Source organism: Aliivibrio friggae (assembly GCF_057368515.1).
Map to the genome: position 1 here is coordinate 115,343 of NZ_CM170649.1, position 230,686 is coordinate 346,028.

At 37.6% G+C, this 230,686-nt stretch carries 162 protein-coding genes, 3 tRNA genes, 3 pseudogenes and 2 riboswitches (2 of these 170 cut by a window edge); of the genes and pseudogenes, 82 read left to right on the forward strand and 86 right to left on the reverse strand.

The features are described from left to right. Nucleotides 1-569, reverse strand: the start of a protein-coding gene (locus tag AC2INI_RS14225) for a DUF3612 domain-containing protein (RefSeq protein WP_122032086.1). 934 nt of this gene lie to the left of the window's left edge; 569 of the gene's 1,503 nt are visible here — the first part of the coding sequence; its start codon is at nucleotides 567-569; its stop codon lies beyond the left edge, outside the window. A 135-nt stretch (nucleotides 570-704) separates the two neighbouring features. Between AC2INI_RS14225 and AC2INI_RS14230 the strand changes: the two genes are divergently transcribed. Then, complete coding sequence (locus AC2INI_RS14230; protein WP_486306160.1) at nucleotides 705-1,268, forward strand: aldolase/citrate lyase/malate synthase family protein; 564 nt, start codon at nucleotides 705-707, stop codon at nucleotides 1,266-1,268. A 90-nt stretch (nucleotides 1,269-1,358) separates the two neighbouring features. Here AC2INI_RS14230 and AC2INI_RS14235 read toward each other — a convergent pair whose 3' ends face one another. Both AC2INI_RS14235 and AC2INI_RS14240 read right to left on the reverse strand, forming a co-directional pair. Next, nucleotides 1,359-2,708: a diguanylate cyclase gene (locus AC2INI_RS14235; RefSeq protein WP_122032088.1), complete on the reverse strand. Its 1,350-nt coding sequence runs from the start codon at nucleotides 2,706-2,708 to the stop codon at nucleotides 1,359-1,361. A 137-nt stretch (nucleotides 2,709-2,845) separates the two neighbouring features. Beyond that, nucleotides 2,846-3,193: an MmcQ/YjbR family DNA-binding protein gene (locus tag AC2INI_RS14240; protein WP_486306445.1), complete on the reverse strand. Its 348-nt coding sequence runs from the start codon at nucleotides 3,191-3,193 to the stop codon at nucleotides 2,846-2,848. A 73-nt stretch (nucleotides 3,194-3,266) separates the two neighbouring features. Here AC2INI_RS14240 and AC2INI_RS14245 point away from each other — a divergent pair, with 73 nt between their 5' ends. Beyond that, nucleotides 3,267-3,458 (forward strand): hypothetical protein, encoded by a 192-nt coding sequence (locus AC2INI_RS14245; RefSeq protein ID WP_122032089.1) that lies wholly within the window; start codon nucleotides 3,267-3,269, stop codon nucleotides 3,456-3,458. 6 nt (nucleotides 3,459-3,464) lie between these two features. On the opposite strand, the gene AC2INI_RS14250 is transcribed toward AC2INI_RS14245, so the two are convergent. Beyond that, nucleotides 3,465-4,253, reverse strand: coding sequence for an AraC family transcriptional regulator (locus tag AC2INI_RS14250; protein WP_122032090.1), 789 nt, complete (start codon nucleotides 4,251-4,253; stop codon nucleotides 3,465-3,467). Nucleotides 4,254-4,782: 529 nt separating this feature from the next. Here AC2INI_RS14250 and AC2INI_RS14255 point away from each other — a divergent pair. Together AC2INI_RS14255 and pepT are read left to right on the forward strand one after the other, a co-directional pair. Further along, on the forward strand, nucleotides 4,783-5,142 hold the full coding sequence (locus tag AC2INI_RS14255; RefSeq protein ID WP_254052565.1) for a helix-turn-helix domain-containing protein: 360 nt from the start codon (nucleotides 4,783-4,785) through the stop codon (nucleotides 5,140-5,142). A 127-nt stretch (nucleotides 5,143-5,269) separates the two neighbouring features. Next, nucleotides 5,270-6,499, forward strand: coding sequence for a peptidase T (pepT, locus tag AC2INI_RS14260; protein WP_486306161.1), 1,230 nt, complete (start codon nucleotides 5,270-5,272; stop codon nucleotides 6,497-6,499). Between the two features lie 82 nt (nucleotides 6,500-6,581). On the opposite strand, the gene fdhF is transcribed toward pepT, so the two are convergent. Continuing rightward, on the reverse strand, nucleotides 6,582-10,742 hold the full coding sequence (gene fdhF / locus AC2INI_RS14265) for a formate dehydrogenase subunit alpha (protein WP_486306162.1): 4,161 nt from the start codon (nucleotides 10,740-10,742) through the stop codon (nucleotides 6,582-6,584). Nucleotides 10,743-11,036: 294 nt separating this feature from the next. Between fdhF and glpA the strand changes: the two genes are divergently transcribed. From glpA to glpC, 3 genes are read left to right on the forward strand one after another with little or no spacing between them, the layout of a single operon-like run. Next, a complete protein-coding gene (glpA, locus tag AC2INI_RS14270) occupies nucleotides 11,037-12,734 on the forward strand; it encodes an anaerobic glycerol-3-phosphate dehydrogenase subunit A (RefSeq protein ID WP_486306163.1) in 1,698 nt (565 codons plus the stop codon). Continuing rightward, nucleotides 12,731-14,101: a glycerol-3-phosphate dehydrogenase subunit GlpB gene (glpB, locus tag AC2INI_RS14275; protein WP_486306164.1), complete on the forward strand. Its 1,371-nt coding sequence runs from the start codon at nucleotides 12,731-12,733 to the stop codon at nucleotides 14,099-14,101. The genes glpA and glpB overlap by 4 nt, the downstream gene beginning before the upstream one ends. Continuing rightward, nucleotides 14,098-15,399 carry an anaerobic glycerol-3-phosphate dehydrogenase subunit GlpC gene (gene glpC / locus AC2INI_RS14280; protein ID WP_486306165.1) on the forward strand — a complete coding sequence of 434 codons (1,302 nt, stop codon included), beginning with the start codon at nucleotides 14,098-14,100 and terminating at the stop codon, nucleotides 15,397-15,399. The genes glpB and glpC overlap by 4 nt, the downstream gene beginning before the upstream one ends. A gap of 797 nt (nucleotides 15,400-16,196) precedes the next feature. On the opposite strand, the gene AC2INI_RS14285 is transcribed toward glpC, so the two are convergent. Both AC2INI_RS14285 and AC2INI_RS14290 read right to left on the reverse strand, forming a co-directional pair. Then, nucleotides 16,197-17,072, reverse strand: coding sequence for a methyl-accepting chemotaxis protein (locus AC2INI_RS14285; protein ID WP_486306166.1), 876 nt, complete (start codon nucleotides 17,070-17,072; stop codon nucleotides 16,197-16,199). A 170-nt stretch (nucleotides 17,073-17,242) separates the two neighbouring features. Then, complete coding sequence (locus AC2INI_RS14290) at nucleotides 17,243-18,790, reverse strand: methyl-accepting chemotaxis protein (RefSeq protein WP_486309988.1); 1,548 nt, start codon at nucleotides 18,788-18,790, stop codon at nucleotides 17,243-17,245. A 399-nt stretch (nucleotides 18,791-19,189) separates the two neighbouring features. On the opposite strand from AC2INI_RS14290, the gene AC2INI_RS14295 reads away from it, so the two are divergent. Then, the gene (locus AC2INI_RS14295; protein ID WP_486306167.1) at nucleotides 19,190-20,329 is read left to right on the forward strand and encodes a winged helix-turn-helix domain-containing protein; all 1,140 of its coding nucleotides are present in this window, start codon (nucleotides 19,190-19,192) and stop codon (nucleotides 20,327-20,329) included. Between the two features lie 35 nt (nucleotides 20,330-20,364). Here the strand turns inward: AC2INI_RS14295 and AC2INI_RS14300 are convergent, their stop codons facing one another. Next, a complete protein-coding gene (locus tag AC2INI_RS14300; protein ID WP_486306446.1) occupies nucleotides 20,365-22,182 on the reverse strand; it encodes a methyl-accepting chemotaxis protein in 1,818 nt (605 codons plus the stop codon). Nucleotides 22,183-22,880: 698 nt separating this feature from the next. On the opposite strand from AC2INI_RS14300, the gene AC2INI_RS14305 reads away from it, so the two are divergent. Next, nucleotides 22,881-24,581, forward strand: a complete 1,701-nt coding sequence (locus AC2INI_RS14305) for an EAL domain-containing protein (RefSeq protein ID WP_486306168.1) — start codon at nucleotides 22,881-22,883, stop codon at nucleotides 24,579-24,581. A gap of 22 nt (nucleotides 24,582-24,603) precedes the next feature. Here the strand turns inward: AC2INI_RS14305 and AC2INI_RS14310 are convergent, their stop codons facing one another. The 10 genes from AC2INI_RS14310 to AC2INI_RS14355 all read right to left on the reverse strand — a co-directional run bounded on the left by AC2INI_RS14310 (nucleotide 24,604) and on the right by AC2INI_RS14355 (nucleotide 37,239). Beyond that, on the reverse strand, nucleotides 24,604-25,692 hold the full coding sequence (locus AC2INI_RS14310) for a linear amide C-N hydrolase (RefSeq protein WP_486306169.1): 1,089 nt from the start codon (nucleotides 25,690-25,692) through the stop codon (nucleotides 24,604-24,606). A 123-nt stretch (nucleotides 25,693-25,815) separates the two neighbouring features. After that, on the reverse strand, nucleotides 25,816-27,363 hold the full coding sequence (gene glpD, locus AC2INI_RS14315; protein ID WP_486306170.1) for a glycerol-3-phosphate dehydrogenase: 1,548 nt from the start codon (nucleotides 27,361-27,363) through the stop codon (nucleotides 25,816-25,818). Between the two features lie 181 nt (nucleotides 27,364-27,544). After that, on the reverse strand, nucleotides 27,545-28,312 hold the full coding sequence (locus AC2INI_RS14320) for a DeoR/GlpR family transcriptional regulator (RefSeq protein WP_486306171.1): 768 nt from the start codon (nucleotides 28,310-28,312) through the stop codon (nucleotides 27,545-27,547). Nucleotides 28,313-28,501: 189 nt separating this feature from the next. Further along, nucleotides 28,502-30,016: a glycerol kinase GlpK gene (gene glpK / locus AC2INI_RS14325; RefSeq protein WP_486306172.1), complete on the reverse strand. Its 1,515-nt coding sequence runs from the start codon at nucleotides 30,014-30,016 to the stop codon at nucleotides 28,502-28,504. Nucleotides 30,017-30,093: 77 nt separating this feature from the next. After that, nucleotides 30,094-30,948 (reverse strand): MIP/aquaporin family protein, encoded by an 855-nt coding sequence (locus tag AC2INI_RS14330; RefSeq protein WP_486306173.1) that lies wholly within the window; start codon nucleotides 30,946-30,948, stop codon nucleotides 30,094-30,096. A gap of 457 nt (nucleotides 30,949-31,405) precedes the next feature. Continuing rightward, nucleotides 31,406-32,548 (reverse strand): ABC transporter substrate-binding protein, encoded by a 1,143-nt coding sequence (locus AC2INI_RS14335; RefSeq protein WP_486306174.1) that lies wholly within the window; start codon nucleotides 32,546-32,548, stop codon nucleotides 31,406-31,408. A gap of 187 nt (nucleotides 32,549-32,735) precedes the next feature. Further along, entirely contained in the window at nucleotides 32,736-33,362 is a 627-nt protein-coding gene (locus tag AC2INI_RS14340; RefSeq protein WP_486306175.1) for a bifunctional 4-hydroxy-2-oxoglutarate aldolase/2-dehydro-3-deoxy-phosphogluconate aldolase, read from the reverse strand. Between the two features lie 25 nt (nucleotides 33,363-33,387). Beyond that, a complete protein-coding gene (locus AC2INI_RS14345) occupies nucleotides 33,388-34,323 on the reverse strand; it encodes a sugar kinase (protein ID WP_486306176.1) in 936 nt (311 codons plus the stop codon). A gap of 9 nt (nucleotides 34,324-34,332) precedes the next feature. After that, nucleotides 34,333-35,760: a glucuronate isomerase gene (uxaC, locus tag AC2INI_RS14350; RefSeq protein WP_486306177.1), complete on the reverse strand. Its 1,428-nt coding sequence runs from the start codon at nucleotides 35,758-35,760 to the stop codon at nucleotides 34,333-34,335. A gap of 9 nt (nucleotides 35,761-35,769) precedes the next feature. After that, a complete protein-coding gene (locus AC2INI_RS14355; RefSeq protein ID WP_486306178.1) occupies nucleotides 35,770-37,239 on the reverse strand; it encodes a mannitol dehydrogenase family protein in 1,470 nt (489 codons plus the stop codon). A gap of 256 nt (nucleotides 37,240-37,495) precedes the next feature. Here AC2INI_RS14355 and uxuA point away from each other — a divergent pair, with 256 nt between their 5' ends. The 5 genes from uxuA (at nucleotide 37,496) to AC2INI_RS14380 (ending at nucleotide 44,696) form a co-directional block, all read left to right on the forward strand. Beyond that, entirely contained in the window at nucleotides 37,496-38,680 is a 1,185-nt protein-coding gene (gene uxuA / locus AC2INI_RS14360; protein ID WP_486306179.1) for a mannonate dehydratase, read from the forward strand. 56 nt (nucleotides 38,681-38,736) lie between these two features. Beyond that, nucleotides 38,737-40,161, forward strand: coding sequence for a glycoside-pentoside-hexuronide (GPH):cation symporter (locus AC2INI_RS14365; RefSeq protein ID WP_486306180.1), 1,425 nt, complete (start codon nucleotides 38,737-38,739; stop codon nucleotides 40,159-40,161). A gap of 75 nt (nucleotides 40,162-40,236) precedes the next feature. Beyond that, nucleotides 40,237-41,685, forward strand: a complete 1,449-nt coding sequence (locus AC2INI_RS14370) for an OprD family porin (protein ID WP_486306181.1) — start codon at nucleotides 40,237-40,239, stop codon at nucleotides 41,683-41,685. A gap of 243 nt (nucleotides 41,686-41,928) precedes the next feature. Beyond that, complete coding sequence (gene uidA / locus AC2INI_RS14375; RefSeq protein ID WP_486306182.1) at nucleotides 41,929-43,773, forward strand: beta-glucuronidase; 1,845 nt, start codon at nucleotides 41,929-41,931, stop codon at nucleotides 43,771-43,773. 155 nt (nucleotides 43,774-43,928) lie between these two features. Continuing rightward, on the forward strand, nucleotides 43,929-44,696 hold the full coding sequence (locus tag AC2INI_RS14380; protein ID WP_486306183.1) for an FCD domain-containing protein: 768 nt from the start codon (nucleotides 43,929-43,931) through the stop codon (nucleotides 44,694-44,696). Between the two features lie 96 nt (nucleotides 44,697-44,792). On the opposite strand, the gene AC2INI_RS14385 is transcribed toward AC2INI_RS14380, so the two are convergent. The 3 genes from AC2INI_RS14385 to AC2INI_RS14395 form a co-directional block, all read right to left on the reverse strand. Then, the gene (locus AC2INI_RS14385) at nucleotides 44,793-46,214 is read right to left on the reverse strand and encodes a sensor histidine kinase (protein ID WP_486306184.1); all 1,422 of its coding nucleotides are present in this window, start codon (nucleotides 46,212-46,214) and stop codon (nucleotides 44,793-44,795) included. Further along, on the reverse strand, nucleotides 46,202-46,888 hold the full coding sequence (locus AC2INI_RS14390; protein ID WP_486306185.1) for a response regulator transcription factor: 687 nt from the start codon (nucleotides 46,886-46,888) through the stop codon (nucleotides 46,202-46,204). The genes AC2INI_RS14385 and AC2INI_RS14390 overlap by 13 nt, the downstream gene beginning before the upstream one ends. Nucleotides 46,889-46,989: 101 nt before the next feature. Further along, nucleotides 46,990-48,618 (reverse strand): phosphoethanolamine transferase, encoded by a 1,629-nt coding sequence (locus AC2INI_RS14395; RefSeq protein ID WP_486306186.1) that lies wholly within the window; start codon nucleotides 48,616-48,618, stop codon nucleotides 46,990-46,992. 199 nt (nucleotides 48,619-48,817) lie between these two features. Here AC2INI_RS14395 and AC2INI_RS14400 point away from each other — a divergent pair, with 199 nt between their 5' ends. Beyond that, nucleotides 48,818-49,753 (forward strand): endonuclease/exonuclease/phosphatase family protein, encoded by a 936-nt coding sequence (locus AC2INI_RS14400; protein WP_486306187.1) that lies wholly within the window; start codon nucleotides 48,818-48,820, stop codon nucleotides 49,751-49,753. An 8-nt stretch (nucleotides 49,754-49,761) separates the two neighbouring features. Here the strand turns inward: AC2INI_RS14400 and AC2INI_RS14405 are convergent, their stop codons facing one another. Then, the gene (locus tag AC2INI_RS14405) at nucleotides 49,762-51,033 is read right to left on the reverse strand and encodes an MDR family MFS transporter (protein ID WP_486306188.1); all 1,272 of its coding nucleotides are present in this window, start codon (nucleotides 51,031-51,033) and stop codon (nucleotides 49,762-49,764) included. Between the two features lie 269 nt (nucleotides 51,034-51,302). Between AC2INI_RS14405 and AC2INI_RS14410 the strand changes: the two genes are divergently transcribed. Together AC2INI_RS14410 and AC2INI_RS14415 are read left to right on the forward strand one after the other, a co-directional pair. Further along, entirely contained in the window at nucleotides 51,303-52,244 is a 942-nt protein-coding gene (locus AC2INI_RS14410; protein ID WP_162922412.1) for a YeiH family protein, read from the forward strand. Nucleotides 52,245-52,360: 116 nt separating this feature from the next. Continuing rightward, on the forward strand, nucleotides 52,361-52,999 hold the full coding sequence (locus AC2INI_RS14415; RefSeq protein WP_486306189.1) for a hypothetical protein: 639 nt from the start codon (nucleotides 52,361-52,363) through the stop codon (nucleotides 52,997-52,999). A gap of 34 nt (nucleotides 53,000-53,033) precedes the next feature. Here AC2INI_RS14415 and AC2INI_RS14420 read toward each other — a convergent pair whose 3' ends face one another. Both AC2INI_RS14420 and AC2INI_RS14425 read right to left on the reverse strand, forming a co-directional pair. Next, nucleotides 53,034-53,183 (reverse strand): hypothetical protein, encoded by a 150-nt coding sequence (locus AC2INI_RS14420; RefSeq protein WP_486306190.1) that lies wholly within the window; start codon nucleotides 53,181-53,183, stop codon nucleotides 53,034-53,036. Between the two features lie 194 nt (nucleotides 53,184-53,377). Further along, complete coding sequence (locus AC2INI_RS14425; RefSeq protein ID WP_486306191.1) at nucleotides 53,378-54,037, reverse strand: tRNA (adenine(22)-N(1))-methyltransferase; 660 nt, start codon at nucleotides 54,035-54,037, stop codon at nucleotides 53,378-53,380. A gap of 101 nt (nucleotides 54,038-54,138) precedes the next feature. On the opposite strand from AC2INI_RS14425, the gene yidA reads away from it, so the two are divergent. Further along, on the forward strand, nucleotides 54,139-54,948 hold the full coding sequence (gene yidA, locus AC2INI_RS14430) for a sugar-phosphatase (RefSeq protein WP_162922456.1): 810 nt from the start codon (nucleotides 54,139-54,141) through the stop codon (nucleotides 54,946-54,948). 93 nt (nucleotides 54,949-55,041) lie between these two features. On the opposite strand, the gene AC2INI_RS14435 is transcribed toward yidA, so the two are convergent. The 4 genes from AC2INI_RS14435 to AC2INI_RS14450 form a co-directional block, all read right to left on the reverse strand. Beyond that, nucleotides 55,042-56,337 carry an MFS transporter gene (locus AC2INI_RS14435; RefSeq protein ID WP_486306192.1) on the reverse strand — a complete coding sequence of 432 codons (1,296 nt, stop codon included), beginning with the start codon at nucleotides 56,335-56,337 and terminating at the stop codon, nucleotides 55,042-55,044. Between the two features lie 40 nt (nucleotides 56,338-56,377). Further along, nucleotides 56,378-57,121 carry a glycerophosphodiester phosphodiesterase family protein gene (locus AC2INI_RS14440; RefSeq protein ID WP_122032131.1) on the reverse strand — a complete coding sequence of 248 codons (744 nt, stop codon included), beginning with the start codon at nucleotides 57,119-57,121 and terminating at the stop codon, nucleotides 56,378-56,380. Between the two features lie 312 nt (nucleotides 57,122-57,433). Continuing rightward, a complete protein-coding gene (locus tag AC2INI_RS14445; protein ID WP_486306447.1) occupies nucleotides 57,434-58,126 on the reverse strand; it encodes a pirin family protein in 693 nt (230 codons plus the stop codon). 71 nt (nucleotides 58,127-58,197) lie between these two features. Then, on the reverse strand, nucleotides 58,198-58,650 hold the full coding sequence (locus tag AC2INI_RS14450) for a DoxX family protein (protein WP_486306193.1): 453 nt from the start codon (nucleotides 58,648-58,650) through the stop codon (nucleotides 58,198-58,200). A gap of 206 nt (nucleotides 58,651-58,856) precedes the next feature. Here AC2INI_RS14450 and AC2INI_RS14455 point away from each other — a divergent pair, with 206 nt between their 5' ends. Further along, on the forward strand, nucleotides 58,857-59,747 hold the full coding sequence (locus AC2INI_RS14455) for a LysR family transcriptional regulator (protein WP_486306194.1): 891 nt from the start codon (nucleotides 58,857-58,859) through the stop codon (nucleotides 59,745-59,747). Between the two features lie 94 nt (nucleotides 59,748-59,841). On the opposite strand, the gene AC2INI_RS14460 is transcribed toward AC2INI_RS14455, so the two are convergent. Then, nucleotides 59,842-74,808 (reverse strand): Ig-like domain-containing protein, encoded by a 14,967-nt coding sequence (locus AC2INI_RS14460; protein WP_486306195.1) that lies wholly within the window; start codon nucleotides 74,806-74,808, stop codon nucleotides 59,842-59,844. Between the two features lie 362 nt (nucleotides 74,809-75,170). On the opposite strand from AC2INI_RS14460, the gene AC2INI_RS14465 reads away from it, so the two are divergent. Continuing rightward, nucleotides 75,171-75,803: a LuxR C-terminal-related transcriptional regulator gene (locus AC2INI_RS14465; RefSeq protein WP_486306196.1), complete on the forward strand. Its 633-nt coding sequence runs from the start codon at nucleotides 75,171-75,173 to the stop codon at nucleotides 75,801-75,803. Between the two features lie 20 nt (nucleotides 75,804-75,823). On the opposite strand, the gene AC2INI_RS14470 is transcribed toward AC2INI_RS14465, so the two are convergent. From AC2INI_RS14470 to AC2INI_RS14485, 4 genes are all read right to left on the reverse strand, one after another. Next, entirely contained in the window at nucleotides 75,824-76,705 is an 882-nt protein-coding gene (locus tag AC2INI_RS14470) for a LysR substrate-binding domain-containing protein (protein WP_486306197.1), read from the reverse strand. A gap of 143 nt (nucleotides 76,706-76,848) precedes the next feature. Further along, a complete protein-coding gene (locus AC2INI_RS14475) occupies nucleotides 76,849-77,460 on the reverse strand; it encodes a response regulator (RefSeq protein ID WP_486306198.1) in 612 nt (203 codons plus the stop codon). Between the two features lie 5 nt (nucleotides 77,461-77,465). Continuing rightward, complete coding sequence (locus AC2INI_RS14480) at nucleotides 77,466-78,665, reverse strand: EAL domain-containing response regulator (protein ID WP_486306199.1); 1,200 nt, start codon at nucleotides 78,663-78,665, stop codon at nucleotides 77,466-77,468. Continuing rightward, a complete protein-coding gene (locus AC2INI_RS14485) occupies nucleotides 78,628-82,332 on the reverse strand; it encodes a transporter substrate-binding domain-containing protein (protein ID WP_486306200.1) in 3,705 nt (1,234 codons plus the stop codon). Before AC2INI_RS14485 ends, AC2INI_RS14480 begins: the two co-directional genes overlap by 38 nt. 823 nt (nucleotides 82,333-83,155) lie before the next feature. Between AC2INI_RS14485 and AC2INI_RS14490 the strand changes: the two genes are divergently transcribed. After that, entirely contained in the window at nucleotides 83,156-84,556 is a 1,401-nt protein-coding gene (locus AC2INI_RS14490) for a hypothetical protein (RefSeq protein ID WP_486306201.1), read from the forward strand. Nucleotides 84,557-84,908: 352 nt separating this feature from the next. Here AC2INI_RS14490 and AC2INI_RS14495 read toward each other — a convergent pair whose 3' ends face one another. The 4 genes from AC2INI_RS14495 to AC2INI_RS14510 form a co-directional block, all read right to left on the reverse strand. Beyond that, a complete protein-coding gene (locus AC2INI_RS14495; RefSeq protein WP_486306202.1) occupies nucleotides 84,909-86,876 on the reverse strand; it encodes a GGDEF domain-containing protein in 1,968 nt (655 codons plus the stop codon). Then, a complete protein-coding gene (locus AC2INI_RS14500) occupies nucleotides 86,873-88,036 on the reverse strand; it encodes a sugar ABC transporter substrate-binding protein (protein ID WP_122032143.1) in 1,164 nt (387 codons plus the stop codon). Before AC2INI_RS14500 ends, AC2INI_RS14495 begins: the two co-directional genes overlap by 4 nt. A gap of 119 nt (nucleotides 88,037-88,155) precedes the next feature. Next, nucleotides 88,156-88,764, reverse strand: coding sequence for a response regulator transcription factor (locus tag AC2INI_RS14505; RefSeq protein WP_486306203.1), 609 nt, complete (start codon nucleotides 88,762-88,764; stop codon nucleotides 88,156-88,158). A 29-nt stretch (nucleotides 88,765-88,793) separates the two neighbouring features. Continuing rightward, nucleotides 88,794-90,620 carry a sensor histidine kinase gene (locus AC2INI_RS14510; RefSeq protein ID WP_486306204.1) on the reverse strand — a complete coding sequence of 609 codons (1,827 nt, stop codon included), beginning with the start codon at nucleotides 90,618-90,620 and terminating at the stop codon, nucleotides 88,794-88,796. A 186-nt stretch (nucleotides 90,621-90,806) separates the two neighbouring features. On the opposite strand from AC2INI_RS14510, the gene dsrO reads away from it, so the two are divergent. From dsrO to AC2INI_RS14530, 4 genes are all read left to right on the forward strand, one after another. Further along, nucleotides 90,807-91,583, forward strand: coding sequence for a sulfate reduction electron transfer complex DsrMKJOP subunit DsrO (gene dsrO, locus AC2INI_RS14515; protein ID WP_486306205.1), 777 nt, complete (start codon nucleotides 90,807-90,809; stop codon nucleotides 91,581-91,583). Next, nucleotides 91,580-92,680 (forward strand): NrfD/PsrC family molybdoenzyme membrane anchor subunit, encoded by a 1,101-nt coding sequence (nrfD, locus tag AC2INI_RS14520; protein ID WP_486306206.1) that lies wholly within the window; start codon nucleotides 91,580-91,582, stop codon nucleotides 92,678-92,680. Before dsrO ends, nrfD begins: the two co-directional genes overlap by 4 nt. 9 nt (nucleotides 92,681-92,689) lie before the next feature. Continuing rightward, complete coding sequence (locus tag AC2INI_RS14525) at nucleotides 92,690-95,782, forward strand: molybdopterin-dependent oxidoreductase (protein ID WP_486306207.1); 3,093 nt, start codon at nucleotides 92,690-92,692, stop codon at nucleotides 95,780-95,782. A 277-nt stretch (nucleotides 95,783-96,059) separates the two neighbouring features. Beyond that, complete coding sequence (locus AC2INI_RS14530) at nucleotides 96,060-96,635, forward strand: hypothetical protein (RefSeq protein ID WP_486306208.1); 576 nt, start codon at nucleotides 96,060-96,062, stop codon at nucleotides 96,633-96,635. Between the two features lie 55 nt (nucleotides 96,636-96,690). Here the strand turns inward: AC2INI_RS14530 and AC2INI_RS14535 are convergent, their stop codons facing one another. Next, nucleotides 96,691-97,812, reverse strand: a complete 1,122-nt coding sequence (locus tag AC2INI_RS14535) for a multidrug effflux MFS transporter (protein WP_486306209.1) — start codon at nucleotides 97,810-97,812, stop codon at nucleotides 96,691-96,693. Nucleotides 97,813-97,910: 98 nt separating this feature from the next. Between AC2INI_RS14535 and AC2INI_RS14540 the strand changes: the two genes are divergently transcribed. The 3 genes from AC2INI_RS14540 to AC2INI_RS14550 all read left to right on the forward strand — a co-directional run bounded on the left by AC2INI_RS14540 (nucleotide 97,911) and on the right by AC2INI_RS14550 (nucleotide 101,242). Next, nucleotides 97,911-98,672, forward strand: a complete 762-nt coding sequence (locus AC2INI_RS14540) for an AraC family transcriptional regulator (protein ID WP_486306210.1) — start codon at nucleotides 97,911-97,913, stop codon at nucleotides 98,670-98,672. Nucleotides 98,673-98,791: 119 nt separating this feature from the next. Next, nucleotides 98,792-100,318, forward strand: a complete 1,527-nt coding sequence (locus AC2INI_RS14545) for a YjjI family glycine radical enzyme (protein WP_486306211.1) — start codon at nucleotides 98,792-98,794, stop codon at nucleotides 100,316-100,318. 12 nt (nucleotides 100,319-100,330) lie between these two features. Next, nucleotides 100,331-101,242 carry a YjjW family glycine radical enzyme activase gene (locus AC2INI_RS14550; RefSeq protein ID WP_486306212.1) on the forward strand — a complete coding sequence of 304 codons (912 nt, stop codon included), beginning with the start codon at nucleotides 100,331-100,333 and terminating at the stop codon, nucleotides 101,240-101,242. 36 nt (nucleotides 101,243-101,278) lie between these two features. Here the strand turns inward: AC2INI_RS14550 and AC2INI_RS14555 are convergent, their stop codons facing one another. Together AC2INI_RS14555 and AC2INI_RS14560 are read right to left on the reverse strand one after the other, a co-directional pair. Further along, nucleotides 101,279-102,043, reverse strand: coding sequence for a class I SAM-dependent methyltransferase (locus AC2INI_RS14555; RefSeq protein ID WP_122032153.1), 765 nt, complete (start codon nucleotides 102,041-102,043; stop codon nucleotides 101,279-101,281). A 100-nt stretch (nucleotides 102,044-102,143) separates the two neighbouring features. Then, on the reverse strand, nucleotides 102,144-103,055 hold the full coding sequence (locus tag AC2INI_RS14560; RefSeq protein ID WP_486306213.1) for a LysR family transcriptional regulator: 912 nt from the start codon (nucleotides 103,053-103,055) through the stop codon (nucleotides 102,144-102,146). A gap of 83 nt (nucleotides 103,056-103,138) precedes the next feature. Then, nucleotides 103,139-103,271, forward strand: a riboswitch (yybP-ykoY riboswitch). Between the two features lie 94 nt (nucleotides 103,272-103,365). Between AC2INI_RS14560 and AC2INI_RS14565 the strand changes: the two genes are divergently transcribed. The 3 genes from AC2INI_RS14565 (at nucleotide 103,366) to AC2INI_RS14575 (ending at nucleotide 106,370) form a co-directional block, all read left to right on the forward strand. Further along, the gene (locus AC2INI_RS14565) at nucleotides 103,366-103,923 is read left to right on the forward strand and encodes a TMEM165/GDT1 family protein (protein WP_486306214.1); all 558 of its coding nucleotides are present in this window, start codon (nucleotides 103,366-103,368) and stop codon (nucleotides 103,921-103,923) included. Nucleotides 103,924-104,023: 100 nt separating this feature from the next. Then, entirely contained in the window at nucleotides 104,024-104,746 is a 723-nt protein-coding gene (gene nfsA / locus AC2INI_RS14570; RefSeq protein ID WP_486306215.1) for an oxygen-insensitive NADPH nitroreductase, read from the forward strand. 253 nt (nucleotides 104,747-104,999) lie between these two features. After that, nucleotides 105,000-106,370, forward strand: a complete 1,371-nt coding sequence (locus AC2INI_RS14575; RefSeq protein WP_486306216.1) for an L-serine ammonia-lyase — start codon at nucleotides 105,000-105,002, stop codon at nucleotides 106,368-106,370. Between the two features lie 96 nt (nucleotides 106,371-106,466). Here AC2INI_RS14575 and AC2INI_RS14580 read toward each other — a convergent pair whose 3' ends face one another. The 4 genes from AC2INI_RS14580 to AC2INI_RS14595 form a co-directional block, all read right to left on the reverse strand. Continuing rightward, nucleotides 106,467-108,323: a methyl-accepting chemotaxis protein gene (locus tag AC2INI_RS14580; RefSeq protein WP_486306217.1), complete on the reverse strand. Its 1,857-nt coding sequence runs from the start codon at nucleotides 108,321-108,323 to the stop codon at nucleotides 106,467-106,469. A 280-nt stretch (nucleotides 108,324-108,603) separates the two neighbouring features. After that, nucleotides 108,604-109,395, reverse strand: a complete 792-nt coding sequence (locus AC2INI_RS14585; RefSeq protein WP_486306218.1) for an ABC transporter ATP-binding protein — start codon at nucleotides 109,393-109,395, stop codon at nucleotides 108,604-108,606. After that, a complete protein-coding gene (locus AC2INI_RS14590; RefSeq protein WP_486306219.1) occupies nucleotides 109,392-110,432 on the reverse strand; it encodes a FecCD family ABC transporter permease in 1,041 nt (346 codons plus the stop codon). The genes AC2INI_RS14585 and AC2INI_RS14590 overlap by 4 nt, the downstream gene beginning before the upstream one ends. Further along, nucleotides 110,432-111,349, reverse strand: coding sequence for an ABC transporter substrate-binding protein (locus AC2INI_RS14595; protein ID WP_486306220.1), 918 nt, complete (start codon nucleotides 111,347-111,349; stop codon nucleotides 110,432-110,434). The genes AC2INI_RS14590 and AC2INI_RS14595 overlap by 1 nt, the downstream gene beginning before the upstream one ends. 64 nt (nucleotides 111,350-111,413) lie before the next feature. After that, a riboswitch (cobalamin riboswitch) is annotated at nucleotides 111,414-111,480 on the reverse strand. 148 nt (nucleotides 111,481-111,628) lie between these two features. On the opposite strand from AC2INI_RS14595, the gene AC2INI_RS14600 reads away from it, so the two are divergent. The 3 genes from AC2INI_RS14600 (at nucleotide 111,629) to AC2INI_RS14610 (ending at nucleotide 114,694) form a co-directional block, all read left to right on the forward strand. Then, nucleotides 111,629-112,216: a hypothetical protein gene (locus tag AC2INI_RS14600; protein ID WP_486306221.1), complete on the forward strand. Its 588-nt coding sequence runs from the start codon at nucleotides 111,629-111,631 to the stop codon at nucleotides 112,214-112,216. Nucleotides 112,217-112,270: 54 nt separating this feature from the next. Next, nucleotides 112,271-112,807, forward strand: coding sequence for a cobalamin adenosyltransferase (locus AC2INI_RS14605; RefSeq protein ID WP_486306222.1), 537 nt, complete (start codon nucleotides 112,271-112,273; stop codon nucleotides 112,805-112,807). 297 nt (nucleotides 112,808-113,104) lie between these two features. Beyond that, nucleotides 113,105-114,694 carry a sensor domain-containing diguanylate cyclase gene (locus AC2INI_RS14610; RefSeq protein WP_122032163.1) on the forward strand — a complete coding sequence of 530 codons (1,590 nt, stop codon included), beginning with the start codon at nucleotides 113,105-113,107 and terminating at the stop codon, nucleotides 114,692-114,694. 15 nt (nucleotides 114,695-114,709) lie between these two features. Here AC2INI_RS14610 and AC2INI_RS14615 read toward each other — a convergent pair whose 3' ends face one another. Beyond that, complete coding sequence (locus tag AC2INI_RS14615) at nucleotides 114,710-115,903, reverse strand: MFS transporter (RefSeq protein WP_486306223.1); 1,194 nt, start codon at nucleotides 115,901-115,903, stop codon at nucleotides 114,710-114,712. Between the two features lie 113 nt (nucleotides 115,904-116,016). Here AC2INI_RS14615 and AC2INI_RS14620 point away from each other — a divergent pair, with 113 nt between their 5' ends. The 3 genes from AC2INI_RS14620 (at nucleotide 116,017) to AC2INI_RS14630 (ending at nucleotide 118,482) form a co-directional block, all read left to right on the forward strand. Further along, the gene (locus AC2INI_RS14620; protein ID WP_486306224.1) at nucleotides 116,017-116,886 is read left to right on the forward strand and encodes a LysR family transcriptional regulator; all 870 of its coding nucleotides are present in this window, start codon (nucleotides 116,017-116,019) and stop codon (nucleotides 116,884-116,886) included. A gap of 213 nt (nucleotides 116,887-117,099) precedes the next feature. Then, the gene (locus AC2INI_RS14625; protein WP_486306225.1) at nucleotides 117,100-117,711 is read left to right on the forward strand and encodes a toxin-antitoxin system YwqK family antitoxin; all 612 of its coding nucleotides are present in this window, start codon (nucleotides 117,100-117,102) and stop codon (nucleotides 117,709-117,711) included. A gap of 387 nt (nucleotides 117,712-118,098) precedes the next feature. Next, on the forward strand, nucleotides 118,099-118,482 hold the full coding sequence (locus tag AC2INI_RS14630; protein ID WP_122032167.1) for a Mor transcription activator family protein: 384 nt from the start codon (nucleotides 118,099-118,101) through the stop codon (nucleotides 118,480-118,482). 30 nt (nucleotides 118,483-118,512) lie between these two features. Here the strand turns inward: AC2INI_RS14630 and AC2INI_RS14635 are convergent, their stop codons facing one another. The 5 genes from AC2INI_RS14635 to AC2INI_RS14655 form a co-directional block, all read right to left on the reverse strand. Further along, a complete protein-coding gene (locus tag AC2INI_RS14635) occupies nucleotides 118,513-118,785 on the reverse strand; it encodes a hypothetical protein (protein ID WP_122032168.1) in 273 nt (90 codons plus the stop codon). A 13-nt stretch (nucleotides 118,786-118,798) separates the two neighbouring features. Continuing rightward, nucleotides 118,799-119,650, reverse strand: coding sequence for a DUF2589 domain-containing protein (locus AC2INI_RS14640; RefSeq protein ID WP_486306226.1), 852 nt, complete (start codon nucleotides 119,648-119,650; stop codon nucleotides 118,799-118,801). Nucleotides 119,651-119,678: 28 nt separating this feature from the next. Next, entirely contained in the window at nucleotides 119,679-120,215 is a 537-nt protein-coding gene (locus AC2INI_RS14645; RefSeq protein WP_486306227.1) for a DUF2589 domain-containing protein, read from the reverse strand. A gap of 606 nt (nucleotides 120,216-120,821) precedes the next feature. Next, nucleotides 120,822-122,093, reverse strand: coding sequence for a sensor histidine kinase (locus AC2INI_RS14650; RefSeq protein ID WP_486306228.1), 1,272 nt, complete (start codon nucleotides 122,091-122,093; stop codon nucleotides 120,822-120,824). Next, the gene (locus AC2INI_RS14655; RefSeq protein WP_486306229.1) at nucleotides 122,090-122,776 is read right to left on the reverse strand and encodes a response regulator transcription factor; all 687 of its coding nucleotides are present in this window, start codon (nucleotides 122,774-122,776) and stop codon (nucleotides 122,090-122,092) included. The genes AC2INI_RS14650 and AC2INI_RS14655 overlap by 4 nt, the downstream gene beginning before the upstream one ends. A gap of 127 nt (nucleotides 122,777-122,903) precedes the next feature. On the opposite strand from AC2INI_RS14655, the gene AC2INI_RS14660 reads away from it, so the two are divergent. Both AC2INI_RS14660 and AC2INI_RS14665 read left to right on the forward strand, forming a co-directional pair. Beyond that, nucleotides 122,904-123,677: an efflux RND transporter periplasmic adaptor subunit gene (locus AC2INI_RS14660; RefSeq protein ID WP_486306230.1), complete on the forward strand. Its 774-nt coding sequence runs from the start codon at nucleotides 122,904-122,906 to the stop codon at nucleotides 123,675-123,677. 9 nt (nucleotides 123,678-123,686) lie between these two features. Beyond that, nucleotides 123,687-126,707, forward strand: coding sequence for an efflux RND transporter permease subunit (locus AC2INI_RS14665; RefSeq protein ID WP_486306231.1), 3,021 nt, complete (start codon nucleotides 123,687-123,689; stop codon nucleotides 126,705-126,707). Nucleotides 126,708-126,779: 72 nt separating this feature from the next. On the opposite strand, the gene AC2INI_RS14670 is transcribed toward AC2INI_RS14665, so the two are convergent. Continuing rightward, nucleotides 126,780-128,735, reverse strand: coding sequence for a CHASE3 domain-containing protein (locus tag AC2INI_RS14670; protein WP_486306232.1), 1,956 nt, complete (start codon nucleotides 128,733-128,735; stop codon nucleotides 126,780-126,782). 135 nt (nucleotides 128,736-128,870) lie between these two features. Continuing rightward, a complete protein-coding gene (locus tag AC2INI_RS14675; protein ID WP_486306233.1) occupies nucleotides 128,871-131,519 on the reverse strand; it encodes a molybdopterin-dependent oxidoreductase in 2,649 nt (882 codons plus the stop codon). 350 nt (nucleotides 131,520-131,869) lie between these two features. Between AC2INI_RS14675 and AC2INI_RS14680 the strand changes: the two genes are divergently transcribed. Then, nucleotides 131,870-132,700, forward strand: coding sequence for an FTR1 family iron permease (locus AC2INI_RS14680; protein WP_486306234.1), 831 nt, complete (start codon nucleotides 131,870-131,872; stop codon nucleotides 132,698-132,700). A gap of 93 nt (nucleotides 132,701-132,793) precedes the next feature. Here AC2INI_RS14680 and AC2INI_RS14685 read toward each other — a convergent pair whose 3' ends face one another. Continuing rightward, nucleotides 132,794-135,439: a beta-N-acetylhexosaminidase gene (locus tag AC2INI_RS14685; RefSeq protein ID WP_162922417.1), complete on the reverse strand. Its 2,646-nt coding sequence runs from the start codon at nucleotides 135,437-135,439 to the stop codon at nucleotides 132,794-132,796. A 521-nt stretch (nucleotides 135,440-135,960) separates the two neighbouring features. Here AC2INI_RS14685 and AC2INI_RS14690 point away from each other — a divergent pair. Then, a complete protein-coding gene (locus tag AC2INI_RS14690; protein WP_486306235.1) occupies nucleotides 135,961-136,440 on the forward strand; it encodes a DUF1097 domain-containing protein in 480 nt (159 codons plus the stop codon). Between the two features lie 256 nt (nucleotides 136,441-136,696). Here AC2INI_RS14690 and AC2INI_RS14695 read toward each other — a convergent pair. The 8 genes and pseudogenes from AC2INI_RS14695 to AC2INI_RS14730 form a co-directional block, all read right to left on the reverse strand. Then, a tRNA-Asn gene (locus AC2INI_RS14695) sits at nucleotides 136,697-136,772 on the reverse strand. A 30-nt stretch (nucleotides 136,773-136,802) separates the two neighbouring features. Then, nucleotides 136,803-136,878 (reverse strand) — tRNA-Thr (locus tag AC2INI_RS14700). Nucleotides 136,879-136,929: 51 nt separating this feature from the next. Next, nucleotides 136,930-137,020 (reverse strand) — tRNA-Ser (locus AC2INI_RS14705). Between the two features lie 159 nt (nucleotides 137,021-137,179). Next, on the reverse strand, nucleotides 137,180-138,079 hold the full coding sequence (locus AC2INI_RS14710) for a diguanylate cyclase (protein ID WP_486306236.1): 900 nt from the start codon (nucleotides 138,077-138,079) through the stop codon (nucleotides 137,180-137,182). Nucleotides 138,080-138,123: 44 nt separating this feature from the next. Continuing rightward, nucleotides 138,124-140,580, reverse strand: a complete 2,457-nt coding sequence (locus AC2INI_RS14715) for a hybrid sensor histidine kinase/response regulator (RefSeq protein ID WP_486306237.1) — start codon at nucleotides 140,578-140,580, stop codon at nucleotides 138,124-138,126. A 41-nt stretch (nucleotides 140,581-140,621) separates the two neighbouring features. After that, nucleotides 140,622-140,951, reverse strand: a complete 330-nt coding sequence (locus tag AC2INI_RS14720; protein WP_122032198.1) for an Hpt domain-containing protein — start codon at nucleotides 140,949-140,951, stop codon at nucleotides 140,622-140,624. A gap of 147 nt (nucleotides 140,952-141,098) precedes the next feature. Beyond that, the gene (locus AC2INI_RS14725) at nucleotides 141,099-146,303 is read right to left on the reverse strand and encodes a tandem-95 repeat protein (protein WP_486317281.1); all 5,205 of its coding nucleotides are present in this window, start codon (nucleotides 146,301-146,303) and stop codon (nucleotides 141,099-141,101) included. A 48-nt stretch (nucleotides 146,304-146,351) separates the two neighbouring features. After that, a pseudogene (locus tag AC2INI_RS14730) lies at nucleotides 146,352-153,107 on the reverse strand (tandem-95 repeat protein); the annotation flags it as partial. A 9-nt stretch (nucleotides 153,108-153,116) separates the two neighbouring features. Here AC2INI_RS14730 and AC2INI_RS14735 point away from each other — a divergent pair. From AC2INI_RS14735 to AC2INI_RS14750, 4 genes and pseudogenes are all read left to right on the forward strand, one after another. Continuing rightward, nucleotides 153,117-153,449: pseudogene (locus AC2INI_RS14735) on the forward strand (ATP-binding cassette domain-containing protein); the annotation flags it as partial. Between the two features lie 153 nt (nucleotides 153,450-153,602). Then, nucleotides 153,603-156,755, forward strand: coding sequence for a response regulator (locus AC2INI_RS14740; RefSeq protein WP_486306238.1), 3,153 nt, complete (start codon nucleotides 153,603-153,605; stop codon nucleotides 156,753-156,755). 47 nt (nucleotides 156,756-156,802) lie between these two features. Beyond that, complete coding sequence (locus AC2INI_RS14745) at nucleotides 156,803-157,240, forward strand: hypothetical protein (RefSeq protein WP_254052587.1); 438 nt, start codon at nucleotides 156,803-156,805, stop codon at nucleotides 157,238-157,240. A gap of 1 nt (nucleotide 157,241) precedes the next feature. Beyond that, on the forward strand, nucleotides 157,242-158,309 hold the full coding sequence (locus AC2INI_RS14750; RefSeq protein WP_486306239.1) for a porin: 1,068 nt from the start codon (nucleotides 157,242-157,244) through the stop codon (nucleotides 158,307-158,309). Between the two features lie 109 nt (nucleotides 158,310-158,418). Here the strand turns inward: AC2INI_RS14750 and AC2INI_RS14755 are convergent, their stop codons facing one another. Further along, complete coding sequence (locus tag AC2INI_RS14755) at nucleotides 158,419-160,014, reverse strand: EAL domain-containing protein (RefSeq protein WP_486306240.1); 1,596 nt, start codon at nucleotides 160,012-160,014, stop codon at nucleotides 158,419-158,421. A gap of 49 nt (nucleotides 160,015-160,063) precedes the next feature. After that, entirely contained in the window at nucleotides 160,064-160,945 is an 882-nt protein-coding gene (locus AC2INI_RS14760) for a sigma-70 family RNA polymerase sigma factor (protein ID WP_122032208.1), read from the reverse strand. Nucleotides 160,946-161,951: 1,006 nt separating this feature from the next. On the opposite strand from AC2INI_RS14760, the gene AC2INI_RS14765 reads away from it, so the two are divergent. Together AC2INI_RS14765 and AC2INI_RS14770 are read left to right on the forward strand one after the other, a co-directional pair. Then, nucleotides 161,952-164,639, forward strand: coding sequence for an ATP-binding protein (locus AC2INI_RS14765; RefSeq protein WP_486306241.1), 2,688 nt, complete (start codon nucleotides 161,952-161,954; stop codon nucleotides 164,637-164,639). A 9-nt stretch (nucleotides 164,640-164,648) separates the two neighbouring features. Continuing rightward, complete coding sequence (locus tag AC2INI_RS14770) at nucleotides 164,649-166,400, forward strand: response regulator (RefSeq protein ID WP_486306242.1); 1,752 nt, start codon at nucleotides 164,649-164,651, stop codon at nucleotides 166,398-166,400. Nucleotides 166,401-166,481: 81 nt separating this feature from the next. On the opposite strand, the gene AC2INI_RS14775 is transcribed toward AC2INI_RS14770, so the two are convergent. Both AC2INI_RS14775 and AC2INI_RS14780 read right to left on the reverse strand, forming a co-directional pair. After that, nucleotides 166,482-166,952: a hypothetical protein gene (locus AC2INI_RS14775; RefSeq protein WP_486306243.1), complete on the reverse strand. Its 471-nt coding sequence runs from the start codon at nucleotides 166,950-166,952 to the stop codon at nucleotides 166,482-166,484. Between the two features lie 15 nt (nucleotides 166,953-166,967). Further along, nucleotides 166,968-169,079 (reverse strand): LruC domain-containing protein, encoded by a 2,112-nt coding sequence (locus AC2INI_RS14780; RefSeq protein ID WP_486306244.1) that lies wholly within the window; start codon nucleotides 169,077-169,079, stop codon nucleotides 166,968-166,970. A gap of 415 nt (nucleotides 169,080-169,494) precedes the next feature. On the opposite strand from AC2INI_RS14780, the gene AC2INI_RS14785 reads away from it, so the two are divergent. From AC2INI_RS14785 to AC2INI_RS14855, 15 genes are all read left to right on the forward strand, one after another. After that, a complete protein-coding gene (locus tag AC2INI_RS14785; protein WP_130044817.1) occupies nucleotides 169,495-169,812 on the forward strand; it encodes an STAS domain-containing protein in 318 nt (105 codons plus the stop codon). Between the two features lie 35 nt (nucleotides 169,813-169,847). After that, nucleotides 169,848-170,681 (forward strand): OmpA family protein, encoded by an 834-nt coding sequence (locus tag AC2INI_RS14790; RefSeq protein WP_486306245.1) that lies wholly within the window; start codon nucleotides 169,848-169,850, stop codon nucleotides 170,679-170,681. Nucleotide 170,682: 1 nt separating this feature from the next. Continuing rightward, the gene (locus AC2INI_RS14795) at nucleotides 170,683-172,794 is read left to right on the forward strand and encodes an SLBB domain-containing protein (protein WP_122032215.1); all 2,112 of its coding nucleotides are present in this window, start codon (nucleotides 170,683-170,685) and stop codon (nucleotides 172,792-172,794) included. Further along, entirely contained in the window at nucleotides 172,794-173,501 is a 708-nt protein-coding gene (locus AC2INI_RS14800; RefSeq protein WP_122032216.1) for a CpsD/CapB family tyrosine-protein kinase, read from the forward strand. Before AC2INI_RS14795 ends, AC2INI_RS14800 begins: the two co-directional genes overlap by 1 nt. 2 nt (nucleotides 173,502-173,503) lie before the next feature. After that, entirely contained in the window at nucleotides 173,504-175,042 is a 1,539-nt protein-coding gene (locus AC2INI_RS14805; protein WP_486306246.1) for a SpoIIE family protein phosphatase, read from the forward strand. Nucleotides 175,043-175,087: 45 nt separating this feature from the next. After that, nucleotides 175,088-177,355 (forward strand): response regulator, encoded by a 2,268-nt coding sequence (locus tag AC2INI_RS14810; RefSeq protein ID WP_486306247.1) that lies wholly within the window; start codon nucleotides 175,088-175,090, stop codon nucleotides 177,353-177,355. Between the two features lie 68 nt (nucleotides 177,356-177,423). Continuing rightward, the gene (locus AC2INI_RS14815) at nucleotides 177,424-178,902 is read left to right on the forward strand and encodes a sigma-54-dependent transcriptional regulator (protein WP_122032821.1); all 1,479 of its coding nucleotides are present in this window, start codon (nucleotides 177,424-177,426) and stop codon (nucleotides 178,900-178,902) included. Next, a complete protein-coding gene (locus AC2INI_RS14820) occupies nucleotides 178,883-179,911 on the forward strand; it encodes a glycosyltransferase family 4 protein (RefSeq protein ID WP_486306248.1) in 1,029 nt (342 codons plus the stop codon). Before AC2INI_RS14815 ends, AC2INI_RS14820 begins: the two co-directional genes overlap by 20 nt. Nucleotides 179,912-180,086: 175 nt before the next feature. Then, complete coding sequence (locus tag AC2INI_RS14825) at nucleotides 180,087-181,364, forward strand: glycosyltransferase family 4 protein (protein ID WP_486306249.1); 1,278 nt, start codon at nucleotides 180,087-180,089, stop codon at nucleotides 181,362-181,364. After that, on the forward strand, nucleotides 181,361-182,524 hold the full coding sequence (locus AC2INI_RS14830) for a glycosyltransferase family 4 protein (protein ID WP_486306250.1): 1,164 nt from the start codon (nucleotides 181,361-181,363) through the stop codon (nucleotides 182,522-182,524). Before AC2INI_RS14825 ends, AC2INI_RS14830 begins: the two co-directional genes overlap by 4 nt. After that, a complete protein-coding gene (locus AC2INI_RS14835; protein WP_486306251.1) occupies nucleotides 182,521-183,963 on the forward strand; it encodes a lipopolysaccharide biosynthesis protein in 1,443 nt (480 codons plus the stop codon). The genes AC2INI_RS14830 and AC2INI_RS14835 overlap by 4 nt, the downstream gene beginning before the upstream one ends. Continuing rightward, nucleotides 183,960-185,396 carry an O-antigen ligase family protein gene (locus AC2INI_RS14840; protein ID WP_486306252.1) on the forward strand — a complete coding sequence of 479 codons (1,437 nt, stop codon included), beginning with the start codon at nucleotides 183,960-183,962 and terminating at the stop codon, nucleotides 185,394-185,396. Before AC2INI_RS14835 ends, AC2INI_RS14840 begins: the two co-directional genes overlap by 4 nt. A gap of 102 nt (nucleotides 185,397-185,498) precedes the next feature. Further along, complete coding sequence (locus AC2INI_RS14845; RefSeq protein WP_486306253.1) at nucleotides 185,499-186,266, forward strand: acyltransferase; 768 nt, start codon at nucleotides 185,499-185,501, stop codon at nucleotides 186,264-186,266. Beyond that, nucleotides 186,256-187,401, forward strand: a complete 1,146-nt coding sequence (locus AC2INI_RS14850; RefSeq protein WP_486306254.1) for a glycosyltransferase — start codon at nucleotides 186,256-186,258, stop codon at nucleotides 187,399-187,401. Before AC2INI_RS14845 ends, AC2INI_RS14850 begins: the two co-directional genes overlap by 11 nt. Further along, the gene (locus AC2INI_RS14855; RefSeq protein ID WP_486306255.1) at nucleotides 187,398-188,897 is read left to right on the forward strand and encodes a GumC family protein; all 1,500 of its coding nucleotides are present in this window, start codon (nucleotides 187,398-187,400) and stop codon (nucleotides 188,895-188,897) included. Before AC2INI_RS14850 ends, AC2INI_RS14855 begins: the two co-directional genes overlap by 4 nt. On the opposite strand, the gene AC2INI_RS14860 is transcribed toward AC2INI_RS14855, so the two are convergent. After that, nucleotides 188,821-190,029, reverse strand: a complete 1,209-nt coding sequence (locus tag AC2INI_RS14860) for a BamA/TamA family outer membrane protein (protein WP_486306256.1) — start codon at nucleotides 190,027-190,029, stop codon at nucleotides 188,821-188,823. The two genes, AC2INI_RS14855 and AC2INI_RS14860, sit on opposite strands and share 77 nt — an antisense overlap. Before the next feature lie 334 nt (nucleotides 190,030-190,363). Here AC2INI_RS14860 and AC2INI_RS14865 point away from each other — a divergent pair, with 334 nt between their 5' ends. The 7 genes from AC2INI_RS14865 to AC2INI_RS14895 all read left to right on the forward strand — a co-directional run bounded on the left by AC2INI_RS14865 (nucleotide 190,364) and on the right by AC2INI_RS14895 (nucleotide 196,981). After that, the gene (locus AC2INI_RS14865; RefSeq protein WP_486306257.1) at nucleotides 190,364-191,452 is read left to right on the forward strand and encodes a glycosyltransferase; all 1,089 of its coding nucleotides are present in this window, start codon (nucleotides 190,364-190,366) and stop codon (nucleotides 191,450-191,452) included. Next, nucleotides 191,449-192,633: a glycosyltransferase family 2 protein gene (locus tag AC2INI_RS14870; RefSeq protein ID WP_486306258.1), complete on the forward strand. Its 1,185-nt coding sequence runs from the start codon at nucleotides 191,449-191,451 to the stop codon at nucleotides 192,631-192,633. Before AC2INI_RS14865 ends, AC2INI_RS14870 begins: the two co-directional genes overlap by 4 nt. 15 nt (nucleotides 192,634-192,648) lie before the next feature. Continuing rightward, on the forward strand, nucleotides 192,649-193,293 hold the full coding sequence (locus AC2INI_RS14875; RefSeq protein ID WP_486306259.1) for a sugar transferase: 645 nt from the start codon (nucleotides 192,649-192,651) through the stop codon (nucleotides 193,291-193,293). A gap of 142 nt (nucleotides 193,294-193,435) precedes the next feature. Beyond that, on the forward strand, nucleotides 193,436-195,328 hold the full coding sequence (locus AC2INI_RS14880) for a sensor domain-containing phosphodiesterase (protein WP_486306260.1): 1,893 nt from the start codon (nucleotides 193,436-193,438) through the stop codon (nucleotides 195,326-195,328). A gap of 86 nt (nucleotides 195,329-195,414) precedes the next feature. Then, nucleotides 195,415-195,963, forward strand: coding sequence for a DUF1415 domain-containing protein (locus tag AC2INI_RS14885; protein WP_486306261.1), 549 nt, complete (start codon nucleotides 195,415-195,417; stop codon nucleotides 195,961-195,963). Nucleotides 195,964-196,004: 41 nt separating this feature from the next. Further along, the gene (locus tag AC2INI_RS14890) at nucleotides 196,005-196,232 is read left to right on the forward strand and encodes a glutaredoxin family protein (protein WP_045104395.1); all 228 of its coding nucleotides are present in this window, start codon (nucleotides 196,005-196,007) and stop codon (nucleotides 196,230-196,232) included. A gap of 581 nt (nucleotides 196,233-196,813) precedes the next feature. Further along, nucleotides 196,814-196,981, forward strand: a complete 168-nt coding sequence (locus AC2INI_RS14895) for a hypothetical protein (protein WP_162922418.1) — start codon at nucleotides 196,814-196,816, stop codon at nucleotides 196,979-196,981. 55 nt (nucleotides 196,982-197,036) lie between these two features. On the opposite strand, the gene AC2INI_RS14900 is transcribed toward AC2INI_RS14895, so the two are convergent. Further along, entirely contained in the window at nucleotides 197,037-197,474 is a 438-nt protein-coding gene (locus tag AC2INI_RS14900; protein WP_486306262.1) for a cytochrome b562, read from the reverse strand. Nucleotides 197,475-197,571: 97 nt separating this feature from the next. Beyond that, the gene (locus AC2INI_RS14905; RefSeq protein WP_486306263.1) at nucleotides 197,572-197,943 is read right to left on the reverse strand and encodes a YgiW/YdeI family stress tolerance OB fold protein; all 372 of its coding nucleotides are present in this window, start codon (nucleotides 197,941-197,943) and stop codon (nucleotides 197,572-197,574) included. Nucleotides 197,944-198,350: 407 nt separating this feature from the next. Here AC2INI_RS14905 and AC2INI_RS14910 point away from each other — a divergent pair, with 407 nt between their 5' ends. After that, the gene (locus AC2INI_RS14910; protein ID WP_486306264.1) at nucleotides 198,351-198,602 is read left to right on the forward strand and encodes a hypothetical protein; all 252 of its coding nucleotides are present in this window, start codon (nucleotides 198,351-198,353) and stop codon (nucleotides 198,600-198,602) included. 110 nt (nucleotides 198,603-198,712) lie between these two features. Here the strand turns inward: AC2INI_RS14910 and AC2INI_RS14915 are convergent, their stop codons facing one another. Together AC2INI_RS14915 and AC2INI_RS14920 are read right to left on the reverse strand one after the other, a co-directional pair. Then, nucleotides 198,713-201,190, reverse strand: coding sequence for an ABC transporter permease (locus tag AC2INI_RS14915; RefSeq protein WP_486306265.1), 2,478 nt, complete (start codon nucleotides 201,188-201,190; stop codon nucleotides 198,713-198,715). A 1-nt stretch (nucleotide 201,191) separates the two neighbouring features. Continuing rightward, nucleotides 201,192-201,869 (reverse strand): ABC transporter ATP-binding protein, encoded by a 678-nt coding sequence (locus AC2INI_RS14920; protein WP_486306266.1) that lies wholly within the window; start codon nucleotides 201,867-201,869, stop codon nucleotides 201,192-201,194. A gap of 160 nt (nucleotides 201,870-202,029) precedes the next feature. Here AC2INI_RS14920 and tesA point away from each other — a divergent pair, with 160 nt between their 5' ends. Continuing rightward, on the forward strand, nucleotides 202,030-202,647 hold the full coding sequence (gene tesA, locus AC2INI_RS14925) for a multifunctional acyl-CoA thioesterase I/protease I/lysophospholipase L1 (RefSeq protein WP_122032237.1): 618 nt from the start codon (nucleotides 202,030-202,032) through the stop codon (nucleotides 202,645-202,647). Between the two features lie 62 nt (nucleotides 202,648-202,709). Here tesA and AC2INI_RS14930 read toward each other — a convergent pair whose 3' ends face one another. Further along, the gene (locus tag AC2INI_RS14930; protein WP_122032238.1) at nucleotides 202,710-203,048 is read right to left on the reverse strand and encodes a MaoP family protein; all 339 of its coding nucleotides are present in this window, start codon (nucleotides 203,046-203,048) and stop codon (nucleotides 202,710-202,712) included. Nucleotides 203,049-203,179: 131 nt separating this feature from the next. On the opposite strand from AC2INI_RS14930, the gene hdfR reads away from it, so the two are divergent. Then, the gene (gene hdfR, locus AC2INI_RS14935; protein WP_162922457.1) at nucleotides 203,180-204,040 is read left to right on the forward strand and encodes an HTH-type transcriptional regulator HdfR; all 861 of its coding nucleotides are present in this window, start codon (nucleotides 203,180-203,182) and stop codon (nucleotides 204,038-204,040) included. 163 nt (nucleotides 204,041-204,203) lie between these two features. Beyond that, nucleotides 204,204-205,553 carry a magnesium transporter gene (locus tag AC2INI_RS14940; protein ID WP_122032240.1) on the forward strand — a complete coding sequence of 450 codons (1,350 nt, stop codon included), beginning with the start codon at nucleotides 204,204-204,206 and terminating at the stop codon, nucleotides 205,551-205,553. An 83-nt stretch (nucleotides 205,554-205,636) separates the two neighbouring features. Here the strand turns inward: AC2INI_RS14940 and AC2INI_RS14945 are convergent. Next, nucleotides 205,637-206,562 (reverse strand): annotated as a pseudogene (locus AC2INI_RS14945) (LysR family transcriptional regulator). 165 nt (nucleotides 206,563-206,727) lie between these two features. On the opposite strand from AC2INI_RS14945, the gene AC2INI_RS14950 reads away from it, so the two are divergent. Both AC2INI_RS14950 and AC2INI_RS14955 read left to right on the forward strand, forming a co-directional pair. Next, nucleotides 206,728-207,834, forward strand: coding sequence for an alkene reductase (locus AC2INI_RS14950; RefSeq protein WP_486306267.1), 1,107 nt, complete (start codon nucleotides 206,728-206,730; stop codon nucleotides 207,832-207,834). Nucleotides 207,835-208,073: 239 nt separating this feature from the next. Continuing rightward, nucleotides 208,074-209,180 (forward strand): aspartate/glutamate racemase family protein, encoded by a 1,107-nt coding sequence (locus AC2INI_RS14955; protein WP_486306268.1) that lies wholly within the window; start codon nucleotides 208,074-208,076, stop codon nucleotides 209,178-209,180. 101 nt (nucleotides 209,181-209,281) lie between these two features. Here the strand turns inward: AC2INI_RS14955 and AC2INI_RS14960 are convergent, their stop codons facing one another. From AC2INI_RS14960 to AC2INI_RS14980, 5 genes are all read right to left on the reverse strand, one after another. Next, nucleotides 209,282-210,127 (reverse strand): universal stress protein, encoded by an 846-nt coding sequence (locus AC2INI_RS14960; RefSeq protein ID WP_486306269.1) that lies wholly within the window; start codon nucleotides 210,125-210,127, stop codon nucleotides 209,282-209,284. A 10-nt stretch (nucleotides 210,128-210,137) separates the two neighbouring features. Then, on the reverse strand, nucleotides 210,138-211,625 hold the full coding sequence (locus tag AC2INI_RS14965) for a SulP family inorganic anion transporter (RefSeq protein ID WP_486306270.1): 1,488 nt from the start codon (nucleotides 211,623-211,625) through the stop codon (nucleotides 210,138-210,140). A gap of 442 nt (nucleotides 211,626-212,067) precedes the next feature. Next, a complete protein-coding gene (locus AC2INI_RS14970; protein WP_122032823.1) occupies nucleotides 212,068-212,499 on the reverse strand; it encodes a GNAT family N-acetyltransferase in 432 nt (143 codons plus the stop codon). A gap of 52 nt (nucleotides 212,500-212,551) precedes the next feature. Next, the gene (locus AC2INI_RS14975; protein ID WP_486306271.1) at nucleotides 212,552-213,427 is read right to left on the reverse strand and encodes a DMT family transporter; all 876 of its coding nucleotides are present in this window, start codon (nucleotides 213,425-213,427) and stop codon (nucleotides 212,552-212,554) included. Nucleotides 213,428-213,508: 81 nt separating this feature from the next. Further along, nucleotides 213,509-213,883: a nuclear transport factor 2 family protein gene (locus tag AC2INI_RS14980; RefSeq protein WP_486306272.1), complete on the reverse strand. Its 375-nt coding sequence runs from the start codon at nucleotides 213,881-213,883 to the stop codon at nucleotides 213,509-213,511. Nucleotides 213,884-213,998: 115 nt separating this feature from the next. Between AC2INI_RS14980 and AC2INI_RS14985 the strand changes: the two genes are divergently transcribed. After that, nucleotides 213,999-214,865: a LysR family transcriptional regulator gene (locus AC2INI_RS14985; protein WP_486306273.1), complete on the forward strand. Its 867-nt coding sequence runs from the start codon at nucleotides 213,999-214,001 to the stop codon at nucleotides 214,863-214,865. A 138-nt stretch (nucleotides 214,866-215,003) separates the two neighbouring features. Beyond that, a complete protein-coding gene (locus tag AC2INI_RS14990) occupies nucleotides 215,004-215,396 on the forward strand; it encodes a 3D domain-containing protein (RefSeq protein WP_486306274.1) in 393 nt (130 codons plus the stop codon). A gap of 83 nt (nucleotides 215,397-215,479) precedes the next feature. On the opposite strand, the gene AC2INI_RS14995 is transcribed toward AC2INI_RS14990, so the two are convergent. The 4 genes from AC2INI_RS14995 to AC2INI_RS15010 form a co-directional block, all read right to left on the reverse strand. After that, nucleotides 215,480-217,342 carry a PhoX family protein gene (locus tag AC2INI_RS14995; protein WP_486306448.1) on the reverse strand — a complete coding sequence of 621 codons (1,863 nt, stop codon included), beginning with the start codon at nucleotides 217,340-217,342 and terminating at the stop codon, nucleotides 215,480-215,482. Nucleotides 217,343-217,790: 448 nt separating this feature from the next. Continuing rightward, nucleotides 217,791-218,504, reverse strand: coding sequence for a hypothetical protein (locus AC2INI_RS15000; RefSeq protein ID WP_486306275.1), 714 nt, complete (start codon nucleotides 218,502-218,504; stop codon nucleotides 217,791-217,793). A 35-nt stretch (nucleotides 218,505-218,539) separates the two neighbouring features. Next, nucleotides 218,540-219,271, reverse strand: coding sequence for a hypothetical protein (locus AC2INI_RS15005; protein WP_486306276.1), 732 nt, complete (start codon nucleotides 219,269-219,271; stop codon nucleotides 218,540-218,542). 89 nt (nucleotides 219,272-219,360) lie between these two features. Next, complete coding sequence (locus AC2INI_RS15010) at nucleotides 219,361-221,361, reverse strand: hypothetical protein (protein ID WP_162922419.1); 2,001 nt, start codon at nucleotides 221,359-221,361, stop codon at nucleotides 219,361-219,363. 304 nt (nucleotides 221,362-221,665) lie between these two features. Between AC2INI_RS15010 and AC2INI_RS15015 the strand changes: the two genes are divergently transcribed. Beyond that, nucleotides 221,666-222,061, forward strand: a complete 396-nt coding sequence (locus AC2INI_RS15015) for a hypothetical protein (RefSeq protein ID WP_486306277.1) — start codon at nucleotides 221,666-221,668, stop codon at nucleotides 222,059-222,061. 453 nt (nucleotides 222,062-222,514) lie between these two features. Then, on the forward strand, nucleotides 222,515-223,471 hold the full coding sequence (locus AC2INI_RS15020) for an AEC family transporter (protein WP_486306278.1): 957 nt from the start codon (nucleotides 222,515-222,517) through the stop codon (nucleotides 223,469-223,471). Nucleotides 223,472-223,474: 3 nt separating this feature from the next. On the opposite strand, the gene AC2INI_RS15025 is transcribed toward AC2INI_RS15020, so the two are convergent. Both AC2INI_RS15025 and AC2INI_RS15030 read right to left on the reverse strand, forming a co-directional pair. Further along, the gene (locus AC2INI_RS15025; RefSeq protein WP_486306279.1) at nucleotides 223,475-224,449 is read right to left on the reverse strand and encodes a DUF3187 family protein; all 975 of its coding nucleotides are present in this window, start codon (nucleotides 224,447-224,449) and stop codon (nucleotides 223,475-223,477) included. Between the two features lie 224 nt (nucleotides 224,450-224,673). Further along, on the reverse strand, nucleotides 224,674-225,579 hold the full coding sequence (locus AC2INI_RS15030) for a LysR substrate-binding domain-containing protein (RefSeq protein ID WP_486306280.1): 906 nt from the start codon (nucleotides 225,577-225,579) through the stop codon (nucleotides 224,674-224,676). A 129-nt stretch (nucleotides 225,580-225,708) separates the two neighbouring features. Here AC2INI_RS15030 and AC2INI_RS15035 point away from each other — a divergent pair, with 129 nt between their 5' ends. Next, nucleotides 225,709-226,380 carry a cupin domain-containing protein gene (locus tag AC2INI_RS15035; RefSeq protein WP_486306281.1) on the forward strand — a complete coding sequence of 224 codons (672 nt, stop codon included), beginning with the start codon at nucleotides 225,709-225,711 and terminating at the stop codon, nucleotides 226,378-226,380. Nucleotides 226,381-226,390: 10 nt separating this feature from the next. After that, nucleotides 226,391-227,497 carry a flavin monoamine oxidase family protein gene (locus AC2INI_RS15040; protein WP_486306282.1) on the forward strand — a complete coding sequence of 369 codons (1,107 nt, stop codon included), beginning with the start codon at nucleotides 226,391-226,393 and terminating at the stop codon, nucleotides 227,495-227,497. A gap of 67 nt (nucleotides 227,498-227,564) precedes the next feature. Here the strand turns inward: AC2INI_RS15040 and pepE are convergent, their stop codons facing one another. After that, a complete protein-coding gene (gene pepE / locus AC2INI_RS15045) occupies nucleotides 227,565-228,302 on the reverse strand; it encodes a dipeptidase PepE (RefSeq protein WP_486306283.1) in 738 nt (245 codons plus the stop codon). Between the two features lie 319 nt (nucleotides 228,303-228,621). Here pepE and AC2INI_RS15050 point away from each other — a divergent pair, with 319 nt between their 5' ends. Then, nucleotides 228,622-229,479, forward strand: coding sequence for a PA4780 family RIO1-like protein kinase (locus AC2INI_RS15050; protein ID WP_122032259.1), 858 nt, complete (start codon nucleotides 228,622-228,624; stop codon nucleotides 229,477-229,479). 50 nt (nucleotides 229,480-229,529) lie between these two features. Here the strand turns inward: AC2INI_RS15050 and AC2INI_RS15055 are convergent, their stop codons facing one another. Next, a complete protein-coding gene (locus AC2INI_RS15055; RefSeq protein WP_486306284.1) occupies nucleotides 229,530-230,171 on the reverse strand; it encodes a lipase family alpha/beta hydrolase in 642 nt (213 codons plus the stop codon). 145 nt (nucleotides 230,172-230,316) lie between these two features. Beyond that, nucleotides 230,317-230,686, reverse strand: partial view of an AI-2E family transporter gene (locus AC2INI_RS15060; RefSeq protein ID WP_486306285.1) — the end only. Its footprint extends 704 nt past the window's final position; 370 of the gene's 1,074 nt are visible here — the last part of the coding sequence; its start codon lies off the right edge, out of view — the gene reads right to left on this strand; it ends in the stop codon at nucleotides 230,317-230,319.

The following is a 230,686-nucleotide window of genomic DNA, read 5'->3' on the forward strand; positions in this document are numbered from 1 at the left end:
TTTGGCGTATCTTGTACCCACTTAAGAATTAAGCCATGATGCGCAGCCAAATCCATCATCTGCTCAACACTCAATGGTAATTGTTTCTGCCCTACCTCTTCAGCGGCACGTTCTAAATCTGGAAAGTGGTTTTGATTATTTTCTTGATGGGCTCGAATAAGAAGGTGCGCAAATTGACGGCCAGTGATCCCCGTTTGATTTAGCATTTCAGGGATCGCTATTTGTAAAATGTCATTGGAGAATAGAAAACTCGGTTCAAGTGCCATACCGCTGATACCACCTCTACGTCCCTTATCTGGCGTAATAGCTTGTGCTTCTGGCTCGCTATCCAAGAACCACGAAGATTCTTTTTGAAATACCGTAGCGATAACTTCCAACATATCAGCGCTGGGAACCCGCTTTCCTCTCTCTATCATAGAAAGATAAGACACTGACGGTGAATTCTCAGGATCAACTCGAATACAGCGAGTGGAGAGATCTTCCATCGTTAAGTGATTGCGTTTTCTCAGATTTCGAATTTTTGTTCCAAGAAAATGACTTTGTCTAATAATACTTTTTGACTGGCGCATCTTGTAAAATTCACACTGTTAAGTTTTTGTTGTGAAATTGTAGTAAATATTAGGCTAAGCTTCAATACAAGTAAGCAAACAACTCTGACCAGTGTGACTTACTTATCTTTCAGGACGAAAATTGAGGGCAAGACTATGGCTATCACAAATATAAACAACACGAATAATGCACAACAAGAAACTCCGTTTATGGCTGAAGCTGTCTATGCCGTAGAAAAAATGGATGAAGATCATACTGAAGAGAAGCAATATCAAATAAAAAATCTATTAGACCAGTTATTTCCACTCACGAAAGGATCGCACCAAGACGTAACTAATTATCTGCTAGATTATCATCACTTAGTAGTTTTCTTTAAAGATGGTGGATGCAGTGGCTTACGTAATCCAGGAAAATTCGTTGCCTTTACCGGTCACCGATCATCACCTGATACTATCCTTTTAAAAGACAATAGCGGCAGCCATGTTGAGGTTATATTTGGTCAATCTGAAGCGGGAAAAAATACGCTTTCAGCCATTGATGATATTCAAATGGAAACCTGCACAACCTTTACTCAAGATTTTAGTCTTGCAGCCATGCGTCACTGGATCAGTCTGCTAAAGCGAGATGGGAAATCACAACCTAAAGCTCATCAAGAAGATAAAGAATACACAGCAAAGAATGGCGATGATTATCAACTAGCTTGCTGTTTTAGTATTTAATCTACCCTTAAAAATAAAAAGCCATCCCTGCAGTATTAAAGGATGGCCTTTCTTTTGTTCTTACGAATGTCTTATGACACTCAGATTCAACTAACGCTGCTTATTGAAATACATATTTCGGTCTGCCTTATGCAGCAGATCATCCACTGATTTCATTTCAGGATCAAAGCAGCCATAACCAATACTTGTATTCACATAAATATGAACATCTTTATACTCTACTGGCTTCTCAGTAATCACCGACTTAATCTTACTAATGATAAGGTGAACATCTTTCTTTTGATGAACTCTTGGCAAAAGAACTAAATACTCATCACCGCCAATACGAGCAATCACATCATTCGTTCTTAGAACCTTTGTCACTCTTCTTGCAACTTCTCTTAATACTTCATCACCAGCGGCATGACCGTAAGTATCATTAATGTCTTTAAATTTATCTAAATCTAAGTTCAATATTGCAAAAGGCATACCTTGTTTTTTTGATTTAGAAAACAAAGAACTTAGTGTATACATAAAATAACGACGATTAGGTAACTGAGTTAATTCATCTTCAAGAGAGCGATTGGTTGCCACAACATAAAATCGGAACATTATAGAAATAGACAGCAGCATTAAACCAAAAAAAGAATAACCAACTAACCGAATAATATGTATGCGAAACCAAGGATATACCTTATCTAAGGATTTCTCTTGGATGGCCATTTGCCAGCTGCCATAAGGAAGCGTAACATTTTCAACAACAATCGGATTATCGAAAATACTGGCTTTACCTAAAAAGACCTCTCCACTAGCTCCTTCGCCATCTTTCCCACGCATTGCAAAATGATAATCTGCTTTCAAATCAAAAATACCAGCATTGTAAAACAAACCATCAATATCAATTACGATACTTATCGCCCCCCAGTAGTCTCGATTATAAGGAGGATCAGAAAAAACAGGCATTCGTGCAATAAAAGCGCTTCCCCCCTGTATTAAATCAACGGGACCGGCAATAAAAATAGTTTCTAAATGGCGTGCTTTCTGTACCGTAATCCATTGATCTGGAATCGTTCTAAAATCAAGACCTAGGGCTTTAACATTACCTTTTAAAGGATAGACATAGCTCACTATATCATTAGGCGCAATCGCCAAATGGCGAATATTAAATGAATCACGATACAGCTCTGCTGCAATCAAATCCCATTGTTTAATGGTCGAGTTTGGGTTAACGGTAAGTAATGTAGATAAAGTATTAGCGTAATAAATATCAGAATGGATAGTGCTCTCTAGATTAGCTCTAACTATCGCTAATTCAGTTTTAGCTTTCGCATTAATCTGATTTTTTAAATAAGTATTTTGCTTTTTATGCAACTCTTCAACAATAAAAATGGCGACAAAAATACAACAACTTAAAAGTATAATGATCGTAGTTTTCTTAGTTAAAAGTAGTTTAACTCTCATACCGACCCTTACTTGAAATACATTTATCAATACCCTTAAAACTTGATATTGGTTCCAAAAAAGCAATAATCGTATTTAAACATATAATCTGTATGATTTTCAATCAGTTCTATTTATAAATTTATAATTATCTAAAATCACACCATCATTTTTTGTGCTTTCGTCAATTTAGAGGTAACAAGTTGATAAGAATCATCAATCCAATCCTCCACCATCCCAACAGAAACCTCATCATTAACAATGATTGTGATCCAATGCTTTTTGTTCATATGATAGCCTCGCTCGATGCATATAAACTCCTCACTCAAAAAAGTGACATTCTCAGGAGAGGCTTTAAGGGTAATCGTCAATTTTTCATTACGATATCCAATCAGAGCGAACATTTTACCAAAGACTTTAAATACCTGAGCTTCTGGCCCAAAAGGATAAGAATCTTCACTACAAGGTTTGGCAAGAAGATAATCTATCAATTCTCTTTCTGTCATTTGCGCTGCTTCAATTACAAGACTTTCTTTCAATGTTAATATCCCTTTAATTATATTATGTTGGAGAGTTACCTTGTCATCAGAACTCAAGCTTATTCCTATTGCTCTATTGTGTGCATTTCTCTCTATTATAGGTCACTTTATTCTCAGCAGTCTTTTTTCTGATGCTAGTTGGCTTGAATACGCTGCAGCCATAATTCCATTAAGTATGATTATCATTGTCTATTTCGCCTTTAAGTTTGCAGCAAAAAATGATGAGCGTTAAAGTAATTTAAATTGAGTGCTTCATTTTATACTGCTCTGGTGTGCAATCTGAATAACGCTTAAACATGGTAATAAATGGACTCGTTTGGTTATAGCCTAAGCTGAATGCGACTTCTTTAATCGACATTTTCTTTCTTAACAGCTCTAAAGAATAAAGATATCTGATCCTTAACCTCCACTCTGTAAAGCTCATGCCTAATTCACTTTGACAATGACGAGATAACGTTCTCTCTGTAGTGTGATTTCTTTCTGCCCACTCACCTAATGACGTTTCATCAGCAGGGTTAGCTTCAAGTACTTCTAAGATCGGTTTCAGTAATTTATCTGTTGATGTTGGTAAAAATCGCTCACTTTGTTTGGCGACTAACAATTGATCGAATAATACCTTAATTAATCTTTCTTGCTGTTCGTTTTCTGGTTTTTGAATTTTATGTTCTCGTAGCTCTGCAATTAATACCTCAACTAGTGCACTAATTTCTAATAAACAAGTATGAGCGGGAAGTTTTTTTGCTAGCTCAGGAACAATATTAACGGAGCAATAAGCAATGGGTTTTCGATTATAGCTTTGGTGCTGCACTCCCGCAGGAACCCAAATGGCAAAATGAGATGGAGCAAGAAAGCGCTGCCCTTCAGCTTTCAACTCTAAAATACCACCACTAATGATCTGCAATTGTCCCCATGAGTGTGAATGAGAACGAGTTTCAGTATTTGAGCGAAAAGCATCAAACAATAGATAAATATCGGAAGGCAACGCCTCAAAAGTAACTGATGCTTGTATATGTCGTTGACCTACCATTCCTTAACCTCAATAAACTGTATTAACTAGAATAACGGTATCTAATCATAGTTATTTACAGTGAACAAGTAATATTAAAATAAATGAATAAACTGATGCTAACCTCTAATTTTTTCATATTTTAATATATATATTTTAACTATTTAATTACCAGTTAAAATATAAAGTATTTTTTGTACAAACAATTTGCATTAAATGAGCAATATGATTATTATGAATTCACAAAATCAATTCGATACCTTCTTATCGGATACTTACAAATAAAATTAAGTAGTTACACCAAAATAACATTTAATTTTAACATGCAAAAACTCACAGATTACGACTTAAAATATCTGCTCATTTAAATTATTTTTATCTACAATTCAGCGAATATTAAATAAAAATCACACTCTATAAGTTGAGTAATGAAATTTATTTCATTCGTATCTAAATTAATTGAAAATATAACTTCAATTAAATATTGAATTGTTATCATTATATTAAATTTACAATTCCGAGGTTTATTGTGTTAGATGAAAACACCTCTATGGAAAGTATCTCTCGACGGATCGAGGCCAGAAAAAAAGAACTAGGACTTTCCAATACTCAAATAGCTACCGCATGCGATGTGTCAACGAGAACAGTTATTAACTGGACAAGTGGTCTTTCTAGCCCACACATTTCTAAGTTAATACCATTAAGTTTTGTACTAAAAAAAGAACTTGGTTGGATTATCTCTGGTAGTGATAACATCCCTGATTGGTTAGGAGTCACTATGTCTGATGTTATTGAATTCCATCAAGAGCTCTCAAAATATTCTAAATCTGAACGCACGATGTTATTCAAATCAATCAGTAACTTAATCAATCAATTTGGTTTTATTTTGAAGACAAAAGAAAACAAATAAAGTACGTAGCTAGCGCATAGATATGCGCTACTCCACTTTACTTTTCATGACCCATCGCAATTTTTCATCTTCTTTTTTGATCCATACTCACTCCTTGCCTTCTTTTCAATTACATAGAGTGATTATCATGAAAAACCTTGTAGAACGCTTTCTTTCTTATGTAAGTATCGATACCCAGTCAAACCCTTCTGCTCCTCAATGCCCTAGTACAGAAAAACAATTCAATCTAGCAAAGCAATTAATTGTTGAATTAAATGAGTTAGAACTTTCTGATGTATCTTTAGATGAGAATGGCTACGTCATGGCTCGTTTGCCTTCGAACGTCGACTACACTGTCCCTGCGATTGGCTTTATTGCTCATATGGACACCGCTCCAGATGCATCCGGTGAGAATGTTAAACCTCAACTTATAAAAAACTACCAAGGCGACATTATTACTCTCGGTACTAGTGGTGAAGAACTAAACCCTGCTCAATTTTCTGATTTAAAAGACCTAATTGGGCATGACTTAATTACGACTGACGGGACAACCCTGCTTGGTGCAGATAATAAAGCCGGTATTGCTGAAATTTTAACAGCAATTGCAGTACTAAAAGCCAACCCAGAGATCCCACACGGTGATATCTGTATTGGCTTTACACCAGATGAAGAAATTGGTCGTGGCGCGAACCTATTTGATGTTGAAAAATTCAATGCCAAGTGGGCTTACACCATTGATGGCGGCCCCGTTGGTGAATTAGAGTATGAAAACTTTAACGCCACTAGCGCTGATGTGATTTGTCACGGTGTTAACGTTCACCCAGGCACAGCTAAAGGCAAGATGATCAACTCCATGAACATTGCCGCGCAATTCCAATTGATGATGCCTGCCGAAGAAACTCCAGAAGGCACAGAAGGTTATGAAGGTTTCTATCATTTAAAATCAATGGAAACTGGCGTAGCAAAAACAGAACTTGGCTACATTGTGCGTGACTTTAGCCGTGAAGGTATGGCTGATCGTAAAGCCTTTATGCAGCAAAAAGTCGATGAACTAAACGAGAAACTAGAAAAAGGTCGTGTTGAGCTGATTTTAACTGACAGCTACTTCAATATGCGTGAAATGGTAGAGCCTCATCCACACGTCATTGAATTAGCAAAACAAGCAATGACCACTTGTGATATTCAGCCAGATATTAAACCAATCCGCGGTGGTACTGATGGCGCTCGTTTATCCTTTATGGGATTACCGTGCCCTAATATCTTTACGGGTGGTTATAACTTCCACGGTATTCATGAATTCATTACGATTAATGGCATGAAACAAGCCGTTGATGTAATTGTGAAAATTGCAGAGTTAAACGCAATCAACAATAAGTAATTCATAACACTATTTCTAAAACATAAAAAATGCCCGATGATTAACTCAAATCATCGGGCATTTTATTTGCCTTAACCGTTATTTAGCATATTTCAGGTTCTGGTTGTAATACCTTTTCAACCTTCACCGCTGCGACTTTAAACTCAGGGATCTTGGCATGAGGATCAAGTGCTGTTGTGGTCAGTTTATTCGCTGCCGCTTCCACAAAATGGAACGGTACAAATATCACGCCTTCTTGCATACGCTTAGTCACAAAAGCTGGTGCTTCAATCGTGCCACGACGTGTTGATACTCGAACCATCTCACTGTTTGATATACCTAAACGCTCAGCATCTGCCACACTCATCATGGCTCGCGGACCTGCAAGATTATTCAACCCTTTAGTTTTACGTGTCATTGTGCCTGTATGGTACTGCTCCAATAAGCGGCCCGTTGTTAATACTAATGGATACTCTTCATCAGGCAGTTCAGCCGCATATCTAAATGGAACCGCTGCCATTTGACCTTTACCACGCAAGAACTGCTGATTATGCATAATGCGAGTGCCTTGTGGGTTCACTTCATTACATGGCCATTGAAGTCCATTCTTACCAATCGCATCCCAATGCATGCCTTGGTACTGAGGCGTCACTTGAGTGATTTCTTCAGTAATGTCTTCAACCGATTGGTAATTCCATTCACCACCCATTGCATTGGCAATTTCTTGAATGATCCACCAATCTTCTTTCGCTTCACCCGGGGGATTAACTGCCGGAGAGATACGCTGAACGCGACGCTCAGTATTGGTAAAATGACCCGCTTTTTCTGCAAACGAACACGATGGCAGAACAACATCAGCATAAGCCGCGGTTTCTGTCATAAAGATATCTTGTACAACTAAGAAGTCTAACGTCTCTAAACCGTGAATTACATGCGCTTGGTCAGGATCACTCAATACAGGGTTCTCGCCCATGACGAATAAACCTTTCACTTGTTCATGGCACGCCGCATCTATGATTTCCGTTAGTGTTAAGCCTTTCTTATTTGGTAAGTTTGGCTTATTCCACGCTTTTACGAACTTCTCGTAAACCGCTGGATTCTCGACTTTTTGGTAACCCGGAAAATCCGTTGGCAACGCGCCCATATCACACGCACCTTGTACGTTTGATTGACCACGAAGTGGATTAATACCACCACCTTCAATACCAATATTGCCGCACAACATTTGTAAATTAGCAATAGAGCGAACGTTGTCATGCCCTGTCGTATGCTGCGTAATACCCATTGAATAATAAATAGCAGTACGCTTGGCTGTACCAATATAACGCGCCATTTCAATCACATCTTGTGCTTTTACGCCGGTGATTAGCTCAATTTTCTCAGGTGAATATGTCTCTGACATCACTTCTGATTTCAGCTCATCAAAACCTTCAACACGTTCAGCGATGTATGCTTGATCGTGCCAGTTGTTTTTGATGATCTGCTGCATAATACCGTTAAGTAACATTACATCCGTCCCCGGACGTTGCGCTACATACAGCTCAGCGTGATCAGAGATATCAACTTGCTTAGGATCCGCAACAATCAAACGAGCACCGTGATGACGGATGGCTTGTTTAATGTGAGAAGCAATAATAGGATGAGCAGATGTCGTATCTGAACCAATAATAAAGATCAGGTCAGAATGTTTGATACTTGGAATATCATTGGTCATTGCACCACTGCCGATAGAGGCCTCTAAACCCGTTACCGTGGTTGAGTGACATAAACGTGCACAGTGATCAAGGTTATTGGTTTCAAACTCACGACGTACTAATTTTTGGAATGCGTAGTTATCTTCATTGGTGGTTTTTGCCGACGAGAATCCAGCTAGCGCATTACCGCCATGTTGAGATTTAATTGCGCTGAACTTATCAGCAACTAATGTGATCGCCTCTTCCCAACTTGCAGGAACTAACTCACCATTTTTACGAATTAACGGTGTTTTTAAACGTTCATCACTGCTAACAAAATCAAAACCAAAGCGACCTTTAACACACAGCATGCCTTCGTTCACAGGAGATGATTTCGCACCTTGCACATATTTAATTTTGTTTGTTGATTCATCAACCATCATGGTTAACTTACAACCTACGCCACAATAGGTACAAATCGTATCAACCGGTTTTAAAACTTCGATTCGACCTTGAGATTTATCACGAGAATCAACCAATGCACCAACAGGACACGCTTGAACACACGCACCACATTGCACACAGTTTGAGTTACCCATTTGATAACCGTGCTCAAACCCTGCACGACATTCTGGACGAGAGGCATTGGTGCCGTCTTCATTTTTCATGAAGCTTAATACACCATGCACACCTTTTTCGTTACAGGCATCAACACATTGACCACAACTAATACAACGGTTGGCATCAAAGACAATAAATTCAGAACTAGTATCAATAACAAATTTTTGCTTACTTTCGTTAGTTAAGTCTGTTTCATCGGCTTTGTATTCCGTCGCATAATCACGCAAACCACAATTGGTATTTGCCTGACACGCACACTCTAAACAACGTTCCGCTTCACGTATTGCATCTAAGTTATCAAAACCCGTTTCAACTTCATCAAAGCTTTGTTCACGTTGCTCTGCGGTTAACTCTGGCATAATAACGCGCATCGCTTTTTGAATGTGCTCGAAGTATTTAGGATCTACCTGCTTGGTCTTTTTCTCTTTTTGAGAATTAAACGGTTTAGTTGGAATCTTCTCCATATCACCACTAAAGAAACGATCAATCGCTTCTGCAGCAATACGCCCATCAGCAACCGCTTCAATAGCCGTTGCAGGACCACGACGAAAATCACCAATACTAAAAATGTTTTTCACACCACTGTGCATGGTTAGGCTATTCGAATCAGCCGTATTCCAACGCGTTAACGGCAAATCAATAGTGTCGTTTTCTAAAAAGCTTAAATCCGGTTTTTGTGATACAGCTGAAATGACGGTATCAAAGTCTTCAATAAAGAATTCACCCGTTGCTTTAGGGCTGCGGCGACCAGACGCATCTGGCTCACCCAGTGCCATTTTCTCTAAACGAACTTGAGTCACTCGCCCATCTTCATCGGGAATATTTTCAACAGGGTTGGTTAAGAAATGGAATTTAACGCCTTCATGTTCAGCCTCAACCACTTCGTAATCTTCAGCGGGCATCTCTTCACGAGTACGACGATAAATAAGCGTGGTATCTGCACCATCACGCACCGCAGTACGAGCACAGTCAATCGCCGTGTTACCACCACCAATAACCGCTACTTTTTTGCCTGTAATGAGTTTAGATTCAGTCACGTAATCTTTTAAGTAATCAACACCTAAGTAGCAACCACCAAGCTCACTGCCTTGATAATGCATTTCAACCGCTTTTGATGCACCAACAGCCAAACACACCGCATCGTAATCGTCACTTAACTGTGTTAATGAGAAATCCTCGCCTAATTTCACAGAAGTCTGAATGTCCATACCATTACGGCACATCAACTCAATTTCTTTATCTAAAATTGATTTTGGTAAACGATATTCAGGGATGCCATAGCGTAACCAACCGCCCGCTTTAGGCATCGAATCAAACACCGTTACGTTGTAACCCTCATTAGTTAGGTAATAGCCACAGGTTAATCCACCAGGGCCACTGCCAATTACAGCAATGGATTTACCTTTGTCCGCTTTTTTAGGGGGTACATAAGATTCTTGTGCATGCAGATCCACATCAGCGGCGTGACGTTTAAGTTGACGAATAGCCAATGGCTCATCAACCAAGCCACGACGACACTCAGTTTCACAAAAAGCAGGGCAGACACGGCCAATTGATAATGGCATTGGCAATGTTCGTTTGATGACTTCAATGGCTTTTTGGTGATCATTTTGCGAAATATGGTACAGGTATGATTGTATATCCACGCCAGCAGGACACGCGGTTTGGCACGGTGCTTCGCAATCTGCGTAATGATCAGAAAGTATTTTATTTAATGCACTTTGACGACGTTTTGCTAACGCTTCAGACGTAGTGATCACTTGCATACCATCAACTGCTTGAGTTTCACAAGCACGTTGAATTCCATGCCCATCAACTTCTACAACACACAGATCACATGGTATTTTTTCACCATTAATGTTGTTTCCACACAGTGACGGGATCTCGACATTGCATTCCTTTGCAGCAGCTAAAAGTGTTAACTCTTCAGCGATAGTGAATGTTTGGTTATCTATAGTTATTTTCATCATTCAGTACCCTAGATTTATTACTAATTATCCCAATTATATCACCTGTTCTTTATAAAATTTGAAGTGCCTCGCAAACCTACCCATCTATAATTCGAAAACGAGCAAATCATTCTCATTACCCTCGAGTAAAACCCCTAAATTGACCTTCGATTAATGAAAATCATGTGACTCATATACCAAAACGAAAACAACACGAATGCGCGAACGAGCATAATTGCGCTAAATCAAAGAAAGTGCAGAAGATAAATATCATCATAGTTCCATACATCAAAAGTGGCAAAAAGAGAGTGAATTATGGACAAAACGTCTCGATTAGAAACGTCAGTTATCATCATTGGAGGTGGTGCAACAGGCACAGGGATCATGCGTGACTGTGCTCTGCGCGGTATCGATTGCATTTTAATTGAAAAAGACGATTTAGCTTCTGGAACTACAGGCCGAAATCATGGCTTACTTCACTCTGGGGCTCGCTATGCCGTAACGGATAACGAATCAGCAAAAGAATGTATTCATGAGAATAAAATACTAAAAAACATCGCAAAGCATTGTGTTGAAGATACACAAGGCCTATTTATCTCTCTTCCTGATGATGATTTAGATTTTCAAAAGCAGTTTATTGAGTCATGCCAAGTTGCTGGTATTGAAGCAAAACAACTCACGCCTAAAGAAGCCTTATTACTTGAACCAAACGTCAATCCTAATCTAATTGGTGCGGTTCAAGTGCCAGATGGAACACTTGACCCTTTTCGTTTATGTGCGGCAAATGTACTTGATGCGAAAGAAAATGGTGCGCGTTTGCTCACTCATACTCATGTTACTTCTCTTATTCGCCATCAAGATACCGTATTAGGTGTGAATTGCATTGATACAAGAACCAATAAGAAAACCCAAATATTTGCTTCAGAAGTGATTAATGCCGCAGGTATTTGGGGACAAAACATTTGTGAATACGCTGATTTGAGTATCAAGATGTTCCCAGCGAAAGGCTCATTACTGCTCTTAGATTATCGTATTAATAACTTAGTAATAAACCGTTGCCGTAAACCTTCTGATGCTGACATTTTAGTACCGGGTGACACTATTTCATTAATAGGAACCACATCAGAGCATATTGATTATGACAAAATAGATGACCTTCACGTTAGCGCTAAAGAAGTGGATATCCTGTTAAGCGAAGGCGCGAAACTTGCACCGATCATGGCGAATACTCGAGTACTTCGTGCTTATGCTGGTGTGCGTCCGCTAGTCGCTGTTGATGATGATGGTTCTGGCCGTAATATAAGCCGTGGGATTGTACTGCTTGATCATGGTGAAAAAGATGGACTGAACGGATTTACGACCATTACAGGTGGCAAGTTAATGACTTCACGCTTGATGGCTGAGATGACCACCGATCTTGTAGCTAAAAAACTAAGAAACACTCAAGAATGTACCACTCATCTTCGTCCACTCCCAGGTTCAAACAGTGCTTCTATTCAAGCGAAAAAAACAGCAAGCCTAGCAAAACCCGTTTATCAAAGTGCGGTTTATCGTCATGGTGAACGAGCACAACGTTTCTTAACTGATAATGCCAAAGATCAAGCGGTTATCTGTGAATGTGAAATGGTAACTCAAGGTGAAATCAACTATGCCATCAATCAATTAGATGTGCACAACTTAGTCGATCTACGTCGTCGTACTCGTTTAGGTATGGGACCTTGCCAAGGTGAGCTATGTACTTACCGTGCTGCGGGGCTTTTTGAAGAATGCGGCCAAGTCTCTGGCAATCAATCTAGCCAATTATTGACTCACTTTTTAGAAGAACGCTGGAAAGGTATCAAACCCGTTTTCTGGGGTGATGCTCTGCGTGAGGCTGAATTTAGCTATTGGATTTATGAAGGCTTATTTGGTGCAAGCGATATACCAACCGTAAACACCAATCCTAATACCGCTATAACGTCAGAACAAACAGAGACGTCTCAACAACAAAAAGAACAAGAGGCAACATTATGAATTTCGATACCATTATCATTGGCGGTGGCATGGCAGGATTAAGCTGTGCTCTTCGCTGCTTAGAAGCTGGCTTAAAAACAGCGGTGATTGCCTCTGGTCAAAGTGCCCTACACTTCTCATCAGGCTCTATTGATGTATTAGCAAAAACACCTGATGGCACGCATGTTATCGACCCAATGTCAGCAATTGATGGGTTTTTGACTCATTATCCTGAGCACCCTTATGCCACATTAGGAAAAGAAACGGTAAACCGCGCGATTGATTGGTACCAAGCGACATTATCTACTATTGGCGTTCCACTAACCTCTCAAGTAAACGGACGTAATCATTATCGATTAACGCCGCTAGGTACCATGAAATCAACATGGTTATCACAACCTTTTGTTCATCAATTCCCAATGGCATTAGAAAGCAATACAGTGCAAAAAATCGTATTAGTGACGATTGATGGCTTTCGTGATTTTCAACCAAAATTAGCGCAAGATAACTTAAAACAGATCACTCAATTATCTGATGTTGAAATTTCAACAGCAACCGTCTCTTTGTCTGCGTTTAATGACATTCAACGTAATCACTGTGAATTACGATCCATTGATCTTTCTCGATTATTAGCAAAACGAGCGAACTTACAAGAGTTTGCACATGCACTGCAGCAACACGCTAATCCCGGCGATCTTGTCGTTATTCCGGCTATTTTTGGTAATGGCAAAGGATTGGGGCTTTTAAAAGAAATTGAAGCATTAACTCAATTGACCTTATGTGAAGTTCCCACCATGCCACCGTCATTGTTAGGTATTCGATTAGAAGAAACCATGAAACACGCTTTCATTGAACAAGGTGGAACCCTACTCAATGGGGACCACGTTATTCAAGGTGAGTTTTCGTATGTTGATAAAGAAGATCCTGAACATTCGCACTACAGATTAAACCGTATATTCACTAAAAATCATGGTGACTTCCCACTGCAAGCAAAACAGTTTGTACTAGCAACCGGCAGCTTCTTTAGCCAAGGCTTAAAAGCAAGTGCAGATTCAATGGAAGAGCCTATTTTTGGTTTAGATATGGACCAAACGGCTTCTCGCACAGATTGGTACAATTCTGCTTTTTTTAGTCCTCAATCACACCCATTTTTAAGTATGGGTGTAAAAACAACATCACAACTACAAGCGATAAAATCAGGTCATGCTATTGATAATTTCTATTGTGCAGGTGCGATTTTATCTGGTTATAACCCTGTATTAGAAGGCAGCGGCAGTGGTGTGGCAATTAGCTCTGGCTTTCATGCTGCAGAATCAATAATCAAGCAAATCAAACCTGAATTTTTAACCACTAACCAAACAGAAAAACAACAAGAGGTCGCATTATGAGCAGCCCATTATTTCGTTCTGATCTATTAAAAGGTGATTTACTCAAAGATCGTTTTGCTAAAGATAATTTAATTTTTAGAGCACCCGCTAATACCAGCTTTGATCAGTGTTTAAAATGCACCGTATGTACTGTCTATTGCCCTGTTGCTAAAGAGAATCCTGATTACCCCGGCCCAAAACAATGTGGTCCTGATGGCGAGCGTTTACGCTTTAAAAGCCCAGAATACTATGACGAAACCTTAAAACTCTGTACCAACTGTAAGCGCTGTGAAACCGCTTGTCCGTCAGGAGTTAAAATTGGTGACATGATTGCAGTTGCTCGTGGTAAACACGGAAAACCGGCTTATAACATGAAAGGGATCCGTGATTTTATACTAAGTCATACTGATCTATTTGGCTCAGTAGCAACACCTGTTGCCCCTATTGTAAACGCCGTCACAAGCGTACCCTTAGTTAAAAAAGTGATGCACAAAACCATTGGTGTCCATGATCACAAATCACTTCCTAAGTATTCTCACGGAACGTTCCGCCGTTGGTATAAAAAAGAAGTATCAGATCAATCGATTTACCAGCAGCAAGTCCATTATTTTCACGGATGCTTTGTAAACTATAACCACCCTCAACTAGGGAAAGACTTTATCCGTGTCATGAATAACATGCATATTGGCGTGCAGTTATTAGATAAAGAAAAATGTTGTGGTGTTCCTCTTATTGCTAACGGCTTTCATAAAAAAGCACAGAAAAATGCCGAGTTTAATGTTGCTAATTTAGAAGCTGCGATTGAGCGTAGAGATGTGCCGATTTTATCGACCTCTTCTACCTGCTCATTCACCTTACAACAAGAGTACCCGCATGTATTAGATGTCGATAACAGCAAGGTAGCGAAGAAAATAGAATACGTTACGCGCTTTTTATTAAAAGAGATCATGAACGGCCGTGGTCCTAAAATGAAACCACTTAATAAAAAGATTGTGTACCATACGCCTTGCCACTTAGAGCGCAGCGGCGGCAACATTTACACCATTGAATTGTTACGTGCGATACCAGGGTTAGAAGTGCAAGTATTAGACAGTGAATGCTGTGGCTTAGCAGGTACTTATGGTTTTAAAACAGAGAATTACGATACCTCTATCGCTATTGGTAAAAATATCTTTGACCAAATAAAAGCAGCAAAACCAGATTACGCAATTACCGATTGTGAAACTTGTAAATGGCAAATAGAAGAAAATACTAATGTTACTACGATTCATCCTATTTCTTTGCTGTGTGAAGCTCTAGATTTTTCAAAAGACAATTAATATACAAAAAAGACAGATAAAGACAGATAAAGACAGCCTATCTCACTTCTTTATCTGCCTTTCTTAGTTAAGAGATAAAATATATATTAACTTTGTTACCAGTAGTATTAAATTATAGACTATAAATAATTATGGATACTATATTTATAATCTATAATTTAAACAGCGTTAATAAGTTTTATTTTAAAATAGTAATAAACCACACCCAATTATAATTTAATTAACGACTTATAATTCCTAACACATTATCAAATGCTTAGTGAATCCCAACAGAACGTTATGAAGACAGAGCATTTAGTCTTGCTAATATTTTCAAATTTATATTTATAATCCACCTATTTTTACTATAAAGTAGGATGATTTATTGTAGAAGAAAACGTTTCACCTCCTTTACTTTTAAAATATTCTATCATCCAATCTCTATCACTATTTGAAATATTGAATGTACAATGTATATTTTTTTCATTCACTAATTCATTATCACATAAATCAATAAATGATTGAGGTGACCTAGATATAATAGTTATGTTCATATTCACTTTAACTCCAGCATGATAATTTACAAACGAGCATAGAATACCCTTATTCTGAAAGAGTCATTAATAAAACGATATAAAAAAACAAAAAATAAATTCAAAGATTACAGCTTATATATAAACTTTATGACAGTGGGTTTCATACATTGAATCTATATATGAAATTCAATGTAGCCACAAAGGATTTCATCTGGATAAATTTTATTTATATCTGTATTACAACTTAAAGAATGAAAGCTCTATCTGAAGTTGGGTAGCTAATTAACTGACCTTTTCATTTGATTCCAAACTGAGATCAACGCCTTCTAAATTTTGTTGCACGAATGCACTCATATCTTCTAATTGCTTTGAGATATCTTGTGTAACCGTTCTTTGCTCTTCAGCAGCTGTTGCAACAATTACATTTACCTCATAAATACCAACGACTCTCTCAGTAATTGCTAAGAATGATTGAGCGAGATCTTCAATAGCAAACTTTGTTGAATCCATTAGCTCTACATTTTTACTCATTGACTCATCAGCTAACTTAGATTGTTCTTGTAGTTGATTAATTATCTCTTGAATATCAACAGTAGATTGTTGAGTCTTACTTGCTAATGCTCTTACCTCATCAGCAACTACAGCAAAACCACGACCTTGCTCTCCGGCTCTAGCAGCTTCAATAGCTGCATTTAACGCCAACAAATTGGTTTGCTCAGAAATAGAATTAATCACCTCAACAACGCGACTAATACGCTCAGAGTATTCTCTCAATAAATTAACAATATCTTTCGCTTCTAAAATTGACTCCGATATTTCTACTGTATTTTCAGTAGATCGCTGGATGATTGATTGGCTAGATTTGATAACTTCATTGGCTTCATTTGTAGCTTCTTCAGCTCTTTGAGCGTTAATAGCAACATCCCTTGCCGTAGAAGAGAGTTCAGTCGATGCTGTTGCAATTTGCTCAACGGACGAAAGTTCACTAAGAGAGTTATTTTGAATTAAATTTGTTAATTGAATAGAATTGTTCTGCTTATCTTTCACATCACTCATTAATTTCAGACTATTACCAATAATACTAAAAGTGGTTTCAGATAATGAAAATAATAATAATATAACAACTGACAATAAGTACATTTGTGTTTTTAATTTCATAACATTCCTATCACTCAATAATTTCAAACCAACTATTATAGAGCTATAGTTTTTGACTAAATCTCTAAAATAAACATTAACTTTATGAATTCTTGCTATTTAACTCTCTTCGAATTCTAAGTAATGACATAGTTTGAATTCGTAATTTAACCAAAATATTTATAGGTAATTTACTTATTCACAAAGCTTTCAATTAAGTGAACTTGTTCTGTTAACAGACTTTCTACAGACAAACTTGTCTTAATTGTGTCAGAAGTTAGCAATAAAGATTCACTAGATTTATCATTTATTCTTTGTATTTGTTCGTTAATCTCAGAAACCGTGGCCAACTGTTCTTCAACGGCCACCGATATCTGTTCATTTCTTGAAGCTATATCATTTGAAAGTGAATCAACTTGAGACACGGTATTATTTACGCTATCAATTTGCTCCACACAAACAGAGAACTTCTCTGTTGCCTCAAGTAATGCCCTATAAGCAGAATCACTTCCAAGTTGTATTTCTGAAACAACATCTTGAATTTCAGCGGTTGAACATTGTGTTTTTTGAGCTAATGTTCTTACCTCATCAGCTACGACAGCAAAACCTCGTCCTGCATCTCCTGCTCTTGCAGCTTCAATTGCTGCATTTAATGCAAGTAAATTAGTCTGATCCGCGATAGTATTAATAACATCACCTACATTACCAATTCTCTTACTTTGCTCATTGAGAGATTCAACGATCATCGACGTTTTTTCTAAATTAATTGCAAGTTCAGCCATTGAGTCATTAGCCTTTTGAAGTATGCCAACACTTGTCATAGAAACTGATTGAACAGTATTTGAAGCATCAGAAGCATTTTGAACATTCTGTGTTACTTCATTAGCTGTTGAGTGCATTTCATTCATTGCTGTTGCTACCATTTCAACAGCTAACTTCTGTTCATCTAAGTTAGCCATACTTCGCTTTCCACATGCAATTGTGTTATTGACTGAATAACTGATAGACTCATTACTGTCCATAACTGATATTGATATTCTTTTAAGTAGCGAATTAATTTCACTTTCTTTCATTTTAAGGTCTAATTCAATGCACGAAATATCATCAATCGCTCCTGTATAGATAAACGACATTAACGGGTTATCAAAAACAGATTTAGAACCTTTAGCTAATTTACTTAATCTCCTAGTAACGAGATAAACACCACATATAGACGCTAGAAAATACCCAATTAAGATATGCATCGCATTGTAATAATTTAAAGCTAATAGCGATATTATCAAACTAAATGAAGACATTAGTATACATTTTTGTAAAATTGAAAGAGAAAACTTCCATCGTAATGGGTTTATACCTAAGTTTATTTTTTTATAACAATTTTCAGCACGATCTACATATTCTTTTTTGGGTTTAGTTCTTACTGATTGATACTCATAAATTTCATCATCCCTCTTTATAGGTGATACAAATGCATCAACCCAGTAATAATTACCATCGGTTCTTTTATTTTTAACAATACCCATCCAATTATATCCACTACCTACAGTAGTCCATAAGCTTTTAAAAGCCAATTTTGGCATATCAGAGTGACGAACTATATTATGAGGTTGACCAATCAAGCTGTTGTAAGAATACCCTGATATATTTATAAAATCCTCACTTGCGTATTTAACAATACTATCCTTATCTGTAATTGATATTAAAATGGCACTCTCTGGATAGCTGTGTTCAATATTCATTTAATTAAAACCCTTACTTATTAGTATTAAAAAACCTCAGCGAGTATATTATTAATAAATTTATTTTATATTTAATTAATTAATTAATTTTTCCTGCAAAATAAGAAATGTGATGAAAATCACAAGACAGATCGACACCACAGATCAAATAAACCGTATTTATTCACAGTAAGTATTGAAATTGGTATAACTAAACATGAAAAATAACAATCATAGATAATATGATTAAAGAAAATGCAATCACAACGTAAATAAATACACCCACCCAAACCCAAATAAAAATAGTGATCAATATCAAAGAGTTAGATCGAGGTGATCAAAATTGATACAATCCTGACATAGCAATTGATAATTTTCATTATAATAACAATTCACATAATAAATAAGTCTATTCATAAAATGCTTAATAAAGAAAAAATCAATCATAATGATTTCACATTAAACCACACCTGTAACCATATAAATAAAGACAAAAGGATTATAAAGCTTACCGATACAGAAAATAAAATATTAACTTTATTACTTAAAAACCCAGACACTATTTTCTCTAAAGATGAAATTTTGAATTACGCCTGGGATAAGGATGACAACAATTATACTAGTGTTGTTCCTCAAGCAATTTCAATTTTAAGGAAAAAATTATATAGACATAATATAGATGCTATTGATACGGTGAAAGGTAGAGGGTATAGGGCTAGTAGTAAAAATTCGTCAAAAAAGAAACATATCAATAATATATATCTGTATATAATACCTTTTTGCTTAATAGGGGCATCAGTAACATCTTATATTATAATTAATAATAAAGACATATCACCAGCAATAGATCAGCACCTAATCAAGAGTAATGACAATATATATCAGCCATCAAATTCAGAATCAGTAATATTAAATAAAAACAATTTACATGAAAAAATAAAATACTTCATAAACAAACAAGAAAAGTCCATCAGTATATCAGCATGTGAAATGTTAGGTAATGAATGCTCTAGCATTTATAACAAAATATATTTCATTGATAATAGTGAAACATCAATTAACATTGATGAGCTAATTAATGAAATTTCATTTGAATTTGAAAAGCCATTAAAAAACTTAAGTAATACAGAAGCTAATGAATTTAAAATGACTAGTAGTATTAATCTATCTGCAATCAATAATTTAACCTATAAAGGCCACGCTTACATAAATTATGATATCCAAAAAAAAGACAATCATAAATATAATGCAACACTATCGGCATATGTAAAAGAGACAGGATATATTGGTAGCTATGGTTATAATGTAAATATAACAGCGATAACAAAAAAGAAAAAAGATCAATTCATAGCTTTAATCGAGCGAAATGACAGAGATGTTGGTTCAGGAAGGCAGCACTTTGGCACAATAAAAGACCAAAATCAGTTGTATGCATACCCTAAACTATTAAATACTGAACGAAAAGCGTATTACACGCATATATACCCCATGGGTAAAGGCGTTCATTATGTTTATATGGAAGAAATGAACTTATCTTACTTAGCCTTCAGCTATAAATAAATAGAAAGGGCTACCTTAAGTAGCCCTCAATTAACTTACACTTTGAAAAAAGATAGCTTAGACTTCTGCCCTTCCGATAACTCAGATAAATGACTACTCGCCTGAGCACTCTCTTTAATTCCCTCTACATTTTGATGAATACTCTCACTAATGACATTAACATTTTCACTGATAGAAGAAATAGCACGATTCTGTTCATTCGCAGCACCTGCCATCTCTGAATTTGTATGTGAAATTTCTTCTATTGCCTTAGATATATCATCTAAGTACTTGTTTGTTTCTTCACTCATACGTGTAGTTTCATTAATCATATTTATAGAATCATGCACAGACCCAACTACATCTGATGATTTCTGTTGTAAATTATCAATGATTTGCTGAATATTTTGAGTCGACTGCTGCGTTTTCGCAGCTAGAACACGAACTTCATCAGCTACAACGGCAAAACCTCGACCACTATCTCCAGCCCTTGCTGCTTCAATAGCCGCATTAAGTGCTAACAAGTTTGTTTGTTCAGAAATAGAGTCAATAACAGTAATAACTTCACTTATCCGATCTGTTTGATCTTTAAGTGTCATGACTTCACTAGATGTCATATCCATTTGAGTAGCTAGTGAGCGAGTTAATATTGAACTTTCTTCTGCACTTTTAGACCCTTCTATTGATAAGGTTAATACATTTTTTGCTCGTATATCCGCTTGATTTGCAGATGCATCAACTTGTGTTGCAGAAGCCGAAAGCTCTGTCACTGCAGCTGCAATTAATTCAACTTGAGATTTTTGTTCACTTGCATTGGCTTCACTTTGCGTCATTACAGCCGCTAATTCAGTCGAGGCTGAAGAAACCTCTATCCCAATACCTCGTAATTCATTAATTAGTTTTTGAAGATGAGTAATAGTCTCATCTGTATTGGTACATAATTGCCCAATCTCATTACTGCCATTTAACGAAGTGGTATAAGTTAAGTCCCCGTTAGCAACCAAGTTCATTTGATGCTGTAAAGCAACAATTGGTTTTGAGATAATTTGTGCAGTTAGCCAACCAATCAAAACTGATATAAACAATACAACAATTAAAAAAGAAATCATAAAGGATTGGCTATCATTAATCAGCACCGTTGCATCTAAACTTAACTCATGAGTTCTATCAATTATTGAGTTTAATAAGCCAGCGAGTATATTATCTGCACGACTACCTAACTTAACTAACTGTAAGTTATTCTTGCTAATCTCCTGCCCTTGCGCCCATAGCAATTGATTAACCGAACCATAATCATTAAAGCCTTGAATAAGGATCTCACGAGCTAAACTATTCTTAATTTTATCTGTTTGCTCAAACACTTTATTAAAATGTGTTGCAAGCTCTTGTTCAAATTTAGAGTCTAGATTTAAAGCATATACAGATGACATTCTAACAACGATAATTGCTGCCGAAGAATACAGCTCTTGTCGGATTTTTCGCCACTCTTCACGCTCTGATTCAGAGGTAACAGTATCTAAAATAATATTATTCGCTTGATTAATGTAATCTGTAACCCATGGTAAATTTCCCCACTCTTTATCCATTACCTTGTATAGGTCTATATTATCTTTAATAATTGAACCATAGCTATTGAGTAAGCCTTCAACTTCTTCCATTTTATAAACAAATTCTTCAGATGATACTAATTTGCTCTTAGAGGTTTCCACTTCACTAAACAAAGTTAAAATTGAAGCCTCTATGTGTTGAAATTTTTTATAAGATGTATTTAGCTCTGCAGGAATACCAATAGAGCGACTAACTGCAATCCTTAAATGCAAAAAGTTTTCCTGCGCTTCGGTTAATTTAGAGCTATCTAACGAGTTATAATCCATTGCTAACGAGTTATCTTCTAACTTACTGTAGCCGTTAATGATGATGGCAGATAGAACCACCATTAACGATACAGCAAACATAACAGGTAATAAAACTTGATAACGCACTTGAAGGTTCATAAATATACGTTGTAAATAATGCACTTTTTATCCTTTTTAAATTGTCATTGTCCAAATATATGAAAGCGAGTTAACTTGATATAAGTTTTACACCCAATAACATTTCAATAAATGAAATCTCTTCAATACTTAAAATAGAAAGTATTGATGTATCGCATTTAATCTGTCCACTGGCTGTAAGGACAATTTTTTTAGCGCTAATGCCTTGTCTATTCATACTGTTAGTTAACTACATCTTCTTTATGAGAATTAACACAAAATATTACATTATTAATCTATCAATATGGATAGCCACAATAATTATAAAAATTAATAAACCATTAAATATCAATATCATAATGATGTTTAATGCAATATATTTTATATTATTTACTTTTTTTAGAATAAAAATCACTCCGTCATTAAGGTGTCTTTTTTTGACGGCGTCTGATAATTGACGATTGATGAATGTGGTTTACATCACAATTTTATTAGTTTTATAAATGTGATTTCGATCGAATTTTAAACCATTAATGTTAGAGACCTATTAGTGTTAACCGTGATAAATTAGCCCCACATTTTTTGGATGAATATGATATATGCTTGAGAATAAATACTTCATTTATCAACCTAATTTTTTTGCTGGTTCAATTGTCTCTTATGAAGCTCTGATCCGATTTTCAGATTCAGAAAAGCTACCAGGTGATATGATTTCATCCATTGTAGATAAAGTAGAATTTGATAAGAATGTTATCTCTCATGTCATTACTGATAAACTAAGCTTAAGAAACAAAGATGATATCCACATATCCATCAATATTTTTCCTGAAAGTTTAGAGTCACAATCTTTTGTTGATTACTGTGAATCTGTATTTAGAGAAAGTAAGGGATTTACTTTAGAAGTTAATTTCAATAATAGACGGTTTGATCTCGAAAAAATTCGACATAATATGCATCGCTTAAGAGATTTAGGAGTCTCTTTTACCTTAGACGATTATGGAACTGAGTGTATAAATTCAGACCCTTTACTTGGCTTAAACTTTGATTACATAAAAATAGCCCGTTCTTTAATCGCTCCTATTAATGATGATTACCTTTCATTTTGTTTTTTACGATCCCTTTACCATAAGTTGAATAAGTTTCTAGGCAATAATGTCGTAATGAAAGGTATTGAAAATATCAATCAGTTCAACCTTATTAATTCCTTTGGTTCTGTCATATCACAAGGCTACCACCTATCATACCCATTATCGATTGCTGATGTTGACCACAACTTTGAATCGCAAAAGAAGCAGATAACCAATGAGCTAACAGTTTCTAACCCACCGATAGACCGCTATATCTATAATGTTAATGTAGCCAAGAATCAATCTGAGTTAAATGTAGCTTTAAATGAGTTAAAACCACAGGACCCATTTAACTTATTAGGTATTGATTACAGTAATTTTGATCTACAGGCACTTAATACAAAATATCAAGAACTACTCGATGGTATTAAAAGTCCTTCAATTTTATTTACAACTAATCTAATGAAGCATTGTAATTGTCTTTTTATTCTAAGAGATGAGCACGGTGTGGCAATATATAATAATAAAAAGCATACTGATTACCTTGGTTGTGATTTAGTTGGGATGTCTGTTTCTGAAGTATTAAAACGATTCCCAGACTATCAAACTTGTCTGCAACTTGATCAACAATTACTCAATAACGAGTCTGATATTTTAATGTCGAACGAGATGGTAGAGGTCGATTCAACAACAACACATTTCCATACCTATCGCCAAAAAATAAAGTATTTTGATAAAATCTTTATCATGATATTTGTTTATGAAAATAACCAAGATGTACAGGCGCCTATTGACTCACTTACTGGATGTTTTACTAAAGCTAAACTTAATCATATTGATATAAATGCCTATCACACTGTGGTATTTATTGATTTGGATGGGTTTAAGAATATTAATGATCAGTACGGACACCAATTTGGCGATCAACAACTTAAAGAAACTGCACGGTTAATTAACCAGAATCTAAGAAAAGAAGATCTTCTTATTCGCTTTGGCGGGGATGAATTTGTACTGTGTTTTGACTCTCATTCAGTTCAAGATATTAAAACTAAGATGCGAATGATCCGTAGAAATTTTGAGCATCATTTTCAACAAAAAGATATATATTTATCCTACTCATTTGGTGTAGCTCCATTAGATATGGACATTCAGTACACCTTAGAAAGGGCAGATAAGTTGATGTACATAAATAAAAGAAAACGTAAAAAAATCATTAATAATCAAGCCTCATAGTGAGGCTTGATTAAAGAGTTATCTATATATCTGGAGTCACATCTTGAACATGGAATGTTCCTGAATCTAACAACCGTTTTTCTTCTACTTTTCCAGTAAAATTGATCTTATTTAAATCCACTTTTTTTATCGTACTATCACGCATGGTTTTATAAAAGAATAATCCATTTGTTTGGTCTACGACAGAAGTCCATTGCGTCGCACTTGGTAAATCAGGAATATGTGCTTTATCATTAAATTCGCTTCCAATCGGAATATCAAAATTATTTAAAATATGGAATGCCTGAGATACCGCATCGGCTCCTTCCTTCATTACAGGCGTTGAATTTACATAAAAGGCAGCACGTACAAATCTTGACGGTGGCGTAATATCACCCGGCAACCCTAAAAAGCTAGAACCAACACCAAAAGAGAAAGCATCTACATCGTTGATCTTTTGTCCCGGACTTACTCCTGGAGTTAAATGAATATAATTATTTAAATTAGTTACCTGCCATTGGTAATCTGGAGCATTTGTCAGCACTTTAGCCACATTTTTATGGATATTAACTTCACCATTATTCATGATTTCAATAACAATGTTATTACCTTGCTTATCAGCTACGCGCCAGTGTGCTGTTGGTGATGGCACTCCTTTAGCATCAATATAAACTGGTACTATCTTTATGTGCTTAATCGCTTGTTCGACTTCAGCTACTGTTTTAAACTGCGATAACATCCAACGGTTAAAGTCCATATCAGTAATCGTTGTCTTAGTATCATTTGGGTTGTATTTATCTAACGACCCATAATTTTTAAAATAAAATAGGCCTGCCGTTAATCCTTCCTCATTAACACCATCAGCAATAAAACGATCATCGCTGACCGAGATGCCAACAAATCCATACTTAGAATCCCACTTTAATCCCTGCTTTTGATCTGGCATGGTAGATACGTATGAATAATCACGAGGAGATACAATTAATTTACTGTTCAGATCATTTTGACCCCACTCAATCGTTCGAGCCTGAATGTAATCATGATTAACCGTTGAAAGAGAAATACCCGTACAGGCACTCGCTGAATACGCGACACAAGACGCAATAAGCACTAAAAGAAGTTTAATTTTCATTTTACGATCCCATTAATATGACCTTAAGATAGTACTCTTATAGATGATAAATCCAAGTATTTCTATAAAATCAAAAAAGCCTGAAGCATACTTCAGGCTTAATCAAAAGATTTAAATTTAACATTAACTCACTTGCGCAAATTTAACTCCCTTCTTTGTTCCTAATTTCTCATTCATATATTGAGCTACGGCATCTTGCTGGTCTTGAGTTAAATACAACCCTAGCTTAGTTCGACGCCACAATACATCTTCTGCTTTTTGAGAGAACTCATGTTGCACTAAATAGTCAATTTCAGCTTGATATACACCTTCTGAAAATACACGTCCCATATCTGCTTCTGAAGTTACATTTTCTAGTAGCGTCCAAACCAGTGTACCAAATTGATTCACGTAACGAATGGCTGTTTCTTCTGGTAACCACGAATATTGACTGCAAATATTTTCAACCAATTGTTTACGAGGGTAATCAAAATCACCACCTGGCAGTGCAACGTTTCTTGTCCATGGTTTTCCCATTTTAGAAAAGTATGGGTTTAGCATCTTCATGGCTGTTTCACCCAGTTTTCTATAAGTCGTTAGCTTTCCACCAAAAATAGACAGCAATGGTGCCTGATCTAATTCTTGCTCTAACTCTAGAGTGTAATCACGAGTAATCGCTTGAGGTGAATCAGACTCATCATCACACAATGGACGTACGCCACTGTAAGTCCAAACTACATCATCGCGTTTTATTTGTTCAACAAAGTGCTGGTTTACAACATCAATTAAATAGTTTACCTCGTCTTCCGAGATTTCTACTTTTCTCGGATCGCCTTTATATTCAACGTCCGTTGTTCCTATAATTGAAAAGTCTTCCATATAAGGAATAACAAACACAATTCGGTTATCTTTATTTTGTAGGATATACGCCTGCTCTTCATTATGTATTCTAGGCACCACAATATGCGAGCCTTTCACCAAACGAATATTACGAGGGGATTCCTCTTCTAAACTATCATCAAAAAATTGTTTAACCCAAGGACCCGCAGCATTAACCAGGGCTTTGGCTTTACGCTCAAAACGCGTGTTTGTTTGCTCATCAAAAATAGTGACATGCCAAATATCATCAATACGAGTGGCTTTTTCCACTCGGCAATAGTTTTTCACTTCTGCGCCATTTTTCTCTGCAGCCATTGCATTTAGGATCACTAAACGAGCATCATCAACCCAACAATCTGAATATTCAAAACCTTTGGTCATTTCAGGCTTAAGTAAACCTGATGCAGCAAGGTTCACTGAGTGACTTGCAGGAAGAGTTGTACGTTTACCTAGGTTATCGTAAAGAAAAAGACCTGCACGGATCATCCATGCAGGACGTAAAAATGGGCGATGAGGTAAACGAAAACGCATTGGTTTTGCAATATGTGGCGCTTTAGCCAATAGCACTTCACGTTCGGCAAGGGCTTCAGAGACTAAACGAAACTCATAATGTTCTAAATAACGCAAACCACCGTGAATTAATTTTGAGCTTGCTGATGATGTTGCAGAAGCAAAGTCAGATGCTTCATATAAGCCAACAGTTAGGCCTCGACCAGCGGCATCAGCAGCAACACCGGCCCCATTAATACCACCACCAACTACAATCAAATCTAAAACAGCGCAGGTTGTGTGTGTTTGGTTTTCATTATTCATAGTAGTGACCTCAAATGCTCACAATGAGCGAACGAACATTAATTACGATAAGTAGACGATATCTTAACTTTCGTTTCGAGTCACTTTTTATTTTCGATTTCGAACATTTACTGTGATGCAGATACAAAAAATCCCTGATCTTAATCAAAGACAGGGATTCTATATTTACAAAATTTGAGAGTTACTTAGAAATTACTTCATAAGGAATTTCATTATCTTTTAGAATTGCCACGATCTCTTCTGGTGGCTCTTGATCCGTAATGATCATTTGTAACTCAGTAATACTGCCTAAGTTCACCATCGCATTACGACCAAATTTTGTATGGTCAACCGCAAGATAAACACTGCGACTATTTTCAATAATGGCTTTTTTCACTCTAACTTCATGATAATCGAAATCCAATAACGAACCATCATAATCAATACCACTGATCCCCAATATGCCAAAATCTAAACGAAACTGTTTAATGAAATCTAACGTAGCTTCACCAACAATGCCACCATCTCGGTTACGAACTTCACCACCGGCAAGGATAACTTTAAAATCAGGGTTTGCCATTAAGATCATAGCAACATTGATGTTATTAGTTACTACTCGTAAATCTTTATGGCTTTTCACTAGTGCTTTTGCTACTGATTCTGGTGTTGTACCAATATCAATAAATAGCGTAGCGCCATCTGGAATATGTTTCGCTAACGCTTCTGCAATCGTATCTTTCTCGTTTAACTGCATCACTTTACGCGTTGTATATGCCGTATTTACCGAGCTTAATGGAATAGTAGCTCCACCATGATGACGGCGTATTTTATTTTCATCAGCCAGTTCATTTAAGTCACGGCGAATGGTTTGTGGACTAACTTTGAATTGCTCCACTAAATCTTCAGTGCTGACGTATCCATGCTGTTGCACAAGGTTTACTATTTCTTGGTGTCTTGATAATTGCTTCACGAATTACTCCCCTAATTTCGATCAATCAATGACTTATATTTTTCAACTTAAATCAGTGTACTAAAGAAAATATAAGGAATGAAATTTTTGATGAAAATATGCGTGATATATATCAAACAAAGTTCGGAAAAGAAAAAGGAGCACATTAAATGCGCTCCTTTAGTTTATTTAATCATCAAATTAGATTAATTACTCTTCGTCATGCATCTCAGCCCACGACTGTGCACATTTTACTGCGCGTTTCCAACCACGGTAACGCTGGTTACGCTTCTCTTCATCATGATGAGGTTCAAACGAACGATCAATGACGGCTTTATCTGCTAACTCATCAAGGCTACCCCAGAAACCAACCGCTAAGCCAGCAAGATAAGCAGCACCTAACGCTGTGACTTCTGTTACTTGTGGACGGTGAACTGCAACATCCAATACATCTGATTGGAACTGCATTAAGAAGTTATTGGCTACCGCACCACCATCAACACGAAGTGCCGATAATTTGATACCAGAATCCGCTTGCATTGCATCAATTACATCTCGAGTTTGATAAGCAATACTCTCTAATGTTGCACGAATAATATGGTTTGAACCACAGCCGCGAGTTAAGCCAACAATCGTACCACGTGCATACGCGTCCCAATATGGAGCACCAAGACCGGTAAAAGCTGGAACCACATACACGCCATTTGATGAATCGACTTTAGTTGCAAAGTATTCTGAATCTTTTGCATCTGCCAGTAATTTCATCTCATCTCGTAACCATTGGATTGATGCTCCGCCCATAAATACCGCACCTTCAAGTGCGTAAGAGGCTTCACCACGTGGGCCACATGCTAGCGTTGTTAATAGGCCATTGCGAGACGTTACTTTTTCTTTACCTGTATTCATTAACAAGAAACAACCCGTGCCGTAGGTATTCTTAGCTTGGCCTTGTTCAACACACATTTGACCATAAAGTGCCGCTTGTTGATCCCCTGCAATACCAGCGATAGGAATACGAGTACCACCCTTACCACCAATGTTCGTTTCACCGTACACTTCTGATGACGACTTCACTTCTGGCATCATTGACAGTGGAATATCTAGCTCTTTCAGTAGTTTTTCATCCCACTGAAGCGTATTGATATTAAACACCATGGTACGAGAAGCATTGGTGTAATCAGTCACGTGAACACGCCCTTGCGTCATCTTCCACACAAGCCAGGTATCGACAGTACCAAACAACAGCTTACCTGCTTCAGCGTCTTCACGAGCGCCTTCAACATTATCAAGAATCCACTTAATTTTTGTACCTGAGAAATATGGGTCAACAACTAAACCTGTATTTTCACGAATGTACTCTTCTAGACCTGCTTCTTTTAGTTTTTCACACGTATCTGCAGTACGACGACACTGCCAAACGATAGCGTTGTAAACTGGTTTACCCGTTTCTTTGTTCCAAACAATCGTCGTTTCACGTTGGTTCGTAATACCAATTGCAGCAATTTGATCACTGCGAATGCCCGCTTTTGCTAAAGTTTCAACTAGAGTCGAACTTTGTGTTGCATAGATCTCTAATGGATCATGCTCAACCCAGCCTGCTTGAGGATAAATCTGGGTAAATTCACGCTGAGAAACACTGACAATATTCGCATCGTGGTCAAGAATGACGGCACGAGAGCTAGTAGTTCCTTGGTCAAGTGCAACAATGTATTTTTGCTCAGTCATGATGGAGTCCTTTTGTGTATTATTTAATGTATTAACTCATAGGGAGGTAATTGTTAGTTTTTTATTTTTAATATTAGTTACGCTTCAGCTGTTTTGGCTTCTTCTTCCGTTTCACATTGATTTGGAATAGTACAACCATGACCTGCTTTTGGTAGGTAAGCGCCAATCATTTTTGGATAAGCCCAGCCACCGAAACATGCACCAGCAATTGGCGCTAAAATTGGAACGATAAAGTAAGGAATTTCTTTTGCTCCTGTTAATGCATAATCCCAGCCCGCTAAGTAAGCAAATAGCTTTGGACCAAAATCACGAGCAGGGTTCATTGCAAAGCCAGTTAGAGGACCAAGAGAACCACCAATAACAGCAATTAATAAACCAATAAGAAGTGGATTCATTGCACCGCGAGCTGATCCATTATGCTCATCACCTAAAGCAAGAATTCCGAACATAAGAACTGCAGTAATTACAAACTCAACCGCAAAGGCGCCTAGCATCGATAAAGAAGGATGGGGATAAGTTGAAAAGATGCCAGCTGTAGATAATGCTTCTTTACTGCTACGTAAGAAACCATTTGCAATTTCATAATCAGAAAATAAGTTACTGTATAAAGCATAAACCAATGCCGCAGAGCAGAAAGCCCCTAATACTTGAGCAATGATATAAGGAATTATTTTTGCCTTATCAAACCCATGAAACGCTGCTAATGCAATGGTTACTGCAGGGTTAAGATGAGCACCAGAAACGCCTGCAGTACAATAGATAGCAATGGCAACGCCTATACCCCATATGATACTGACTTCCCACTGGCCAAATTCAGCACCAGTTAATACTAAGGCAGCGACACAGCCGACACCAAAAAAGATCAATAAACCAGCACCGATAAATTCAGCGATGCATTGTCCAAGTAATGTATGTTGTTTATTATTCGCCATGATTCATTCCTTTGTTTCGTTATGTACTCATTTCATCCAACGTATATACAACTCTCATATACTCAAGATAAACGGCCCAATTATTATTAAAGTAGGTATACAGCATTCACGTTAAGCAGCGAGAAATGTACTCCTTTTATAATTAATTGAAATATCACCAAGGTCAAAATGAGCATTCGAGCACAAAAAATGCGTGTTAGAATAACAAAAAGAAGATCTAGAGCATAAAACAAGCAAACGAACAGGTATGACCAGAAAGGGAGGGCAAAGAAGAAGATAAAGAAATGATTAAAAATAAAGCCCTCTAAAGTGTTAATTTCATTGAATCCATCTACAAATAAACAAATGAGAATAAATTAACTAAGGAGTTTTTTACAATTTATTACTTACAATAAAAAATGCTCGTTTTAAAGCATATAGATTTAAAACGAGCATTTTATAATGATTTATATTATTTTTACTTTCCGTAACGAACTAGCCACTCTTTCTCTAACGCCACCTGCCAGCTTGGATGTGGTTCTGCTAAAGATTTAAATAGCTTCGTATTCTTCACTGAGCCCGTTAAATACTGTGACGACAGCACTGATGGATCGCCCCAAACACTTAAATCACCTTTACGAGACTGTGCTTCAGGGCTCAGTAAAAAGTTAATCGCTACTTGAGCGCCCTCTTTTGCTGATGCATTCCATGGGATAGCTAAGAAATGAATATTAGACAGTGCCCCCGCTTCCATTGCGTAGGTTTCTGTGGTGTCTGCTAACTTACCACTCGCTTGTGCAGAAAAGACTTCATTTGGATTAAACGTAACCGCAAGATCAATCTGACCGTCATCTAATAATTGTAATGATTGTGCCGTACCTGATGGGAACTGCTTACCTTTGCGCCATGCCGTTTGATGCAATTCATCCAGATACATCCATAATGGTTGTGTGACCTCAGTAAAGTTCGCTTGCTCTACTGGCTTCATTAACTGAGGGTTGTTATTGGTTAACTCAATTAATAGCGCTTTTAAGAAACTCGTACCATGAAATTCTGGCGGCTTAGGATAAGTAATTCTATTTGGAAAGGCTTTGCTGTAACTAAGCAGTTCAGCAAAAGATTGTGGCGGATTACTTAATGTTTGCTTGTCATGAATAAATACAAGTTGCCCCACACCCCACGGGGCTTCTAAACCTAACGTTGGCTCAGAAAAATCACTGTCTACAGGAAGCGTTTTATTCACAAACTCCCAGCTTGGTAACTGATTAACAAATGGACCAAACAACAGTTGGTTATTCTTCATGGATTTAAAGTTTTCACCATTAATCCAAACCATATCAACACTGCCACCGTCATTTTTCCCTGCGGTTTTTTCAGCCAATAAACGTGACGTACTTTCTGCAATATCACCCACTTTTACGTGTTTTAGCGTGACACCATAATTACTCTGTAGCTCTTTATCTGCCCAACGAAGGTAATTATTTATCTCTTGGCTTCCCCCCCATGCGTGGAAATATACTGTTTGTCCTTTGGCTTTTTGTTCTATTTCTTTCCATGTATCTGCAGCATGAACGCTAAAAGAAAGTATTAGGCTATTGAGCAATAACAACCACTTTTTCATCTGTTTTTCCTTTATCCATTAAAGAGTATTTTTATTATGTTAGTCCCGATTATAGTGTATAAATAATGATTATTCAGAGCTTTGTGGTTATATTTAATAATCAAAAATATCAATTATTTATTATCTAATAAAAAAGAAAAAGGAGCATAATTGCTCCTTTTCTTTATTATTTATAACAGCCTAATGACTATTTCACTAAATCTGCCGCTTCTCTTGCTAGTCTGCCAATCTCTTCCCAACGACCTTCATTGATCATCTTCTTATCAACCATCCACGTACCGCCACACGCATAAACACCATCAATGGCTAAATAGTCTTTTACGTTATTCACATTAATCCCACCAGTTGGCATTAACTGAATTTGACCATAAGGGCCTAACAGCGATTTAAGCATATTAATCCCACCTGACGCTTCTGCTGGGAAAAATTTTAGCGTCGTTAATCCTGCTTCTAATGCTGCTTCAACCGTACTTGGGTTATTTACACCAGGAATGATCTCAATACCAATTTCTTGGCAGGCTTTTACGGTATTGATATTAAAACCAGGAGAGACAACAAACGTTGCCCCGGCTTCTTTTGCTGCAATCGCTTGCTCTCTATTTAGTACCGTACCTGCACCAATAAGCATATCTGGTTGCGCTTGACGTAATAGATGAATAGCTTCAACAGCCGCATCTGACCGAAATGTAATTTCAGCCGCAGGCAAACCATTTTCTGCCAATGTTTTTCCTAGTGGAATAATGTCTTCTGCGTTATCTAGCGCAATAACAGGAATAATTTTAACTTGTGCAAGTTGTTGTGAAATATGGCTCATGTAATATCCTATTTATGAATTTCAATTAAATCGTAAAATTAATGTGCTGCATGGATTGTTGCGAAATTATCGCGCCTTTGTGCTGAATAACCACACTGGCCAGTTGGTGACCTTGCTGTGATGATTCTTCCGCTGATTTACCTGCAAGTACGCCAGCCATAAAGCCTGCATTAAACGCATCGCCTGCTGACGTCGTATCTATCACTTTATCAACCGGACACGCGGGAACCGTCATCTCAGGTTGACCTTGAACTGAATAAAGATTGCCATTAGCTCCCATCTTTACGACCGCTTGTTTTACACCAGAATTGTGTAATCGTTTTAGCGTCGCTTGTTCATTACTGTCGCCCCATAAATGCTGTTCATCATCATTAGTAACTAACGCCAATTCTGTAATTTCAAACATCGCGTTGTAAACTAAACGAGCAGATTCATGGTTTTCCCACAAGGCAGGGCGATAGTTGGTATCAAAAGCAATCTTAACCCCTTGCTGTTGTAGTTCCTGTAAACGACTAATCAAAGCAAGACGATCAACGTGTGGCAAAATAGCCAAACTAATACCACTCAAATAAATCCAGTCGACCCCTTCAAGATCTTGAGATACTTGTTTAAAGCTCGGATGCTGTACTAAATAACGTGCAGCTGAATTATTACGCCAGTACAAGAAAGTACGCTCACCTTGTTCATCAAGTTGAATTAAATACAATCCCGGTTGACGTTTTTCATCTTTCATCACCCATTGCGTATGTATTCCTTCCTCTTTCCAGCGAGATACGACCCCTTCAGACAGAGCATCACACCCCATCGCGGTAACGTAATTCACTTCAACTTGATCTTTCATACAACGCGAAAGATATAATGCTGAATTAAGACTATCGCCGCCAAAACTTTGTTGCATGGTTGAAAAAGGCTGACCATTTAATTCGATCATGCATTCGCCGATAATTGCTATTTTTTTCATCGTATTCACCTATGAAGCCGCTTTGTCTTTCAGATTAAAATACGCATTAGCATTGGTGTAACAAACTCGAGTGATCAGCTCACCTAACATTTGCATATCATCAGGAACTTCACCATTTTCAGCCCAAGTACCTACAATATTACACAAAATACGACGGAAATATTCATGGCGCGTATAAGATAAAAAGCTACGAGAATCCGTTAGCATGCCAACAAAATGACTTAATAAACCCAATTGCGACAATTGCTCTATTTGACGAATCATGCCGTCTTTTTGATCGTTAAACCACCATCCAGAACCAAACTGAATTTTCCCTGCGATTCCACCACCTTGGAAGTTCCCCATCATGGTTGCAAGTACTTCGTTATCTCTTGGGTTTAAGCAGTATAAAATGGTTTTTGGTAGTTCATTGCTGATGTCCATTGAATCTAACAATCTAGATAAAGGGAGAGCAACAAGCTGGTCACCAATAGAGTCAAACCCTGCATCTGCGCCTAATAACCTAAACATACGTGTACTGTTATTACGCTGAGCGCCGATATGCAGTTGCATTACCCAACCAAGACGAGCGTATTGCTTGCCAAGCCACACTTGAACGGCTGTTGAAAATTGAGCTATCTCTAACTCTGTTAATGTTTCGCTTTTTAAGCGACGTGACAATAACAAGTCTAAAGTATGTGATGCTGGAATATCTGCGTATCTAACCACTTCAATACCATGATCGGCACTACGACAGCCATGCAAATCAAAGTGCTCTAATCGCTTTAATAACGCGGTTTGTAAATCTGAAAAATGATTAATCTCAACATCAGCGACTTGAGACAACTGTTGGATATAATCAACAAAGCCTTCTAATTCAATTTTGAACGCTTTATCTGGTCGCCAACTTGGTAAAACTTGAACATCAAAGCTCGTATCTTGTGCAATAGCTTGGTGGTGCTCAAGCGTATCAAGCGGATCATCCGTTGTGCCTACCATGCTAACGTTCATTTGCTTCATGATGCCGCGAGCTGAGAATGACGGTGTAGATAATAGCTCATTCGCTTGCTGCCAAATTGTTTCTGCCGTGGTCGGATTTAATACTGTATTTGAGATCCCAAATGGACGACGAAGCTCTAAGTGAGTCCAATGATATAATGGGTTTCCTAGCGTTTGTGGCACCGTTTGTGACCACGCCATAAACTTATCAAAATCAGAACTGTCTTTACCCGTAATCAGTGACTCTGAAATACCAGCAGCGCGCATCGCACGCCATTTATAATGATCACCTTCAAGCCAAATCTGGGAAAGGTTATCAAACTGTCGATCTTGAGCTATCGCTTGAGGATCTAAATGGCAATGATAATCGACAATTGGCAATGCTTTAGCAAAATGATGATATAAATCTTTTGCTGTTTGATTACTCAGTAAAAAGTCTTCACATAAAAAAGGTTTCATTCACCGCTCCTATTTAGCACGAGCGTAAGCCGCTACCGTTGCTTTTGCGCCATTCCCTAACAACTTCTGATAAGCGGATTGAACTAAAGAAACAAAACTTGAGTTCTCAGCTAAATGGCCAAAAATAGAACTCATTTGTAATAATGGCAATACGACCTCAACCGAATGACCATAATCACGATATATAGCACGAAGGTTATCAAGCATAGGATCTCTTACATCAATCACTTGCTGGTTTTCGTCTTGCTCACCAACGTATCGGATCCAACCTGCCACTCCTAAAGTTAATAGGCTATAGTCAGTGCCTTTTTCAATATGATGGTGAATAGATTCAACCATACGTTGAGGTAATTTTTGGCTACCATCCATCGCTATTTGCCACGTTTGATGCTTTAAAGCAGGGTTAGTAAAACGGTGAATCAATAATGTCGCATAATCGTTTAAATCTACCTCTTTTGCTAATGACAATGTAGGCGCTTGTTCTGTCATCATTAATTGGTATGCCGCAACACGATAGTCATCATTTGTCATCGTATCGGATATATGAGCATACCCACCTAAATAACCTAAATACGCTAAGAACGAGTGGGAACCATTTAACATTCTCAGCTTCATCTCTTCATAAGGAACCACATCGTCAACAAACTCTGCACCAGCGACATTCCATTCAGGACGACCATTGACAAAATTATCTTCAATTACCCATTGTCTAAACTCTTCACAAGCAATACCACACGGATCTTCAATGGTTAATTCAGAAGTTAATTGCGCTAACGTTTCATCCGTAATTGCAGGAACAATGCGATCAACCATGGTGCAAGGGAAAGTAACATTTGCTTCTATCCACTCAGCCAAGTTTTGGTCAACCAACTTTGCAAAACCAATCACAGCCGCCTTTGCAACCTTGCCATTATTTTGCACATTATCACATGACATAACGGTAAATGGCGTAATTCCCGCCTCTTTACGTAAGCGTAATGCTTCTACAATATAACCAATTGCCGATTGTGGTTTGCGAGGAGATTGAACATCATGCTGAATTAATCCGTTCTCACTATCGAGCTGGCCTGTGTTTGGATCACAGCAATATCCTTTTTCGGTAATGGTCATAGAAACAATAGCAACTTGCTCTTCTGCCATTTTAGCAAGTACTGCATCACTGCTTTCTAATTGTGGATGAATTGACTCAATAACCGAGCCAATAAGTTTAACGGTATTTTTATTTTCACCCTTTTCCATTACCGTATATAAATGATTTTGCTCACGTAATGAATGAATAAGATCCTCACCACCAAATAAGTTAATCTCACAGATCCCCCAGTTACTGCCTGTTTTTTCAAGCATCTCATTGGTAATTAATGCTTGGTGAGCGCGGTGAAATGCGCCAAACCCTAAATGTACAATACGTGGTAACAAAGCATCACGATTAAACGTTGGTTGAATAACGGAAGCAGGAAGGGTAATGGTCGATATATTCATAAAAACTCCGGTGAATGTGCTTGGCCAACGCCAGTTTGGTCTACAGAACCATAATATCCTCGTAATTTAGTTGAAAAAATAACCCTAGTCTTTGTGGTACATCACAAAAAACACATTGGTATACCAAAATTAAATATTATTGCGAATTAGGTCAACCAATTGATCATTTTTAATTGCTCGGTTAAAAATCCTTCCCTATTATCCACTGCAACAAAACAACGCTCCCACAACACCAATTATAAAAATCGAGGTAATCATGGAACAAACGTGGAGATGGTATGGGGACTCAGACCCAGTAGCCTTATCTGATATAAAACAAGCTGGCGCAACAGGTATTGTTACCGCTCTTCATCATATTCTAAACGGTCAGGTATGGTCAGTTTCTGAAATATTGAAACGCAAAGAAACCATTGAAAAAATGGGAATGACTTGGTCTGTTGTTGAAAGTATTCCTGTTCATGAAGAAATCAAAACACGTTCTGGAAACTACGTACAATGGATTGAAAACTATAAGCAAAGCATTATTAATCTTGCTGAATGCGGTATTGATACTGTGTGTTACAACTTCATGCCAATACTCGATTGGACACGAACGGATCTTGAATTTGAAATGGCAGATGGTTCTAAAGCCTTGCGTTTTGATCAAATCGCTTTCGCCGCTTTTGAATTATTTATCTTAAAGCGCCCTAACGCAGACAAAGATTATACGGCTGAAGAAAAGCAACAAGCGACAGAATACTTTAACGCAATGTCTGACGCAGATATTAAAAAGCTAACGGATAATATTATTGCTGGTTTACCAGGGGCTGAAGAGGGTTACACCTTAGAAGAATTCCAGACTCAACTAGACCGTTATCAAGATATCACTAAAGATATTTTACGTGAAAATATGGCGGCTTTCCTACGTGAATTAGTCCCTGTTTGTGAGAAATATGGTTTGAAACTGGCGGTTCATCCAGACGATCCACCACGTCCAATTTTAGGCTTACCTCGTATTGTATCAACCATTGAAGATATTGATTGGTTGACCAATGCAGTACCAAGCATGATGAATGGCATCACAATGTGTACAGGTTCTTACGGGGTTCGTGGAGATAACGATTTAGTCAATATGATCAATAAACATGGCGATCGTATTTATTTCACTCATCTACGCTCGACTCAACGTGAAGAGAACCAAATGAGCTTTCATGAAGCTGCTCACCTAGAAGGTGACGTTGACATGTATGAAGTGGTTAAAGCATTAATTACTGAAGAAGAAAAACGCTTAGCAAAAGGAGATACACGCTCAATTCCAATGAGACCCGATCATGGACACCAAATGATTGATGACCTGAAGAAAAAAACCAATCCGGGCTATTCCTGTATCGGCCGATTAAAGGGACTCGCAGAAGTCCGCGGTCTTGAACTGGGATTAAAACGAGCTCTGTTTAATAAATAGAAGCATTGGTACCTAAATGGATTAGGTACCACCTCTAACCCTACGAGAATGAATTTATGAAAACACTAACCTTTCGTAACAAAATAGGATATGCCATAGGAGATATGGCTAATATGGCAAGTTTCGGTATGTCTGCAACTTTCCTCCTAGTGTACTACGTGGATGTATTAGGTATTACCGCAGCGGCCGCTGGTACTTTATTTCTGATCGCCAGAATATGGGATGGTATCAATGATCCTATGATGGGTGCTTTTGCCGATAAATTATTTTCTAAACATCAAGGCAAAGGCGATAAATTTAAGCCTTTTATCTTACGTGGTTGTTGGATTCTCGGTGTGGCCTCTATATTGATGTTTTGGTCTCCAGAAAGCTTATCTGATGGGCAAACATTAGCATGGGCATACCTTACTTATATTACTTGGGGTATGGCATATACTTTCGTAAATATTCCTTTTGGCTCAGTCGCCTCGGTAATGACTCAAGATCCTGAAGAGCGAGCTTCTTTATCTGCATTTCGTTCATTAGGTGGCGTTGTTGGCAGCGCATTATGTAAGTTTGTTGTTCCTGTTATTCTTGCTATGTATGCAGACAACTTGGAAACTGGTTACTTAATTGCGATGGTTTCTCTATCTGGCTTTGCCATTTTTGGCCATTTATTTGCGTACTCTAGCATAAAAGAAAATGTCAAAAGCACCGTTTCAAACCAATCCGTTTCTGCGTTACAAGCATTAAAAGCCATTCCTAATAATAAACCATTAATGTGTGTTTCTCTGGCTTCATTCTTAATGTTACTGGCGATGTTTACATTAGGTTCTGTTCTTATGTTTTATATTAAAGAAAACCTTGATAACGCTTTATGGATTATGAGCATTACTGGGGTTATTGACTTAGTTATTATTGTTTTAATGGCATTAGTTTTACCTAAGATGGTAGCAAAACTAGGTACTAAAGACCTCATGATGAAAAGTGCGCTTATTGTAATCCTGACATCCGGTGTCGCCTTTTTCTTATCATCAAATGCTTATATCTTCTTAGTCTTCTATTCACTAATGATGTTTGGAATAATGATCCCTATCGCTGCGGTTTGGGGCCAGGTATCAGATTGTATTGATTACAATGAATACCTAACCGGTAACCGTCAAGAAGGTATTATTTACGCATCATATTCTTTAATGAGAAAAGTGGGTGGTGCAGGTGCTGGATTTATCGCCGCATTAGGTGTCAGCATTATTGGTTATGACCCATCATTACCATCACAATCAGAACTAACCCAGCAAGGTCTTCAATTCCTTATTTTTGGCTTCCCGTCAATTACGTTCATCGGTGTCTATCTACTCTATAAAAAATTATGGATTCTTGATCCTGAAACATACCAAAAAGTAATCCAGGCAAATAAAAAAGCGACCGAAAAAAATCAATCAACGACTGGTATTGATAATGATAAGAAAAGTCCAATTACAGATAACGCAGTCAATGCGTAGTAATAAAAAAGCTTGATAGCTATTGCAGTAGCTATCAAGCAGGACCCAAAAATAACGGATACTCAAGGATCGAAAATGAATATAAAATCAATTTCTATTAATTTCAATACGTTGACCTTTAAAAGATCAATATTAGCCCTCATTACCGCTGCTACTTGTCAATCTGCAACAGTATTTGCTGAAGAAACCGTCACTATTGGTTCAAAAGAAGTCAGCAAAGAAAAAATTCAACAATTAAAAGAGGCCCCTGCTATTGCTGGTGTTGAAAATGCGCTCAATGATACTAACCCTTACCTTAATCAAAATACGTTGGATCATAAGCTAGTCTTAAAACTAAAAAATGAATATCGTAATGCTGAACGACCAAGTGCATCTGGTAGTTATGGACCAGAAGTCGATGCATGGATTCAATATGCAGAGCTCAACTACCGCTCACATAACTTATTGAGTTGGTTAGATGTAGAAGCCGCCGTTTATACCACTCAAAAACTGCATGCTGATCCATCTAAAAGCACTCGATTTTACCTTGATGGACATGATGACTTCACGCTTGTTAGCGGCTCAATCAATATAAAACCCATTGATAGTGTTGAGTTAAAAGTCGGACGTTACGGTACTGACTATGCATCTGGCAATATTGATTACTATGTACCATTAATTGAACGCACTTCTGTTCGTCCTACTCCTTCTATTTCTGAAGGTGCTTTATTAAAAGTTGATCTAGAAAAATTCCATTTATATGGTGCTTATTCTACTCGCTATGCTGGTGGCTATTATACAGATTGGCAAGATCATGGAACGGTACAAGGTAGAGATGCGGAAGGAAATCCAATCATTGATGAAATCCCTAAGTTCAATGTAGCCGGTGTTTGGGATAACAAAGCCGCAACAGGAACAGAACTGTCTGTCGGTGCCAGTTATCAAAATGATCACAGCACCCAATACATGTTTAATGCCCAGCAAGTCTATATTGATAATACAAACGCATTCTGGAAAGCTGAGTTACGTGGCTTGTACGCTCAATTAGAAGGGTATACCAAAGACCTCAATGCTTCATTGATGGGTGACGGCTATGACGATACCGCATTATTATCTGGTCAATTAACTTACAATAAAGACAGATTAACATTAATTGGTTCCGCTGGAAAAGTGGGAACTAAACTCAACTCAATCACCGCCGTTGATACTGACCTTGGTTTTTCATTTGACCAAAGCATTGATCGAAACCACCACGATATGTTTGCATGGCAAATGGGGACCTTCTATCAAATGACTCCGACATTACAAACTGGTATAGCCATTGTAAAAACGGATGGATATGAAGACCAAACAAAAGCCGTTGAAGTTGATGGTATTGGTGCAAACTTACTAATCACTCATAAACCTCAGGGTGCATTTGAAGGATTAAGCACAACGCTAATCTTAAATAAAGCAAAAGAGTATAGAACGGGCTCGGCTTTAGGTGATGAGTTGGATTACTACGATATTAAACTGACCTTCCACTACGACATTAATATACTTTAGCTATTGACTTTATTAATGACATAAGAAGCATACTATATTTTATAGTGTGCTTTTTCTTTCTCTTCCTATTTTAAATACTCCCTAACTCGCTTTTTTCAATTAAAAATAAACAAAGAATCAAAATAGTGATCTAGACATCATTATTATTGGTCAACCTAAATTATCATAATTGGCATACCAATAAATAAACTGGTTAACAAGCCAACATTTATTACAAAATAATATCTCATGGAGAGAAGCAAAATGTCTGTATTCCTGTACCCACAAGACACATCCACACGCCGCATTACTGATATTTCTGGCATCTGGAAATTTAAAGTTGATAGCAAAAATGAAGGCCGCACATCCAATTGGAAAGATGGTCTAACAGACACTATCGAAATGGCAGTACCATCAAGCTATAATGACATTTTTACCGATAAAATGATCCGTGACCATTGTGGTGATGTTTGGTACGAAACAGATGTAATCATCCCTTCAGAATGGCAAGAAAAAGACGTGTTTCTCCGTTTTGGCTCTGCAACTCACAGTGCCGTGGTTTGGGTTAATGGTGTTGAAGTAACAAGCCACCAAGGCGGTTACATGCCTTTCTCTGGTTTACTAAACGATGTGGTTAAATTTGATCAAAAAAACAAAATCGTCGTTGTCGTTAATAATGAATTATCACTGTCTACGATTCCGACAGGCCATATTGCAAAATACGAAGATGGCGTTCGTGAGGTTAAACCTTATTTTGATTTCTTTAACTACGCAGGTCTACACCGCACAGTAAAACTACTGGCGTTACCAAAACACCGAGTGAACGACATTACCGTAATAACTAACTATACCGGCACTCAAGGTCAAGTTGATTTTGATATCGAAGCGGAAACTAATGGTGGTGAGTTAATTGTTAAGCTGTTTGATAAAGAAGATAATTTAGTTGCTGAGGCGGTTGGCCATAAAGGTCAGTTAATTGTTGAAAATGTTCAATTATGGCAGCCAGGAAAAGGCTATTTATACACATTAGAAACCAGTATTGTTCTTGATGGTAAAATCATTGACCAATACCCTCTAGAGGTTGGTATACGTACTGTTGAAGTAAAAGGCACTCAATTCCTAATTAACAATGAACCATTTTACTTCAAAGGTTTTGGTAAGCACGAAGACTCTGAGTTCCGCGGCCGTGGTTATGACCCAGTGGTTAACCTACGTGATATGGAGTTGCTTGACTGGATCAACGCAAACTCAATTCGTACTTCTCACTACCCTTATGCTGAAGAATTTATGCAACTGGCTAACCGTCGCGGTCTTGTTGTTATCAACGAAACGCCAGCAGTGGGTCAATGGGATATGATGCGTAGCGGTTCATTAGGCGGTGGTATTGCTGATGCAGGTTCTGGTAATTCGACCAAAAAAGCAGTAAGTTTCTTTGAAGAAGAAGCGGTAAAAGGTCAAGGCAAAGAAAATCAAAAACACGCAATTCATGAGTTAATCCTCCGTGATAAAAACCACCCGTGCGTTGTTATGTGGTCATTATCAAATGAACCAGATACATCACAAGAAGCGTCTAACGAATATTTTAAAGATATTTTTGAATACGCAAGAACTCAAGATCCACAAAATCGCCCGTTAACGTTCATTAACTTTATGATGGCACCTTACGGCAAATGTAATGCTCATCAATATGCCGATGTGATCTGTCTTAACCGTTACTATGGTTGGTACATCATGGGTGGTTTAGAAATGCGTGATGCTGGTAAAGCATTTGCTAAAGAATTAGCAGGCTGGGCAACCGAAGGTAAACCAATAATTATCACTGAATATGGTGCAGATACAATGCCGGGACTTCACAAGTTGCCAAGCGTGCAGTGGTCTGAAGAATATCAAGTTGAGTATTTAGATCAACAACATCATGCCTTTGATACTTGTGATGCCTTGGTTGGTGAACAAATGTGGAACTTTGCTGATTTCCAAACATGGGAAGGCATTATCCGCGTAGATGGCAACAAAAAAGGCGCATTTACTCGAAACCGCCAACCTAAAATGTCTGCGCACCACCTACGTAAACGTTGGAGTGAAATCCCTGACTTTAATCATAAAAAATAACTCATGATTACGTCATAAAACAAAGAGAGGTTAGCGCCTCTCTTTTCTATTTTGTGACCCACTAGACCAATTTAAAATTGGTTTACAAATTAATATAATGCGCGTTTATTCTTTGTTACAATCGTAAAGCAATAAGTCATCAAAATAAGGTACTTATGGAAAATATAACCAGACGATATGTTTCAATTGGAAGGGATCTGATTGAGCAATTAAAAACAAGTAAATATCAGGTAGGGGACAGGCTGCCAACAGAGCGAGATATTGCAGAGCAATTTGGCGTCAGCCGTACTACGATCCGAGATGCGATTATCATGCTAGAGCTTCAAGGCTTAGTTGATGTTCGTAAAGGGTCTGGTGTATATGTTATCTCGTTACCTGATGATACAAGTTCCCCTTACTCATCAAACAGTAACGATAACTCTAACTACGACAGTAATGATATCGGCACATTTGAAATGCTTCAGGCTCGCCAATTACTCGAAAGTAATATCGCGGAGTTTGCAGCCACCAATGTGACTGGCGTACAAATTAATCGTATGAAACAGGTACTTGATGCAGAAAGAATCGCGGTTGAATCAGGTAATCAAGAATACAATCACGACAAAGATTTCCATATTTTAATTGCAGAAGCAACACAAAATAACTATCTCATTGAAGTTGCTCAAGCTGCATGGGAGCGCCGAACTCGCAGTAAAATGTGGGCTCAACTCCATACTCATATTGATGACACTGAATATCGTTCTCAATTTTTGGAAGATCACGCGAAGATCCTTTCAGCTTTGCAAAAAAAGAACCCAGCACAAGCAAAAGAAGCGATGTGGCAACATATGGAGAATGTAAAAGAAGCCCTTCTATCGTTATCAGATACCGATTCTGATGACTTTGATGGCTACTTATTTGATTCTTATCGTGTTGATGCTTAGTTATTACATAATGATTAATTCATCTATCTAAACCCAGCTTATTCGCTGGGTTTTTTATTAAATATAAAGACAATTACACGACTACGCTAATAAGCATTACCCCTGCGGTATCACAACCATAAATATGATCTCTTTATTCTCTTGATAATCGACCATTAAATCATAACCATTCAATTGAGCTACATTCTTTACAATAGATAAACCCAAACCATGTCTATCGGTATGTGTTCTTGACTTATCTACCTGATATAAAGGTTTGAATATATTCTCAAGATCATATTGAGTTAATGGAGTAGAAGACGTATTTTTTATCTTAATCACAATACTTCCATCTCCCTCTTTTTCAATGCTCGCAGACACTATGGACCCTTCTACACTATAAAATAGAGCGTTATCTAATAAATTTTTAACTACCGTTTCTAAGCTGAAACGGTCAACATAAATCATTGGAGAGGCTAATGATGAAGAGAAAGCAACTCTCTCTCCCATTGTTGGATACTTAAACTGCAATTCTGCACAGATCTCTTCAGTCAAGAGTCGAACATCCACTTCCTTCTTTTCAATCCCATAATTTCCTGATGCACTTTGGCTTAATGCCATTAATTGATTGACGATGGTTTTCATATTATTCGAAATCGATAGTACATCTTCTTTGTAAGTCGCTGAAATACGAACATCATCAGGAAAACGAATGTTCATTTCACTCAAACTAATAAGCTCTGCAATCGGTGTTTTCAACTCATGGGCAATATCGGAAGAAAGACGTTTTTCATTGGCTACATTTTGAATATTCAACTCAATATATCGATTGAGCTCTTTTCTAATAGGTGAAATCTCTTTGCTTTCTTTTGGATTAGATTGAATACCTTGTGCATTTTCATCAAGTTCTGAAATTTCTTTATTGAGCAAATACAATGAATCTAACTCTCTATCCACCACTTTTATCACAACCATTCGAATACCAAAGATTGCAGTAATAAAAACAAAGATAAGAGACAGATCTGCCATCAATAGAATATTACTCACTCGTTGATTAGAGATCGCCAAGGTTAAGTACATGGTTTCAATATAAGTCACATCTGTAGGATCTACATCAGATGATAATTGTGGTTGGAAACGAGCTGAGATAGCTTTTCCCATATTGCCATCAGGGAGTTTAATATCAAAGATACGACTCTCGTGGGTAGGTACATCTTGATAATCCAGATCAACATCATCAAAGTAGGTAAGAGATTGCGACTTTGCAAAAGTGCTCTCACCTAACCAAATCTGAAAGTATTGAGCTTCTTCTTCTCTCTCAAATTGAGGCATAAAACCTTTGTGATATTCAAACTCAATACCATCACTTTCCACTTCAACTAAGGATTTGAAGTAGTTTGATTTTTCCACTAATGCATCGTCGAATTGCTGATCAACCCAAGCATCGAGAATAAAATCCAAAGATAAAAAAACCACCAATAAAATGATGCCAATGATCACGGTTAACGCATTAACCAACCGATCTTTTATTGAGTACATGAGCGTTTTTCCACGTAGTAACCAAAGCCTCGTTTATTTTTTATTGGCAGTTCGCCACCAACGGCTTTCGCTTTTTTTCGGATGGAGGATAAGTGTGATTCTATGGTGTTTTTCGAGACTGAATCAAATGAGCCAATAACATAATCACTGATATTTTCTGTCGTCATAACCTGATTGCGAGAACGAAACATACACTCGACAATCTTGTATTCATTTTTTGTTAGTTCAATCAATTGACCTGAGAACTCTAATTCTTTCTTTGCTAAATTAAGCCTAAACCCTTCAATTTCCACATGATCATCATTATTTTTCACCACCCCTCGACGAGCAACAGTTAAGATACGAGCATGCAGTTCATCAAACGAGAACGGCTTAACTAAATAATCATCAGCGCCAGACATTAAGCCTTCAACACGATCTTCTGGCTGCGATTTTGCCGATAAGATAATCACTTTTACATCATTACCCATTTTACGAATGCTTTTTAATAGCGTGATACCATCAACATTAGGAAGCATTAAATCTAAAATAATAAAGTCATACTCATTGGTAATTGCCATCGAGAGCCCTTTTGAACCGTCGCCAGTTTCATCAATAGTAAAACCAAGGTTACTCAGGCCCACCACTAAGCTACGACGTAAGTGTTCAGAGTCTTCTATTAGCAATATTTTCATTATTCAGTACCACTTTATTATTTTATATAATGATAGTAGCAAAAATGGGCTAACCATTCTCATGATTAACCCATTTCTTTATTTGAGGAACTCAATTCTAACTAGTTCGCCATAATGTCTAAACTATTGTCTTTCGCGCTAGTCTTCACACCATATAAGCCAAGTAGCGTATGGAACAAATTATCATGGGAAAAACCACCCGCTTCCGCCTTGCTAATAACGCTGGCTTTATTTATGCCTTTTTGGTTCGCATAATCATCGCTCATCCAAACATAGAAAGGCACATGAGTCTGCTCTTTAGGCGCTATCATGTAAGGTGCTCCATGAAGGTATAACCCATTTTCACCTAACGATTCCCCGTGATCTGAAATGTATAGCATCACTACGTTATATTTATCAGAATACGTTTTTAGCTTTGCAATCGTCTGCGCAATTACGTAGTCGGTATAAACTAAGGTATTGTCATACACATTGGTGATCTCTTCATCACTGCAGTTTTCGATATCGCTACGATTACATGCAGGGGTAAATACTGCCATATTCTCAGGATAACGCTTCCAATACGTTGGGCCATGGCTACCAATCATATGCAGTGCGTACAGTTGGTCACCTGTGGTATTTTGAATTCGCTTATCTAAGCCTTGCAATAACACTTCATCATAACAACTTGAACCATTACAAAATTCATCTGAAGAGGTATCGCTAATCATTACTTTTTCAATGTTCTTAGCAACCGCTTTGTCACCACCATCGTTATCTATCCATACCGATTTGACACCAGCATGAGTCAACACGTCTAATACGTCATCTTGGTTATTGGCGCGGTCTCTATTGTAATTAGTACGCACCATATTAGAGAACATACATGGCAAAGAGTGGGCTGTTGCTGTTCCGCACGACGACACATTTTGAAAAGCAATCAAACCAAGATCTTTGGTGTATGGATTAGTTTCTCTTTCATATCCATTATAAGCACTGTTTTGCGCACGAGCAGTTTCACCAACTAACACTACCATTAGTGTCGGTTTACCGTTCTTCGCTGGAATTACCTCTGCATCTTCACCGATTGTGATGTAGTCCAAAGGTGCGGTTAGATATTCATTATTAATGTACTTAACCGTATTGAAAGCATCGGCAGGGTTAATCATTTTATTTAAATACGAGTTATTGCGACCAATCGAGGCATAGTCTTTAAAATAGAAAACAGAAATCAGCAGCAGCCCCACAATCGCAACACTCATTAATGCAGCACGATGAAATAGCTCTTTACCCCATGAAGCATTGCGGATCACTTTTACTTTTAATAGAAACAATGATGGAAGCACACCAAAGACAATAAAGTAACCGATAGAAGCCGAGCTTAAATAAGAGGAAGCTTCACCAACGTTGGTTTCAAAGATATTCTCGATCATCGCATAATCAAACATGGTGTTGTATTGCAACGCGGCATAAAACGCCATCGAAGAGGTGAGAGTCAAAATAATCACAATACCTTTGAACAAGTAAGGCACAGCAATCATTGAGAAAATAATAATAAAAGCACAAGTAAGAATCGCAGGTGTTAGAAACAGAAAAAGGCCATTACCTTGAGAAAGTAGATAAATCTTTTCATTAATTGGATAGTTAAATACCACGGCAAAATACAGGGACACCAAAGTAATCAGTGACACCATCTTCATGGTTATTTTTTGGCTTTTAAGTTTTGAAATCAAATTAGACAACACAAGCATACCTTCAGGCTCTTAGGGAATGAAGCGAGTGTCACATATCAAACTTAAGATTCACTGAAGATAAACTTATGATTCGCTGTGGTTCATTATTAATTTGAATATATTAATAATTTTGCGCAAATCTCTAATTTATCACCCATACTAAATACCTAAGACAAATTAAACAGTCTTAAGCATAAGAGTAATAAATGGAGGCTAAATGCATAAAAAAGGACTTTGGATTGCACTACTAATTTTACCTAGTCTACTTTGGGTTTCACTCTCTTATGTGCCCGCTATTTGGTGGTTAGAAAACATTTTAGGTATACCAAGTATCATTGCTTTTGGTTACGCCTTTCTTTTTATTGTTTTATTATTGCGCCGCTATTACTTTTATTCTTTCTTAGCTTTGAGCTTATTTTTTGCTTGGCTCTATCAGTCCCCACAAGCGAGTTACTCAAACCAAAAGTGCCACAACCCTCTTGTTATAATTCAATATAATCTGTATTACACCAACCCTGATCTCACTCCCTTTTTAGACTATTTAAAAGATAATGATATTGATCTTGTCGTGCTTCAAGAAACAGCACCGTGGCATGGTGATCGACTTATGGAGTTAATAGATGAATATCCGTATCAATTTGGAGGAACACCTGGACTTGGCTACCCAAGCGGGCAAATGATAATCAGTAAACAACCATTGAATCTAAGAGCACAGAATACTCCAGCAGGTCATTATATGATCAGCGGTATATGGCAAAGCAGTGAACATCGCCCAGTGAGTTTATATACTGCTCATCCACCATCACCAAGAACCAAGCAACTTTGGCATGAAAGAAATGCACTTATAGGAAGTTTAGAACGCCTAGCAGATTACTCCCCTTATGCTGATACCTTAATTATTGGTGATTTCAATTTATCTGCAAATACACAACGCTTTAAACACGCTTACAAAGAATACCAAACAGCCCCTGTTCAAAGTTGGTCAAGAGAGATCAAAGGCATTCCTATCCCAACTTTTGCACAGATCGCTATTGACCATTTTTGGATAAGAAATTCTGAGGAACCTTCATTGTTTATCTGTAAACGTGAAGCATTACCTCAGTTTTCAGGCTCTGATCATAGTGCGGTAGTGACCTACCTTTCGACAAAATAAACACCAAACTAATTACTTGGAATTTCCTTCTCCGCCCACTTATATAAAGCAATCATTAGTAAAGAAAGAACAAAACAAGCAATAAACAGAGGGGTTGCACCACCAAGTTGAATAAGCACTCCACCAACGAGGGGAGCAAGTGCAAACCCTAGCCCGTAAATCGCGGCGGCACCAAAATAACTACCTCGTAAATGTTTAGGCGCTAATTGGTCTATTTGCACATTTAAGGTTGGAAAAGCAATCACCTCTCCCACACTTAAAATAAAACATGCTATTAGCCAGCCAACCGGAAAATCAATAGGCACCATTAAGAAAGCAATTTGGGCCAAGGCCATCATCGCCATACCAATCCGAGTGCGTGTAAATAATGGTACATTTTCAAGTAACTTGAGCATTGGGAATTGCAACACCACTATCGTTAATGTATTCACTAACACCAAGCCACTAATAAACTTGGCAGCATCGACAATATCCGTACGAACAATTACTTGGGGAATAGACGATTCATACTGACCATAGACAAACATCATAATTAAATTTGCGGCAATCAATTTAATAAATAACTTGTCTTTACTGATGATCCGAACGGTTGAGAAAAAGGACGTTACATCACCTGTACTTTTAGACAGCAATGTTTCGCTATTACTTCTGGCAAAAGAGATAAACAAAAAGAGACCAAAAGCCAAATAGGTAATTCCTGTGACTAAGAACAATATTTTTGGATGAGCTAAACCTAAAGTAATACCAATTAAAGGACCAATTGCTCCACCTACATTAATCAAGAAATAACGAACATTAAGCGCTAGCTCTCTGTCTTTGTCATCGTTTAGGTTATCTCCAATCACCGCCTTTGCAGGAGCTTCTATCATAGGTCGCATTAAGCCGCACATACCGACCAAAAAAAATAATTGAAAAATAGAGTTCGCAATACCAATTCCTGAATAGGAAAACGCCGCAATAATACAGCCAGAAACCATCACCCACTTACGGCCAAATTTATCAGATAACCAACCAGAATATAGCCCAGTAAATGACCCCACCACTGCTGAGCCAGCTAAAATAGCCCCTACCGTTACTGCGCTCGCATTAAAATCTTGATAGAGAATGACAATAAGAAAGGGCCAAGCCATAAAATACGTAGTTCGCGCTAAAAGAGTTCCAACCAATACTGTCCAGATAATATGATTAAAACGAGAAAGACGGTCCCACTGTAATACGCTTCCACTTTCTTCCGTTTCTTCTACGCCACTATTTCCATCAGCTGTTTTTGTCTCTTCCATACTCCCTCCTTGGGATCTGCTATCTAGCCATTTTTTATTATTTTCCTTTGTTTAAAAAGTATACCGATTAACCTTAAATTTATAAGAGTGTAAATCTCTTAAGTTTGCTTTTATTTTTAATGAAACCAGTCTATTACACTGCCTTGTGTCTTATTTCTAAAATCCTTACTTCTGTTAAGGTTTATTTAACCTAATATATTGAATTATTAAACTTACTAAACAGAATAAAAGTGATATCTTTGCTTTATCTATGCCTACGAATAATAAACATGACTTTTAATAAATCCCATTTACAACATTATTTTCCTTTTTATCTTGCTGCACTATTAACACTCACCCCTTGGGTTAGTTCACCAACCGCTTTAGTTATGGGTTTTGCTCTGGCTAGTTTTGGTTTTGTACCCACGACCTTTGCGTTGGGAAAAGTCACTAAAAAATTGTTAGCTTACTCTATTGTTGGTTTAGGGTTTGGTATTCAGCTGAATGAAGCAATAGAAGCCACTTCAAATGGAATTGGTATTATTTTATCAACCATCGTAGGTACACTCGTTCTAGGTTGGTTACTGGCACGATTGATGAAACTGGATAAAGTGACAGGCCATCTGATCGCATCGGGTACTGCTATTTGTGGCGGTAGCGCTATTGCTGCAGTTGCTCCTGCGATTAATGCTGATGAAGAATCTACAGGTCTTGCTTTAGCTACGGTATTTGTATTGAACTCAATTGCGCTATTCATTTTCCCAGTCATTGGCCATGCATTAGAGCTAAGCCAACACGCCTTTGGTACTTGGGCAGCTATTGCGATTCACGATACTTCATCTGTAGTTGGTGCCGCTTCTGCATACGGTGAAGAAGCGTTAAAAACTGCAACAACGCTTAAATTAGCGCGTGCATTATGGATTGTTCCAGTTGCCTTTATTAGTGCTCTACTTTTTCGTAGCAACAGTAAAAAAATCACGATCCCTTACTTTATCCTTTTCTACTGCTTAGCTATTTTAATTAGTGATAACTTACCGCAATTTAGCCTGATCTATGGTGGTATTTTTGATGTGTCGAAAAAGCTCTTAGTTCTGTGCTTATTCTTTATTGGCTGTGGTATTTCGATTGAAAAAATCAAAGCAGCGGGCGCAAAACCGTTGATCTTTGGTGTTAGCTTGTGGGTTGTGATATCAACAACCTCTCTGTTTTATATTATGAATTACGCTTCATAAGACATTTACAACATGATAGCCTCTTGATATGGAATCCTATTTTTAATAAATGGGTACATACAGATTGTGTCACACCCTCTATAATGATTAATTAGTCAATAACACTTGAGGCTGTCATGTTTCTTACCTATTCAACACATTCAGATATCAAAAAAATCCAAAAAGGATTACTGCAATTTTTTATCCAATGTATTGTCGCCGCTATTGCCTATCTTGTTATTCGTACTGATATCATCGTTTTAAAGAATGGGCTTAGTGAAAATTCATTAACAGAGTATTATCAACAATTTTTACTACTCGTTGTGATCGTCTCTTTTACTTACATCGCTGTAGTGAACAAGCAAGCACGAGCCTTTGCTACGCTGATCATTGGTTTCTTTAGTTGTATGTTTATAAGGGAGTCTGACGGGGTTCTAGACAAGGTTTACCATGGATTTTGGTTGGTTCCAGCTTTGATCGTTGCTTTCACTTGTCTGTTCTTAGCATTTAAAAATAGAAAAGGCCTATTGTCTACGTCAGCAAGATTTTTTGATAGCCGCTATTTTTACACTCTCAGCTGTGCATTGGTGATTATTCTTGTTTTCTCTCGATTAGCAGGAATGAACTATTTATGGCAAACATTGCTTGATGGGCACTATATTCGAACCATAAAAAACTTAGCTGAAGAAGGCACCGAGTTACTTGGTTACTCTTTATTGGCTTACAGTGCTTTAGGGTTTGGTATAGAGGTTCATCGCCTTAAAATAAGTGAATAATCTTACAAAGCTAACGGCGAGCACCATTAGCTAGTTATTCATTTAATGCATCAGCTTTCATAGCGAAATACTGAAACATTTTAACAAGTTCTGATTTACTAATGTCTTTTAGCGTTAATGCGATTTCTATATCCTTCTTTAACGCTTTAAGTAACACTTGCTTCTTCAAACTTTCACTTTTCATACTTAACTCCAAACTTTAAATTCTAAATCTTTACTTCTAAGATATTCTTTAAGTATAAAAAGTAATCAATACAATTTATGTAGGACATATCCTAAAGTAAATTCATTTATTAAAGCCGTAATATTATATGTTTAACAAATTACTCAAATAGCACGTTAAAATTTAATACATTTAATACATTTAATAAGCTAACGTTACGATGTAGAACTTCGTAAATTTAAATATAACTCACTAATATTATTGTAATTTTCTGAACCACCACCCATTCTTTGATAATGTGAAATAGTTTTAGTTAAATATTCTTGATGATCGTTATCTGATAAATTCCACATATCGCTTCCAACAGGCGCAATCGGTTTTCCTGCTTGATTACTAATATGCAGCACTTCATAAAAACGTTTGTTCTCTTTAACTAATGTTTCTGATATCAGACCAAAGCCCATCTCTATCAACTCACACCTAACCATATAGTTATGTAATACAGGACAAAGAATAAACTCCAGCTCAATATCACTATTACGTGTCTGAATAGAACGCACCAACTCAATCAACAAGTCCCCACCAACGCCTGCAATAATAATCAGGTTCTTTTTCCCTTTTATTAACGGCAGTTTCGCTACATCCATACAATGTACTTGCCACTGAGACTGAATTGCCGATGCGTGTTTTTGAAGCTGACTTTCAAGATCAACCATCAATTCATCTACGACATCAACAAAGTGGATCATACTTTTAGGTTGTGAGCTCAATAAAGCAACACCTAATTGGCCATGATCACAACAGCAATCCCAAATATGATCATAGTGATCGGTAACTTTATTTTTTATGGTATCTAAACGAGAACTTAACTTCATTAGCCTGTATCAGTAGTAAAAATCAGCCACAGTATATAGTATTTTTTTCATAAAATTCAGGTAAGCTAGCTAATAGTATTTTTAATCCAATGGTAACTATGATGTATAAATTAATCGCACTGGATATGGATGGCACTCTGCTTAATTCAGATAAACAAATCTCAGCAGAAAACAAAGCGGCAATTGCTGCAGCTCGTAAAAAAGGCGTTGTCGTTGTATTAGCTTCAGGTCGCCCATTAAATGGCATGAAACCACAGCTACAAGAACTAGGCATGACCACTGAGGACGACTACGTTCTTAGCTATAACGCTTCATTAGTTCAAAAAGTAAAAAGTGAAGAAGTGATCCGCAGCCAAATCATTACGGGTGCGGATGCAAAGGCCATTGCTAAACTGGCTAAAAAGCTTGGGATTCATATTCATGCTTTCTCTCAAGAAAAAGGCTTAATTACACCAGAATCAAGCTATTACACTGAGCATGAATCTAGCATCACTGGCATGCCAATCACCGTGATTGATTTTGAAGAACTGGCCGATGACGAGCAGATCTTAAAAGCGATGATGATTGATGAAGAAGAATTACTTTCAGCAGCTATCAAGCAACTGCCAGCAGAGCTATATGAGCAATTTACGATAGTACAAAGTGCGCCTTTCTTCTTGGAGTTTTTAAACCCAAACAGCAATAAAGGCGTCGGCGTAAAAGCACTGGCGGATCATCTTGGTATTACTGCAGATGAAGTTATCTGTATGGGCGATGCGGGTAATGACTGGCATATGATCAAATACGCTGGCCTTGGCGTTGCCATGGCAAATGCGACCGATGATATCAAAGAAATTGCGAACCATATTACCGTTAGCAATAATGATCACGGCGTCGCTAAAGTGATTGAAGAGTTTGTACTGAACGCTTAATCGTTCACGTCATATTGATAACTCAACACACCTAACAAATAAAACCCCAGAGCATTTTCACACTCTGGGGTTTTTATTTAATTCAGTAGATAATTAAGCTTCTGACTCAACCAGCTTACCCTCTTGGTCATCACCGTTTTTCTTCTTCAGTGAAATCAGGATAAGTGAACACACCATGCCAAGTACCGCTACCGTTAAACCGATACCAAAGATCATTTGATATGCTTCAATCGCAGGATAAGTATCGATAATCCAACCATTTAATGCGTAAGCCCAGAACACGGAAGCGTAAGCCGCAAACGAACCTACACTCATTGCAGAGCCGCTGTAATCTTTTGGCACACCAGCTTCAGCAACTGGTGCTAAAATGATGCCTTTTGCTAGGAAGATACTGAATGAGAAGCACATTAGTAGCACCATGTTCATCATCAGCATGCCTTCAGTCTTAGGCAACGCAATAGTCACACCTAAACACACCGCAGTTAAGCCTAGTGCAAAGAACATCATTTTTATCGACGATTTAAATACGAAATCGGCAATCGAACCCGCAACCAAACCAGCAACTACACCCATTGCACCAGTATTAATAATACCGAAGATAGCCGCTTGTGCTGTTGATAATCCAAATACCGCTTGTAGATAAGGAACCGTGTAAATCAGAGTGATGTAAATCCAATATACCGTTAGAGACGTAATAGCAGCTAACCATACCGTTGGCATTTTCAATACATGGAATAAACCTTTTAACGCTTCTTTGTTTTTACTTTCACCTTGTTTGATTTCCATGTGGTTATCTGGCACAAATTTCCATACACAGAAAATCATAGGAAGGATTAATAACGTATAGAAAACAATCGCGCCCTGGAATACAAGAATAGAGCCGCCAACCAGTGCCATAATACCAACGATCACCGCATTCATGCTCATTTCAGCCGCGCGTCGTACAGATTCTAACAAGCCAAATGCCATACCTTTATTTTTATCGCCAGACATTAAGGTCACACCATTTACAACCGCAGGCCAGAAAGCGGCATCAACTAAACCCCAAATACCGGCAATTACCACCAATACACTAAAGCCAGGTTGTAAAAATATGATGGCCATCATACTCAAGAATCGAATACTCAAACTGGTGATTAAAATGGATTTTACAGAGAAACGGTTATTAACCCAGCCAGCCGGAATATAAAAGAACATCGCTGAACCTATCAACGTAAACAAGATCCCCATTTGGGTGTTGTCTATTTGCAGAACGTCTAAAAGTAAGTTGTAAAATGTTCCCTTAAAAGCTTCAAAAGCCGAATAAATAATTTGACCTGACATCACGACAGAGAAGAAGCCAAACAATTGATTTCGGCTAGTAAAGCCTATTTTTTCAAATAAATTCATAGAGGTAATCCTTTCACGTTATTGTTTTATTTTTTAATTATTATTTTTGAGCTTTGTATTTCGAAGGGAACTTATGCGCTATATCGGTACAAATACCATCAACTCCCCAGTTAAACAGTTCATTTGCACGCGCTAAATCATTAACCGTCCAAACATTGACTTTAATGCCAGACGCTTTGAATTTTTGTACCATTTCACGAGTTAGGCCTTTCTCTTCAGGATGAATATAATCCGCTTCACACCATTCTATAATTGAATTCCAGTCATCCCATAAGTTATGACTTTCAAACAAACACGCAATTTTAGTTTGAGGACTTTTACGCTTAAACTCTGATAGTACAAGGTGGTTAAAACTTGAAATAATCAGCTCTCTTTCTGGCGCTAATTCTTTAAGAGCAATGATCAAATTATCAATCAACAGATGACTTAGTTTCGCACTGGCTGAACACGATTTAATTTCAATGTTTAAATTCAGTTCTTTTTCGTTCGCCATAGCAATTAATTGTTGAACAGTAGGTAAACGCTCATCAATATAATCATCACTAAACCAGCTGCCTGCATCAATAGAAGACAAATCAGCGCTACTAATGTCACATAAGCGACCGCTTTTATCAGTACAACGATCTAGCGTATCATCATGAGAAATAATGACCGTACCGTCTTGAAGAATATCCACGTCACATTCAAACCATTGAACACCATGGTCTTTGCATAAAGAGAAAGCTGAAAGGGTATTTTCAGGAGCAAGAGAGGACATTCCACGATGCGCTATTAATGTTTTCATTGTTAACCTATTTAACGTGTTAGAAGATGCGAGGATGATAACGCGAAGAGCATGACATAAATGTGACACAAACGAACATAATGCGCATTCGAACGTTCGAATTGGAGCTTTATCTGTTTTTTTGTCTAACAGTTAACATTATTAATTACGGTAAGATACTGATAACGTAGAACTAAACCTGGCGCACCCCTCAAAATAAACAAAATCAGTAACTATGAGTATTTATCAGACATAAAAAAACCGCCAACTCATCAAAGAAATAGCGGTTAATGTAGAGTACAACTCATCAGTAATAATACATAATAAGAACAGTTACATAATAAAAACGATAGCTTTAACCTGCTCTGAACTGTTATTGCTAAATAGTAATTCTGATTCTTGAGTTATTTTAAGTCCATCACCAGAACTTAGTTCAATCTCACTAACTGACAATCCATCATTAATGCTTTGTACAAAGACCTTTTTACCTAACTCAATAGAAAGTGATTGCTGAGTATTGGGTTCTAAAATAAGTTGCTTTATCACCGCATTTTGCTTAATTAAAAATGAGCCTCCACTCGCTATTGGCGTTGCTATATCTACAAAGCCTTGTTCTTGAGGGAAAGGTTTCTGTTGATAGCTCGGCTCACCATTAAATACATTCGGTTGTATCCAGATTTGCAATAAATGCAATTCTTCATTTGAAGAGGGATTAAACTCACTGTGTTGAACCCCTGCTCCTGCAGACATCAGCTGATATTCACCAGGTACAAGCTTCTCACTTTGTCCCATACTGTCTTTATGGGCAATTGCGCCTGACAACACAACGGTTAAGATTTCCATATTTTCATGACCATGAGTTGCAAAACCACCTTCAGGTTTAATTCGGTCTTCATTAATCACTCGCAATGGACCAAACCCCATATGATTCACGTCATAGTAGTGACCAAAGGAGAAGGTATGCTTTGCATTCAACCAACCAAAATTTGCACTACCACGCTCATTCGCTTCTCTTAATTCAAACATCATCTTCTCCTTTATTGGGCCAATGTAACTAATTAGGTGCTCTATTTATTACGCAGGAAAATCACTAGACATTACTTTTGCACAGAAAGTCGATCTGCTAACCAGTTATCCACCGCTACTTTACCGCCACCAGATAACATCAAAGACACACTCGCTGCCAATAGTGCTAAACCAAACTCATAACCACCATTAGACATAAACAATCCATTAGGTAAGTGAACACTTACAATCGCAATCAACATAGTAAATGCCAATACCAACGCCGATGGTCGAGTCAGTAAACCAAGAATGAGAAAGAGGCCACCAAAAAACTCAGCACTGCCTGCTAAAAATGCCATTGCGACACCCGGTGCTAGTCCAATCGATTCAAAGAACTGCCCAGTGCCAGATAAACCATAGCCACCAAACCACGCAAACAGTTTTTGGGCACCATGTGCCATAAAGATAATCCCTACAGGAATACGAAGTGCTAATGTGCTAAAGCCTGCGTTTGAAGCTAATAGTTGTTCAATTTTCTGTTTCATTTTATTTCCTTACCAATTCAGTATAAAAGGAGATCCCTCTGTCGTTGCTAATCAGTATAGATAATCGGCCCGTAAAGAAAATTGGAAGTATTTGAGTTTATAGTTCAAATTTTTTGAACATGGAAATTGGCATAGTAAGATAAGAAGTCTAGTATTAATTCAATTCTGTCAGATTACGACTCAATATAGATTAAATAAGGATCGTCATGCAATCACCCATCACGCTTGATGCACTAAGAGCATTAGATGCCATTGATAGAAAAGGCAGTTTTGCCGCTGCAGCTAAATCCTTATTCAAAGTCCCTTCAGCACTCACTTATACCATTAAAAAGCTCGAAGATGACCTTAGTGTGGCTTTGTTTGATCGCTCAAAACAGAAAGCCCAACTGACCTCTGCCGGCAAGTTGATTCTAGAGCAAGGACGAGAAATTCTAATCGCTACCGATAAGTTAGAATCGGCAGTAAAGCAGCTTGATTCTGGGTGGGAAAGAAACCTTACCATATCAAGAGATACCATTATCCCGCTAGCTCCTTTGCTAGAGTCTGTTCTTGAATTCAATAAATTAGAACATGATACCAATATTACTATTTCTGAAGAATCACTCGGTGGCGGTTGGGATGCGTTGCATAGTAATCGGACCGACATTGCCATTGGCGTTTCAGATCACTTACCAAAAGGGGAATATCAAATTAAAGAGATTGGTAGAGTCGATTTTCTATTTGCAGTAAGTCAGAGCCATCCTTTGGCCCTCATAGAACGGCCTATTGAAGCCAGTGATTTATTGCTTTATCCCTCTTTAATTGTATCTGATTCTTCTTTATTACTGCCTACCAGAGATACCGGTCTATTTAAGAGCAAACAACAAATTCGCTTTAAAACCATGCAGGCTAAAATTGAGGCTCAGACAATGGGGCTTGGTGTTGGTTTTTTACCTCGTCATTTAATTAAACAACAACTAAACGAAGGTATTTTAATTGAGAAGAAATGCACAGTGCCAAGAGTTAACCCACCTTTATTTATTGCATGGCATAAAGATAATGATGGTAAAGCGTGTGAATGGTTTGCAAAAGAATTGGCGCATAACAAATGGTTATAAATAGCTTATTTTCTAACTATCGTGGAAAGCATTGATTATTATTAGATATACAGAACTAACTACCCCCACTAAAATTTAGTGGGGGTGATTCATTTTACCAGTGCATAATTACTTCAACCCTCCTATTAAGAGCTCTACTTGCTTCTGAGTAATTATCAATACGTGGTTTTCTTTCTCCATGGCCTTCTAGGAAAATCCAGTCAGAATTTAAGCCTTTCTCAATAAGATATCGTTTCACATCATTCGCTCTATCTAAAGAAAGTTGATCATTACTTTCACCACTGCCAATAAAATCGGTATGACCACTCAAATAAACAACATATTTTGTTTTAGACAAAGCATTCTTAATCAATTTATCTAATTCTGATAATGCTTCTTCTCCTAACTGACTCTCACCAAAACCATAGTAATCTATAATTAATTTTTCAGTTTCAAGCTCTTTGTCAATACTATGATTATGCACAACATTATAAGTATTATATATTTGGATATCCCCTCCAGTTGGCTCTTCTTCAGAAACTGGTTCTGTAATCGTTTTGTTCTGACTACCAAAATAACGGCCAATATTCATACCAATATTAATCGCATCAGTATCATAATAATTTGCTTCTAAGCGTAAGAACCAAGGTGACTTTCCAGGTCTCAATTGAATTCCACCTCCAACATTCACCTGGATATTATTCTCATCTGAATATTTAATCCGTGAATCACTCGTATCATGCATCATCATACTTGCCCCCAGCTTCCCATAAACATTAATGTATGGGCTGAACTCGGGCTTAAACAAATAAGCCCCAAGCGATACTGAAGGTGCTGAATAACTTATCGTTTCAGTACCAGAATAAACCGATGGTACATTCATTGCTCTGTTATTAATCAACTCAGCATCACCTAATGATATGTAACCAGCTTCAACAAACCACCGTGGTGAAAAGTGGTAGCCAACACCAATGTTCCAACTTGTAGGATTAGAGGCGTCATCGGCATACCAACCTTGGGATTCCTCTTCTGGTTCTAGTGTGCTTACTCCAATACCAGCCAAGCCATACCAACACGATTCAAAGCCACCTTCTTCTGAATACCCACAAGTATTATAAGAAGACGCTCTTGCTGTATTAACGCTTAATATTGATAGCATCACTAAACTTAATACAAACGATGTATTTCGATTACGTACTATTGATAATAAAAGTAAAGAAAGCAGTGAAAGAACCCCAATACTACCACCAGAGCTTGCTGCAGTATTTAAACGATCTAATTGATATGGAAGCATATTGCCTAAACTAGGATCAACAATATATTCATCATAATCACTGTAACCATCATTATCACTATCCTCATCTTGGAAATCGCGAAGACCGTCATTATCAGTATCCAATAAACGAATTTCTGCTCGCTCATCCCCACTCCAATGTCCTGTTGGAGTAACAATATTTGCATCAATTACATCACTAATACCATCAGCATCAATATCTAGCATATTATCTATTTGTCCATCGTGGTTAGCATCAAGCCCTATCAGAGTAGTTACATGACTCATCCCTACCGCTTCAACTAAATCAAAAATTAAATCATTATCAGAATCAAGATCAAAGATATCAGCAGTTCCATCTCCATCACTATCTAACATATTGGTAAATGCACGGTCATCTAAACCATCTTTATTGTTATCGATCATCGTATCAATAACACCATCATGATTAAGATCTAGATGCGGCATCTGCTCTAATAAATCAGAAATACCGTCATTATCAGAATCAAGATCAAGGTGATTTGGAATACCATCACCATCAATATCTAGACTTCCTTCAAGAAGATCAGGAATTGTATCGTTATCATCATCGCGATCTATGCTGTCTTGAATACCATCACCATCAGTATCTGCTCCAGCTAGTGGCGCACTTCCGTACATGTGAACTTGACCATCAACAGGATCCTTTACACCATCGCCATCAACATCCGTAAAGTGATCATCTACCATTCCGTCATGATCGCTATCAATAGGCGTACCATCAGGCATTATTTGAGCAACACCAGAGTCTTTTAGATCAAAGATCCCATCATTATTACTATCTAAATCAATATGATCATATAAGCCATCACCATCAGAATCTAACGGCGCTAACGCAGGAATGCCATTTTCATCCATAATTCCATCCTTATCGTCATCAAGAATACCAGCTTCGATAGAATCAGGGATCCCATCATTATCGCTATCTAAATCTAAATAATCAGGCAGGCCATCTCCATCAAAATCAGAGAAAGTAAGGTTTCTAGATTGAACTCGGCCTCTATTGAACGCATGACTTCTTGTTACTGGTGCCTTATATGCGTTTCCTTTCGCTTCAATATAATCCTTAATACCGTCATTATCTGCATCAGTATCTAAATAATCTAGCAGGCCATCACCATCAAAATCATTAGTTGATTCCACAGCATCTGGAATCGAATCTCCATCAGAATCTTCATCGATATAATCAGGAAGACCATCACCATCAGTATCTATAGGCTGAAAACTGTCATCAATACCATCACCAGTAGTATCATTTCCACCGGTATAATCCACATCAATGGCGTCATCAATACCGTCATTATCTTTATCTTTACCACTTAACTCAGGGAAAGTAACCGAACCTTTAATCTCTTCGCTATCAGGAATACCATCACCATCAGAATCAAGAGAAAGGTAATTTAGCCCATCTTCTAGTGCTGAAGGGATCCCATCACCATCATCATCTGTATCTAAATAGTTAGGTATTCCGTCACCATCGGTATCCATACAAGATGCAATAGAGCTATAACAAGTCCACTCTTCCATGTCTGTTCTGCCGTCCAAATCGCTATCTCGAACTGAAGCCCCAACAACTATCGCAGGACTAAGGCCTGAACTTTGTACTGGCGCTGGTGATGTATAGAAAGCATAAACAAACTCACCATGGTCTAATGATCCACTTGAATTCAAACAACTAAATTCATTTGTAATGTTATTCTTTATTAATGAACTACATACTAAAGAGCCACTGCTTACAACGGTTATGTCACCATTAGAAACTCGCGATTTCCCCTCAAATAATGTTCCGACTGTTTCATCAATAATAGGCGGTGCCATTTCCTTACTTGTATCAATAATATGAGTTAATACTGGTGTATTTGTTTTCCCATCCAATGTTTGAGTAACGTAAATATTTTCATTTGCATTTAGCGGAACGCTAAAATTACATTCCCAACGAGTAATAGGGTCAACATAAGTCATACAGAGATCATCACCTGCGCTATTTCTTACTGTTACTTTTGCTGAGTATTCACCAAAACCTGATACTTTGCTACCAAGGCTAGGAGATACAACTAAAGAATGTAAGTGTGAATCATCTCTAGTATTTACGACAACTTGTGAGCTATTTGATACATTTTCAGCTTTATCTCTTACTGTTGCTTGAATCGTATCGTTAGCATCGAGTTTGCTTGTTGCATGACAAGACCAGAATCCAAATTTAGAAATAGTGACCCCTGGCTCTTCTTTAATAGAACGTGCACACACTTCTTCATTCTTGAAGTTTAATAAAACAATACTTCCATTTGGTTCCCCTCTTCCAGACAAAGGCTCTCCCGCTACAACTGGGAATATTACTGGTGGATTAGGTCTAAAAGTATCAACCATCAGTTCTGAGTCGCTAATATCATCTAATGACTTGTTATTAAAGACATCTATACTATGAGCAGTAATGTCATACACTCCATTAGATAACGCAGTAAAGTTAATTGATGCACCATTACTGTCTACTCCATTCGCGGTATCTAGTACCCATGGAGCAAATCCCTGTGCATCTTTATTTGCTGATGATTGAGTTACAAACGTAACTCCTTCGATCGTAATAAATACCTTATTATCTGCTTCAGCAAGACCAGATAGCGTTGGGTTTCCTTTATTCGTATACAGTTCATCGACTGTCGGAGTTAAAGGTAGAACAGTATCAACATCAAACTCTACCGTAGCTTCTTCTGTATTCTTATTCCTAGCAGGATCACTAAAGCTATCGCTCGATACTGTAACTTTTCCAGTCACCGTGCTATTCGCTTTTGGTGTAAAGATAACGGTATAAACTTTATCTGTGCCAGAAAAACTAGATAATGTACCACCAACAACACTTAAATCACTCTCAGTAAAATCCGTTGACGTTTCACTTAATGTTATAGTGATCGTCGCTGTATCATTCATGCCTAAAGCATTCTTATCAGACTTCATATCAGCCGTTGGTAATACAGTATCAATAATAATATCGACAACATCACCAACTGTATTTGTATTACCCGCCGCATCACTAAAGCTACCAACCGTTGCCGTTACCTTACCTGTAACAATACTGTTTTCAGTTGGTGTAAATACTACCGTATACTTTGAACCAGATCCTGAGAAGCTCGACAAAGCCCCGCCTACCACAGTTAAATCTGATAGAGCAAAGTCCGTCGACGCCTCACTTAATGTCATTGTAATCGTTGCAGTTTCGCCTGCTGCTAAATCAGTTACACTTGTTGTCATATCAATGGTTGGTACAACCGTATCGATAGTAAAATCAATCGAACTTCCAAGCGTATTAACATTCCCCATAGCATCACTGAAACTACTTACTGCAGCTGTCACTTTACCTGTGCCATTATTGCCAACACTAGGAGTAAATACTACGGTATACCCTGTACCAGTACCTGAGAAATTAGATAGCGAACCGCCGATAACACTTAAGTCTGACTCTGCGAAATCCGTCGATGCTTCACTTAGTGTGATCGTAATGGTTGCTGTTTCACCTGTCGCTAATTCAGTTTTATTCGCTGTCATGTCAATAGTCGGAACAACTGTATCAATAGTAAAGTCCACAGAATCACCAACAGCATTATTATTACCCTTAGCATCACTGAAACTATCTTTAGCTACGGTAACTTTACCTGCAACTGCACTATTTGCCGTTGGTGTAAACACTACTGTGTAGCTTGTACCTGAGCCAGTGAACGTTGATAAAGTCCCTCCAGTCACACTCAAGTCTGATAAAGCAAAGTCTGTTGATGTTTCACTTAATGTCACTGTAATCGTTGCAGTTTCACCTGCGGCTAAATCGGTTTCATTCGCAGACATCGTAATCGTTGGTACAACCGTATCAACAGTAAAGTCTATTGAACCTTCAGTTGCATTCTTATTACCAGCAGCGTCTGTAAAACTATCTTTAGCTACCGTTACCTTGCCTGCCGCTACACTGTTTGCCGTTGGTGTAAACACCACCGTATAACTTGTACCTGAGCCAGTTAGAGTAGATAAAGTACCCCCCGTAACACTTAAGTCTGACGCTACAAAATTCGTAGACGCTTCACTTAATGTTATGGTGATTGTCGCTGTATCTCCTACGGCTAAATCCGTAGAGTTTGCTGTCATATTGATCGTTGGTACAACCGTATCGATAGTAAAGTCTACTGAAGCTCCAGCAGCATTCTTATTACCTTTCGCATCACTGAAGCTATCTTTAGCTACCGTTACCTTGCCTGCACCATTACTGCCTGCCGTTGGCGTAAACACCACGGTATAGCTCTTACCTGAGCCAGTGAAAGTCGACAACGTACCACCCGTCACACTCAAGTCTGATAAAGCAAAGTCTGTTGATGTTTCACTTAATGTCACTGTAATCGTTGCAGTTTCACCTGCGGCTAAATCGGTTTCATTCGCAGACATCGTAATCGTCGGTACAACCGTATCAACAGTAAAATCTATTGAAGCTCCCGCGGCATTATTATTGCCCTTAGCATCAGTAAAGCTATCTTTAGCTACCGTTACCTTACCTGCCGCTACACTGTTTGCCGTTGGTGTAAACACCACCGTATAACTTGTACCTGAGCCAGTTAGAGTAGATAAAGTACCACCCGTAACACTTAAGTCTGACGCTACAAAATTCGTAGACACTTCACTTAATGTGATGGTGATTGTCGCTGTGTCTCCTATGGCTAAATCCGTAGAGTTTGCTGTCATACTGATCGTTGGTACAACTGTATCAATAGTAAAGTCTACTGAAGCTCCAGCAGCATTCTTATTACCTTTCGCATCACTGAAACTATCTTTAGCTACCGTTACCTTACCTGCACCATTACTGCCTGCCGTTGGCGTAAACACCACGGTATAGCTTTTACCTGAGCCAGTGAACGTCGACAACGTACCACCCGTCACACTCAAGTCTGATAAAGCAAAGTCGGTGGCTGTTTCGCTTAACGTAATAGTAAGCGTCGACGTTTCACCTGCTGATAAGTCAGTGCTATTCGCAGACATCGTAATCGTCGGTACAACCGTATCAACAGTAAAATCTATTGAAGCTCCCGCGGCATTATTATTGCCCTTAGCATCAGTAAAGCTATCTTTAGCTACCGTTACCTTACCTGCCGCTACACTGTTTGCCGTTGGTGTAAACACCACCGTATAACTTGTACCTGAGCCAGTTAGAATAGATAAAGTACCACCCGTAACACTTAAGTCTGACGCTACAAAATTCGTAGACGCTTCACTTAATGTGATGGTGATTGTCGCTGTGTCTCCTACGGCTAAATCCGTAGAGTTTGCTGTCATACTGATCGTTGGTACAACTGTATCAATAGTAAAGTCTACTGAAGCTCCAGCAGCATTCTTATTACCTTTCGCATCACTGAAACTATCTTTAGCTACCGCTACCTTACCTGCACCATTACTGCCTGCCGTTGGTGTAAACACCACGGTATAGCTTTTACCTGAGCCAGTGAACGTTGATAAAACACCACCAGTCGCACTCAAGTCTGATAAAGCAAAGTCCGTTGCTGTTTCGCTTAACGTAATAGTAAGCGTCGCCGTTTCACCTGCTGATAAGTCAGTGCTATTCGCAGACATCGTAATCGTCGGTACAACCGTATCAACAGTAAAGTCTATTGAAGCTCCCGCGGCATTATTATTGCCCTTAGCATCAGTAAAGCTATCTTTAGCTACCGTTACCTTACCTGCCGCTACACTGTTTGTCGTTGGTGTAAACACCACCGTATAACTTGTACCTGAGCCAGTTAGAGTAGATAAAGTACCACCCGTAACACTTAAGTCTGACGCTACAAAATTCGTAGACGCTTCACTTAATGTGATAGTGATTGTCGCTGTGTCTCCTACGGCTAAATCCGTTGAATTTGCTGTCATACTGATCGTTGGTACAACTGTATCAATAGTAAAGTCTACTGAAGCTCCAGCAGCATTCTTATTACCTTTCGCATCACTGAAACTATCTTTAGCTACCGTTACCTTACCTGCACCATTACTGCCTGCCGTTGGTGTAAACACCACTGTATAGCTTTTACCTGAGCCAGTGAACGTCGATAAAACACCGCCAGTCGCACTCAAGTCTGATAAAGCAAAGTCCGTTGCTGTTTCGCTTAACGTAATAGTAAGCGTCGCCGTTTCACCTGCTGATAAGTCAGTGCTATTCGCAGACATCGTAATCGTCGGTACAACCGTATCAACAGTAAAGTCTATTGATGCTCCAGCCGCATTATTATTACCAACTACATCACTAAATTTATCTTTTTCTACTTTGACTTCACCAGCAGTGGTGCTGTTAGAAGAAGGCGTAAAAGTAACCGTATAGTCTTTTCCCGTTCCTTTAAAGTCACTAAGAGAGCCACCCGTTACACTAAGGTCACTTTTAACAAAGTTAATCGAAGCTTCGCTTAACTTAATAGTAATTAAAGCGGTATCCCCTGTTTTTAAGCTTGTTTTATTCGCAGTCATGTTAATAGTTGGTGTCACTGTATCTAACGTAAAGCTCACAGAATCTCCGACAGCATTTAAATTACCAGCAGTATCCTTAAAACTATTAGCATCAACAGTCACCTTACCAACACCAGAACTACCAGAACTCGGTGTAAATACAACAGTATAACTTTTGCCCGAGCCTTTAAAGTCACTCAAGCTACCACCATTAGCACTCATATCGATTAAAGCAAAATCGGTTGCAGTCTCACTTAATGTTATGGTGATCGTTGCTGTGTCACCGACGGACAAAGTAGACTTATCGGGAGACAAACTAATAGTTGGAGGAACAATATCAACCGTAAAGTTTACTGATTTCTCATCAGCATTTTTATTACCAGCTAAATCGGTAAAGCTATCAGCCTCGACCGTAATACTTTCATTTGTAAGCTGCCCTTTAAGCGGGGTAAATACAACGGTATATTTATTGCCTGACCCTTTAAAATCACTTAATGTTCCGCCTATTACGACTAAATCAGACTTAGTAAAGGTGATAGAATTTTCACTTAAAGTAATGGTAACCGTTGCTGTATCTCCAACGATCAACGTCGTTTTATCAGCAACTAAGCTGACTGTCGGTAAAACAGTGTCAATATTAAAGTTTACAGACGGAGTTACCTTATTCAGGTTTCCTGCTATATCACTAAAACTGTCTTTTCTTATTTCGACAGAACCTATTCCTGTTGCATCATTTGTGGCGGTAAATACAGCAGTATACTTTTTGCCCGTACCTTTAAAGTCACTTAATGTTCCGCCAGTGGCAAGCATATCTAATAATGTAAAGTTGATAGCTGCATCACTTAAAGTAATACTAATATTTGCAGTATCTCCACGAATCAAAGAGTTTTTATCTGCTGTTATTTGTGCTGTTGGCGCTGCAGTATCTATAGTGAAATCCACAAAAGCGCCAGCAACATTACTGTTACCTATACTGTCATGGAAAACACCTGCGGCTGCAGATACCTTGCCCGCTTTAATACTATCAATTGTAGGTGTAAATACAGCGGTATAGTCTTTATCTGAACCTTTAAAATCGCTTAACGTACCACCTACTACAGTTAAATCATTTTCAATAAAATCCGTTGCTGCTTTATTTAAATGAATGGTAATTTTCGCCGTTTCTCCTGCTATTAATACGCTTTTATCTGCTCTCATACTAATAGTTGGTATTACCGTATCAGTAGTAAATTCTATCTCTTCAACAGCTGTATTATTGTTCCCAATAGGATCAGTAAAACTGTTAGCATTTACAGTAATAGTACCTGTACCTGTACTGCCTGTTGTCGGAGTAAATAGAACCGAGTATGTTTTATCTTTACCTGTGAAATTACTTAACGTACCACCACTAACTTTTAAGTCTGTTTGTTTAAAGTCAGTTGCAATTTCACTTAATTTAATACTTACTGTCGCACTTTCACCAGACGACAATGAGCTTTTAGTTGAACTCATTGTTATTGTTGGTGCTACAGTATCAACCGTATAGCTTACTGATGCTCCAGCAGCATTAAGGTTACCCGCCTTATCACTAAAAGCGTTAGCTGCTACAGTAACAGAGCCTGCAGTTGTACTATTAGCTGTAGGGGTAAATACAACACTATAATCTTTATCTTTACCCGTAAACTTACTTAACGTACCACCGGTAACAGTCAAATCATTTTGAACAAAGTTTATTGAATCTTCATTTAAACTAATGGTAATAGTTGAAGTATCACCAGACCCTACACTACTCTTATCCGCACTCATCATAATAGTGGGGATCACTGTATCAATGGTAAAATCAACCTTGTCGCCAGTTTTATTCTTGTTACCCGCCGCATCGCTAAAATGGTCGGCAGTAACAGAAACGACTCCACTACCGAGAGTGTTTGCTGACGGTGTAAAAACAACACTATAATTTTTATCTTTTCCAGTAAAGCTACTTAAAGTCCCGCCAGATACACTCAGATCCACTAAAGCAAAATCGGTAGCAGCTTCACTTAATACAATAGTAATTGTCGCAGTGTCGCCCACAACTAATTGAGTTTTATTCGCAGTCATGCTTATCGTTGGGGCTAAAGTATCAATAACAAAGTCAATTGAATCTCCTGCTGCATTACTATTACCAGAAGGATCATTAAAGCTTTTAGCTGCAACAGAAATCTTACCCGTCGCTCCATTTGCCGAAGCGGTAGGAGTATAGACAGCAGTATAGCTCTTCCCTGAGCCACTAAAGCTACTGATAGTACCACCAACGATAGTTATGTCACTTTGAACAAAATCCGTTGCTGACTCACTTAGAGCAAAAGAAAGTGTGGCCGTTTCACCGACAGCAAGCTTAGTTTTATTTGCTGCAATACTAATTGTTGGTGCTTCTGTATCAATAGTAAAGCCTAAGGTCTCCTCAACCGTATTGAAGTTTCCTAATAAATCATCAAAACTCTTTTGTCCAACCTTTACACTACCTGCACCAGTACTTCCTTTGGCTGGAGTATAAACAACAGTATAAACTTTACCGGTTCCAGTAATTGTACCTAATGCACCACCTTTCACGGTAAGGCCTATAGGATAAAAGTCTTCAATTTCTTCACTAAAGGTCGCAGTAATTGTTGCGGTATCACCAATAATTAGATTTTGTTTATCTGCTGTCAGTTTTAAAGTCGGCAATATAGTATCAATGGTTAGATCCAAGCTCTTACCTGTAGTATTGCTGTTACCAGAGGCATCAGTAAAACTACTTGCTGACACTGAAACCTTACCTGCAGCAACGCTGTTAATTTTTGGTGTAAATACGACAGTATAAACCTTGCCAGTACCTTTAAAATCACTAATTGAACCACCAATAATTACCAAATCGTCTTTAGTAAAGTCAGTTGACGCTTCACTTAAGTTAATCGTAATTGTTGCTGTACTTCCCGCGATCAATTCGCTTTTATCTGTTGTCAGAGAAGAAACAGAAGGCGCTGCAGTATCAATAGAAAACGATACTGAATCTCCAGCAGCATTATTATTTCCTGATGGGTCAGTAAAACGATTTGCAGAAACAGTAATACTTCCAGAACTAGTACTGCCCGGTGTTGGGGTGTAGAGTGCCGTATAGTTTTTATCACTTCCTTTAAAGTCACTTAATACACCACCAACAACGGTAAAATCACTTTTCGTTAGATCGGTTGCTGCCTCACTCAAAACAATAGTAATTGCTGCTGTTTCACCTTGCTTTAACGTACTCTTGTCTGCAGTCAAATTTATTGTCGGGACTAAAGTGTCAACCGTAAAGTTAATCGTTTTTGCCAAAGCATTCTTATTACCAAGAGCATCACTAAAACTACTTGCTGCAACGGTAACACTACCTGCTTTTGTGCTATTTACTGTTGGTGTGAAAACAACTGAATACTTTTTATCTTTTCCTGTAAATCCACTTAAAGATCCCCCTACAACACTTAGATCGTTTTGTGTAAAATCTATTGTTTTTTCGTTCAAATCAAAAGTAACAGTAAGCGTTTCCCCTGCAATTACTTTGCTTTTATCGCCACTTAAACTAACCGTTGGACCAGCAGTATCAATGTTAATATCTAATGAAGTCGCTGCTAGGTTTTTATTACCAAGTGCATCACTAAAGCTGCTTGCAGATACTGTAATGACACCCGTTCCAACACTATTTGCTTTTGGTGTAAATACAACAGTATAAGTTTTATCTTTACCTTTAAGATCACTTAATGTGCCATTGGTCGCTTGTAAATCCCCCAATGCAAAGTCTGTAGCGTTCTCACTTAATTTAATCGTAATTGTTGCGGTATTTCCTGAAGATAATGGATCTTTATCAGAATCTAAATCCGTTACTGTCGGGCGTAACGTATCAACGGTAAAATCAATTGATGCACCCGTTTTATTACTGTTACCTGCAGCATCATTAAAAGCAGCTGCCGTTATATTTACATTTCCAGCAGTAGTGCTATCTACTGTAGGTGTAAATACAACAGTATAGTCTTTCCCTGAACCTTTAAAATCACTAAGCTTACCGCCAGATACTTTTAGATCAGCTAGAACAAAATCTGTCGCAGCCTCACTTAAAGTAATTGAAATCGTTGTTGTCTCACCTGCAAGTAATGTGTCTTCTTTAGAGGTTAAGCTCACCGTTGGTGTTACTGTGTCAACTGTAAAATTAACCACATCTCCAACCGCATTAGTATTCCCTGATGCGTCACTAAACTTACTGGCAGCTACTATTACTTTACCTGCAACAACACTGTTTTCTGTAGGAGTAAATAGCACTGTATAAGCTTTATCTTTACCCGTAAAACTACTTAATGTACCACCGACAACAGTTAAATCAGCTAAGACAAAATCAGTTGCAATTTCACTTAATGCTATTGTAATAGTCGCTGTCTCACCGTTCTTTAAGCTCGTTTTGTTTGGCGTTAATGTAATCGTTGGTGCAACAGTATCAACAGTAAAGTTAACTACATCCCCAACCGCATTTATATTACCTGACGCATCACTAAACTTACTTGCGCCTACCGTTACTTTACCTGCAATAATACTATTAGCCGTTGGAGTGAAAACAACAGTGTATGCTTTACCAGAACCTTTAAAGTCACTTAACGTACCCCCAACAACATCTAAATCACCCAACGCAAAATTCGTTGAGTTTTCACTTAATGTAATCGTAATCGTTGCTTTTTCACCAACAGTTAAAGCTGTTTTATTTGCACTTAAGTCAATAGTAGGGATAGTAGTATCTATTGTTAAACTTTCTTCTGTAAGAACTTCATTGGCATTACCCATTGCATCATGAAAACTGCTTGCCGCGATAGAAACCTTACCGGCAGCAACACTATTCGCTTTTGGAGTAAATAAAACGGTATAACTAGTACCGGTGCCTTTAAAATCACTTAACGTACCGCCAGTAACTGTTAAATCACTTTTAGCAAAGTCAGCCGCACTTTCGCTTAATGTAATCGTTAATGTTGTCGTTTCCCCCGCAATTAAAGACGTAGAAGCTGCAGAAATTGAAACTGTAGGTGGAAGCGTGTCTATTGAAAGAGATAATGTATTTGAAGCGGTATTTAAATTACTTGCAGGATCAGAAAACTTATCAACAGGTATAGTAACTGAACCTGCAATAGAGCTATTTACCGTTGGAGTAAATACAACAGTATAAGCTTGATCTTTTCCTTTAAAATCACTTAATGTACCGCCTGCTACCGTAAAGTCGGTAATAGCTAAATCAGTAGTGACCTCACTTACAGCAATAGATAATGTCGCTGTATCCCCTTTCTTTAGAGAGGCTTTATTTGTAGTTATCGTGGCTGTTGGTTTTAGCACATCAGTAAATTCAACCGCTAATGTCGTTGTTGCTAATGTATTATTCTGAACATAACCACCATCAACTTTCGCTGTTACATTGCCTAATTGAGTCGTTGTTTCTGTAGTAGACAAAGTAACACTATAAGTGCCGTCTTTATTATCTGTTACCGACGATAGTTTAATTAACGGATTATCAATTAAAATCTCTACAACATCACCAGATTTACCTACAAACTTATCGTTTTCAGTTTTAGCTGTTACAGTTGCTTTTATTACTTGAGTTGTTGGTGTTTTAGATTTATCTACAGCTAAAAGTGACGTAAGCGGATCTGTCGGGTAACGGTTTAATGAGTAATGATTGTTTTCCTCTAATGTACCACCAGAAAGTGTAGCTACATCTGGAATTGTTGTAGTAAGACCATCACCAAATACGTTATTAACTGAGAATTTAGTAATCTTATTTACTTTTAATTTACCAGTAAGATCTTTTGCTTCTTCTCGAACCGTATATGTACCTTCAAGCCTATTTAATCTCAATTTTACAATAGAACGACGGTCTATTTGATTATCGCCATCAAAACCTCTAAAGGTTCCCATAACAAGTAAACCACCATCACTTAATAACTTTAAACCATGAACATCACTATATCCGTAATCAAACGAGCCAGTGCCTAATACATCCATAATATTTTGGTTTAAAGTCCCATCGTCGAGGTTAAATACGGCTAAACTACCATTTCCTAATGCAGCTGGCCAACCATTATGCGCACCAATGAATAACTTACGCTCAATAATTATAAAAGCATCAGCAGCATATCCCGCTTGAATACCTGTTGCTTTCCACTTAGTATTAAAGCTACCGTCATCTTTTAATACAGCAAAATCACGATTAGAAGAGCCTACGAGATTGGAACCAGAGAATGCAACTCCTTCCATAGCATAGCCAGGCAAAACTTGTACGCCAGAAACAAGCGTAGCACTTGTCACTGCACTTAAAAAAGATTCATCAACCGAACCATCAAGTTTTAATTTCCATATAGGGCGATAAGTATTTGCTCCCTTATATTTAAGTAATATGTCATAACCAACAACAAATAAGCGGTCATCAGTCAAATCAGCTGTATCATTTGTATCAATCGCTAAGGATTTTACATATTCATAACCTACATTAGTATTATTCAATATAGGAAAAGAAAAAGACGTATTAATAGTGCCATCTAAATTTAAACTAACGACTCTATTATAAGTTTGACCTGATACGCGACTAAAGTTACCTGCAATATAAAGTTTACTATTGTGCTCAACTATTGGGTCTGGTGATTGAACAACACGCGCCTTTTGACCAATCATACCGTTAAATGTTACTTGAGTATTATTCGCTGTCAAATTATCCATAAAATCAGTATCAATAGTAAAATCACTATTAAGTTGAACTAAATAGTCATAACTTCCTTCACCATCGTAGTTAACAAATTCACCAGCAACAATTATTTTCCCTTGTGATGTTTCATGTACTCCAGTAACTTCTGCACCAAAACTAAAAGTTTTCTTAACTTTGCCATCAATATCAACAAGTACTAAGTTTCTAGTCGAGGTTCCTTCATAAGACGTAAAACTACCTCCTAATAGTACATCACCACTTGAAAGATTTTCTGCTGTCCATATACCGGTGTTATCATTAGGAGTGTTTGTATTAGCTGTATTGGAAACACCAAATGACTTATCAACAATATCACCTGTCGACATATCTAAATCAAGTGTTGTAAATGTTGAGTCAGGGCCAGTATCAAGCTCAATCGTCATTGATGATGGAGAGGTAGCATTAGAAGGAGAGATAAAGGAATCAAACTCTGCAACTATGTTTAGCTTGTCTCCTTCAAGGTACATATCATCATTATCTAATCCATAAATTGCTTCCAGCTTTGGTGCTGCAGCAGAAGAAATAGTTGAAAAAAGAAAAAACGCACAGAATAGTACAAATCTCACCAATGACATCCTCATAAATTATTACCCTAAATATACTATTTACAAATAGTACTAAGTTTGAACTATGAAATATGTCAGCTAAAGGAGGCAAATGAAGTAGGGAGCTTCCTACATAAATTTATTTTTTAAACAAATAAATTCATTAAAAACAAAAAAACGAGCAATAGAGCCTCCTTAAGTAATTGATATTAAAGAAAATAAAATAAAATAAAAAACATTACTAATGAATTATAAATAACTCATAAGCAATGCATAACGCCTCCATCTTTCCCATTTGGAAAGTTCCGCTTTCCTACAAAAACCAAAAAATATAAATATAATGAATCTCAAGGCAAGAAAGGATATGTCAAAAGGATGCGTTTATGACAAAAACTACAAATAATAGGTTATTTATGTTTACAACTAAAAAAATTAACGCATTAATATTAGATACATTCCCAATAGTTGTTGAATCAATTACAAATGAACTAAAGAAAAAAGATAGCATTGGTGAAATTTATTATACAAGCTCAATGCATAAAGCAGTAGATACAATAAAAAACAACGATATAAGTTTTGTAATATTAGATATTAAGCAAGATAAATTTAACGGGTTAGATTTAATAAAAAGAATAAGAAAAAACGACTATAACGGTATAATACTTGTCATGTCTAGCTATGGATACGAATTATATTCAGATTCAGCAAGAAAACTTGGAGCTAATGGTTATATATCGAAAAAAGAATCTATCGAACTAATTAACGATGCAATCACAAATGTACTGCGTGGTTATACTATCTTTAAACAGAGTCAACCATCGAAAAGTGAAATCGATTTATCAACTCGTGAAATAACAGTTTTGAACTATTTATTAAGAGGATATACAAACAAACAAATATCAGAGTTTCTATCATTAAGTTCGAAAACTATAAGCACTTATAAATCTAGAATCCTAGATAAATATAATGTCACATCATTAATTGAATTAGTTAAAATTAATGATGTGCTAATATAAAAAATCGGTGTAATAGATAATTATTTTATTACACCTTTTATTAATTCTTTTAATTTAACCTGAAGTGGGTGTCCTCTATTTAATAGTTTTATACAGGACACTAACGAAATATCAACTTGTAGCTCTTCTGGTATTTCTATAACCTTTAGTCCTACGGCTGTTAGGAGCCTTTTAAGACCAACAACAGCCATTCCCTCTTCTGAAACCAAAGCCATTGCCGTGTCAAAACTGTCTGTATTTACCTTATAGTCCAATGCTATACCATTCTTTAGACAATGCTCAACAAAATAGCGCCTAGAGTGATGTGAATCATTAATTTTAAAAAATATATGAGGAGCTAGAGATGCTTCTTTCCACGTATTAATTGGGTTATCAGGTGAAACACCAACAACCATTGATGTATTAATCAATTTTGATTGATAAATATCTTTTTTACGCTCTCCATGTATAAAATGGACACCAATATCAATCTTACCGTCTAAAATATTTTGCTCTGTTGAATCAGTCCATAATTCTAATGAAATAAAAGAGTTAGGGAACTCTTTATTGATTGCTTTATAAATTTCATAAGAATAAATTGAGATTATACTAGACTGAAGAGCCACGCGGATAGTTTTAGTGTAGTTAGTTAACGATAGATTTCCATTATTAAACACAGCACCATCAATGACATTTAAGCCTTCTTCTAAACTTGGTAACAATAAAACTAAGGCAGGGGTCGGCTCCAATCCTTCCCTTGTTCTAACGAACAATTGATCCCCAATTTGAGCTCTTAGCTTAGATAAATACTTACTGATAGTTCCTTCTGTTTTGTCTAAAATCAATGCTACTTTTTTTAAACTTCGATGCTTATTAAGTAATAATAGTACTTTTAATAAACTATAATCTAAGTCCTTATTCATTCAATCCCTATGATTTGCTGTAGAATCAGGACGAAATCATATACTAAAGGGCAAGCTGAATCTAGCTCAGCTTGAGCTATTGATTGAGCTGTCAATGAATTGAGACAGCTCAATTATATAAAGGAGTACTAGTTACGCATTAACTAAACTGAAGATTCATTTATTTTTATTAAGTCAACAATATTATTGACTTTATACTTATCAAAAATACGTCGTTTATAAGTACTAATTGTCTTAGTACTTAAAGATAACATTTTTGCAATTTCAATATTTGTACGACCTTGAATTAAGTAATTAAAAACAATTGTTTCTCGGTTAGATAATGTTATTTTTGATCTAAATTTACCTGAGTTATCATTAAATTTAAAAAAGGCATAGCCATTCATTATTCCTTCTAATGATTCTTTAATTAAGCTCATATTCTCAGACTTACAAATATAGCCATTAGCACCTAAATTAAATGCTGTATTTGAATATAGTTGACTATCATTTGCAGATATAAATAATACTTTCCCTTTATAACCATGGGCCTTTATTCTACGATAAAAATCAAACCCATCATTATCACCAAGATTAACATCTAAGATTAATAAATCAATCGACGCTACTTTCAGTATATCCAATGCTTTTTTATTATCAGTAGATATTAATACTTTGTTTACGAAACTTATCGATGAAACTAAATTCTGTATTGCTGCGCATACTAGAGGATGGTCATCTAAAATCAAAATATTAATACTATTATTTAAGATCATTATAATTATACCCCGTAAAATTTATTTAATATTTTTAATTCTTCAATAGACATAGGTTTACCTGTGTAAAACCCTTGACAGAGATCGAAGCCCATTTCATTTAAATATAACCATGTTTTTTCATCCTCAACCCCTTCGGCTACAATGGTCATATTCATTTCTTTTGATAACTGATAAGAAAAATCAATAATAATTTTTTTTGTATCGTCCTCTAAACAATTTGTAATAAAAGAACGATCAACTTTCATCTCTGTAAAAGGAAGTGTTGATAATTTCAGTAATGAAGAATAGCCAGTGCCAAAATCATCAATAGAAATCCCAACCCCTTGTATTCTTAAGCGTGATAAATGTTCTAATAATATTGTAGAGGCATTAAATGCTTCTCTCTCGGTTAGTTCTATAGTGAACTTTTGGGGTTCTATATTATATTTCTTACATTGATAAAAAAAGTCTTCCGAAAAACTTTTCTTACTCAACGATTCTTGAGTAACATTTATTGATGAATTATATAATAATGATCCACTTGAATAATCCTTTAATGTATTAATTAATATAATATTAAAAAGCTCATCAGTTAGGTTGTTCTCTTCTATAATAGGTAAAAATACTGCTGGAGGTAATACACCATATAAAGGATGTCTCCAACGAGCTAATACTTCTAGCGATACAATTTCTTTTGAATTGAAATTGACTTGAGGTTGATAATAATTAGTTATTTCTTCATTCCTCAATGCAAATAATACATCATCAATATTTAATTCAATACCTTCATTAGATATTTTATTAACGTACGTATTTTTGTTTATTTTTTCTATTATAATCGATAATTCCTCAGTTTTAACAGGCTTCTCTATAACTTCAATAAATGAAAAATTCAAATTATCACACATGCTTTTTACTGTAGATAATACAGATAAGTCCATCGCACTTAATACGACAACTCCACCAGAAAACCCTAACTCATTTAATAAAGTCAGTAACTTAACACCATCCATCTCTGGCATTTTTAAATCACAAAAAATAAGGTCAAAATCTTGTTTTTTTATTAAATCTAAAGCATCAAATCCGGAATAAACGCATTTAACATTTAATATATTTATTTTCTTCAAGTTATTAGCTAATACATTAGCTTGAAGTTTATGATCATCAACGATAAGTACACTAAAATCATTCATATTTATATTTATACCATAAAGAAGCTTCATTAATCATTACTTTCATATCCGAAATTAATTTTCCTTTTTGGATAATATATTCACTTGATTCAAATTCCGTATCCGACAATTCATTGATTACAGTCACTATTGAATCAAAACCAATACTCCCCATTCCTCCCTTAATTCTATGCAGAGTATCTTTTATTTCTTGTTCAGAAGAAAATGATAATAAATCAGTTAAATCTTCACTCATTGTTTCAATAAATAAATTAATTAATCCACCATCATCTAATTCTAAGAATTTATCAACAAAAGCACAATCACAACTTTCTTCAAAACCAGATAAATAGGATACTAGAATAGTATTCAATTCATATATACTATAAGGTTTAAATAACATATGATTAATACCAAAATGAGTTCCATTAAGTCGGGAAACTCTTAGATCTTCAGCTGTACATCCAATTATTGGTTTATCATTAAAATCTATAATTTCTTCTCTAATTTTTTTAGCAAGAGCGAAGCCATCTAATATTGGCATATGGCAATCAGTAATTAATAAATCATATTTATCTGGACTAATTTTTAATTTATTAAAAGCTTCTAATCCATTATTGGTAACATCGGCACTTACACCGAATTCACTTAACTGCTTTACTAATAACGTTTGGTTTATCTTATTATCTTCAGCAATTAAAATATGACCTACAAGTTTACTTAAAGATTTGACATTAGAATCATTTTCACGTTCTATTAAGTTAAACAATAATGTATGAAGTTCATCAACAAATAAAGGATTTGAATTTACTGACAATATATTTTCATTGTTGTCTGAATTAACTCTATTATATCCATCTAAAGATATAATAACAGAGTATGTTATATCTTCTTCATAAATTTCATTCCCATCGATAATTGTTACTTTTTTCTTATCTACAGGGAAAGAATAATCGTTTTTAGTCCATTCTCTTATCCATTGATGTATCGCTTCATCCTTCACTTTACAAGTAATATCTAATTTAGAAAAAGAAGCTCCATAATTAGAAACCACATCAATTGGAATTATACATTCAATCTCTGTTCCTACATTTTCAGAGCTTACTATATTAAGCTCACCTTTCATTAGCTTAATTAACTCATTAACTATATTTAAACCTAGCCCTGTTCCACCATATTCACGGGCAATACTATTATCAGCTTGAGTAAAAGGTTTAAATACTGATTTTAATTGTTTTTCATTCATTCCTAGTCCAGTATCAGAAATAGCAATTTTTAAAGATACATCACTAACTTCAACCTTAACGCTGACGTAACCTATCTCAGTAAATTTAACAGCATTTGATAATAAATTATTTACAATTTGGCTCAACCTTAATGAGTCAACTTTAATTACTTCTATCGATGTAGGTAATATAAATAAACGAAACTTAATACCCTTTTCAAGAGCAGACGCATTATGTAATCTAAACACATTTCCTAATTCTCGTAAATAATGGCAGTCTCTAAGCTCTAAACTTAGTTGTTCAGCTTCTAATTTAGAAAAATCTAAAATGTCATTAACAAGTAAATGAAGGTGATGCATTGATGAAGAAATATTTTCAACGATTCCTTGCTTTTCTGTTCCTTTCACTCGCGTTGAAAGTAACTCAAGTAAGCCCATTACACCAGCAATAGGCGTACGTAATTCATGACTCATACTTGCAAGAAAGCGTTCACGTGAAATGACAGCATCTTGTGCAGCTTTATTAGCTTTAATTAACTCAGCCTCTTGCTTTTTTTGTTCCGTAATATCATGAATTACGGTTAATAAATATGTAATATTTGTTTTTGGATCTATTATTCGCTTTCTAACTCTATCTACTTGAGCAAATTGCAACTTACATTGATTTGATACTAATAATGTATCATTAATTGTAATACCTTCGGTAATAATCTTCTTATTCTCATTTATATATTTCTCGTCTTCATTTGAAAATAATATACAATTATTGCACTGTTCACCTTGATAGAAATTACAATTACTTAAAGATACTTTAGAATTAACTCCATGTATAAAAATTATACTTGGTTGCTCATTAATAATATTCTGTAACCATTCTTTTTTTGATTCTAATTGTTTCGTATCTTTATCTTTTAATGTCACTTGAAGCTTTAAATTATTAAGCCAAAAATAAACGACTAAACAAGATAAAATAATAACAAAAATTAACGATAATACGACTTTGTATACTCTGCTTTTTTCATAACCATAAATAACATTAAATTGACGATACCCACGCTTTAGTTTTTTCAGTTCTTCATCATCGACGGTTTCTAAAACGGCATTAACGACATCTGAAAGAATTTTATTTTTTTTAGATACTGCAAAAGAAATATCTATAATTTTATCTTTGCTCTTTCCTACAACAAAACTATCTGTAAAATCTCTTGCTAATATCCCTTGTATAAGATCATCGGGTAAATATGCTTGGCTAATTAACCCTAATTCCAAGTCTTTTAATAAACTTTGACTATCACTATAACTTATCACTGATTTAGAGAAAACACTTCGAATATAATCTAACTTACTGTCATTTGATGAGACTAATACACCTATATTATTATATTTATTAATAGCTTCAACTTTTTCTATAGAACGATATGTAATAGATATGTATGGATTGCTTAATGTTATATCCTTATTATATTCATTTTCATAATAGGCGACAGGAACTAAATCAACATTCCCAAGAGAAAGTTCATCCCAAACATTCTCATTCGTATTTTTAATGTATTTAAATTTAAGACCTGTTCTTGCTTGTATTAGCTTTAAAAAATCATATAGATACCCAGTTATTTTACCTTCTTCATTACGATAAAATAAAGGGTAAGAGTCTTCGTTAAGAGTATATTTTATGATTTGCTCTTCAACACTCATGTTACGATATGCTAAATTCAACAAATCACTTTGATGGTATATATTATCTGATTTAATAGAATGTATATTAATACCATCTCTATATGATTTTAGTACTTTATTGACAATACTAATGAATGTTTTATTTTCTTTTGACGTAATTACACCTGCTTTTTCTGGCTCCAACCATTCAGGTAGTAATGTCGCACCAACTATTATATTATTATCATTCAAATATTTTGCGATTGTTACATAATTTGCAATAATCGCATCAGAACCTCCTTCATTTACCCAACTAATGGCTTCTGAAAAGAATCGTGCTTTTTTTATATTAGTAACCCCTTGCTCAACAAGACGGTCACAATAAATAGTTCCTTCCACACAAGTCCAAGATAGATCTTGAATTGGTAAATACCTTGCTTTTGCTTTTCTATACCAAATAGCAATATTTCCTTCAAAAAAAGGCTCAGAGAAAATATATTTATTACTTCGCTCTGGAGTTTTACTAAATCCAAGAGCAATATCAGACTCACCTGATTCGACACTTATTAGTAATTCTTTTATTGTTTCAAATGTATGATATCTTACATCTATTCCTATAATATTCGAAATACTATTAATATAATCAATATGAATTCCGAAGAAATCGCCGAATTTATTTTTTCCAATATAAGGAGATTGATTTGTTGATAGTACTGCCACAGATATTTTTGGATTGTTTTTTATATAGTCTTTTTCAATCTGAGAAAAATTCAATTCAACCGAATGAACCGTCATTGGTAATAATAAAAAAATTATAAATTTAACAATGTTTTGCATATTTTGAAACCAACTACAATTTAAAGACATCCCTAGGGTAAAGCTTAATTAATCTATGTCAATATTTCCAATACACATGAAAACTGATAAGCGATTGATTTATATATATATATAGTTACAATGTAGGCAAAGACCTACACAAAACTAAAGATTAACTGACAAGTTAACATTCAAATTTTAAGTAAGAATCACTTCTTTTTTAACTAACATTTATTTATCTCACAAGCTCAAAGAAAGTGCGTTTATAATTTTAAATTACTGAATACCATAGTATATGATATTTTAAAATATGAGCTAAAAATCGTGTAATCTTAATACTTATATATCGTAAGCACCCACTACAATTAATGCAAGAAATAACCTACTACCACGTAGGTTAAGTGCACTTTAAAAGTAAGAGGGAATTTTTAATAATATAATTATCATAAAGTTATGAGTAAAGCAGCATTAGAAAACACAACGATATATAGTTAAAAATGCTATTGGGGCATGATGTTGATTAAAATCATTTCATAAATTATTATTAAAAGCCATCAAATAATCAAGTTATTGTATTGTAGAAGTAGAGGACTTACTTGTGTCTAATTCAATGTTTAACCATGTATTGCATATTTGCCAACTTAGAACAGAAAAAGCTGGTATTCGTTTAGCTTCACTAACAAAAGACGAGTTATTACTATTGATAATATCATCTTACAAAGAATCTAGATCTAATAATAATTATTTTGAAAAAATTCGTTAGTGCTAAATTATTATGAATTTTTTTTATTATAACAAAAAAAACCAGATACGAGATGGTTTAATAATTAAAAGTATCGTTGCAATGATAGCTATCATTCCGTTCCTTATATCTTTTAATGCAAGATCATCACTATTAAAACTGACTAGTGAAGAAGAGATAAATTTAGATGAAATAAAAACTAGTTTTGACTATAGAAAAATGGTTATTGATTTGAATAATATTGATTCTGATATTTATAGTTTATCAGCGGAAAGAGATGAATTAATTAATTTAGAAATGAGGTTGAACGAGAGTAAGGAATTAGTTACGAATAAATTAAAATCCTCCTTTGAAAATAATGCCGACGAATATATTTCAGATAAATACTATCAAGAAATGAAAGAATCGCATAATGAAATATATAAAAACAAAGAAAACATTAAAGAACTAAGTAGTAAGATAAAAATAATTAAAAATGAAAAAGAAACATTATCAGATACGGTTAGTGATATAAGAATAAAAAGAAAGAAAGAATTATTAAAACTGAAGAACAAAGTCAGAAAAAGGTACATTAATTCACTAAAGGCCCCTATTATTTTGAGCTCTAAGGGCTCCATATCTTGTGTATCAAAAAATATGGATAAGTGCCTATTAGATAATAAAGAGAATATTACTAACTCAATATTAAGTAATAGTAATTATATAAACACTAATGACAATAAGGAATTCATTATCAATGATGCAATTATGGATTACTCTGGTTTTTTATCTTATAATGTAAGTATTAAATTTTTAGAATCTTATAATAAAGATACAAATTTAATTTTAAATAAAATATTTGAAACGACAGATTTCAAGTTAATTTTGAGAAGTAATTTCGATGATGTTACATTTGTTATTGATGGTCTAGATGTTGGTGTGGGTTCTTTTATATCAACTACAGTCAGTAGTGGGAATCATAAAATAACAGCTATTTATAAATCCCTTAATAAAGTGGCAAATGTTAATATTTTAAAAGATAGTGATTTTACTTTCTCTTTTAACCAGTCACCTCAAAATACGAATAATAATTCAATAAATGGATCGCCCCATAACGAACCGGAAACAACTATTAAAAACAATACCGAAAATGGTTCACTTTCTATTTTCAAAAACCCAATACTTAAAGTTGCTTATAATGAAAAAGGTAATTTATTTGTCATTCCAACCTTTCCAACATTAGATAAAGATAAAATAAACGATAATACAATTAGTAATGGAAAACAAATATTTGGTAAGTTAAATTACGGCCAAGCATATAATATATGTAAAAATATAACAGAAAAATCTAGACTGCTGAATGAAGATGAATATATTTTATTATTTAATACAAATAAATTTAATGCTAACTTTATTAGTAAGCTAGCATTTTGGACTAAAAATAAATCGCTAATTCATAATGATAAAAATTTTACACCATACTCTAACTCAATCGGTAATGTAGTTTGTTACATTCCAAGTTAAAAAAGGATTTATTATGACTAGGAAAAAATATGCTTTTTATATATTTATAATATTCTCTTTATTTATGGTAGAATATACCAGTGTAAGTTCGCCATCTGTATATGTAGTTTTGTACCTTCTACTCTTAATTGTCTCTAAGCTGAGAATGAGTAATTGCGGGTTACCTTCTTATTATTTGATCATGCTCATAGTTCCAATTGTTAATTTATTCTTCTTAATGAAATTACTCTCGATGGAGCCTTACCCCTATACTCATAAGTATGAAAAAATTAAAAATAAGATCCTTGATGGAAAGATGTACAAAATTAATTAGATAGTAAAAATAGCACATTAATTAAAATGTGCTATTCCATTATAAATGTAAGTAATATTCTCTCTTATCTTGATACATAGACTCATCAGCAATAGTGAACATTTTAAACAAATCAGTATTATCAGAGCACGCCCAACCAATAGAGTAATGCCCATCATACACTTTTCCTTCTTTATCAAAGAATTTTAAGCTTTCTTGGCTTACTTGTAATTGTTCAGCCAAGGATGCGCATTCTTTTCTAGTCATTCCCTTAGTTAAAAGAGCAAACTCATCACCACCAATTCGATAGAAAGACTCGTTTTCACTCAATAAGCCAGAAATGTGAGAACTGCTAACTCGGATAAGTTCATCACCTAAATCATGGCCATATTGGTCGTTAATCGCTTTTAAGCCATTAACATCTAAGATAAATAATCCAAAGTTCCAAGTGGCTTCTGAATCTCGATAGCGTTTTTGATAATGTGCAAGATCTTCATCGAAAGCCTTCCGATTACCACATTGCACCAATGCATCACTTCTTGCGATATCAACTAACTCTAACCACGAGGAAAGCTGTTTAACAAATAACTCAAATACTAATTGATTTGCTTCTAATTGAGGGCTAGATTCAAACCTCAAGCTAGCTAAAAATTTATCCTTGCTAGATAGTATTTGAAGCCCCTTATGGCTTCCTAAAGGTTTAAATCGTAACTGCCACTGAGTGTCAGAAAACAGATGTTGTAATTGAGCTTCTACTTTTTGAGGTAAATCACGATAACTCAATGTTTTATATATTGAACCAAACTCTATCACTGCTGCTAAATTGTTCTTGTGTAATTCTTCTCTAGTTAAAGCATCACTAAGTTGAGCGGTTTGTTTTGTTACTTGAACCTCAAGCTCTTGATTAAAATTGGAGAGTTTTTTATTGCTTCGTTCAATGACTTTTTTAGAATCATTTAACTCATCATTTTTGTTTTTAAGTTCACTCAATTGATTTCTGATCGTAATGCTCATTTTATTTAAAACCAGTGCCATTCGATCAAATTCAGAGAATTGAAATTTCTTACCCTTTACTTCTTTGTTGGATGCATAACTAACTATAGTGTCTTCTATATCGATAAACTCTCTAGAGATCCAACGAGTGATCCCCATTGCGATTAAAAGAACCGTTATAAATGTCCACCCAATGACAGTAAATAAAGCCAAAAGAGAGGATTTCATCTCCTTAAGGCGCTCTATATCTGAAAATTGATAAGTAATATCAAGGGCTAAAGGCGATGAGAATGACGAGTTATTTAAGACAAAAATCCGCTCAAGAGCCCCACTCTCTGTCATCTCTGTTTTTAGCTCACTACCAGTATCTAAATGAGGGTTCAAATCAAAACTCTCATCTTTTAGTAAAAAATGTTGGAAGCTCTGCTCTATGGTATCAAACGATATTAGAACAACTACGTAACCAGATGCACGATAACGGCCTGCACCTTCTAAGTTATAAGCCAACATTGGTGTAATTAAAGCAATGCCCTTTGACGAGGGGATCCCTTTGATTAAATTTGGTTCTGTATAGAAATGCGCTTTAGTTAACCCCTGCTCATAAATCGATTTATCTGCACTGATTTCGTTTAATAATTGGCTATTTTCAAAGTGATAAGGCCGGCCATTAATATCATATAATGGTTCCCATTTATCATTCAAAATATAAACGCTGTTAATCAAGTGCGACAATTCACTAAACCGAGTGAGATTGTGCATAACAACGCTTGTATACAAAATATTATCCAATGCCTGAATATTGAATCTATCGCGAGATAGCCAATTTAGGCTTTGCTGGATGCGATCAAACTCCACGACTATTTCTTGAGAAATCGTTGATACTGCATTTTGAATTTGTTGTTCTTTTTGATTAAATAATGTTTCACCAATACTACTGGTCACAAATTGACTAATAAAAATTAACGGAGCTAATGATGCAATTAGCAATGTATAGGTAAAAGATTTACGTAAACTAAAATAAGGACGAGTAATCATAAATCTTCCACTTTAGCCGAAAATCGATCAATTAAGTTCTCAATATATACCATTGTTTCTTTCTCTGGCATACCATCTGAATGACGAGAGGCCCCTCTGGCTAATGCTTCCCATACAAAAGAAACTCGTAAACTTGTAGGCATAGGTTGAGATTGTAGATATTGCTGATACACCGCATTCATTACTTTTTTATTGGGTAATATTGCAGCTTGATTTACTTCTGTAGAAGCTGATATGTATTGATGTTCATTAATCAAACGAGTCAAAAACTCTTTATCCTGTGCTAATTCCATCAGTTGTTTGATCATTGCTCTTTTTTCAGGATCTTGGAAGCTCGTTTTCGTCATTGTCAGAACTTTACCACCAGACAAGGATTTCATTGGTATGCCTTGGTAACTCGGTAATGAGGCGATTCCTAAATCAGAACCAAACTCTTCAATTAAGTGACTAACAGCCCAGTCACCATCTATAAGGTAAGATGATTTACCATCAATAAATAATTGGCGGCTACATAAACTATTACATTGCGTACTGAGTTTATTTTTTTTTGCAGTATTATAATAAAACGCTAGTGTTTCTAAAGATTTAGGATCATCAAAGTGAAGTTGGTCTAAAGGTACATTTGGACGAAACAGACTGAAAAAAACTGAGAAAAAATACATATCCTTCACACTATAACTAATGTGCATCTTATTCGGTTCATTTTGAGACAACGCTTGCAGTTGCTCCCACTGTGTAACAGGTGTCGCTGTCTTAGTCTTATCATAAAAAAGCATGAGGTGATTACCAAGAAACAGGGGTAATCCCATATAACGATCGCCAACCATCGCACTCTGTTTTGCTGCTGATTCTAATTGTTCTTGTTTTATCCATGCTTTAGGAATAGGAGTAATTCCAATAAACTTGTGCAAACCTAAAAAATCAGAAGGTACCCATGCTACATCTGGCATGTAATTTTTCGATCTAGATGCCAATAATAATTCCGCTTTCATTTCATCAATAGAAAACTTGCGAACCATCAGTTTATTACCCGTTCTCGCTTCGAATTCCTTTGCGAGTTTCTGATCGACGTTATCGCCAAATGCACTCCAAAACTCCAACATTCCGGCTTGTGAAGAAAATGAAAATAAGAGACTGATTAGAATAAGGTATTTAGGCATGGTAATTAAAGACTTCTGAAAGGATTAGCTATGGGACATTTACACCGTAAATAAGAAGTAAGGCATTATATCAGACAAAGCAAATATTAACCCTTACTATTAGTAAATGACTTTATATCTTATAAAATACTCTTAGTTATATTTGCAAAACTCATCACTAAATCTGCCACGGTTTTGGCTTGGCATTTTTTCATCAAACTTGAACGATGCACTTCTATAGTTCGTACAGCGACGCATAATTTATCAGCAATTTGTTGATTACGCTGACCTTTCACGATGAGTTTTAAAATCTCCATTTCTCTTTCTGTTAGCGCATCAAACTGTCTTTTATTTGCTTGATACTCATACATGGTTAAAGAATGCGTTATCGCTTTATGAATAGCCAAAGCCAATTTTTCGCCATCCACTGGCTTTTGAAAGAAATCAACCGCACCTAACTTCAACGCATCAACGGCCATAGGGACATCACCATGACCAGTTAAGAAGATAATCGACAATGGGCTCTGTTGTTGGTTTAATCGTAGTTGAACCTCTTGGCCTCTCAATATCGGCATTCGACTATCAAGTACCACACAGCCAGGTTGTGATAAATCCACTTCATCAATAAACGCCTGTCCATCTTCAAAAGTAGTCACGTTAAAATCATGGCCTTCTAGCATAAACACTAATGAGTCTCGAACTGATTCATCGTCATCAACCACATAGACTGGCACATTTATTTTTGACATGATTTACTCCCTTTTAACTTCACTGGCAATTAATGCGCACTATTATGACCTGTTATTGGCAAGGTTACTGTGACTTGGCAGCCTTGTGACTGAGCAGATTGTAATAAAAAAGTTCCATTATGGTCTTCAATTACATCACGACAGATTGCTAGGCCTAACCCTAATCCATTCTCTTTAGTTGTGACAAAGGCCTTTGATAACGGTTGATTATTATCAACTAATCCAATGCCACTATCTCGAATGACTATCTTAATATTCTGCTCACTCATGGTTGTCTCTATCCAGATCTTATGAGCTAAAGTGCCCTCTTGTTCTTCCCGCTGTAAACAGGCATCTGCCGCATTATTTAACACATTTAATAATACTTGTTGTAAGCCGACAGCATCACCCCAATATGGGTAACTCTGCTGTTCATTATCTTGTATTATTTGAATCTCTTTCTTTTTAAAATCATAATCAAGTAGCAATAACGTATCTGAAATAATGTCTTTAATATCACAATTTGATTTAGCAATAGTACGTTTATTTATTAAGGCTCTTAAGCGTTGAATAATGCTGTCTGCGCGTATCACTTGCTGTTCTATTTTCTCAAAGATTGGGGCTAACTCTTGTGCCTCGTTTCCTTTTTTTATCCGCAATAATCCGCCTTGGCTGTAATTGCGAATCGCGGCTAAAGGTTGGTTTATTTCATGCGCTAAACTGCTGCCTAACTCCCCGACAATTGCCACTCTCTGTGCATGCTCTAACATGGTGTTTTTTTCTTTTAACGAGTTAAGTGTATTCTCTAATTCTCGCTTACTTCGACTAAAACGATATTCCAATAAAAAGTGATAACCATTGAGCACAATCACCAGAATAAATAGCATCCATCCCCATTGTTGATTTCGCTTTAGCCACGACATCGCTTCTTGCCACCACGGTTTTTGCAGTGGATGCATATCTAAACCTTGGTACAATTTATCCACCGACAACTGACTTACTGCAGGTGTCCAGCCTAATGAGTTTGCTGCAATAGCCGCTGGATGATCACTTGGTAATGACAATAATGCTCTCGTAATTGGTTTCGCTAAGCCTTTATTCGCTCTACCTGTTTTTGCAAACGACCAATTTGGGTAAAGCGGTGTTGAAGTGGCACATGGAAATTCTTGGGGGGCGACGTTATTAATGACTCGAAAATTATCTTTATTAAGCAAACCTTCTTGGCTCATTCTTTCTAGTAAACACACGGGGACTATCGCTCCTTCTATATGTTTATCTCGCAATTGATAGAGCAGCGCATCCAGAGGAAAGCCTAGAAACTGAATATTAGAAAAATAATGAGATTGACTTAAACCCAGTTTATTTATCTCATACCGCATCGTGAGATAACCACCAAAAGCATTATCATTGACCGCAGCTAAAGGATAACCACTTAAAGAGTCAATAGCTTGATATGAAGAGTCTTTTAGAACTACAAAAGCTGAACCAATGGCATGAGTGGTACCTGATTGATCATTACCATTCGCGCTGTTTAACGTCGCAAGCCAAGATAAAGAAAACTGACGCCCAAGTCGTACTGCTTGCCCAGGGTTAGTGATCACAAAATCGACGGTTTTATTCTCTACCGCCTGTTCCATCTCAGAAAGAGTAAATGGATGTAGGACAAAAGCCGTATCAGGAATATTAAGAGATAGCCAATCCATTGTCGGTTGCCAACGATGATTCGCTTCTAACGCACCTCGTGTAGCTAATACACCTACATCCACGTTCTGAGTTTGAGCAACAGCCGTGTTGGAGAGCAATGCACAAACTATCCCTATAAATATAACAAAATATCGACCTTGCTTGTGCCATTCCATTCTCTGTTCTTTGCTCATTACACTCTCAGATCCATTACTGACTTAACTAGGATATCAATATCTGTTTATTTCCCAAGTTTTTTCTTGTTTTAGATCAAGTGAGCTTACGCTATGTGGAAAACCACAGTAGGCACAACAGACTCAATTATTAATAATTTGTTCATATTTTGACATACGCAGTAAACCATCACAAAAAGAGGTTTTATGGACAATACCAAACGTCGATTTCTCAATCGTCTTGGCACACTCACCGCAGGCGCTGCCATTATTCCTGTCGCAGGAGCTGGTACCTTATCAGCCACTAGCATCATCCGAAATAATAACCAACCGGATAGAAAAGGCATGGTGGGTAAACGCTACGCCATGGTGGTTGATTTACGTAAATGTGTGGGTTGCCAAGCCTGTACTGTCGGTTGCTCTATCGAAAACCAAGCGCCTATTGGCCAGTTCAGAACTACCGTTAAACAATACGAAGTGACATTAGATAATGGCAATACTGACGTTCAGAATGTGAAATCATTCATGTTACCTCGTTTGTGTAATCACTGTGATAATCCTCCTTGTGTCAAAGTATGTCCTGTTCAAGCGACCTTTCAACGTGAAGATGGCATTGTCATGGTGGATAACGAGCGTTGCGTAGCTTGTGCTTACTGTGTTCAAGCTTGCCCTTATGATGCCCGTTTTATTAACGAAGAAACTTTAACCGCTGATAAGTGTACTTTCTGTGCGCATCGTTTAGAAAAAGGCCTACTTCCGGCATGTGTTGAAACCTGCGTTGGTGGCGCTCGTGTAATTGGTGATTTAAATGATCCAAGCAGTGAAATCGTGCGTTTAATGGCAGAAAACCAAGCCGATATTAAAGTACTCAAACCAGAAGAAAAAACACAACCACACGTCTTCTACATCGGGATGGATGCGCGTTTTACCTCTCACATCGAAGGAAAAGCGGCGATTTATGATCCAAAAGGAGAGAACGCATGAACATCACAGAAGTCTTAATTCAGCCACAAGCGACCGCATGGCTACCGTGGGCAGTACAATATTTCTTATACATAGGATCTTCTTACGCCGCGGCTATTCTCTTTTTACTGAGCTTGATATTTCAACAACATACAAGCCATAAAATGCGTTCAGCTCTGGTTTTAACGGTGGCTATTGGGGCTATTGTTGGCCCATTAGCATTAACTGGCGATCTACATCAACCAGGACGTGCATGGCATTTCTTCTTTCATCTTACCCCTTGGTCTTGGATGTCTCTTGGTTCGCTTTTCTTACCTCTGTTCTCTGCATTAGCGGTAGCCACGGCATGGCTGTATTTACGCGATGATATTGCAGAGCTACAAAACAGCACTAATCCCATCGCAAAATTCGTTGGTTTATTGACCTTGGGCGATTGGAAAATTACTCATACACAAATGATCATTGTCGCAGCCATCACTACCTTATCAGGGCTGAGTATTGCTCTTTATACTGGCGCTGAAATTGCCATCATTGAGAGTCGCCCGTTATGGAATCAAGCCGCCTCCCCTATTCTTTGGTTTGTGACCGCTTTTCTGGGGGCGATTGGCTTTAGTACTTTATTGCTGTTTTTATTTCCCTCAAGCCATACAGACAAGACTTCAATGAGTGAGGGAGACGCCTCTCTTATCAAGCGCACCTTGGTATTAAGCTCTGTACTTTCTCTTATTTTAGTACCGTTATGGGCTTCAAATAATCCGACTTTTTCTTTATATGAAAACCAAGCATGGATCACTCGATTAGGCCTCTTATCTCTTGGTTTTATTGTTTGTTTTGTTGTCGCTCAAACCTTAAAAAACCTTAACCGCGCAAGCTTCATCATTATCACTGCCACCACCCTGTTTGCGAGTTTCTATTTACGTTGGGTAACCATGATGGATGTACAAACCATCCCAAAATTTGATGTTGGTGCATACCCATACGAACTACCAATGGGAGGCGCAGGTTTACTTGGCATCTTAGGAATGTTTGGTTTATGGATGGCACTCGCGTTAGCTGCATCCGAAATCGTGAATACGCAAAAAACCTCTCTTTCAACCACAAAACACACAACAAAGTAGGATTTAATTATGGATAACAAACGTCGTCAGTTTTTAAAATCAGGCCTTGCTGTTGGTGGTGTAGGTGCTTTTGCAGCAGGATATGCAACCACAGGCACACACATGGCGCACGGTGTCATTGATGGAACCGCAGGTAAAAAAACTAATCATATTCATCATGGTAATTCACTAGAGCCAGAATACACGGTGACAGAAAATGGCAAATTGATTGCAAATCCAAAACAACGCGTAGCACCCTCTATGTGTTTTGGTTGTTGGACACTGTGTGGCTTACGTGTACGTATTGATAACGAAAGCGATAACATTTTACGTATCTCTGGTAATCCTTATCACCCTTTGTCTCATGAACAACAAATCCCATTCAATACGTCAGTAAAAGACGCTTATATTGGCATGGCAGGTGAAGCAGGATTAGCCGGACGTTCAACCGCTTGTGCTCGCGGTAACGGCATGATGGAGATCCGTAATAGCCCGTATCGTATTACTCAGCCATTAAAACGTGTGGGTAAACGTGGCGAAGGAAAATGGGTTCCTATCAGCTACGAGCAACTCCTAAAAGAAGTGGTTGAAGGCGGCGATCTGTTTGGTGAAGGTCATGTTGAAGGCTTACGTGAGATCCGTGATATTAAAACGCCATTAGATCCAAACAACCCTGAATATGGGCCAAAATCGAACCAACTATTAGTCACCAATGCAGGTAACGAAGGTCGTGATGATATTCTAAAACGCTTCGCTTTTAACAGCTATGGCACACGTAACTTTGGTCATCATGGCTCATATTGTGGTTATGCGTTCCGCGCAGGATCAGGAGCCTTAATGAGTGATCTCAATAAATTCGCTCATGTTAAACCAGATTTAGAACACACTGAATTTGCGATATTTATTGGCATGTCTCCTGCTCAAGCCGGTAATCCATTTAAACGCCAAGCTCGCCAATTAGCAGCCGCTCGTACTCGTGGAAATTTTGAGTACACCATTATCACACCAAGTTTGCCTGCTGGTTCATCAAGCCTAGCCGCAGGTGATAATAACCGTTGGATGCCAATTAACTCAGGGACGGATTCTGCTTTAGTGCTTGGTATGATCCAATGGATCATCACTAATGAGCGTTATAATAAAACCTTCTTAGCGCAACCAAGTGCGGCTGCAATGAAACATGCCGGCACTGCCCATTGGTGTAATGCTACTCACCTTGTTATTAGTGATGAAAACCATCCTAGAAACGGCGCATTCTTACGCGCATCTGAAATGGGCCTCCCTTTTGAAGGTAAAGCACTGTCAGACAGTGATCCTTATGTCATTATTGATGCACAAAGTAATGAACCGTCAGTTAATACGCAAAATAAACCTGCGACCTTATTTGTTAGTCAACGATTAGAGACAATTAATGGCACGATAACTGTCAAATCTTCTCTGCAACGTCTAAAAGAAGAAGCCTTTAAATATGACTTGGCTTTCTACAGTGAACAGTGTGGTATTTCACAAAAGGATATTATTGCTCTCGCGACTAAATTTACCAGTCATGGTACCAAAGCGGTGGTAGATACCCATGGTGGTAACATGCACAGTAATGGTTTCTATAATTCATTCTCTATTTTAATGCTTAACGCCCTTATCGGTAATATCAACCTAAAAGGTGGAACGATGGCAAAAGCGGGCGGGTATCCAACCTCTGCAGCGGGTCCTCGTTATAATTTTGCTAAATTCAAAGGCAAAGTAAAACCAAAAGGCGTATTTTTATCTCGTAGCAAATTCCCTTATGAAAAAACAAGCGAATACAAGCGTAAAATAGCGGCTGGACAATCGCCATATCCAACACGCTCACCTTGGTACCCTATATCAGCACCATTATTAACCGAACATTTATCGGCAGCGATTGATGGTTATCCGTACCGAGCAAAAGCATGGATTAACCACATGGCGAACCCTCTTTATGGGGTTCCAGGACTCGACAATTTATTGGGTGAGAAACTGAAAGATCCTAAACAACTCGGATTAATCGTCTCTGTTGATGCCTTTATTAACGAAACCACCGCTCTGTCTGATTATTTAGTACCAGATACTGTGACTTATGAAAGCTGGGGAATGGCAACACCGTGGCATGGCGTACCAACCAAAGCGGTGACAGCACGTTGGCCGATTGTTGAACCATTAACAGAAAAAACAGCCGACGGTCGCTCTATCAATCTAGAAAATTTCTTTATTGATATTGCAAAATCAATGGACCTTGGCGGTTTTGGTGACAATGCAATGCCTGATACTCAAGGAAATTGGCATGCAATTCACTCAGCTGAAGACTTCTATTTACGCTCAGCCGCAAACTTAGCGTATGCGGCGAATGGCGCACCAACAGCCACGGCTGAAGACATTGTTCTTTCAGGATTAGAGCGTCTAGTCCCTGAAATGCAGCGAGTATTAACGCAAGAAGAGTTTGGTAAAGTCGCTTATATTTTTGCTCGTGGCGGCCGATTTGAAGATGCAACAGAAGCCTACAAAAACGATGAGATGAAGCATAAATGGAAAAAACCGCTCTCCATTTGGAATGAAAAAGTGGGAACGTCTCGCAATACCATGACAGGAGAGCAATACATTGGCTGTCCAACTTGGTATCCACAAAAGCTCGCCGATGGTACGCCACTAGCGGATAAATACCCAAAGGCAGAGTGGCCATTTACACTAACCAACTTTAAATCAAACATTCATAGTGCGGTGTCTAATTTATCACCTCGTTTGAATTCAATTAAAGGCGTAAACCCTGTTTATATTCATCCAACAGATGCCCAAAAAATGGGAATAACAACAGGCGATGTATTTACTATCACCACACCAAGTAGCTCAACCAAAGCGTTAGCTATGCTGGTAGATGGTATCCAAATCGGTACGCTTGGTTTTGAACACGGTTTTGGTCATAAAGAGCTTGGTGAACGTGCCCACTGGATTGGCGATATTCAGCAACCCGTTAAAATGAAATCAAACGATGGCGTGAATATTAATGACATTGGATTGATTGACCCAACTCGTGAAGGTAAAGGCGTATTACTGGATTGGGTAGTAGGTGCGGCGGCAAGACAAGCGCTGCCTGCAAAAATCCAGATAGGATAAATAACTGCTGATTATCCATATTGATTAGCTGGTACTCCCTGATTAGCAGCTAATCTTAATTAATAATTATTATGTATAAATGTGGAAAACCACAATACCCAAATTTATTAATAAGTTTAATAATAAATAGCAGCGTCTATTGGCTTAAAATAAAGCCCTTATTCACTTTTAGTAATAAGGGCTTTTTATTGCGGTATTGTTAGCACAGTCCCTGTTTATGAAAACCAAATACGTTATATTGTCGCGAAATCAACCTTTATTGACAATTGAGTTTATAATGAAAAAATACGTAAACACCCTTCTTATTTCATCTTTGTTCGCTTCTTTTTCAGTCTTTTCAGCACCTGTCGAGTTTCAAAAAATCCCAGAGATCATGACAAAGTTTGAATCTGCTCAACTGTTTGTAAAGAGCTCACCAACGCTAGGTCGATTACCAAAAGCCTCTGAAATAGGTAAAGAATTTCCTACTTATGTATCTAATGGCAAAGGTGGTTACCATCTAGAAACAAGCAATACGATGATCAAAGAGGTTGTTGTCGCTAGAATGCCAGCCGCAGTTGTTGATGATGTCTATAACGAATGGTTAGTACCTCAAGACGTATGGAAAGGCACGTATGGTATTCTTCCGACCTCAACAGAATTTGCATCATTTAAGCGTATTAAAACCATCAAAGCCGTGAAGATTGATGATGAAATGCTAACACTGATGGGCAGTGAAGATGGTAAAACTGCGATCATTCAAGTGAGTTGGGATGATAAAGGGATGACAGTCTACAAAGACGGTTATCTTGCTGATTACGAATACGGTATTGCACCAGAAGAAATGAAAGCAAACTACGAACTGGCAAAATAATCAAATCAATCATAAAGAGAGGCTATTAGCGCCTCTCTTTTTATTCATACCCTCTTTATTCTCTGGATAACAAGATGGTTCCAGCCAATAAAGACATTGCTATTAGCACTAACCCTAAATCCCCGACGACACCAGCAAGACCCAATCCACTGCCAATTAAGCAATAATAAAACAAGCCTAAAATCGCTCCAGCAGTTCCTACTTGGTGTTTATAATTAACGAGTGCCGTGCTAAATATATTAGGAATAGCCATACCAAACCCAGCAACCACACTTGCCATTCCGAGCAAAAACCAAAGACTCTCTTGATACAAATACACCTGAACCGAGCCTATCAGGCTAAATACAACAGCCACCTGAATTAACCGTTGCGAGCTCCACTCTTTTTCTAACAGTCGTTTATTTAATGTACTACCAAAAATAGAAGCCACAGCTAGGACCACACCACTGTAACCAAATTCCATCGAACTTAATCCAAGCTGACTAAACATAAATGGCGCTAAAGAGTAATAGCTAAACATCATGATATTAAAGCAAGCAACCAAAATCGCACTCTTCCAAATAGCACCATCTTTAAGCATTGCCTTAAAGACACTCATAAAACTAATCGTTTGAAGATGACTAGGTTTTGTTTCTTGCAATGACACTGTAGACACAACTAAAAGCATAATAGCCATAACAAATAACAAGCTAAATACAATCAAATGCCCGAAATACTCAGCAATAAATCCCCCCAGCATTAAACCCACAACAGGGCTAATAGATACCGCAATAACCGCTACTGAAAATACTTTGCCTAACTCTTTACCCTCATAGCTATCACGTAATATTGTCTGACCGATAACAGAACCAACTGCGGCACCAAAAGCGGAAATAATACGTGCCATTAACACCATATTAAAATCAACGGCAATAATGGCCAACAGGCAACCAATAGCATAAATCAGCAAACCACATAGCATCGCTTTTCGGCGTCCAATTACATCAGCGATGCGCCCCCAGAAAACAACACCCACAGCAAAGGCCATAAAATAGATAGATAAGGTTTGACTGGCGCTTGCCATTGATATGCCAAAATAATCGACGAGGTGAGGTAATACAGGGCTATAAATGGTTTCAACAACTTGAGGGAACATCAATAGCATGATGAGTAATCCCATGTGAGGTTTTTTATTCATATTCTTTTCTTCTAAAATTGGAATAAAAGAAGTATAAAGATTTGCGCCATGGTCAAATATCAACAGTAGAACAATAAACATCAAAATAAGGACAAGCTATGTTAATCGATGGAAAAACACCATTTAATGTCGATAACACCCTCTATCCTTTTGTGGGGATTGCGGCAGAAGTAGGTAAACATGATTCAGGCATGCATAAGCATAATCGAGCTCAACTGCTATTTGCTCCGCACGGATGCATGACTATTACTCTGGATGGCTCACACTGTGTACTTCCACCAACCAAAGCCGCATGGATCCCAGCAGGCGTGAAACACTGCGCTGTCATGAGAAATGTTGTCGCTTATCGATCGCTCTATTTTGATCCCTCAGCTATTGATAACTTACCTAGCGAACTCGCCATCTTTAACGTTACCCCCTTATTGAAAGAACTTATTGAACGAATGGCCTTTTGGGAGTGGGATAAACCAAGCAATGAACAAACCAATACTCTGGCTTTATGTTGTGAGGAATTACTTCATGCTGAAAGATACGATCTCACCCTTCCTTTACCTACGGACAAACGACTCACTGCATGGTTAAATAAAATAACCACAAAGGCGATCCTTCCACAGCCATTAAATGAAATGTCGATTCAAATTGGGGCCAGTAGCAAAACCATCTCACGTTTATTCATAAAAGAAACAGGGATGCCTTATCAAGCGTGGCGACAACAATGGCGCTTACTTACCGCTATTGAACATCTTGCTGAAAATAAAAGCGTCTCAGAAGTTGCTCATTCATTAGAGTTCTCTAGTGATAGCGCATTTATTCACTTTTTCAAACAACACACAGGTGAGACACCAGCGCGATTTATGTGAACATATCGACTACTAATTATTATATTTCCAAAATAGAAATAAGTACTTCGCATACTTTCACTAAAAGAAATTATACTATTCCATTAGAATAAACCCATACTAATAAAAAGGGTTTTATCATGAGTCAAGAACGTTTCTATAGCATCATTACCGATGCAAACCTTTCTCCAAAACAGAAATCACAATATTTAGCATTAGAAGCTGAGGCTAGCTTGCCTTATATGGAGATTGACTCTGATACTCAACAAGCACTGGATGATGGCATTCTGTGTGATATGTTTGAGGGCCACGCCCCTTTTAAACCTCGTTATGTATTACCTGATTACGCAAAGTTTTTATCTCAAGGTTCAAAATACCTAGAGCTATCTGCGGCCGAAGATTTTGATGATGCATTAAATTTACTCACTATAATTTATCATCATGTCCCTTCCGTTACTTCTATCCCTGTTTATCTTGGCCAACTTGATACTGTGCTTATGCCTTTTGTTGGTACCCTTAGTGATGAAGAAATTTACCAAAAAATAAAACGCTTTTGGATAATGCTTGATCGCACACTACCTGATGCCTTCATGCACGTAAACATTGGCCCAACAGATAATATTATTTGTCGTACTATTTTACGTGTTGATGCTGAATTAAAGCAAATTGCTCCTAACTTAACCTTTATGTACGATGCTGAGATCACACCAGATGATCTGCTTCGTCAAGCGGCTGCAAATATTTGTGAGTGCAGTAAACCTCACATTGCAAATTACCCAGTACACGCAAAAGCGTACAATAACACCGGCTTTGGCATCGTCAGTTGCTACAACTCGCTACCATTAGCTGGTGGCTCTAACACTCTTGTCCGCATGAACTTAAAAGAAGTAGCTAAAAAAGCCCAAAATAAAGCGGACTTTGTTGATAACGTACTGCCTAATTACTGCAACGTTATGTTTGGCTTAATTAATACAAGAAGTGCGTTCTTGCATGAAAAATCAAATTTCTTTGAAGGTTTTTTAACCAAAGAAGGATTAATTAGTGAAGACCGATTCGCACCAATGTTTGGTATTTACGGCATGGCTGAAGCCGTCGATATTCTTATGGAAAAAGAAGGCATTGCAGCAAAATACGGTCATGATGAAATGGCAAACCAATTAGGCCATGCTATTTCAAAACAACTCTCAGAGATCGTTGATGCAACCGAGGTAAAACACGGCTATCACGGAAAAGCACTGCTTCATGCACAAGGTGGCATTAGCTTAGATCTTGATGTTACTCCAGGTGTTCGCATCCCTTATGGCACAGAACCTGATCCAGTATCTTATGTGCAAGCCACTGCTGAGCACCACCAATATTACACCTCAGGTGTCAGTGATATTTTAACCATTGATGAAACGGTTAAATCAAACCCTGAAGCGATGTTTAACTTAGCAAAAGGCGCACTGCAATTAGGCTATCGTGAGTTTACCGCCAATGTTGCTTCTAACGATTTAGTTCGTATTACAGGTTACATGGTAAAACTGTCTGATATCGCTAAGTACGACGCTGAAGGCTCTCGAACCAATACTACGTTTTTAGGAGCAGAAGCGGCGAAAAACACGGAAGTATTGAACCGTACACCTCGTGTTGTAGCGCTAGAAATGACACCTGCGTACGCAGAATAAGAAATCATTACTATGGTTAACGCTGATCTTTTGTCTGGCGATAACATCAACTACAACAAAACAGGATTGGTCAGTAAAATACTGACCTTTTCTTGTGTTGATGGCCCAGGAAACCGCCTTGTGATCTTCTTACAAGGCTGTAATTACGATTGTATAACTTGTCATAACCCTCACACCATTAATCACTGTGATCATTGTGGTGATTGCGTAGAGCCATGCCCAACAGGTGCATTAACCTTTGATGATTCACCAAACAAGAAAGTTATATGGAATGAAGCGCTGTGTACTCAATGTGATAAATGCATTGATGTCTGTCCAAGTAAATCAAACCCAAAGATAACAACGTATACGGTAGGAAAGCTAATTAAATTCACCAAAAAACACGCGCCATTTTTAAGTGGTGTTACAATTTCTGGTGGTGAAGCGACCCTACAATTACCCTTCATTATTGAATACTTTAAAGCCATCAAATCAGAAAAATCATTAGGCCACCTTACTTGTTTCATAGACAGCAATGGCAGTCTGTCTGAGCAAGGCTGGAATAAAGTTCTACCCTATTTAGATGGGACTATGATTGACTTAAAAGCATGGCAAAATGACACGCATCTATGGTTAGTCAGTCGAGAAAACCATCGCGTATTACAGTCGATCAATCTATTAGCTAAGCACGAAAAATTGCACGAAGTTCGACTGTTGTATATTCCCAACAAAACCGATTTATTGTGCGAGATCGATGCTATTAGTGAGTATTTAAAGACATTAGCCGAACATATTATTATCCGTTTAAATGCATTCCAACATCATGGCGTGATTGGTGAAGCGTTAGTGTGGGATAAATGCAGTAAAGCACAGATGGAAGAGTTTGAAGCCAAGTTAGTGACTCGATTAGGGCGTTCAGTGATCACCCCATCGATTTATACTTAATGCTTTGGTTATTGGTTATTGGTTATTGGTTATTGGTTATTTTGAAAATACCGCAGTCAAATAGCGATTATTTAAGCCTTTAGTAAGGATCGAGTGCACTCTATAAAACAGTGCGCTCGGTTTTTTAATATAGTGTTTAACGATATTGCGACCGACACCTTGCGAGCGGTTTTCTTTAGATTCTTTTTTCGAAAACAATCCTTTAAATTCCCAATATTGGATCTGCTCAAACGTTTCACCCGCTTGATAATTTGAAGCTGAAAACAGACGATAAAAAGAGGCCACTGTAAAATCATGCAAATGGTGAGGATTCCCATCAACTGTAGGCGTGGTCGGAACCGACGCGATCATAACCCCTTGTTCATTCAACTGAGTTAATAAGTGCGTTACCATTTTTTGAGGCTCAGGCACATGCTCTATAGTTTCTAAGCTAATGATAGTATCAAAGTGCTGAAAGCCGCCCTCTTTGTTAGCTAATTGAAAATCCATACCATTACCGCATTCGTAACGTAAGTTATCCGCTTGATAATGCTCTCTGGCATAGTTAACCGCTATTGGATCAACATCAACACCAACAAATTGTTTATCAGGATGAGCTTCTGCCATTAATGCAGTGCCATATCCACAACCACAAGCAATATCTAAAATAGAACTGCCACGTAACTGTTCAGAGGCAAATTGATAGCGTTCTAAATGGATTTCCAACACATCTTGATGACCTTTATCATCTTGGTTCAGCTGTTTTGGGTAAATACGTTCTAAAGAGTGTTCTGCGGTGATCTGTTCTTGTGGTAAATCCATTTTACTGCCTTGATAAACAATTGGTTATAAAGCATCCAAATTAAATGTGATGCTGATATTTCTTCAAAAATAGTAACATTAATTATCTAAGCAGCATGTCTTATTTTTCCTTAATGCGATCACACAGCCAGCTTACAGCCTGATCATTGATACTTAATTTATTATAAACCATGCTATACACCACCTGCCCATAATCAAATGGCATCGGTTTTATCACTAACCCCTTCGCCTGACTTGCCATTTCTGCCCATTTTTTAGAGCTCGTAAATAAAAATTCAGTGTGATGACACAAGGTTGCTGCACTGCCAAAATCAGCCACAGAAATAGCGACGTCCCTTGGTTGGTATTGCTGAGCTAGACACTGCTCAAAATAAGGGACATTTAATTCCTTATCAAAAATACCAATATGTTTATAAGCTAGATAATCCTCAACCGTTAACTCCTTATCAACTAAGGGATGGTCGGCACTCATAAGACAAATCATTTCATCTTCGATCACCGTTTCCCAAACCAACTGCTTTTCAGTTGTTGGCGGCTGACTTCTATCATGTGGCAGTAAAATCACATCAACTTGGCCATTTAATAAGGCATCAAACCCCAACAGCTCTTTTGAGTGGATGTCGATATGAGAACTAGGCGCTTGAGTCGAAAGAATATCACTAATGATTGGGGCAAATATCTCAAAAGTACTTTCTCGCATTGAGAGTGAGTACTTACCAGAGAAGTCTTTAGGTTTAAACGTAGACTGATTCAGTAACCCATTCATATTATTTAAAATTTGATGCAATACGGGCCCAATTTTTAACGCATAAGAGGTTGGAATTAATTTCGTACCGTCACGATAAAACAGCTCATCATCCAATAATTGTCGTAATTGAGATAAGGTTTTACTCACACTTGATGGGCTCATGCATAATATCTCAGCACTTTGCGTTACGCTGTGTGTAGAGAGCATGACATGCAACGCAGTAAGATGCTTGAAGCTAATGCGAGAGAGTTGAATAAGATCCATTATTGCCCATCGAGTAAAAAGTTAAACCTAGAAACATTATAAAACACTTTGCAGTTGAAATAAGAAATAACATCCTTTAATATCCACCGCCTTACTCTTTGGGGAGTAGCCCGCTTTCTTGTTTTATCTAAATATAGAGAAACCTGAAAGTTCGTATATCAACATAATTGATGCAAAATCATCATGGTATACGAGACAAGTATGAGCAACTTGTTCGGCAAGACCTTAGATTAACATCACGAACCATTGGGTGGGCGTGAGGTTTGTCTATGGATCTTATAATTATAATCCCGCCCAAGTGAGTAATGTCGTGAGTGTATTAGCAATATCCATAACCACCGTCGCACTAGCTGAAATCGGTGATAAAACCCAACTTCTCTCTTTGCTGCTTGCCAGTAGATACCGAAAACCAATCCCTATTATTGCCGCGATCTTTTTTGCGACTATTTTAAATCATGCTTTAGCTGCATATTTAGGCGTGGTTGTCGCTGATTTCTTAACCCCTGAAACCTTAAAGTGGGCTCTCATTGTTAGTTTTGTAGCAATGGCTGGTTGGGTCTTGATTCCTGACAAATTAGATGACGATGAAACCATCTCAAGCAGAGGCCCTTTTGTTGCTAGCTTCATTGCCTTTTTCATTGCTGAGATTGGTGATAAAACTCAAATCGCCACGTCGATCTTAGGTGCCCAAAATGCCGATGCTTTACATTGGGTTATTCTAGGAACAACGGTAGGTATGTTACTTGCAAACGTTCCAGTCGTATTGATTGGTAAATTCTCTGCCGATAAACTGCCGCTAACCTTAATTCATCGTGTTACTGCCGTGATCTTCCTAGGCTTGGCAGTAGGGACTTTCTTCGGGATGTAGACATAGTGAGCATGAGTGATTATTCTTGATTTAAGAAATATTGATAAATCACTCATGTAAGCTATTTACTTTTCCTACAAACCGAATAATGGACTATGTTATGAACCCTGTTATCGATACGATTCTAAACCACCGCTCTATTCGTTCTTTCACTAACGAACCTATCTCTAAAGAGCAATTAGATACCATCATCAGCGCTGGTATTGCAGCCTCTTCTTCTAGCTCACTTCAAGTAAATTCAATTATTCGTGTTACCGATATAGATAAGCGTAAAGCGTTAGTTGAGCTTTCTGGCGGTCAACCTTATGTAGAAGGCGCTGCGGAATTTTTGGTTTTTTGTATTGATTTTCAACGTCACCATGAAATGAATCCAGAAATAAAAGCTGAATATACAGAGCTAACATTGATCGGTGCTGTTGATGCAGGGATCATGGCTCAAAATTGCTTATTAGCGGCAGAATCAATGAACCTCGGTGGCGTATATATTGGCGGTTTACGAACTCACGCGCAAGAAGTCGATAATTTACTTGAGTTGCCAGATTACACCGCCGTTCTCTTTGGTATGTGTTTAGGCCATCCTGCTCAAACACCACAAAAGAAACCACGTCTAAGTCCTGATGTCATTGTTCATGAAAATACATATCAACCATTAGATAAAAGCAAAATCCATGAATACGACGACATCATGTCGACATACTATGCAACCCGTAGCAGTAATCAAAAACAAAGTTCATGGTCAGAGCAAATCACAGGCAAGTTGTCACAAGAGTCACGCCCTCATATCAAGGGGTACTTGAATAACAAAGGCCTAGCGATTAAGTAATCAATAAATCCTTTACCCCTTCTTTTTTGGGGTATTTGTCCTTCCATATTCATGTTACTTTCCGCCTCATTAATCCCGAGTTATCATTATGTGTACTTGGGATTTTTAATTTTGATACCAACTAACGAAATTCAATTGGTATCAGCACAAATCTACAAAACAACTAAACTTAATAATTATAATAGCAATGCCTGTAAATGCCGCTCACACATTTATATTCTTGGTTTTGCAACTCTAAAATAGGTAATGTCTTATGCTGTCTATCTTTGATATCTACAAAATTGGCGTTGGGCCATCAAGCTCACACACAAATGGTCCTATGATTGCTGGGTACAACTTCACCCAACTTATTCAACCACATTTAGCGCAAGTTTCTCGTGTTCAGGTTGATTTATATGGTTCACTCTCTTTAACGGGGATCGGCCACCACACTGACCGTGCAACCATTTTAGGGTTACTGGGAAATCGTCCAGATAATATCAAGATTACCAGCGCCAACTTAGCCATGAAAAAAGCAATTGAAGATAAAATATTACGCATTGCTGGCGATCATGAAATCATTTTTGATTATGAAACGGATATGCTATTTCATAAAACCAACTTACCTTTACATGAAAATGGCATGACGATTTCTGCGTTTAATAACACAGGAGATCTATTAGTAATCGAAACCTACTACTCAGTTGGTGGTGGTTTTATTGCAACCGCAGATGAATTAACGAATGGAAAAAGCACCACTACTGTTGAGGTTGAATTCCCATTTAAGTCTGCTGATGAGATGCTAGAAAAAGCAGAAGAACAAGGATTAAGCTTAGGTGCTTTTGTACTACGTAACGAAGTTGCATTTCAACCGATGGAAGCCATTGATGCAAAAGCCGACCAAATTTGGAAGGTAATGTCTCTTTGTATGGACCGTGGTTTTCAAACAGAAGGCATCCTTGAAGGCGGCCTAAATGTCGTTCGTCGTGCACCTGCTTTATTGAAAAAGCTAGAAGCAAACGCCTCTATTGAGAATGATCCAATGGAGATCATGGATTGGATTAACTTATTTGCCTTTGCAGTAAGTGAAGAAAACGCAGCAGGCGGCCAAGTAGTAACATCACCAACCAATGGTGCTGCTGGCGTCATTCCTGGCGTGTTAATGTATTACCATAGATTCATTAAAGAACTAGATACGAAACAACTAAAAGACTTCTTAGCTGTCTCTGGTGCCATTGGTATTTTATACAAAACCAATGCCTCGATTTCTGGTGCTGAGGTGGGTTGTCAGGGTGAAGTCGGCGTTTCATCCTCAATGGCAGCAGCAGGACTAACAGCACTTCGCGGCGGCAGTAATGAGCAAATTTGTATGGCAGCGGAAATTGCCATGGAACACTCATTGGGCATGACCTGTGACCCGATTGGTGGTCTTGTTCAAGTGCCTTGTATCGAACGTAATGCAATGGGGTCAATGAAAGCAATCAACGCCTCTCGCATGGCTCTTAAGCGTACAAGCAAATGTCTTATCTCACTCGATAAAGTGATCGATACCATGTATCAAACAGGTAAAGACATGAACCGTAAATACCGTGAAACATCACTTGGTGGATTGGCGTTAATTCACATGGCACCACCATGTGAGTAATTTCATCTAACCAATAAACAAAAAATCCAGAGCGACTCAAACGAGGCTCTGGATTTTTTATGTTAATCCATCTGAAAATATCAGATAACGAATACTTTATTTATTCTCTCCATCAAAGAATGAAATATTCTCTTTCAATTTATCGGTTAATACTGAAATTTGATCATTAACAACAACGGTTTCTTTTAGGTATTGAATATTTTGTTTGGACATATCATTCATGTGATTTAACGAAACTGAAATTTTCTCAGCAACCAATACTTGATTTTTAGAATCAGAGTTGACTGCATTATTAATCCTAGACACTTCATTGACGTTGTCAGTAAGACCATCAAAGACAACAGATAGGGTCGAAACTATTTTCTTCGACTCTTCAATCAACGATACGTTATCAATCATGAAGTTATCGGTTTTTATAGATTGCTCTTTTAACTTAGAAATGATTTCTTTTACATTAACAGTTGAGCTCTGTGTTTTAGTGGCTAAGGTTCGAACTTCATCTGCCACCACAGAAAAACCTCTACCAAACTCCCCAGCTCTTGCTGCTTCTATTGCGGCGTTTAATGCTAATAAATTAGTTTGTTCTGAAATGGTTTCAATCACTTCAATTACCGAATCTATCGCTTCTGTGTACTTCCGCATATCTTTAGTTAATTCAGCTGAACACTCCATTGTATGAGTTATTTTTTGAGATATTTCTTCAGATTTATTCAATGTTAAACGACTATTTTCTATTGAATTAAGTGCTTTATCCGTCGATATTTTCGCTAATTCAGCTTGTTCAGCAACGCTCTTTGCGATTACAGAAAGATCGTTAGAGTTTTGCAATGAATCACCAACAAGCAACATACTTTCTTGCAATCCTACATCACTATTTTCTACGACTTTACTAATGCTTTCTTGGCTATTCATAAGCTCACTAACCACATGAGAAGAGAGCCGAGTTGTTTTTAATATCGTTGTATTCATTTCTTTTAAAGAGTTAATAATAAGATCTAGTTCATTTCCAGAAGATGAAATATCAGGCACATGGAATTCTCCTTTTGACATGCTTACTATATTTTCAGATATAATCGGTAATATTTTCAATTCCCTTTTCACCACAACACATACAATTAAGGAAAGGAACGCCCCTATAAATATAAATAAAACAAATATAAAAACCATCAAGTCATTTAGTTTTTTTAAATTTTCTTTTTGTCCAGTAAAAGAAAAAAGTTGATAATTTTTTCCAATCGCTGTTTTTGATACTGTATAAATGTCATTATCAGGAGTGTCATATAAGTAGGGTAATTTTGTCACATTTTCAAACTCAGGTCTTATCTTATAAATATTTTTATACAACCACCCTTCCGTTGTTTTATCGGCAACGATAACTGTGCCTTTATTATCAGTAATTGCGTATTCTAAATTTAAATCTACCATCAATAAAGACAACGAAATATCAGCGCCAAGGATACCGATAATTTCATTATTTTTATAAATAGGCACAGATACCGTAACGACACTTTCTCCATTCTCTTCTGACATATAAGGGGCTGAAATATTTGAGCTCATTTCATCTATAGCTACGCTATTAAACCACTCTCGCCCGACTTCTCTTGCGTTAAACCCAGGAACCCAACCATTAAGATTATCACTAAAAACATCCCCTTTTAAATTAGCAACAAACAATCCAATAACAGCATCATTTTCTTTATTCGTAAGTTTAAGTTTTTCTAGTAACTCACTATTTTTTTCAATATCAACAGTAATAGCAATGCTTTTCATTAATGTTGTAAGTGAATCTAACTTACCTCTAAATGTTTTAGAAATAACATTCACAACATCATTATTAGTTGTTGTTATTCTTTCATCTTTAATATCATTTATTTTCCAATAAAGAAAAACGCTAGATATCATCATAGATAAAATCATGCCTATTAAAAAAAAGGTATTTATTTTTTTGATCATATTAAATTTGCCAGAGTTAAAGTGGCAATATTTATAGCATCATAAATTTAAGTTACATATCCATATAAATCGCAATAAAATATTACAACATAATATTTATGAGCTAGATCACACAAAATAAAACTGACCATTCTGAATTATATTATTGGTATAATCATTCATAAAATAGATCAATTGTTTTACATCTAAAAATAAGGTTCTTCGTAGAACTACCACAAGAAAAAATCCAGAGCTCTCAAACGAGGCTCTGGATTTTTATAGGGTAAATTTGGTTACTGTTCTATCTTTTATACGGTGACACTATCGTATTCCCTGTCACTGCATGATGAGACACCATCACTAAGTCTTGGTATAAAGCTCGGATATTCTCTTCACTCAATACCTCATTAGGCTTACCTTCAGCCATCACTTCACCTTGGTTAATCAAGATTAGCCGATCACAAAACTCTGCCGCAGTATTTAAGTTATGAATCGCAACCAAGGCAGATTTTCCATTCTGACACTCTTTATGGAGCACATTCATTAACTGAGATTCATGGCCAATATCCAAACTGGCGGTTGGCTCATCAAGCAACATTAAAGAGGTACCTTGGACTAAGGTTCGAGCAAAATGTACAAGTTGCTTTTCGCCTCCAGATAAATCGGTCACGGTTCTAGAACTTAAATGCCCTATTCCCACCCTGTCTAACGCCGCTTTGCTTTGATCTTTAATCAGGACTGCTGAAATGACTTCTTGTTGCTGACGGGCATGAAACCCTAAACCAATAGTTTCCATCACACTAAATGGGAATGCTGCTTCACTGTACTGGGGTAAGTAGCTCATGCTTAATGCACGCTCAATATGAGAAAGGCTCGATAGCGATTCATCTTTGATCGATATCTCACCCTGTGAATATGCTTGAAAGCCACTAATACACTTCATTAAGGTACTTTTACCAGCGCCATTAGGGCCAATAACCCCAACTAACTCCCCTGCATTCACAGAAAAAGAAATGTCTTTTAATAGCGTTTTTGAACCAACTTGATAACTTAGGTTTGATACGTTTAGTAGTGCCGCTGTTGAATTCCTCATGCTAAACGCCCTTTTCTTTGGAATCGAATAATCAAACCGATAAAGTAACAACCACCGATAAACGAGGTAATGATCCCCGCTTTCAACTCATTTGGCGCAATAATCCAACGGCCTAACAAATCACATACGAGCAAGAAAATAACACCAAAAATGGCAGAGAACGGCAACAGCTTTTCATGCGCAGGCCCAACCAATAAACGCACTAAATGTGGCACCATCAAACCAATAAAACCAATTGGTCCGGCTATCGCTATCGACATTGCCGTTAACAAAGTAGCGAACATCAATAGTTTGAATCGGGTCTGCTTTACATTAAGCCCCATACCGTGCGCGCTTTCTTCACCTAATGCTAATAAATTTAAGGCGCGACTCTCTTTTAAGAGCAAAATTGAAACGACAATAATGACAGGCGTTGGCCATAATAAATGTTGCCACATACGGCCATCTAATCCACCCATTGCCCAAAAGACAAATTGGCTGACTTCGTATTGCTGAGCCATTAATAACAACCCCATTCGAGCGCCACCCAATAAACTTGAGAGTGCTAACCCCGTTAAGATTAAAAACAATATTTGAGAGGATGAATGACGAGATGCAAGCACATAAATAAATGCTGATGCCGCTAGTGCACCCACCGTAGTAAAAATAGGTAACCACATCGGGTTCATAAACGAGAAGCCAGATACAATTGCGATGACTGCCCCAAAACTACTGCCAGAACTCACACCTAGCACATCTGGACTGGCTAATGGATTTTTGAATAAGCCCTGAGTACAAGCTCCCGCCAACGCCAATGCGCCACCAGCCAGAATAGCGGCACACGCTCTTGGTAAACGAATGTGCATTACAATCGCAGAGGCTAATGGGTATTCTTTTGCTGCGAATTCGCTACCATTAAGTAAGTAACTCTTAAACATCGCCAATATATCGAGAACAGGGATATGCACTGCTCCAAGGCTGAGATACGCCAAAAACAGACTAATAAACAGACTGACTGAGGTAATAATTTGAAATGATGTTAAACGATAAAAAGGCATTAGAGTTTCTTATACGCAGAATGATTAACAAAAAGAACAGCATCAATAATGTACTGACTATAAACGCTTCTTAATACATGAGGCATTTGATACACACGCCCTTCTTTAATGGCAGTGACAGATTGTAGTGATGGGTCAGACATTACTTCTTGCTTAAACTGTTCAGCCCCATCCTTATCGCCATAAACCCATGCAGGAATAAATAACACATCAGGGTTAAGCACAATGACCATTTCTTTTGATACAGGCACTTGGCCGTACTTATCACTGACTAACCCTTCAATCGCATTATCCAAATCCGCTTGTTCTAATACTTCATCCCATGTTGAGTCTTGCCCACTAGAGGTTCCCCAAGGGTTGTAGTCTAAGGCTGTTAATCTTTGTTTTGGCTTAATCACATCTTGAGTTAATCGCGCTTTCATTTTGGCAACGACTTTTTTAGCCGCTTCACTTTTGTTAACTATCTCGCCAACACGTAAGATCTCAGTTTCGATCTCTGCAATTGTTTTAGGTGTTTGAATTCGATAAACAGGAATACCTGCACTTTCAATAATCGATAACTTTGAAGCATCACTCCAGTTAGCCGCAAACACAATATCAGGACGATTAGCAATGATCATTTCAACATTCAGTGCTAACAACGGGACTGATTTAGGAAGAATGTCTTTTACCGCTGAGTAATTAGGGTTGTTGGCTAAATCAGTCAAACTGGAGAGTGAACTGTCATCCACCAATTCTAATAACACAGCATCAGTAAATAGAGTTTTAGATGAGATTTTCTTAGGCTCTTTCTCAATAACGACAGAATTTCCTAAGCCATCAACCACGCTTAACGGATAAATAGTCTCAGCCATCGATGAAAAAGAAAATAAAAAAGAAGAGGCAATAATAAATGATTTTAACGCAGGCCAGCGCATGAAAACTCCTGTAAATCGCGTACATTATTGTTCTAATGTAATAGAACATAAAATTAAGCACTTCGTATCTGACTCAAATCCCATTGAGACTTTCACAGTGGCGCGTCCGTTACGGATTTTCACCGTATTCCGAAGATGGGTCGTATTGTACTTTGCTACCGCTATATATTCTATCTTTATACTTTCAAACCCTTTTTTATTAGAGCTAAGCAATGGAAATAGAAGTAATTTCTTTCTATAGTTACCCCTACATAGGATATATTGTGCAAAGGATTGAAAATGAAATACACGCTACTGCTTCTACTCACTCTATTTACTTCTGTTAGTTTTGCCAATAGCGAAGAAAAAATTACCCCACCTCTTATCAGTATTAACGCCATGGTTGATATTAAAGGCATTGAACAATCAGCAGAACAAGGCGCCCAAGCAATGCAAAGAATGGCAAACTCCCTTGAACTCATCGCACAAAATAGAAACCTCACTCCAGAGCAACAACAAAATATTCATAAAACAATAGAAAACATCAATAACCTTGTCGATGTTTCATCTGATTCACTTCAATCGTTACCCACTTTTTTAAAAGAATCAAAAGAAACCCTTTCAACAACCAGCACCCAATTCTTTGATGATCTAACTTTTAAAGTCATTTTATTACTTGCTATCGTTGTTCTTGCCTTAGTCGCAATTATTGCCTGCTTCTATTGGTTTATTCTTCGCCCGTTACAAAATACCCTATTACAAGCAACTACCAATATTTCAACCATGGCAAAAGCCATCGAGAATTCAGCCCTATCTCTTGAAATGACCAATAAAAATCACGACAACATTTTACAGTTACTAAGCCAAGAAAAGGATAATCAATCCTAGAGTAGACGTGATAAAGTATGTTCACTCTTTCATTGATAACTAAGTGATTTAATTATGGCACTAAAAGCATCTGGTGTGGTTGGTGAGCTTTCATACCCTTTCATTTTTGAAGACAGTCCATTGTGTGATTTTGAAATATTAACCGATGAGTTATGTGCCTATACTGGTTTGGCTCTTTCCCAAATCACTCATGTACAAGTAAGAGAATCTCTAGAGCGTTTGCAACCAAAGATATTTCATCTAAATGGTTCCATACGTGGAAAATGCGGTATTTTTGAAGAAGATGTACAAGAACTACTTGCTGAAATGCTTGCGTTTAAAGAACAAGTTGAAGATAAAGGAAAACGTTTTGTCCTTCCAAGAGGAACGGGGCCAGTGATCCAACTACACCAATGCCGTAGCCTAAGTAAAAAAGTAGTTCGCGCTTTGGTTCAAATAGATAAGTTAACCACAAAGAAGATACCAGAAACACTACCTCGTTTTGCCAATGTATTAGCTAACTACTATTTCGTACTAACACGCGTATTAAACCAAGACGCAGGAATAGAAGAACCAGAGTACGTTAGTATAAATTACCCAATGCCAAAGTAAGTAAACCTATATTTTATCAACAAGCGCCTACTGGTCTCTGATTAGTTTGTTGCTTGTTGCCTGCCTAAAACATACTTACAATGAATAACAATTAACCACATAACACTACATAAGACCCTAACCAATAACATCAAAACAAGATAGGTTAATTTTTCTTCTGTATTATTATTTTTTAACGTTGATAGAAATATTCATATGCTATAAAGTTCATCGCTTATAACACCAACAAATAATATTCTCACACAACAGTTTATTACGTAAATGGTGCCCATGTTAATTTTAAGTTAAGTGAATAAAGTGATTACATTTAATAAGTCCAATAATCTATATTTTTGGCCTCGCTTTATTGTTTTATTTTTGTGTTTATTTTCTTTCTTATTTTCTATTTTTTATTTCTATAAGCACTCAGAAAGTGAAATAAAGATTAATCAAATAAAAACAGAACAAAGTGCGCTAATTTCTGCTCAGAAAAAATACATTGCAATGACCCTTAACAGCATAGGGAAAGATCTCTTGCTGCTTTCTGATTTCATTGAGATCAATAAGGCTTACCAAAGACACGATAAAAAGCTCATTAAACTTGCCGAGTTAAATACCCTTGCTTTGAGCCTTAGAAAAGGGCTTTACGACCAACTACGTTACCTTGATCTTGATGGCAATGAGATCATACGTATTAATTATAATGATGGCATTCCTACGGTTGTACCTAAAGATCACTTACAAAATAAACGTAACAGATACTACTTTAAAGACAGCTTGAAGTTACATGACGATGAAATCTATATCTCTATTCTAGATTTAAACATTGAACACGATAAGATTGAGTTACCTTATAAGCCAATGATCCGTCTTGCGACACCTGTATTTGATGAGTACGGGACAAAACGCGGCGTAGTTGTACTCAATTATTTAGCTAAGCATCTGCTTGATGGCTTAAAGATCTTCTCATTAGAGCAACGAAACCATCATATGCTTATTAATAGCGATGATTATTTTCTTATTTATGATAAAAGACCAGAGCTAGAGTTTGCATTTATGTTTGGTGAAAATGCAGATAAAAAGTATTCTGCTATTTATCCCATAACATATGAGTGTTTTAAAAATCGCTCAAAAGGCCAATATCTAATAGGCTCAGGCATACTGACTTTTGATTCTGTCTTCTCATACCCTAAAGACATAGAAACCAATAAACACGTTTCAATCATTAAGCAAGATTCATGTTGGCGTTTAATTACCTTTGTACCAAGAGCCCCTATTTGGAGCTTAGATAAAATTGTTCAAAGTGAGCTACTTATTGTAATTAGTTTATTTCTTTTTTCTTTGCTCATGGCGTTATTAATTGCACAGCTACAGCTGAAAAAACGAATGAACCACAATAAAATCAAGAAACTAGCACATCATGATAGTCTAACTGGTTTAATTAATCGTGGTTATTTTAAAAAGCTATTTCACTGGAAAATGCAAAACGCACGAAAAGACGATACTAAATTAGCATTAATTTTTATCGACCTAGATGGTTTTAAAGATCTTAATGATAATTTCGGTCACAGTGCTGGTGATTTGGCTTTAAAAGCAGTAGCAAAAAACCTATACAGTGCATTCACTGATAACGCTTATGTAGCTCGACTTGGCGGTGATGAGTTTGCCGTACTTATTTATGATCTTGTTGAGCAACAAACAACGATCACACAAGTAGAAAAATTTATTGAAAATAGTCATGCGCCATTAATGTTAGAAGAGATGCCTTATTATTTAAGTACCAGTATTGGCATTGCTTTCTTCCCTGAACATGGCGGTTGCATCAATGATGTAATGCATAACGCTGATGCTGCAATGTATGACATTAAACGCTCAGGAAAGAATGGATTTAAGGTATTTGAACTATAAGTAACACAGACCTTCTTACGCCCATGCCACCTTGGTATGGGCGTAATGGTATAAGCGCCAGCATAGTGCAAAGATAACAATATAAAGCACTCCAGCCCCTAGCATCACGCTTTCCCATCCCCCATGTTGCCAACAGTACATTAAATAAAAACCGCCTAAACTGCCGCTGACATAGTAATGCACTAAATATAATGCGGTGGCTGTTGATTTCGCCGTTTCAGCTTTTTGGCTCACCCAACCATAAGCGAGTGAGTGGGTAAAGAAAGCCCCAAAGCTTAATATATTTAAGCCTAAAACAATCGCAATAAGTGATTCACTACTGGTGATACACATACCTATTAAACTAAGTAAGCTTCCTATAAACATACCTGAAACGGCATTGAATCGCTGACACCATAATCCAACTAAACGAGAGCTGACAGTACCAGATAAGTAACAAAGAAAAATCATCGACGTCACGCTTAAAGGCAGCGAATAAGGTGCTGCAATCAAACGAAAGCCTGTTACCGAATATAGGTTAACGAATAAAGCAAAATTAACACCGCCAATGAGCATAGCTAAAAAAATTCGTTTATTTCTTAAATGCTGAATAAGAACACGATGATAATCAGATAATGAAACTCTCTCTGCTTGCGGTGTCTCTTCTTTAGGCAAAGCTAAAGCCACAACGATTGCTCCAATCAAACTTATCATAGCCATTAGAATCACCGCGGTCTGCCAGCTAAAATGATCCGTGATAACCCCTCCGAATAATCGTCCAGAAATGCCCCCTAATGAATTCGCGCTAATATAAGCCCCAATGGCATAACTAAAGGCTTTTGTAGTAAAGGTATCCGCCATATAAGCCACAGCAACAGCAGCAAAACCAGCTAATGCCATTCCCATAACAGCACGACTTAAAATAAGAACGACAAGACTCTCAGTTAATAACGACGTTAACCCTATAACAGGAAGTAAGAATAAACTAATCAGTATAGCCTTACGTCTACCAATAAAATCAGACGCTATCGCCCACGGCAACAAACTAAGAGCTAACATCAATGTCCCCGCAGCAAGTAACCAATTAATTTGAGTTGCCGAGACAGTAAAGTGTTCAGCCAACACCGGTAACATCGGCTGAAATAAATACAGATTACAAAAGATAATAAATGACCCAAATGCCAGAGCAGCACTCACTTGGTAATACGTCTTACTACGAAATTCAATCATCTCAGTGATCGCCATTAAGAAACAATATCAAAACAGTAGCAAGTTAGATGTAATAGTGAAAATATATAATAATTATTGATTTGATAACTTTTGATTATGGCGGTTAAGTAGGTATGGATACACGATTATTAAAGTATTTTGTCGCAGTTGCAGAGCATAAAAACATCACTCACGCAGCTAAGAGCTTACATATAGCTCAACCCGCATTAAGTGTAGCAATTAGGAAATTAGAAACTGAATTAGAACTTGAGCTATTTCGTCGTCACGAACGAAAAATATCCCTAACTCACGAAGGTGAAACGCTGCTTAGTCATGCAAAACTGATCTTACAACAACTCGATGATGCCAGTTTAGCGATGAAAGAACTGAGGGGGTTAGAGAAAGGAGAAGTTCGATTCGGCGTACCGAGTATTATGGGAACTTACTATTTTCCAGAAGTACTAATGGCATTTAAGAGCCGTTATCCAAAATTAAAGCTCACGATGGTAGAAGCTGGTGCACAATCAATACAAAAAATGCTACTTGATGGCGAGATTGATCTTGGGATAACCCAAGTGAGAGACCTGCCTGATGAATTAGATTCCGATCATTTACTGCGATCACAAATGATGGCAGTTGTGAGTACTGACCATGAATTTGCCAATAAGAAAAGTCTTTCCTATTCAGAGTTCTTCTCTCAAGAGTTAGTCATGTTTAAGCAAGGTTACTTTCATCGTGCAAGGCTAGATGCTATTTGCAAACAAGAAAACCTAACGGCTAATTTTTCTTTTGAAACCAATTTATTAGCTGTCATTCTAAAAATAGTAAAACGAGACTTTGCCATTAGTGCTTTGCTTGAATTAGCCACAGAAAACGAACCTGATATTGTCTCAATTCCCTTTAGTGAGCCTATCTTTTTAGATATTTCAATTGCATGGCGAAAGAATGGTTATCTATCAAAAGCAGACCGTACTTTTTTAGAATTTGTGAAAAATAATCATTAGTACTACCTTAAGAAACACGGAAAGTTCCCTAAATTCACACCTCATTAATGAAAAGTATGACTACAAAATTCGGTACTGACATTACTAAAAATAAGTGGAATATTGAATGACAGCTTAGCTTCAACATCAAAAAAATAAAAATGATGAAAGCGAAATAAGTCAAAACAACATAGCCAGTCAATGTGAAATATTAGCAAAAAATGAGGTGCCAAAATGAAGAAATATATTCCTGTTCTAATTGCTCTAAGTACAGTATCTGGCGCCAGTTACGCCGCAACAGCACCAAAAGAAAGTTCTGTTGATTACTTACAAATGCGTAATGGTGTTGCTTATCAAGTGAACCAAGAAAGTCCGTATACAGGGTTATTTGTTCAAAAATACGATAATGGACAAATATCAACCAAAGCACAATTTAACAAAGGATTAGAAATAGGCACCGAATCCAATTGGTATCCAAATGGCCAGATGGCATCAAAACTTAACTTCAAAAACGGTAAGCTAAATGGCCAGATGCAAACCTGGTATGCAAATGGTCAGAAGAAAACAGAATTTACTTACCAGAATAATCTGTTAGATGGTCAAGCAACGCGTTGGTACGACAATGGCGAGAAGAATTTAACCATTAATTATGATGATGGTAAAAAAGATGGCCAATACACCAGCTATTACGCTAATGGCAAAAAAGCCACACAAGCAAATTACGATGACGGAAAAATCAAAGATGGTTCAGTAACTCATTGGAATAACCATGGTGATAAAGTAGAGCAACTCACTTTCAAAAATCAAAAAGTGGTTTCTGAACAAACTTGGTTGCCTGAAAGTTAATCATAAAACCTGTTTAGTATTAATAAAAAAGCCCTTATGCCTTATGGTACAAGGGTTTTTGGGTTCTAGTCGGCAAAGTCATTCTATATAGAAAACGTCCGTAGTTTAACATTAGATTTTGTTAAGTACTTCACATAAAAATAAAAAACTTATATATTGTACGATGTAATAAAAAACGTAATTTATTTTATATAACCAAAAAAGCAAATCCACAGCACTAAAAATCGTATTGAAAAATCAATAAAATAAAGCTGTATATCTTTTTATTGCAACGTAATAATAAAAAAATCAAATTTTATTTCATTTTAACAGGGAAATATTTCCTCATAGTTATTGTTGTTGTAAACTGATTCCATCTCCTTATTAACAACAAGAAAGGAGTTAATAATGAATAAAAAACGCAACAACCTCATCGAATCATTTCTATTAAAAATAAATGTAGAGACCCTACCAAAACAACTTAAAGAATTGATTGAGTTAATTGGTCCAGTTGATACGTATACATTTCTTTGTCATTACGGCGGAAAAATAAAATATATAGCAAAAAATCCATCAAGAACCGAAATGAAACATGTTATGAATGAAACAGCGCTTAAACGTCTATGTGCCAATTATGGCGGTTCAACTATTGAAGTGCCTAAACAAGAGCATCTAGATCGACAAGTTAGGAATAAATTAATAAAAAACGCAAGTATGGAAGGTGTTTCACGATCTCAGCTAGCAACTCGTTTTAACTTAAGTGTTAGGCACATCGGTAATATAAAAAAATAAAATTTTAGGGGGAAAAACTCCCCCTAATTATTATAGCGTTGGTTTTCTTTTAAATCCTATATGGTAAGCAACTTGTTGAGATATAACTGTATTCTCACCTATTTTTATCACTTTAAACCCAGAATCTTTACCAATCAAAATACCTTTTGGACAAATATCTAGACAATGATTTAATTTATCTATTTGTCGTTGCATAAAACCATCATCATCAGAGTTATTGGGATTATAACGACCAATAACGATTCGTTCTATATAGCGAACATCCGCCAAATCTAATACTGAAGAATTTTTATCTGATAGCATATTATTACCTTATTTATGCATCACTCTTGCTTTCTTTTGTATTTGCGTCTTTGTCGTCTTGTAAAGCTATATTTGCCTCGTGTAATTCTATTTCAGCATCTACAACCGCGATGTTTGATTCATTTGTCTTTTTTTCTAATTCAGCCGTATCACCTTCGGGTGTCTTTAGCTTGGCTTGTTCTAATTTCATTTGTTGTAGAGCCAAATCAGCTTTAGCCTTCACTACTTTTTTTCGAGCCTGAACGACTGCAATGGCACTTTTACTATTTGCATTCATCTTACTAGAACGCTCAATAGACTTTGGCGCAACTGAACCTCCTATAATATCTAATACACGCATCAACCCTTCAGGCGTACTAGATTGTGATGCATGTACTTCAACATGATATTTGGCAGAGTTATCACTTGAGCGAGTATTTTCTTTATGCGACGCAATGCTACCTGAAACACTCGCTGTCATACTGAAGGGTCCCCACCCTACTGATGCTTTTGCAGAAAACTCTCCTTTTTTATCTTCTGTGTCATGATGACTTTCTGATGATTTGACTTCCATATCAAATGTAATATCAACTTCATCAACCATTAAACTTGGTACATTAACAATCGCAAGGACAGGAACCTCTAGGCCCACTTTTTCTTGTTCAATAATATCATTATCTAAGCCATCTTTACCTATAACCACATTTCGGACATAAGAAAAATCCGCCACACGTGTTTTTCCACCATCAAAACCAACATTTTGAATAAAATTAACAGTCGAACGTGCCAACATAATTTGTGAGTCACAAGCTGCCTTTAAAGGTGAACCAATTAAGCTTTCCATTGGTAAACCTGTAAATTGATTTTTCATACTTTCTAAAGCCATATTATTTTCCTTTATCTAATGTGAAGTATTAAACTTCGGGAGGTGTCATCTTTGATGACGGATCTGAAACAATTTTTTGAGGGATAACCTGGGAGTTAAATTTATCAATAATTTTCATCACACATTCAGGAGAGTCTCTTGATTTAAATTTCACTTTAAAATCAATAATATCTTTACTCATGTTATCTTTATTGCGATGACTTGGTGCAATATCTACAATTAACTTTGGATATGTACCTTGAACTTGTTGTTGCAAATTATCAGCATCAATACCAGTGACTCGTACAGAAAAATCAACGTTTAGCTCATCAAGATAAAGCCCTTTCGCATCAGTAATAGCAATTAAAGGCATCGTTATTTGATGCTCATCATCTAGCATTAACTGGATGACTTTAGGCTTATGTATTTTTTGTTCTTCATCATAATCAAAATATTGTGAAATCAAGTTACTATAATGAGATAAGCTCATATCACTTGCGCAATTAGCAACATAATTTAAACCTCTTATAATCCCATCCAAGTATTGAGGTGAAATCGGTTTATTCTTTTTCTCAAAAAACTTCATAACATATCCTTTATTATTAAATAACGGATTAACAATAAAGCTTCATTATCAGTAATATCATAGGGAAACAATTCCAAATAATAATAAAATGATAAATATATAGGATGTAAATTAATATATGTAATATAGAGAGAGGTTAATACAAAGAAAAGATAATGCTATATCCAGCTTAAATTAATTAGATGGAAAATTAGTTTCTATAAGAAAAGGAATTACTTATGAAGGCGTAATATTACAAAAGAAAATGAATATAAATGTTAAAGTAGAATTACTTCCTGAAACCCTATCAGCCTTAGAAATTATTAAAGGTGTCGCAAATGATCTTTGGGATTACACCTTATCAGATCAACACATTGCGCAAAATCAATATGCACAGCATTCTCAACTAGGACCATCACTAACAATAGGACAACGGCGAAAAAGACGTTCAATACACCAGGTATTATACTAATGGCAAAAAAGCAATCGAAGCCAATTATGATGGCGGAAAAATCAAAAAGTGGTTTCTGAACAAACTTGGTGCCTGAAAGTTAATACCAACACGAAAAACAATCGATAAAAAGCCCTTACTTTCTCAAACGTAAGGGCTTTTTATCAATTAAGTATTTATCTAGATAGTACCGCAGAGCAGCCTTGCTCTTGAGGAGAAATATTATTGTTCAATTCAAAAGTCCAACCATAACTTTTACACAAGCGTTGTACGATTAACAACCCTAAACCATGATCTGTTTCTGGTAAGCCATCGAGACCTTTTCCTGTATCGACCACTGATATTTTCTGATTATTTACTGTCACTGTAATTGAACCGACTGAAGTGAAGCGAATGGAATTATCGATCAGATTTTTCAAAATCATACGGATCACGGCTGGAGACATGTTGTATTTTTGACTGCTATCAATTCGAGTAATCAATTCAACACCACCTGATAATTGCTTTTTATAGGTATTTAACCCCAAGTTTTCGTCATTAATCACATGCCATTCTTCTTGGTTCATATTTTCTTGCTTAACAATGCTTAACAATAGTTCAACTGTCGTTTGCATATTACTTGCTGCGAGTAATATTCGGTCTCGTTGTTTCGCTTGAAATACCATATCATCTTCTTTCATGGCCTGAAGATTTGCCGCGCCTAATATAACAGCAATAGGTGTTTTCAATTCATGGCTCGCATATTTCGCAAACATCAATTCTTGTTTAGCAAGCCTTTCTTTCATTTGCTTATAATTATTAAGATGGCGAGTAAACTGCTTTAGTTCATCAATTGAGCGTTCTGATACCTCAAACTCATCTTCTTTTTTATTCTCTAACTGTAGGCTTAATTCGGATAAAGGCGACATTAACCCATCAAATACACGACGTAATGAGAAACGTAAAAAGCTAATTAAAAAGATCATTAACGCTAATGACAACAACATGAGTGTATCCCATACATCATCGCCGAAATCGATAGAACGAGTGCCAATGGTTAAAAATAAAGGGATTAATTGCCCCTCTTCATCATAAAAAAAATCATGATAAACCATATAACCATCTTCATCGAACGTATTGAACTTACTGACTTGAGCCTGTTGGTAAGGCAGATTGTGACGAAGCTTACCATCTAACGCCGTTTCTGAGTAATACGCTGTAATGTTAGGACTAATTTGTACTTTATCTTCTTTAACTAAAGCATAATGATCCTTTGCAATTTGTTCGAATGACTGCAAGTGGTATTCAACTTGTGCATCCTCATTAAAAACTAAGTGCAACGAGAATCCAAAAAAAACAAAAAAAGCAGAGCTCAGAGAAATGACAGAAAAAGTAAACAACAATCGTTTTTTTACATCTTCAATTGAATGCGTTGATCTAGATAGAAAAATACGTTGTCTCCAATTCATAATGGTAGCTCCAATTTAAAACCAAATTTAGGCACTGTTTTTAATATCGGATAACTGAATGGTTTATCTAACACTGCTCTTAATAAATGAATATGACTACGTAAAATATCTTTATCTGGAGCATCATCTCCCCAGATTTCATAAATTAACGCTTCTCTTGTTACCATCTCTGGAGCAGATTTTATCAACTTCACAATAATCTGATACATTACAGGAGTGAGCATAAGTTCTTGCTTATTACGAATGACTTTATGACTGCTTTGATCAACATGAAGGTCACCAAAGGATAATTGAGTACTTGCAACCTCTCCTCGAAAACGTTTTATTAATGCCAATAGTCGCACTTCAAGTTCAATAAAATTAAATGGTTTACTCACAAAGTCATCAACTCCACTTTCAAACCCTTTGACCAAATCATCTTGACCATTTAAGGCCGTCAGCATTAATACTGGTGTTACACAACCTTGTTCACGTAGCTCTTTAGCTACTGTCATACCGTCTTTTTTAGGTAACATTACATCTAGAATAATGGCATCAAAAGCATGACTTAAAGCGAGTTGTAACCCTAACTCTCCATTACTAGCAAAATCTACTTCTGCACCTTTGATCTCTAAAAAGTCAGCCAATACTCCTTGAAGCTCTTCATTGTCTTCAATAACTAATATTCGTTTATTTGTAAACATCTTTGCCTCTACCTTGCTGCTACGTCCCCCCATCTTATCAAATATCTGTCGAATAAATGTCGTGCTCTTTGACAAAAAAACGACATTGAACATTACATACTTCCGTTATATCACTAAGGATTCTATTATGAAAAATACAGTATTTGCCCTTACCCTAACCTCTATCCTTACCTCTCCGACACTATTTGCGGTTGAGTTAATCGGACAGACTCAAAGTAAAAGTCCACTTAATGTAGTTTCTGAAATTAACGGAATGATCGAGAAAGCAGATATAGAGTTAGGTGAAAAAATCATATCAAATACCGTCTTAGCGACAATAAAATCTCAAGATTTCAAACTAGATGTAAATAAACAGCATGCTAATTTATTACTTGCTCAAGCGGATCTGAAACTAAAAAAATCACTTTTTACACGTTATGTAGAATTAAAAAAGAAAAACAGTTTATCGCAAAATGAATTAGATATTGCCTCTGCCGACTATGACAGCGCTAAGGCCAATGTATTACTAGCAAAGATTGAACTAAACAAAGCACAACTGGATTTAGAGAGGACAGCTATCACATCTTCAATTGATGGCTATGTTGTTAACCGAGCTGTTGAGGATGGTACTTGGGTAAATCAAGGCGATTTACTCTACCAAGTCGTCAATATTGATACTTTAACTATTCGCCTACTTGCTAGTGAATTTGATATAGCTGAACTTAATGTAGGCCAATCGATAGAAATATGGCCAGAAACAAACCCAAGCATGAAAATAACGTCATCAATTAAGCGAATTGGTGTCGAAATTGATCCACAGACCTTTGCTTACCCTATTGACGTAGAAATAGAAAATTCAAATCATCAACTAAAACCTGGAATGTCAATTCATGCTTCAACAACCATTTCAAATTCTCAATAAGGCTAAGTTATGAACTCATTTATTGGTTACTTTGCCCAACGCAGTTTTCTTGCACGCATCATGACAATTATGGTGCTATTCATCGGTGCAGCATCGTTAAGTACCTTGAACCTGCAAGAATACCCTGATGTGGCTTTTGAAGAATTAGACATAACTACGGCCTACCCCGGAGCCACCGCTCAAGATGTAGAAATCAACATCACTAACTTAATTGAAAAAGAGTTGAAATCTGTTGAAGGTATTACCCTATTTTCCTCTCAGTCATCTGACGGTTTATCTGCAATCAGCGTTGAGATAAATCCGGCAAGTGATATGAATAAAGTGATTCGAGATGTTCAGCAAGCGGTAGATCGTGTTAATGGTTTACCTAAAGATATTACGAACCCACCAATGGTAAGCCAACGAGGAACCTCTTCTTTTGAGGTACTTACTTTTGGTGTCGGCTATATTGGTGAAAAGAGCAAAGAAAAAGAAAGTGTTTTACAAAACTATGCCCGCCAATTAGAAAAGAAACTGAAAAACACATCCGGTGTTGGCGCTATATCTATAACTGGTTATAACGAACGTGAATTTTGGATCGAGGTTGACCCAACCAAAGTCAGCCGCTATAAACTGACATTTAACGAAGTCATTAACGCAGTAAACAATCGCAATCTATCGCTTTCTGGTGGTGTCGTTGAGTCATGGAACAGTGAGCAAAAAATTGTAACTATGACGCAAGTGCAATCAACAAATGAACTATCACAGACAATCATTAAAATATTACCAACAGGTTCTTTAATACGATTAGGTGATGTTGCTACCGTTATCGACACTTTTGAAAAAGCAACGCAAAAAGGGGTTATCAATGGACAAAATGCGATTTTATTTAACGTAACAAATAATGCTAGTGCAGATATTATTTCTACGGTTGATAATATCAAATCATTACTTGAAAAAGAAAACCAGAGATTTGATGGACAGTTCAACTTTGATTATGGATTAAATCTTGCTGATGATATGAGTGATAAGTTTTCAATCGTATCAACCAATGGTTTGATTGGCCTTGCTCTTGTCTTAGTCGTACTTAGTTTGATTCTTAAACGCCAAATTGCATTTTGGGTTTCGATGTCTATCCCATTTTGTATTTTAGGGGTAATGGCTATATTACCTATGCTAGGCATGAATTTAGACAGCATTACGTTAGCTGCATTACTGCTTGTGATCGGTGTTATTGTGGATGACTCAGTCATTGTTGCTGAAAGCATTTATCAAGAAAAAGAGAAAGGGCTTAATGCATTAGATGCTGCAATATCAGGAACACAAAAAGTAATAAAACCAATTATAGCCAGTTTAACAACGACAGCTCTCGTTTTCATTCCTATGTTATTTATTCCTGGAACTATGGGAAAAGCTATTTATGTTGTTCCTGTTACTGTCATTGCCGCTTTATTATTTTCTCTTGCTGAATGTACTTTTACCCTACCAGCTCATCTAGCAAAATCATTGACGAAAAAAGAGAAAAAAGAAACAGGACCAGACAAATTTCAAATCATTACTGAACGATATAAGAACTTATTAATTCGCTGCTTGCAGTTTAAAAAAACCATCTTAGCTATCTCGGTTATTAGCCTATTGTCTTCTGCATGGTTAGTAACAAGCTTAAAACTGGATATTTTTCCTTCAGAGGCCGCTAAATACATTGAAATCTATACTGAAGTTAAACCAGGAACACCCATAGATAAAATCCGCTCTGCGCACGATAAACTTGAACAAATCATTATGTCTTTGCCTGACAGTGAATTAAAAAGTGTAGAGATGACCTATTCAAGCCCAATTAGCACAGGCTTAATCGCATTAACTAGTTTTGAAAATCGTCACCGAACAGCTAATGAAATAATTGATGATTTAGAGTCTCAGCTTAAAGGTATTGAGACGCTATCATTTATAAAGTTGTCTGTTGATGCCGGCGGTCCTCCTCCAGGAGAGCCCGTAGAGTTAAGGGTTCTAGGTGGAACCGATTCGGAGCGAAACGCCACGGTTCAATTAGTCATGTCATGGCTAAAAAAACATCCCGATTTAAATAAAGTGACCAACAATGAAGAATTAAAAGATCCTCAATTACAAATTATTCCCCAATATGAATGGTTAGCTCGCTATAACTTAACAACCGCAGATCTTGCCTCTACATTACGTATTGCATTTGAGGGGGAGAGTGTAACGTCGACATGGCTTGGTGATCAGGAGATTAATATTAGAGTTATCATGGATGAAGATTTTCGTAATATTGAAAAACTTAAAACAACCAAAATGTATACTCAAAACGGTGCTCAAGTTCCATTAAGTCGCTTAGCTAAAGTTGAGAGTATCAATGCTCCACGTTTAGTTCAGCACTTTAACGGAGAGCGAGAGGTCGTGGTCACGGCACAGATTACTAATGAAGATCTGTCTTCAGTCGCATTGAGTAAAGCACTACTTACAGATTTACAGGGCTTGTACCCAAACAGTATTACAATACAGGCCGGTGGCGAAGCAGAAAGTACTAATGAAACCATGAGTGGATTTATGATCGCTTTCCCGGCAGGTTTATTAGGTATCTATTTTGTATTAGCCATTATGTTTAATTCATTATTACAACCAGTACTCGTTATGACAGTGATCCCCTTTGCCGTTATTTCAGCATTGATGGCATTATTCATTCATAACCAAGCACTATCATTATTTGCCTTAATTGGCGTGTTAGGCATGACTGGTGTTGTGGTAAATAACTCACTAGTGCTTATAAATAAAATTAATGAGTTAATCATTGATGGTAAAAGTACGCTAGACGCGGTTATTGAAGCTGCAAGCAGTCGATTCAGACCTATTTTACTCACATCAATAACAACAGTCGTTGGTTTATTGCCTCTAGCTTATGGCTTAGGTGGCACTGATGTGTATATGGGGCCAATGTCTTTAACACTTGGATATGGATTGCTATTTTCTTTACCAGTGGTGCTTATTGTTATTCCATGTTTATACCTAACATTTTTTAATAAAAAATCCACTTAAACGAAATACAAAAAAGCCCACTCTCATTCCTAATGAAAGGGGGCTAAATGTTAGACTTTGCATGTTAAGTAATCACATCTTAAACTGCTTCACCGTGTCATTTAAAACAATTGATAACTTAGCTAGATCTTCACAAGATTTAACCGTTTCCATCATAATTGTATGGTTTTCTTGAGAGATCCCATTCACCGCTTGCATACTCTCATTCACTTGCTCAGTAGCAACACTTTGTTCTTCTGAGGCACTTGCACTTTGCGTGTTCATATCGTTTATTTTAGTAATTGATTCTGTAATCGAAGAAAATGCATCGCCTGATTTATTAGCTGAATCAATACTTGAGGTTAATAGACTAGTACTCTGCTCCATGCTTGTGACAACCCCATTTGTGCCACTTTGAATTCGTTCTATCAAGGTATGAATTTCCGTTGTTGATTCTTGAGTTCGTTTTGCTAATACTCTAACTTCATCAGCAACCACAGCAAAGCCTCTGCCCTGCTCACCAGCTCTTGCTGCTTCTATCGCAGCATTAAGTGCTAGCAGATTAGTTTGCTCTGCAATGCCCCCAATAACCTCTAAGATCTTACCTATATTATTAGTTTCTTCCGCTAAATTTGTAATTTGGGAAGAGGTTTGTTTTATCTCTTCATCCAATTGCCCAATATGTTGAATGGTATTTTGAATCACACTAAAGCCAGCTTGTGCCTCTTCATCTGCATTCGTCGCGACATGTGCTGCATTCACCGTATTTTGAGAGACTTCTTGAACCGCAATAGACAGCTGCTGCATTGCGTCTGAAATTTGCTCTGTTCGACTTAATTGCTCTTTCGCACCATTCCCTGTTTTATCCAGAGCATTGCTTAGATAACTTGATGATTCATTCAATTTATTACTGGTATCTGCTATCTGACCAATCATTTCTTTTAGGTTGTTTGAAACCGTTTGAATCGCAAGTAGTAATGTTCCCGATTCATTAGAGCCTTGCTTACCAACATTGATATTCAAATCACCTGCCGCTAATTGTTTAGCGTAATCAACCGCTTTTTGAATTGGTTTTGTAATACTCACCGCTGTTGAGTATGAGAAAAGAAAAGCTATTATAACAACAATCACACTACCAAAAATAATGACATTATTTGCCATCGTAGCAGCACTGCTTGATTCAACCTTTCTTTGAACCATTAAGCCCGCTTCAATATCTATAATTGTCGAGACCTTACTACGAAGGTCATCCATATAGATTTTGCCTTTCTTTTTATCAAGCTCGATATAAAGATCTGCCATTGTTTTGTAGTCATTTGATTTTTTTACAAGAGGTATCGCTTTTTCACTATAATCATTTATCCATCCATTTACATGTTTAGATAGCGCCGTCCCTTCTATAAATTGATTTTGTTTTTTAATCACTTCTAGACCAGTATAATATGGTTCTAAATATTGCTCTTCACGATTAAGAATGTAACCTCTTAAGCCCGTTTCCATATTAACCATGGCATTAATAATAATATTCCCGACCATTCCAAAACTTCGCGTGTCGACTTCAGCACGCAGGCCATCCATTTTATTTTTACCGACGCCCGATTTTATTAATTCTGTAAGCTGATTATTAACGTCTTCCCCTTCCAGAATATTTTTTCTTAATTGGATAATAGATTCCGCATATTCCGACCAATTTTTTGCTTGTGCTGCAACTTCATCAAAACGAACTTGTTGCGCAGGATTATCTGAGGTCAAGTTTTTTGCTGTTTGATAATAGGTTTTAAAATCCGCCTTTCCGGCTATATAAGGTTCTAAATAATCACTTTGTCCTGCAATTGCAAATCCTCGCAGACCGGTCTCTTGATTGACCATTGAACTCACTAGGCCTTTACTATTTTCGATAACCTTTTCAGTATGCTCTACCCATTTTGACGCCCTTTCCATGGTCGAAATGGACTGATACACCACCACATTTAGCGCCACTAATAAAAAGCAAATAACAAGGTTACTGCCTAATAATCGCCCTTTGATTGATACATTATTTAAATCCATTTATATCTCTCCAACCTCACATTTAACACTTAATTAACAAGCATAGAATAAGACTGGATAAAACCCAATAAATATAAGAAAAGAAAAGAAAAACGGCACCTCTAAGAAGTGCCGTTTGTTTAAAATAACAGTAATTTAGTTTGAATCTTTAGCGTTAGCTTCTAGAAAAGACATCACCTCTTCTCGCTCTAGTGGATTTAACCCTGCTCGAGGAAACATGCTCTGAGTGATGCCACGCCATTGAGCCTTAGTATACTGCTTGGGATCTTTGGCTGAATGACACATGGTACAACGCTGATAAAATAAGGCTTCACCGACACTTTGTTTTGTCTCACTGCCTAATCCATTATCATGACCTAGGGTTGCGTTTACTTTATCAATCTGAAGATCGGTATCTACCGTGACAATTCTTGGTGGCTCAAACGCTAAATTGGGTGATTCAGGATCTCGACAACGTTGAATATAAGCCAGACACGTATTAGCCGTCGTCGCTTGGCTTAAATCACTTGATGCTTTACCGGAGGTTAATACATTAATAGCACCACTATTACAGCGTCCTTGGCTATCAAATTGCAACCATGCCCCTTCTTCTAAACTGATCACGCCGGGCATAATCTGATCAGAGACTTTCGCTCCAGCAATCACTCGACCACGTTCATTAAATATCTCAACTAATTGGCCAGAACGAATCCCGTGCTTCTCTGCATCTTTATCATTAATAAGTACGTATTGTCGTCCTTGAACACTTTCGTATTTACGAACCTCTGTATTTGCCAGTTGTGAATGTAACCGCATATAAGGATGTGGGCTAACAACATGAACTTCATTAGGCTTTGCGTTACCAAGATATTCAAACGGTTCTAAAAACGTTGGCATTGGCGGGCAATTTTTCACATCAAAATTGGCGATATCTTGGCAATATAGTTCTATTTTTCCTGATGTCGTATGCAGTGGGCTCTTCTCTGGATCTTGATAAAAATCACCATGTCTTACCCATTGATTTGCTTCTTGTGGCACTGGTAATAAAGCGACGCCATTTTTCCAAAACTCATCAAACGATAACGTTGCAGAAGAGGCTTTATAGGCTCGTTTTAAGATCTCATCAAACGACAACCCTTCAGTAAATTTATCTTCAACGTTAAATATTTCAGCTAATCTTCGGAAAATTTCAAAGTCATCTAAACTTTCCCCGTAAGGCTGAATCACCTGACGCATCGCATAAATTTTATCGTTACTGTAAGTCCCACCAGAGGAGAGATCATCTCGCTCTAACGTACTGGTTGCAGGTAAAACAATATCAGCATAACGCGACGATGCACACCACCATGGATCTTGGCATACAAAGGTGTCTACTTTGTCATTCAGTGCTGCAATCAGTTGATTGGTATCTTGTTGATGTGAAAGTAGATTGTTGCCTGCGTTATACACCATTTTGACATCTGGATAGGTGTACTCAATGCCATCTCTTGTGAAGGTTTTGCCTGGGTTCATTAACATTTCAGAAATGCGAGATGCTGGGCAAATCGCACTGACTGGGTTTTTACCTTGAGACAAGCCAATTGGCAATGTTTTCCCTGATTGAGGCATACCACCATTACCGTAATGCCAACTAAAACCAACCCCTTCCCCCGGTTTACCAATCTTCCCTAACATCGCTGCAAAGTTAATAATTGCCCAATGGATCATCTCACCATGATCGGCTCTTTGCAGCGACCATCCAGCCGCAAACTGAGTTTTACTGGTTGCGAACTTAATCGCCATTGCCTGAATATCTTCTACCGATATCCCTGTAATTTTCGCTGCCCACTCTGGAGATTTAACCACCCCGTCAGTTTTACCCATTAAATGATCAATGTATTTATCTGCCCCTACGGTGTAGCGATCTAAGTAAGAGGTATCATGTAGATCATTAACATACACATGCTGCGCCATGGCTAAGAATAAGGCGGTATCGGTATTAGGCACAATTTTGACCCATTCCGCATCTAACTCATCATCTGTTCGGGTTCGCTGTGGGTTAATTGAGATGAATTTGATCCCATCTTCGGCAAACTGCTTCCAATGTGGATACATCTGATGATCGGCAACTCGAAACTCGATGCGGTTGTTTTTCCAAGGGTCACAGCCTATTAGTACAAATATTTCGGTATTTTCTTTAATTACAGGCCACGCTGTTTGTGGTGAATACACTTCCATATCACCAATAACATGAGGAAGAATAACCTGAGAGGCACCACCTGAGTAGTCACCCGTAGTCGTACTTTGTCCACCAATTAGATTGAAAAAACGACCTTGTAATACTTGCGGTCTCATTAAGCCTGCGTGCGACCAACCACCATAAGAGCTACTAAAGATAGCCTCATTACCATGATCTGTTGCCGTAGTTTGAATGGCGCCTGCCACTAGAGATAATGCGGTTTCCCAACTCACTCTCACAAAAGGTTCTTTTCCACGTAAATGTGGTTTGGTATCACCTTTAGGATCAGCGAGATAAGATGCCCTTACCATAGGGTATTTAACACGAGTTTTATCGTAAACTCGACCAATCAGCCCTTCCGTTAACATTTCGGTTGGCATAGCGTCTAATTCTTTACGCGGTTGAATACCAACAAGTACACCTGCTTTTACTATCGCATTAAATGGACCCCAGTGACTTGCATGTGGGATCACTTCGACATCTTCATCATCAAAGAATTTCGAAGCCGGATAAACCATTAAACCACCACCAGCAACAACTGCTGTAGCAATGGATGTTTTTAAAAAAGTACGTCGAGAAATAGCCATAATACATTCCGTAGTTTTAGTTACTTATCAATACTGATGATTCGATAAATAATTCATTGGGAATATAGTAAACCTTTAAAGGTTCATTTTAAATACATATTTAACACATTCAAACAAAGCATGATGCAATCATGAGTATATTACATATTTTAGCATCAAGATCGCGTCATTTACTTCATGTTAGCCGCATAATGGTTCGCTTTTAAAATATTAAAAGATTGATTTCATTTTTGATGTATACCTGATTTTTTTAATTGTTTATTTTATCAATTTAAGATTTCATAAATACAAATGAAATTGATAATGATTTGTATTAGCATGATTTAACTCAACGAATCAGGATGTTTTTTATGTTTGCAAGTATGACGATTGTATTTAGGGAAGGGCTAGAAATGGCCATTATTGTATCTTTACTTTTAGCCGCAACCAAAGGGATGCCAAACAGAACAAGATGGATTTTAGGTGGTACAAGTGTCGGAATTTTGATCTCTTTATTACTTGCTATTACCGCTTTAAATAGTGAGGTAATCACAACATTAATAGAAGGAAAAATGACAGGAGGGATCATTCTAGCACTATCAAGTATTCTCATCGGTTATACGGTTATTTGGATGAAATCAAATGGAATGAAAGCCTCGCAAGGAATTAAAGCTTCTGTTAGTGACATTAAAAGTAGCAACAAGCCTCTATTTTCTTTAAGTTTAGTCGCTTTCTTTTGTGTTTTCCGTGAAGGAATCGAAGTCGTTCTGTTTCTATTAGGCCTTACAAGTGACAGTGAAATCACTGGGTTATCCATATTAACTGGCAGTTTAGTTGGGTCGGTGGGTGCTATTGTTTGTGGTGTTGCAATGTACTTTGGTTTTATCAAAATAAACTTAGGGAAAGTATTCAATTTCTTCGCGGTATTAATGTCATTTTTAGCTGCTGGTATGGCAATGAATGCGGTAAGTAAATTCACCTCTGCAGGATTAATCAACCCAATAATAAATCCATTATGGAACAGTACAGCGTTACTTGATCACCACACTAATTGGTTCGGTCTTTTCGTTCATGTCATTTTTGGTTATACCGAAAAACCAAGCTTAGCTCAGTTAATTGCTTACGTTGCCACATTGAGTATCTTGTTTATCTTAACTAAGAAGCAAACACAAAAATTAACTCAAAAAACGACAACAAGTTAATCGATATTGACATTATGATCTTAAAAAACGGCACCTCTACAAAGAAGTGCCGTTTGGTTATTTAATGACTGTTTCTAATTTTTTCTAGCGTAATTATTTAACGCTAGTTACTCGGCTAACACGCTCACCAGTAAATGATGCTGAACGAATTTGAACATCACCCGTTACTTTTGGTTTGTTCGCATTATCATATGCAGCCCATGTTTTGCCGCCATCTACAGAGTATTGTAGCGTTACACCTGGGAATGAAATGTTCATGCTTAGTTCGCCGTTTGCAATTTCTGCACCAGGGATTGGTAGACGGTAATCAATACCCGCTCTTTCAAGCTTCGCTAATTCACGTTGACCCATAGTGTTTGCAAAGTTCGTCCAATCAGTAAGCTGTGCTTTCTTGTTCACTAGGTTTGTTTCTAGAGAGTATTTAACACCTGCTTTGTATTCATTTTCCCAAGACGCTTCATGCCATGCACGCTCTGCTGCTGCGATAACACGTGGGAATACCATGTACTCATATTGCTCATCAGTACGTACTGTTTCTGACCAAAGTTGTGCAGACAGACCGTAGAAAGGTTTCTTAGGTGTTACTGTACCTGCACTTTCAAAGCCGTTACCGTCACGGTCAACTGATGTTTCCGCATTTTGAGGTAGGTTTTCTGGTGCGAAACCGAACATCTTACGTGTATCTGTTGCACGAGTTGCCCAGTAGTAGCCACGCTCTTTTGCGTCAACTTCATATGGGAAATCCATGTAAACGTAATCTGGGTTAGAGATAACTACGTCGTAACCTTTTTCAGCCCACTCATACGCTGAAGCACCACCGCCCCAGTATAGAGTATCCCAGAAGTTTGCACGTACTGATTCAGTTGCGAATGCATTAGCACCTTCAGAATATTTCAGACCATCTTGCCACGCTTGGAAATGTGGAATGCCTTTAGCTGCAACAATTTTAGATACTTGTTCAGCAAAATGGCTTGGTAGATGTTCGAAATCTGCAACTTCACCGCTTGCAATCAGAGACTGACACTGTGGTGATTTTTCAAATGGGAAGTCTTGCTTAGATAAGTCTAAGTCACCTTTCCATGCGATTTTTTCTTCATCGTTGATGTCTTGGAAACCAGCGTGAAGTTTGATGTTTTTCGCTTCATCACCACCGAAGTGCCATGTTGATAGAGGAACACCAGCCGCTTTGTGCATTGCTGCAACTTCAGTGATCACTTTATCTACAAACGTTGCAGATGAATCTAAACATGGGTTAATGAAGCTTTGTTTATTGTAGAACTGAACCGTTGTTACGTTTGATTCGTCTTTTGGATCCATCAGGCGGTATTGATTCGCCTCTTCCATCTTACCTTCAGCGGCAAGACGTGCGTAACGAGCTTCCATTGACATAACTGCTGCACGTGAGTGAGCTGGCATATCGATTTCTGGAATCACTTCAATGTTACGGTTTTTCGCGTACGTTAGGATCTCTAGGTAATCTTCTGTTGTGAAGAAACCAGAACCAAAGTTATCTGAATCAGCACCTGAACCTAGCTGAGGCAGTAGACAAGATGTTTCTGACTCATCAAAACAACGATTACCACCGATGTCAGTTAGTTCAGGAAGACCAGGGATCTCTAAACGCCAACCTTCATCGTCCGTTAGGTGAAGATGTAATTTGTTAAGTTTGTATGCTGCCATTTGGTCAACTGTCGCAAGAATCGCTTCTTTTGAGTGGAAGTTACGAGCAACATCAACCATTACGCCACGGTATTCAAAACGTGGAGCATCTTCTACGTTTAGAGTCGGGATTTCTGAACTATCTAGGCTTACTAGTGCTAATAAAGATTGAACACCGTAGAACGCACCTGCTTCATCAAAAGCAACAACCGTTGTTTTACCTTCAGTCACATCTAGTTTGTATGCGCCAGATACGCCATCTTTGAATTGCTTCTTATCTACAGAAACTGATACTGGGTATTCACCAGAAGTTTCAAGACCTAGAAGTTCAGCACGTTGGTTTAATGCAGCAAGTTGGTCTGCATCAATACCGTTTGCTGTAATAGAGATACCTTTTGCTAAATCAACGGTTTTGTTCGTTAGCGTTGTTTTTAACGGTGTCGGAATAATATGAGAAGACGCATCAACTTCAGCTACATCAGCGTTTTTCTCAAAACGAGTGTTTGCTGTTGCTACAACGTTGTTATCAGCAAGAGTACGTTTTAGTTGAACACCGATAATTTCATCTACGTATTCGCCAGTATCTTCAGTATCCAAAGAAATGATATTACGAGCTTCAGCACCTGGAGCCGTTACAAATGCACCTGGCATGAAGTCAGTTTCAAATAACTGCCAGTACTCAGCTACCAGTGGAAGAACCACTTCTTCGCCAGCAGCAAAACCATCAAACTTATCTGTTGGTTCAAGTTTGTGTAAGTCACCCGTTACACGAGTAATCTTAAATTGGTCATTTTCAACATCTAGAATTAAACGAATGCTGTGGAAGTAAATTGTCCAATCAGCTGAATCAACCGCTTCACCAGTGTTAGTGATTGTCATGTTTACTTTGTTACATGATGCCCATTCAGCTTGAAGGTCTTTACATGCAAGACCGTCATCAGCACCTTGGTTAGTAATAACTGTGTAGTTAACATCTAGGTTTTCAGCCAGTTGGTTAACTGTTGATTGCTCAGAAGAAGTAGAAGAACAAGCCGCTAAACTTGCCATAATAACTGTAGAAAGAAGCGTTCTTTTCAACATGATTCCATTCCTAATAAATAAAGTAATTAAATTTCAAATCTGGAATTACAATACAAAAGTTTTTTAGTTTTACAAATTAAGATAAATTCAATTTATGCTTTGAATCACAAATAACTCTATATTTCACGGTATAAATTAAAATAATGAGAATCACATCAACATATAATGGAACGCCATACTACCCATTTCTTTAAAAACATAATTATCATTATGTGAAGTAGCCCGCAATTACCTCTAAGTAACTGAGGTGCAAAATAAATATTTAAGACAAACAATACATATTAACGACCTAAAAACACTTAATTCACACGGAAATAAAGTTTTACAAATATATGAACATTATAGCTCGAATTTAATTATTCGGTTTACATCTGTACGCAATTAAATAGTAATCGATTGCACTCTCACTTCTAAAGGAGAGCTATGTAACAAAAATTAATTTAAGAGACATTAATCACTAAAAATCGTAATTAAAGACATTATGATAAGTGATTAGCAAATAACCGATTATAGGTATAACCATGAGTACACTAATTGCCATTGCCATTACTACAGGCATTCTTTCTGGTCTTTGGGGCTGGGTAGCTGTTAGCTTAGGTCTATTAAGTTGGGCAGGCTTTCTTGGTTGTACTACCTACTTTGCCTCTCCTACTGATGGTATAAAAGGCATTGGTTTAAGCATTGCAACAAATCTAAGTGGTGTCTTCTGGGCTATGGTAATAATCAAGCTTTCTTCAATGGTTAGCCTAGAAATCATCGGTTACGTTATTACTGCTATTGTTGCTTTCTTTATGTGTGCACAAGCAAAGAAGAGTTGGTTAAATTTTATTCCTGGTACCTTTATCGGCTCATGTGCAACCTTTGCTTCAAACGGTAACTGGCAGCTAGTTATTCCTTCACTAATCTTAGGTGTTGTCTTTGCTTATGCAATGAAGACATCTGGCTTGTGGCTAAAAGAAAAATTAGAACATAACAAATTAATGGCAGTGAGCAAAAGCTAAAAATAAATCCCAATTCAGAAAAAGCCTCTTAACTAATCTAATGATAACTAGTAAGAGGCTTTTTTATTCATCCTTGAATTCTTTCCTGAGCTTCTAGTGTTGTAAAGTGACAAAATGGATTTAAACATATTTCATAACTTTAAAAACAATCACTTATGAGACACATGTGCAAATACATTCAAAAAAGAACATTGTTTTATAACTGACAAATACAAAAACGCCGCTTGATATTGCTATCAAGCGGCGTTCTTAAAGGTGGCTCCCTTTGCTGGACTTGAACCAGCGACATACGGATTAACAGTCCGGCGTTCTACCAACTGAACTAAAAGGGAACAGGTGTTGCATCTCATAAAGAGAAAATATGGTGCCGACTACCGGAGTCGAACTGGTGACCTACTGATTACAAGTCAGTTGCTCTACCTACTGAGCTAAGTCGGCACACTATATCTTTTTGTCATCATCAAGCTAACTTAGCTCAGCAATGGAATGTGGTGGAGGGATAGGGATTTGAACCCTAGAACCGCTATTAACGGTTGCCGGTTTTCAAGACCGGTGCTTTCGACCACTCAGCCATCCCTCCACGGGACTCTTCTGAAGCATCTGCCTCATCAAGTGATGTCGCGCATTATAGAGAAAATGAGATCAGGCGCAAGCCTTTTTTGAAAAAAAATGTCCACTTGATTAAAAGTAAATCTAATTGATTGATATTTATCATATTTGAACAATTAAACGACATAATTTAAATAATTATTGATGATATGCAATTACGCCCATTTTCTTTCGCTTTGTATAACTCTTTGTCTGCCGTTTCTAATAGTACACTTTCTGAATCATCCCCTTTATAGTCAATCAAGGCAACACCTACACTAATACTTATTTTTTGATGAGTTGAATATTCATGAATAATATTTAAGTTATAAATACATTGACGAAGCAACTCTGCTGTTTGGTTTAACTGTTCAAGATCGGTATCAAACTGAATGAGCGTAAACTCTTCCCCCCCGTAGCGATACACTCGATCTGTTTGCCTATGCAGCGACTTCATTAATGCCCTTGCTACGCGCACAAGAACGAGATCACCCGCGGAATGTCCATAGTTATCGTTATATTGCTTAAAATGATCAATATCGAACATTATCAGCCCGACCTTCACTCCAAGTCTACGCCCTTCAGCCCACTTACTTTCCAAATCAGAATCAAACATTCGGCGGTTTAAAAGATTAGTTAGCCCATCTAATGAGGCATGTTTTTCAAGTAAGTCTGATTTTAATTTTAATGCTAACTGATTACGTACCCGCTTTTGTAAAATAACGGAGTTAAATGGTTTAGTGATAAAGTCAACAGCACCAAGATCTAAAGCTCGAATTTCATCTTCTGTAGAGTGATTAACGGTAATAACGATAATAGGAATATCTTTGGTTTTATCATTATTTTTGAGTCGCTCAATCACCTCAAAACCACCCATAATAGGCATATGAATATCTAACAATACTAAATCTATATTTTCATACTCAATAACATCTAATGCTTCAGCACCATTTTTAGTTAAAATTGACGTTAGTGGCTTCAATAAATGCTGTAAAACTTTTCGACTAATCGGTTCATCTTCAACTATTAATATTTTTTGTTCTTCTAACATACATCTCCTAACCTTTACCTACATCATAACGGTAATATTTTGTGTTACTTGTTATAGATTAGCTGAAGTTTCGCTATTTTTTCTTGAAGTACTTCTCTTCTAAAAGGTTTAGGTAGGTAATCATCCATACCACTATCAAAACATCTTTGAATATCATCGTCCAATATAGAAGCAGTAAGTGCAATAATTTTAGTTGGTGTCATACTTTCATTTTGTTCTAACTGTCTTATAGCTATTGTTGCTTCAAAACCATCCATTATCGGCATCATACAATCCATCAAGACAACAAGAATCTCTTTACAATGCCTTTTATATAGCTCAACCGCCTCTACTCCATTATTTGCGATCTTATAATCAATACCCAACATCTGAAGGTTAATAGAAACCACTTGTTGATTAATTTTGTTGTCCTCGACAATTAACACCATGCCTCCTTCGCGTTGGAGCTGTTGTTTTTCTGACCCACCAATTTGGAGATTTTTATCTCCACGATTACTTTCAAAAACAGAACGAAGTAAATTATCTAAACGTGAGCCTAGCAATGGAAAAGTAATGTAACCTGACAAGTTTTCAACCTCTGGATTTTGATCTGTATTATTCCTTATTAATACAATTGGTAACTCTGGATATTTTGCTTTAACCGTTTCTATTTGCTCCCTAAAGTCTTCTTTCTCTAATACAATTAAAGACTCTGACGTTTCTTGGCTCTTTATTTCTTCTATCGAGTACACTTTTTCAAGATGATATCCATATTCATTAAGCTCACTAATAAACAAATCTTTAGGTGATTTTGAGCAATAGATTATGGTTTGGTTATTCACTTTTTTCTTTCTATGCTCTTCCGCTGGATCTTTTTCTAACTCAAGAGAAAAATAAAACTCACTGCCAACGCCTTTACTTGATTTTAGTTTTATTTCATCTCCCATCATTTTGATCATTTTAGATGAAATAGCTAACCCTAACCCTGTACCGCCATAGTTCTTTGATGTGTCATCATCTTCTTGTTTAAATTCTTCAAAAACTTGGTCATGCTTACTTTTTTCTATTCCTAACCCTGTATCTTTAACAGAAAAAAGATAACGATAAGATGATTCTGTTTCTTCAAGCTGTGATAACTCAAAAGTAATTGAGCCTGCATCTGTAAACTTGACTGCATTAGATGCTAAATTCATCAATACTTGTCTTATCTTTTGCTCATCAGCCTTCACATAAGTGGGAAAATAATCACTCATGATAATTTTAATATTTACACCTTTTTGCTGAGCTTTTGGGGCAATTAAAGCGGCAGTATCGAAAATAATTTCTTTTATTTTACAACTGTGAGCATTGAGTTCTATATTTCCAGATTCAATCTTTGATAGGTCTAACACATCATTAATTAGCATTAATAATGTTTGAGATGAGGCATTTATTGTTGCTAAATAATCTTTTTGGATAGGCGTTAATTTTGAAGCAGATAAAATTTCTGTCATACCGATGATACCATTCAAAGGTGTTCTTATTTCATGAGACATATTTGCTAAAAAGGAGCTTTTCGCTCTATTGGCTTTTATTTCTTTATCTTGAGAACGAACAATACCTTTCTCTAAACGAGAAGTAAGCACAACAGCCGATCCTAAAACTGTAGTGATAAGAAAAAACAACACAATAGAAAGTACCTGACTATAAAAATATAATCGTTCAATTTGTAATGTTGTTTTCTCTGACACGTTTTTAAACAACTTATTTAATTGCTCTTCTATATCATGCACTGTAGATCTTAATTCACCATGTAAACCTAAGCGATGGTTATACCCTACAGTGCTTTGTATATTATGAATTTTCACAAAATTATTTTTAAACATCAAATAAGAATTCATTACTTTTTCATCATTAAACTGATAGATATCATTTCCCATTATATCTATCAACTGAAGAATATGTTCAAGTTCAAATAAAATTGTTACTTCTTTTTTTCCTGATATACCAGAATAAAAATCATATACTTTCTCTTGTAATACCAACATTTTTTTATTTAATTCAAAATCATTTATCTCTAATAATTTAGTTTCCAACGCAATTGATTCATCTTTTAATATTTCAAATAAGCCTTGCTCATCGCCACTTCCATAAACCAGCTCTATAAGCCCACTAAACTCATGAAATGAATGTCCATATTCTTCTATTGACTGAATAAGCTCTAGGCTGTCGTACTCAATTTGTATCCCTTCCTCAACTAGTACTCTGTGGATATTAATCAATTTATCTTCAAACTTACCAATTTCAAGCTCTAATGAATCATGGTATTTACTGTCATTTCGACTAATAAAATCTTTTTCATTACGACGGATCATCAGCATATTATTTTCTGCTAATTTTATCTCTAATTGCAGTTCTGTTAACTTTTCTTCATGTTCATGGAATTGGTAATTCATATAAAAATAGAGTAATAAGAGAAAGGTAATAACACTCGCTGCTATTTGTAATAACGATTTTATGGAGGAAGAGGTTAACCGTTTCATGCATATCCTTATGACATCGATTATTATAAAAGGGGTCTAGGCTAATTGTTCAAATGACTCTCCATTTGTTTTTTTATGTTGTTTAGTCCTTCAACTACGATATTTATTGTGTCTTTACTTGGTCTATTTTCTGTTTTAGCTGCCGCTTCAACCTCTTTAATCGCAGGTAAGATGTCCATCTCACATAAATTCCCTAAAGCACCTGAAAGCGTATGCGCAGTATGGAATAGCCCTGATAAATCATTTGCTTCATATTGTGCTAATATGGTATCACCCATTGCGGCATTATCGACAAGATACAACTCAAACAGCTGTTGAGTTATTTCTTTATCTCCATCGAACATTTCTTCTAATATCTCTATATTAATCACTATCACTAACCTATTAATTCAATACATATAATTACTATAGGACAGAACCTTCTATTATCCATAATAAATTCCCATAAAAAAGCCATGAAAACACACGCTTTCATGGCTTAATAAGGGCAGTTTTACGCAGCCCTTTTATCTCTTGGGTTAAATTGATGTATCAATATCATGATTATGGTCTGATGATGATTGAGAATCCGAATCGAAGCTACCTGAATCATCAGTAAAGTCGACTCCTTGTTCTTGGTTATCATCGTTCGTCCAACCTGTACCTCCAGATTCCATACTAGACATATCTGTTGGTTGCTCTTGAGTAGAGGCTTGCATTACATATTGCTCATCAACCTCAACTTCAACAGAACCGCTAGCACCGTCTATTGAGCTACCCAATTCGTCATAACCTTGGAATTGGATCTCGCTAGTACCTTCGTAACCTTCTGGTAGTTCGACAGATACAGGCTGCTCTAGGTTGCCACTGATTGTGAAGCTACCATCACCGTTATCCAGTGCGTTGCTCACAGTAGCGCCTTCAGGTAAGCCAGACATATCAGCGTAATCAACCGATTCGTTACCACTCACCTCATCTGGAATCGAGATAGAGATGGTATCGCCCGGTGCCGCTGTTACATCTGCTGTACTGTCTTCAGTTTCAGCATCTTGAGCTTGGTCATCAGCTTGTTGAGCCACTTCCACTTGTTGCTCTTCTGTTGCTTGAGCAGCTTGGACTTGTGGTTCATCACTTTGTACTGAATCATCTTCAACTTGGATGCTTAAGCTGTGACTTGATACTTCACCGCCGTCGTTAACTTCAACATTCATCGCTAAGTTGCCATCGAAGTCTTCGTTCGGCCAGTAAGTCCACTCACCTTCACCTGATTCGGCAAAGAAGCCAGCATCGTTCGCGTCTGCAACATCAACAACTTGTGCAGAATCACTCACACCCAACTCATCCACCAGCTGTGCATCCGTGATAGTTAGTGAACCATCATCAGCTAAGGCATAACCTTCACTCGCCGCTGCTTCATCGCCACTTTGGATATCCACATTGAAGAAGCTTTCGATGCGATTTTCGCCATCGGTCGCTATAAACCCAACTTGAACATCTCCGGTGTAGTCTTCAGCAGGTGTGAATTGATAGTTACCTTGGTTATCGCTCTCAATTACGCCCTGACCTTCCATCAAGCTTACTGACTCAATGCTCAAGCTGTCGCCTTCTGCATCGCTCAGGTTCGCTAACATGTCTTCGTCAGTGAACGATAAGGTGGCATCCGCTGCGATTTCCGTAGTTGTGATGCTGTTAACTTCTGGTGCTGCATTCTCTTGTGAGTCGCCTTCTTTCACGACTACGCCAGTTTGCTCATCATGAAGCACGCCATCTTTATCAACCACGTAAGCAATGTCTGCTTCGCCCGTGAAGCCTGGTGCTGGTGTGAACGTCCAAGTGCCATCGCCATTATCGACAATCTCACCTTGGCTACGGTCGGCAAGATGAACCAGTTTCACTTCATCATCACTGTCAGCATCCACATTCTCAGCCAAACCAATTAGGTCGTCCGCCGTTAGGATGATGGAATCACCCGCCACAGTTTCGAAATCACCTGAGTCGATACCATCATCAAACGCTTCCGGCTCATCTCCGTAATCAACCGTTGTTGCGCTTACGGTTACGAAGAACTCACCATGGAAGTCTTCAGGCGGCGTCATTTGAATGTTTGAGATATCCCAGTCGAACAAGTCGATGTATTGACCCGGCTCGGTGATCATCACAGTATTCACACCATCGGTTACCTCGAATCCAACAGGGAAACCGGTCATCACCAAGTTGCTTAGTGTTTCTGAGTCATCGACTAGGCCAACGTTCAGTCCCAAGTGACCCGTTTCATCTTCACCGAACACCAATGGACCGTCATGGTCAGTTGAAATAACCGCGCCATCTGCGACAGGACGTACGAACACAGGAACATCGAGAACCGTTTCAAACTCACCGTCACTCACAACCACTTGTAGGTCAGAAACGCCCGCAAAGTCGCCTGTTGGTGTAAATGTCCAAGTTCCATCACCGTTGTCTGTTACTTCTCCGCCATCTTCACCGTCTGCGGTGATAATGCGAGAAACAACAAGGTCAGCGGTATCAATGTCACCGAACAAGTTCATCAAGTCGCCAGCATCGAAGGTGAACGCACCATCTTCGTTTGTGGTCATCATTGCGTTGCCGACGTTGAATGGTGCGTCGTTAACCGGAATGACATCCACATTCAGCGAGCCATCAACCACTTCTTCACCGTCAGTAGCTTGATAACCCAGTTCTACTAAGCCATTAAAGTCTTGAGTAGTCACTAAGTGATACATGCCGTCTGGTTGTTGAGTTAAGGTCGCATTTGCTGGAGCTCGAACTGTGATGCTCTCAATGCTGATCTCGTCGCCATCAAGGTCTGTTACTTGACCCGCGATGTAAGCAGGGTCAATCACCATGACCACATCTTCTTCGCCTCGCATCTCAATGGTTGGCGCTTCAGGTGCATCATTCACTGGCGTGACATCGATGTTGCCATCGACTGAAATAGTCTCTTGGCCATCGCTAACGTTAAACGTCATTGGCACATCGCCATTGAAGTTTTCGTTTGGCGTAAATGACCAAGTACCATCTTCGTTATCTAACAGCTCACCGAAGCTAGGGTCGATTTGTAGACCAGAAGCTGACAGCTCGTCTGCGGTGTTATCGATGTCGGTAGCTTGAGCCAACAACATGTCTTGTGTGATAAGAATGGTGCGGTCTTCGGCTGTGGTTAGTTGCACATCCTCAGATTCAGGTCCATCGTTCACAGCCAGAACTTCGATTCCTGCCGTTGTTGTTGCAGTTGCACCGTCATCATCGGTCACGACCACATCTAGGCTGATGTTACCATTAAAGTTCTCGTTTGGCGTGAAGGTCACAGACCCATTATCGTTTTGAACCAAGGTGCCGTCAGAGCCTGAGTAGCTCACACTATCAAGCGACACTTCGCCATCAACGTCAGAGCTGTTAGCAATCAACTGCTCAGGGCTCAATGTGATGGTGCCATCTTCGTTCATTTGGTAAGACGTAGAACCCGCAACCGGCGCATCATTAACATCCGTGACAGTCACATCAATGTTGGCATCGACTGTCTCTGTGCCATCAGTCACTGTGAAGCCTAAGTTTACATCGCCATTGAAGTTCTCGTTCGGAGCAAAGCTATAAGTGCCGTCGCCATTGTCGGTGAACACACCCTCAGTACCAGTGTAAGACACATCGGCAACTGAAAGCTCATCACCATCAATATCAGAAGCACCCGCTAGCAGTTGCTCGTCTGTAAAGGTAAGTGAGCCGTCTTCTTCAATGGTATAAGCGACATCTTCTACAACCGCGATGTCATTCACTGGATTCACAGTAAGGTCGGCCGTTGCAACAACCGTTTCAGTACCATCAGAAACATCGAAGCTTAGGTCAATATCGCCATTAAAGTCGGCATCCGGGGTAATGGTAAATGAGCCATCATCGTTTGCCGTAACCGTCGCGTTATCACCCGCGGTTAGGTTCGCAGCGGTAAGATCATCACCATCCACATCGGATGCTTGAGCAAGTAGCTGCTCTTGGCTTAGCGTGATTGAACCATCTTCATCCACTGAGTAAGCCAAGTCACCCGATACTGGTGCATCGTTGACTGCGATAACATCAATACCCGCAGTTGTTTGAGCGGTTGCACCGTCGTCATCAATAACCGTCACATCAAGGTTGATGTCGCCGTTAAAGTTTTCGTTTGGTGCGAACGTTACCGAGCCATCTTCATTGTGAACCAAAATACCGTCAGAGCTATTAGCAATTAACTGCTCAGGGCTCAATGTGATGGTGCCATCTTCGTTCATTTGGTAAGACGTAGAACCCGCAACCGGCGCATCATTAACATCCGTTACCGTCACATCAATGTTAGCATCGACTGTCTCTGTGCCATCAGTCACTGTGAAGCCTAAGTTTACATCGCCATTGAAGTTCTCGTTCGGAGCAAAGCTATAAGTGCCATCGCCATTGTCGGTGAACACCCCCTCTGCGCCAGTGTATGTCACACCTTCGACTGTTAGGTCATCACCTTCTACATCCGTTGCACCCGTTAACAGGTCAGCGTCAGTGAAGTTAAGAACCCCATCTTCACCAATAGTGAATGCTTGGTCTTGCGGCACTGGTGCATCATTGACTGGTGTTACCGTCAAGTCTAAGCCGGCAGCAACCATGTCTTCCCCATCGGTGACATCGTAGCTAAATTCGATATTACCGTTGAAGTTTTCACTTGGTGTAATGGTGAAACTGCCATCGTCGTTCATTTGAACGGTCGCATTTTCATCATTGGTGGTTAGGTTGATTGCTGATAGGTCATCACCATCAATGTCAACAGCGTGTTCTAGCAACTGCTCTTGAGTTAGCGTGATGCTGTTGTCTTCGGCTGTAACGGCACTGATATCACCATCAACTTCTGGAGCATCATTCGCTGGCGATATATGAATCGTCACATCTTGTGTTGCCGTTGCGGTGGTGCCCGTATCAACATCAGTCGATGTCGCATTAACGGTTAGTACCACATCACCATTGAAGTCACCTGAAGGGATAAACTCTAGCCCTTCTAGCTCGCTAGGTTGCAATGACCAAGTGCCATCACCGTTATCAGTACCTGCAGAAAGTGAGCTGCCTTCTGGCACATCTTCAATCAAGATAGCAAGGTTTTCTGAGCCATCGGTATCGGTTAGAGCGGCATCAATATCAAGTGGTACAGGCGTATCTTCGGTACCAATGATTTGGTAGTCCGCGTCAGACACTGTGATTTCGATGTTATCGATACCAAACGACTCGTCAATCACGCTTTGATTCAGGGTTGAACCAAAGCCTAATTCAAGTTGGCCGTCTTCAACGGGTACCGTTAGGTTGATTTGGTGTGCTTGGTCGTTCCAATCACTGAAACCTTCACCTTGCGATACGCCGTGAACGACTTCACCGACTTCATTGCCCTCTGAATCGTACAACGTTGTCATGCCATCTTCGGTACGGAACGCTAAGTTATCTAACGAGGTAAGCTCTTCGCCACCGACAAAGATTTGGAACGACTCACCATCCCAAGAGTCTATTTCGTAGAAACTGAACGAGATATTAACTTCGCTCACATCACTTGGAATGTCGTAAGTTTTGCTTACGGCCTCCTCGCCACCAGTGCCACCAATACGACCTAGCATGTCACCAGATTCGAAGCCTTGTGAGCTTTCAGTACCGGTATTCCAACCGTTTGAGCCAGACTCGAAGTTGTCAGAAGCAATCACTAGGTCAGAAGCAATCGACAGCTCTGGCATATCAACCACAGATTGAACATCAATCGTCGCTTCTGCTGGTACTGTCGCTGTACCGTCATTCACGTCGAACGTCACATTCACATTACCGTCGAAGTTTTCATTCGGTGCGAATGTGTAAGTCCCGTCGCCGTTATCAACCAAAGTACCGCTATCTGAAGCAACATTTTCAACCGATAGGTTATCGCCATCAATGTCGCCCGCATTTTGCAGCAGTTGCTCTTCAGTGAAGGTAAAGCTGGTGTCTTCTTTAGTCACAAATTGTGGCTCACCGACTGTTGGCAAGTCATTAACTGGGTTAACCGTTAGGTCAGCCGTTGCTTGAAGCGTCGCATCACCATCGGTAATGTCGAAGTTCAAATCAATGTCGCCATTGAAGTTAGCATCTGGCGTGATAGTGAAACTACCATCATCGTTTGCTGTAACTGTCGCATCACCACCAACGGTTAGGTTAGCCGCTGTTAAGTCATCGCCGTCAACATCACTCGCTTGAGCAAGTAATTGCTCTTGGCTCAAGGTAATTGAACCATCTTCGTCCACGCTGTACGCCAAGCCACCCGATACCGGAGCATCGTTAACAGGCAGTACATCAATGCTTGCGTTGGTCGACACGGTTGCGCCGTCTTCATCAGTAACGACAACATCCAGGCTTACATCGCCGTCGAAGTTAGCGTTTGGTGCGAAGCTGAATGTTCCGTCACCATTGTCGGTAAAGATACCGTCTGAGCCTGTGTAGTTAACGCTATCAATCGCCACTTCACCTTCGATATCAGAAGCGTTCGCCAACAGTTGCTCTGAACTGATGGTGATAACTTCGTCCTCGTTAACTGAGTAGCTCGTTGAACCTGCTATTGGCGGATCGTTCACCTCAAGTACAGTAATACCCGCGGTGGTTGCTTCAGTTGCGCCCTCTTCATCGGTAACGACAACATCAAAGCTAACTTCGCCATTGAAATTTTCGTTTGGTGAGAAGGTGTAAGTACCGTCACCATTGTCTTCAAAGACACCGTCAGCACCACTGTAAGTCACGCTGTCGACGGCCACATCGCCTTCTATGTCCGAAGAGTTAGCAAGTAACTGTTCGTCACTGATGGTAATTGAGTTATCTTCATGCACAGTGTAAGACGTACTACCTGCAACCGGTGGATCGTTCTCAGGCGTCACGCTCACATCAATGTTAGCTTGAACCGTATCCGTGCCATCTGACACATCAAAGCTGAAGTTCACATCGCCATTGAAGTTCTCGTTCGGAGCAAAGCTGTAGCTTCCGTCGCCATTATCAGTAAGAACACCGTCGGCACCTGTGTAAGTAACGCCTTCAACCGATAGGTCATCCCCATCAATGTCAGTCGCACCTGTCAGCAAGTCTTCATCAGTGAAGTTCAAGATGCCGTCTTCGCCAATGCTGAACGTTTGAGCTTGTGGTTGTGGAAGGTCATTAACTGGATTAACGGTTAGGTCAGCCGTCGCAACGAGCGTATCTGTACCGTCGCTAATGTCGAACGTTAGGTCAATGTCACCATTGAAGTTCGCATCTGGCGTAATGGTAAAACTGCCGTCATCGTTAGCAACAACCGTCGCGTCTCCATCAACAATCAAGTTAGAAGCAGTAAGGTCATCACCATCCACATCACTTGCTTGAGAAAGAAGCTGCGCTTGGCTCAAGGTAATCGAACCGTCTTCCCCAACGCTGTATGCTAGGCCGCCTGATACTGGAACATCGTTAATTGGTAAGACATCAACCGTAATAACAGTATCAACTTGAGCGCCGTCTTCATCTTGAATGGTTACATCCAATTGCACTTGGCCGTTGAAGTTTTCATTCGGTGCGAAGCTACATGTACCATCACCATTAATTGAGAAGATGCCGTCTGGACCGTCGTAGTTGATCTCAACAAGCTCAACATCACCTTCAATATCAGATGCGTTCAGCAGAACTTGAGACTCACTGAAAGTCAGTACTGAATCTTCATCGATAGTGTATGACGTTGGGCCAGCAACTGGCGGATCGTTCACTTCTAGAACCGTAATGCCCGCTGTAGTCGATACGGCTGCATCGTCTTCATCCACAACAACCACATCAAGGCTAACTTCGCCATTGAAGTTCTCGTTTGGAGAGAAGGTATATGTGCCGTCACCGTTGATTTCCAGAACACCATCGCTACCACTGTAAGTCACGCTATCAATCGCCACTTCGCCTTCGATATCCGAAGAGTTCGCTAGCAATTGTTCGTTACTGATCGTAATAGAGTTGTCTTCATGAACCGTGTAAGACGTGCTACCCGCAACCGGTGGATCATTCTCTGGCGTCACGCTCACATCAATGTTAGCGGTTACCGTATCGGTACCATCTGATACATTAAACGAGAAGTTCACATCGCCATTGAAGTTTTCATTTGGTGCGAAGCTGTATGTGCCATCGCCATTATCAGTTAGGACACCGTCTGTTCCAGTGTACGTTACACCTTCAACACTTAGGTCGTCTCCCTCAATGTCCGTCGCACCTGTTAATAGGTCTTGGTCATTGAAAGTTAACACACCATCTTCGCCGACTGTGAATGTCTGGTCTTGTGCTTCTGGACCATCGTTCACTGGTGAAACCGTTAACTCAAGGTTGGTAGAGACAACATCATCACCATCAGACACATCAAACGTAAAGCTAACATCGCCATTGAAATCAGCATCTGGGGTTAATGTGTACGTACCATCACCGTTATCGGTAATCGTAACGCTCTCATCATCAGTTGCTAAATTCAGAGCCGTTAGCTGATCGCCATCTAGATCACGAGCATTAGCTAGCAAGTCTTCTTGCGTAATGATGATAGAACCATCTTCTTCTACTGTTGCTGCAACAGGTAATGCTTCCGGTGCATGCTCAATGTGCGCGCCTGTCGCATTAATGTAGATGGTTTGAGATACCGTTTCAGAATCATCATTCGATAGCTCTGTTGCGGTTGCGGTTACATGAACTTCAAGCTGTTCGTTGAAGTCTTCTGGTAACTGGATTTGAAGCGCATTTTCGATAGCCGTTGTTGGTAAGTTCACCGAACCATCAGGACCAACCGTCACTTCACCGCTGTAGATTTGGCTGTTCACTTCACCGACATCGATTGTGAAATTAAAATCGGTGTAGTCAGCATCACCGCCACCATACAAATCTTCAAAGCCGTAAACCAGTTCGCCATCTTCATTAACCGTTGTGCGTGTATGTTCGATACCATCTTGGTTTAGCTGAGAGCTTGAACCACCATGGAAGATCGCGTCACCATTCTGGCTTTGAACCACGGTTTCGGTTCCATCAGCAGCAACAAAAACAAGTTGAGGATCAACCGTATCCATGTTCGCTGGCGAACCATCCGCAGCACGGAACTCGTACTGACCGTCTTGCATCGCATCAAAGTCGTTGTGCTGATGTCCGTTTGGAATCAAGAACAGGTTAAAGCTTTCACCTTCCGCAACTTGGAAGCTGAACTGATCTTGTCCCGGAACAAGATCACCTCCACCACCAGCTTGTGATGCGTTTTCGTAAACAACTTCAACCCCCGTGATATTACCGTCTTCATCAACTTTGTAATAACCCGCCGTATTTTGATAACCCGCGGTTTCACCCTCAAACGTCACCGTAATTTCAGTATCGCTATAACTGGTGATACCGTTGTTTTGGTCATTAAGCACACCTTCATTATCATAGTTAATTACGGAACCTTCTGGCACACCATCAACCGTTACAGTCAGTGTTTCTGATAGATCTTGGTCTACCAGTGCAGCCGCAATATTAAGCTCAACAATGCCGCCTGGCTCAACCAGAATTGCTTCATCATCAACGTTTACACCATCGCCATCCGTAATAACTAAGTCAGGCGCATCAGCAACTGCTTCAATGTGAACATTAATGTCTTGTTCAACTTCATCCGTACCGTCTGTCACAGTAAAGCGGAACTGCAGATCACCACTGAAGTGCTCTTCCGGAACGAAGCTGAACGTGCCATCGCCGTTATCGGTGACTGTGCCTTCATCGCCAGAGTAATTGATGCTAGTAACACTGAGGTCATCGCCATCAATATCAATCGCACCGCTCAATAGATCTTCTTGAGTGAACAGGATGCTGCCATCCTCTTCGATGTGGTACATGCCTGGGGCAACAATTGGAATGTCATTCACCGGATTCACGGTCAATGTCATGTCATTGGCGGTACTTAGCTCACCATCACTCACTTCATAGGTGAATGCGATATCACCATTGAAGTTTTCCGAAGGTGTCACTGTGTAAGTACCATCGCCATTGTCTACGATACTTGCATTCGGATCGTTGGTTTCTAGCGCGCTCGCAAACAGTTCATCACCATCTTGGTCACTCGCGTTCTCCAGCAACATCGCTTGTGTTACGAGAATTGAACCGTCTTCGTCGACATCCGCAACCATTGGCGTTGCTTCTGGTGCATCATTAACGAACTCTACTTTTAGGTCGATGTTTGCAGCCACTACGTCTGTGCCGTCACTGACATCAAACGTTAAGTCAACATTGCCGAAGAAGCCCTGCTCTAGCGTTAATGTGTATGTGCCATCACCATTGTCTGTCACATCTACCGTATCACTCCCACTTGTCACGTTCAGTACGGAAAGCTCATCACCTTCAACATCGGTCGCTTGTGCTAATAGTTCAGCTTCTGTAATGGTGATCGCTTGACCATCTTCCGTAGTGAAAGACATGTCTGGAACGTCTGGCGCATCATTGATTGGGTTTACGGTTAGATTGAGGTCAGCCGCAACAGTTTCGATCGCATCTGTCACATCGTAAGTAAATTCAATTTCACCAAAGAAGTCTGCGCTTGGTGTGATAGTGAAACTACCGTCTGAGTTTTCTACGATAACCGCATTTGGATCGTTGGTCGCAAAGTTAACCGCTTCAAGGTTATCGCCATCGACATCCGTTGCATTCGCTAACAGATCCTCTTGAGTGATAGTGATTGAACCATCTTCATCAACAGCGGCTTCAATTGGGCCGCTAACTTCAGGGCCTTCGTTGACAATTTCAACGTCGACTCTAGCGGTACTTGGTACACTCGCTTGACCATCACTAATATCGAAAGTCAGATTCACTTCACCGTAGAAGTCCTCTGCAGGTTCGAATGTGAAAGTATTGTCTCCATTGTCTGTTAATGTACCTTGTGATTGGTCAACAAGCAGTAGATTCTCAACATGCAGGATATCGCCATCAACATCGGTTGCGCCAGACAGTAGGTCTTTCGCTTCGATGATCATAGAGCCATTTTCAAGCATTTGAGTGTGCAATGGCTCGCCCGGAATCGGCACATCATTGACAGGTACAACCGTTAGGTCTAGGTGCGTTGCAACTTCATCAGTACCATCAAACACCTTGTAATCGATGTCGATTTCACCATTAAAGTTTTCATTCGGCATGAAAGTAAATGTACCGTCGCCGTTATCAACTAGCTCCCCGTTGTCACCACCGTATGTGATGTCAGAAATAGACAGCGTATCGCCTTCCACATCTGTGGTGTTCGCTAGCAAGTCATCCGCACTGAACGTGATACCTTCATCTTCGTCTGTCGATAGAACAATCGGGCCAGAAACGATTGGCGCATCATTCACCGATTTGATGTTGATGATGTTGCTGTCTGTCAGCTCACCATCTGTAACTTGGTAACCGAGTTCGATTTCACCATGGAAGTTTTCATCCGGTGTTACCGTCCAAGTACCATCACCATTATCGGTGAGTGTTGCATGCTCTGAGTTTTCACCCACTAGCTCTAGGTTTTGGATATCTAAATTATCACTATCAATATCAGATGCTTGCGCCAACAGTTGCTCTTCAGTGATAATTACAGAAGCAAAATCTGTTGAGCCTGCTGTATCAATTGTGATATTTGGAAGATCTGCCGTTAATTCAGTCTCACTGTCACCTTCATGAATATTCAGGTTAATCGTTTCAGTGATTTCAGCTCCATCGACACCAATTGAAGTAAATATCGCCTCATCATGACAAGTTTGTGATACCGTCATATTTTGAACAACGTAAGTACCGTTACCTTGTACGGTACCAAGTTCAAAGTAAGACACTGGCTCATTTACCGTAAGGGTATAGTCAGTCTCGTAATTGCTTCGGTCTTCTTTGTGGTAAGTCATCGAATCGATTAACTCACCATCATCGTTGAAGGCGCGAATTTCTACTTCAGTAAAGTGACGAGACTCTTCCATGAACCAGCCACCCAAACCATCAAGGTGGAAGCTGATTTCATTAATGTCTTGACCTTCAACCGAAACTGTCAGTTTTTCATTACCACTTAAGCCTTGGCGATCGGTATCACCAATACCGTGACCAATGTGGGTGTTACCATTCCAGGCACCAAGAGGATCATCGTTACTTTGAACGGTTACCGTTAAGTCGCCATCCGAGAACTCACGAGTGTAAGGGTCGACTTCTGTACCCCAATCATCCACACTCGCGTTATCATCGAAAGTACCGATTTGCGTGGTGTGTGTACCGTTAGCCAGTGCGTCATCATTTGGAATAAAGCGTACTTCTGTATCTGCAGGAACTTCTTGTCCTACTTCCAGTACCACCCACTCATCATTCACATTCGCTTCAATGATGCCATTTTCTGGTGCTTGATCTAAACGCAATGCAGGCTCTTCTCGCAGAGTAACACCTACGGTTTGATCTTCTTCTGCTTGAATAAAGATTTCATCGCCCGCTTCCGGCGCATCGTTTACAGGATTAACCCTCAAGTCGAGTGTCGTCAGAACTTCACTTTCACCATCACTGATATTGTATGTGAAGTCCAATTCGCCATTGAAGGGCTGCCTGAAGGGCTAGATACTCAACTGAGTCAAGACAAGTACAGAAGTCTACCAAACGGTATCCAACAAAAACTACGGCTAGCTCTTGGGCTAGGCGCTTGTGAACAATCGGTTATTATTATTGATGAGCCCTTTAATGGTGCAGAGCAAGAAAACGCTCAGTATTTTAACCGTCTGTTTAGCGATAAATTACTTAATAAAACCGTACTATTTTCGACAAATGATCCAAGACTAATCGCAACTTCAAACATGAGTTTTGTATTGGAATCTGACGGAAATTCAAAATACTTTGGTTTAACAGACAAATATTTAAATAGCTTAAGTTAATTAAGAATATAAAACATATGAATGACTTGAAAAGAATAAAATGAGTAGAAAAACTGGACTTAATATTTTATTTTTTAAACATTTTTCGTTTTAAAATTTCTACAGCCCCAATTTCATCCTATGCTATATAAAAGAAGGTTAAATGGATGTTATATGTCAATACTTAAGGCTTGGAATAACCTATCAGTCAAACACAAACTTTTTGGTTTAGTACTACTCCCTATCTCACTGTTGCTTTTTTTAGCTGGTAGGCAGGCTCATGTATTAACAACTCAGTTAAATGACTTTGAACGAACCAATCAATTAGTGGTGTATCTTGAAGATATTTCGCTGCTGTATCGCAGTACTTTAACACACAGCCCTGAAAAATTTATAAGCCAAAGTGAGAAAGTTAATAGCGAATTAAAAGCACTCTCCCCAAGTATTTTTAAAGGTGCTGCTAAAGAAGTAAATCAACTGCTCATCGACTTCAGCGAAGCAACCTTATCAACAATGGAAGCGACTGATAATTTTGATAAGCTCGACGCCGTTGAATGGCAAAGTGACTTGTACCAACAGCTGCTACTAGCGATAGAAAAAGTACCTTTCGATGTAACTAAACGAGAGATTCAGCAACACTTGACAGCTTTGCAGCAATTAGAATGGTTAATGTATTGGTCTAACGAAGAATTTAAGCTCAGTACATTCTTAATTGATATCTACCAAACAGAGCAAGAATACGATTCTGAACTTGCAGAAATGATCGAATCCCTCAGTATACGCCAACTCCTTTTTCTAGAACGCTTCGTATCATTAAATGCCAACGAACACCAAGTGTCACTAATGGTAGAAGTATTTAGAAATGACGTTTTCATGCAAAGCCAAGAGATTCGCCATGCGCTTCATAACGTTTCAACAACTAGTCAACTCACGCCTGACAATATCTCTGTTGGGCTAAAAGCCATGAACTCTCGATTAAGCCTGTTGCAAAATCTTGGCGATGTTATAAAACAAGAATTTCAAGTAGAGGTTGCTCAGGCTATCTCTGATGCTCAAATACAACGAACCCTATTTATTTCAATAGTAACTCTTCTCACCATGATAGTTATGGGATTAGCGCTAAGCTTAGCAAGACAAGTAACAAATAATCTCAAGTTAGTGCTTAACTTCTTAGAAAGTGAAAACGATGACTCTCGCCCTTCTTTAGAAAAGCTACTCCAAGGTAAAGATGAACTCAGTTTGTTTGCTCAACAAGTTGAACGATTAACCATCGAAAGAGAGTATGCAAAAGAAAAACTGACCCTAGCAAAAGAGGATGCAGAGAAAGCCAAAGACAATGCGATACAAGCAAGCAAAGCAAAAAGTAGCTTCTTAGCAAATATGTCTCACGAAATCCGAACTCCTTTAAATGGTGTTATCGGTATTTCAGAGGTACTTTCTGATACACCCCTTACACCGACTCAACGAGATTATGTCGATACCATTGAAACATCATCACAGCTTCTGCTTAGCCTGATTAACGATATTCTCGATTTTTCTAAAATAGAGTCTGGAATGCTATTAATTAGTCCTCATTCAGCATCAATTAGAGAATCTATCTACGACATTGCCTCAGTCGTTGCACCTAAAGCGAAAGAACAAAACATTTTTATCAATGTAGATATTCATCCTGATACACCTGCTCGTGTAATGATTGATGATCATCGACTCAGACAAATCTTGATGAATTTTATGTCTAACGCCGTTAAGTTCACAGAAAAAGGAGGAGTTACCTTATCGATAGATACTAAAACCAAGTCTAACAACACCGTTAAAGTAAGGTTTTCCGTTCAGGATACAGGGATAGGAATCGATCAAGAACAACAAAAACAAATTTTTGAACCCTTCGCTCAAGAAGACAATTCAACAACAAGACAGTTTGGAGGAACAGGTCTAGGTTTGGCCATCAGTACGCAGCTTGTAGAACTTATGGGAGGTCAAATCCAACTTAGCTCGATTAAAGGGGAAGGCAGTTGTTTCTACTTTGAATTAGACTTAAGCATCAATTCAAATTCACCTAAATTAAGCCAAGCTACCACTGATATTTATTTAATTGCTAACGATAATAGTTTATCAAAACGCATCGAAAGCGATCTTAACTTCCATGGTTTAAACGTTACTCAGAAAACAAATAAGCCATCCATTCTCACTGAGAAAATTACAAATACCTCACACACAAAGCCCGTTACGGTTATCTTCGCTGAAGACGATTTATTGCAAGCAAATGACTATTCGGAACTATTAGAAAAACTGCATAACAACCACATCACAGTCTGCTTAATACGCTCGTTCCTTAGTGAAGCCTCCAACATTGGGCAATATATAACCACTCAGATATCTCAACCTCTTCTTGGACTGCGCCTTATAAAAGCGATTGAACGATGCGAATCTCAAAGCATCGCGGAGCAATTCACAAGCGTTCAGGAAAGCACCGTCGTAGCACAAAAAATACTGATCGTTGAAGATAACAAAATTAATCAGAAGATAGCAGGCCTTCACGTTAAGAAGAGCGGCTTAGAGTTTGAATTTGCCAATAACGGCCAAGAAGCCGTCGACATGTATACCGCTAACCCTAATTACGCAGCAATATTAATGGACTGTATGATGCCGATTATGGATGGTTTCTCAGCAACGGCCAACATCCGAGATATCGAACAAAAAAACAAATCACCTCGTCGGATCCCAATAATTGCTCTGACCGCAAGTGTGATTGATGATGACATTCAAAAATGTTTCGACATGGGGATGGATGATTACATACCAAAACCATTTAAGTTTGAGATGCTTAAGGAGAAAATATTAACAGCGATTGAAGCTGCATCAACAGAAACCACGACTATCCCAATACATCCAGTACAAAAACAGCAGCTAAGCATTCCAGAGCAACCAGAACTAGAAGCTCCACCAAGTAAACCTGAACGTATCTTGCTGGTTGAAGATAACCGAGTAAATCAAAAAGTGGCTTCCGTTATGTTGAAAAAAGCAGGTTACACATTTGACATCGCAGATAATGGGCAAATTGCTGTTGATATGTACAAAAACGACAGCAGTTATGACATCATATTAATGGATTGCATGATGCCAGTAAAAGATGGTTTCACCGCTACAAAAGAAATCAGAAAACTTGAGAAGAGTTTAGGATTAAACAAAACTCCAATTATCGCGCTCACAGCTAGCGTTATTGATGACGACATTCAAAAATGCTTTGAATCAGGCATGGATGGCTATGTAGCAAAGCCTGTAAGAAAAGAAAAACTCTTCCACCAAATTGAAAATGCGACCAGTTAGGAGGCCCAATGGATTGGAGTAAAGCACCTATTTATTTACAGCGAAAAATGACTGGCTCAGCACTCATTGGTTTATTTTGTGTATTCGCTTTCATAAGCCCAGCGCATGCTACTGACGATTATGCTATTTTCTCTTTAGATGCCGGATTTGAAGCGATATCAATCAATAAAGCGCGCAAGTTATATCGAGGTAAAACAAAACGACTGAATGGAAAACGTATAGAACTATCTGATTGGCCAGAAAACAGCATAGAACGAGAAGATTTTTATCAACTTTTATTAGGTAAAAATACAGCTCAAATGAATGCCCATTGGGCAGGCCTATCCTTCTCAGGAAAAGCTCGATACCCAAGAGAAATAAAAGCGGCATCAGCAGATAGTTTAATCAATTGGCTGAATGACAAACCTAATCGTATTGGCTACTCTCCCCTGTCCTCTGTTCCTAAAAATGCCAACATTCTCTACACTATAAGCTCGGAGAAATAACATGAAAAAAATAATTACATCAGTACTATGTATCTCTATTTCTTCTCCGGCCTTTGCCATCATTGAACTTACTGACAACCTCTCGTTAAGTGGTTTTGGTTCAACTTCTTGGGCAAAATCAGACAACGATAATCCTTTAATCATCAACCGCGGATTTACTGATGAGAGCTGCTATGATTGCGATACTACATTTGGCGTTCAGCTAGACTATTTCTACAACTCATTCAAAGCTTCTATACAGGTCGTAAAGCCTCCACAATATGATTGGAACGATCCACAGCTAGAATGGGCTTACATTGGTTATGAATTTGATTATCTTGATGTAAGCATTGGTCGATTAAGGCTTCCACTATTTCTTAGCTCTGAGTACTACTACGTCGGCCAAGCTTACATGACAGCAAGACCTCCAACAGAGGTATATAACAGTATATTAGGAATTACCGCCTTTAACGGGATCAAAGTCAGTTGGGCATATGACGTTAGCGATGAAAAAACTATAGTTATCTCTCCATTTTATGGAATTAAAGATAACAATGAGGTCGACTACAACTCTTCTACCGAACTAGAGTTTGAAACAAATAGAATGTTTGGTGCTAATTTACAACTAAGTGGCGAAAGTTACCGTTGGAACCTATCTTTCCTAGATTCAAACTTTGATCAAACGATCACTCGTAAAAACGTTATCACTTTACCAACGGATAAAAATCAACACATTCAACTTTGGTCGTTAGGTGCTGAATATGAATTTGGACAGGCAATTTTTGCTTCTGAAGGGCAAATTAGTGACACATCATCATCAATGTATGCAAACTTAGGCTATCATCTAGGTTCATTTACTCCATATATAGTTTATGGTGCTCAATTTGATGCAAACGAACATTTAAAAAGCAATAGCTACTTGATTGGTATTGATTACGATGTGCTACCAAATGTATCAATCAATGGGGAAGTTCAATACTTTGAGGCTCGTAAATCTAACGGCTCATTTATCGAAGATTTCACACCACCCAATCATTTTGATAATAAAGAGGCCATTTTATACACAGTAATGTTAAGTTTTGTTTTCTAAAGTCATAATATCAATTGCATCACAAAATTTGGGATAACGAAATTTCAGCAAAAAAAATCTGGCTCTGCAATGACTAAAAGCATTGTAGAGCCAGATATTAGAACGGTAATTAAGCAATAACGGCTAATTTTTTAATTTCTATCTCTCTAAGAGACCAATGAAGAATCTCGGTAAACTCTTTAGGCTTACTAATGCAATAACCTTGGATATAATCGCATCCAAGTTCTTTCAACTCATCAAATAAATCAAAATCTTCCACTCCTTCGGCAACAACATTGCACCCTAAGCTATGTGCCAAATAAATAGTTGAAGCGACAATTGCATAATCACTATTACCAATAGCCATATTACGAATAAATGATTGGTCGATCTTAATCTGATTAAATGACAATACTCTAAGTAACGATAGTGATGAGTAACCCGTTCCAAAGTCATCAATACTGATATAAAAGCCCAACTCAGAAAACTTAGATAACATGAGATAAGCAGCATCTACATCAACCATTAGCGCACTTTCCGTAACTTCTAGAATTAGATCTGATGGCTCTAACTTTTTGCTACTTACTAACCCAAACAATTGATTGTAAAGATCATTATCATGAAGATCGAGGGTTGATATATTGACATGGACTTGAGGATATATATTTTCCCTTTTGAAAGCTGCAATATCATAAGAAACTTGTTTGATAACCCAATGAGTTATCCCTTTGATATAATTATTCGCTTCAGCAATAGCAATAAACTTGTCTGGAGGGATCATACTCCCATCGCTTTGAGGCCAACGAATAAGCGCTTCGTACCCATGAACCGTTTTATCGATACTGTTTACGATAGGTTGGTAATAAAGCTCGAATTCATCATGTGAAACAGCATTAATTAATTTACTTAAAATGAAGACTTCTTCATGAATTAAATCAGAGTAAGTACTTCTATAAAAATCAATGATTAACCCTAGTTTTTTTGCCTTATAACATGCAATATCAACCTGCTTTATAAATTCCTCACTACTATCCATATCAGCTGACGATATAGCACAACCAATCACGGGTTGCAGTAGTATATTTTGATTTTTCATTAAAATAGGAGGCGTTAATAGCTCATTAACAATATTGGCAAGTTGTTCTATTTCTTCTTTATCTGTTGAATAACCAATAATAGTAATTTCATTTGCATCATAAAATATATCTAAATGTTTATTATTTAAAGTTTTTTTAAGAACAAGAACGGCATAAGACATAGTTTTATTAAATATCTTTTCTGATGAGATCTCTATCAGTTTTCTATGATTTATAATTTTAACTTTCATTACATTAAACGGAATACCAAGATTAATCTTACTTGATATGATTTCTCTATACGCTGTAACAGTCGAACTCAACTCAAACCGCTCTTCTCCCCCTCTCTCTGTTGGTAAAGAAACATAAGTAAGCAATCGTGTTACTGTATAAAAAACAAGGAGTAGCATCTGAGCTGAGATTGTAACAACAATTAATGCAAGCGTATCTGATTCATAAACAAAGTTATGTTGTATAAAATAAGCTTCAACATATAAAAATCCTACAATGTAAACAACTACAATTATTGATAAATATTTTTTAATTGATTTAATCTTTAGCTCACCTATTTTGTAAATAAAATATAGGGAGCAAGACAATGATAAAACATTAAAAACAGTCAATATATTGAATAATAAATTCATATCCATACAAACCACCTAAATCGCACTAATATAACCCAAGATAAACTCAGACTTTTCACCCAAGAGCGATCTCTAGATTTAATTGATTTGTTGTAAATATAGTATTTAACTTTATCAATGTTTCAGACTGTATCTGCCTTACCCTTTCTTTTGACAATTTCAAATCTAAGCCTAACTCTTCTAGAGTTTTTATATCGCAACCAAACAAACCATAACGATTAATTATGATATCTTTTTCCCTACCGTGGAGCGTATCTAGCCATAACGATAAATTGTCTTCAAGATTATTCTTAGATAAGCATTCATCCGGATTATTTTCATTCTCATTTGAGCATAAATCAATATGAAGGGGTGAACTATCTTCAATTAATGCAGAGCGGCAAGTCGATACGCCAGGAACTAACCCCATGATCTTATTTACTTTGATCATATCTTTTTCGCAATAATTAGAAATTTCACTAATCGAAGGTTCTTTTTTAAGTGATTTTGTTAACTCACGAGCGGCTCTAAGGTACGTATTTAGTTCTTTTGTGATATGTACAGGAAGACGCACTGTTCTTGAATGATTAAATAGCGCACTTTCAATAGATTCTTTAATCCACCAAACAGCATAAGTTGAAAATCGATAACCTAGTTCTGGATCGAATTTATCAACAGCCTTCATTAGCCCCAAGTTCCCTTCTTCAATAATATCTAAAGGTGATAGGTCTCTTTGATTACGATTTCTATATTTATTGGCAACTTTAACAACAAGGCGTAGATTTGATTCAATTAATTTATTTCTTGAATCCATACAACCTGAGTTATATAACCGACTATAAATTAACTCTTCTGTTGCTGTAAGTAATTGATACCTATTTATTTCTTTCAAATATATAGCGTAATTATCTAAAGTATCATTATTTATTGATTTTGTTTCTTTCTTTGAGCTGACCATAATACATCCTTGCACCTAGCGAACTAATTATTTTCATCCTTCTGTATATTCAGAAGGTACAATTAACTATGGCTCAGATGCAGGCAACACACAATTCGATAAGTAATAAGCTAACATGTCAAATAGCGTATCTGTGGATTAGATCACAAGTTTTTAACATGATTTATCATTATTAAGACGCCATTATATTGACACGTATAATAAAGATGAATAATGACAATGATAACAATATTTTAAAATTAACAATAAAGTAAGTAATGATGAATCATCATCTCCAAGGTTCTCGGTAAACTACCCTGAATTAAATATTGAGTTACCTTTCAGTTTCATTAATTGCCACTCTGTATTAATTGATATTTTTGATGTTACGTCATATATCAGCCAGAGGTAATACTGTAGTTTTCCTTCCAGTCGTAGCTTTCTGAATAGACGATTATAAGGTGTAAATAAATCAAATATATAAGAAATAATCGCGTACCAACTACTTTGAACGTCACTTGATTGAGCTTCTGCCATAAATTGGGACAACGGCGTATACCCAATACCATGAAGATGTTGTTGTAACCAATCAACTAATGCTGATATATCAGAAGAATCAATACCCAGAAAAAGTCAAACTAGTCCAATATCCGTTCACTTGAGACAAGATTTGTCCTGATAAAGCATCATAGAATTCTTTTTCTCTATCGCGTTATCAGGCCAATCTGAAAGCTGAATTTTTTTCTTTTCTAACGACTTTATCTTTCCTCGATAAATCATTCTGGCCTTACTTTTACTAAATGTCCCATAAACATCATGCATTGAAAAATAACGAATGCTGCCGTACTTCCAGTTGAATATGCTGAAGGAGCATAGAAAAAACACATTAAAATCAACAAATAAAATAAATAATCCGACTTGTTTTTTTAAAAAAAATCACGTAAATCGCTACCTTTTTAGGTTTAATATCCTATGCTCATCAATATAGGTCAATGTGGATGACTTTTTCCAACAAGGATTGTGTTTTATGGCATTAATGAATCAATTTTCAGTAAAATCAAGACTACTAACTTTAGTTATCCTTCCTCTAATTATCTTGTGTGCTCTTTCTGTAAAAGAGATAAAAACACAATTACTGAATTTAAATACTCTCAATTCACTAAACGAACGTTTACTCTTAAATGAAACAATTTCTAGCTATGTTACTGCTATGCATAACCTTCGTTTAAATGCTTTGTATTCCAATAATAATAACGTTGAAAAATCATCTTCAACAATCACTCTTAACCTTTTACTTTCACAAATTGATCAAGAAAATAAGACAGCTCTCTATGATGCGGTTAATGAGCTTAGCAAAGTTAACGCTGAAATAAATAATTATAGCTCTATTGATATTGAAGAGTGGTCTAATTGGATTTCAGATGTATTAAATAGAGTCTATTTACTCGAAAATAAACAAGCCCTATTAACTCCATCAGAAATAATAAATAAAAAACAACAGGTTATTCTACAGTTACAATGGTTAATTTTTTGGGCAACGAAAGAGAACTGGTATATTAATCTCGATCTAAATACACCTGATACTCAATATCATGACCAACTTAACTCTCTCTTTTATCGTCAAGAGCTATATATTGAGCAATTTATTGCCATGAATGCTAATGCTGAAAATATTGAATTATTATTGAAAACATTCAGTAATGATAGCTTTGCTTTAAGTATGAAATTTCGTAATGATGTGATAAGAGATAAAGCAAAAGGCTACACTATTAATGAACTAAGCTCTGGTACACAAGCATTGAATCATCGCCTTTTACTCATTCAGTCGGTTACTCATAGAATAACAGCAGATCTTAAACAGGATCTTACCAATCAACTAAAACACATACATATTACGATTTTAATTTTCATTAGCCTTCTTATTTTATCGCTTATTGTTATCTCCTACCTTGGCGTTTCTCTATCTAAACGTATCACTACTCACTTGAAAAATATAACTAAAACAATGGCGAAAATAGAGAGAGAACATGATTACACGATTCAAATGAAAGTCGATGGCAACGATGAATTATCTGTTTTTTCACAACACCTCAATACCTTGGTGCTTGAAAGGGCTCAGAATGAAGAAAAAATCATCTTCGCCAAAAATGAAGCTGAACTAGCCAACCTTGCAAAAAGCTCTTTTTTAGCGAATATGTCTCATGAGATCAGAACTCCACTTAATGGTATCATTGGTATGTCAGGGATCCTCTCTGAAACCAAGCTATCCCCCATCCAGCATGATTACTTGAATACTATTGAGACCTCATCTCAGGCATTATTAATTCTAATTAATGATATTTTAGATATATCAAAAATTGAAGCTGGTAATTTAACTTTGCATCAACATGAAACAAACTTAAGAGAAGTTATCTTTGATACGGTCTCTATAGGTATATCTAAAGCAACAGAAAAGAATCTTGAACTTGATATTCAGCTTTCTCCTAATTTCCCAGACCATTTAATTCTTGATAATCATAGAATTAAACAAATTTTAATGAACTTAACATCTAATGCCATTAAATTTACTCACAAAGGAAGCGTGACTATCACCGCTGACTTTATTCCGACTGACGGGGTTAATGGCTACATCAATATTGCAGTTTTAGATACTGGTATTGGTATAGAAAAAAGCGAGCAAGAAAAAATATTTGAACCATTTACGCAAGAAGACAGTTCAATTACTCGTCAATATGGTGGAACGGGGCTAGGCTTAGCAATTTCACGTCAGCTAATTAATCTGATGGATAGTGAATTAATAGTAACGTCAGAAAAAGGGCAGGGAAGTACCTTTTCATTCTCAATTAAAACATCCATAGCCTCAGAAAAGCGCCTACCATTAAATGAATTAAAACATACGTCAATTATTTTATTTGGTAATGACTGTAACTTTGAAGAGAAAGTCGCGAATGAATGTAATTATTACAATCTACCCAAAGTCATACGAGCCAATACCTCAGAGGACATTGTTCTATTTGAGGGTGAAGAAGCCATCTTACTCTTCTGCGTTGATGAACGCATGGATATGAGCTGTAAAAATAGCCTAGCAATACTTCGTCAGCAACATCACAATTTACCGATTGTACTTATACAAAAACATAAAAATAGAGCGACAAATTACGAATCTATCATCGATGGTTTAATTACCTATCCTTTACTTGGCTACCGCTTTACTAAAACATTAATTAACTCGTTGGTTTTCCACACTGAAAACTCAAACCATCAGAGTCTGAGTTTTATAGACAACATGGTTAACGTTCCTCTAAACAATAAAGAAAATAAACTTTCCTACCAAAATCAAACAAAAGAACATATTCTGATCGTTGAAGATAATCTAGTAAATCAAAAAGTTGCCTCGTTATTTTTAACCAGCTCAGGTTATACCTTCGACATTGCAAGCAATGGACAAGAAGCCGTTGATAAATTTACAGAAAGTGAATCGTATAGTTTAATTTTAATGGATTGTATGATGCCAATCAAAGATGGATTTTCGGCCACAAAAGAAATAAGAGAAGTAGAACAAAAACAAAAAAGAGAAAAGACTCCTATCATTGCACTAACTGCCAGTGTACTCGATCAAGATATTTCTAAATGCTATGAATCAGGTATGGATGATTACGTAGCAAAACCATTTAAGAAAGAAGTCTTACTAGAAAAAATAATGAAGATGAAATAGGTTATGATAATGACTGTATTAAACAAAAATAAACTGAACACAAAACAATTTAATATATTAATTGTGGACGACTGTCAGGTATCCTCTTTGTATCTATCAAAGCTTTTATCTCAGTTAGGTTTTAACTCTATTGATCGTGTCAATTCTTATCAACAGGCTGTTAAATTTTGTTCTAAGAAGCACTATTCCTTGTTATTCATTGACTACCATTTAGAACAAATCCTCAATGGTTCTGAGCTCTATGATTTACTAAAAGAAAAAGGGTTTATTCAAGCTTATACACGAGTGATTACTGTTTCTGGCGATCATACGACTCAAACCGTGTTAGGTACCCTCTCGAAAGGAAATGGGGATTATCTTTGTAAACCCATCAGTAAATCGATTCTTAGTCATAAACTCAATGCCGCATGGGATGACTACCAAATGTTTAAAACTTTACATTCATTTGATCGTGACCTAGATTTATCTGCGCAAAAAGAAGAAGCAATTAAGTATGCAAAAATTAAAAATATCAATGAATTAGACCTGTTTTTATTTGATTTATTTCTTCCTAATGAAAAAGAGGATCTCTTAAAACTTTGTCTAAAGCCTGAATTTATTCATCGTCGTAACTACATTTTAACCCGGTTACGACTTGAGTATGAATTGGACTTAGCTCCCATAACGAAAATCATCAACAGCACAGAAAAGCTATGCCTACAATATCCACTATTTGTAGACGCTTTCGATTTACTCGTTGAACTACAAATAAAGCTACGTCACTTTGAAGGTGCTCTTTTATCTGCTAACTCAGCTTTAGTTCTAACGCCAAGTATTTCAAATCGCGCTTTATCTGTCTTAAAACTTGCTTTAACTTGTAATAACAAAAATTACTTTATTAAAGCTTCTCACCTACTGGCTAACCATCTACCAATAGCTGACCATAATTGGTGTGTGTACATAGTAGAGTGCTTTGCTTATTACGATGAATATATCCAAAACTGTCAATCTGAATACGATAGAAAGCAATTAATTCTTGAACAAAAGAACTTTGTAAGACGTTCGGAATATCGCTTAACCACAATACAAAAAAAACAATTATCAGTACTTTTTAGTTTAAGCGAATGTAAACGACTAATTAAAGAGAACAATATAATAAAAGCAAAACGGATGATGCTAAAAGCAGTTAACCCTTACGTTGATGATTTGCATCAACTAAATTCCATAATCTTAGTAGAATTACTTTATTTACTCTCATTTTATGGTGAGCTTTGGCTACTAGAAAAAGTTAATGCGGTGATAAAAACAAAACACCAATTTAATGACTACTGCCTAGATGCTTTACAGATTCTAAAATGCGATCAAGAATTAAATGCATCATTAAAGATGCTCTCTAATATTCTCACTGATGGTAATAACATTCAAAATAATAATGTAACAGCCGAAGCCTTAGAGCAACTAAAACATAGATATCAAAATATCTTACCTCAATACCCATACTCATCAGAGCTATGTATCAGTTTACTTGAATGCTATGCCTCCCTCAGTATAGATAATCCAGCGATAATCAGTTCCATGATGGCATTGGTCAGCAATATGCCGTTATCTGAAAAATTAATGCACCGAAGAGAAGCTGTATTTAAAATCTTACACGCTCATGAAGGGTATATAGAAGAGAGAGGAACTACTGATTTGAAATTAAATGTTAACAATTTATATATAGAAAAAGACACCGAACTTCTTAGTTTATCACGTAAACCTACTTTCATGTTATTGCCTTAACGTTCGTTCTCAAGTGAAAGTACCGTCAATAAAAAAGCCGCTTTCAAGAATATGAAAACGGCTTAACTTTTGTATCTATACTCAATCCCATACTAGTGGGTTACTATCAATAACCAACTCTTTCTGTAAGGGTAGACTTCCATCGTATGACCATATTTCTGCAACAATAGTTGATTGACTTTCTGCAAGCGAGAATTCAATGGTTAATGCCCCATTTACCATCGCAGCATCAATGACTTTACTATCATAATCAACAATATACTTTCCATCATCCCCTTCTGTATAAGCAGAATACACAGATAAATGTGTCCTTTCTGGTAAAGAACCACTTAAGTTAATCTCAAGTGTGTGAGCGGTAACTGGGTTAAATGTAAACCCATCAGGAGCAACCAAATCCTGTGTTTTAACTGGTTCTGGTTGTGGCACCGTCGCTGGTGATGCTCCACCTCCTCCTCCAGTACTACCAGAACTGCCAGAACTGCCAGAGCCACCACTGTCACTACATGCCATTAAGAACAGTGACGCTATTATTACTAGTATTTTATTTTTCATTGTGACGTCCTCTTCTTAGTAATATTTATTATCAACAGCATTGCTATTATCGTACCAATCGGTATTACTGATACCGCCAGAAGTCGTGTAATCAGCAAAGTCAGGGTAAGCCGTCATTAAATCAACACGCTCTCTTGGCCATTGCCATTCATCGTAAATCAATAACGCCCATGGCATATTATTTATCGTTTTAAAATAACGATCGCTGCTTGGATCACTTGTATCTTGAGCTAAAGTAAAGAAGTTAGTATCAAAGGATTCTGTTGGTGCTTGATCAGCTAGATGCACCTCATAGCTTCGTCCTGGTGCTTGAGCAAAACTAGGTCCATGATAATAACCTGGAGTAGCAAACAAGAATGGGTCATAAGGCATTGCTGGCATACTTGCTGTTGCTATAGGAGCAGTAAAGCTAAAGTGAAGCTCAAACTCTAATCCTACATTTTCACGACAATCATTCTGAGTTCTAAAGAAAGCACACTCATAGCTAGAAACATCGATGGCGTCATTAATAAGGATGAAACTGGCCTCACTCATATCTGACTCTTGAGGAGCACTCCCTTGTAATACTGTATTGTGGTAAAGCTGTGTTTTCGTAGAATCAATTAACTCGTCATTAATTCCAGATAAACGAACGGCAAAACCACTATGATAACTTGCACCTACAGCGACTAATTGACCTGAAATAGTCACTTTAGCGACTAAACCATCCTTTAGTACTTCTGTAATTCGATATCTCAATACTAAATCATTCATGTCGTAGTCTGCGGTTTCTGGCCAATTATCTTCATACGCAAGGGTTACGTAACCACTGGCTGATGGGAAATGACGTTGAGTAGTATTTGCAGCCACAACTGTTGCCACATGATCTTCCACCTCACCCGAGGTTGAACCACCATAATAAGCTAACCCCGTTTGTTGACTAAAACGGAATCGAGACCACGTATCTCCTACCGTTGCACCAAATGGTACCGTAATCACTAGTGAGTTAAGCCCAGCCACTAATGATTTGTCTGTGATAACTTGTTCGCCCTCATCAGAAAAATCACCATCATCATTCCAATCAAACCAAGCAGATAAATAACCAGAAGTCGATGCGGTAACCGCAATAACAGAATCTAACCCCGGCTCTAGTGCCGTAACAAAACCCACACCATCCTCATCATCAGTGGTTATTGAATCATCAGAATCAGGAGACTGTGCGGCAAGATAATCACCATCGACACTACTGCCTAACCAAGTCATCTCATCCATTTCATGACGAGCCCCATTAGAATTTAAAGTCGTTCCATAGCTATCCGGTGCATCACCAAAATCAATGGTTGCTGGCTCATCAGTATCAATTAAGGGAGCATTAGCACAACGAGCACCATCGTTTTGACTTGAAAATGGACCATCAGCAAACTTGACCGCAGGAACCACTCCAGAGTCAATAATTGCTTGGGTCGATAAATCAACTCGATAAACCTGTCCATCTTGATTGCGAGATAAATACAGATAACCATCAACATCAAAATACATTGCCCCAAAAGTACCGGTTTCTCCAGTGTCACCAATATAAGTAGAAACCCCAGTATTGATATCAAACTCATATAACCAGCCAGACCCATTATCTACCCCATAAAGGTGATCATTATCAGGATGGAAAGCAAAGTCAGTTAAGCTAACACTGGTGGTTGAAGTAATAAGCTCTGCCGTTAATGCAGCTGATACATTTGAATCTAATGGTGACAAGTCTATTTTATAAAACCCTGTACCTTTTCTATAGATATAATAATAATGTTCATAAACATCACCAATATAAAATGTGGTGCTTGCAGGAAGGCCACTGACAGACAATGTGGTTGCTTGAAAGTTTTCCCCCAATCGAACGACATTATAGTTAGTGGTATCAAATCCGTATATATAACGATCTTCTTCGTCAAAGCCAACACCATTAATATTGGCATTCAATCCAGTATCACTTTGCAAAACACTGTATGAACCAGTCACTAAATTCACACCATAAACTGCTACTGGGTTACCTTGAAATAAATAAGCCTTACTTGGACAAGTATCAAATGGATCAGCCAACAACTTAGAGCTGAATAATAAAGAGACTAAAAATAGTATTCTAATAAATTGAGACATATCATCTTCCTTTTGTTATTTTTCTCTATCTATTAGCTAATACAAAAGACATGCCAATCTTAAGCTGTTGATTTTAAGGCGCTTTATGTTTCATCTTTATTAAATTCTGAAAATGAAATTCATTTTGAATATCAAAATAAATATTAAGCCCCTTTATTTAAGGAACGTTCTTCCTTCTAAACTTTTTATTTACCCTTCTATTTATTCCATATTAGTTTATTCCCTTACTGTTCTTTATTCATTAGTAACTTCTCATTCTGCAAACTGCATTGCAATTTGAGAATCCACTTTGCCATCGCGATTTAAAAACACAAAATAAAGCATAACCAATTGAATATATTAATAAAAAAAAGTGGCACAGTTACTGCTCTATTCATAATACAGACACAAAAGGACATTTCCTTAGGAGCTTATTATGGAACTACATCAATTTGAATCAAATACAGAAACTCTTATTTTAGCTATTCAAGGTGATATGGATGCGATTGGCTGCCGAGATATCCAACCTACGATTGACGAAGTGCTTCAACAAGAGCACCACCAAGTAGAAATCGATCTCGCACAAGTCGCCTTCCTTGATTCATCAGGCATAGGGGCGATTGTCTATCTCTACAAGCGTCTGATTGAAAAAGAACGCACTATGCAAATTCAAAATGCGCACGGACAACCTTTGGAATTGCTAAAACTATTACGTATTGAAAATGCCATTCCAGTAAATAGTACAACCCACTAATATTAAAAATGAACCGTTGGACAGGGAGCATCATCATGAATAAACGACACTTATTCGGCCTTAGCTTAGGACTACTTGCACTGTCTGGTTGCACTTCATTTGCAGAGCCTGGAAAAGGTGGCGAAGCAGAAAACTATCCACAAGCGGCATTTTCTCCAGTAATGCCAGATCAGCCTCTAGGCCCAGAGCACGGCTTACGGTTTGATTGGGAACTAGCCGCTCGTCATCTTGATATTCTCATATTAGAAAAAGCGGAATGGTGTTTTCCAGCGACCGTTCATCAAGCCAAACAAAATGAAGCTCGAATAGCTCGTGAATTAGAAGGAGGTTTACAACTGGATGCCGCGAATGATTTAGTCATTCAACGGAACCTATTAAAGCGTTTAGAACGACAGTTAGATTACGTAAAACGCCAAGAAACGTGCACACCACCCTCAGATTCCAACAATGGGAATTCAGATATTGCATTAGCACAAACTATTTATAACTTACTAAATAGAGACAACCAGTTTGCATTTAACTCCGCGGAATTAAATCCTAAATACATAGTGAATTTATCAGAGGCCTCACAACTTCTTAATAAACATCAAGACTTCAAATTATTAGTCACAGGCCATGCTGACGCCATGGGTGAAGAAGATTTCAACCAAGATCTCGCTCTTAATAGAGCCAAACAGGTAAAACGTTACTTAAGTATTTTTGGTCTATCTTCTGATCGCATACATGTCGATTCTGTTGGCTCAAATGATCCATATCTAGCGGGCACAGAGCCTCACGTTAGACTAACCAACCGCCGAGTTACCATTGAATTACTACAATTAGATCAACCGTTAATGCTAGAAAACAACCACTCTAATGGAGGGAATTAAAATGCGTATTTTTCAAATAGTTTTGTTCATTTTAACGTTAAACACCTCTCTCCTAGCTGTTTCCAATGAAACGAACAATCATGTCAGAGTGGGTGATGTCATATCCATAATGCTACCAGGTGAGGACTCTCTAAATAAAGATTTTCAAGTCGATAAACAGGGACGCGTTATTTTACCTGAAGTAGGTCCTATTTTTGTGGCAGGAAAAACGGAAGCCCAAATGGTATCTAGCATCACATTAAGTCTTAAAACCATATTACAAGATCTCACTAATCTTCAGGTCTTTATTAGTAAACGTCAGCTAATCATCAATATTCAAGGTTATGTAAAACAGCCGGGGGAATACACTTTAGCGGATGGTGACTCTGTTCAACTCGCTCTTTATGCTGCCGGAGGCCTACGATCTGGCGCTCAATTAAACCGTTTACAACTTCGTCGAGCAGATAAAGTTACCACCTTTAACTACAAAGCCTTTTTAGATTCAGGTAACCAATCTCTTCTTCCTACGCTTCAATCATTGGATACCCTATTTATCCCCGCTTCTCCTATGGTAGGTAATATTGAACAAGAGTTTGATCCTGCAAAACTGTCTCAAGCCGGTGATGCTGCGGATGGAAAAAAAGCCATCAAGGTGTTTGGTGAGGTGAATTCACCGGGGACATTCTCATATAAATCTGGGACCAATCTGGTTGATGTTCTTATGAGAGCTGGTGGCGTTACTCGTTATGCTGGTGTAGAGCAGATTCGAGTGATATCTAAAAATCAACCCGCTTTATTTAACCTTAAACGCTATTTAGATACGGGAGACTCGAGCTTATTACCGCCACTCGAAGTGGGTTCCACTATTTTTGTCCCAAAACAAGAAGAAGAAATTAAATCTGGTTCAAACATGGTGTATGTCATGGGTGAGGTAGCAAAACCCGGTGCTTTTGAAGGAAAAAAAGGCGCAACTTTTATGGATATTTTAGCCAATGCCGGTGGCCCAACACGTTTTGCTGAATCTCGCCAGATCCGTGTAATAAAAGCCAACGGAGCTGTGATTAATTTTGATTTATCTGGATATACCGAAGGAACGAATTATATGCGTCCCCCTGCGATTGCAGCAGGAGATGCTATCTTTGTTCCTGAAAAAACCGACATGAACGAAAAGTCATGGTTAAAAATCGCGCCAAGCCGTGCCGTACGAGTACTAGGTGAAGTACAACATCCTGGTCGTATTGAATGGTCAGATGAAATGTCATTTCTTGATTTATTAGCGCATGTAGGCGGCCCAACATTACGCGGAGATACCACGCGAATTGAAATTGTTACCCCAGACGCCAGTGGCAAAAATCACGTTTATACGTTTAACCTAGATACCTTTATCTCAAAAGGTAAACCCGATTCAGCATTGCCTACCATTCGTGCAGGAGCGACCATTCGAGTTCATGATTTACCACAAGATCCATCAGATAATAAATCACAATGGGTACGCCAAAGCTCTGATAGCTCAATTTATGTCTTTGGTCAGGTCAATGCCGCAGGTCGTTACCGTTTTACCAACGACATGCACTTTTTAGACATTCTATCAGCCGCGGATGGACCAACAATGGATGCCGATATTCATAACATCCGTATTACTCATAGAGACAAAAGTTACGCACGAGTAAGTAAATTGAATCTGGCTTTATATTTTGAAACTGGTGATGAATCTCTGCTACCAAAAGTGAAAACAGGCGACACCATTTACATTCCTGAAAAAAACCGTATTTGGGTAGATGAAAGTAAAGAAAGCACCATCCGAGTATTAGGTGCGATTAATAAACCCGGCCGTTACCGTTTTAATGATTCAATGACGCTACTCGACCTACTTGCCGAAGCTGGCGGGCCAAGTGATGTCGCTTACCTTGAAAAAATCAGTGTTGTAAATCACGCACTAGATGAAGGGCAAGCAAGAACCTTTGATCTTGTTAAATTTAGCCGTACTGCCGACTTTAGAAGCATTCCCGTACTCAGAGCTGGTGATACCGTCTATATTCCAAACAAAGACGAAAGCACTATGGAGCAAGTACGTGTTGTAATGAAAGATGTTTTCCAAGTGGTCGCAACCATCGCCTTAATAGGAGCACTATAATGAGAATTCCTTCGTGTCATATGGAAATAGAGCAGGTGTTTTTACAATTAGAAAAACACGAATGCCACTCACTGTGCATTACCTCCACTAACCCAGGTGAGGGGGTAAGCTCTCTTGCTCAAGCCTTAACTGAAAGGCACTTACTTGCAGGTTATCGCACACTTTTGGTTGATTTAAACTTGCAAAATCCGAGTTTAACCGCCTTATCTTTAGATCTTACAATTAATAATAATGAGGCGGATACATCACATTGTTTAAGTTATATCGAGCATAATTCTCAAGTCGTTCTTGGCGTTCCTGTGCCACAAAACAAAGCACAAATAGTTGAGTTACGTCAGCCAAAAAAGTTAAGTGAGCAAATAAAAAAATGGCATGAAGAGTTCGACAAAATAATCATCGACAGCTCTGCCCTCTCTCAATTAAATGCCAATAACATCCCAGCACAAAGTATTGCAGGCTGCTGTGATGGCACCATAATGGTCGTGTTATCAGGACAAACATTACAGACCGAATTAAAAGAAGCATTAACATCATTAGACAATCATCACGCGAACCTCATCGGTCACGTTTTCAATGATAAATATCAACCTCGACTAAAAAATGAAATTTGCAGAAAAATTGAGCGACTACGCTTTCTTCCCAAGATAATAACCAACAAGCTAATTACTTTTGTTCAAAATAATCGATTCTTATCTACCGTGGTGTAATTATGACTGACGCTATTTTACTTTTTGAAAATACCCAACCAACTTCACTAGAGTCAGTTAGAGTGCTACGTCAATCGCTGTCTAAAATACTTGATCAATTAGATCTACAACAAACATTCAAACACCAATGTTTACTTTGTTTTTCTGAGTGGAGTACCAACCTTGTACTTCATCCTAATAAGCCAAGCCTATACCTTACTGTCGCCTTAAAAAAAACCAAAACTCATTGGCAACTGAGTGTCACAGATGATGGCGAAGCTTGGGATCCAACCTTAAAAGAAAAACAGAATGACATTGGTGACTTTTCATTAAAATGCAATGGCCGTGGCATTGATATCATTCAAAGCCAAACGGATAATATTAATTACCACAGTACTGAAAAAGAAAATGTATTTACCATGAGGTGGAGTCGCGAAGGAGAGCAAAAACGACCTCGCCTTCTTATCGTAGAAGATGACGCCATCCAATGTAAGCTATACCAAGCTTATCTTCGCGATCAGTTTCATGTCGTGATTAAAACGAATGGGGAAGAAGCCCTAAACTTCCTCAAAGATGAAACGGTTGATTTGATAATTTCAGACATTCAAATGCCAAAAATGGGCGGATTAGAGTTAAGACAACGCTTAGAATCAGAAAATACCTTTTCTATTCCCTTTATCTTTTTATCTCGCCTGCAAGATAACAATACTTTAATGGATGCCGCCGATCTTGGTATTGATGATTATCTAGAAAAGCCGATTAAAAAAGAAACCTTAATCCGTTCAATATCGCGAGTACTTGCTCGATTTAATCAAGTGTATCGTTCACTTTCACAGCAAGTAAATCAAAAAATAACACACACGTTATTACCGCAAGTAACGCTTAATTCTTCCGACTGGAAACTAGCAATAAGACAAAGAAATACAGGCCATGGTGGTGGCGATTTTGTATTATCAATGAGCGACGAAAACACCACTCAATTGCTGCTGGCTGATGTTATGGGCCATGATGAAAGTGCTAAGTTTTTTGCTTACGCTTATGCCGGTTACATTAGAGGCTTGATGCAAAGCACCAAACGAAGCCAACCAGCTCAATTACTCTCTGTATTGTCAGATAATGCCTTTAACGATCAACTGCTATCTCAAACTATGTTGACCAGTTGCTGTGTCAGCCTGACAAGTGAGTCCTCCGTGAAAATGAGCAGCGCCGGACACCCTGCTCCGCTTCATATTAAAAAATCAGGTCCAATATCTCAAGCAACCCTAACCACAATATCAACCGAGGGGACCTTGCTTGGTTTACTGCCTCATACCCAATACAAAGAAACAGAAGTTACTTTACAAAAAGGCGAGCGACTTGCTCTATTTACCGATGGATTATTTGAATCCGGAAACTCAATATCAGAACGAGAAACATTAGAAAAAGCCATTAAAGAACAGCTTATTAATACGATTAATTTACCTTTAGAGACCGCTATTGAAACCGTAATGCAGACTTTCGATTCACTGGCAGGTACACCACCAAACGATGACGCTTTATTACTTATCATTGAAAAGCAATAGCTCGGTATGCACTAATTGTAAACACGTAAGGTCAAGGAGTTTATTATGACATTCAGACTTAAAACCATCATTAGTATTACGATTATTCAGAGCCTTATGTTACTGGTTTTAGTCTTTAGCTCTGTCAAATTTCTCTCTGATTCTAGTGAGCAACAGCTGCTTACCCGATCATCTGCCACTCTACATATGTTCACCAAAGCCATAAAAGAGCCCTTAAATTCAGGTGATAAGAAAGCCATAACAACGTTAATGAATGATCTCATCGCTCTTGGCAAAATTTGTTATGTGAAAATATACGACGCTAACGGAGATCTTATTACAAAAGGAGGCCCTAAATTACACGAGATCCCAAATCCGGACAGCCCAATTTTACACAATGCTTCAGATGGTAGTTATGACATTCAAGCTGTAATAAAGAATGGAGATATACCTCTTGGTAAAGTCGAAGTTGGGTTTGGTACTCATGGAATGAACACCTTTTTAGCTAAATCAAAATCGTGGATATATACGATTGCATCTATTGAGTTAATCTTCGTTATTGGGCTCTCTTTTTTGCTCGGAAATCTACTAACTCGTAATTTACAAAAATTAAAAATTGCCGTTAATACGGTAAAAGAAAAAGGTCCGGGTACACAAGTCGATATTAAATCAAGCAGAGACTTAGAAGAAATCGCGCAAGCCTTTAATTCAATGTCCTACAATCTTGAGCAAGGCTACCATAACTTACAAAAAGCAAAACAAGAAGCAGAAACAGCCAATGAAAGTAAAAGTCGATTCTTAGCATCAATGAGTCATGAGATCCGAACACCAATGAATTCAGTGCTCGGTATACTTGCCATTTTAAAAGAAAGTAAACTAAAGCCAAATCAGCAAGAACTGGTTGAGACCGCCACCGACTCTAGTGAACTTCTTTTATCAATAATTAATGATATTTTGGACTTTTCTCGAATGGAAGCGAACACCTTTTATTTGAGTAATCATACCTTCAATATCCATGAATGCTTGCAGCAAACTCTGCATAGTTTTCAAAACCAAGCGGACAAAAAACAACTGCAACTGTCGTTATCATTATCTGATAGTGTCCCTGAATACGTGAGCGGTGATGTAAATCGCTTGCGTCAAATTATGCTTAATCTCATCGGAAATAGCTTAAAATTTACCGATAGTGGCTTCATTCTTGTTACGGTTGATGTTCATCCTATTAATGACCGGCTTCAACTCACTTGTACCGTTAAAGACTCTGGCATAGGTATTAAAGCAGAACAATTAGAATCTCTATTTGAAGAGTTCACCATGGCAGACAACAGCTTCGCTCGTTTTCACGAAGGTTCAGGATTAGGATTAGCCATAACCAAACGACTTGTTAATCTAATGGATGGTGACATCAAGGTAAAAAGTGAGCATCAAAAAGGCAGTGAATTTACATACCAACTTATGCTTGATCTCTCAACAGCAGAAGAAATAGAAATAATACAAAATCATAAAAAACTACCACATACCTTGATCCCTAAAAGTACAAAAATACAAGCTCAGATACTTGTTGTGGAAGATAACCATGCCAACCAAATTGTTATAAAAAACACATTACATTATGCTGGTTACGAGATTGATATAGCGAATAATGGGAAAGAGGCGATCTCCATGAACCAAGAAAAAGCCTATGACTTGATTTTTATGGATATTTCTATGCCTGGGATGGATGGAATGATCGCCACAAAAAATATCAGATCACTCTCGAAAAAGCACAAAAAAATGCCTATCATAGCCTTAACAGCTCACGCACTTTCTGGGGATAAGGAACGATTTATTGATGCTGGAATGACAGATTATTTGTCTAAACCATTTAATAGAACCAAACTATTAGAGTGTATCCATCATTATTTATCGCGCGCCGAGCATGATGTAACAGAAGAAGGATCTAGTGTGCATAATATACAAAATGACAAGGCCCCTAACGAGCTAAAGTACATCGATGAAGATGTTATTCAACAAATCATCCGAGATACAGATGCGAGTGTCATGCCTGAATTGATTACGTTTTACATTATCGAATCAAAAGTACGAGTCGATACCATAAACAAAGCAGCAAAAGAAAAAGACCTCTACGCTCTCGAATTTGAAGCTCATACCTTGGGAAGTAGTGCGCTAACTCTCGGAAACATCGCTTTATCTGCAATTGCACGTGAAATTGAACTACATTGTATACAACAACAATTTGATGAAGCCCTTGAAAAAGCAGCATTATTGCCAGATATCGCCAGCAAATCATTTTTGGCATTAGAGAAACGAAATGCTCGAGGCTTCACAGAATAAAATTAAGCTAGCAGTATCATAAATAGATTGGATAATTAAAAATTGCTAGGAAAAACAGGATGTTGCTTATGCTACAAAAAGTACTATTAGTTGAAGATTCAACTTCTTTGGCCATTCTCTACAAGCAATACGTTAAAGATGAGCCCTATGACTTCTTTCATGTAACCACAGGCGGAGAAGCCATTGAATTTATGAAAAAGAATCCACCGCAGCTGGTGATTCTTGATCTAAAATTGCCTGACATGTCAGGGCAAGATGTACTTGCATGGATGAAAGAAAACCAATTACCTACCGCCGTTATCGTCGCAACAGCTCACGGTACCATTAATATTGCCGTGAATTTATTACAAAGTGGCGCTGATGATTTTATTGAAAAACCAATTCAAGCCGACCGACTCAAAACCTCTATTCGAAACCACCTTAAACAAGCAAAACTTGAAGGCTTAGTCGAAGATCTACAAAACACATTTAATCGAAAAAAATACCAAGGTTTTATTGGCTCAAGCCTTCCTATGCAAGCGGTTTACAAGATTATCGATGCTGTTGCCCCTACAACTGCCAGTGTCTTTATTTATGGTGAAAGTGGAACGGGTAAAGAAGTATGCGCTGAAGCTATTCATTATCAGAGTCAGCGTCATGATAAACCTTTTGTTGCCATTAACTGTGGCGCAATCCCTCGAGATCTGATGGAAAGTGAAATTTTTGGTCATGTAAAAGGGGCATTCACTGGTGCAACAACAGATCGAAAAGGGGCCGCCATGCTTGCCAATGGGGGAACACTCTTTTTAGATGAACTTTGCGAAATGGAATTGGAAATGCAGAAGAAATTACTGCGTTTTTTACAAACAGGTCGATTCACCCCACTAGGCGGAAGCAAAGAACTCAGTACCAATTTACGCATTATTTGTGCAACCAACCGTGACCCATTAACAGAGGTTAACGAAGGGCGATTTAGAGAAGATCTCTATTATCGTGTTCATGTTGTTCCTATTCAAATGCCACCACTGCGTGAGCGCGGAACAGACATCATCGATATTGCAGCTTTCTTCTTAAAAAAATACGCTAAAGAAGATAAGAAAAAATTTACAGCCATAAAGCGAGACGTAGAGCTGATACTTTGCAACTACCCATGGCCAGGCAATGTTCGACAATTGCAAAATATTATTCGTAATGTCGTGGTACTGCATAATGAAACTCACGTAACGGTTGAGCATCTGCCACCACCACTTAATCAACCGATCACAAAACCGGCTGCTAAACCCCAATTAACAAGCACTCAGAAACCGGTAACACAACAACCTCAAACAACTTTTGAGAAAACGGTAGTTACAGCTCCAATTGAAGCGATTGAGGCAAGTCACCCTAGCAGCACAACAAGTACCAATTCAATTCGTCCAATGGCTGATATAGAAAGAGAAGTGATACAGAATGCCATTGATCACTGTGATGGTAACGTCCTTAATGCGGCAGTATTGCTTGAACTAAGTCCATCAACTTTATATCGAAAAAAACAAGCGTGGGAAGCTTATGAAGAGTCAGATTCATAATCAAAAAAATGAAATCTGGTTATTTCTAGATAGCCGAGATGTGGGTGGAATTGAATCCCACATCTTGCAACTTGCGCAGGGATTAAAGCAATTTCAACGATCTGTTCGGGTTATCTTTCTCTGTAAATATGAACAAAACCACCCACTCACCATAGCACTAAATAACGCGAATATTTCTTATCGTTTTTTAGATGGTAGATTACGTGATCTTTTAGATTACACTCGACATCATTGCCCTAGCGTTATCCACTCTCATGGGTACAAGGCCGCAATATACTCTCGATTACTACGCTTATCCTTACTGACATCTCATCAAAAAATACGATTTATTAATACCTTTCATGCTGGTGAGATTGGCAAAGGAAAGCTGGCCTTGTATGACATGTTCGACCGGTGGAGTGCGCCATTTTGTCATCATAATTTTTCGGTCAGTGAGCTAATAAACCAACGAATACCTACTCAAACTACGGTATTAAATAACTTTATTAATACCGAAGGTCTCAATCAGTCATCAGGTAATCAAATTGCGTTTGTGGGACGCCTAAGTCATGAAAAAGCTCCCGATAGATTCATCGAACTAGCAAAGAAACACCCTGATTACCCTTTTCATATTTACGGTTCAGGTCCGATGGGGCAAGAGCTGACAAAACACATTCCAAATAACGTAGTTTTTCATGGACATCAAGATTCAATGGACACCATTTGGAGTGATATTGGCTTACTGATTATCTGCTCTCGCTACGAGGGGCTACCGATGACTGCATTAGAGGCGATGGGAAGAGGAATACCGGTAATATCAACTCCTGTGGGTAATATGAGTAAACTCATACAGCCAGAAATGAATGGATGGATCGTCGAGCCAGAAGACTTATCTAAAACGCTCTCTCACTGGCTTGAGTTATCACCTATTAATAAAGTTGAAATCCAACACGCAGCCCAACAGACCATTGAAAAACAATTTTCTAGCAACACAGTCATACCGCAAATATTAAAAGTATATGAGGTATAACTATCAAATTTTTTCCTAACTCTTTTCTCAAATTGATAAATAGATTCTCAATTTGAGAAAGCTAATATATACACATAATAATTCCCTTTAAAAATCAACAAAATACTAACAATTACAATCTGGCACTGCCCTTGCTCTATCTCTTATATCAGAGAGAATACGAGGAAGGTGTGCTATGGAAAAAACAACAAAAACAACCTTACTGTTTGTTCATTATGGTGATGATTGGATCCGTGGTTCTGAAGTCTGCTTAATCAATCTAATTAAAAGCATTAATCACCAAAAATATAACTGCATTTTATGGTGTAACCAACAGCGCCTTGTTGATCAGGTTGAAAAGCAATTAAGTGCGAGTTATGTAACCCCCTTTACTTTATTACTTGGATGGCAAGCCCCTCGTTTCTCTTTCTTAAATTGGCACGATTTCTACCAACAAGGAAAAGAGATAATAAAGTTCCATCAGGTCGACTTAATTCACTGTAATAGCGCAGCTCCATGCCAGTGGATGAATATGGTCGCTCGTCATACTAAAACGCCATTAGTTACCCACCTTCACACTCAATATCCATTGCGTGATCGCCTAAGTTTAGGCATTCATCTTAGTCCTAAATTGGTAACTGTCAGCAATGCGATTGGTCAAAGTTTATTACAAGATGGTTATGATGAAAATGGAATAACAACAATCCCAAATGGCATAAATACCAACAAACTAAATAATCAACAACCCACATTATTACGTGACCAATTAAATATTGATAAGAGCGCCTTTGTTCTTGCTACCTCTGGATCACTAATTCATAGAAAAGGCGTTGATTTAATTATTGAAAGCCTAGATAAAGTTGATGCTGTCATGCTTAACATCCATCTCGTTATTATTGGCGAAGGGGAAGAAAGAGCCCGACTTGAACATCAAGCAGAACAACTGAATTTAAGCAACAATGTGCATTTTTTAGGGGAGAAATGCAATGTAGTCGGCCTATTAAAAAGCAACATTAACGCTTATATAAGTGGGGCAAGAGATGAAGCTTTTGGCTTAGCGTTAGTCGAGGCCTCATTAGCTCAATTACCCGTTATTGCACCTATGGTTGGTGGCATTCCAGAGGTGATCAGCCATTATGAAACAGGATTACTAACCCAACCAGAAGACAGTGATTCTTTTGCCAAAGCGATTATGGTGTTTATTCATAACCCTCACCTTGCTGAGCAGATGGGCAGAAAAGGAAAAGAAACCGTTTACCGCTATTTTTCTCTCTCACAATACACCAAACAATTTGAAGCTGTGTATGAAGAACAACTAAGCACAACAGCAACTACCCCCTATGCACGCCCATTAACACAAGCGCTTCACCCTGTATTCTCAAATCTAGCTTATATATCTAACCTATTAATTGGTAAGATTTTCTCTTCAAGTTCAAGTCCTAAAGATCTTCCTAAACAAGGAGACAAATCATGAATAAACCCAATCATATTTTAGTCCTTGACCCAATTACGTATGCAGGTGGTTCAAAAGTCGCCACTCGTGAAATGTTGGATTTACTTGATCGTAAAAATAACCGCATAACCATCTTAACGACGAACCCAAGCTCTTGGTTATTAAGAAATGTCGAAATTATTAAGATGACTCACCCTAATTGGCTACCAATTTCTGAGTATGGAAAAAGCTATTGGGCTAGACAGCTTTATTTCTGTTTTTGGTTACTATACACAAGACTATTTTACGGAAAAATTGATGTTGCCGTGGGAGCCTCTGGCCCTGGTATTGATATGCCTATTTATATTATGAAGTGGTTTTTAGGCTATCAAATTACGCAACTTATTCACGGTCCTGTTGGCTTATCTCGCTCTATTGGTTTATGCCTTTGCCATGCTGAGCATGTTTTTTATCTTCAAAGTACTTATCCCTCTTTGCTTGCTGCACTTAAGCAGGTATGGCGAAAAGAGAGCGCATCAGTCCAAATGGAAAGACAAGAACAATTACTGGCAACCCATCACTTTGAACCATTTGTTAATGGGATAGGTGAAAAAAACCGCCCAAGCTCATGCCAATATCGATCACCAAGCCTGTTTTGGGCCGCTTCAATTTTAAAATGGAAAGGGTTGGATTTACTGTTAGAAACCATAGAGAACATTCCTACGAATGAGCGAATTCCAACAAATATCTGTTATTTAACCCCTGAAAACAACGCACTACCGACAACTAAAGCACCAAGAGATATAGAAGGAATAATTTGGCACCATCAACCATCCAACTTAAACACCTTACGATCTGAGGCCAATATTTTTGTTTCGACCAGTCATCAAGAACCTTTTGGACTATCTATCTTAGAAGCACTCATGGCCGGTATGTGCGTCATTATCCCTTCTGATGGTGCTTTTTGGGATTTAATCTTAACTCACAATAAAAATTGCCTGAAATACAAACCTAATGACATGAGCTCCTTACAGCATCAGCTATCAATAGCAAATGGTAATCTAAATCTCATTACACAATTAGGTCAATCAGGTGCACACCTATCTCAAGGCTATCAAGCAGAAAAGTGCTATTTACCAATTAAATTAGCCATGGAAAAACGCTCGATTACCTCACTGGCTTTAAATGAGGTGAAACAATGAAATTACTTTCTTTATCACCCGCATTAAAGAACATGGCACTTTATGGCAGCAGCATTGTATTAATGAAAGGGGTATCTCTTTTTATGCTGCCTTATATTGCTAATCACATATCTCAACATGAGCTAGGACGCTTAGAGTTATTATCAACCTTTGCAATGATATTAAGCGTAATTTTAGGATTATCGCTACATGAAGCACTGTATCGCTTTGCTGGTGCAGAGCAAGACCCACATCAAAAACGACGGATCACAGGTGAAATATTTATCCTTACTATGATTGTTGGTGCGATTGCTCTTCCTATCATTTGGTTATTAAGCCCCTTTATCAGTGAATGGAAACCAGAATACGCCGACACTATTGAGTTAGAACTACTATTAATGCCTCTGGCTTTTGAAGGTATGGTTGCCGTTGTTCTTGCTTCATTAAGAATGCGAGAAAAAGCCCAACTGTTCTTTTACTTAACCACTGGCCGCGCTTTGCTTCAAGCTGTATTAACCGTAATTGTGCTTTATCAGGGTTATGGCGTTACTGCTATTCTATTCGCTGGTTTTATCAGTGCTGCTCTGCAAGTCGTTGTACTTGTCTATCTACAAACCAAACAGAACAAAAAAGTACATAATACTGCTTATCTATTTAACAAAGAAATGATGACTCTTTGTATTCCTTACTGCTTACCTCTAATGGCCAGTGGCTTAGTCGCTTTTGGATTAAATGGATTTGAGCGATGGATATTAGCTGAGAACACAAGCTTTTCTGATCTTGCTCTGTATGCTGTTGCCCTAAAATTTGCCTTAGCATTAACCTTATTAATGCAGCCCTTTTGTATGTGGTGGATGCCTAAACGTTTTGACTATTTGCAATCACGAGGAAAAGCAATTACCGCTAAAATGACCCAAAGCAGCCTTGTTTTACTGTGCGGGTTAACCGTTTTAGTTTGCTACTTGGCTCCAGTATTAATTGAGTGGTTAATGCCAGCAAGCTATCAACAAGCCAAAACTATCGCCGTTGCCTTGATCATCGTTTCAGCAATTAAGGAATTAAACGAATTAATCAACCTTGGTGCATTAGCAGAGAAACAGACTAAAAAGTTATTATGGATTAACTGTTTTGCCACAGGGCTTGGCATGATTGCTATTCTAATGCTTACACCTATTTACGGCGTGAATGGCGTCATTACCTCCCTAATCTTAGCTCAAACAATGCGAGTAATACTCACCTTTATACTCTCTCAGAGCGCTCATCCATTACCTTACTCGTTGGGAAAATTAAGCGTGCTATTACTAATTACCAGTGTGTCCATTGCGCTAAGTCTTTCTTCATTTTCTGTTGGTATTCAGTTAATGATGGCGGGACTCTGCACCACCTCAGTGGTTATTTTTGCTTCGCAATTACAATTAATTACTTTACCTAAGAATGAACAAGGTGAGAAATTCCTATGAATATGAATAACGCGCCACTTCAATCAAAACCGTTGCAATGGTTTACAGCGATCATCTGTTCACTGTTTGCCGGAGTATTATGGCGCTTATTTCCTCACCCTGCACTTGTGGTTGTTTTGGGGATTCTTCCTCTTGCTGTGCTTTATACACTCAATCGTCCCTTCTTAATGGTACTGTTCTTTGTGATATTTTCTTTTTTCCGTATTCACGAAGTCTTTCCTCAACTTTATAATTTAAAAATTCCCCTACTATTATCATTAGGTTCTTTGGCCGCTTTAGGCTGGCAAGTGGGAATAACTAAACAAATAAAGCTGTTTTGGTGCCGAGAATTTACCTTATTAAGCTGTTTTTTACTGCTCGTTATTCTTGGTATTGTGTTAGCGGGGAATCGCCCTATTGCTATTGAGTATTTCAAAAATATTTACTGGAAAATCATCCTAATGACATTCGCTATCGCCGTATTAGTCCGAAGCCCTCAGCAGCTTGCTTTTACTCTAAAAGCCATCACCATCGCAGGTGTCTTAGTCGGTATTGTCGCCATTCAAAACAAGTTAGGAGGTATTGGCTTAGTAGAAGAAACCCGAGTGACCATAGGTCGAGAGTTAGGATCTATGCTTGGTGATCCTAATGATCTTGCTCTTGTATTGATGTTCCCTACCTCATTTGCCGTTGGTTTATTGGTGACACATCAACTACCCTGGCATCAGCGTATGATTGGCTTTATCGCCATTCCCATTTTATTTTGGGCGGTGATGGCAACGCAAAGTCGAGGTGGGTTACTAGGTATGATCGCAGTCTTTGGGATCTATGGATTACAAAGAATAAAATCAAAAGTGCTATTAATGACGATAGCTGTCATTGCTGGTGGGATTTTATTTGTGGTTGCTGGGATCTCTGATAGATCATCAGGAGGTGCAGCAGAAGCAGGGGTTGATGCATCTGCAATGGGACGTTTATACGCATGGGAAGCCGCTTTTAAAATGGCAGTAAGCAACCCTATAACTGGCGTAGGTTTAGATAATTTCTATTCCAATTACTTTTATTATAGTCCTCATTGGGATGGGTTAAACCATGCAGTTCATAGTACTTGGTTCGGCGTACTTGCTGAAACAGGCTTCCTTGGGCTCAGCGTTTTTATTGCTTTAATCGTCGTTCTAATCAAAAGTGCCAATCGAACATTACAATCAGTAAAAGCAGTACAAGATAAAATCAATCCTGCCATTTATACGAGTGCCCAAGCCGTTTTCGCAGGCTTAATTGGTACCATAGTATCAGGCACTTTTTTAACTCAAGGTTTTAATTGGCCGATTTATATTTTAGCCGCTTTAGTGGTTGCAGTGACTAAAACCAGTGAGATTGCGCTCAATAAAATAGAGATAGATATGAGAGAAAGCGAAATTCAAAACGATTCTCAAAATGAGAAAAACCAGTAAATTAAAAATACAGACCTATAACACACTGAAAAACAATCAGAAAATAATTGGCACAATCCATGAAACACTCTTTATAAGAGTTATCAAAAAAGGAATGCCATTATGAGTACATTATCTGTCTATCGCCTAAAGCAATGGCTAAAAAATGGTGAGAGCCCATTAGCAACAACGCTATTTCACATTGCTAAAGCCATTCGTCACTTTGAGCTACCAACGCCTCAAATACTTAATAAGCTCTTTTATGGACTACATAAAACCATCATTACTCAATGGCAAGCTTTTACCCATCTTGTATTTTATGTTCCTGCATTTAAAGGGCGATTAAATAGCTATGGTAAACGCACACTGCTATACGGCGGCTTGCCCTTTTTTAGCGGCCCACTGACGATGACCATAGGTAATGATTGTCGCATCTCAGGGCAAACTACCTTTAGCGGTCGTACAAACTCAGCTAACCCCACTCTCACCGTAGGCGATAATGTCGATATTTGTTGGCAAACCACCATTGCGGTTGGTAATAAAGTGGTGATTGGCGATAACGTACGTATTGCGGGGCAAGGCTTCCTATGTGGCTACCCAGGACACCCAATTGATCCTACAGAACGAGCACGTGGTAAAGCCGATTTAGACAGCCAAGTCGGGGACATTATTTTAGAAAAAGACGTATGGCTTGGTTCTCGAGTTAGTATCATTGGTAATGTGACGGTGGGTGAAGGTACCATTGTTGCCTCTGGCAGCGTGGTAACCAAAAGTCTGCCCCCCTTTGTATTAGCTGGAGGAAACCCTGCAAAAGTCATTAAACCTCTAGATATAAGCTCATCAATAACAACCTCAAGCACTAACAAAGAGGAAGTTAATTATGAAGCGTGATCTTATTGTTTTTGGCGAAGATTGGGGTGGTTTGCCCTCTAGTACCCAACATTTAATTAAACAACTGTCACTGACTCGTAAAGTGATTTGGGTAAACTCGATTGGATTACGCCAACCTAATTGGTCTTTGCATGATATTAAACGAGTGTGGACTAAACTGACAAAAACCACCACAGACATCAAAGAAGAAAATCAATCGGCCCCTTTTCAAACCGTGAATTTAAAAACAATTCCAGCACCAAAAGGAAGGTTTACGCGTTGGGTAGCCAAGCAGCTAATTGTTCAGCAATTAAAACCGATCATAAAAAAAGCCCTACTTCACCGTCCAATCTTATGGACTTCTCTTCCTACTGTTGCTGATATTTGTGGCAGCCTAGGTGAGTCAGGCATTGTGTATTACTGCGGAGATGATTTTGGTGCATTGGCTGGTGTTGATCATGACGTTGTTCTTCAACATGAACAAAAACTCATACAAAAATCAGACCTAATTCTCGCGGCGAGCCCAACGCTATGCCATAAATTTCCTGAAGAAAAAGTACAATTCTTACCTCATGGTGTCGATTTTACTTTATTTAACCAACCCGTTTTTAGAGCAAAAGATTTACCTAAAGATGGCAGGCCCATTGCTGGATTTTATGGCAGCTTATCAAAGTGGCTCGACTATGCGTTAATTAATCAAATCACTGAAATCAATCCAGATTGGCATTTTGTTTTTATTGGACAAAATGAATTAGCTTATAACCCAATAACACCACGTGAAAATGTACATCTTATGGGACCAAAACCTCATAGCCAGTTACCACGCTACAGTCAGCATTGGCAAGTAAGTCTATTGCCATTTGTCGATAACGAGCAAATAAGAGCCTGTAATCCACTTAAGCTTTTGGAATATCTAGCAACAGGAACACCCATTATCAGTACTGATTTTCCGGCGTTACGTCCTTATAAATCAGCGATTCACACTGTAAATTCAGTAGCTGAATTCAACTCAAGCTTAAACTCTATCCAGCAAGAATGGCTAAAACAGAATAAAGAAGCACTTTATAAACGAACGCAGCAACAAACTAAACTCATCAAGTCACATACATGGCAAGCAAAAGCTAAGCAACTTGAGGCTTGGTTGGAGGCATTATGATCACATTAAGTCAACGTTTTCTTATTATGTTTGAATCAGCATGGCGTCGTCGCTATCTGATCGCTATTCCTATTTTACTGATGCCAATCATTGGATTAGTAATTGGTAAATTGGCACCAAAATATTACGACTCTCATACCAGTATGCTTATTCAAGAAACCGCAAAAATGAACCCTTTCCTTGAGGATTTAGCAGTATCAACCATGCTAAAAGAACGTTTAAGCTCACTACAAACCTTATTGCACAGCCGCCATATTTTAGGGCTAGTCGCTAAAGAAAGAGGCTATGTTCATGAATCAATGTCACCTCAAGCTATTGATAATGCCATTGCTCGCCTATCTGATAGTTTATCAGTCAACATGGCGGGGAAGGATTTAATCCGCATTGATTACCAATCTAACCAACCTGAAGGGATGAAAGAGACCTTAGAAGCCGTGAGCCGTCATTTTACTGAACAATTATTGGCTCCTGAGCGCTCATCAATGAAGGATTCAAGTCAATTCTTATCAGACAATATAGATCAACGCCGTAAAGAATTAGATCTCGCAGAAGGAAGACTTGCTGAATTTAAAAGCCGTGAAAATACCATTCTTCCTGAAATGCAAATCACCAGTTTAGATCGCTTAACCAAGCTCAAACAGCGTTTATATGAGCGTCAAGCAGAGCTTGCTGGTGCAAAAAAACGCTTAGGGTCTATTGACTTACAATTATCAAAAACTAATCCAGTTATCGGTAAAATAGAAGAACAAATCATTCGAATTCGTGGAGAATTAACCCTACTTCAAGCCAAATACACCCCTCAGCACAGTAAAGTTCAGGGCAAATTAAGAAACCTGAATCGACTAGAAGAAGAACGAACTCGTCTGCTCTCTCAAACTCAACCAAGATTAAGTAGTGAGCAACTGTGGGATATTGCCAGCAGCAATACTGTTGAAGATCTTGCCAAAGCGCCACCTATTTTGCTCTCTCAACTTGAGGAACTACAAAAGGCTACTAGTAAAGTCGATGCCTTAAGCGAAGAAACGCGAATTCTCGAAAGCATGATCAAGGATATGGAAGTACAAGCATCGCAATTTGGTGAGAATGAAAAAGAGTTATATCAATTGCAACGAGACTTAGTCTTAAAGCGAGAGCTATACAATGACTTAGTAGAGCGATTTGAAATGGCGAAATTAACTCGCTCTCTTGGTGTCTTTGAGCAAGAAAAACGAGTAAAAATAATAGATAGACCTTATACACCAAATAGTCCATCAAACTTACCTAATATACTCTTTGTTATTGCAGGGTTAATTGGAGGTATTGGCCTTGGTATAGGAATGGCCGTTATTGCAGAGCTATGTGATACAACAATACGAAGAAGAGATGAGATACAACAACTGAGCGATGCGCCAGTGTTAAGCCGTATACCACCTCAACCCGTTAAATGCTTTCGCCTATTCCAAAATAAGCAATCCACTCTTGATCACTGTTATACGTCACGTCCATTTTCAAATTAATACGCTCTTTAGGTAAAATGCTATAACGGTAACCTACACCTATAGCGGTTAACGTATCAGCCTCTTTAAAGGGCACTTTTTGGTATTTCTCACACCAGTTCTGTTGGCAACCATCAACTTGAACTAGTTGCTCACCAAATACTTTTCCTGCTCCAGCAATTGCAACCAGAATGGATTTATCTAACCACTGATAGCCGGTATTTTTGAAAGCATATCGGTATTCAAACTCAACATTGGCTAAATGAGAGGCAGTATAATCACCAACCACAAATCCTCGTTGAATTTCACGACCTTGGCGTCCATAAGTCGTGTAGGCACTGGTTGGTGCATTTTCAGCATCCAGTAAATAACGTCCAACCCATTTCGTAGCTAAGATATGCTGCTCATTGTTATCTAAACTATAATAATGACGATAGTCACCATACAACGACGAATAAGTGTTATTAGGGTCATTACCCATCCATTCGGCATGCTCTTCATAAACCAATTTCCACATCACACCATTATGCGGGTAATAATAATGATCTCTTGAATCCCACTTTATAGACGCTCTTATGCCAACATCCGTTTGAAACTCAGCAGGTAAATCAACAGCAGCTAAAATAATACTATCCGCATTATCTTTACCAATGTAACGAGTTGACTTTATGTTAGAGCCTAATCCTACAAAGAAGTTTTTATGCAGCTTATAAAAAACATCACCATCAATCGATAACTCTTCATGAGCCGCATTTGCTTCAATTTGAAATGCCCCAGTGTCAAGAACATCAAAAGTCATATTGGTATGACTAAACTTAATTTCAGTGGAAGCCTGCAACACGTCATTCATTAAAATAAAATCGGTATTGATTTTTCCGATATAGCTTTCATTTTGCGTATAGATAAGAGATAGGGAAATAGAAGACGCTTCTGAACTTGATTCATCAGGGTAAAAGGCCCAAATAGGCATTACCGTGATACCAGCATCAGTGCTTGGATCATAAAATGGCATGACAACAAAACGAAATTTATCTTCGCGTTCTGATGCAGAAGTTGCTTCAATTGTCGGGTTATTTACATCTATTTCAGCAGAAAGTGCTAAGGACGGTACTGATAAAGTGAGCGCACTTACTACAGTAGAAAACAACTTCATAAACTACCTTACTCCAGCCACATGATGGCACCATTTCTTCCATTTTTGGTTCGGATTCAAATAAACAGAATGACACTCACGTCTAATTTAATATTAAAAGTACAACGTGCTGACAGAATATACCGTATAGGCCTAACTATGTCATCTCTCATTTACCTATTTAGAGTAACCTCTCGTATGCTGTAACTTTCTTCTAAAATGCAAATTGGTAATTATTATATTAATTCTCAATTTGCAAAAAATAAAAAATAAAAACATAAACACTTGATTAAAAAGGTTAATGTTTATGGCACGAACTCTGCAACTTCATAACTAAACGATAAAGGAGTTTATTATGAAGACCATTATTCATGTCGTACAACACCTCTCTCCTGGAGGATTAGAAACCATGGTATTAGATATGTTGACCTTTTCTAATCCCAATCATCGCATCATGGTAGTTAGCTTAGAAGGACAACTCCTTAATACAATTAAAAACTGGCCACGACTGGTTCAATATCAAGACCAAGTGATTTGTCTAGATAAACCCGCAGGGATATCAATGAAGACAGTCCAACAACTGATGAATATCTTTGAACGCTATAACGTTGATATCGTTCATTCACACCATATTGGCCCAATGTTCTATTCAGGCTTGGCTGCAAAAATGAGTAATAAAGTCCAACATATTCATACTGAACATGACGCTTGGCATTTAAATGAAAAAAAAGATCGTTATATACAAAAATTAATCCTTTTTTTATCGAATCCTATACTCGTTGCTGACGCTAATTTCGTTAAAAAAGCCTTAAATAAGATCTTTCAAAACTATCCTATTTATACGATAAAAAATGGTATTGACCCTTATAAATTTAATATTGGGGATAAGAAAATCGCTAGAAAAGCACTCGGTATAAATTTACCCAGTAACGCTATTATTATTGGTAATGCAGCCCGCCTAGAAGAAGTAAAAGGCCAGCCAAATCTTATAGAAGCCATGATTTTTCTTAATAAAAAATATCATTTATTTCTTGCTGGCTCTGGGTCACAAAAAGAGTATTTAAAAAACTTAGTTACCCAGTACAAATTAGAAGACAGAGTACATTTTCTAGGACACATCGATCACATGCCGACATTTTATCAGGCACTAGATGTGTTTTGTTTGCCCTCAAATAATGAAGGTTTCCCGCTATCGACTCTAGAAGCTCAATCATGCGGTATACCTTGTGTTGCTCATAATGTAGGAGGAGTTTCAGAAACACTGTGTCCTAAATACAGTCAATTGGTAAACAGTAACTTACCCATTGCATTAACGTCTGCAATTATTAGCATTACGGCTCTCCCTAAAACAGGCAGCCCAAGGGATTATATTTTAAATAATAACCATGCAAAATCGATGGCAACGGCGTATGAAAATCTCTATTTTTCAGGAGTGACTATATGAATAATATCCTTATTATAATAACCTCTATCAGTATTATTGCCGTGGTATACCATCATGCGTTATACCCAATATTTTTACATTGGTTTTCAAAAAAACACCCTCAGCATGGTATAAAAATAACGCCAAGAGGATTCCATCAATCAAAAAAAGATCGTATTTTACCGACAGTTACTATGATTATTCCTGCTTATAATGAGCAAGAATGGATAGCTGATAAGATTAGAAATTTAGCATGTATTGATTACCCATCAGACAAACTAATAATCATTATCGCTTGTGACGGCTGTACAGATGATACGGTAACCATTGCGCATAATACAATTCAAGAAGCTATTTGCTCTGATGTACATATCGAGGTTCTCGTATTTGAAGATAATCAAGGAAAAGTCACCTTACTCAATCAATTAATACCTCAATATAATAGCGATATCATTGCCCTTAGTGATGTTTCTGCCCTGCTCTCTTACGACGCCTTATTAGTTGCAGCAAAGCACTTTGAAGACCCAAATATTGGTGTAGTTAATCCAACCTACCATTTATTAAAACCAAGCTCTGAAGGTGAAAAAAAATATTGGGAATACCAAACCAAAATTAAACAGCAAGAGGCGGCTCTAGGTTCAAGCTTGGGATCTCATGGTGCTTTTTATCTCTTTCGACATGAGCTATTTATTGCCTTGGATAAAGACACCATCAATGATGACTTTATCCTGCCAATGAAAATTGTCGAACAAGGTTATCAAGCAATTTATGACCCTAGCATTCGCGCATTAGAGCTCGAACGAGTTTTTCAAGATGAGGATTTCTCACGACGCCTAAGAATATCAGCTGGAAACCTTCAACAACTACTACGATTATTTCCTTTATTCAGTCCCAAATACAAGGGCACTGCCTTTACTTTCTTCTCAGGTAAAGGACTTAGATTTACCATGCCCTATTTTATGATAATGGCTTATATTGGCTCTGCTTTACTCCTATCTAATCCATTATTTTTTACCGCGTTTATAGGGCAAACATTAGGATATAGCTTAGGTATTATGGGCTTCGTATTTCCCCGTATTTTCTCAAATAAATACTGCCAAACCTTAACCTATCTCGTAATTGGTCACGCCGCAAATTTACTTGGCGGTCTTAATTACCTTTTCAATAAGCCGAAATCCTCTTGGACTCGCGTACATAAATAATAAAAGGAACTGATTATGATGGATTCTTATAACACCATTAACCAACCAATTATTCGCGCAAAACGAGTTTTTGATGTCAGCTTATCTTTAATTGGTTTGCTGCTTACTCTGCCGCTGTTTCCTTTTATTGCACTGGCTATCAAGCTGAACTCAAGAGGCCCTGTGTTTTATCGCCAACTACGAGTTGGTAAAGCAATGCCAGAACAAGTGCATGTTTTTGAAATGATTAAATTCAGAAGCATGGTAGAAGATGCAGAAGTAACAACAGGAGCAACGCTTGCGACTAAAGGTGATGCTAGAGTTACTCTTGTGGGCAAGTTTTTAAGAAAAACACGCTTGGATGAATTACCACAATTCTTTAATGTACTAAATGGTGATATGTCTCTTGTAGGCCCAAGACCCGAAAGACCCGCATTTTACAATAAACTAGAACAAGAGATCCCTTATTTTAGTGATCGTACATATGGTGTACTACCCGGAATTACAGGTCTTGCCCAGGTTAATCAAGGCTATGACACCTGTATAGAAGATGTCCGCTCAAAAGTAGGGTTTGATCATAGCTATGCCCTTTCTCTTCGGTCTATCTCTAGTTGGATTAAATCGGACACCTCTATTTTACTTATGACCGTTAAAGTGATGCTGTTTGCTCGTGGTCAATAATGTTAAGTATGTTGTATTATTACTTAATCTAATGATTTATAAATAGTAAGACGTCGCAATATTAAAAATGAGACTCATAACCCCAGTATTAAGCTGCTACTATAAATGCTTTATTCGTTACTGGTTATTGGATGCCTTAAAAATGCAGAAGTCCCTGACATCTTCAATTGTCATTCCTAAAAAGATTCAGCAAGATTGGCAGAATATGCTTAGCGTACTTGCTGAACTGACGCAGGTACCTGTAGCTCTTGTTATGCGTATTAATGAACAGGATATGGAAGTATTCTCTGCTAATACCTCATTAGATAATCCATATTCTATTGGGGATAAAGAAGCATTACACCAGAACTTATATTGCGAACATACCATTAAACACCGTCAAAAATTAATAATTTCAAATGCATTAAAAGATCCTGAATGGCAAGGTAATCCAGATCTTACCCATAACATGGTCGCTTATTGTGGACTGCCTATCTTCTGGCCAGACGATACCCCTTTTGGTACTGTCTGCATTCTTGATACTAAAGAAAATTCGTTTGATCCTGTATATCAAAACTTATTAGAAACCTATCAGAAATCTATCGAAGTACAGCTCAACATCTTATTTCAGCACACAGAATTGCTCAATAATCATAAAAAACTACAATTAGAAATCGCAGAAAGTAATCAGAATATAAATGAAGTAAACAGAAAATTAGCGAATGAAATTGATTGCCGTCGAGCTGCAGAACAAAAAGTGGAATATCATAAAAATCATGATGTTGGCACTGGATTTCTCAATGCGGTTGCTTTATATCGCCACATGGATGCGCTAATCAATAATAATCAAAAGTTTGTTCTATTGCATATCCACTTTGCAAATAGTAGAACAATTCAACAAGAACATGGACACTCTGTTTTTGATCTTTTATTAACAGAGTATCGTTCTAAATTAACCAAAATAACGGATACCTCTGTTACTGGCCGCTTAGACTCTTCTGATATCCTATTAATTATTCATGCCGACAAAAGAAAGCTACCGCAGTTGTGCAAACATTTATCTGAAATTGGTAAAGCATGTTTTTTTAATAATGAAGACCAAATACACTTACAAAGCTACATCGGAGCTGTCCATTCTAAAGAAAATGTATCTCGAAACGACTTACTTAAATGTGCTTATAACACCGTAATAGAGTGCCAGAATTTAGGTAAGACATTTACGATTTCAGGTAGCTCTCTTCCCCTTAAATCAAGTTTATCTGAACATAAAATTGAAGCCTATTTACTCGAAGCCGTTCGTAATAATGATCTCTTCTTAAGCTACCAGCCTAAAGTGTGTCCTTATACAAAACGTTGGCTAGGCAGTGAAGCATTATTACGTTGGAATCATCCTCATCTAGGCGCTATTTCTAATGAAGTTTTGATCCAGCTTGCTGAACGTAATGGCCTCATTTATGAGTTGGGGAATTTTGCGCTAAGAAATGCGATTCAACAGACCTCTGAATGGATAATTCATTCTCCAAACTTAATCACCGCCGTTAATATTTCTGCCGTTCAATTAAAAGACCCGCACTTTGTACAACATGTTCAACAACTTTTAGAACTCTACCAACTGCCTCCTAAAAATTTAGAATTAGAAGTGACTGAGAGTGGACTCATTGCTGACGAAGATCTCGCGATTAAAACATTAAACAAACTTCATGACATGGGTATATCGATTGCCCTTGATGATTTTGGAACAGGTTATGCCTCTTTCCAATATCTCAAAAAATACCCTTTTGATACGTTAAAAATCGATAAAAGTTTTATTGAAAATGTTGAGCATTGTACTGACGATCAAAACATTGTTTGCGCCATGATTAATATTGCAAAAAAACTAAAGTTAAAAGTCGTAGCAGAGGGCGTTGAAAATCATAACCAAGAACGATTTGTTACGCTTGAAGGCGTCGACTCTATTCAAGGTTATCTATATTCAAAACCCATTAGTGCTGATAAATTTGAAGAAGGTCTGTTCAATCAATCTTCAATCGGAACTCCCTATTTTCAATTTATGTAGGTGAATTTTAGTATTTCTAGGTACAGAAAATGAATGAATAATCTGTTATTCTTGCTGAAAATAACAAGAGTAGTAATAAGTCAGATATGAGTATTCAAAAAATCGAACAAGAAGTTCAGCAATGGTTAGAAGATGTGGTGATAGGCCTTAATCTTTGCCCTTTTGCTGCAAAACCAAACCGTAATAAGCAAATCAAAATTTTTGTATCTGAAGCAACAACAGAAGAAGTATTGCTTGAAGATGTGCTTCAAGAGCTAATGAACTTAGATTCTAAAACTGCTGAAGAATTAGAAACAACCCTAGTTGCTATCCCTAATATGCTGCAAGATTTTATGGATTATAACTTCTTCTTAGATTGGGTTGATGCGCTTATTAAACAGCAAGAGTGGGAAGGTATTTATCAAATCGCCACTTTCCACCCTGACTACTGCTTTGGCGGCGCTGAACCTGAAGACGATGAGAACTTAACAAATCGCTCTCCATATCCAGTTCTTCACCTTATTCGTGAAGAGAGCATGGAAAAGGTGCTAAAACACTATCCAAACCCTGAAGCTATTCCTGATACAAATATTGCCCGAGTAGAAGCGTTAACGCCTGAAGAGCGTCGAAAACTATTCCCGTACCTATTTGTATAAGCTACGCTATCTGTATCACTAGATTTAACTGAGAGATAATAATGAAACGTGTTGTTTTATATGTCGCTGACAAATGCCCACATTGCAAAGACGCACAGCGCTACCTTGATTCTAAAAAAATTGCATATAGATTAACCAATGCAAAAATGCAACGAGGGCGCAAGGAATTACAAGCCATGGGTGCTCGTTCTATCCCTGTTCTTAAGATTGGTGATCAAGTGATGGTTGGTTGGAATCAGAAGAATTTCGATAAAATGTATAACAGTTAATTAAAACAAAAATGGAGCTGATTAGCTCCATTTTTTTATCTGTAAGTTTATAATTTTACTATAAAAGCTAAATTATCAGAGATCCACCGAAACTACAAAAATCAAGAAGAATATTTTTTTCACTGCTTACTTACCAACCATTATGAAATACGTTATTTCTGATGTCTTGATATACCTAATCCAATTCGGTTAGTAGCTACTTACTGTTTTTTTTAATTCATAAGTTATCCACAGGACTCCCTCAATTTCAGACTTGATCTGTTCTATTTTTATCATTATCTTGTAGTCAAATTAATTAATAACACTATGTGGTTATATTTAAGATTAAGTAATCTATGACTTGATAGGAAAAGGTTTGGTTATAAAGTAAGTAGTCTCTGACCTCTACTTACTTCATAAACCTAGTTAACACACAGAAGGAGTTCAACTATTTAGATAAAAATCTTGAAATACAAACAACGTCTAGTTGTAGCTAGGCTTAAAAATAAGCGGTGGTTGAATTGTGATTCCAAAATGAAATTTAACAAAGAAACTCTCAAAAAGCCATCAATGTTCAAACTTTTTAATTGAGGATTTCATATATGAAATTCACGTTTAAAGAAGAAGAAAAAAACTCAGAAGGAAAAAAGACTATAAAAACAGTCACTTTTGAGTTGAAGTACAATGCAAAACTTTTGTTTACTGTAGTTGGGGTTTCAAAATGGTTTTTCAGCGTATTAGAGCATACAAGTTATATTAACTTAGTATGATCCAAAAATAAGAAGGAGAAATATCTCCTTCTTATTTAATAATAAACAGAATCAATTATCCAAAGATCTTGCTCCAAATACTTGGATTACGCTTTTTGTGGTATTCAACTCGTAGTTCGTCAACTTGCTCAAGTGCCGCTTGTGCTTTCTCTAAATCACCCGCATCTAACTCTGTTTTAACCAGAGCAACAGAAACCGATAACTTATTAAACCCTTCTTGATACATGGCTTGTTTTTCTGGGGTGTATTCGCCCTGCTTTAACTGATCAATAAGAAATTCTAGTTTAGTCACAACTTGATTCATATCCTCAATAGAGGTCGCTCGCTCACCTAACTTATACTCTAATCTCATCTCTTTCATGACGGCTTTCATATCTACAGGTGCGCTAACAACCATTGATTGGTCACCAATCATATCCGTTGACTCAGCCGTTGTATTTGCAGCAACACCCGCAGAAAAAGTCAGGGCTACAGTTAAAAATAAAGTTTTCATAATAATCCTTTAAATAAGCAAGAGAGGCAGTGTAATGTATTGCCTCTCATACTCACAGGATTAATATGTTTCAATACCATAATGACCCATATTTTTATTAATCAACAGTAATGCTATCTACATAAATAAGGTAATTATCTTCTTTATTTACTTCACCTTTAAGCGTCACTTTATCGTTTGGTTTGACTTGCAAGCTTGGCATCTTATCACCATCAATTTTGACATTTACTGTTCCGGTATCATCCTTAAATACATACACTTCTTTACCTAAAGGCTCAACTAAATACCCTGAAAGTAAAATTGGCGTATCCTCAATGACAGCACTGGCATTCAATACAGATTCTACTGTATTTATCCCATCAACAGGCTTTGAGAATTGATCCTGATAATTCGCGGTTTGATCGTTAGCCAATGCAAGAGTTGATGAACATGCTAATATAAGTGTAAATAAAACATTTCTCATTTTCATAATTAAATACCGTTAATGTTATATATGTAAAATTAAAACCACATTAACATTTGTAACTCAACTTAATGACTTTATTAAAAATGAGTTATAAATATATAGTAGTTCTAACATCCTCTATTTTTCACATTACTCTTAGTTTAATACCATATCAACTGTTTCTTTATTCTTATTAACTGTAGTCTATTTGAAGTAAAAAACACTATTTAATTAGCTTACTTTAAATAACAAAATTGATATGTATGGCGTTTATAAAATGCAAATAAAACAATATTGAAACCTTAAATAACCAGAGTTTAACTCATTGATATAAAGACCCTTAAAGCCTATTCCTCAGTAAATATTTATACTTTTAATTATAAAATTTAAGGAGTAGAGTCAAAATAACATTTTCAGCGAGAAGATATAAAATGAAATTAGAAGACAAATTATTATTAGATCAAGTACTAGAATTAGAAGGTAAAGATTTAACCAAGTTAACTAAACAAGAAAAAGAAGTGTTTGATAAATTTGAGTCCAAAGCTCATGAATTTGGTGTAACCATTGAAGTGGTAACAGAAGCTCCTATTAATAATATTAAACAGGGAACGTCACCTTATACAATTAATAATATAACCACACATTTTCCAAATCAGATTATCATTAAACGCGTTTTAGATTAACGTTATATAGTGCATAAGATTAATCTTAACAAATATCAAAGAGCCGATTGAAGGAAGAATATATACCGCCTTCCTTCAATCGTATTATTAAATTAACGAATGATAGCTGCTTACTTTAACGGTTTTAGTAACTGCTTTATCACACTTACTAAGCTCATAAATACAATCATCATGGCAAGTAACGGCAACACAATCCACATACTTACGTGCAATGTGGGTTCGAGTTTAAAGCCCCATTTAACCAAGCTAAATACGATTGCTTCTGCCCCCATCACCGCAACAAAGCCTGCGGCTAATGCCATGACCCCGTATTCACTCCATAATGTCTGGCTAATACGCTGACGGCTTGCTCCAAGGGTTCGATAAAGGGTAATTTCACGTTGACGCTGATACAGACTTAAACGCAGTAAAGTGAATATCAACAACACGCCACTCACCACGCCTAAACCAGCTAAAACGCTCAATGACCACGTGATTTGAGCAAGCATCGCTTGGATTTTTCCACCCATGGTTCTAAAATCCAACAAACTCACGGTTGGATAATCACGAGCCAGTTGATTTAATAGTGTATTTTCGTTGTCATCGACTTTAAAGCTCACTAACCAAGTGGCAGGTAAATCAGCAATCACATCGGGTGTGAAGATAAAATAGAAGTTCGGTTTCATGCTCTGCCAATCCACAACACGAATAGAGTTCACCTCAGCAGAAAAGAATTGGCTGTTTACCGAAAAACTCAACGTATCGCCAATTTGAATATCCAAATCATTCGCCACATCTTGCTCAACAGAGACTCCATTTTCTTTCGTCCATGCCCCTGCTGTGACTTGATTATGAACCGGCAACTCATCACGCCAAGTAAAGTTAATCTCACGACGTAGTGCATCTGAGCCTTGTCCTTCACCTTTCATTTTGTCTTTGGTGCTTTCCCCGTTAATTTCAGTTAAACGACCACGAATAATTGGATAACCATCCGATCTATCTAGCTTTTCATTATCTAATGCTTGTAAGTATTCTTTTTGCTCATAAGGCGCAATATTCATCGCAAATACATTCGGTGCATCAGGTGGTAGCGTTTGTTGCCAGTCGCCCAATAAATCGGTTCTTACTAGCCAGATCACTGCCACTAACATCAATGAACCCGACAATGCGGCTAATTGCATCATGCTGTTTTTTGGAGAACGTTTAATGCGACTAAGCGCTAGGGTCATCGCAGCCCCCCATTTAAAGCGTCCAAACAGATGTACTAAGCCATAGCTAATACCAGCAAGTAAGACAAATAGCACCACTAAGCCAACTGATACCATCCAGACTAGGCTGTTATTGCCATACATAAATAAGAAAGCGACTACTGGTACCGCAATTAACCATAAGCCTTTTTTAGACGATGCGGTCATTTGAGATTGAAGTACCGCTATCGCAGGAGTGTCTAATAAACGCAATAGTGGGATGCCTAAAGCGGGTAAACCGATAAACAGCGCCACAACCGAACCAAACGCAAATGGCTGCCAACCGTAACTTGGTAAGTCTTCTGGTAAAATTCCTGCCAGTGGGATACGCAGTAACAACTCTAGCCCAAGACCGATCAATGAACCTGCAATTACGCCAGTAAAGAACATCAAACCCACTTGGCTTAATAACCAACGTTTCAACCACTGCTTACTTGCACCCATGCTTTTTAACATGGCAACAGTATTAGCACGACTGGTCGCATAATGCTGGCACGTTAATACCAAGGTGACAGATGCCATTAATATCACCATCAAGATAGTCAGTGACAAATACTGTTTGGCTTTTTGCATTAAATCTGCAGTTCGACCTTGAGTCTCTTCGCTTATCCAACGCTCTCCTGCTTGCAACTCATAATCACTTTGCAATAACGATATCGCACTATCATTACCTTTAAATAAGGTGCGATATTTAACACGGCTGCCCAGTTGAATTGCGCCTGTTTTATCTAAATCTGCCTGATGAATAAACACACTTGGCATGGTTCTAAATGGGTTAAACGCTAACTCTGGTTCCGATTCAATCACGCCACTTATTGGCATTTCAGCATCACCAATAGCAATAACATCACCAATATTGAGTTCAAGTAATGATAAAAGACGATCAGCTATCCACACTTCTCCAGGTTTAACTTGGCTATGGATTTGGTTATCAGCCCCGTTTAATAAGAGTTCACCGCGAAGTGGGTAATTACTTTCTACCGATTTCACACTCACCAACTGCATTCCTGAATCACTGAATGCCATGGTTTGAAAACGCACTTGAGAAGATAACACTAAATTTTGGTCATGCGCTTGTTGCAAAATCAGCTCAGGGGTTGGATTGGCTGAACTAAACACCAGATCCGCCGCCATCATGGAGCGACCTTGATCTGTCATGACTTTTTCTACTCGAATCGCCAACGCAGACAAGGCGACAACACAAGCAACGATCAAGGTTAATGCTGCCATTACAGGCCACAGCTGTCCTTGCCAGATCTCACGCCAACTCCAACGTAATATCATTTTGTTGCCAGAAGCTCGATTGTTTCCTGAAGGCTTTCTATTTCGAGAAGATCTTGGCGCTAATGATTTCTCATTCATTTCACTTCACCTCTTCGTGGATCTGCCCTGCATTGATGGTAAGTGTTCGCTCACATCGCTCTGCCAATTTGGGATCATGAGTAATAAGAACCAATGTGGTGCCGTGTTTTTGGTTCATCTCAAATAAGAGTTCAATAATATGCTCCGCAGTGGATTGATCTAAGTTACCTGTTGGTTCATCTGCAAAAAGAATGCGAGGCTGAGTCATGAACGCTCGCGCTAAGGCCACGCGTTGTTGCTCTCCACCTGAAAGTTGAGAAGGAAGATGTGTTTCTCGCCCTGCAAGGCCAACTGAATCTAACAACTGTTTTGCTTTTGCAATATCTTCACCTTCACCACGTAAAATCGCAGGCAAGGTGACATTTTCAAGGGCGGTTAAAGAAGGGATAAGTAAGAAGCTTTGAAACACAAAACCAATCGATTCACTGCGTATTTGAGCACGATCTTCATCATCAAGCTGAGATAGGCTTTGCCCTAATAATTCAATATCACCAGAGGTTGGAATATCTAATCCTGCAAGCAAGGTCATTAAGGTTGATTTACCGGCACCAGAGGTTCCTACAATCGCGACGCTTTGTCCTGATTGAACCTCAAAAGAGATGTCTTTTAAAATGGTTAATTCAGCCTCGTTAGAAAGTACTGATTTTCCTACTGAGCTCACTTTTATGGCCGCTGTCATTGTCATTTCCCTTTGCGATTATTTTTATGCTATTCCGCATATTGTATACCCAAGCACGATAAGATCTGCAATTTCCTTTACACTTCTTTAACTAATCCTTATACGTCGGCATCTCTATTTCTGTTATTCTATTGCTACTCGATTATCTAAAAGGTTGAACATGCGTAAATTCCTCACTCTTTTTTTACTGCTATTAAGTAGCCAACTATTTATCCTTAAATCAGCCTATAGCCAAACGCTATTGATCCTTGGTGATAGCTTAAGCGCTGGCTATAACATGCCTATTGAGCAAAGTTGGCCTTCATTGCTGCCTCTACAACTAAAAAAACTAGGCAAAGTAACAGAGGTAATTAATGGCAGTATTTCTGGAGATACGACAGGAAATGGACTAGATCGATTACCTACCCTACTTGAGCAGCATCAACCTAATTATGTCTTAATTGAATTAGGAGCAAACGATGGATTACGAGGCTTTCCACCACAAAAAATTAACGCCAATTTAGAAATGATGTTTACGCAAATTAAAATGGCTAACGCTCAACCCTTGCTAATGCAAATTCAAGTACCACCTAATTATGGAAAACGTTACAGCCAAGCGTTTGGATCACTCTATCCAAAATTAAGTAAAAAGCATGACATCCCTTTACTGCCTTTTTTCTTAGAAGAGGTGATCGTAAAGCCAGAATGGATAATGAAAGATGGATTGCATCCAAAACCAGAAGCACAACCTTGGATTGCAGAGTTTATGGCAAAAGAGCTCTCACCATATTTGAAGTAATATAAAAATAAAAAAACCGGGTATATAAATATCCGGTTTTTTATTGAGACTTGAAAAATTACTTAATCAAGATCATCTGATGATGAGTCATCGTTGTCATCAGATCTATCTGCTGACGAACGTTGAGTGCTACATAATGTATAGAATTTTGGTTTAAAATTGATCTTATTTTGATATTTAAGCCAACATTGAGCAAATTCAGAGATCTCCGTAGGTTGATCCTTTACCTGTTCAACAAAACGGTGCTCTGCATCAGATTCTGGCGCAAACACACCATTTAGCAAAGATTGCATGGTGCGACCGTACGTTTCTAAAATAGTCGCTTCACGAATTGTAAAACCACTACGGCTAAAACCTCTTTTGAAGTTTTTATCATCATAAAATTTCGCTGTTATTCTCACTTGATGCTTCTTTATAACCACAGAAAACGTATATGTAATTCAGAGTGAGTGCCTTGTAAAACAAAAAATATTAGCGCTTTCAATTAAAATATTTTATTGTGGCTAATATCGCCATCAAAGAGATGAATACCTTGGATACTGATCTGCTTAAAACCTTCTTAGAAGTCACAAAAACGCGCCATTTTGGGCGTGCTGCAGAGCATTTATTTCTCACACAGTCTGCCGTGAGTTTCCGTGTTCGCCAATTGGAGTCACAATTAGGAAACCCATTATTTACTCGCCAACGCCATAATGTTCAATTGACTGCAGCTGGAGAACGATTGTTACCTTATGCTGAGGCTATTTTACAAACGTGGGGACGAGCCAAGCAAGATGTCGCGCTTACCGAAGATTATAACTCTCAAGTAACTATTGGTGCGAGTGCACTCATTTGGGAGTTCGATGGTATTTCTAATTGGATCAACAGTATTTACGATACCGTTCAAGGATTAGCTCTACGTTTAGAATCAATTCCTAGACAAGATCTCGCGAAATCATTACTAGATAAAAGTGTCGATCTATTTATTACTAGCGAGCCCCCAAAAATAGATGGTATTCGAGTATGTAAAATTCGTGATTATCAATTGCAACTAGTCTCTAACCAAGCCCATAGCACAATAAGCAGCATTCAACCTTTGCCTTTGGTGTATTTAGATTGGGGAGCACGCTTTTCTATTCAGCATAGCAAGATAAATGAATTACAAAAAACACCCATTCTGCACACTCACTCATCGAGAATGGCTTTGGATTATTTGATAACACACCCAAGTGTTGGTTACTTACCTGCACCTGTTATTAACCAGAGCGTTGATAATGGTGAGCTTTATGTAATTGAAGACGCTCCTGTTATGGAACAAGCGTTATATTTAGTGTGGCAAGAAAAAAGCGATAAAGCTGAACTTATCGAACAAATAACCGCTATTAACCCAAACATGGTAACGAAAAGCGTCTAACTTGTTCAGATAAAATGTAGTAACAAACTTGAGGGCTCTAATGAGTCCTTAATTTTATCTGTCACTTAGGTAAATCGTTGTATTAAAGGGTTTAATAAACTTTCTCTAGTTACTATAATTACGTATTATTTTTAAATCCTGCTTCCATCCACGGAGTACGACATTGAACGAACATCAAGATTTATCATTCCAACTCGAAACGCTATTCAATGCCGACGACCAACAGCAACAAATACGCCTACTGGGTGAATTTGTAGAAAACGGGTTAGATACCGGTTCTATTGCGCGTATTTTAGAATCTTTTCCAGTTGATGACCGTGTGCAATTATGGCGTCACCTGCCACTAGAAATGCATATTGAAGTATTAACTGAAATGCGTGCTGATGCTCGTGTCGCAATTCTAGAAGAACTGTCAGAAGCAGAATTAAACTTCACCTTAGCTAAACTGGATAACTTATCGTTAATTGAGTGGGCAGAGTCTCTACCTGATGAAATATTCAGCCTTGCTTTGCAACTTATCAGCCGTGATGAGCTTGATTTATATGATGATGCAAAGCAGTATGAAGATGACGAAGTTGGGCACTGGGCGGATAGAAAAATCGCAACGCTGCCTTTTAATGTCAGTGTTGGGCGAGCTAAAAAACTATTAAAAACCAATTTATTTCAATCACATCAATATATGCACTTAATTAACCGAGCGCATAAGTTTCACGGTATTGTGCAATACACGGATATTTTAACTGCTGACGATTCAGTTAAAATCAACACATTGAAATTAGAAGATTGCTTAGTTCTTAATGTGCACCAACCTCTCAATGAAAGTATTGAAGCCGTTGAACACTCAGCCGTACCCAGTGTGGCGATTATCGACGACGATAACGTTTTAATTGGGCAACTTGATTGGCAATTTGCGATTAATACCCAACGTGAAATTTACGAAACTCGTTTAATGGCCGGTACCGGTATGGATGAAGGGGACGATCTTTTCTCTCCTATCCTTAAGAGTTCAAAAAAACGTGGCGTGTGGCTTGGTATTAATCTTTTGACTGCAATATTAGCGTCTGTAACGATTGGGTTATTTGAAGATGTCATCACCCAAGTCGTTGCACTGGCAGTATTAATGCCAATCGTGGCCTCTATGGGCGGTATTGCTGGCAGCCAAACATTAACCTTAATGGTTCGTGCAATGGCACTAAATCAAATCACCCCTGGTAACCGTTTTGCATTATTAAAGAATGAATTAGGGATTGGCTCAATCAACGGTTTGTTATGGTCATTAATCATAGGTGGCCTTGCTGGTGCTTGGTTCCAGTCGTTCGCGTTAGGTGCCACAATTTCACTCGCCATTATTGTAAACATTATTACGGCGGCTCTGTTTGGGGTTCTTATTCCTATCACCTTAGATAAGTTTAAGTTAGATCCTGCGCTTGCTGGCTCTGTTATTTTAACCACAGTCACGGATGTGGTCGGCTTCTTTGCTTTCTTAGGAACCGCAAGTTTGGTGATGATGTAAACGCGAGATGATAGCAAGAACCTCCAATAAATAAACACTGAGTCACCCCTTTGGCTCAGTGTTTTTTCATTCGCCTTTCAAATTTACTCATTCGCTTTCAACGCACCAAACCTTTCAAAAAGAAAATCTAAAAATAATCGAATTCGCTTTGGCTGATATTTTTACTAATGTATACCACATTCAAATCGGCGCTTGATACCGACGTCGAGGTATTGAAATTTGCCATATAACCATTAAGCACTGTCACAAGGCGTAAGTTATTAATATCATCCTGCACATCTAATATCGACTTCAAAGCAATGCCTGCGCCTTCTAATGCCCAATATCGAACGACTTCACCATCATCTGAAAATCGTTTAGGTAATACCGTTATTACATTCTTCTTATCTGTATCTTGAAAATGCCACGTTTTAAGCTCTTCGTTACTGCGCACCATAGCAAGACAATTATGATTCACTAAATCTTGTGGCGTTAACGGCGTACCATACTTTGCTAGATATTTAGGTGATGCACATAATACTCGATGGCTTGACGATAACCGTCGATATATCAAACTGCTATCAGCGAGCTCTCCGTATCGAACCACAATATCTATGCCTGATTCTGCAATATTTGAAACATCATCATTCAAATATAAATACGGCACCACCTCAGGGTATTTTTCACAGAATTCAGACAAAATAGGAAGGATGTATTGCTTACCAATATCTTTTGGCGCACTGATTTTAAGTGACCCTTTTACTTCTTTGACTCCATTTAATATCAGGTTCTCTGTCTCTTTTACATTATCAAGGATCTCAAGACACGCCTTATGATACAGGTAACCAGAATCGGTAAGGGATATATGCCTTGTGCTTCGATTCAGTAGCTTTACACCATATCGCTCTTCTAAGCCCTGTAATCTTGCTGTCATTGTTGCAGGAGAAAGACCCAACTCTCGCCCTGCCGCCGCCAACCCTTGATGCTTAATGACACTCACAAACATTGTCATATCAGAAAACTTATCCATTGCCACCTTCTCGATTATTTCAATCTTAAACATTGCCAACTATCATTATTCAGAAAACCTGAATAATGATTTTATATTTTACTCAATTATCAAATTAAAGCGAACAGATAGAATAACTGTCATTAAGTAATAACGACAAAGAATAAATTAAAGGTAGTAATCATCATGAATTCATTATTTGAAAAAACAAACCTTAAAAAAATCAACCTACAAAATAGAGTAGTCATGGCTCCAATGACTCGCGCACGTACTAGCCAGCCGGGTAACATTCCAAATGACATGATGGCGACCTACTACAAGCAACGTGCAACTGCCGGATTAATTATCTCTGAAGCGACCCAAATTTCAGATGACTCCCAAGGCTACTCATTTACCCCAGGAGTTTATACCGATGAACAGGTAAAAGGATGGCAACCAATAACCAAAGCAGCTCACTCTCAAGGTGCGGCTATGTTCTGTCAGCTTTGGCATGTAGGCCGTGTATCTCATCCTACTTTCCAAAAAGGTGAATTGCCTATTGCGCCATCTGCTCTCGCTCCTGTCGAAACCAAAGTGTGGATTTCGGATGAACAAGGTAACGGTAATATGGTTGATTGTATCCAGCCGCGAGCAATGACTCATGACGACATCAATCGTGTCATTCAAGATTTCGCCTACTCTGCAAAACGTGCAGTCGAAGCCGGTTTTGATGGTGTTGAAATACACGGCGGTAACGGATATTTGATTGATCAATTTCTTCGTACTAACTCTAATCATAGAACGGATAAGTATGGGGACTCTCGTGAGAACCGTCTTCGTTTTCTACTTGAAGTTGTTGACGCCGTAAGCAAAGAGATCGGTGCCGATAAAGTTGGTGTTCGCCTTGCTCCTTTCATTACATTTAAAGACATGGATTGCCCAGATATTGTGCCAACTATTCTTGAAGCCTCAAGCGAATTACAATCACGTGATATTGCTTATTTACATTTATCTGAAGCTGATTGGGACGATGCACCTGTTATTCCTGAAAACTTCCGCATTGAACTAAGAAAACGGTTCACCAATACCATTATTGTTGCAGGTAGCTACACACAAGAACGTGCAAATGAAATCCTAAATAAAGGCTATGCCGATCTTATCGCTTTTGGTCGCCCATTCGTATCAAACCCAGATTTGGTTTCACGTTTAGAAAACAATCATGACCTCGCTACATTAGATGGCAATACGTTATTTGGCGGTAATGAACACGGTTATATTGACTACCCTAACTACAGTGAAAGTAAATTAGGATAATCAAAAAATATAATGACGCATAAATACTGGGTATCAACGCTTGGTATTTATGACAATTCATTAACGCCAGTTAATCTATTAATAACTTGATTAATATCTGATTTTTTGAATTTATCTCTTTTTTATCTGAAAAATAAATATTCCCCTACCGCAAGATCAAAGAAACATTACTACCTTTTGTTTAACTTAATGATCGCTATGCAAAGAAACAGCATTCAAACGACTCAAAAAGGATATTCATGAGCAGTATTAAAAAATCACGCATTGGTATTATTGGTGGTATGGGGAATGAAGCTTTAGTGGATTTAATTGAAAAAATAGCATCCCTACCTAATTCCGAAGATAGAGAATACATTGCATTTGGAAATGCAAGATTGGCTTATAAACCAGAAGAAGTAATGCATTCATGGCAACCAACAGATTTACCTGAATTACGGAAAAAAGACACTGCTTTATATACATTAAGACTAATACAGCACCTCGGCGTTGATATCATGGGGCTTGCTTGTAATAGTGCCCATGAACTATTTAGAACCCTACTGCCAGACATTCCCATCACCTTTGTGGATATGCTTAATCACACTGCGCATACCTTACAAGGAACTAAGGATAACGTTCTCGTGATGGGAGTAAATAGCTTAGTTAACTCTGGTTTATACCAATCAGCACTACAGGAACAAGGGGTCTTATCAACAAAACCGTCACAAAAAAATCAGCAAAAAGTAATGACGGCAATTTATGATCCTAAGTTTGGTATTAAAACCGCACAAATTACCCAAGAAGCAGAAAAATTACTGTGTGATGTTATTCGTGAGGAGTCGGAGCAACAAGGTTGTTCAAAAGTAGTTTTAGGTTGTACCGAATTACCGTTGGCCCTCACGGCATTGAGTTGTGAACGATTTAAAACTAACGGTTGGCTACCCAAACATATTGATATTATCGATGCCTCTTTTGTTCTCGCAGAATGTTTATTGAGAACAAGTGGCAAAGGTTCTCCCTTAACTCACCCACATAGCTTTTATCAAGGTCAGCACATTGATTGGTTCGCTCCACTGACCATAAAAGTAAGTTCACCCAATAACATCGCACGTATCCAAAAAGACATTCTTTGTCATACCGTTGATTTTCTTGCTAAAAGAGGCCGTTCTGTTACAGGTAGTTATATGCATTTACCTACCTTGTTTATATCAGACACAGCAATTGATGCCCAAGCGAAACTAACTGATATGGGGATTTTAATTCATTCTGAGAATGATGATCTTGATTCATTAATTATCAACACGTTAGATTGCTATTACTCAGATATAGAAAATACTCTAGTCACTGAAAGTAGAGCCGCTAATTAAAAGAGTACAACTTAAAACATAAATTACCTGAAATAAAACGCCTAAAAAATATCACTTTAGGCGCTTCATTCACTTCTAACTTTCTGCTTAAATATCAATAATTAACGTATTAACAGCAAAGGCACCTCACTTTTTATTAATACCTTGGTTGTGTTACTGCCTAAAAAAAACTGTCTTAGCGTTGAATGTCCATAAGCCCCCATTACCATCATGCCTATCTGGTGATCTTTCTGGTACTTCAGCAAAGCATCATCAACAGATCCTGACAGTATGTCTTCATGCACACTAAGTCCTGCATTTTTTAATTTAATGGCCGCTTTCTCAAAAGCCGCACTTTTTTCTGCAAAATCATCCACCATCACTAAATGACAATCCAATCCCAAAAGCAGAGGCGTATTGATTGCTTTTTCAATCAGTTTTTCACTCGTTGGACTGCCATCAAAAGCAATGAGATAAGACGTTGGGATAGAAAACGGCGCATTCACCACTAGCGTATGGGATTTAATAGAACGAATCACACTCTCAAGTTGAGATCCTATCGTTTTATTACTGTCCTGCTCTTCACCTAATTTACCAATCACTAATACTCTTAGTTCATTTTCTAAATCAATCAGGCTTTCCAGTAAACTTCCATGACGTTGTAGTTGCTCAACATGGGTAATGCCTTTATTCATTACCCATTCAGCCGCTTCTTCCAGCAATTGCTTTCCATGCTTGAGTGCGACTTTACTGCGAGCTTCATCCAATTTTGCAAGTTCATTAAGCAACTCTTCTTGACTGCCTAATCCTATTTGCCCTGAAAGCTCACTCACAACAGGTCTGGTCGTTTTATCAAGAGCGTGCAATAAGACAAGCGGCGCATTAATCTTAGATGCAACCCATGCACTCGCTTCACACGTTGCAAGCGTCATCGGAGAACCATCAATACAAGCTATTATATTTTTCATTTTCTAATCCTTAATGTCCGGCCAATAGTTTTTCAACTTCTTCTGGTTTGTCATGTACACCAAATTTATCAACAATCGTCTGGGTTGCTTGGTTCATTCCGATAAGCTCGACTTGAGTCCCCTCTCGGCGAAACTTGACCACCACTTTATCCAATGCAGAGACTGACGTAACATCCCAGAAATGCGCAGCCGATAAATCAATCGTCACGCTCTCGATCACTTCTTTAAAATCAAAAGAAGTAATAAATTTATCCGATGAGGCGAAAAACACTTGTCCTATTACGGTATATTCACGCGATTTATGTGCGTCCGAATTAGTCTTTATCACCATCATACGACTGATTTTATTTGCAAAGAATAATGACGCAAGCAAGACACCGACCAGAACACCAATAGCTAAATTATGCGTCATTACCACAATAATCACCGTGGCTAACATAACAATATTAGTTGATATTGGGTGCTTTCTTAAATCAGTAATTGAACTCCATGAAAAAGTACCGATAGATACCATTATCATCACAGCAACTAAGGCTGCCATTGGGATTTGTTTTAACCACGGACCAAGAAAAACAACCATAATTAACAAAAACACACCAGCAGATAACGTTGATAAACGTCCACGGCCGCCCGACTTTATATTAATCATTGATTGTCCGATCATCGCACAACCAGCCATACCACCAAGAAATCCCGTAAAGATATTGGCAAGCCCTTGACCTTTACACTCGCGGTTTTTATCGCTGCTGGTATCGGTGAGATCATCGACAATCGTTGCTGTCATCATGGATTCTAATAAACCCACCACAGCCAAACCAATAGAATACGGCAAGATAATTAATAGCGTTTCTAGGTTTAAAGGCACATCAGGCCATAAGAAAATTGGCAAGGTATCAGGTAAGTTCCCCATGTCTCCCACGGTACGAATATCAATATTAAATGACATCGAAATGGCGGTTAATACGATAATACAGACTAAAGGCGAAGGAATTAATTTACCGACAACCGGTAGGTATGGGAACAGATAGATAATCCCTAAACCGGCGGCTGTCATGGCGTAAACATGCCAAGTTACATTGCTTAATTCAGGAAGTTGCGCCATAAAAATAAGTATGGCTAACGCATTCACAAAACCGGTAACCACTGAGCGAGAAACAAAACGCATCAAGCTACCGAGTTTTAAATAACCCGCTAAAATCTGTAGTACACCAGTAAGAACCGTCACAGCAAGTAAGTATTCTAGCCCGTGTTCTTTAACTAATGTGACCATCAATAATGCCATTGCACCCGTCGCGGCTGAGATCATCCCAGAGCGACCGCCAGTAAAAGCAATAACAACTGAAATACTGAAAGAAGCGTATAACCCAATTTTAGGATCAACACCTGCGATAATAGAAAAAGCGATGGCTTCAGGGATTAGAGCAAGAGCAACAACGATGCCCGCAAGGAGATCACCACGGATATTAGACATCCAGTCAATTTTGAAATTTTTAAACATTGAATTCTCAATTTATGCACGGCAATACGCACCAGAAATAGATCTGGGGTGTAAATAGGTGCTTCTTTGATAAAATTTTGGCGCGGAAAAGTAGCCGAAAGCACGGCAAAGAATTAACAAGCGCAAAGAGTTAAGCCGAATACTCAGTCGAGTACAGTGCTTAGGTTAGCAATGAGAGCTATAGGGGGGGTGGAGCGTTTAAGGCGGCGTAATTAACACAGTGATCAATATTCTCTAAATCAAACAGGAGGCCAGTGTATATTTACGAGGGAATCAATTCAATTTCCATTATCAGAATCTATGATTACATGATTATCATTTAACGAACGCTAATCGCCATTTTTATAAGCACAAAATGATACAACCAATTCAAAAACGGAACCGCCTAAAGTTATTAGCTTTAGGCGTTACTTCTAACAAAACACGATTAAAAAACCGAGTGTTATAACTTCATGTGTAAGATTGGAAATGGTTTTCCCATATCATCAAGTTCAGAACGTGATTCAACTTTAAAACCCATATGTTGATAAAAGCCAACTGCTTGTGGATTTTGTTCATTCACATCCACACTCTTGGCATTCAGCTCATTCACAGCATAGGTTAATAATGCTGTCCCAATTCCCTCCCCTCTTGCTTCGTTTAGAATAAATAACATTTCAATTTTTTGATTTAGTACACCGACAAAACCAAGAATCGCACCATCATTATTCTTTATACAACGCAAAATTACTGCAGGAAATGCATGTTCCATGATAATAGGTTTAAAAAACTCAATATCTTCATCACTAATAAAGCCATGAGTTGCTCGGACTGAATTTTCCCAAACAGACAACATTTCTGCATAATATTCAGGAAGCACATTTTCGATAATCATATTATTCTCACTTAAACGGATCATATTGATATATGCAGCCGCGAACTTACTATTATACACCTTTTTTAGACATAAATTTAGACGCAAATCCAGTAACAAACATGGTGCCTATCACCACGAGAACCGTACCTATAATGGCATTTATCCCAACAGTTTCCCCTAAAAATAAGTAGCCCCATAAAATCCCAAAAACAGGAATAATAAAGGTAACAGTTAAGGCTGAAGAAGCGCCAAGCTCTTTAATCAGTCTAAAATACAACAAGTACGCTAAACCCGTACACACAGCACCAAGGGCAAATACAGCGAAAACAATATCTACACTCACCACTTCTCTTACTGGCATAAAAGGAACAAGCGGTAACACCAAGATAACAGAAGCCCACATACTGCCGTGTGCGTTATTAAACGGCTCAACGCTTGGTGCATTTTTGGCATAATTAGTTGCAACACCATAGCTAAATGCGCCCATTAAGGCTGCAATCATCGGGATAATGGCTTCATCACCAACATTAATCGCCTCCCATCCAACCAGAACGCTAACCCCGATCATACCTAGAACCAAACCAAATACGACCTCTTTGGTTAACCAAGTTCGAGTCCATACCGCCCCAATAATCGCACCCCAAATTGGTGCGGTAGAATTAAGAATAGCTAAAGTAGATACATTTAAGATTTGTGCTGAATAAGCAAATAATAAGAAAGGTAATGCTGAATTAAACAACCCCAAAATAAGGAAGTGTTTAATATTTGACATAAAGTGTAAGGATTTTTTCAGAAAGAAGGAAACAACAAGTAGAGTTAATGCGGCGAAAGCAACCCGTGTCTCAATTAATACCGCAGGCCCTAACGGGTTTGCTGCAATTCTAACAAATAAAAATGAACCGCCCCACAACGCAGCTAAGGTAAATAAACTTAATATATTAATCATCCATGATCCCAAACTGTGGGTAATTTTTTAGTGTGGTTGATAATGACAAATTACTCAACCACATAATCTAAAAAATGCTTTCTAACGCTCGCCTTGCACTTCAAAGTCATCAGAAATCAAACGCGCTTTACCATCGTCTTGAATTGTCCAATGTTCACGGTGTACAACACCAAATGCTTTGTTCATCGTCCAATTCGCCGTTAATAGGTAGCCATCTTCACCGATTGGCTCCCATTTAACCTCTGTATAATCAACATCAGAAAAACCTTGATCCATAATGTTTTGCCAAAATACTTGGATCTCTTCACGGCCTGTAAATGTACCAAATGGGCGTGCTTCCATCACCGTACCTTCAGCGTATTGTGCTGCACAACCTGCTGCATTTTGAGAATTAAAAGCCTGTTGCCATGCTGAAATACCGGCTTTGCATGCTGTTAACATTTGTTCTTGAGTCATGATTGTTTCTCCTAATGTTTGTATGAAGTGAACTATACGTGCATTATTAAGTTTTAAAAACAAACCAATAAGAAATCACTGTTTAATAAAATAGAACAATAGGATTTAAAAGAGCATGAATAAACTGAAACAAATGACCCTTTTTATGACGATTGTTGAAACAGGATCAATCACTAAAGCGGCTGAGAAATTAGAACTGTCTAAGTCTGTTATTAGCCAACACTTAAAACAACTAGAGCATGAACTTGCTATTCCATTGCTCAAACGTACGACAAGAAAACAATCACTCACCGCCTCTGGAGAGCATTTCTATCTACAATGTTGTGAAATGCACAAATTAGCAGAAAAGGCATGGAGTGATATCTTACATCAGCAAGAATCGCCTCAAGGGAGATTGTCTGTCACCGCTCCGCACGCCTTAATGAACAGCATTGTTATACCGGCTCTTAGCTCCGTATTTAACACGCACAAAGACGTTGAACTAAACTTAATTGCGCATGATGGACAGCTTGATTTGATGCAAGAAGAAATCGACCTAGCTATCCGTGTTGGTGAATCAAAATTAAGTAACCTAAAGCAAAAGCGCATTGGAACCATACAAGACGTATTGTGTATCGCCAAAGACTATCCAGAATTTACTATTGATAGCATTGAAGCTTTGCCTTATGTTGCAAACCACTGGCAATCAAAGCAAATTTCGCATCAGCTAGTAAATATAACAACAAAAAACGCCCGCGTTATACACTTTATCGCAGCGCATCAAGTCAACACGGTTCAAAATAGTTTAGCGTTAATAAAAAATGGGTTCGGAATTGGGCTTCTTCCTGAGTTTATCTATTTGCAACATCAAGATGAGTTAAAAGAAGTATTGCCTACTTATGAAATGAAAGCGTCTAATGTCTATGCGCTTCATCCCTTTCATGGCCAAGTTCCGATCAGTGTAAGAATGGCAATTGATGCAATTGAAAAGGCATTAGCCTAGTTATCGACCTATACACTTCATTTTATTCATTGAATCATGAATTGTCTCAATATTTAGCAAAGCACCAACCAAAGAAAAAGGTATTATGTACGGATACACTCATTACCTACTAACCCCCTATATTCAAAGGAAAAAATCATGAAAATTCGTTTTTATCTTCTTGCAGCACTCGCTATGACGTCACTTTTTGGCTGCGCAGAAGGCGAACAATCTCTAAAAGTAACAGCAAGCGCATACACATCAAGTGTTGGTGAAACCGATGACACGCCAAATCTTGCGGCTTGGGGTGATACATTAAAACCAGGCATGAAATCAATTGCGGTATCAAGAGATCTTATCGATATGGGTCTTACTCACAACCAAGAAGTAACAATCGAAGGACTTGATGGCACCTATCTAGTACTAGATAAAATGAATAAGCGCTGGAAAAAGAAGATTGATATTTACATGGGTGAAGATGTTGAGAAAGCAAGACAATGGGGTAAAAAAGAAGTCGTTATCCATTGGACTGTAGAAGAAGAAAAGAAGTAGACACTTAATAACTATCACTTCAACACTTTCAATTAAAGTGGCCTCGTAATGAGGCCACTTTTTTATATCTAAATATAGCGATCCTAACTGCCGATCACACCTCCATTATCTTTAGTCACCATCACAATAGTTGAGCGTGGTTTGCTATCTCCCCCTTGAGGGAAGTGTCCAGATGGATGCTGCACACCAACAAACATGGTTTTTTGATCTTCAGAAAAAGTGAGTCCGGTAATTTCACAGCCAATTGGCCCAGTTAAGAAGCGACGCACTTCTCCAGTCTTAGGATCGCCGCACAACATTTGATTATTACCTTGCCCTGCAAAGTCCCCTTTGTTTGAGTAATTACCATCAGTTTGAATCCATAGACGTCCTGCTTTATCAAAACCAATACCATCAGGACTATTAAACATATTGTCTTTATTGATGTTGTCACTGCCTGCGTACAAATTGCCTTTATGAACCGTTGGATTCCCTGCTATTAGGTACAAATCCCATTGGAATGTATCACTCACATGATTTGCATTAGTTGGTGCCCAACGCACAATTTGACCATAATGGTTTTCAGCTCGTGGATTAACGCCATCGGCATCTTGACCTTCTTTTACCCCACGATATTTATTATTCGTTAATGTACAGAAAACGTGTTTTTTATCTGGATGAATGGCAACCCATTCAGGCCTGTCCATTGTGGTTGCGCCCACTTGTGTTGCTGCTCGACGAGCAAAAATCATCACTTCAGCTTGGCTATTAAATCCGTTTTCTTTGGTTAAACCATTCTTACCATAAGTGAGTTCTAGCCACTGGCCATCGCCTTCTAACTTATCGTCTTTCATTGTAAATTTAGCAACGTACAAGGTGCCTTCTTCAAGAAGGTTACGATTGGCTGCATTATTACCTTCTTGGTATTTATCTTTTGATACGAACTTATACAAATGCTCGCCACGTTCATCATCACCAAGATACACCACGACATGACCATCATCATTCACCACTAATGCGGCATTTTCATGTTTAAATCGACCTAGCGCGGTTCGTTTTAATGGGGTTGAGGTTGGATCATTCGGATCAATTTCAACCACCCAGCCAAAACGATTTGGTTCATTCGGATTTTTAACCACATCAAAGCGATCATCAAAATTATGCCATTGATAATCACTTTGCTCTGCTTTAATACCATAACGTTTATCATCGGCAGTTAAGGTTGCGTTTTGCTCTGAACCAAAGAAATCATTAAAATTTTCTTCACAAGTTAAATAAGTGCCCCACGGCGTTTCACCATTTGCACAGTTATTGAAAGTACCTAATACTTTTTTACCTGTTGGGTCAGCTTTGGTTTTTAATAAATTGTGGCCAGCTGCAGGGCCTGTTACTAACATCTCTGTATTTGCGGTAATACGGCGGTTTGCTTTACCTGTTGGATCCATCGTCCATTGACCGTTCTTTCTTACGATTTCAACAATGGTAATTCCTACCGCAGCTTGTGCTTTGGCAACATCATCTGCCGTCATTGCTTTGCCTTGATGTGCAAACAAGTATTCATAATTGGTGTATTCATTATTGACTGCAAGAATGGCGCGATCTTTTGATAAAGGGAATACACTCATACCATCGGTATTATCACCAAATTGCAGTGCTTGTGCTTTTGAATCTTGCTTTCCATTTGAGTTAAATTGAGGGGCGTTAGCAAAGATTGGGTCCCCCCACGACATCAACGTACTAGAGCTATAACCTTTAGGAAGAAGAATAGAATCACTGGTAGAAGTGGTAATTGCCTCAAAATTTAATAATGAATTATCCATGCTACCTGCAATGGCTTTCGCTACTGGATTTAACGCTAAAAAAGCGCCTGCACCTGCCGCCGCGGTTCCCATTAAAAAACCTCGACGAGATAAACGTGCATTAACCATGTTGCTAAAATCTGATTCTTTCTCTACAAACTTATTCATCATACTTCCCTTTTAAACTGTTATTTTTATAAGTGTATTTTTACAATCAAAGGTAGACTAAAGGTGCTTTATGACAGAAATATTGAAAGGACATGACGATTTTATTGCGTATTTTTATTACTACTCTATATAAAAACGATTATGAGCTAGCAACACTAGACGGTAATACTTTATTTGGCAGTAATAAGAAAGGTTATATTGATTATCCTGTCTATTGTAAAAAACAGTAATGTAAATTAGCTTTGACAAGCATTATAGCTATTTCTAGTCTAACGCTTGACCCGCCTATAAGTGTAGGCTTGATAATATTTAGGTCTAGCTCATAATAGGCACTTACCTTCCAAGCCTCCAATCCCTATCCATCTAGTATTTCTAATATATGTGCCTTTAACTCCAGACATTTAGTTTAGGAATTAAACGTAAAATATACTGTTTTTTGATATAATATCTATTCATTACATAGCTCTTCAGTAAAACCAAATCTTCGATAGTTTGACTCTAAAGTTGGGGATACAACATAAGCTGAAAGTAACTTCATTGAAGGCTCATTAGTCACAACATCCCGAGCAATACTCCTGACATTTTCGACACTTGCTCTTTTAATACCTCCAATCAATTTTAGTTTATTATTAACAAGATTTTCTGGGTTAGACATCACGAGTGAAATATCAAGTTCATCACCATACTTATATGTTTTAGTTATCACTAAAGTCTTCCCTTTAAATTTGGTGGTATGAAAATTATATTTTGGAAAGGTCATATTAGAATCAATAAATTCAATTGTTCTTCTTAGGAAATCATAATTATTTCTAAGGTCAACAAGTAACTCATTTCTTTGTGATATATCAGAAATTATAAAAGAACCATCATTTATACTATCTAATATCTCTTTAGACTTACTAATATAACCATTAACTATGATTTTTAACCTTTTTCTTGGTTCACTTTCTGCAATAGGCTGTTCTAATGTTATTTTCTCATTAGTAAATATCGTTTCAGAAACTTTACTAGTTCCATTTTCTCCTATCAATAATGGAGGCACAGAAGTAAGATCTTGATTTTTTAGATCATTTACATCTATAATTAAGCTTTTCCCAGCTACACTTAATGTAGATAAGCTAATTAAACACAAATATAAGAAACTTATTAATACTTTATTCATAGTGTTCTGCCTATGTTAATAATTAATTATTTTACTTAAAACCATTCGCATGGGGATTCTTTAAATCCCATTCTTCTATAATTTGACTCCAAAGTCGGGGATATAACAAAAGCCGATATTTTTTTGATTAATGGTTGATTTTGTCTGACATCTCTTGCAATACTCCTGATATTTTCTACACTTGCTCGCTTTACAGCTCCCTCGTTCATTAAGTTTGTATTCAAGATATTAGTAGGGTCTGACATTACTGTATCGATTTGAAGCACACTAGAATTTTTTATTTGTGTACGTGCAATTATCAACGTCTTATCATCGTGAGATGTTGTAAACAAATATACATTATCACTTAAAATTGTGTCATCTTTTAAATCGCCCAATGAAGAATCTAAGAAAAATTCATTCCTTTCTAAGTCGTCCAATATTTTCTTTTCTAATTTTGAATCTGGTATTAAAATTTCCTTTCTACGTATTTTTTCTATTGTCTCCTTTGTTTTATTCAGGAAGTTATCAACGGTTTCTTTTAATATTTTTCTTGACGGATTTTCAGATTGAGGTTTGTTTAATCTAACTTTACTATTAACAAATAATGTATCTGAAATTTTAGTTACTCGCTCTTTTGTTACCAATAATGGCTTGATTGGGGTAAGCTCTTGATCAGACAAAGAGCTTATATCTAAATCCAATTGAGAAGGGATAACAGCAAAGGCTGTTTTATGGAAAATAAAAAAACAAAAAATAATAACACTAAAAATATATTTTATATTCATACATTTGACCATTGTAATAATTTCTAATTTTTATATTAAATAATTAAACTCAAACTATAATTAATTTCTTATATTATCAAAGTTGATTTTTACTTATTTTCATCAATAAGTGTTTTTATTATTTTATCTAAGTACTCTAATAACGTTTTATGTTCTATATCTAAATATGGCGTAGTTGAAAATGTTAACCAACTAAAGTTCGCATTTGAATATTTCTTCAGTTCTCCTGATGTATAATTCATATTATAATGATTGTTTTTAATGGCTACTAATCTTTCTCGTAATTCACTTAAACGAGTTGCTGCAATCATTCTATCATTAGTCGCGCTTAACTCTAATGTGGTACGATTTATATTATTTACAATTACTCTGAAATAACTGTTTTGAATTGAACTTGTAACTTGAGCAATATCAAGTAATCTATTGCTTGTATCTATATTGTTTTTTCCAAAAGGAAGTTTCAAGTCAATTTCTTCTTTTATAGCTATGTTTATTTTTTTCTTAAGGCTTCCATTTTTTATATTTTCATCCACTCTTTTTAATAGGGTATTTAATTTATTATGGTTAATCGGTTTTAAGGTTATATCTGATTCTGAAATAGTCATCTTAGAGTATTTATCAGCAACCGTTTTATGAGCTTGAAGTAATTTATCGTATAATTTATCTGAACTGCCGTTTTTATTCTTCCATTCGTTTAAAATATTTGTAAATGCTTCTTTGTCTGTAATATCAATTTTTCTATTAACAAATGATTTTGTAAGAGCAAATACTAACGGTGCTACGTTAACCTCATTTGAAATTTTTTCAACTAAAGGAATATCTATAACAGAACCAATAATAGGTATAAGGACATTTATTACATTAGCAAGTGCTGCAATTGTTTCAGCATCGTTGTAATCTAATATGGCGAGTACCTGGTAACCAAACTCTTGCCATGCAACATTTTGTTTCACGGTATCATTATATGGTTTTATCATTGAATGCTGAATACCGTTAATAAAACGAACATCTGTTAATATGGTTTTAAAGTCATTCATGATTTGTGTATTATCATCATAAATCTTATCAGCAACGGAGTTTACCGCAGACTTAAATACTTTCATCCAAACCAAAGAATCATGGAAGACATTATTGAAACCTATAGATTTATAGACGGCATAAATGCCAGGTTTGTCTGCCCAATTAACATTATTTAATTTGATATGTATCCCGCCATGTACGTTTACGAATTTATTCGTTGTAAAGTATTTACTTCTTATCTGATTATTAACATACTGAAGAGATGAAATAACATCATTTATTGTCATGTTATCTATTGATGAGATGTTAAAATTAATAAGGCTAGATAACTTTTTTTTATCAGATATATATTGAATTTTATTTCTAAAATTATCCATAAATAGTCTCTTTACGAGTGTATTAAAACTGTTCTTATGAAGTTGTAAGGTTATAGCACCGAAACGCTCATAATCATAGTTGTATATTTCTGCATAGTCTCCAACTATAATTTTTCTTAGTTTTTCTAGTTGTTTATTAGTTTTTTTTATGGACTTTTGGTATATCTTCATTAACTTATGATCTGCCTCGATCATCTTGCTAACTTCTGAAGCTAATTTTATATCTTGATTAATAGCTAGCGCTTCAATAACTATTAATCCTGTTATCGGATTGACTGCCTCTGCAATTGATTCTGAAAAAAGTGTGCCAATGACTTCTCCTACTATCTCTGGAGCTAAATAAGTACTTGCCGTTACTATACCTTCCGTTGTTTTATCTGAGTTACCTGTTTCAACCCCTTCGAGCAAATCAAAACCACCAACAGAAAGACTTATTGCAGCGGCAAATTTATTTGCGAATTCAGCTAAACCAAACTCAAACGTTGGTAGCTCTTGATTAATACTTTGCTCTATTTCTTTTGGTGTAATATTAGGATCGCTAATGTCTATCTTGTATAAATCAGCTATATTTTCTTCGAAATTTCTAATATCACCTTCAAGTTCCGGAACTTTACACACTCTACTAAAGTTAAATTTAGTGTGTGCATAAACCGCTTCACTAAATGAACAAGATAAAATTAATCCTGTTAACATACTCTTCTTAATCAACATACTTTAATACCCTGTGATACTGTGTTTTTATGCGAAAAAATCATTGGTAAGTATGTTAGAATAATATTTAAGAAAGTGTTAATTTTTTAGATGATTATTTATTAGCTGCGATTGAATTTATTATTAATAATATTACTAACCACACAAAATATGACGATTTTATTACCAGTTTATATAAAAATAATATTAATAATTAAAGATAAACCTGCAATAAACTACAGGAGCATAAGCGTAATTATTCATATAAAATCCGAACGAAAGGTTAGAAATATAAAAGAAGGATTTTATGAAAAAAATATCAACGTTGTTACTTTTAACTCTGATATCGCCATCTACTTTTGCCGATAATATATACCCGTTCAAGTCATTAAGTAATCTGAGAGAAATTCCAAAAGTTGGCGATACTTATAAGTTAGACCCAGTAGATCAGGCTTCTATAGAACTTGTTTGTTGGGATAAGGGAGAAAATGACCATCGTTCTTTTTCTGCATGTGAAATTGTAGTTAACTATTCAGAAAAAGCGCTCTATGACCCTTGTTTCCAAGTAACAGATAGATTATCTACTCCGCCCATTTATGTCGAATTAAATAATAATAGATTTTCTGGTTTACACGTATCGGGAATGAAAATTAAATTTAAAGAAATAAAATATGGAAATTTATTTTTTGAGCTAATCAAGTAACTTTGGAGATTATATTTTAATAAAAAAGCCTCGATTGCAGAGGCTTTAAATCAACTAAAAAGGCATTACATCAACCATTTCCACCAAACAAAAATGGCTAAAAATCCAAATAAATAGACCAAATTAACAATTGATAATGCTCTCAGTTTCTCCTCATTTTTAACATCATCAAAAAGTGCAACTATTCACCTATTTTTCAGCATAAAGCTAACTAGTTTATGGGAAAACCGCTGCCAGATCTTTACTCATTTCAACTCGAATAGATCATGGCTGAGGTAATTACGCAGAAAAGATTGAGAATAGCGCCAACATCAATTCAATGCTTATGCGCCAAAACCTAACCTAATATCAACATTCATCTCAAACAATGCTAAATCACCCCATCTATAACTGAATTTTTATATATTGTGTGTAAAATAAACACTTACTAGGGAAGCTAATAAGAAAAGATCTATGGATAACCTCATAACTCAATTACTGTTCTCAGCCTCAATTACTGGCCCTATTTGTCTAATGTTGTTTTTGGGGGTGGTTCTTAAACGTATTAACTTAATTAACGATAACTTTATTGAAATCGCCTCTAAGCTCGTATTCCAAGTCACTTTGCCTGCGATGCTCTTCTTAAGTATTGTTAGTGCGGATCATGATTTCTCATCCAGCAGTCGTTTAATTATTTACGGGTTAATCACTAACTTTCTCTTTTTCTTATTCACAACTTTTTCAACTAAACTTGTTTTTAAAAACAAACAAGATCATGGCGTGATTATCCAAGGTGGCTTTCGAGCTAATACTGCGATTATTGCCCTCGCTTATGTTGCTAATGCTTATGGTGATCCCGGGGTTGCCTTGGCCGCTATTTATGTTGCTGCTACAACCGTGCTTTACAATATTCAAGCCGTGATCGCACTGACTCCAAAAGATGAACATAACGAAAAACAAGCATTTAGTGTAATAGTAAAAACATTGACTAAGAACCCATTAATTCTCTCGATTTTATTGGGCGTTGTATGTTCTTTTCTCTCTATTCCAATTCCTAAGATGGTTACTCAAGCAGGACAATATTTCGCTAACATGACCTTACCATTAGCACTATTATGCGCCGGTGGTTCACTCAATCTAACTTCAATGAAAGAAGACAGCCTAGCAACGTGGTTTGCAAGCAGTTACAAACTAATATTAAGTCCATTATTAATCACGACAGGAGGGATATTATTCGGCTTTAGGGGGGTAGATTTAGGACTTTTATTCTTTATGAGTGCAGCTCCAACTGCTGCCGCTAGTTATGTCATGGCAAGAGCAATGGGTGGAAATTCAACACTGGCTGCCAACATTATAGCCCAAACGACAGTGGCATCATTAGTCACTTGTACGCTTGGGATCTTTATTTTATCTTCATTTGGTTTGATTTAGTGATTACAACATATATCGAACACCAAAGGTAAATGCGATATCGGTTGAGTTATCCATATTCACTGCATTCTCTATAGCTGAAAACTCAAATGCCGCAGAACCTAAAAGATAACGATAACCCAGTACGTATTCATGTGATGGTTCAGAGAAGTCCCCTCCATCATCAATCTCACCTTCATAAAAATGATATGACGTAATGATATGATGAGATGGCGTGATCACATAGCCATAACCAATAGCAAACGCAAGTGTACTGTTCTTATATGGCATTGAGTTTCCTGCGGCATCACTGTCTCTGAAAGTCATCCCTGCCGTAGAAAATAAAGCGTGTTTTTCATAATTAAAGCTGTAGTTAATTTGTAAACCCTGCTCAAAACTATCACGCTTAAATGGTCCACTATTAACCTGATTAAGATATAAGCTAGCCCCTAGGCTCACCGCATTATACTTATTTTCAAATACCTGATATTCCAAATAGCTATGCAAAGCACTCGCTAACGTTTCATTCTCAAAATCATGGATCTCAATACCATATTTAGGAACTGAAATGCTAAAACGATCTTCAGCTACCTCATCTCGTCCATTATGACCAATACCAAACAGGTCATGAAAGCCGTAAATAAAAGAATCTAACCCATTATCTGCCGCATAACTATATTGGTATTTTAACTCAGCTTTAAACTTTTCTGTCACCTGCCATTGAGCACCTACTATGGCTTGATTTTGATAATAATCCATATTAAAGCTTTCAGAATGCGCCCATACACTCGCTATTGTCCCTGTTGCAAATAACTCAACACTATCGTCTTTCATAGCAAAAGCAGAACGAAGTTCAGTAGTTAATGTATTAGAATGTATAGGTGCTTGGGCGTAGGTTTTTAGTGGCGTAACTACAGTATTGGCAGCAGCTAGAGAGGACCAGCCACCAAAAATTATTAGAGGGGTAAATAGATAAGTTATCAATGTTTTAGTTGGCATAATTTTCCATATAATTGACGGCTACTAATATTTTGGTAACAAAAATGGAGAGTAAGATTAACAAAAACCATTATCACTTATGTTATATTTTATACTAACGGTTCTAAAAAAATGTGGGAGCGAGGTCTATAAGAATCCTTTTAAATACACATAATAAAACGAGAAAAACAGTAATTATTCACAATAAATATAACTAACCCCAATTGCATTCACGTGCTAACTCCTTACTCTTTGCCTGATTGTTGATGTAGCCAATCTTTAAATACCTTAACTTTTTCATGTTCAAGTCCATTTGATTTCCAGACAATGTAATACGCCAATTCTATATGATATTTCAAGTCAAAAAAGGGCTTAACTAGTCGACCACAATCTAAATCATCTTGCACTAATACACTTCGACCTAATGCTATGCCTTGCCCACTGATCGCCGCTTGAATAACAGACGCTGAATTATTAATTTTCAGTCCCTTTTCTGTATTTATATTATGGATATTATTTTTCTTTGCCCAACTAGACCAAGAAGGAAACCCACTCTCTTTGGGTAAAGACAAATCATGCAATAAGGGAAAATCTGTAAGGTTATCTAAACTAAACAGCCCCTTCTTTACTAAATCAGGTGAGCAAACAGGAAAGACAGACTCTGTCATTAATAATGATTTTTCTAACCCTTCCCAATCTCCTTTTCCATATCGGACGCCAATATCGATGCTCTCAGCAAGGTAATCAAGCGTTCGAATATTGGTATCTAACCGGAGATCCCATTCAGGGTATGACGTTTGAAAGTCATCAATACGCATTAATAGCCATTTAGCAGCAAAGGCAGGACTAACGGCAACCGTTAAAATAGGGTTGACCTCTATCGGTTTTAACTGGCTTAGCCCTTGTGATAAAGCGTTAAATCCACGTGTAATATCAGGTAAACCTTGCAGAGCTTCCTTGGTTAATACTAAACGAGAAGCACCAGAAGAGCGTCGCTCAAACAGAGAGACACCAAGCCACTCTTCCAGTAATTTCACTTGCTGCCCTATCGCTGCAGGAGTGACATTTAACTCCTTTGCCGCTAAAGAAAAACTCAGATGTCTTGCTGCCGCTTCAAAGGCTCTTAGACCATTCAAATGGTTAATTTTCATAATATTCTATTTACCCTACAACAAGACACTAAAGAAAATCTTTATCGATAGTATAGAAGTTCTGATTTGTTACGCCTAGATAAACATTACACAATAGACTTAATTACTCGCCATTCACGCAGGTTTACCATGAAATTACATACTGACTTATCCCAAAAAGCGAACGTATTTTTTACTCAGTCCACTTGGGTTCTCTCTCCAATTAAAGAAGTCTCTCGAAAAATGCTAGAGCGTGATGGCGGTGAAATTGCAACCGCAACAACCTTGGTAAATTACGAACCAAACAGCTATTTCTCATCGCACGTTCATACTGGTGGTGAAGAGTTTTTAGTACTTGAGGGGATATTTGCTGACGAATATGGCAGTTATCCTGTTGGCACTTATATGCGCAACCCTGTCGGCACATCTCACGCGCCAATAGTAAAAGATGGCTGCATGATTTTAGTAAAGCTAGGTCAATATCAAGAAGGGGATATCACACCGGTACATATCAAAACTCAAGAACAAGAGTTTGTTAAAGACGATAATCGTACAGGGGTATTATTTCAGCCTCTACACAACTTTAAGCAAGAGAGCGTTCGCCTTGAAAAATGGAAAGAGGACCAAAATATTGCGCTAGAAAACCACGGTGGAATAGAAATTCTTATCGTAGAGGGCGAATTTACTCACCAAGGTATTAACTATCAAAAATTTGATTGGTTACGTCTACCTATCGGGCATTCACTACAAGCTACGACGGCTCAAACAGAGTGTCTCGTATGGATAAAAACAGGGCACCACTTACATCAACTACAAGCGTAGGTAACGAATAATGAAAACCAAACATCTTATTGTTGGCGCGGGTCTTAGTGGTTTATACACGGCATACCAACTTGAAAAAATGGGTAAAGACTACCTATTACTTGATGCCAGAGAACGTGTTGGTGGCCGTATTTTATCCTCATCTATTACTGGTCTTGAGTTACCAACCTCACCTCTCAATACGGTAGATATGGGCCCTTCTTGGTTTTGGCCGCAAATGCATCCTCGCATCACTCAATTGATTGATGATTTAATGCTGCCTATTTTTCCACAGTACTCACAAGGTGCTTATTTATTAGAAAACCAATCAAACAGCGCCCCTATTCGTTATGAATCAGGGTTTGAGCAATCACCAACATCAATGAGAATTGCAGGGGGAATGCAATGCTTGGTAGATACCTTACTAGCGGCGCTCCCAAGTCATAAAGTACAACTTAGCCGTAAAGTAACCCATGTTGAATACCATGAGAAAAACCAATCCACTGTAACGATAAATCACAATAATAAACAGGAAAGCATTGAAGCTGAACAGGTCATTTTTGCCCTGCCTTTACGTTTATTAGCTGAAAGTATTTCTTTTACTCCAGCATTACCTTATGAGTTAACACAGCGTTTTTCTGCAACCACCACTTGGATGGCTGCACACGCAAAGTTCTTTGCTATCTATGAATATCCTTTCTGGCGCGAAGAAGGATTATCAGGCTCAGCAAGCAGTCGTGTTGGACCCTTAGTTGAAATTCATGACGCAAGTACCTTTGAAGGTGTAGGGGCTTTATTTGGATTTGTTGGTATTGATGCGGCTACTCGTGCAAAAGCAGGTGAGGCATTAATCAAACAAGCAGCCATTGAGCAACTAACGAGGATCTTTGGTTCAAAAGCTAGTACTCCCATTGATATTAAACTCTTAGATTGGAGCCAAGAAACATTAACGGCAACAGAAGCTGATCATCAAGCTCCTAGCACTCACCCTCACTATGGATTACCGGCATCAGCAAAAGCGTTGAATAAATTTCATTGGTATTTTGCAGGAACAGAAGCCGCACAAGAGAATGGTGGCTATTTAGAAGGGGCATTAGAAGCAGCCGATGTGGTGCTTGCAAACCTCAGTGACAGCTAAAAAATACAAAGGCCAAGTTATTTGATAACTTGGCCTTCTCTTAATTTATCACTTTATAAGCTCATGACTAGCAGCTGTGTTCCATTAAGAACTGTATATCGTCTTCAGCAGTGTAATAAACAGGATCTTTACCGTGAGAGAACAACTTCAATGGCTTTTCATTGGCTGTGTGGTAACTCAGTTTACCATCATGGATATGTAACCATGTGCCCTCTGGGATCCCTACCACTGGCTCATGTTTATTCACTTCTAGAAATTCTTGAATACGCTCATCACGCGTTTCACCAAAATGCCCTTCAACAGACGCTTCTAGATAATGAGGATTAATTTGGAATGGCACTAGATTCAATGAAGGAAGAATAGCCCCTGTAATAATAGGCATATCATTGGTCGTACGAATCGTTGGACAACCGATGTTAGTCCCAGCGCTCCAGCCAATGTATGGAACCCCATCAGTTAATACCGCTTTACGAATTGGGCCAACTAAACCTAAATCATGCAAAGTCTTATTTAACACCCAGGTATTACCGCCACTCACTAAAATACTATCCGTTTCTTGAATGGTTTTTACAGGATCTTCTGAACGGTGTAGGCCTGTAACTTTACAATCTAACCCAAGGTGATCAAATGTTTGTTGAACCAAGGCAACACGATCATCATGACTAGAGCGAATAACGGCATAAGGAATAAGCACAAGATTCTTAGCTTTTGTTCGTTGAATTTGCTCAACAATCGCTTCACTTGCAAATTCCATCACAAAATTATTACCCGCGATCTTACCGTTACTTAATAATAAAATATCCATCTTCTAACTGCCTTATGTCTATTTAACATCGCTACTTAACCTATTCTCAATCTAAGAAAAATAAGCAATGCGATTACGAAAGAGATAAAAAACATACCAGAAATAACCTCTGAAAAACTTGTGTTAGATCGGATCTGTAGTCTATAAATTATCTCTGAACAAAAAGAAATCGCAGCGTGATCACAAACAAGACAATAAATAACTACTAACCAAAACTTGTGACCAAGAGAAATATAGGCATAATGCCCTACTGAAGTTTATACATAGCTCAAAAATACGTCACAAGTTGCGACGTCTATCTATGCTCATATGAGGTGCAATGAAAATACCAAACAGATTACTACCATTAGTTGAAGATGGTTTAATAGATGAAGTTCTAACCCAATTAATGAGTGGTAAAGAAGCCTCGGTCTACATTGTACGTAGTGGCGATAATATTCAATGTGCCAAAGTCTACAAAGAGATTGAACAACGTAGCTTTAAACAAGCGGTAGCGTACCGTGAAGGACGAAAAGTAAAAAACAGTCGTCGAGCTCGTGCAATGGAAAAAGGCTCTAAATTCGGACGAGACGAACAAGAGAAGGTATGGCAAAACGCAGAAATTGATGCGCTATACAAGCTATCTGAAGCTGACGTTCGTGTACCGACGCCTTATGGCTGTTTTGATGGTGTTCTCTTAATGGAATTAGTGACAAACGATGAAGGCTCTGTAGCCCCTCGTTTAAACGACATTACATTAACCAAAGAACAAGCGCTACGTGACCATGATTTAATGATCCAATACGTCACTCGTATGTTATGTGCGGGGATTGTGCATGGAGATTTATCTGAATTTAACGTCTTAGTCGATCATCTTGGCCCTGTGATCATCGATTTACCTCAAGCGGTAGATGCTTCTGCAAACAACAATGCAAAGTGGATGCTTGAGCGTGATGTAAATAACATGACGACGTACTATGGACAATACGCACCTGAATTACTTGGCACTGAATACGCTAAAGAAATGTGGGCGCTGTATGAAATAGGCGAACTGACTCCAAACACCAAGCTTACTGGTGTATTTATTGATGATGGAGCAGATGCCGATGTTGACGGTTTGATGGCTGAAATCAACGCCGTAATGGAAGAAGCTCGATTACGTAAAGAGCGCCAGCTTGAAGATCAAGAATTGGATTAATCCATACTTTATCAAACACGATAGAAGTAGATAACGGACTATCTACTTTCTCATGCCACCTCTTCCTCTGACTTCTCTTCTTTTTTAAACTTATGATTCTCAATAAAGTAATCCACTTGATTTGCTGTTTCTGTCGCATAAAGCAAACTCGTGTGGGAATATTTTAAACACAAATGATCTGTCAGCTCTGGAAGTAGAGTTTCTTGAACTGTCACTGTCCCATCTGAAGGTTGATGATCTCGTATCATTGGCGGGCGTAAACCAATAGGTAATGTCCCTGCAATAGAGCCAATAGGACAATTGGCTGTCAATGTAGCCACATCGACCAAGCCCTGCTGCTTTGAGCTTCCTAATATAAAACCCAATTTTTTACTTTGAAGTTCTTTCGCAATAGAAGCCCCTTGAAGCGGAGAACCAATGGTTACAATAGAGTCTAAAGGGGTATTAATGTCTTGATGATAGTTAGCAAAATGCACAGCTAAAATGCCACCTAAACTGTGTCCAAGTACTACGTTTTTTTTAGACACCGATAGGCAACTATGAATGCGTTTAAACAGTACCATTTCATTAATACGCAGTGAATTATAGCTAATGACTTGTACGGTATGCCCCTTCTTTTTCAATCGTTCCGCAAGAGGCTTCATTACTACGCCATGCATATATAAACCATGCAATACAACTATGTTCGCCATTATCTACTCCCCAAATTAACTCTTAATAAGACTATATCAGGAGGAAATAGTTCTCATAGTCTATAAATATGATTTATTACAATTAACAACAAATCATATACATAACTGTGATCATCAATGTATAGAGTTAACTCACAGCCCAGGACTACGTATTCTTCCCTTCCGCTTCACTATTCAACCATACTATTAGTAATTGATAGGTCAAGCTCAGAACTACCGCCCCTACAAATAAACCAACGATACCAGACATCGCCATCCCTCCTAATGCCCCAAGTAAAATAACAATCATTGGAATATGAGAGCCACGACTCAATAATATTGGTTTTAATATCGCATCACTGCTGCTCACCAATACACACCAAACAGCAAATAACACGCCTGATGTAGTGGTATCAACACTGAAAACATAAAAGATAACAGGTAAAAGGACTAAAATCGGTGGCAATTGAATAATAGCAAAAACAAGCACTAAGAATACCCACAAACCAAGTGCTGGCGCAGGAATACCAATAACC

Coding starts and splice junctions, on each gene's coding strand:
- AC2INI_RS14410 (WP_162922412.1), top strand. CDS start 51,303: ATGACTTTTAATAAATCCCATTTACAACATTATTTTCCTTTTTATCTT.
- AC2INI_RS14370 (WP_486306181.1), top strand. CDS start 40,237: ATGAATATAAAATCAATTTCTATTAATTTCAATACGTTGACCTTTAAA.
- glpB (WP_486306164.1), top strand. CDS start 12,731: ATGAATTTCGATACCATTATCATTGGCGGTGGCATGGCAGGATTAAGC.
- AC2INI_RS14445 (WP_486306447.1), bottom strand. CDS start 58,126: ATGTTTGAATTAAGAGAAGCGAATGAGCGTGGTAGTGCAAATTTTGGT.
- AC2INI_RS15025 (WP_486306279.1), bottom strand. CDS start 224,449: ATGCCAACTAAAACATTGATAACTTATCTATTTACCCCTCTAATAATT.
- pepT (WP_486306161.1), top strand. CDS start 5,270: ATGAAAAACCTTGTAGAACGCTTTCTTTCTTATGTAAGTATCGATACC.
- AC2INI_RS14590 (WP_486306219.1), bottom strand. CDS start 110,432: ATGCCTTTTTATCGTTTAACATCATTTCAAATTATTACCTCAGTCAGT.
- AC2INI_RS14480 (WP_486306199.1), bottom strand. CDS start 78,665: ATGAAGCTTCTTTATGGTATAAATATAAATATGAATGATTTTAGTGTA.
- AC2INI_RS14995 (WP_486306448.1), bottom strand. CDS start 217,342: ATGAATAAGTTTGTAGAGAAAGAATCAGATTTTAGCAACATGGTTAAT.
- AC2INI_RS14795 (WP_122032215.1), top strand. CDS start 170,683: ATGCGTATTTTTCAAATAGTTTTGTTCATTTTAACGTTAAACACCTCT.
- AC2INI_RS14560 (WP_486306213.1), bottom strand. CDS start 103,055: ATGGATCTTATTCAACTCTCTCGCATTAGCTTCAAGCATCTTACTGCG.
- AC2INI_RS15035 (WP_486306281.1), top strand. CDS start 225,709: ATGAAATTACATACTGACTTATCCCAAAAAGCGAACGTATTTTTTACT.
- AC2INI_RS14955 (WP_486306268.1), top strand. CDS start 208,074: ATGAGCAGTATTAAAAAATCACGCATTGGTATTATTGGTGGTATGGGG.
- pepE (WP_486306283.1), bottom strand. CDS start 228,302: ATGGATATTTTATTATTAAGTAACGGTAAGATCGCGGGTAATAATTTT.
- AC2INI_RS14385 (WP_486306184.1), bottom strand. CDS start 46,214: ATGTACTCAATAAAAGATCGGTTGGTTAATGCGTTAACCGTGATCATT.
- AC2INI_RS14680 (WP_486306234.1), top strand. CDS start 131,870: ATGTTTGCAAGTATGACGATTGTATTTAGGGAAGGGCTAGAAATGGCC.
- AC2INI_RS14535 (WP_486306209.1), bottom strand. CDS start 97,812: ATGAATAAAAAACCTCACATGGGATTACTCATCATGCTATTGATGTTC.
- AC2INI_RS14910 (WP_486306264.1), top strand. CDS start 198,351: ATGAAATTAGAAGACAAATTATTATTAGATCAAGTACTAGAATTAGAA.
- AC2INI_RS14295 (WP_486306167.1), top strand. CDS start 19,190: ATGCTTAATAAAGAAAAAATCAATCATAATGATTTCACATTAAACCAC.
- AC2INI_RS14880 (WP_486306260.1), top strand. CDS start 193,436: ATGCAGAAGTCCCTGACATCTTCAATTGTCATTCCTAAAAAGATTCAG.
- AC2INI_RS14465 (WP_486306196.1), top strand. CDS start 75,171: ATGACAAAAACTACAAATAATAGGTTATTTATGTTTACAACTAAAAAA.
- AC2INI_RS14390 (WP_486306185.1), bottom strand. CDS start 46,888: ATGAAAATATTGCTAATAGAAGACTCTGAACACTTACGTCGTAGCTTA.
- uxuA (WP_486306179.1), top strand. CDS start 37,496: ATGGAACAAACGTGGAGATGGTATGGGGACTCAGACCCAGTAGCCTTA.
- AC2INI_RS14595 (WP_486306220.1), bottom strand. CDS start 111,349: ATGCGCTGGCCTGCGTTAAAATCATTTATTATTGCCTCTTCTTTTTTA.
- glpA (WP_486306163.1), top strand. CDS start 11,037: ATGGACAAAACGTCTCGATTAGAAACGTCAGTTATCATCATTGGAGGT.
- AC2INI_RS14665 (WP_486306231.1), top strand. CDS start 123,687: ATGAACTCATTTATTGGTTACTTTGCCCAACGCAGTTTTCTTGCACGC.
- AC2INI_RS14905 (WP_486306263.1), bottom strand. CDS start 197,943: ATGAAAATGAGAAATGTTTTATTTACACTTATATTAGCATGTTCATCA.
- AC2INI_RS14950 (WP_486306267.1), top strand. CDS start 206,728: ATGAATTCATTATTTGAAAAAACAAACCTTAAAAAAATCAACCTACAA.
- AC2INI_RS15030 (WP_486306280.1), bottom strand. CDS start 225,579: ATGAAAATTAACCATTTGAATGGTCTAAGAGCCTTTGAAGCGGCAGCA.
- AC2INI_RS14765 (WP_486306241.1), top strand. CDS start 161,952: ATGGCATTAATGAATCAATTTTCAGTAAAATCAAGACTACTAACTTTA.
- AC2INI_RS14645 (WP_486306227.1), bottom strand. CDS start 120,215: ATGAAGTTTTTTGAGAAAAAGAATAAACCGATTTCACCTCAATACTTG.
- AC2INI_RS14825 (WP_486306249.1), top strand. CDS start 180,087: ATGGAAAAAACAACAAAAACAACCTTACTGTTTGTTCATTATGGTGAT.
- AC2INI_RS14540 (WP_486306210.1), top strand. CDS start 97,911: ATGTTAATCGATGGAAAAACACCATTTAATGTCGATAACACCCTCTAT.
- AC2INI_RS14745 (WP_254052587.1), top strand. CDS start 156,803: ATGACTGGCTCAGCACTCATTGGTTTATTTTGTGTATTCGCTTTCATA.
- AC2INI_RS14740 (WP_486306238.1), top strand. CDS start 153,603: ATGTCAATACTTAAGGCTTGGAATAACCTATCAGTCAAACACAAACTT.
- AC2INI_RS14820 (WP_486306248.1), top strand. CDS start 178,883: ATGAAGAGTCAGATTCATAATCAAAAAAATGAAATCTGGTTATTTCTA.
- AC2INI_RS15055 (WP_486306284.1), bottom strand. CDS start 230,171: ATGGCGAACATAGTTGTATTGCATGGTTTATATATGCATGGCGTAGTA.
- AC2INI_RS14255 (WP_254052565.1), top strand. CDS start 4,783: ATGGAAAGTATCTCTCGACGGATCGAGGCCAGAAAAAAAGAACTAGGA.
- AC2INI_RS14545 (WP_486306211.1), top strand. CDS start 98,792: ATGAGTCAAGAACGTTTCTATAGCATCATTACCGATGCAAACCTTTCT.
- AC2INI_RS15015 (WP_486306277.1), top strand. CDS start 221,666: ATGAAAAAAATATCAACGTTGTTACTTTTAACTCTGATATCGCCATCT.
- AC2INI_RS14760 (WP_122032208.1), bottom strand. CDS start 160,945: ATGGTCAGCTCAAAGAAAGAAACAAAATCAATAAATAATGATACTTTA.
- AC2INI_RS14985 (WP_486306273.1), top strand. CDS start 213,999: ATGAATAAACTGAAACAAATGACCCTTTTTATGACGATTGTTGAAACA.
- AC2INI_RS15000 (WP_486306275.1), bottom strand. CDS start 218,504: ATGAATAAAGTATTAATAAGTTTCTTATATTTGTGTTTAATTAGCTTA.
- AC2INI_RS14895 (WP_162922418.1), top strand. CDS start 196,814: ATGAAATTCACGTTTAAAGAAGAAGAAAAAAACTCAGAAGGAAAAAAG.
- AC2INI_RS14250 (WP_122032090.1), bottom strand. CDS start 4,253: ATGGTAGGTCAACGACATATACAAGCATCAGTTACTTTTGAGGCGTTG.
- AC2INI_RS14785 (WP_130044817.1), top strand. CDS start 169,495: ATGGAACTACATCAATTTGAATCAAATACAGAAACTCTTATTTTAGCT.
- AC2INI_RS14835 (WP_486306251.1), top strand. CDS start 182,521: ATGAAATTACTTTCTTTATCACCCGCATTAAAGAACATGGCACTTTAT.
- AC2INI_RS14355 (WP_486306178.1), bottom strand. CDS start 37,239: ATGAATATATCGACCATTACCCTTCCTGCTTCCGTTATTCAACCAACG.
- AC2INI_RS14575 (WP_486306216.1), top strand. CDS start 105,000: ATGCTGTCTATCTTTGATATCTACAAAATTGGCGTTGGGCCATCAAGC.
- AC2INI_RS14495 (WP_486306202.1), bottom strand. CDS start 86,876: ATGATTACTCGTCCTTATTTTAGTTTACGTAAATCTTTTACCTATACA.
- AC2INI_RS14690 (WP_486306235.1), top strand. CDS start 135,961: ATGAGTACACTAATTGCCATTGCCATTACTACAGGCATTCTTTCTGGT.
- AC2INI_RS14450 (WP_486306193.1), bottom strand. CDS start 58,650: ATGAAACAGAAAATTGAACAACTATTAGCTTCAAACGCAGGCTTTAGC.
- AC2INI_RS14810 (WP_486306247.1), top strand. CDS start 175,088: ATGACATTCAGACTTAAAACCATCATTAGTATTACGATTATTCAGAGC.
- dsrO (WP_486306205.1), top strand. CDS start 90,807: ATGGACAATACCAAACGTCGATTTCTCAATCGTCTTGGCACACTCACC.
- AC2INI_RS15020 (WP_486306278.1), top strand. CDS start 222,515: ATGGATAACCTCATAACTCAATTACTGTTCTCAGCCTCAATTACTGGC.
- AC2INI_RS14425 (WP_486306191.1), bottom strand. CDS start 54,037: ATGAAGTTAAGTTCTCGTTTAGATACCATAAAAAATAAAGTTACCGAT.
- AC2INI_RS14815 (WP_122032821.1), top strand. CDS start 177,424: ATGCTACAAAAAGTACTATTAGTTGAAGATTCAACTTCTTTGGCCATT.
- AC2INI_RS14395 (WP_486306186.1), bottom strand. CDS start 48,618: ATGCTTGTGTTGTCTAATTTGATTTCAAAACTTAAAAGCCAAAAAATA.
- glpD (WP_486306170.1), bottom strand. CDS start 27,363: ATGAATAATGAAAACCAAACACACACAACCTGCGCTGTTTTAGATTTG.
- AC2INI_RS14400 (WP_486306187.1), top strand. CDS start 48,818: ATGCATAAAAAAGGACTTTGGATTGCACTACTAATTTTACCTAGTCTA.
- AC2INI_RS14885 (WP_486306261.1), top strand. CDS start 195,415: ATGAGTATTCAAAAAATCGAACAAGAAGTTCAGCAATGGTTAGAAGAT.
- AC2INI_RS14975 (WP_486306271.1), bottom strand. CDS start 213,427: ATGATTAATATATTAAGTTTATTTACCTTAGCTGCGTTGTGGGGCGGT.
- AC2INI_RS14655 (WP_486306229.1), bottom strand. CDS start 122,776: ATGTTTACAAATAAACGAATATTAGTTATTGAAGACAATGAAGAGCTT.
- AC2INI_RS14555 (WP_122032153.1), bottom strand. CDS start 102,043: ATGGATTTACCACAAGAACAGATCACCGCAGAACACTCTTTAGAACGT.
- AC2INI_RS14485 (WP_486306200.1), bottom strand. CDS start 82,332: ATGCAAAACATTGTTAAATTTATAATTTTTTTATTATTACCAATGACG.
- AC2INI_RS14800 (WP_122032216.1), top strand. CDS start 172,794: ATGAGAATTCCTTCGTGTCATATGGAAATAGAGCAGGTGTTTTTACAA.
- AC2INI_RS14380 (WP_486306183.1), top strand. CDS start 43,929: ATGGAAAATATAACCAGACGATATGTTTCAATTGGAAGGGATCTGATT.
- AC2INI_RS14675 (WP_486306233.1), bottom strand. CDS start 131,519: ATGGCTATTTCTCGACGTACTTTTTTAAAAACATCCATTGCTACAGCA.
- AC2INI_RS14840 (WP_486306252.1), top strand. CDS start 183,960: ATGAATATGAATAACGCGCCACTTCAATCAAAACCGTTGCAATGGTTT.
- AC2INI_RS14435 (WP_486306192.1), bottom strand. CDS start 56,337: ATGAATTTATTTGAAAAAATAGGCTTTACTAGCCGAAATCAATTGTTT.
- AC2INI_RS14780 (WP_486306244.1), bottom strand. CDS start 169,079: ATGTCTCAATTTATTAGAATACTATTTTTAGTCTCTTTATTATTCAGC.
- yidA (WP_162922456.1), top strand. CDS start 54,139: ATGTATAAATTAATCGCACTGGATATGGATGGCACTCTGCTTAATTCA.
- AC2INI_RS14470 (WP_486306197.1), bottom strand. CDS start 76,705: ATGAATAAGGACTTAGATTATAGTTTATTAAAAGTACTATTATTACTT.
- AC2INI_RS14980 (WP_486306272.1), bottom strand. CDS start 213,883: ATGACTCAAGAACAAATGTTAACAGCATGCAAAGCCGGTATTTCAGCA.
- AC2INI_RS14960 (WP_486306269.1), bottom strand. CDS start 210,127: ATGAAAAATATAATAGCTTGTATTGATGGTTCTCCGATGACGCTTGCA.
- AC2INI_RS14600 (WP_486306221.1), top strand. CDS start 111,629: ATGAAATACACGCTACTGCTTCTACTCACTCTATTTACTTCTGTTAGT.
- AC2INI_RS14345 (WP_486306176.1), bottom strand. CDS start 34,323: ATGAAAAAAATAGCAATTATCGGCGAATGCATGATCGAATTAAATGGT.
- AC2INI_RS14620 (WP_486306224.1), top strand. CDS start 116,017: ATGGATACACGATTATTAAAGTATTTTGTCGCAGTTGCAGAGCATAAA.
- AC2INI_RS14805 (WP_486306246.1), top strand. CDS start 173,504: ATGACTGACGCTATTTTACTTTTTGAAAATACCCAACCAACTTCACTA.
- nrfD (WP_486306206.1), top strand. CDS start 91,580: ATGAACATCACAGAAGTCTTAATTCAGCCACAAGCGACCGCATGGCTA.
- AC2INI_RS14670 (WP_486306232.1), bottom strand. CDS start 128,735: ATGGATTTAAATAATGTATCAATCAAAGGGCGATTATTAGGCAGTAAC.
- AC2INI_RS14440 (WP_122032131.1), bottom strand. CDS start 57,121: ATGAAAACATTAATAGCGCATCGTGGAATGTCCTCTCTTGCTCCTGAA.
- AC2INI_RS14990 (WP_486306274.1), top strand. CDS start 215,004: ATGAAAATTCGTTTTTATCTTCTTGCAGCACTCGCTATGACGTCACTT.
- AC2INI_RS14365 (WP_486306180.1), top strand. CDS start 38,737: ATGAAAACACTAACCTTTCGTAACAAAATAGGATATGCCATAGGAGAT.
- AC2INI_RS14330 (WP_486306173.1), bottom strand. CDS start 30,948: ATGGCGAATAATAAACAACATACATTACTTGGACAATGCATCGCTGAA.
- AC2INI_RS14525 (WP_486306207.1), top strand. CDS start 92,690: ATGGATAACAAACGTCGTCAGTTTTTAAAATCAGGCCTTGCTGTTGGT.
- AC2INI_RS14490 (WP_486306201.1), top strand. CDS start 83,156: ATGATAGCTATCATTCCGTTCCTTATATCTTTTAATGCAAGATCATCA.
- AC2INI_RS14550 (WP_486306212.1), top strand. CDS start 100,331: ATGGTTAACGCTGATCTTTTGTCTGGCGATAACATCAACTACAACAAA.
- AC2INI_RS14285 (WP_486306166.1), bottom strand. CDS start 17,072: ATGAAATTAAAAACACAAATGTACTTATTGTCAGTTGTTATATTATTA.
- AC2INI_RS14685 (WP_162922417.1), bottom strand. CDS start 135,439: ATGTTGAAAAGAACGCTTCTTTCTACAGTTATTATGGCAAGTTTAGCG.
- AC2INI_RS14640 (WP_486306226.1), bottom strand. CDS start 119,650: ATGGCTTTAGAAAGTATGAAAAATCAATTTACAGGTTTACCAATGGAA.
- AC2INI_RS14865 (WP_486306257.1), top strand. CDS start 190,364: ATGAAGACCATTATTCATGTCGTACAACACCTCTCTCCTGGAGGATTA.
- AC2INI_RS14585 (WP_486306218.1), bottom strand. CDS start 109,395: ATGAGGAATTCAACAGCGGCACTACTAAACGTATCAAACCTAAGTTAT.
- AC2INI_RS14500 (WP_122032143.1), bottom strand. CDS start 88,036: ATGCCTAAATACCTTATTCTAATCAGTCTCTTATTTTCATTTTCTTCA.
- AC2INI_RS14965 (WP_486306270.1), bottom strand. CDS start 211,625: ATGTTTAAAAATTTCAAAATTGACTGGATGTCTAATATCCGTGGTGAT.
- AC2INI_RS14770 (WP_486306242.1), top strand. CDS start 164,649: ATGACTGTATTAAACAAAAATAAACTGAACACAAAACAATTTAATATA.
- AC2INI_RS14475 (WP_486306198.1), bottom strand. CDS start 77,460: ATGATCTTAAATAATAGTATTAATATTTTGATTTTAGATGACCATCCT.
- AC2INI_RS14630 (WP_122032167.1), top strand. CDS start 118,099: ATGAATAAAAAACGCAACAACCTCATCGAATCATTTCTATTAAAAATA.
- AC2INI_RS14635 (WP_122032168.1), bottom strand. CDS start 118,785: ATGCTATCAGATAAAAATTCTTCAGTATTAGATTTGGCGGATGTTCGC.
- AC2INI_RS15040 (WP_486306282.1), top strand. CDS start 226,391: ATGAAAACCAAACATCTTATTGTTGGCGCGGGTCTTAGTGGTTTATAC.
- AC2INI_RS14775 (WP_486306243.1), bottom strand. CDS start 166,952: ATGAAAAATAAAATACTAGTAATAATAGCGTCACTGTTCTTAATGGCA.
- AC2INI_RS14405 (WP_486306188.1), bottom strand. CDS start 51,033: ATGGAAGAGACAAAAACAGCTGATGGAAATAGTGGCGTAGAAGAAACG.
- AC2INI_RS14335 (WP_486306174.1), bottom strand. CDS start 32,548: ATGAAAAAGTGGTTGTTATTGCTCAATAGCCTAATACTTTCTTTTAGC.
- AC2INI_RS14505 (WP_486306203.1), bottom strand. CDS start 88,764: ATGTCAAAAATAAATGTGCCAGTCTATGTGGTTGATGACGATGAATCA.
- AC2INI_RS14310 (WP_486306169.1), bottom strand. CDS start 25,692: ATGAAAATTAAACTTCTTTTAGTGCTTATTGCGTCTTGTGTCGCGTAT.
- AC2INI_RS14305 (WP_486306168.1), top strand. CDS start 22,881: ATGCTTGAGAATAAATACTTCATTTATCAACCTAATTTTTTTGCTGGT.
- AC2INI_RS15050 (WP_122032259.1), top strand. CDS start 228,622: ATGAAAATACCAAACAGATTACTACCATTAGTTGAAGATGGTTTAATA.
- AC2INI_RS14715 (WP_486306237.1), bottom strand. CDS start 140,580: ATGAAACGGTTAACCTCTTCCTCCATAAAATCGTTATTACAAATAGCA.
- AC2INI_RS14970 (WP_122032823.1), bottom strand. CDS start 212,499: ATGATTATCGAAAATGTGCTTCCTGAATATTATGCAGAAATGTTGTCT.
- AC2INI_RS14625 (WP_486306225.1), top strand. CDS start 117,100: ATGAAGAAATATATTCCTGTTCTAATTGCTCTAAGTACAGTATCTGGC.
- AC2INI_RS14455 (WP_486306194.1), top strand. CDS start 58,857: ATGCAATCACCCATCACGCTTGATGCACTAAGAGCATTAGATGCCATT.
- AC2INI_RS14605 (WP_486306222.1), top strand. CDS start 112,271: ATGGCACTAAAAGCATCTGGTGTGGTTGGTGAGCTTTCATACCCTTTC.
- AC2INI_RS14855 (WP_486306255.1), top strand. CDS start 187,398: ATGATCACATTAAGTCAACGTTTTCTTATTATGTTTGAATCAGCATGG.
- fdhF (WP_486306162.1), bottom strand. CDS start 10,742: ATGATGAAAATAACTATAGATAACCAAACATTCACTATCGCTGAAGAG.
- AC2INI_RS14660 (WP_486306230.1), top strand. CDS start 122,904: ATGAAAAATACAGTATTTGCCCTTACCCTAACCTCTATCCTTACCTCT.
- AC2INI_RS14300 (WP_486306446.1), bottom strand. CDS start 22,182: ATGGATTATAACTCGTTAGATAGCTCTAAATTAACCGAAGCGCAGGAA.
- AC2INI_RS14650 (WP_486306228.1), bottom strand. CDS start 122,093: ATGAATTGGAGACAACGTATTTTTCTATCTAGATCAACGCATTCAATT.
- tesA (WP_122032237.1), top strand. CDS start 202,030: ATGCGTAAATTCCTCACTCTTTTTTTACTGCTATTAAGTAGCCAACTA.
- AC2INI_RS14420 (WP_486306190.1), bottom strand. CDS start 53,183: ATGAAAAGTGAAAGTTTGAAGAAGCAAGTGTTACTTAAAGCGTTAAAG.
- AC2INI_RS15005 (WP_486306276.1), bottom strand. CDS start 219,271: ATGAATATAAAATATATTTTTAGTGTTATTATTTTTTGTTTTTTTATT.
- AC2INI_RS14235 (WP_122032088.1), bottom strand. CDS start 2,708: ATGAGAGTTAAACTACTTTTAACTAAGAAAACTACGATCATTATACTT.
- AC2INI_RS14710 (WP_486306236.1), bottom strand. CDS start 138,079: ATGTTAGAAGAACAAAAAATATTAATAGTTGAAGATGAACCGATTAGT.
- AC2INI_RS14845 (WP_486306253.1), top strand. CDS start 185,499: ATGAGTACATTATCTGTCTATCGCCTAAAGCAATGGCTAAAAAATGGT.
- uidA (WP_486306182.1), top strand. CDS start 41,929: ATGTCTGTATTCCTGTACCCACAAGACACATCCACACGCCGCATTACT.
- AC2INI_RS14230 (WP_486306160.1), top strand. CDS start 705: ATGGCTATCACAAATATAAACAACACGAATAATGCACAACAAGAAACT.
- uxaC (WP_486306177.1), bottom strand. CDS start 35,760: ATGAAACCTTTTTTATGTGAAGACTTTTTACTGAGTAATCAAACAGCA.
- glpC (WP_486306165.1), top strand. CDS start 14,098: ATGAGCAGCCCATTATTTCGTTCTGATCTATTAAAAGGTGATTTACTC.
- AC2INI_RS14510 (WP_486306204.1), bottom strand. CDS start 90,620: ATGAGCAAAGAACAGAGAATGGAATGGCACAAGCAAGGTCGATATTTT.
- AC2INI_RS14920 (WP_486306266.1), bottom strand. CDS start 201,869: ATGACAGCGGCCATAAAAGTGAGCTCAGTAGGAAAATCAGTACTTTCT.
- AC2INI_RS14850 (WP_486306254.1), top strand. CDS start 186,256: ATGAAGCGTGATCTTATTGTTTTTGGCGAAGATTGGGGTGGTTTGCCC.
- AC2INI_RS14870 (WP_486306258.1), top strand. CDS start 191,449: ATGAATAATATCCTTATTATAATAACCTCTATCAGTATTATTGCCGTG.
- AC2INI_RS14725 (WP_486317281.1), bottom strand. CDS start 146,303: ATGCCAGAGCTGTCGATTGCTTCTGACCTAGTGATTGCTTCTGACAAC.
- AC2INI_RS14755 (WP_486306240.1), bottom strand. CDS start 160,014: ATGGATATGAATTTATTATTCAATATATTGACTGTTTTTAATGTTTTA.
- AC2INI_RS14530 (WP_486306208.1), top strand. CDS start 96,060: ATGAAAAAATACGTAAACACCCTTCTTATTTCATCTTTGTTCGCTTCT.
- AC2INI_RS14615 (WP_486306223.1), bottom strand. CDS start 115,903: ATGATTGAATTTCGTAGTAAGACGTATTACCAAGTGAGTGCTGCTCTG.
- AC2INI_RS14890 (WP_045104395.1), top strand. CDS start 196,005: ATGAAACGTGTTGTTTTATATGTCGCTGACAAATGCCCACATTGCAAA.
- AC2INI_RS14415 (WP_486306189.1), top strand. CDS start 52,361: ATGTTTCTTACCTATTCAACACATTCAGATATCAAAAAAATCCAAAAA.
- AC2INI_RS15010 (WP_162922419.1), bottom strand. CDS start 221,361: ATGTTAACAGGATTAATTTTATCTTGTTCATTTAGTGAAGCGGTTTAT.
- AC2INI_RS14900 (WP_486306262.1), bottom strand. CDS start 197,474: ATGAAAACTTTATTTTTAACTGTAGCCCTGACTTTTTCTGCGGGTGTT.
- nfsA (WP_486306215.1), top strand. CDS start 104,024: ATGAACCCTGTTATCGATACGATTCTAAACCACCGCTCTATTCGTTCT.
- AC2INI_RS14340 (WP_486306175.1), bottom strand. CDS start 33,362: ATGAGCCATATTTCACAACAACTTGCACAAGTTAAAATTATTCCTGTT.
- AC2INI_RS14830 (WP_486306250.1), top strand. CDS start 181,361: ATGAATAAACCCAATCATATTTTAGTCCTTGACCCAATTACGTATGCA.
- AC2INI_RS14290 (WP_486309988.1), bottom strand. CDS start 18,790: ATGAATATTGAACACAGCTATCCAGAGAGTGCCATTTTAATATCAATT.
- AC2INI_RS14750 (WP_486306239.1), top strand. CDS start 157,242: ATGAAAAAAATAATTACATCAGTACTATGTATCTCTATTTCTTCTCCG.
- AC2INI_RS14580 (WP_486306217.1), bottom strand. CDS start 108,323: ATGATCAAAAAAATAAATACCTTTTTTTTAATAGGCATGATTTTATCT.
- AC2INI_RS14860 (WP_486306256.1), bottom strand. CDS start 190,029: ATGAAGTTGTTTTCTACTGTAGTAAGTGCGCTCACTTTATCAGTACCG.
- AC2INI_RS14790 (WP_486306245.1), top strand. CDS start 169,848: ATGAATAAACGACACTTATTCGGCCTTAGCTTAGGACTACTTGCACTG.
- AC2INI_RS14875 (WP_486306259.1), top strand. CDS start 192,649: ATGATGGATTCTTATAACACCATTAACCAACCAATTATTCGCGCAAAA.
- glpK (WP_486306172.1), bottom strand. CDS start 30,016: ATGACTGAGCAAAAATACATTGTTGCACTTGACCAAGGAACTACTAGC.
- AC2INI_RS14915 (WP_486306265.1), bottom strand. CDS start 201,190: ATGAATGAGAAATCATTAGCGCCAAGATCTTCTCGAAATAGAAAGCCT.
- AC2INI_RS14240 (WP_486306445.1), bottom strand. CDS start 3,193: ATGACAGAAAGAGAATTGATAGATTATCTTCTTGCCAAACCTTGTAGT.